This window comes from Engelhardtia mirabilis, from assembly GCF_007748095.1.
Taxonomy (GTDB): domain Bacteria; phylum Planctomycetota; class UBA1135; order UBA1135.
Window position 1 is genome coordinate 57,672 of sequence record NZ_CP036287.1, and the last position, 230,686, is coordinate 288,357.

Here is a 230,686-nt window from a genome sequence, read left to right on the forward strand (position 1 = left end):
CCGATGGCCAGGTCGAGGGTGCGCTGCAGGCTGGCCTCGGTCTCCTCGGGCAGGCCGATGATGAAGGTGCCCACCGTGCGCAGGCCGGCGCGCTTCGCGCGGCGGAAGGCGTCGGCGATGATCGAGCTCTTGTAGCCCTTCTTGTAGGCCGCCAGCAGCGCGTCGTCGGCGGACTCGACGCCCATCATCACCGTGTGACAGCCCGCGGCGCGCATGGCGCCCAGCATCTCGTCGTCGGCCACGTCGGGCCGTGTGTAGCCGGTCCACGAGACGTCGCCGCGCTCGGCCAGGGCCGCGCACAGCTCCAGGCCGCGGTCGCGCACCACGCCGAAGGTCTGGTCCATGAAGAACAGCTCCTTCACGCCGCGCGCGCGCAGCTCGTCGATCTCTTCCAGCACGTCGTCCACCGGGCGGGTCTGAAAGCCCAGCGTGCCGATCACGCAGAAGGTGCAGGGGTAGGGGCAGCCGTAGTCGGTCAGCACCGTCGCGAAGCGCTTGGAGCGCGCGAAGCTGAAGTGGTAGCCCTCGGTTGGGAACAGCTCGTGACGCGGGCGCGGCACGCGGAAGCCGCCCTTGCGCTGCTTGCGCTCGAGGCGCAGCAGGCGCTCGGGCGCACCCGTCGCGTCGCGCACGGTCATGTCCTCGATGCGCTCGCGGTCGCCGTCCAGGTAGGCCAGCACGTCCTCGTTGGAGAACACGTGCAGGGCAGCCTCGAGCCAGGGCTCTTCGGTCAGGCGTTGTTCACTGGCCTCGTGCAGCACGTCGCCGATGGCGATCACCCGCCGCCCGCGCGCGGCCTGGTTCGCGAGGAAGGGCCGATCCTCGTCCCACGAGACCGAGCCCACGAGTGCCACGATCACCTCGGGGTCCAACTCGTCGATGCGCGCCGCGGCCGCGGCGGGATCCAGCCGCTCGGCCATGCAGTCGAGCACCGACGTCTCGTGCCGACTGGCCAAGGTCCCCGACAGCGTCACCAGATCGACCGGATGGAACAGGTAGTTCGACTTGGTCGTCTTCGAGCAGAAGTAGTCGCGGATGTAGATCCGGCGACCGGGGGGATTGAGCAGCAGCACGCGCATGGAGCCGAGTGAGTCTATCCGGTGACCCTGGGGACGGCCGTGCATGGAGCCAAAGGCCTGCGGGCACGTTTCGCACCGGGCGGCTCCGCTGGTGAGCGAACACGGGCGCGGATCCGGGCTCGGCAACTTCCTAGACGGATCGCGGGATCCCGTTCAGCCTCGGGGCGCGGCGTCGAGCCACTCCCGGTGGGCGCCGCACGCAACTCGCTCCCGTCGCCCCAGAAGAAGGAGACTTCGATGCGACTCACCCGTCTGGCATCCGGCCTCGTGGCCATCCCCGTCCTGCTCGTTTCCCTGGTCCTTTCGATCAATGCCCCCGCCGCCCCGGCGCCGCCCTGCCAAGAGGGTTGGACCAAGGGCGCCTGGGACCTGCCCGCCGGCGCGGGCTCGGGCTTCGCCGAGGGCAAGCTGGTCTCGAACCTGACCGGCAACACCGTCTACAAGATGGAGTGCAAGCTGATCGCGACGCCCTCGCCCTGCCTGTCCTGCATCCAGGGCACCATGTACGGCTACCTGGACGACGGCTTCGGCCCCTCGCCCGACTACCTGGTCAAGGGCAGCTACTCGGGCACCTGGCTCAACGGACAGGGCACCTTCGGCGCCTACGTCTACGAGCTGAACGGCGCCGGCCCCGTGGGCAAGATCGGCGGTGTGTTCGCCGACCCGCCCTTCCCGGTCGCCATCGGCGAGTACAAGGGCGAGTGGGTCGTTTGCCCGTGATGCGCGGTTGAGCGCGCCAGGCCGATCCGCGCCATTCCGAGCGGATCGCGAACCCCGGGGGGCGTCGCGCGAGCGGCGCCCCCCGGGGTCGTTACAAAGAACCCGCTGGCGCGAGCGTGGGTGGAGCCGACAATCGGATCACTGACGCGACCCGTCCGCACCCACTCGATGGAGATTGGAATGAGCAAGCCCGCCCTCGCCGTCCTCGCAGTCCTTGCCCTCGTCGGATGCGGTTCCGTGCCGACCGAATCGGATCCCGTCGACAGGGTCCAGGTCATCGAAGGGAGCGCCGACCTCGAAGCGGCCTTCGCCGCCCGCTACCAAGCTTGGACCATCGGCCAGCTCGACGATCGTTGGAACGAGCTCTACGCCCTCTGCCGAGAACAATCTGCGGCCCTGCTCGAGGCGCGCTTCGACCGCGGCGAGACCGAGTTGTTGTGCGGCACATGGAGCGACCCCCTGGGCGGCTTCGCCATGCAATCGAGCGCAGCGGAGGGCCCCGCCAACGCCTCGCGCGGCTTCATCGACGGCGACCAGGTGACCTACGAGGTCGCCGTGCTGCCCTTCGACGAGTACCCCGCCTACTACGCCCTCGAACGCGAGCGCGACTGGGTCGAGCGCCGCTGGGCCCTGTTGCGCGCGAGACGCGACATCGCCCAGCTCGCGCGCTGAGTCCTGCATCGTTGATTGACGTGGACCCACTCCAGCGGGCCGCACTGAACCCAAGAAGAGCCGGGCTGGCCATTCCAGGGAAGATTGTCCGACGAGCGATCGGAACCACCGCTTCACTCGTTCTCCCGGCAGCCAGCGCGGGGGCACCGGATCCTCGCTTCCGGGCCGCCGCTCTCCTACTTGACACGATGCTGGGGGGGTAACGTCAAACGGCGAAGAGGGACTGGTCCATGAAGAACAGCTCCTTCACCCCGCGCGCGCGCAGCTCGTCGATCTCCTCCAGCACGTCTTCGACCGGCCGCGTCTGGAAACCCAGGGTGCCGATCACGCAGGCCGATCATGCAGAAGGTGCAGTGGTAGGGGCAGTCGTAGTCGGTCAAGAGCGTCGCGAAGCGCTTGGAGCGCGCGAAGCTGAAGTGATAGCCATCGGTGGGGAACAACTCGTGGCGCGGGCGCGGCACGCGGAACCCGCCCTTGCGCTTCTTGCGCTCGAGGCGCATCAGGCGTTCGGGTGCGCCCGCGGCGTCGCGCACGGTCATGTCCTCGATGCGCTCGCGGTCGCCGCTCAAGTAGGTCAGCACGTCCTCGTTGGAGAACAGGTGCAGGGCGGCCTCGAGCCAGGGTTCTTCCGCCAGGCGCTGTTCGCTGGCCTCGTGCAGCACGTCGCCGGTGGCGATCACCCTTCGGCCGTGGGCGGCCTGGTCCGCCAGGAAGGGCCGGTCCTCGTCCCAGGAGACCGATCCCACCAGGGCCACGATCACCTCCGGTCCGAAGGAGTCGATCCGCGCGCGCGCCGCCGCCGGGTCGAGCCGCTCCGCCATGCAGTCGAGCGCCGCCAGCTCGTGCTCGCTCGCCAGGGTCCCCGAGAGGGTGACCAGATCGACCGGATGGAACAGGTAGTTCGACTTGGTCGTCTTCGAGCAGAAGCAGTCGCGGATGTAGACCCGATCCCCGAGGCCACGGAGTTGCCGTCACCTGCCTCGCGAGAGGAATCCGACGTCGAGCAAGGGCATTGCCGAAGGACTCCGGGTCGGAACGACTCCGAATCGAGGGTCTCCGTATCGACGGACTCCGTCTCGCTACAGCACGGTGATGGACTGTCCTTCCAGCCAGACCTGAGCTCGGGCCTTCGACGGTTCCAGATCGCCCTCGAAGTCGAGCGCGACGACCCGGACGTCGACCGTCCACGCTCCCTCGAGCACGCGGTGGAGGTCCAGGGCGAAGCCGCCGCCGGTTCCGCGCGCTGGCGAGTAGGTGACGTCGGGCGAGTCGACGACCTCTCCGTCGACGATCTCCAGCGTGATGCGCTGGTGAAGGACCCCGCTCGTATCGAAGAGTTGTACGGCCAGGCCGCCGTCGGCCGGCAGCGTGCGGCCGCCGGGCACGACGACCTGCGCCGACCCGAACCGGAAGCCGAGGGACTCCTGGATGTCGGTACCGGCCGAGGGGCCAAGCCTTGCTTCGGGGTGCCGGATGAGGTCACCGAAGGTCTCCATCAGGCAAACGGCCACGTCGCCTGCGGCGGGCAAGTAGGTGTCGACACGGCCGCTGGCGTCGCAATGCGCCATGGCCACCACGGTCTGCGGACTGTCGGCGTCCACGAACACGACCCGGCACCCGTCGGCGGGCGCGCCGTCCAGGTCGAGCACCAGGCGGACACGGATGCCAGCCCCGCCCGAGGCGTCGATCCGCACGTTCGTGACCGCGCCTGCGGTGACGACGACTTCTGCCTCTGCGCCGTCTTCGAAGTCGCCGTCCCGCACCTCGATGTCGATGCTGTGGTTCCCGGCGGGCACGTGCAGGAGCTCGAAATTTCCGCCGTCGTCGAGGGGCGAGCGGACCCGGCCCAGCCCATGGCCGATCGAGGCCACGAGACCCTTGGGCGACACGCCGGGCGGCGGGATCAATCCCCCTCGCACGGTGCCGCCCGGTCTGCAGTGCACATCGCCTAGATCGACGGTCTCCCCCTCGGCCAGCTCGACGAGGGGAAGCTCCGTGGCGGCGCCGCCGAGGGCATGGACGCGGATGCGATACAGCGGCCTCTCGAGCCCCTCGGCCGTGAAGGACCCGTCGGCGGAGGTGCGAACGAGGGGGAGGGAGGAGCCTGTGGACATGAACACGTCGCCCGACTGGTCGGTCAGCCGCTTCATCCGTTCGGTCATCCACTTGCCCCCCTCCAACTCCACGAAGGCGTTTGCGAGAGGAGCTCCGTCGCGCAGCACGCGACCCGTGATCGACCCGACGGGGGGCTGTGCCTGGAACGGCCGCAGGCGCACGGTCTGGCTTCGCAGACTCTCACCGCTGATGCCGACCGTCAGGACGTCGTCTTGGAAGCGCTCGTAGCCCTCGGCGCAGACGACCACCTCGTCGTACTCCTCTCGCGCTCCGGCTACGGCTCGGCCACCCGGGTAGTCCTGGAGAGGCGGCTCGGTGTCTCCGACCGGCTGCATCCCCTCGCTGCCGGCGCCCTTGTGGACCGCGAGCCCGAAGCGCTCGATCGGCTGCCCGGTCGCGTCGTCGACCACGGAGAACTCGACGCTCGCCGCGGGATTCAGCTCGACACGGATCGCGCCGGCGCCGGGCTCGAATTCCTGGTCCCACTCCTCGGAGTCCCACAGGTCGAAGCCCTCGGCGTCCACCCGCAGGTGCGCGCCCTCGAGCCACAGGAACGGGAGCTCGAACTGACCGTCGGGTCCGCTCACCGCGCGACTGATGTCGTCCTCGTCCACGGGGTCGAGCTCGACCCGAGCGCCGGCCACCGGCTGCCCGAGGCGATCGACGGCCTGACCGCGGAGGGACGCCTCGGGCTCGAGGCGTACCTCGACGCCGGCGGTGACCGACGAGGCGCGCAGGGTGATGTCCGCCTCCGCGATCGGGAACCCCTCCGCGCGCACCTCCAGGGCGTCTGGGCCGAGGGACACCCGGTCCAGGCGAAAGGACCCGTCCTCGGCCGAGGTCGTGGTGTCGCCGCCCCAAGTGGTGACCGACGCGCCGGCGACCGGAGCTCCGCTCGCGTCGAACACCCTCCCCGCGACGGCCCCGGCAGCGGTCAGGACGACCGTCCCGACGTCCCGCGGACCCGAGGTCAGCGGGAGTCGCGCACGCCATCCCGTCCCACCGAACTCGAGGCGCTCCGACCGGTGGAACCACTCGCCCTCGATCCGAAGCTCGAGCAGCGGATCCGATTGCTCCGGCACGCTCAGGGAGAAGCGCCCCTCCGGTCCCGTCTGCGCCGTGGCAACCAGCTCATCTGCGGGGCGGAAGAGGGCGACGTCGACCCCATCGAGGCTGCGACCGCGATCGTCCATGACGTATCCGCTCAGCGCACACATCGGCTGCGCGGCGTCACCCAACGAAGTGGCTTCGTCGCCGGGAGCCTGGAGCGCCGAGCGCCCGAGCCTGCCCGGCTCCGTCGCGGACGGCAGGTCGTGCGCGCGATCGACGGTCGTCTGGCCTGTCCGGGGCTCCACGACGCCCGTCGAGAGGTCCCCGTTCTTCGGGGCGCGGGTCAACGAGTACAGCCCGAAGAGGGCCAGCAGCACGACGGGTACGGGGAAGGACTTGGCGAACATCAGGAGGGGCCCAGTGGTGGTCAGGGAAGCGGCGGCGAGTCCCTGCGCGCCGCCGGTGGCGGACGCGAGGGCACGACGTTTCGATTCCACGACCGCGAGCGGGAGCAGCGCGGAGAACCACCCCGTGCCAGCCTCGTCGCGCGATCCAGCACCGGCGTCCGCGAACACGTTCGCGAGGTCGTCCTCGAGCGCCCGCAGGCCGCGCTTCAGGCGCGACTTGACGGTCTCGACGGACGTCCCGGTTCGCTCCGCGATCTCGCCGGGCGTCCACTCCTCGAAGTACCTCTGCAGCACCGTCGTGCGGTAGGGCTCGCGCAGGCGCAGCACCGCGTCGGTGACCGCGCGCTGCGTCTCGGCCCGCTCGACGACGTCGACGTCGACCGACACGGATTCGAGGTCAGCCACGCCCGCTTCGCGAGCCTCCCGGCGACCGTCGGTACGCCGCTTCATCCGAAGCTTGTTGCGGACGATGCCGGCCAGCCAGGGCCTGCGCCGATCCTGCTCGGGGGCGCCCTGACGGAGCACCGCGAGGGCGGCTTCCTGACGAAGGTCCTCGGCGATCGCTCGATCCGAGCAGAGGCGGAAGGCGAGCCGCTGGACCCAGTCCAGGTCTCGCAGGAGATCCACACCGGACGAGAATCCCGAGGGGGCGTTCGCGGCAGGGTTCGGGTGTGAGTGGGTCATGGAATCACGCGTTCCCTTGCCGGACGGGGGCGTCAGGGTGCAGCAATCGGCAAGAAACCTGCGGAAATTCAGGGCCGTGCGCGAGCGGACTGAAGTCCGAGACCACCAGCAAGACGACCAGAGCGAAGAGGCGCCGGCGATTCGCCTCCCAGATCGCGGCCGCCGTTTGCAGCGGTCCGCCGACAGCATCCGGTGCGCCCCATGCAGCAGGTAGACCCGAACCGACCACGCAAGTCGTCCCGGTGTCCGAGGTCGAGTGGGAGGCGCTCAACCCCGCTCGCGGCGACCAGAGCCCCCAGGCGGGCACGCTCTGGGGCGACCGCGGCGGCTCGGCGCGACCGGCTTCCTGCTCGCGCCGACGGACGGGTTTCGGTCGCCGTCCCACTTCCACAACGTCTCCTACCGCGGCGTCGTCATCCGCGGACTGCTCCACGGCGACCACCCGACGGCCGGGGACATGTGGATGCCGGCCGGGTCCCTCTGGACGCAGCCGCGAGGTGCGGGCGAGCCGTGCGTCTTCTACGTCCGCATGGACGGACGCTTCGACATCGTCTCGACGAAGCCAGTGCAGTAGCCGCGCGCGCCGAGCGACGTCTACTCCGCCCGCCGCTCGTCGATCGTGCGCAGTGAATTGCGCTTGAGCTGACTGCGGGCCTCGCCGGTCACGGCCTCGACCGAGATGTTCATCAGGCACTCCGGGCGGCCGTGGATGCAGCTCGAGACCTTGTTGTCGTGCACGTTGATGCAGGGGCTGCACGGGGGTGGCTCGTAGAGGGCGCGCACGCGCGGGCCCAGGGGCGCGTACATGTGCGGGGTCTCGGGGCCGAACAGGCCGATGGTGGGGGCGCCGGTGGCGGCGGCCAGGTGCATGGGGCCGGAGTCGTTGCCCACGAACAGGGCGGCGCGGGCGAGGAGCGCGTGCAGGGCGCCGATCGAGAGCTCACCGCAGAGGTTGGCGAAGCGGCCGCTGGGGAGGTCGGTCAAGAGGGCCGTGACCCCGCCGGTCCACTCGCGCTCGCCGGGGGCGCCGACCAGCACGACTCGCGCGCCGTCGACGCGAATCAGCTCGGTGACGAGCTCCGCGAAGCGCTCCCGGGGCCAGCGGCGCTCGAGGGACAGGCTGCCGGCGTTGGGGTTGACCACCACCAGGGCGCCCTCGCGCTGGAGGCCGGCACCGATCAGGACCGCGTCGAGCTCGGCCCGGTCGGCGTCGGTCGGTTCGAAGGCGCGCACGTCGGCGGGCTGCACGGCGACGCCGTTCTCGCCCCCGGCCAGGCAGCGGAAATTGCGGGCCACGTGCCAGTAGCGGTTGAAGGGCACCGTCTCGGTGTGGATCCCGCCGCGCCAGACCGAGGGCGATGAGAACCCGCGTGTTCTCGGTGCTCCGGTCAACAGGCTCACCACGGCCGAGAAGCGGGTGAAGAACTCGAAGTCGTAGACCAGGTCGTAGCGCTCGCGGCGCAAGCGCGCGATCAGGCCCACGATGCGAGACAACAGGCGCGGCCAGCTCGCGCCGCTCACGTCCAGGGTGCGGACCCCGTCGAACAGGCCCAGGCCGGCGGCGAAGCGGGCGTTCTGGTCGAGTGTCAGCAGCTCGAGGCGCGCGTCCGGATGGCGGCGGCGCAGGCATTCGACGGCGGGCGTCAGGAGCTGGATGCTGCCGATGCCCCAGAACTTGATCACCAGCACTCGCGCCGGGTCGTGCCCCGACTCCGCCCGATCGCGCAGCCAGCGCAGGGGCTGGACCGCGACGAAGGCCAGAGCGCCCAGGAGCTTGTCCGCCCGCTGGAGGCGTTGCATGGGGATCGAGCGGCTCACGCGCTCGACTCTACTCGGGACCGCCCGGACCGCGTGACCGGTCCCTTACCGCGGCCGGGCCCCGGACCCGCCGGCGGTCCACCCGCGGGCGGGAGCCCGACCCGGCGCGCCCTGTCGCCGGGAGCGGGGCGCGGTTATCCTCTCGCGCTTCGCCGGACCTCGCCCAACTCCAGGCGGCCCCGGCCGGATCAGCGGCGATCAGCTCCCCATGTGCGGTTTCATCGGCATCTTCGGCCCCGAGGGCGCGGACGTCGCGTCCGAGATCTACGAAGGTCTCCTCGCGATCCAGCACCGCGGCCAGGACGCGGCCGGGATCACGACCTTCACGGACACCTTCCACAGCCGCAAGGGCTTCGGGCTGGTGCGGGACGTCTTCGACGAGCAGGCCATGCTCGAGCTGCGGGGCCACCTGGGCGTGGGCCACGTGCGCTACCCCACCGTCGGGGTCGGTCGCGCCGAGGACGCCCAGCCGTTCCACGTGAACTTCCCGGTGGGCGTGGCCATGGCCCACAACGGCAACGTCACCAACTTCGAGGAGCTGAAGGACCTGCACTTCCGCTCGAGCGGGACGCGGCTCAACTCCTCCTGCGACGTCGAGGTGGTCCTGTTCGTCTTCGTGCGGGCCCTGTCGGAGCGCATCCGCCCCGGCGTGAAGGTCGGCCCGGACGACATCTTCGCCGCGGTCGCCGCCGTCTACGAAGAGGTCAAGGGCGCCTACTCGGTGGTCGCGACCCTGCCGGACGTGGGCATGGTCGCCTTCCGCGATCCCTACGGCATCAAGCCCATCTGCGTCGGCTCGAAGGTCGACGAGGACGGGCACGTTTGGCACGCGGCCGTTTCCGAGAGCGTGGTGCTGGACGTGATCGGCTACGAGCGTCAGTTCGACCTGGCCGCCGGCGAGGCCTATTTCGTCCCGGCCAGCGGGCCGCCGGTCCGCAAGCAGATCGGCAACAAGCCCCACCGTCCGTGCATCTTCGAGCTGGTCTACTTCGCCCGGCCCGACTCGATGCTGGACGACATCTCGGTCTACCGCACGCGCGTGCGCTTCGGCGAGGCGATGGCGGCCCAATGGAAGGCCGAGGGCGCGCCGATCCCCGATTCGGTGATCCCGATCCCCGACTCGTCGCGGGACGCGGCCATGTCGATGGCGGTCAGCATGGGGGTCCCGTACCGCGAAGGGCTGGTCAAGAACCGCTACATCGGGCGGACGTTCATCATGCCCAACCAGGACGCCCGCGAGGGCTCGGTGCGGCGCAAGCTCAACGCGATCCCGCTCGAGTTCGACGGCAAGGAAGTGCTGCTGGTCGACGACTCGATCGTGCGCGGCACCACCTCGCGGCGCATCGTCCGCATGGTGCGCGAGGCCGGGGCCAAGAAGGTCTACCTGGCCACCTGCAGCCCGCCGCTGGTGTCGCCCTGCCCCTACGGCATCGACATGGCGACCAAGACCGACTTCATCGCCGCGGGCCGCAGCCGCGAGGAGATCGCTGCGTCGATCGAGGTCGACTACCTGATGTACCTGGATCGCGAGGCCATGAACCAGTCCGCGCGGGCCGGGAACCCGTCGGTGGAGAAGTTCTGCAACGCCTGCTTCACCGGCGATTACCCCACCGGCGACATCACGCCGGAGGTGCTCGAGAGCATCGCGGGCGAGCGCCGGGACAGCCAGCAGCACCTCTTGCCCTTCAAGTCCAAGGTCGGCGCGGGCGGCTGAGCCCGCGGTGGGGCGCGGGGCGCGGAGCCGCCCGCGGGGTCCGATCGGGGTAAGCTTCGGCGCCGTCCCACCTCCCGTCGCGTGCCCGCGACCCTCTCCCGCTCCTCCCCCCCCCTCGCACCTCGACCACCGCCCGATGCGCGTGCTGATCACGTCGCCGGTCTTCCCCCCCGACTTGGGTGGGCCGGCGGTCTACGTCCCCAGCCTCGGCCGCTTCCTCGTGGAGCGCGGCCACGAGGTCAAGGTCGTCGCCTTCTGCGCGGACGACCACCCGACCGGCTTCCCCTTCGAGGTCACCGCGATCCCGCGCGGTCCCCTGCCGATCCGCTACCTGAAGGCCTTCTTCGCGGTCCTGCGCGAGGCCAAGGGCCAGGACGTGGTCTACGTGCAGGAGCACCTGGCCCTCCTGCACGTGCTCGCGGCCAAGCTGCGCGGCGTGCCCTGCGTGATCCGGATCATGGTCGACGGGGCCTGGGAGATCAGCCACCGCAAGGGCTGGATCGACGGCGACGACATCAACGTCTTCGAGACCAAGGAGTACGACTGGCGGGTCAAGCTGACGCGCCGGCTCCAGCGATTGTGGTGGAGCTGGACGCGGAACCTGATCTGCTGCTCCGACTTCCTGCGGGGCATCTGCGTCGAGCGTTACGGCGTGCCCGGCGAGAAGGCGATCCTGATCTACAACGCCCTGCACGGTCTGGACCCGGCGGCGGTGACCGAGACCAGCGTCGAGGCCCGGACCCAGCTCGGGCTGGATCCCGAGCGACGCTACCTCTTGACCATCTGCCGTCTGATGGTTTGGAAGGGCGTCGACGGAATCATCCGGGCCCTGGAAGGGCTTCCGGAGGACGTCGACCTCCTGGTGGCGGGGGACGGCGACATGCAGGCCGCGTGGACGGCCCTGGCCGCCGAACGCGGCCTCGGGCAGCGGGTGCACTTTCTCGGCAACGTGCCCCACGCCAAGATCCCGCTCTACATCCGCGCCTCGGACGTCTTCGTGCTCAACAGCGAGTACGAGGGCCTCAGCCACACCCTGATCGAGGTCACCACCCTGGGCACTCCGGCCGTCTGCACCGGGGTCTGTGGCAACCCCGAGGTCGTCGAGCACGGGGTCAACGGGCTCCTGGTGCCCCCCAAGGACGATCGCGCCCTGCGGGACGCCCTGGCCCGGATGCTGGGGGACGCGGCCCTGCGGGAGCGCTTCGCCCGCGCGGGGATCGAACGCTCCAGCCGCTTCACCAGGGAGTCGACCTTCCCCCAGGTCGAAGCGGTCCTGGCCCGAGCGGCCGGTTCCTAGCCCGCTGCGGGCGGCGTCCTGGACCCGGGCGGCACTGCGGTTCAGGTCCGACTTTAAGCGGACTCAGCGGTCTGCAATTGGAGCCCTGGCCGCCGCTGGAAGGTGTGACGGTGTCGAGCTTTCCACCAAACCAGTGTGGATCGTGGCCCCGCAGCCGGCCGATCCCTCTCCTGGGCTCTATACTTCGACCGCCGTTGGTCGTGCCGGACCCGGACTCATTCATCCGGCTCCAGACACCGACGGGCCCGCTCCCACCTCCAACTCTCCAGCTGTCGTAAGAGGCGTCTACACCCTTGAAGGTCCTGTTCATCAACGAGTACCTCCCGCAAGAGATGCTCGGGATCATGTGGCTCTCCCGTGCCATCAAGGACGCGGGGCACGAGTGCAAGGCGCTCTTCATCCCGGACAAGGAGTGGCTGGACAAGATCGTCGAGTACGACCCCGACGTCGTCTGCTACTCGGTGACCACGGGCATGCACCTGTACTTCGCCGACATCCATCGGCGCGTCAAGCAGGTGGTGCCCAACGCCTTCACCGTCGCCGGTGGGCCGCACCCGACTTTCAGCCCGGAGTACGTCGAGCAGGGTGAGTTCGACGCCATCTGCCGTGGCGAGGGCGAATTCGCCATGGCCGAGCTGCTGAACAAGCTCGAGAAGGGTGAGGACGTCAAGGAGACGCTCAACTTCTGGTTCCGCGACCGCGAGACTGGCGAGGTCACGCGCAACTGCCAGCGCCCCCTGGTCCAAGACCTCGACGAGCTCGGGCACCCCGACCGCGACGTCATCTACGAGGCCGGCGCGATCTACGCCGACTCGGACCGCAAGGTCTTCGTGACCCAGCGCGGTTGCCCGATGAACTGCTCCTTCTGCTTCCACCACGCGTGGAAGAAGAAGGTCTACGACGCGAAGAACAAGGAGTACACGCGCAAGCGCTCCGTCGACCACGTGATTGCCGAGATCAAGGCGGTCCAGGCCAAGTACCCGCTGAAGTTCGTCCACTTCCTGGATGACATCTTCAACCTGCGGAACGACTGGCTCGAGGAGTTCTGCGAGAAGTACCCCAAAGAGGTCGGTCTGCCGTTCGACGTCATCCTGATGGCGAACATGACCAGCGAGCGCCACATCGATCTGCTCAAGCAGGCCGGTTGCGTCTACGCGCGGATCGCCATCGAGGCCGCCAGTGACTACGTGCGCAACGCGGTGTTCCGCAAGAACACTACGCGCCAACAGCTGACCGACGCCGCCGGCTGGATCAAGTCGAAGGGCATTCGTCTGGGCACGCTCAACATGCTCGGCGGCCCCGGCGGCACGATGGAGGACGAGCTCGACACCCTGCGGCTGAACATCGAGTGCAAGGCAGACCACCCGCTGGTCTCGATCATGCAGCCGTACCCCGAGTTCGACATCGCGGACATGACCAAGGACATGGGGTACGCCGTCGCCGGGTACGACGACTTCCCCGAGAAGTTCAACCGCACGTCCTCGATCGAGTTCGAGAACAAGCACCAGATCGAGAACCTCCACAAGCTGTTCCCGATCGTCACGCGCTTCCCCTGGATGATGCCGGTGGTGCCGACGCTCATCAAACAGCGCTGGCTCGCGAAGCCAATGTTGATCAGCTACATGCTGTTCAGCGAGTACATGGTCGCCGAGCAGGCCAAGCTGTACGCCAACGCCCAGGGCCTGGGCGGCCCGCGCTACTGGGCGCCGGTCGACTTCGTTCGACGTCTTGCGACCAAGGGCGTGCTGCGCGTCTACGAGAACTTCTTCGCGCGCTTCGTCGACCGCTTCTCCAAGCGCGGCGACAGCCAAGCGGCCTTGAAGCTGCAGATGGGCGACGAACGCGTCATCGCCCACATGGACTGAGCCGAGAGCCGACTTCGATCCCGGGGATGCGACCCGGGTCCGAGTCCCGGGGGCGCGGCGCCGCAAGGTGCCGCGCCCCCGCGGCGTTTCCGGGAAGGACTCCGAGACCCGGCGGGACGTGGGGACGCAGGCGGGGCCTGGATGGGGCGCCACCGGACCCGCCCGAGCGCGTTGGCGCGGGGGCCCGGCAAAGGGGGGGCAGCCGGTAGGGGATGGTGCGCCCGGCAGGATTCGAACCTGCGACCTCTTGCTCCGGAGGCAAGCGCTCTATCCAGCTGAGCTACGGGCGCCGCGTCCCTCGGGGCCGCAGGGCCCGCGAGAGGGCCGGACAGTCTGCTGTTGGGCTCACGTCGCGGCAAGGCCTCGGGGCGCGGGGACGCGGGCGGACCGACCGTCGGACGGGCCTGTGGACAGATCCACGTAAAGGTGGGGGCTCGGCCCACGCTTGGACGGTTACACCACCAAGTCTGCGGATACGGTAGTTTGAAGCCTCGACCTCGCCCGGACGCGATCGGAAGCGGGCCTCTTCCCCGAAGAGTTCCCTCCCGGCAGCCCTCACCGGGCCCCGACCCATGCGAATCCTCTCGTCCTCGACTCCAACGCCCGACGGCCCGGGCCGCCGTAGCTCCGACGGTGGACCTAGCGGTGGCAACGTCGCGGCTGGTGCTCCGCCGACCGGCGGAGGTGGTGCCCTGCCGACCGGCGGCATCGTGGCCTGCGGACTGATTCTGAGCGCGGTAACAGCCATCCTGGGCCTCGAGCTCGGCGCCAATGGCCGCGGGCTGGCCGCCGCGCCCTCCCCGGGGACCGCCGGGGACAGCGATATGGACGGAGTCGGGAATCTGGCCGAGCTCGTCCTGGGCACCGACCCCCTCGATCCGGATACCGACAAGGACGGCTACACCGACCTCGAGGAGATCGCCCTCGGTACGGACCCGCTCCTGCCCGACGCGAGCGTGAACACTTCCAAGCCGAGCGTCGGCATCGCCTCCGCTGCCAAGAACGGCTTCCTGGTCTCGCGGATCGCTGTCTACCTGCCGGGCGGCAACCTGGGGACGCTCGACCTGTCGATCGGCGTGGTCGTGAAGGTCTTCAACGGAGTCGGGGACAGCTACGTGTCGCTCACCATCCCCTCCGACTTTTACATCTCCAACGGCACCCTGACCGTCGTCGACGCGCCGTCGACCCCGGGGGACCGCATCGTGGTCGTCGACGTCCCGATTCCCCAGACCTTCGTGGCGGCCCTGGGCTGGATGCCGGTCTACGCCGTTGCGACGGTTCTGGGCGTCCCGAGTGCCGCTGCTGCGGCGGACACGGTGATGATCTCCGGCGGCATCCCCTACGTCATCGAGGAGCCCGCGGAGTCGATGGGTCAGATCTCGATCGGGGGGGGCAGCGGGGTTATCTACCGACCCCTGCTCCCGCCCGACGACATGCCGCCGACCTCGAGCATGGGCGAGATCTGCTACCAGGACGTGGACCCGGTGGGAGTCGTGGGTGGGGTGGTCCAGTACCAGGTCCAGACCTCGGAGTGCCTCCCGGCCGACTCGTTCTGCTCGTCGGAGTGCAATGGCATGTCCGGCGGGTCGATCGACGTCTACGACCCGCTCCTGCTGATCGGCGGCTGACCGACGGGCGGCTTCTCGGACCGCCGATCGGCTGGTCCGAGGGGATGCTGCACCGGGCTGTACTGCACCGGGCGGTGCCAGTCACCACTGTGGCCGCCAGCATGGGTCTGGGTGATGCTGACCGAGTCGGGCCGGGGCCCTCGGACTCGTCGAGCCCGGGACGATCTGGCGGCTCGGCCACGGGGCTCGTGATCGAGTCCATGACTACCCCGGACCCGTCAACCGCGCGAGGGACCGGTCCACCGGGCGGCGACCGGCGGCCAGAATCCAGGTCGAACCGACCCTCGACTCTCCGACGGGGGACATCCGGGCCGGGAGGCTCGATTTTCGGGTGGGTCGAGCGAGGCTTCGTTCGGCAGCGGGGGCCAAGGACCGCGATCCAGGTCGGGCCGATCCCTGGAGCCAAGAACCCGCCTTCTCGGCCCCTGCAGGCTCGCTCTCAGCCCCCGAATACCCCTCGGGGTAGGCTTCCGAGGACCCGGAACTGGGAGGCATCTGCCCCCGGGGCTTCCAGATCGAGCGCGATGGGTCCCCAATGAGCGGCCTACCCGCGGGAACTCGGGCCGACCGCCAGCCGTCTCAAATCCCGTGACCGCGCGACCCCGCATGCGACCCGACCCCGACGAAGAGCTCATTCGAGCTTGCCAGCAGACCGTAGAACTCGGTTTCGACGGTTCGTTCAACACCCTCTACGAGCGGTACAAGGACCGGGTCTACAACGTCTGCTACCGGATCACCGGCAGCCCGACGGATGCCCTGGACGCCTCTCAGGAGACCTTCGGGACCATCCACCGCAAGCTCCGGGACTTCCGTTTCCAGTCGCGCTTCTCGTCTTGGGTCTACCGCATCGCCGTCAACGCGAGTATCGACCTCAAGCGACGCAACAGATCGCGGCGCCTGGCGTCCCTTGATTCGGTTCGTGACGGCGAGGACTCGGACGGCCTGCGCTTCGACGTCCAGGACGAGCGGATCGAGATGCCGATGTCGAGCGCGTCCAGGCGCGAGCTCGAGAGCGAGATCCAGCGGGCCATCGACCGACTGAGCCCCAAACTGCGTTCGATCACGATCCTGCGGTACATCGAGAGCCTCTCGTACGACGAGATCGCGGAGACCCTCGAGATCTCGCTCGGGACCGTCAAGTCGCGTTTGGCCCGCGCCCACGAGGCGCTGGACCGCGAGTTGTCCCCCGTCCTCCACAAGCACTACCTCGGCTGACGGCTCCACTTCGGACGTCACCCGACCTTCCAGCCCCCCCCCACTGGTTCCATGACCTCCCCCGACTGCGAAGCATTCCGACACTCGGCGCTCGATGCGCTGGAATCGTCGGGTGGTCACCCTGCGGGCTGCGACGCCTGCGCGGCGTGGTTGGCGCGGCAGCGTCAGGTAGCTGGGCTGCTGGGGATGCTGGACCGCTTCTCCGCGCCGGAGGGACTCGACCGGGCCGTGGCCCAGGCCGTGGCTGCCAACCAGCGCCGGGCCCAAGCCTTCGCCACGCTGGAGCCGCGGCGCGCGCCGAACGTCCTGCGCCGCTTGGTTCAAGAAGACGTCGAAGCGGGTGCCTCGGCCGTGGTCGCGAGGTCCCTCGCCGGGCTCGAGCGCCAGACCGCGCCGCCGGAGCTGGCCCTGCTGGTCGCCGAACGCATCGAGTCCGACCGGCGTCAGCGCTCCCAGGGCGTCGCGCCCGGAGCACGGCCCTTCCGCGATGGGCGGCCATCGCCGTTGGTACTCGTGGGCCGCGGGACGACTCCGCTGCGGATCGGCCTGGTCGCTGCTGCGGCCCTGCTGATCTTCTCCCTCCCGCCGTTGATGCGCTCGTTCAAGGGTCAGGCCGAGGGGCTCCGCTCGCTGCCCGAACCGCGGGTCCAGCTCGCGATGGTGACAGACATCGACCGCATGGATCCCCTGGCCCGGGCCTTGGCCGCGGGCGTATCGGGTGGGGTCGTCGACATCTCTCGTGGATCGCAGGCAGCCCCCCGGGCTCTCGAGGGCCAACGGTGAAGTTCTCCGTTCCCACGACCCTGATGTTGACGGCGGTTGGCTGCTGCGCCGCGCTAGTCGGTTGTGTCGACTCGCAGAGCGGTGGCTCGACCCAAACGATCTTCGAGCCGACCAGTGGTGAGGCCTCGCTGCTCGAACTGCTGGCCGCCGGCCCCGAGTCGGTGCCGCACCGCGGCGAGCGCCTGGTGGAGATCTTCGACGTCGACGCGGGTGGCCAGGTGACGCCGCTGCAGTATCGCGAGCAGATCTCGGTCAACGCCTCCGGCGCCTACTCCTTGGAGCCGATCGGTGTGGACACCCCCGTGCTTCCTGACGCGGCCAGCTTCCTGATCCAGCAGGAGGGGCGCGCGGGGTACATGTTCCGCTACCGCGACTTCCGCATCCGCGACTTCGATCAGCTCGTTCTCAACTATCACCTCGTCGCGGTCGCCTCGGAACCGCAGACGATCGCCGGGCGCGCCGCCGAATTGCTCTCGTTCTCGTCGGTGCACGAGTTCGGCTACGACTTCGAGGTCTGGGTCGACTCGCTCACCGGTCTGGCCCTCTCGACGGAAGTCTTCGACCCGTCGGGGGCACTGGTCCAGCGGGTCACCTACACCAGCTATGTCGACGGGCCGCCGGCGGGGATGGTGCCCCATCGTCCGTCCAACCAGGAGCAACTGGTCGACCTCGGACAGCCCCTCGCCGAGCAGTTGGGCTTCCCCCCGGCCCTGGCGCAGATCGTCCCCGATGGCTACGTGCTGCAGGAGCTCGCCAGCGTCGTCGACGGTGACGGAGTGATCTGGAGCAAGGCCACCTACACCGACGGGATCCGGCCGCTGTTCCTGCTCGGCGGTCTGCAACCGAAGGTCCAGACCGCCGCGGGTCCGGCCTTCGTGGAGGCCTCGGGGATCGGTCCGGTTGGCGAGGATCGGCTGCTGGGCTACAAGGCCGGGCGGATCCTGGTCCTGCAGGGCTCCTACGGGGACCTGGGGCGCATCGCCGTGGGCGACGAGCCCGCAGATGAGATGCAGGCCTTCCTCGAATCCTCCCTGCCCTAGTGTCCTGGCTGGCCGATCGTGAGTCCGAGGACGCCCCGAACGGGGCGTCTTCGCGTTCGGGAGGGGCTTCGCGTCCCGACAACCCGCCTGCGTCGCCGCCGCGGGCCTTGCGGCGGGCGCGACCCGGGGACGAACCACCCGGGGCGGGGTTGGATGGCTTCGCGGGCAATTCGGCTAAGGCTCGAGGCACGGGGGACTCGAAGAACCCGGTCGCATGGCGCCCGTCAACCGCGCCGCGGCGTCGGTCCGCTTCCCATTGAGACGACGTGCACCCTCGACAGCCGTTCCTGGTCCCGATGCAGACGCCCCCCCTCGTCGACGACTCCGCCCCGGTGTGGACCCTCGCTCCCCGCGACCGGGGACCGTGCAGTGGAGACGCGACTTGACCCAGGCCTGCGCGCCGAACCGCCGGGACCGACGTGTGCTCCCGCTGCTTGCCAATGGTGAGCTCGTGGCGACGCTCCAGGTGGCCCTGCGGGAGTTATTGGGTGACCTCGTTGGTAGGGCGCCGAGCGGCGAAAGGGGGCCCACCGATCCGCCCGAGGTACCCGGCCTGAGCGTCGAGCACGGCGAGGGTCAGCTGCGCCACGCGAGCCTCGAGATCGGCGCGCAGGTCCGCTTTCGCGGCACCCTGGAGGGTCTCGTCCTGCTGCGCTGCTCGGCCCACGGTGCGCCCGACCTCGCGCGCGGTCTGCTGCTGCTGACTGCCAACTGTGGCCTGGACCTGAGGGCCCCCCAGGAGGTCCTCGTTGCCCACGCGCCCAGGGTCGCCGGCGAGGTCGTGGGGCACCTGCTCGACTCGCGCGGGCAGATCGAGCTCTGCCACCCGGAGCTGCTGGCCTCGTCAGCGCCCTTGGAGCGGTCCAGCGCGATGATCCTGGCCTACAAGTTGAGGCGGGGGATCGCCTCGGTCGAGGTCTGGTTGCACGGAGAGCGTTGATCGATGGCGAAACTCGAAGAGTCCACCGTGTCCGAAGCGAGCGAGCTGGAGACCAAGTTGATCGGCGCGATCGCCCACCGTGTGGTCGACGACCTGGCTCTGGTGGTCGATCGCAGCATGACCTCGGAGGTGCTCGAGGTCTGCCGCATCGACCGTCGCCAAGCTGGCCAGGGGCAGGTCCACATCTCGTTCAAGCTCGGCTTCACGGCGCCCAGCGGTTCCGGCCACGGCTGCCTGCTGATGCCCCTGCCCGACGCCGTAGCCCTGGCCTCGCACCTGATGATGGAGCCCGACGCGACCGTCAAGGAGCGACGCGGTGACACCGAGCTGGACCGCTCGACCCGCGACGCGATGATCGAGGTCGCGAACTTCGTCGGAGGCGCCACGGACGCCGCCATGCGCACGCTCTCCGTCTCGGGCCTCAGCGCGCGCAGTGAGGGGTGTCAGGGTGTGCGTGCCGACGTGCGCCCGGCCTTCCCCTACCAAGAGGGCTCGCTCCTGGTCCTCGGTCAAGCACGGTTCCAGCTTCACACCTTCGATCCGTTCGAAGTGCTGATCATGCTGCCGGTGCTTGCGGAGCTCGACTAGAGCGGCGTCCGGAGTCGCCAGTGAGCCCGAGCCGCAATCGGCGGTGGGGCGAACTCCCGAATTTGTCGTCGGGTCGGAAGGTTCTTCCCTCACCGCTCAGGGAGGCCTCCGCGGGCCCACGCGGGCCCTTCGCGACTCCGCCTCGCGAAACGTTTTCCGGGCTCCATGGACCCCGAAGATAGGCCTTGCGATCGTCTCCGGCGCCGACTGGGAAAAGGTCCGCGCGCGGCTCGGTGTCGGGTAGGTTTGCGTGAACCCGGGGCGCGAGCCTCGACCGATCGACTGGAAGACACGCGATGAGCCAAGGCAACGACGAACAGCCCTTCGAGCGGGGCAACCTGGAATCTCCCGCCTACCGGCAGCGACTGATGCGCAAGCTGAACTGCTTGATCGCGGTCCTCGAGGTGGCCTGCGCCAAGGTGCGGCGTTCGATGGACGGACCGGAGCCCGATCTCGATCGGCTCACCCGGATCCAGAAGAACCTGACCCAGACCCTCGACGTCTGCAAGCGCGCCAAGGGCGCGCTCGAGCGGCGCGAACAACTCCCCGGCGACCTGCCCGGACAGTTGGCCGAGATCTCGAGCCTGGAGACCCTCGGCGGCGACGATTCGGACTACGTCGTGCGGCCGCACCGCGGGCGCATGGTCGAGATGCAGTCGGCCAGCGAGGCCGACCGTTTCGAGCAGATGGGTCCGATCAGCGGGGACGAGTTCCAGGGACTCGACCTCGAAGACCTGACGCGCAGGCTGCAGGACGGCTGAGGGTCGCGGTCTGGTCGGTACGGTGCCGTGGTCCGTACGGGCGGTACGGTGCCGGGATCATTTGGCCCACCGTACCGACCAGACCGATACCTCAAGCGTGCCAGTCGCGCAGGTAGCGGAAGTCCTGGTTGATCGTCCGCTCGCTGAGCTTGGCGATCACGGGCGGCAGGCGCTTGTACTGGTTTCTGACCACCCGCCGCGCGATCGCGTCGACCACCTGGGGAGCGTGGCCCGCAGCCAAGAGCTCCTCGCGATTCCAACGCTGGTCGACCATCGAGTAGAGCACCGCGTCCGCATGGGCGTAGCTGAAGCCCAGGTCGTCCTCGTCGGTCTGGCCCTCGAAGAGATCGGCCGAAGGCGGCTTCTCGACGATCGAAGCGCGCACGCCCAAGTGGCGCGCCAGTTGGAACACCTGGTGTTTGTACAGGTCGCCGAGCGGATTGACCGCGTGGGCGCCGTCGCCGAACTGGGTCGAGTAGCCGAGCAGCATCTCGGTCTTGTTGCTGGTGCCGATCACCAGGCCGCGCCACTCGACCGAGAGGTCGTACAGGATCGTCATGCGACAGCGCGCCATGACATTGCCCCGGCGGGTGGGGTCCTCGACCTGCGCGACACCGAAGTAGGCGTCGGCCATCTCGCTGATCTCGATCTCGCGCGTCTCGATGCCGAGGTCCGCGGCGAGTAGCCGCGCGTCACCGACGCTGTCGGGGTTCGAGCTGCGATAGGGCATCAGCACGCCGAGCACGGCGTCGGGTCCCAAGGCCCGCGCCGCCAGGGCCGCCGAGACCGCCGAGTCGACGCCCCCCGAAAGTCCGATCACCGCTCGCGAGAGCCCCGCGGCCCCCAGCTCCTCGCGCAGGAAGCGCAGCAGCAGGGCCTCGACCAGGTCGACCTGCACGTCCAGGGCGCTCAACGGATCCGTCTCCCGTCGGTGTCCCGCGCGGCCAACTCGGAGGCGAGCACCCAGGGTCGCTCGTCGCGCCGCAGGGGTGTGGCCACCCGCGCCCGCCGCAAGGTTGCGCCGTCCAGCGTCGCATCGAGCCGTCCGGGATCCAGCAGCGCCGCCTCGTCGAGCTGCGCGATCGTGTCGCCGCCGGGGCCGTAGACCGCGCTGCCGCCGCCGAAAGCGACGCCGTCCTCGAAACCGACGCGGTTGGCGAAGACCAGCCAGCTCTGGGTCAGGGTCGCGAAGGCGCCCGCCAGTCGGTCCCAGGTGCGCGCGGACCGCAGGCCCCGTGCTCCGCCCTCGGCGGCCACGCCGCGCGCCGGACTGGCGCTGGTAACGATCAACCCGTCGACCTCGTCCAGCAGGTAGGTGTAGGCGCCGGTCATGTGCCACAGGTCCTCGCAGATCAGGATCCCGAAGCGCCCGTGGATGCTGTCGAAGCTGCGGTAGCCGGTCCCCGCGGCGAAGTCGCGGCCCTCGTCGAACATGCCGTAGCTGACCAGGTGGACCTTGCGGTGCACGTGCTTCACCTCGCCCCGCTCGAGCCACGCCGCGGCGTTGTAGATCGCGCCCGAAGAGGAGCGCTCCACGAAGCCCACGCAGATCGAGAGGTCGCCGGACTCGCCGATCAGCCGCTGCAGCTCGGCAGCTTCGAGGTTCATGGCCAGCTCGGCCGTCTGGTCCTTCAGGAAGTAGCCGGTCAGGGACAGCTCGGGGAAGACCAGCACCTGAATGCCGTCGGCCCGCGCCGCCTCGATCTCGGCCAGGTGCAGGTCGAGGTTGTGGGCCAGGTCGCCCAGCCGCGGATTGACCTGGGCGATGCGGATGCGAGCTCGGTTCACGATTTGGTGGCGGCCAGGGCGGCCTCGATCAGGTCGTCGGCGCGGACGCCGCGCGCCTCGCCTTCGAAGCTGAGGATCAAGCGATGTCGAAGTGCGGGGGCGGCGACGAGCTCGATGTCCTCGTCGATCACGTGCAGTCGGCCCTCGAGCAGGGCGCGCGCCTTGGCCAAGAGCACGATCGCCTGGCCACCCCGCGGACTGGCGCCGAAGCGCACCGAAGAACGCACCACCTCGGGGGAGCGGGGCTCCTTGGGGTCGGTGCGGCGGATCGTTGCTGCGACGCGACCGAGCAGCGCGGTCGAGATCGGCAGCTCGCGGACCAGGGCCTGGGCCCGCAGCAGCTCCTCGCGATTCAGGCCCGACTCGATCGGCTCCGGCGCCTCGCCCGTGGTGGCCGCGAGGATGTCGACCAGGGCACGTTCGCTCGGGCTCTCGATGTCGATGCGCGTCAGGAACCGATCGAGCTGCGCCTCGGGCAGGGGATAGGTGCCCTCCATCTCGACCGGGTTCTGGGTCGCGATCACCAGGAACGGCCGCTCGAGTTGCTCGGTCTCGTCGAACAGCGTGACCTGGCGCTCCTGCATTGCCTCCAGCAGGGCGGCCTGGGTGCGCGGCGTGGCGCGGTTGATCTCGTCGGCCAGCAGCACGTTGGTGAACAGCGGTCCGCGGTGCTGCACGAAGCTGCGTCGCCCGCGCTCGTCCTCCTCCAGGACCCGCATGCCGATCACGTCCGCCGGCATCAGGTCCGGCGTGAACTGGATGCGCCGGAAGTCGAGGTCGAGGGCCGCCGCCAGGGTGCTGACCAGGGTCGTCTTGCCCAGCCCCGGCGGGCTCTCGAGCAGGGCGTGCCCGTCGGCCAGGACCGTGTACAGCAACAGGTCGACCACCCTGCGATGGCCGAGGAAGCGCCGGGCGATGGTCCCGCGCAGCGCGTCGATCGACGCGCACAGTTGCTCGACCTCGTCTTCGATCCCGCTCACCCGCAGCGCTCCTCGATCCAGGCCCAGAGCTGTTCGAAGTCCTCGACCCGTAGCAGGTCGGTCTTGGGGTGGGCGTTGAAGTGGTCGACGATCACCGCCTCCATCCCGACCTGCACCGCCAGACCGTCGCGCAGGGGATGATCGCCGCAGTGGACCGCGTGCTCGCCGTCGGTCCCGGCCTCGTGCAATGCGAGGCGGAAGATGTCGGGATCGGGCTTCTCGACCCCCGCCGTGGCTGAGCAGACGGTGAAGTCCAGAAGCCCCGCGAGGCCGGTCACGGCCAGCACGCGGGGCAGGCGCTCGCTCCAGTTGGAGACCACCCCGACCCGCAGACCCCGGCCGCGCACCCGCTCCAGGAACTCCTGGGCCCCGTCAAAGACCCGAAAGGTCGCGGCGTCCTCGAAGCGATCGAAGAGCTCGTCCGACAGGGAGCCAAGCTCGGCGCGGGGCAGGCGCAGGTGCTCGACGAAGATGACCTCCATGAACCGACGCAGCCACGGATCGGTGTAGCGGAAGGATCCGTCGATGCGCGCCGGAAGCTCCCGGTCGGCGCGGCGCATCAGCTCGAGCATGCGAGCGTCTTCGATCTCCAGCCCGCGATCGCGCCCTGCCGAGGCGTAGATCACTTGGCGAGCCGGCTGCTCGTAGAGCAGGGTGTGGCCCACATCGAGCAGGACGGCCTGGAGTGACACGGGTGGAGCTTGCGGGGCTGGTTGGGTGGGTCGGGCCGGCGTCAGCGGGGCGCACAGGAGTCTGACGAAGCCCGAACAGCGTTCGGTTTCACACCCGCTCGCGGATCGTACGATAAGACGCACTGGCGGTTGACCGTGCCGGGAGCCTGGGCGAAGGGGCCTGGAGCATCCGGTGGCGGGAACCGGAGGGCGGATCCGTCCGGCGCCCCGTGACCCGTGTCCTACAAGCTCCCGTGAGCAACCTCGAAGAGATCCACCCCGGCCGAACCCTGCGCACAGCGTCCGGCATCCGGCGCAGCCTGCGGGCTCTGGCCGGAGCCAGCCTGCTGACGGGCCTCGGCGCCCTCTGCGGCGGCTGCATGGGACCCGCCAGTCGGATCGCGGCCCAGGAGGACTGGCATCGGGCCGAAATGGCAAGCGCCCGGGGGGACTGGGTCCTGGCCGCGGATCTGTGGAATCGCCTGCGCCACGCCACCTACGCCGATCGCTCCCGGCCGCACCTGGAGACGGCCTCGGCCCTGGCCGAGTTGGGCCGCGAGGACGACGCCCTGGCTCTCCTGGACCACGCCATCGAGCTGTTCCCTGGTGACAAGCGGCTCTTGGCCCGCCGCGGACGCCTCTTGGCCGCCATGGGCTTCCGCCGGGCCGCCGAGCTGGACCTCGAGGAAGCGGTCGAGAGCGCGCCCGACGACCCCACCGTCTGGGCTGCCCTGGGCGCCGTGCAGCTCGAGCTCGACCAACCTCGGCGAGCGGCCGCCTCTTTTGACCGGGTCATCGCCCTCGATCGGGCCATCCCGGACGGAATCTCCGAGGAGGGCGACCCGTCGGACAGTAACCACCCGACCTGGCTGGGTGGGATCGACCGACCCGCGGCCTACCAGCTCGCAGCTCGGGCCCAACGGGAGCTGGGCGACTTCCTGCGCGCCCACGAACTCTACGCCCTGGCCATCGAATACTCGGCCGAGCCCTCGAACGAGCTCCTGGTCGAGGCCGCCTCGCTCCACACCGATCGGGACGACGACGCCGGCGAGTGCCCCAACCTGGACCAGGCCGTGTGCTGGATCGAGCTCGCCACCGAGCGGGATCCCCAGTGCGAGCGGGCCGCCTTCGTGCTCGGCTGCCTGCTCGAGCGCCAGGGCCGCAACGAGGAGGCCGTGGTCGCCTACCGCCGCGCGGTGGAGATCGACAACCTGCACCTCGGCGCCCTGACCAACCTGGCCCTGCTCCACGAGCGCCTGGGCGAGAACACGCGCTGCTCAGCGATGGCCGAGCGAGCGCTGATGCTCGAGACGGATCCCCATCGCCGCGAGGCCCTGGAGCGGCTCCTGACGACGCTCCCGGCCGGCAACTGAGTCGCGACGCCCGGCTCGGGGCGCGAGGGGCGCTACCGCGAGCCGGCTCCGCCGCCCCCCCGGCTCACTCCGCGCAGAGCTTCTCGACCAGTGCCTCGAGCTCGTCGATCAGCGGCTCGGTGAACTCCTCGCCGAAGTCGTTCTCGAGCACGTCGATCTCCTCGAACGTGTAGCGACCGGTAGAGGGGTTGTAGGGAATCCCGTACTCCCACTTGCTGCCGTCGGTGGCGTGGATCGTCAACGCGATCTGGTTGTCGCCCTCGACGGGCTCGAGGGTGTGGCTGACGACTTCGTAATCTCCCATACGGGCGGGCTCCGGACGCTGAGGGGGTGGCGATTGCCCGCGCGTCGCAGGCGGCGAGCATCCTAACGCCCGGCCCCGCGGGGCGGCTACGCTTCGGGCATGGGCCGAGCCGACCAGATTCTCTTCGCCACCTGCGCGCCCGGCCTCGAGCCGGTCCTGCACGAGGAACTGCGTGTCCTGAAGGCTCCCAAGGCTGAACGCCAGGTGGGGGGGGTGCGCTTCAACGGCGACCAGCGCTTGATCTGGGAGGCCAACCTGCGACTGCGTACCGCGATCCGCGTGCTGCTGCGCCTGGGCCGCTTCGGTTGCCGCGACGCCAACGAGCTCTACCGCGGCGTCCAGGCCGTCGACTGGCGGCGCTTCCTGCCCCCCGGTGGCACCCTGGCCGTGGACGCCCGCTCGCGCGACTCGGAGCTGAACCACTCCCAGTTCGTGGCCCAGCGGGTCAAGGACGCGGTGGTCGACCAGCTGCGCGAGAGCCGCGGCGAGCGCCCCAGCGTGGACCGCGACCAGCCGACCCTGCGGATCGACCTGCACCTGTACCGCGACCGCGCGACCCTCTCGGTCGACACCTCCGGCGGCTCGCTCCACAAGCGCGGCTGGCGCCGGGCCCAGGGTCGCGCGCCCTTGAACGAGTGCCTGGCGGCCGGCGTCGTGCAACTCTCCGGCTGGGACGCCCGCTCGCCCCTGGTCGACCCCTTCTGCGGCTCGGGCACGATCCTGATCGAGGCGGCCCAGATCGCCTGCTCCATCGCCCCGGGCCTGTTCCGCGACCACTTCGGCTTCGAGCTCTGGCCCGGCCACGACGGCCGCGCCTACACGGCCCTGCGCGAGGCCATCGGCGCCGAGACCCGCCCGCTCGGCAAGCGCCGCATCGTCGGCATGGACCACGACCCCGAGCGCGTGGAGCAGACCCTCGAGAACCTCGACTCCGCCGGCATCGAGGGCGTGACCGTCGAGAAGGCCGCCGCCCTCAAGTTCGAGCCCCGCCCCGGCTGGAACGCCTGGATCGTCACCAACCCGCCCTACGGCGAGCGCGTCGGCGACGAGGCGCGCCTGCTCGCCCTCTACCGCGACTTCGGCGCTCTGCTGCGCGAGCACTGCTCCGGCTACCAACTCGCGCTGCTGTCGGGCAATCCGCGCCTGGCCAAGGCCCTCGGCCTGCAGCCCGACGAACGCATCCCCCTCGCCAACGGCGGGCTGGAGTGCGAGTTGTTGCGCTGTTCGGTCCGCTGAAGGCCCCGCTCGAGGCCCGCGACCGCAAGCCCTGACGTGGGCACACCGAGGGGAATCGACCGCGCAGACGTACCGCAGTTGCCCCCCTCGAACCGTCGCCCGTCCGCCGACCGGTCGGCAGACGGGCGACGGTTCAAGGCAGGATCGTGAGCGGCCAGGGGTTGCTCACCAGGGTCACGCCGACGAGGGGCGAGAGCGCGAAGTAGGCGTGGTCGAGGAACGTCAGCCCCGCGAGCGACAGCCCGGCTGGCACGGCGATCGTGGCGGCGCCGTGGCCGTTCGCGTCGAGGACGCCGAGAGTGTTCAGGAACGGCGTGTTCCCGGCCTGGGAGAGCGAGAGCGAGAAGTAGGCGTCCGCGTTGAGGGGGAGCGTCAAGCCGGCGACGGGCACGCCGGGCGTCGTCCCCGATGCGCTGCCGAGGACGAGATAGGCTTGCCCGGCGTGCTTGACGCCGGCGTCGAGCGCGAGCGCGTGGTTGCCGCCCGCCTGGGCTTCGATGGCGCCCACGGAGCCGGACAGCAGCGAGCAGGCGAACAGCGGGCACGTCGCCGTCACGGACCAACCCGGGTAGCCCGGGGAGCCCGTATGCCCCGGCTGCAGGCCGGTTGCCAGGGCGGCTTGGATGACGGAGGGGTCCGGCCCCAGCGGCCCGCAGATGATCGCGTCACTCGAAGCGTTGTCGTACGTCCACGAGAAGCCGCCGAGGACGCAGAACTCCGCTGCGCCGAGCCCGCCCACGGTGAGGTCCCGGGCCACCAAGTACGTCTCGAAGCCGATCACGCTGTCGAGGCCGGTCGGGTCCGCGCGCTCGTCGGAGAAGAACGAGTCGACGCCTTCCGTGTGGTACGGGGAGCTCCCCTGCGGCGGCGTCGCCCATTCGATTCCGGTGTAGTAGAAGGGCTCTGGGTCAATGGCGGGCGGCGGGTCGATCGCCGGCAGCAGGCCGAGCGCGGAATCGATGGTCTGCGCCACCCCGCCGATGGCATAGGTGCGCTCGACGTTGATCCACCGGAAGTCGTAGCAGTTGTCGAGCAGCGCAAAGTTCGGGTCGAAGGCGAACGTCGCCGTGATCTGGCTGCCCGGCTGCTCGACCACCGCGATGCTCCCGATCAGCGTCGGGAGCGCGCTGCCGCCACCCACCGGCAGCACGTCGACGGTGATCGGGACCGTCAGGTTCGTCGAAGGCACCGGCACGAGTGACACGTTGTCGATATGGCTCCAGGACTTCGTCGTGAGGGGCTGCCGCAGCGTGAGGTACTGCGCGTTCGTCGGGGCGACGAAGGTGGTGCCGAGCTCCGTCCAGCCCGTGGTGTCGGCGATCGCGGAGTAGACGAGGGTCCCGAAGTCGTTGGGGTCGTTCGAGACTCCGACCTGCACCGGCCCGACCCCGGGTGAGAAGGTCTCCACGACGGCCTGTGCGAGGATCTCGAGCTCGTACGACTTGCACTGCACCAGCGGCGACGACAGGTGGAGAGCCAGGGCGTCGTTCTCCTGCGTGAAGGTGTTCGAGGCGAGACCGATCTTGTAGGCGCCGTCCTGCGGCGGCGAGCCGTAGAGGCACTGACCCTGCATGATGTCGATCTCGGACGCCGTGCCGAACGCCGTCACATCCGCCATCAGGGAGTTGAACTCCGCGTTGGGCGGGTTCCACTTGCAGGAGGTCGAGGTGTTGTTCTCGAAGCTGCCGTTCAGGACGAGGTTCTGCGCGCTGGTGGTCGCGCTACTCGAAAGGACGGCGAGGACGGCGAGGGCGATACGCGAGTGCATGGAGGACTCCTGGATTCGCTCGGGTCGAAGCTCCGTCAGCGGGAGACTCGGCGGGAAGGGCCGCGCCTCGATGGAGCCACGTGCCGAATACTAGGCACGAGCGAACGGCCAATGCCGGTCTCCGGGATCGAAAACCCCCAGCGTCGCCTCCGAGTGCCGCGACGTGGCCTCGCACCGGCCCCGCCTACTCGCAGAGAAAGCGGTAGCTCGCCCCCCCTCAAGGTCGCTCGATCGCGAGTTCCGCTCGCAGTGTCCCCTCGCCCAGCACCCGCGCCATGAAGCCGCTGCGGCCGAGCATCAGGTCGGGGAAGCGGCGGTCGATGCGGCGCAGGGTCGCGCAGGGCTCGCGCACGTCGAACAACTCGAGCTCGATCGGGGTGTCGTCGGCCCGCACCAACAGTCGATCGCCCGCGCGCAACGCGCTGAAGTCGAGGCCATCGATCAGCAGGTTCTCGCCGAAGGCCCCCGGGCCCGCGACGCGCACGCCGTCGGCCTCCAGCGAGCGCACCTCGTCCACGGACAGCAGGCACAGGGCTCGATCGCGACCGCCGTGCAGGTGGTAGCGGTGGCGGTCGCCCTCCAGGCCGTCGGGGCCGACCTTCGCCTCGGCGACCGGATGCTTGGGGACCCCTCCGTTCCCCACGCACACCGCGACGATCGTGCCCACGCTCAACGGGAGTACAGCGGCACGAGGTCCTCGCGCAGCATCAGGTAGTAGAGCTGCCCCTCCGACGCGGTGCGCCCGGCCACCGAGCCGGCTTCGTCGCCGACGCCCACGTAGATGTCCGCGCGGCCGGCGGTGCGGATCCCGCCGCCGGTGTCCTGGTCGAGCAGGATCGCGTTGAGGGGTCGCGTGCTCGCGCCCACGCCGGTCGACAGGTCCGCGTCCACGAAGACCGGCGCGCCGCGCGGGAAGACCGTCTTGTCCGTGGCCAGGGAGGCCAGGGGCTCCACCGGGAAGTCGAGGCTGCCGTGGGGGCGGCCGTCGATGGGGGTGAAGAAGGTGTAGCGCTCGTTGCGGTGCAGGTACTCCTCGACCCGTTCCGGGTTGGCGCTGGCCCAGGCGCGGATGGCCGGGATGCCGCGCGCGCCGGCGTCGAGTTGCTTGTCCTCGACCAGGGCCGCGGCGAGGCTCGTGTACTCGCGGCCGTTGGTGCCGCCGAAGCCCAGGCGCAGCTCCTCGCCGTCGGGCAGGGAGATCACGGCCGAGCCCTGGACGTGGCACAGGTAGGCGTCCAGCGGGTCGCGCAGCCAGACCAGCTCGAGGTCGCGGTTCTCGAGCAGGTGGTACTTCTCGATCGCCCGCCGCGAGGGGTAGGGCTTGCCCTCCAGGGAGGCGATGCCGAGCACGCGGCCGTCGGCGTCGGTGACCAGGTCGTCGGGCTTGGCGTAGAGCGGCCAGTGGTAGGCGTCCGACTCGGTCAGCGAGCCTTCGAAGACGGGCGTGTAGTAGGCGGTGAAGAGCACTCCACCCCCGCGCCCGTTCCAACCGGCGCTGACGAAGACCTCGAACTCCTGGTCGAAGGCGCGTTGGAACTCCTCGCCGTCGGAAGAGTCCTCGAGCAGCTCGGCCAGGCGCACGCAGCTCGCCAGGACGCGCTCGTGGGTCATCCCCGCCTGGGGGAAGAAGCGCTGGGTGTGGGGACGCCGCAGCCAGGTGATCGAGCGCTCCAGGGCCGGGGCCAGCTCTGCCCGCCGCTGCCAGGACTCGGCCACGTCGGGCGAGTCCCAACCGGCGGGCAGGGGGATCAGCGCCGCCGCGCCCTCCGGGAGCGGGCGGTCGTAGTCCGCGGAGCGGCAGCCGACGGCGGTCAGGGCGCAGGCGAGCAGGAGCGGGACGAGACGGCGCATGGCCCAAGGTTAGCGTCGCCGGCCCGCACTCAAGAGGGGCGAGGGTTGCGACTGCCCCACGTCGATGGAACTCTCGGCCCCATGCGAACCTCCAGCGCGCTGCTCCTGACCCTGGCCGTGGCCCCGGCGCTGCACGGTTGTCGCCTGCCGAGTTCGGGCGAGGCGAACGAGCGCCGCGGCGGGGATCCCGCGCTCACCGTCGCCTTCGACGGCACGGCCAGTGCGAGAGGTCCGCTGCCGTCGGGCGAGGCCACGGCCGGCGCCCTCGACCGAACCTGGTCGACCCTGTTCCAGAACGCAGGCGTCGAGATGCAGGTCTACCCCGCGGGCGTGATCGCGGGCTTGCACACCCAGTACCTGCTCGACGAGCGACGAGCCCTGACCTTTCGCATCGCCGCCAACGTCGCCGACCGCAACGACTACGGCAAACAGGACGACGAGCAGGGCGGAGGCTGGGGCGTCGGCGCGGGCTACCGCAGCTACTTCGGGCCGCGGCGCGAAGGCTGGCTGTGGGGCGCCCGGGCGGACCTCTGGACCCTCGAGATCGACTGGACCGACGACCCGGGCCTGCCCGGGGAGCAGTCCGGCTCCACGGACGTGCTCGTGTTCCAGCCCACCATCGAGGCCGGCTACGGCTGGGACCTGGGCGACTGGCGCCTCGAGCTCCTGGCCGGCTTCGGCTTCGAGATCAACGTCGTCGAGCACGGCCGCGACGTGGGCGAGGGGCCGATCGGGTTGCTCGGCGTCACCCTGGTCTCGGACTTCGGCGAGTGAGCGCTTCGAGGCAACCGCGTCACAGGGAACGACGCGCGCTCCGCACCGCCGGACTCTCGGGCCCCCGAGTCAACTGGCGCCGTCGACCAAGGGCAGGCGCAGTGTGAACGTGCTGCCTTCCCCCGGGCTGCTCGCGACATCGACCGTCCCGCCGTGGGCTTCGGCGATCCAACGCACGATCGACAGCCCCAGCCCCGAGCCCCCCTGGGCCCGCGAGCGCGCCTCGTCGACGCGATAGAAGCGGTCGAAGAGCCGATCGAGCGAGTCGGCCGGGATCCCGGGGCCGTCGTCGCGGACGCTGACCAAAGCCTGCCCGCCTTCACTTCGGACGGCGACGTCGACGCGGCCGCCGGGCTCGTTGTAGCGCACCGCGTTGGAGAGCAGGTTCTCGATCGCCTCGCGCAGCAATGCGCGGTCGCCGCGCACCTGGACCGCGTTGCCTTCCGAGTGAATCTCGATGGACTGCGCACGCGCCCTCGCACCCAATGCTTCGACGGCCTCCGTCGCCGCGGCGCCGAGCTCCACCCGGGTGCGTTCGATGTCCGCCGATCCGGCGTCGGCCTTGGCCAGAACCATCAGTCCGTCGACCAGCTCGGTCATACGCGCCACCGCGCGCAATCCGGTACGCAGGGCCTCGCGGTACTCGTCGGGCTCGCGATTGCGTCGCAGGGCCAGCTCCACCTCGGTGCGTAGCACCGCCAGGGGTGTTCGCAGTTCGTGCGAGGCGTCCGCCGTAAAGCGCGTCAGGCGGCCAAAGGCCTCCTCGAGCCGGTCCAGGGTGCCGTTGAAGGTGGTCCCGAGCTCGCGCAGCTCGAGCGGCATGGCAGCGACGTCGAGGCGCTTCGACAGGTCGCTGGCGTCGATCGCCGCGGCGGCTCGGGTGGCGCCGGCGATCGGGCGCAGGACACGACGGGCGAGCCACAATCCGCCCAACAGAGCGCCCGCCAGGATCGCGACGCCCACCAACAGGAGCTGCAAGCGCAGCTCGGCCAGGGCCTGCTGTTGCGGCTCGATCGAGGACCGCAGCACGACGCGTAGTTTGCCCGGTCCGACCAGGGTGAAGTGGTAGGAGTCGCCGTGGACCCCACTTGCCGGCTCGCCAGTCGTCGCTGACGGAGTGTCCATCGCGCCTGACCACTGCGCTCCGCCCCCCTGTGCGATGACCTCGCCCGCGGGGGTCACGATGCGAAACGAGCAGCGCTGGGTCAGGCCGCGCAGGTAGTCCTCCGAGAGCTCGAGCTCCCATCCGTCGCGCGCGTCGTATTCCAGGGCAGCGGCCAGGGCCTGGGCGCGTTCGGCGAGCGACACCTCGACGCTACGCAGGCCCGACTCGCTGACCTGCAAGTAGAGCACCGAGCCGAATGCGGCCACGGCCAGGGCCAGGATCGCCCCGAACCAACCGATCAACGTCCAGCGCAGGGAGTTACGCATCCACGAGGTAACCGTGTCCGCGACGCGTGCTAATGAAGTCGCGCCCCAGCTTTCGGCGCACGTTGGAGACGAAGACCTCGACCACATTGGACGAGGTCTCCTCGCGCTCGTCGTAGAGGTGCTCGTAGAGCCGCGCGCGGGAGATCACCTCACCGCGGTGCAGGGCCAGGAACTCGACCAGGGCGTACTCCATCGCGGTCAACTCGATCGGCTCGCCCCCGAGGTGGACCTGACGGCCGACGGTGTCCAGCTCCACCGGCCCGATCGACAGGACCGGCGCCGGTTGGCGCGCGGCGCGCCGCAGCAGGGAGCGCGCCCGGGAGAGCAGCTCTTCTAGTGCGAAGGGCTTGGTGACGTAGTCGTCCGCGCCGGCGTCGAGCAACTCGACCTTGCTGCTCAGGGAGCCGCGCGCCGTCAAGACGATCACCGGCGTCGGCCGCTCGGCGCGCAGGCGCCGCAGCAGGCTCAGCCCGTCGATGCCGGGCAGCATCAGGTCGAGCAGGATCAAGTCGTAGTCCAGCTCGCGGGCGAGCCAGAGGCCCTCCTCGCCCTCGTGGGCCACGTCGCAGACGAATCCCTCTTCACGCACGGCGCGCGCCAGGGCGTGGGCCAGGTCGACCTCGTCTTCGACGATGAGCAAGCGCATGGTGATCGGGCTCTCGCAGCTCGATCCGGGCCGGGTGCGACGGCACCCGGCCCGGAGCAGATCAGTCGTCGTCCTCGTCGTCGCGCTCGGTCTCGATCACTTCGCCGGCTGCGGTCACCTCGACCTCCCAGGCCACGCCGTCGACCTTGCCCTCGATGTCGTAGATCAGGGGCTCATCGCCGACCTCGACCTCCACGTGGTCGATCACCAACCCCGGAAGCGCCGCGACAGCCGCCGCGAGTACGTCGTCGGGCACCTGGTCGAGGGGCACCTCGATCTCCTCTTCTTCGTCGTCCTCTTCCTCCTCCTCCATGACGACCGATCCGTCGCCGGGGTTGTCGATCCAGACGTCGGCTTCGGCGGCCACCCGCGATCGGGCGCACGCGGCCAAGGCCAGGGCGGAGAGCAGGACCACAGTCGTTTGTGTGCGTCGCATGGGTGGCTCGGTCTTGTGTGTGTCGGTCAGGGAAGGAGCGGCCGGCGTCCCATGGCCCCGGGCCATGCTAGCCGGCCGCTCGAATGGCAGGCCCCGCAGGGTGGCTCTCGATCGAGCCGCCCTGCGGGACCCGCTCAGGGCGCGACCACCGAGATCAACTCGAGGCGCTCGCCGGTCCCGGGCTTGATCTCGAGCACTGCACCGAGGCCGGGGGCGTAGTACTTGTGCTCGAGGCCGGTCGGCTCGATGGGCGTGAAGTCCGCGGTCCGCACGCAGCCCGTGAAGTCACCGGCCGGCACGCTCGCGCGGTCGGCGGTGCCCAGGACCTTGGCGGCGTCCTCGGCCTCGCCCAGCAGGAACTCTTGCCGGTAGACCTCGCCCACCGACGGCGTGGCCAGCATGACGATTCCGGGCTCGGCGCCATCGACGCCGGCGAACCAGGAGCCATCGATGTTGGCGAGGTAGCCATCTTCATAGTTGAGGGCGAGCTCGCCGAAGTACCAGACGTTGCCGTCCTTGTCTTGGGCGTAGTAGTCGAGGGTGTCCTCGATGACTTGCTGTTCACCGCTCTCGGGATCGGCGAGGGTGACGAGGTCGTGCACCTCGCGGCACTCGACCCCCATGATCTCGCGCGTCGCGCCGGTGACCGTGATCACGATCGTCTCGACGCCCTCGTCGGTGTCGGCCATGAAGGTCTTCACCGTGCCCGCCACGAGCGGGTAGTAGAGGTGATCGACGGTGCTGGAGAAGTCGTCCGGGTCGATCGCCGGCGCGAAGGCGCCCCCGCCCAACTCGCCGCACAGCTCGACCCGCGCGTCGAACTGACTGTCGGCCAGCTCGAGCCCCCCCTGCAGCTCCGCCAGAGCCTGTGCGAGGCATTCGTTCTGGGAGGCGAGGTCGGTTTGGTTCAGGCACTTGCCGTAGGCGAGGTAGAAGTCGCTCTGCAACTCGGCGAGAGCGCCGAGGTGCGCCTGGAAGGCGACCCCCTCACAGGCGCCGCCTGTGCCGGCGGAAGCGCTCGCCGCAATGCCGGCGACGGTTGCAAGGGAGAGAGTGGCGGCAAGGGTTCTGCTGCCGGTGATTCGAGTCTGCATCGATGGCTCCTTGAGTCGGTTGCGGTCGCCGCGTTCGCGGTGGGGGGCCGACGACGACGGAGGGAGCTTGCGGGCAGGTGGCTTAATGGGGGCTGAACGGCATGGCACGAAGATGCGCCCCCCCGGCGGCGATGGGCCGGGTAGCTTCGCTCGAGACGGGCCAGGGCCTGGCCCGCATCGTTCACCAGGGGTCGGGGCCAGTGCGTCCAAGTTGGCAGCGCCCGAGCGGCGGCCAAGGGCCGCCGCTCGGGCGTGCTGGCCTCGGGTCCTGGTGAGCGCGGCGAGCTAGAGCCGCAGCTTGTCCAGGTCGAATCCGGCATAGAAGGGGTCCTTCACGAGCTCGAGCTGAGCCTGCCGGACCCCTTGGATGTCGACCGTGTACTCGTTGGTCGCACGCCGGTTGGCGAAGTCGACCACGAGCTCGAAGACGGTGCCGTTCTCGTCGGTGAGCAGCAGCTTGCCGAGCGCCGTCGGCGCGCCGTCGAAGTCGACGTCGACCCGGTCGCCGGCCGCGAGGTCGGCACCGATCACGGTGGCGCCCGTGCCGACCGACGAGACCGACTTGAGCGCCGGCTCCGCGCCGACCCAGAAGCGCTCGACCCGCGACCGGCCGCCGTCCTTCTTCTCCGAGATCAGCATCTCGAACCCGGTCGTCCCGAGCTGGTTGATTGCGGTGAAGTCCGGACGGGCGCTGTGACCCAGGACAGTCTTGGTGATCAGTCCCAGGGCGAGGCTCGACCAATACTGGTCGCCCAGCTTGCGGTAGGCCAATGAGATCGTGCCGTCGAGGTCGTCGGCGCCGATCTCGAGTTCCGTCGCACCGCTCTGGCTGCGCGACCAGCGCAGGACGAACTCGCCGTCGACGACGGCGCCGAGCTTCTCCGCGCGGGCAATAACGAACTGCTTGGCACGTTCGAGCGCCTGGCGCTCGGTGTCGCTGAGCTCCTCGTCCTCGAGACGCTGGTCGAGTTCGCTCAGGGCCGCATCTCGCGCACGGGCGATCTCGGCTGGCGTCTGCTCTCCGCCGGTCGCCTCCAGGAACCCCTTCCGAGCCTCGCGCTCCGAGGAGTAGGCCACCAGAGAATCGGTGACCGAGCCTGCCGCCGAGCGCACCGCATCAGCCGAGAGCTGCCCGGTGTTCAACGCCAGGCCCTCGATCAGGTCTTGCTCCGCGGCACGCTGGCGAAGCATCGCCACGTCGACTCCCTGGTCGGCTTCCACGATCGAAAAGACCAGGAAGGCTTGGTCTCGGAAAGGACTCGTGAGGTGCGGACCATCGGAGTTCTTCGACGGGTTCCATGCGTACTCGATCCGCGAGCCGACCAACTCAAACCAGGTGTCCTGCCAATTCGCGTTGGTGAGGTAGCGCTCCTGCGGATCGAATGTGTGCTCGGCGGTGGAGTCGTTGTCGATGTCGAAGGGGTAGCCCATCAGCCAGCGATACAGATCCGGACGATCGCGCCGCTTGGTCCCCTTGCGGTCGGAGACGGCGCACCAGCCATCCCGCAGCATCCAGTTGAAGATGTCCAAGGTGCCCAGGCGGAGGACCTCGGCGATGCCGTAGCGAATGCCGTGGATCGCTGTCCCAACGTAGGTCGAGGGAATGTCGAAGCGGTCGCGGTGTTCGGACTTCAAGACCACGTAGGTCCCCACGCGTGGCTGCAGGACGAGGTCGATGTCTCGCGGCATGTCGGCCTCGTCGACGATGGTCGTCGACGTGAACGGCTTCGAGGAAGTCGAGACCGCGAAGTCGTAGGCGAACTCGATGTCGTCGCTGTTCATGCTGGTCAGCGCCTTCAAGACGGTCCCGACCACGGTGACGGCCCCGGCGCTGACCGGTTGGAACGTCGCTGCGGCGGTCGATGCCGCCGAGATCAACTCGTTGACCCGCGCATTGTCTTCCGAGTCGATCTCGATCAAGCGGATCTGCACGATGACGTCCTCGCCCGAGTAGACGATCGGCGGCAGGATCGGGATGTCTTCGCGCGGGAGGTACGACCGCTTGTTTAGGACCATGTTCTGTCCATCCGCCTCCGAGTCCAGGTGCACGGACTCCCACAGGACGGACGGCTCGGCGTCGTCATTCGGCCTGATCAGGCAGCGCACGAACAACACGACCTCGGGGCGATTGACCGACTCCAGATAGGGGATGAACCCTCCGTTCAGGGTGATGCCCCAATTTCCGGTCGGGTCGACCTTGTCGAGGTTGTCGGTTTGGTCCTCGGTCTCGAGGACCAAGCGCGGCTCGTAGAGCCGCATGTCCCTGCCGACCTTGGAGAGTGTGTACTTGCTCCCCGCTGGCAAGGTGCTGCAGGAAGCCGCTGCAAGGCAGAGGAAGAGCGAACAGACGCGGGCGGACGTCATCATCGTGGCAAGGTTCTTCGGTTTCGCTGGGCGCAGCAGGAGTCATCCGAGCCAGAGATCCCTGCGCTGGTTGGCCGAAGCATAGCGGCGGCAGGCTCCGAGGTACCAGCGGCGGAGCGAGCCGAGGGCGACCCCCAGGCGCTGGCTCACGGGGGCTGAATAGGACTTCGTACGTGTCGCTGGCTGCAGCGCGGGTTCCGGGCCGCGAGCGCATCCGGCGCCAGCGCTCCCATCGCGAGCGGAGATCGCCCTCCGCGCCCGCGATGGGTGCACCGGATCCCGCTCAACTCCAGCGCAGGTCCGTCTTCGAGATCGGCAGCCGCCGCACGCGCACGCCGGTCGCCGCGGCGATCGCATTGCACAGAGCCGGCGCGAAGGGCGGCACGCCCGTCTCGCCCACGCCCCCCGGCAAGGCCTCGCTGGACACGATCTCGCACTCGATGGCGCGGGGCGAGTCGTACATGCGCGCGACCTTGTAGTCGTGGAAGTTCGACTGTTGGATCGCGCCGTCCACGGCGGTGATCTCGCCGTGCAGAGCGAGGCTCGCGCCGAAGGCCGTGGCGCCCTCCATCTGGGCGCGCACGCGGTCGGGGTTCAGGATCAGGCCGGCGTCGAGCACGCTCCAGACCTTGGGGATCGTCAGGGCGCCGCGGCGGTCCACGTCGACCTCGACCACGGTCGCGTAGTAGGACAGGAACGAGCGGTGGCAGGCGATGCCAAGGCCCTTGCCCTTGGGCAGCTCGCGGCCCCAGCCGGCCATCTGCGCCACGCGCTTGGTGACCGCCTTGAGGCGACCCACATCGAAGGGATAGCGCTCCAGTGACTCGCCCTGGTTGGGGTACTGCACGCCCTCGAGGTCCAGCAGCCGATCCTCGCCGAGCAGCTCCATCAGGTACTCGTAGGGGTCGCGGCCGGCGCGCCGGGCGAGCTCGTCGGGGAACGAGCACACCGCCAGGGCGTGGTAGATGTGCGCCACCGAACGCAGCCAACCGATGCGCACGTGGGCCGGGGCGTCGCCGCTCTCGACCGTCAGGTTCGGCAGCACGTAGGGCACGTCGGTGAAGCCCAGGGCCAGCTCGAAGTCGCTGGGCGAGGTCATGCCCGGAGCGAACGTCGAGAAGATCGGCGGGAACACCGAGCGCTGCAGCCAGGCCGTCGGCATCCCGCGCTCGTCGACCGCGGCGCGCATGTGGACCGCGGCGACCGTGTGGTAGTAGTCGTGGCGGATGTCGTCCTCGCGGGTCCAGGTGACGTGCACCGGCCGGCGCGTGGCGCGGCTGAGCCAGGCGGCCTCGGCCACGTAGTCGGGCTTGGACTTGCGACCGAAGCCGCCGCCGAGCAGCGTCACGTTGACGATGACATCGGCGAGTTCGAGACCCAGGGTCGCGGCCACCTGCTCCTGGGCTGCCTGGGGGTTCTGGGTCGCGGCCCAGGCCTCGCAGCGGATCGCCTTGCCGTCTTCGTCGACGGTGACCTCGGCCACCGCCGCCGGCGGCTCCATCGACGCGTGGGCCAGGAGCGGCACGTAGTAGTCGGCCTCGTGCACCGACCCCTCGTCGGCCGCCTCGAACGCCGCGGCGGTGTCCCCGGCCGTGCGCCAGGAGGTCCCAGCGCGCCTGGAGGTCGCGACCATCTCGCGCTCGAAGGCTTCCGAGTCGTAGCTGTCGTTGTCGCTCTCGCCCCACTCCAACTTCAGGGCCTTGCGCCCCGCGATGGCGGCCCAGGTCGAGTTGGCCAGCACCGCCACGCCGCCCAGGGGCTGGAAGCCGTGCACGCCCTCGTAGCCGGGGATCGTGAGCACGTCGACGACGCCGGCCACTTCGCGCGCCGCGGTGTCGTCGACCGACTTCAAGGGCGCGCCGAGCACCGGCGAGCGGGCGACCACCGCGAACAACTGCCCCTCGCGGCGCGCGTCGATGCCGAAGGTCGCGCGGCCGGTGACCATGTCCGCCAGGTCGACGATCGGAACCGGCTGGCCCACGTATCGTCGCTCGGCCGGCGTCTTGAAGGTCAGCTCGCCTTCCGCCGGGGCCTCCAGGGTCCGCGCACGCGCGACCAACTCGCCGAAGCCGATGCTGCGCCCGGTGGCGGCGTGGTGCACCTCGTGCAGTCGCGCTTTGCACTCAGCGGCGTCGACGCCCCAGATCTCGGCCGCGGCCCGCTCGAGCAGCGTGCGCGCCGCGGCGCCCGCCACGCGCATGACCTCGTAGAACTGGCGCACGCTGCGCGAACCGTCGGTGTTCTGGTCGCCGTAGCGCGCGTCGCCGATGGCCTGGCGCAGGGTCACACGCGCCCAGTCCGCTTCCAGCTCGTCGGCCACGACCATCGGCAGGCTGGTGCGGATGCCCGTGCCCATCTCCGAGCGGTGGGTCACGATCGTGACCGCGCCCGATGGATCGATCGAGAGCCACAGGTTGGGCTCGAAGGCCGTGTCGGAGCCGTCCTGTCCGACCACGGCGAGGAGCGTGCTCGCCGGCGAGACCCGCGCCGCGAGGACGAGGGACCCGGCCGCCAAGCTCGCCAGGAAGCCGCGCCGGGTGACCGGCGCGCCGATGTTCAAGCTGGAGCCCATCACTGACGCGCCTCCTGCGCGGCCGACAGGATCGCCGCGCGGATCCGCGGGTAGGTCCCGCAGCGGCAGATGTTGCCGCCCATGAAGGAGTCGATCGCGTCGTCGTCCGGCTCCGGGTTCGAGGCGATCAGCGCCGCTGCGCTCATGATCTGGCCCGTCTGGCAGTAGCCGCACTGGGGCACGTTCATCTGCGCCCAGGCCTTCTGCACCGGATGGCTGCCGTCGGGCGACAGGCCCTCGATGGTCGTGACCTCGCGGCCCTCGAGGCTGCCGATCGCGACCGAGCAGGAGCGCATGGCCGTGCCGTTCACGTGCACCGTGCAAGCGCCGCACTGGGCGATGCCGCAGCCGAACTTGGTACCGGTCAGGTTGAGGGAGTCACGCAGCACCCACAGGAGCGGCGTGCGCGGGTCCAGGTCGGTGAGCTCGACGGGCTCACCGTTGATCGTCAGCTTGGGCATGGCAGTCGGGGTTGGGTCCGGAGTTGGACGGGAGCATTCAAACACGCCGCCCGTCCACCGGCGCCGGGGAGGTCGAGGGGAAGCCGGTGGGTACCGGCCGCGACGGCCAACCGGGGCACCGATACGAACTCGCTACCCAGTACCTGGATTCGAGATCCCCCTTCCGTCCGCGAACCGGGCGACGACGGAGGGCGGGATCGGCCGCAGTCCGCAGAATCGCGCTCGTGCCCGTCCGACCTTCCGGCGGGGTGCGTTCCACCGCATCTGGACTCCCGATCATGAGCTTGCCCCTGCTCCTGGCCGCGCTGGCCAGCGCCCTTCCCGCTTGCCCGCCCCAGGCCACGTTGATCGACGTCAACGCGACGGTCCCTGCCCTTCCCGCGGCATCCGCGCCCTCGGACTTCGCGACCCTCGGGGGCTCGCTGCTCTTCGCGGCGGACGAGCCCGGGCTCGGCCGCGAGCTATTCATCTTCGACGGCACCACCGCCCAGCTCCTCGTCGACCTCTATCCAGGCGACGTCGGCTCGGCGCCCGAGGGTCTCGTGACCATCGGCTCCCACGTCTGGTTCTCCGCCGAGGGCGAAGGCGTGGGCCGCGAGTTGTGGCGCACCGACGGCACCGCGGCGGGCACCGAACTCGTCGCGGACCTCGCCCCCGGCGGCTGGTGGAGCGAGCCTTCCAACTTCAAGGCCTTCGGATTCGGAGTGCTGTTCGAGGCCTCGATTCCCGCCTCGTTTCCCGCGTCGGGTGCCGGTGTCTGGCGCAGCGACGGGACGGCGGCCGGTACCTTCCCCCTGTATACCTTCGGCGACTGGATAGTCGGGAGCCCCGACCGACCGGCCGAGTTGACGATCGTCGGCGACCTGGGCTTCTTCAGGTCGTATTACGGCGCCGGCCTCTGGCGAACGGACGGCACGCCCGAAGGGACTTACAAGGTCACGGGCTCGAGCCTGAACTGGGTCCTCTTTGTGGTCGCGCTCGGTTCCCACGTTTACTTCACCGCTGCCTCCCAGTCCCCACCCTATGCCATCTGGCGCAGCGACGGCTCGAGCGTCGAGCTGGCCTACGCTCCGGCCAGCGGAGAGGCGTTCGGGGCGGCCCACCTCGCGGTCTTCGCGGGCGAGTTGTACTACAGCGGTGTCGCGCCGGACGGGAGCTTTGCGCTCTTCAAGCTCGACGGGTCCACGGGTGCGCCCGTATTCCTCGCGGACCCGGATCCGGGGGGAAACGGCAAGCCCTTCGATTTGACCGCGGCGGCCAGCTACCTGGCCTTCACGGTCCTGAGTGACAACAACCTCGGGCGGGAGCTGTGGCGTTCCGACGGAACCCCGGCCGGGACGCACTTGATCCAGGATGCAGTTCCCGGGCCGGGTGACCTCGCTCCCGAGGAGCTGACGGTCCTCGGCGACCGCATCGTGTTCCGGGGCACCGGGCCCGAGGGCTCGGAGCCCTGGGTCACGGACGGGGTCCAGGTGCAACTCCTCGCCGACCTGCTCGCAGCGGGATCCTCGGAGCCGGGCCAGTTCTACGCCGATGGCTCGACGGTCTGGTTCGCGGCGGACGACGCCTCCGTGGGCCGCGAGGTGTTCAGGACCGACGGAACTCCGGCGGGTACCCAACTCGCGGCGGACGCGCAACCGGACCCACTGAGCGGTGATTCGAACCCAGCGGAACTGGTGCGCATGGGGACTGCCGCGTTCTTCGTCGCCGACGACGGCCTACACGGCCGCGAGCTGTGGGTCACGGACGGCAGTGAGGAGGGCACGCAGTTGGTCTTCGACCTCTTCCCCGGGCCGAGCGGGTCGAACCCGACCGACCTGACTGTGCACGGCGAGCGGCTGTACTTCACTGCCACCGAGTCGGACTCCGACCCGCTCGACCGCATCGAAGTCTGGTCGACCGATGGCACCATGGGAGGGACCAGTCGGCTGAGCGATCTCTTCTCCCAGGGCTTCTTCGATCCTGAGGGCCTGCGTTCGGTCGGTGGGCACCTGTTCTTCACCGCGCTCGATCTGGGATCCATCGGGCGGGAGCCCTGGGCCAGCGACGGCAGCCCCGAGGGCACATTCCTGCTCGGCAACTTGAACCCCGACATCCTGTCGAAGGACTCGAAAGCAGGCGGCTTCACGGCGGTGGGCGACCAGGTGGTCTTCAGCGCGCTGGGACCGAGTCTCGTACCGGAGTTGTGGCGCACCGACGGGACAGCGGCGGGAACCAGCATGGTCGGCTCCGTGCCGGGCGGCGAGGCGTTCACGACCCCGAATTGGATGCGGAGCCTGGACGACCACCGCGCGGTGCTGACGGCCGACGGCGCCGAGAGCGGTATCGAACCCTGGGTGACCGATGGCACGCCGGCGGGCACTTTCAGGCTGGCGGACATCAAGCCCGGGCTCGGTTCTTCGCTTTCCTCTTCGACCAGCTCATTCACGGGCTTCGCGATGGTCGACGGTCGTGCATTGTTCCGCGCCAAGAGCGAGCTGCTGGGGGCGGAGCTTTGGATCACCGACGGAACGCCGGACGGGACATCGGTGGCGGTGGACCTGACCCCCGGTCCGACTGGTACGGAGTTCAACTTCATCGGCGTCGTCGGCGGGCGCGCGCTGCTGCGCGTCGCAGACGCCAATAAGCACGATCTGTGGGCATCCGACGGCACGGCCGCGGGAACGGTCCAACTGTTGGACACTGCGGCCTTAGCCGTTGGCTTCGGCGTGCAGTACGCAACGCCTCTCGCGGGGGACGTCCGCTACGTCACCGTCGACATCGGCAGCGGCAAGAGCGGGATCTGGCGCACCGACGGCACGTTGGAGGGCACCGCAGGTGTCTACGCGATCGAGTGGCCTCTGGTGCTGAAGGACCTGACGCCGGTGGGAAGCGGGCGTGAGCTGGCCCTCGTGGGCAAAGGGCCGGAAGGTTTCGAGGTCTGGGGCAGTCGAGGGACTCCCTCGACCACGAAGCTCGTGGTCGACGTCAACCCGGGGCCGGCTAGTTCGGGCCCAGCCAAGTTCACGCGCGTGGGCGACCGAGTGTTGTTCGCGGGGACGCAGCCCGACACCGGGCGCGAGCTCTACTCGATGCCCCTCGCGCAGTTCGGCGGTTGGGTCCTCGAACCCTACGGAGTCGCCTGCGAGGGCACCGGCGGCCTCGCGCCTCGGATCGGCACCAGCGGCAAGGCGCAGTTGGGACAGAGCGTCGACCTGCGCGTGACCGACGCCTTCGGCCCCTCGACCGCGTTCCTGTTCCTGTCCTTCGACAGCGCGCAGAAGCCCCTGGGCGACTGCATCCAGTACCCGGTCGATCCGCTGTTCCTGTTCGCGATCACCGGTACCGACGTCAGCGGCGTCGGGTCGGTCACCGTGCCCCTGCCGGCCGGTCTGACGGCCCTCACCAACGTCCCGATCCACTTCCAGTACGCGGTCGTCGATCCGAGCGGCGGCTTCGGCGGCGCGGTGGCCCTCACCGACGCCCTGGAGGTGATCGTCGGCCCCGCGGACTGACGCCCGGTAGGCGTTCGTACGGTGCCAGGCACGAAACCGCCGCCTACGGCGGACGCCGTAGGCGGCGGTTTCGTGCCTGGCACCGTACGAACGCCTACCGGGCCCTCACCGGGCGCTAGGCTTCCCCGCCCATGCGTGCCCCCCAGTCCGACACCTCGCCCGAGGATCCGCCGCTGGTCGAGTTCCGCCGCCTGTTCGGCCTGGCGCGCCCGCACCTGCGGCCACTGATCGGGGCGACGGCCCTGATGTTGGTCGCCAGCGGCATCGGGCTGATCGTGCCGATGTTCGCCGGCGGCGTGGTCGACACCGCCCTGTCGGACTCGACCAGCGCCGAGCTGCGCTCCGTGGTCGCGGGCCTGCTCGGCCTGTTCGCGCTCCTCGGCGTGGTTGGCTTCTTCGAGAGCTACCTGCTCGGCGCCACCGGCGCGCGATTGTTGCGGGACCTGCGCTGGCAGCTCTTCGACCGCCTGGTGGACCTGACCCCCGGCTTCTACGACAAGCGCCGCGTGGGCGAGCTGCTCTCGCGCCTGGGCTCCGATCTGGCCCTGGTCCAGGGCGCCCTGACCCAGCAGATCCCCTCGGGCCTGCAGGCGTCGATGCGGTTCATCGGGACCCTGGTGATCCTGTTCGTGCTGCAGACGCGGCTGACCCTGGTCGCGCTCGTGGTGGTGCCGCCGGTGGTCCTGGTGGCGATCTACTTCGGCAACAAGTTGCAGAAGATCGCCACGAAGGAGCGCGACGCTGCCGCCGACAGCTCGGCCCTGGCCGAGGAGGCCCTGGCCGGCATCCGCACGGTCCAGTCCCACGCCGCCGAGCCGCGGGTGCGCGGGCGCTATTCGGACCAGCTCGCGGCGCTGCTCGGCATCCAACTGCGCAACGCCTGGCTCAACGCCGGCTTCGCGGGAACGGTCACCTTCGCGTCCTTCTCGGCCTTCGGCCTGGTGCTCGGCTACGGCGGCCAGTTGATGCTCGAGGGCCGCCTGACCGCCGGCGAGCTGACCTCGTTCCTGCTGTACACCTTCTCGGTGGCGATCTCCGTGGGCCAGCTCGGCGGGCTCTACGCCGGCTACCGCGGCCTCAAGGGCGCCAGCGCGCGCTTGTTCGAGCTGCTCGACACCGAGCCCGCCGTCGCGGATCCGGCCCTGGCGACCCCACCCGCGCCGCCGTTCGAGGTCGGGGCCGGCGCGATCGCCCTGAACGAGGTGCGCTTCCAGTACGAGAGCGCCACCACCCCCGCCCTCGACGGTGTGACCCTCGACGTCCCCGGCGGCGCCGTGATCGCCCTGGTCGGTCCCAGCGGCTCGGGCAAGAGCACCCTCTTCTCGCTGCTGCTGCGCTTCTACGACCCGACTTCCGGCACCATCGCCATCGACGGCCGCGCGATCGACACGATCCCCTTGGCCGACCTGCGCCGCTCGATCGCCGTCGTGCCCCAGGAGGTCTTCCTGTTCTCCGGCACCATCGCCGACAACCTGCGCCTGGGCTCGAACGAGGCCAGCGACGAGGACCTGCGCACCGCCGCCGAGGCCGCCGGAGCCCTGGGCTTCATCGACGAGCTCGACAAGTCCTTCGAGACCGAAGTCGGCGAGCGCGGCGTGCGCCTCTCCGCCGGGCAACGCCAACGCCTGGCCATCGCCCGCGCCTTCCTCCAGGACCCCAAGATCCTGCTGCTCGACGAAGCCACCAGCTCCCTCGACCCCGACAGCGAGGCCGTCGTCCAAGCCGCTCTCCAGCGCCTCTTCGTCGGCCGCACGACCCTCGTCATCGCCCACCGCCTGGCCACCGCCCGCCGCGCCGACGTGATCCACGTCCTCGACGGCGGCCACATCGCGGCGAGCGGGACGCACGAGGAGCTGTACGAGTCGAGCGAGCTGTACCGGCGCTACTGGACCTTGCAGTCGCTCGAGTTGGAGCAGGCGCCGGCCCAGCGGGATCAGCTCCCGAGCGAAGGTTCGGCGCCCGCCGGAGGTGCTGACCCGACCGCGGCGGCACGAGCCCACTCTCCCTACTCCGGCTTCAAGTTCCGTATCGTCTGGGACGGCAAGTACGTCGCCGGCGTCGACAAGATCAGCGGACTCACCAGGACCTATCGAGGAAGCGTCGACCACGAGGACGACGTGGTTCGCCAGTCGCCGGGGGAAGTGGAGTTCGGCCCAATAACCCTCGAGCGCGGAGTGACCCACGACGCGGACTTCGAAGCGTGGGCCAACAAGGTCTGGAGCGTCGGCAACGGCGCGATCCAGGAGGGCTCGCTGAAGGACTTCCGCAAGGACGTCCTGATCGAGCTCTACAACGAGGCCGGGCAGAAGGTCTTGGCCTACAAGGTCTATCGCTGCTGGGCCTCTGGGTTCACAGCTTCACCTGAACTCGGCGCGAGCGCGAAGACGGTCGCAATCCAGTCGCTCAAACTCGAGAACGAAGGCTGGGAGCGCGACACCGAGATCACCGAGCCCGACGAGCCGAGCTTCTAGGCGCCGTGCCGTTCCATCTACTCGGCGGCGGCGCCGAATCCTCCCAGGGGCTAATCGCCCGGTTCGAGAGCCCGCTCGAGGCCGCCGCGGCACCAGGTCACGATCGACTCGAGTGAGTCGGTGTCGGCGGCTCGACCAGGTCGTGCGGCTTGGATCACCTTCTCGATCTCGGAAGCGACCCGGACCGATTCGACGTGTGCGACCCGCTCCGACGCGTTCTGCAGGTCTTGTGCCGCTCGAAGCAGTGCGCAAGTGACTCGTAGGAGCAGCCGCTGGCTCTCACGAACTCGAGGTAGCGGCCCGAGCAGGTCATCGAGCGACGCCCGCCCGCGGAGTTCGAAGCGCGCGGCGTTGCCGACCCGACTCGATCGAACAACTCCGGCGAGTTCGAGGCCGCCGAGTGCGTCCGACGCAGACTTGCGGGTGAACCCGGTCTCCTCCAACAGTTCCCGCATGCCCACGCGTGCCCCGGGCTCGTTCAGCAGCAATGCGCGGACGATCTCGCTCCTCGACGTCGCGCCCATCAATCCACGGGTACGCAGCGCGAGGGCTTGGGGGTCGTCGGCGCGAACGCCCACCGGCCTCACCTCGATCCGCTCGGCCGGCCCCGCGGCCTGGGGCCAGGGCCTCTTGGTCAGCGCCGACAGCGTGCTCGCGAATCCCTGCCAGCGACCGTCCTGCGACGCTCCTTCGTTCCGAAGCAGACCGCCGATCCGAGAGCGTGAGATCAGATCGATGTTCGAGACACACCAACTGAGGGCCTCCTGACGTAGGCGCGGATCCAGGCCGTCGATGGTCGCCGTGAACAGGATCAACGCCTCGACGTCCACGCAGGCCGCGAACGTCCCACGGTCCCAACCGGGGACTCCCAAGCTGGCCCACGCCGACCAGGCGTAGTCGCTCAGCAGCCGAGGGTCGAGGCTAGCTGCGTTCATCGACGCCCCCTGCACCGAGTGCATCGAGCGCTGCTGACAATGATCCCGCGAAGCCCTCGGACGGATCGTGTTGCTGACACCATGCAGCGGCAGCAATCAGCTCGTCGGCGGTCGGTTCGAGCCGCTGAAGGTCGTCGAAGTGCTTGCTGCGCGGTCCCTGGTCGACGGCGGCGTACAGCTTGAAATGGACCTGGTCGTAGCGGCTCGCGAGGTGGACGACCAGGCCGTCGAAACGTCGAATCTCGCACCGACCGAGGAATCCCGTCGGCAGTCCGAAGTCGAGCAGTGCCGTGGGGCCGGGGTTCAGCCAATCGGCCGCCAGCTCGAGCGCCCGCGCGACGTCACGAGCAGCGTCGGCAAGTGGCTCTGGCAAGGGAGACGAGGTCCGAACAGAGCCCTCATCGACGAGCCCGACCACGTCGACGTCCTCCGTGGCCCGCCCGATCGATCCCAGGAGCAGAAGCCCCGACCCGCCGATGACGGCGATCTCGAACCGATGGCCCCGTCGAGCCAGGAGCTCGCCCAAGGTCTCGAGAGCCTCACCCAGTCGCTCAGCGCCGAGGATTGACATGCGGGACAATCTAGCGCTATCGGGTGGTTTATCCCGCAGGCTGAGCAGCGAATCGGCCGCAACGGGCCACAGGGCCCCATTTCTGCGTCAGGCCGGTACTCCCAAGGGGTCCATCCGAGGCGATGACGTGGAGCGGCCGCCCCCGGCAGGTGCCCCGGAGCGGCCGGAACGAGTCAGGCTCCGCCGCGCCTCAGCCCTGCTTCGTCCGCTCCCGCGCGAAGCGGCTGATGCCTTCCCACAGGCTCTCGGGGTCGATCTTGGCCTCGACCTTCAACTCCGCCACGTTGCCACCCGTCCGCCAGCGGTTGTCGTGGTCGAGGCTCTGCGCGAACTTCTCGGCGTCCTTGTGGGGCAGCCAGTCGTGCATCAGGCGGCGGGCGCCGTTGGAGATGACGGTGGAGTCCCACCAGTCGGCGCGGGGCAGGACGCTGTCGCGGTAGGACTGCTCCTGGCGCATGAACAGCTCGTAGCTGACGGCGGCGACGACCTTCACGTTGGGGGCGTCGGAGTCGGCCAGGCGCGGGAGGATCGCGAAGACGGACTCGGTGGTGCTGGTGCCTTGGAGCAGGATCGTGGCGCCCGTGGGTCGGTTGGGATCGTGGGAGTGCTGTACTCGGACGCCACGGTGACCCCTGACGGCCATGCTGGCGACCGGCCCAACGCCATCTCGTCCGGCACGAGGTACGATCGAGCCCGTGGACTACTCATCGATCATCACCATCGACCCCGCCCGGCGCGGGGGCAAGCCGACCATCCGTGGGATGCGGATCACGGTGCAGGACGTGCTCGAGTACCTCGCCTCCGGGATGAGCCAGGAGCAGATCCTGGCGGACTTCCCTGACCTCGAGGCCGACGACATCCGGGCCTGCTTGTCCTTCGCGGCCGATCGCGAGCGGCGCTTGACCCAGCGTCCGGCGTGAGGCTGCTCCTCGACCAGAACCTGTCGCACCGGATGCTCTCCGGTCTCGAGCAGGCCTTCCCTGGGTCGAAGCACGTCCGCGACTTCGGGATGGAGTCGACGGACGACGAGGGAATCTGGGAGCTGGCGAAGAGCGAGGGCTTCGCGATCGTGTCGAAGGACACGGACTTCTACCAACGCAGCGTCCTGCGTGGCTTCCCGCCCAAGGTGGTCTGGGTCGCCGTCGGCAACTGCCCGACCGGCGAGATCGAACAGCTCCTTCTGAAATCGATCGACGCGCTGACCGAGTTCGACTCCGACGGCGAGCGGTCCTTCCTCGTGTTGGAGTAGGACCGCCCGCCGCCGCCGGCACGCCTCAGCCCTGCTTCGTCCGCTCCCGCGCGAAGCGCGAGATGCCTTCCCACAGGCTCTCGGGGTCGATCTTGGCCTCGACCTTCAACTCCGCCACGTTGCCACCCGTCCGCCAGCGGTTGTCGTGGTCGGAGCTCATGGCGAACTTCTCGGCGTCCTTGTGGGGCAGCCAGTCGTGCATCAGGCGGCGGGCGCCGTTGGTGATGACGGTGGAGTCCCACCAGTCCGCGCGGGGCAGGACGCTGTCGCGGTAGGACTGCTCCTGGCGCATGAACAGCTCGTAGCTGACGGCGGCGACGACCTTCACGTTGGGGGCGTCGGAGTCGGCCAGGCGCGGGAGGATCTGGAACACCGACTCGGTGGTGCTGGTGCCTTGGACCAGGATCGTGCCGTCCTTGGGGCGGCTCGAGTCGTGGGAGCGCAGCACGTACGCACCGCGCGCCGCCTCGGTGTGCGACGGAATCCCCAGGGCGGCGCGGTCGGGCACTTGGACGTTGGGCCGCGTCAGGTGCAGGGCGACGATCGGCACGTCCGTGGCCAGGGCCGCGGCCAGCATCGGCGCGACCTCGTTGTGCTCCCACGGATGCAGGTTGATCACGTGGCCGTCGGGGAACAGCTGCGTGACGCCGGGCGAGAAGATGCCGAAATGGGTGCGGCTGTCCTCGGCGGTCTCGGGGCCCGAGTGGCCGACGACCCAGATCACCTTGCCCACCTTCAGCGGGCAGTCCTGGGCCAGTTGGCTGAACAGGCGCATCAGGCCGTACTTCAGGTAGCTGAAGGAGCCGTAGGTCGAGCAGGCGCCCCAGAAGCCGCGGAACTCCTCCTCGGGGGTCGCGCTCATGTTCACCGTGGCCATGCCGACGGCGACGCCGGAGTTGGTGAACTCGGTGATCTGCTGGGGCAGCAGCGCGCCGGTGGTGTTCTTGTTGCGGTCGTACCAGCCGAAGCCGGGCTGGTCGCCCCAGGCCTTGGCGAAGCCCGAGATGCTGGTCGAATCAGCCAGGTCCGCGGAGGCCGCGAGCACCAGGGGGCGGCCCATGCGCTCGGCCGCCAGGCCGTTGACCCAGGCGCCGAACTTGGCGAAGCCCTCCTTGTTGGCGATCTTCGTCCCCGGGGCGACGAACAGCTCGGCGGGCAGCTTGTCGACGGCGCACCAGTCGCGCGTCTCGTGCATGTTGGCCTCCGACGCCAGGCGGAAGCCATCGGGCTGGGTCGGGATCGACTCGCCCAGGTCCACCAGGGTGTCGGCCAGGTACTCGACCAGCTCGGGCTGGCGGTCGAACAGGCTGAAGACCGTCTCGAACCAGGCCTTGGACTGCTCGCGGCAGGCGTCCTCGCCGGGATCGGTCGTGTCGCCGTGGCCCTCGAACTCGACGTCGTACTTCGACGCGAAGTCCTCGCGGCACTTCCAGAACATCTCCGAGTTGCGGCCGTGGGCCTTGCCGTGGCTGGGCGCGTCGAACTTGTGGTAGCCGCGGCCCTTGCGGGTCTTGACCCAGACCATGCCGGGCTTGCCGCCGGTCGACTCCGGGTGCACGACCTCGAGCAGGGCGCGGGTGATCTCGGCGTAGTCCTCGCCGTGCTCGGTGCCCGCCACGCGCCAACCGTGGGGCTCGAACCACGTGCTCGGCTCGCCGTGCATGACCTCGCTGTTGGCGAACTCGTCGATGCCGTGGTCGTTCCAATCGAGCAGGTAGACCAGGTTGTCGGTGCCCAGGCCGTAGGCGCTGTTCAGCACCTCGTGGTGGGCGCCGGCGCTGAAGCCGCCTTCGCCCTCCATGGCGAAGACCTTGACCTCGCCGGCGCCGGCCAGCTTGAGCGCGACCGCCTCGCCCAGGGCCGCCGGGGCGCCGTGCCCCGAGGGACCCGTGTTGAACTTGAAGAAGAGCGTGTTGCCCTCCATCTCCGCGTGGCCCGGCAGCCCGCCGTTGTGGCGCAGGAACAAGAGGTGCTTCCACAGCAGCTGGCGATCGTGGGCCTTGTAGACCTCGTAGCGCGCGTCGCCGGTCTGCTCGTGGCGCCGCCGCAGGGCTTCGTTGTAGACCGCCAGCATCGCGTAGATGGCCGGGTTGCAATGGCCCGCCACCAGCACGAAGCGGTCGCCGAAGGGGCTCTCCGGGTGCCGGATGTCCCAGCGCATGCCCGCGCCCAGGGTCGACGCCACCAAGAGCGGCACCTTCGAGCGCGACCCGCCCGGGTGCCCCGACTGGCGCAGGTTCAGCATCAGATCGATGCACTGATCGATCATGTCCCCGATCGTCTCCCAGTGCGGGAAGTGCGGCTGGAGGGCGTCGAAGGTGGGCTTCGCGAGGGTCTGCATGAAGCGCTGGGTGCGGTCTGAGGGGGGCGGGGAGGGCCTCGGCGGGGTGTCGTTCCGCGATGGCGGCCGGAGATCATAGCGACGCCCCGCCCCGGCGCGGGTCTGCGGCCGGGGCGGGGCGTCCTGGGAGCCTCGGGGGGCCCGTGGCCGCGCTCAGGGGATCGAGAGACCCTCCAGCCACTCCACGAACCAGCCACCCGTGGGCACCAGCGTCTCGGCACCGGTGGCGGCGTCGCGCACACGGAAGGCGATCCCGGGGCACGACATGAGCGGGCAGTTGGGTCCCAGGACCAGCGTCTGGCCGCCGAAATCGGAGGTGCCGCCGGCGGCCGAATACTGCTGGTCCAGGTAGCCCTGCGGCCCGGGCGAGACGTCGGCCAGGGCGCCCGTGAGCGGGTCGAGTTGGAACAGCCGCAGGTTGTCCCCGCCGAAGATCTGGTCGCAGCAGCGGTCGACGAGCCAGACGCTCGCGCCGAGGTCGACCACGATCGTGTAGTTGTCCGGCGCGGCGAAGGGCTGGGGCACGGCGGTCAGTGAGCTCGGCGTCGACGCATCGAACAGGCCCAGGGTCAGGTCCGGCGCGACCGGCCCCGCGAAGGGCCAGTCCCGCGCGATCAGGAGCAGCTCGCCCGTGGCCGCCAAGGGGCCCGCGACCGCGGTCTGGTCGTTGCTGCCGAGGTTCTGGAGCGCCGGGGCGCCCGGGCTCGCGAGGTCGACGCGCCCCAGGCTCGCGTTGGCGGTCAGGAACTCGTCGTCGGTGTGGCTGCCGGCCACCAGCGAGCCGTTCAGGGTGCGCACCCAATCCAACTCGGCGTGGTTCGGCGGGGCGACCACGTGCTCCGCGATCGTGGCGCTGGTGGCGAGGTCGACCTCGCGCACGCGGGCCTCGAACGCGGCCGTGGGCAGGGCCGGCAGGTAGGCGCGGTTCGCGGCCGGGTCGAAGGTCGCCGGACCCACGTTGCCGAAGATCCCCAGCGGAACCGCCGGCGCGCCGACCTCGAGCGGCACGCGCTGCACTTCGCCGGGCGAGAAGAAGTCGGGCCCGACGTAGACCAGCAGCGCGTCGCCGGAGGCGTCGACCGCGGCGCCGCGGACGTCGCCCAGCAGCAGCTCGTCCGACGCGCTCCCGAAGAAGTTGTCGAAGCGCCTGACAGCGTTGTTCGTGACCACCGCTGCCACCGAGCCGTCAGCGGACAAGTAGGTCCGCGCGCCGAACTCGGTCGCGGTCGGCGGCAGCTCGAAGACCAGGTCCATCGAGGGCGAGGAGCGCACGGCGAGGCGACTCACGAAGCCTTGCAGTCCGGCGTCGAAGCGCGACTCCGAGGAGTAGAAGCGGCTGCCGAGCAGGCGCAGATGCGCCGCGTGGCTCAGGCTCACCGTGCCGGCCGTGCCATCCACGACCAGGGCCTGCAGGTGTGCCGGGGCCTCGGCCAGGGCCGCGACCTGGGGCAGGGCGAACTGGAACGCGACCTCGCCCTGGGCGTCGGCGAGGCCGCTTCCGATCTGCAACAGGCCGGCGGGATCGAGTTCGAGCAGGCCGAACGGCGTCGGGAACGAAGCCGCCGACGGGCTGTAGTAGAGGCCGACAGCGACTCCGGGGAGCAACCCGTTCAGCTCCACGTCGAGGGGCTGGCCGAGCCACGGAGCCGAGTGGGTCAAGGGCGATTGGGCGAGGAGCAAGAGGCTGGGTAAGAGCAGCATGGTTCGGACTTCGGGTGGAGATCGATCGGATCGGTGCAGGCGCGGGAGCCTTGCCCACGCGCCCACACCGATCCTCACACCGATCGCTCTCCTGCGAAAGCCCTCAGGGACCCAGCTCGCCGAAGCTCAGTTCGTCAGTCGCAGGTCGAGCCCCGCCGACGTCACGAAGCCCAGCGGCGAAGCCGAGTCCAGCGCGAGGATCTGGCAGAACAGATTCACACCGTCGAGGGCCGGCTGGCGCAGGGTCGTCTCCGGCGAGGCGTACTTGCCCGCGCCGTCGAAGTAGATCGGCACCAGGGCCAGGCCTGGGCCGGCCAGGTCGATCAGCAGCGTGGCGCTCAGGAACGGACCGAAGAAGTCCGCCTGGGAGACCATGAACAGCCCGTAGGCGAAGGGCTCCGCCCCGGCGACCTCGAGCGTGCCGCGCGCCGGGTCCGCGCCAGCGGCCGGGACCCAGGCCAGATCGAGCGTCTGCGTCGCCTCACCCGCGACCTCGCCGTATTCGCGGCTGCCCGCGACCGTCATCACGTAGACCTGGCGGGCCTGGCGCGCGCCGACCACGAAGTCGGGCAACAGGTCACCGTTGACGTCGCCCAGGGCCGCGAAGGCGGAGCCGAAGCCGTCGCTCGTTCCGCCCGAGTGCAGCTCGTCGAGCAGCGTGTGATCGGCACCGGACCAGATCTTCACGTAGCCGGCGAAGCCGATCGTCCCGCCGTAGGCGTAGATGCCGGCGTAGTCATCGGTGCCGTCGCCGTTCACGTCGCCAACGTACTCCACGTGACGACCGAGCGAGCCGTTGCCGTCGTCGGCACCCAGGTGCTTCACGATCAACGCGCGGGTGGCGCCGTCGTAGACGTAGACCGCGCCGACGTAGGGCCCGCCCTCGCTGTCGCCCGGAGCGCCGACCAAGATCTCGCCGACCCCGTCGCCGTTGAGGTCGACCTGGGCGTCGACGGAGCGGCCGAAGGCCTGGTTGATGCCCTCGCCGACGATGTCGTCGAGCTGGAACAGGATCGAGCCGTCGACGCCTGAGCGCCCCTCGACGGCGCCGCGGCGCCCGATGCCGCTGAAGAGGCGGTGCTGGGCCGAGATCAACAGGTCGGGAACACCGTCGCCGTCCAGGTCCCCGCCCCCGGTGACGTGGTCGCCGAAGCCCTCGGCGATGTCGCTGGTCGTCGTGCCGTTGTCGAAGCGCAGCAGCTCGCTGCCGTCGGCGCCGCTGTACAGGCGCGCGATCCCGCCCCAGGCCGGCGACTGGCTCTCGCCGCCGGCGGTGATCAAGAGGTCCGGCACACCGTCCCCGTTGACGTCACCGGGCGCGCCGACGGCGCTGCCCATGCCATGGAAGTTGTCCGTGCCGAAGAAGGAGCGAATCACCGAGCCGTCGGCGCCGGAGAACAGGTCGGCGCGGCCGTAGGAGGTGCCGGCCCCATCGTGGTCCGGCGATCCGACCAGGAGGTCGCCGATCAGATCGCCATCGATGTCGCCGACGCCGACGAGGCTCTCACCGAACTTCTCGCCGGCTGCGAACTCGGTGTAGGTGGTGAGCAGGGCGCCGGTGGCCCCCGAGAAGAGGTGCACCTGGTCGGGCGGCGTGAAGGGCGTGGCAGTGCTCTCGCCGACGGCGAAGTCGTTCACCCCGTCTCCGTCGATGTCACCCATGGCGCTGGCGGCGATGGCGAAGGCCGGGCTGTTGTCCGGCGAGGGCACGGTGTAGTGGGTGGGGAGCTGGGCGAGGGCCAGGGGTGCGCTGGCGGCCGCGGCGGTGGAGAAGAGGGCTGTTCGGATCTGGAGTTGCATGGCTTCGAGCTGGAGAGGAGTCGATTCGGCTGGCGTTCGCAGCGGGGCGTCGCCGCGGTCCTCTCGGTCGCGGCGCGGTGAGGTCGGACAAGAGTTCCCCCGCAAATTCCAACTTCCATCGATCGCCCCACTCCCCGCACCGGCGGGCCACAATCCACGCCGCATGACGGAAGCTCAGGACACGCCCACCCGCGACCGGGTCGCCCTGCGGGTGCTCGAGGCCCTCGCCGCGGACCGCGCCGCCGGCGGCCTGAAGTCCCTCGACCACTACCGGTCGAAGTTCCCCGGCCACGCCGACCTGGTCGCGCGCGAATTCGCCGACTTCGGCCAACCGCGACCGGCCGAGCCCGGGCGATCCACGGTGCGTCGATTCGGTCCCTACCGCCTGGTCGAGCTGCTCGGTCGCGGCGGCCAGGGTGCCGTCTACCGCGCCGTCGACACGCGTCTGGGGCGCTCGGTGGCGCTCAAGCTGCTGCCCGGCACTCCCCTGGGTGACGACGATCGCCCGCCGTCGCTCCTGGCGCGGGAGCTCGAGGCCCTGACGCGGCTCGACCACCCGGGCGTCGCCGGCGTGCTCGAGGCCGGCACCATCGACGGCTCGGCCTTCATCGCCACGCGCTTCGTGCCCGGCGAGACCCTGGCCGCTCGACTGGTCCGTTGGCGCGAGGAGGGGCCGCCCCCGGTGGAGCAGCGCGTCGAGTTGGTCGCGCGCATCGCCGAGGCCCTGGCCGCGGCCCACGGCGCGCGGGTGGTGCACCGCGACGTGAAGCCCTCCAACGTGGTGCTCGATACAGCCGATCGGCCGGTGCTGATCGACTTTGGACTGGCGCGCACCGTCGACAGCAACCTGCCGACCATGACCGTCACCGGCGACGTGATCGGCACGCCGCGCTACCTGGCGCCCGAACGCCTCGCGGGCCGCGGCGGCGACGATCCGCGCGGTGACGTCTGGGCCCTGGGCGTGCTGCTGTTCGAGGTGATCGCGTTGGAGCCGCCCTTCGACGGCCCGACCGTCGAGGCCCTGGCGCGCGGCATCGAGCGCGACGAGCCGACGCCCCTGCGGCGCCTGGCGGCGTCGACGGTTCACGGCGGACTCGGCCTCCTGGGCCGCGACCTCGACGGCGTCGTCGCCGTGGCCCTCGAGAAACGCATCGACCGCCGCTACCGCGACGCCGGCGCCCTCGCGCGCGACCTGCGGCGCCTCCTGCGCGGCGAGCCGATCGAGGCGCGACCGCCCGGCCGCTTGGGCCGCGCCGCCCGCTGGATGGCGCGCAACCCGGCCCTGACCGCGATCTTCGTCCTGCTCGGCGTCCTGGCAGCGGGCGCCGGCCTGGCGGCTTGGAAGCTCGACGCCGTGGCCCGATCCGAACGCAGCGCGCGCTTCGAGGCCCAGGCGGGGGTCGCGCGCGCCGACGCCGACCGCGCGCGCCTGCTCTTGGCCGGCGACGCCATCGGTCGCTTCACCGCGGCGGGGGAGCGCCTGGCTGGGGTGGGCCCCGCCCTGGTCGAGCTGGCAGCCGCGGGCGCTTCGCTGGAGCACCTCGACCTGCCCGAACTCCACGCGCTACGCAGCGATGCCGTGGCGGCCCTCGCGAGCATGGACCTGGTCGAGCGCCCCACAGCCGAACTGGGTGGGCTGGGTGTCGTCCAAGTCGACCCAGGCGGTCAGGTGGCCGTGGCCATGACGATCGCGCCGACCAGCGGTCGTCTGGTCCTCGAGGCGAGCTCGGTCGACGGTGACCAGGATCGTTCCGACTGCTTGGAAGGGATACGAACCACTTCGGACTTGCTCGCCGTGGGTCCGGGCGCAGAGCTGTTGGCGTTCAGGGTCGACGGGCAGTTGGTGGTGGAGGGCAGCGGACGAGCCGCGCAGGCGCTCGACCTTCGCGGCGCCGCCCGTCGGGCGGGCCTCGGCGACGCCGCCACCTTCCCCACCGTGGAGTGGGCCAGCTTCAGTTCCCGCGCAGGCGTCGCGGCCGTATTGGCCGCCGGCGCCTGGGCCCTGGTGGATCCTGCGAGTGGCGAGTGTTTCGCCGCTTCGCGCTGGGACGATGGGACCTACCGCTTCGGCGTCTTCTCTCCGGACGGCGACTGGTTTGCCGCCCCGGGCGGTGGCTCGACGGTGCTGCTGGTGGACGTCCCCGCTGCCCAGGAGAGCAGCGAGTACGAGCCGCCCGAGTTCGACTTCGGTCGCGGTCCTGTGCTGGCCGCACTCCCCTTCGCCGGGCCCGACCGGGCGCCCCAGTTGGCCGTGATCATCGAGTCGGAGCGCGGCTTCGAGCTGCTGCTGGCGGATGCCACGGGAGCTGGCCGAACGTTGGTGCAGCTGACCGGCACGGGCAACGGACCTCCGGTCATCGCGGTCGATCCGAGCGGGACTGTCCTCGCCGCCGTGGCGGGGGAGTCGCTCGTGGTGATTCGCGTCGCGGACGGACGGGTCCTGCACCGCAGCTACTTCGAGCCCGTGGGGGGCTTCGAGGTGTTCAAGCTGCGCGAGGCGAGCGAGGGCCTCGAGCTGCTCGTCTACCGTCGCAGCGCCGCGCTCTCGCGCTACCTGTTGACCACGCCGCTCGTGTTCGAAGAGCCCGCGGCGCAGCCCCTCGAGCCCTCCACCGACCCCGGCCCCTTGGCCACGCACCTGCTCGACCCGCTCGGGGGCGAGCTCTTCGATTCGCGCGCCGGCGTGCGGCCCAAGCAAGTCGTGTTCAGCGACGATCCGGAGCTGCCCCTGGACCTGGGTCGCCCGGGTGTGGCCCTGCGCTCCCCGGGGGGGCGCCCCGGCGACAGCGTCCTCGCGCCCGCAGCCCTGCCGCCCCGGGCGGCCTCGCGCCAATTGATGATTGGCGGCCCCAAGCTGGTCGGGGTCGTGTGCGTCTGGGAGCGGGGGCGCTCCGAACCCCTGTTCTCGGTCGAGGTCGAGCCGCTGATCACCGGGGGCGCCCTGGCTCTGGCTGCCGACGGCAGTCTCCTGGCGGTGTCGGAGATCACCGGGCGCACGCGGCTGTTCGACGTGGAGGCGCAGCGCGAACTGCTCGCCTTCGATCTCGCGCCTCCGGCCGCGGCCAGGATGGAGTTCGCGCAGGACGGCGACCTCGTGGTGCTCGACGCCGCGGGCCGCACTCGGCGCGTGCGAATCGATCGACTGCGCCAGGCCCTGGGCGAGATCGATCTCGACTGGTGAGCGACCGGCGGGCTCAGCGCTCGCCGAGCAGGTCGCGGGCCTGGGGCAACTCGCGCAATCGATCGCGCAGCCGTTGCCAACGCTTGCTCGCGCCCTCCGTCGTCAGGCCGACCAGCTCGCCGACCTGGGCGTGCTCGAGCCCCTCGAGGCCGCGGTGGAGCAACAGGCCCCGGTCGATGTCGTCGAGCTCCACGACCTTGCGGATGAAAGCGGTCAGGGCCTCGTCTCGCCGCACCCGGCGACTGATCGTGGTGACCTCCGCGGGCGGCTCGTGCTCCAAGCTCTCGAGTTGCCCGGTGCCGGCGACGGCGTTGCGCCGAGCGGAGCGGCGCAGGGCGCTGGCCGCGACCCTCGAAGCCACGCCGAACAGCCAGGGGCGGAACTCGCCGTGCGCGGGGTCGAAGCGCTCGAAGGCGCGGTAGCCCTCCAGGGCGACCTCCTGGAACAGGTCGTCGGCGTCGATCGCCAGGCCCAGGGGACCGCGGCAGCGCAACACCGCCCAGGCGCGCAGGGCGGGGGCCAGGGTCTCGAAGTTCCCGGCGTAGCTGTCGGACCGCGGCGGCATGGGCGCTCCCGAGAATACGCGACCCCGCTCAGATTCTCGGCCGGCGGCACTGGAGTCGTCACCCATCCGGTCGAGAGGATGGAGCACCGCCAACCGGCCACCGACCCATGAAGAAACTCGCCCTGATCGCCCGCGTCCTCGTGGGCCTCGTGTTCGTCGTCTTTGGTGCGAACTACTTCCTCGGCTTCCTGCCGCTGCCCGAGGGCACGGAGGCGAGCCGCGCCTTCGGGGCCGCCCTGGCCCGGACGGACTACATGTGGCCGTTGATCAAGGTCACCGAGATCGCGGCTGGCCTGATGGTCCTGACCGGCATCTGGGTGCCCCTGGGCCTCGTGCTGCTGGCCCCGATCGTGGTCAACATCGCCTTCTACAACGTCCTGCTCGACCCGGCCGGAATGCCGATGGGCATCGCCTTGGTCGTGCTGATGCTGCTGCTCGCCATGGCTTACCGGGAGTCATTCCGGGGGCTGTTCCGCATCGGTTGATGGGCGGCGACCGAGCGCGGCGGGAGCCACCAGAGTGCGCCCAGGGTCCAGGCCAGGGCGAGGCCCGCGCGGGTCGGTTGGGCCGGGCCGGCGGCGAGGTCGAAGTCGGCCTGTTCCAGGGCGCGCAGCCGTTCTTCGATGCCCCGCAACCAGGCCGAGGCGAAGGGGGCTCGGCGCCAGCCGAGGTCCTGGACCAGGGCCCAGGACTTGGCGAGCTGCTCTCGGGCCCACACGGTCTGCTCGGAGTAGGCGCGGCGCAGGGGCTCGGGCGTGGGCCGCTGGCGCAGGGCCGTGGCCGAGACGCCCAGTCGCGCGAAGTCCTCGGAGGTGAGCAGCAGACGGCCCAGCTCGAGGGCTGGACCCTGGACCGCGAGGCCGCGGGCCAGTTCGCTGGCCAGCACGGCGCTGTCGACGAGCAACAGCCGGCGCTCGCTCGCGCCCGCCAAGCGCCGCAGGAACAGCCGCGGGAGGGCGCGCCCGCGGCGGCGCAGGTGCTCGGCCAGCTCGCGCCGCGTGGCGAAGCTGGCGACCTCGAGCTCGGTGCGCCGGGTCGAGATGGCGGCGCGCAGGTCGTCGGGATCCAGGTAGCCGCGTCCATGGGCCAGGCGCAGGGCCACCGCCAGCCAAGAGGGTCCGCCGCCGGTGCTCGCCGCCGCCAGGCTCTCGACCTCGGCCGCCAGCCGCGCGAGCACCGCGCGGCCCCGGTCGCGCCCGAGCCGGGCCGCCCCCTCGGCCAGGGCCACGGCGGTCCAGGCCGGCGCCAGGTCCTCGCGCAGGCTCGGACCGACCAGGGCCAGGACGGAGCAACCCTCGACCCCGGCGCGGCGCAGGGCCTCGGCGCAGCGCTGGGCACAGCCGCTGGGCGAAGCGGCGGCGGGGTCGAGCAGTTCGAGCAGGGGGTCGGGCGTCACCTGGCGGATCCTATTGGAGCTCGCGCGGCGACGCGCCAGGTCCTTGAACCACCGCGGGCCCCCGCCCGCCCACTCGGGGGGACGGATGGGACAGCCTCAGGTTGCACTTCGCTTGCCGCTTCTTGCGCGGGGGCGGTACCTTCCCCGGCTCGGGCGCAGGCGTCGAAACCTGCGCGAGACCAACGCTGGGGCCTGGCTCCCCGTATTCCCCCTGGCCCACCGGGCCGACGTCCCCCCCGCCTCCGCCATGGCCGAATTCCGACTCGAGCTCGACGAGCCCAACAACATCGTGCTGGTGATGGTCACCGAGGACGACGGCAGCGAGCACGACTACCAGTTCGACTTCGACCCGCGCTCCGGGCGCTGGGAGTTCGGCGAGCGGGACCTGCTCGAGCGCGACTTCGGCGAAGAGTGGGTCGACGAGATGGAGGGCGCCGTGGAGGCCGCCATCAAGAGCGTCGTCGACAAGAACGAGAACTGATGCCGATGCCCCCGCAGTTCCTCTTCGCGCGCGCCGTGCTCCTGTCCGCGGGAGCGGCCTCGGCGCTCGCGAGCTGTGGGGGCGGCGCCGCCGATCCCTTCGAGCCCCTGCCCTCGCGGGACCTCACGATGCTCGAGCTGATGATCGAGCTGAACCCGCCCTACCTGGGCATGCAGTCGGAACTGCGCAACGTGGAGCGGCTGGGCGACCTGGCCGCCGCGGCCGACATGGTCGCGACCCTGGCCGAGGATCCGCGCATGACCGGCTACACCGCGCGCGAGGATTTCGCGCGGGATCCGGCGCCCTTCGAGCGCATGCGTCAGGATCTGCTGACGGCCTCCCGGGCCGCCGCGGACTCGGCCCGCGCCGGTGACTTGGACGGGCTGCACGACGCCTACGCGCAGATGAGCGCCAGCTGCGTGGCCTGCCACAAGCGCTACTCGCCGCACCAATAGCCGCGCCGCTCCCGGTCTTCGGGAGCGCGCGCGCACGGACTCGACCCATGGCTGATCGACGTGTCTTCTGCCTCGTCCTCGACTCGCTCGGGGTCGGAGAGCTGCCCGACGCCGCACGCTTCGGCGACGTAGGCGCGCACACGCTCGACCACCTGGTCGCCGCGGCCGGACAGCCGCACATCCCGCGCTTGATCGAGCTCGGCCTGGGGCGGGTGCCCGGGGTCCACAGCCTGCCGGCGCCGGCCGCGCCCGCGGGGGCCTTCGGGAGGCTGTGTGAGGTCTCGCCGGGCAAGGACACCTCCACCGGCCATTGGGAGCTGATGGGCTGTCCCCTCGAGCAGGAGTTCCCGACCTTCCCGAACGGCTTCCCACCCGAGATCATCGAGCCCTTCGTGCAGCGCGCGGAGCTCCCCGGCGTGCTCTGCAATGCAACCGCCTCGGGCACCGCCGTGATCGAGCGCTACGCCGCCGAGCACATCGCCACGGGCCAGCCGATCGTCTACACCAGCGCCGACAGCGTGTTCCAGATCGCCGCCCACGAGCAGCACTTCGGCCTCGAGCGCCTGTACGCGGTGTGCGAGGTCGCGCGCGAGATCCTGACCCCCTACGGCGTGGGGCGCGTGATCGCGCGGCCCTTCGTGGGCGAGCCCGGGGGCTACACGCGCACCTACAACCGCCGCGACTACAGTCTGGTGCCGCCCGCCGAGACCTCCATGGACCGCCTGGTGGCCGCCGGCGTCGAGGTCGTCGGCGTGGGCAAGATCGACGACATCTTCGCAGGCCGCGGCGTGACGCGTTCGATCCACACCGAGGGCAACGACGACGGCATGGGCCACACGATCGAGCTGGCCCGGACCCTCGAGTCGGGCTTCGTGTTCGTCAACCTGGTCGACTTCGACATGCTCTTCGGCCACCGCCGCGACTCGGCCGGCTACCGCGACGCCCTGGAGCGCTTCGACGCCCAACTGATCGAGCTCGAACGCGAGCTGCGCCCTGGCGACGTCGTGCTGATGACCGCCGACCACGGCAACGACCCGACCAAGTTCGAGACCACCGACCACACCCGCGAGTACGTGCCGCTCCTGGCCTGCGGCCCCGGCGTGCGCGCCGGCGCCGAGCTGGGTACCCGCGCGAGCTTCGCCGACCTGGGAGCGACCGTCGAAGAGCTGCTCGGTCTCGAGCCGGCAGCGCCCGGCTCCTCGTTCGCAGCTGCGCTGTCGAGCTGAGCAGCCGCTACCTGTCGAGTGGGGCTACTCCTGCGGTCGACCAGGACGTCTCCTACCGCGTCGGGCTAGTGGGGTGAGTCGAATCTTTGACTCACCCCACTAGAGCTTCGTCAACTTGAGTCCGTTGGAAGCCGAGAAGCCCTGCGTGGCCGTCGGATCCAGGATCCACGTCTGAGTGAAGACCTCGGAACCGACGGGGAAGTTCGTCGGCCAGGCCAGGTCGAGCAGCACCGACCCATTGGCACCAGTGACGCTGTTGATGATGAAGTCCGCGCCGGGCACCAGAGTTCCGCCAAGGAGCGGCACCTGGACGGTGGAGAAACCGAAGACGTTTGCGGCCAATGCGTTCGAGGCCGCGTTCGTCACCTGGAGTGAGAAGTTCGGATGCACTCCGAAAGTCGTCTCGACCTCGAGCGAGGGGGCGCCGGCTGCTCCCGCGAGCCCGAAGCCGAGGTCGGCGACGCCGGTGCCGGAGAGCCGCAACCGGTACAGGTTCCCCGGCTCCAACGCACCGGACGGGACCGGGATCGGGAAGTAGGTGACGTCGGGGACGCCGCCCGCGAGAACGTAGAGATCCCCACCAAGTCCTCCGGCCAGTTCGATCTTCGTGACGGGATTCGGCAGGCCAGCCGCGATGAATGGCGAGAACGACGTGCCTTGATCGTCGCTGAAGTAGACGCCGCCGTCCGTTGCGGCGTAGATTCGGCCATCGTCAGCGACATCGAGGTCGAAGACCTGCAGGCCCTCGAGCCCCCCGCCGGCGTACTCCCAGTTGTCTCCGTTGTCGGTGCTGCGTAGGAAGTTCGACGGATCGAAGACCGAGGCCTGGCCGTGGTAATAGATCGCCCGTTGCCCTTGGGGACCAACCGGCGCGACCGCAATACCGAAGACGCGATCGAGGTAGGGGCACACCCCAGGATCGCTCAAAGGATGAGAGCACTCGTCCCAACTCACTCCGAAGTCGCTGCTTCGAAAGAACCTCGGGCTGCCCGCCAACTTGTAGCCGTAGGCGAAGCCCGAGGTTGCGAAGTCCTCTGCAAACTTGAGCTCCATGAGCTGCCAGGAAAAGGGCTGGAGGAACGACCAGCTTTGTCCTCCATCGGAGGACCGATGGCCACGGCCCGCGATTCCTCCGTCCGTGGCCAGGATGATCTGATCCGTGGCGAAGTTGGGTGAGAGAGCCACCGTGTTGAAGAATTTCGTCCAGGTCACGGGATCGGGCTGGGGCATCTCCGTCCAAGAAAGCCCTGCATCCGTGCTCTTCCAGAGCTTGCTGTTTGGAACCAGGTTCTCTTGACTCGTGGCCATCAACGTCGAGTCCACCGCGAACGTCGGGGAGATGGCGAGGGCCTGGACCTCGAGCGGCCCACCCGGCAGCGAGCTCCAGAACTGCACCGCTTCGCCGTGGTCGGTCACCAGGTAGATGTCGCCGTCGCCCTGGTAGCTGACCGACCCCGATGCGATCCAGGCCAGTCCGTCGTTCGCGTAGTTGGGTGAGGTCGCGAACGTGTAGACCCCATCGCCACCGACCTGCGTCCAGGTCTGGGCCGGGTCGGTTGCGGGCAGCGCGAGAAGGAGGGCTGAAGCGGCAGCGGACGTCAGAAGAAGTGCCATGGCAGTCGAGTCTCCGAGGGAGCGGGTAAGGGCAGGATGGCAGTACAAGCGCCCAAGGCAATTTACGTGCCGGACCAGCGCGGAGGGCCAGCCGGCCGTTGGGCGACACCCTCCACGATCTGTTCGGGGCATCTGGCGCAATGCGGTCCAGAATCCGGATCGCGGGTCGAATCTACGGATCGACAGGTCCACCGCCATGAACAGCCCCATCGCTGGCGGGGCCTCCCCGGGGGGATCGCGGGACTTGCCAGATCGAGCAGGAGCCGCGCACCCCTGGGGTGTCGATGACGAAACGCGCGACCTGGACCGCGCCGGCAGTTCTCGCGAGAGCGCCGGGACTCGAAGCGGAGCGCGCCCTTCGACTTCGAGGCGCGCCGCTGTGCTCAGGCAGCGCCCGGTTGCAGGTCTCGGGGGGTTTGGTGCCGTCCATCGCGACGCGAGGATCATCCACCCGCGCGATCCGGCGGGGTAACCTGCCGCTCCATGTCGCTCGTTCTCGACGCCATCACCACCAAGCGCGACGGGGGGACCCTCTCGCCCGAGCAGGTCGACGCCTTCCTGTCGGGCTACGTGGCCGGCGACGTGCCGGACTACCAGGCGGCGGCGCTGTTGATGGCGATCCTGCTGCGCGGGATGGAGCGCGACGAGTTGGCCCTGTGGACGCGGGCCATGCTCGCCTCGGGCACCACCCTGCAGCTCGACGGCCTCTCGCGGCCGCGGGTCGACAAGCACTCCACCGGCGGCATCGGCGACAAGGCCTCGATCCCCCTGGCGCCGGCGGTGGCGGCCTGCGGCGCGGCGGTGCCGATGATCTCCGGGCGCGGCCTGGGCCACACCGGCGGGACGCTCGACAAGCTCGAGTCGATTCCGGGCTTGTCCACCGACGTGGCGCCCGAGCGCTTTCGCGACCAGCTCGAGCGCTGCGGCGTGGTCTTCGCCGGCCAGACCGCCGACATCGTCCCCGCCGACAAGCAGCTCTACGCCCTGCGCGACGTGACCGGCACGGTCGAGTCGATCCCGCTGATCTCCTCGTCGATCCTCTCGAAGAAGCTGGCCGAGGGCATCGAAGGCCTGGTGCTCGACGTGAAATTCGGCAGCGGCGCCTTCATCAGCGACGCGGAGCGCGGCTCCGAGCTGGCGCGCACGATGGTCGACCTGGCCGGCGCCTGCGGCCTGCGGGCGGTGGCGCTGCAGACCTACATGGGTCGCCCCCTGGGGCGCGCGGTGGGGCACAGCCTCGAGATCGCGGAGAGCCTCGACTGCCTGCGCGGTGGCGGGCCCGACGACCTGCGCCAACTGGTCGCGGCCCTGGGCGGCGAGATGTTGACCCTGGGCGGGCTGTCCGCGGACGCCGACGCTGGAGCGGCGTCGGTGCTGGCCGCCCTCGACGACGGCCGCGCCCTCGAGTCTTTTCGCGCCGTGGTGGCCGAGCAGGGTGGCGACCCCGCCAGCCTCGATTCGGGCGGGAGCCTGCCGCGCGCGCCCGAGCTGGCCGTGCTCGAGGCCGAGTCCGCGGGCTGGCTGGGCTTCGGCGACCTGCGCGACATCGGCCGCGCCCTGGCCGCCCTCGGCGGCGGACGCGAGCGCCTCGGCGACCGTATCGATCCGGCCGTGGGCTTCGTGCTGCAAGCTGTCGACGGCGACCGCGTCGAAGCGGGCCAGCCCCTGGTCGAGATTCACCACCGGGGCGGCGCTGCCCTCGACGCCGCGAGCGCCCTGTTGCGACGGGCCCTGCAAGTGCGGTCCGCGCCCCATGCGCGCGTGCCCCTGCTCCGCGACCGCCTGGCCTGAGGAAGCCGCCCACCATGATCCAACGCATCGACGACCCGACCACCAAGCGCGCGCGCAACGTCCTCGGAAGCCCGCTGGAGAGCTGCTCCTTCAACCCGCAGACAGGCTTCTTCCGCGATGGCTGCTGCAACACGTCGGCGGACGACCACGGCAGCCACACGGTCTGCGTGCGCCTCACGGCGCAGTTCCTCGCCTTCAGCGCCGCCCGCGGCAACGACCTGTCCACGCCCATGCCGGAGTACGGCTTTCCGGGGCTGAAGCCCGGGGACCAGTGGTGCCTGTGCGCGGGGCGCTGGCTGGAGGCCTACGAGGCGGGCGTCGCGCCCCAGGTGGTCCTGGCCGCGACCCACGAGGCGGCCCTGGCGATCTGCCCCTTGGAGGCTCTCGAGGCGCACGCCCTGGAGCGATAGATCCGGGCCCTATCGGGAAGTCCGACCTGCGGGCTATCTTCGGGGCACAACTCGAACAACGCGATCGGAGGCCCCTTGTCGCAAATGCCCCCCCTCCTCCTCGTGCTCGCACTCCTCGCGCCGCTGCCCATGGCGCGTGCGGGCGACGAGCTGCCCCCCAACCTGTTGGTGGTCGTCATGGACGACGTCGGCGTGGACCAGTTGGCGGCCTACGGGCTCGGCTCCGCGCCCGCCAACACGCCCACGCTCGACGCGCTCTGGTCGAAGGGGGTGCTCTTCGACGGCGTGTGGTCGGCGCCGATCTGTTCGCCCACGCGCGCGCACCTGATGACCGGCCGCTTCGGCTTCCGCACGGGCGTCGGTGGCCTGGTGCAGAACGGCAGCGCGCCCCTGCCCCTGGAGGAGGCGACCCTGCCGGAGCTGCTCGACGCGGGCACCGGCGGCCTCTACCAGCACGCCTGCTTCGGCAAGTGGCACCTGGGCATGACGCCCGAGGTCGACGGGTTGCTGGCGCCCAACAGCGCCGGCTTCGGTCACTTCGCCGGCACCAAGGGCAACCTCTTCGCCGAGCACCCGCCGGGTTCCCTGCCGGTCGACTACTACACGTTGATCGAGATCACCAACGGCGTCGAGCAGTACCTCGAGGGGCAGTACGCGACCACGCGCACGGCGGACCTGGCCCTGGAGTGGATGCAGACCACGCCGGAGCCCTGGTACGCGCACGTCAACTTCCACGCGCCCCACGACCCCTGGCACGCGCCGCCGCCGGAGCTGCACACGGTCGACCTGTCCACGGCGGGGCCGCCGGAGCTGGACCCGAACCCCTACTACCGCGCCGCGCTCGAGGCCCTGGACACGGAGCTCGGCCGAGTGCTCGCGTCGATGGGGGAGCTGCTCGATCGCACCGTGGTCGTCATCGTGGCCGACAACGGCAGCCCGGGTCCGGTGGTGCTGCCGCCCTTCAAGCAGACCAAGGCCAAGACGACCCTGTACCAGGGCGGCATTCGAGTGCCGCTGATCATCTCCGGCCCCGGTGTCGCGACGAACTTCTCCGTCTGCCACGCGCCGGTCCAGACCACCGACCTGGTCGCGACCCTGCTCGAGCTGGCGGGCGTCGACCTGGCGGGCACGCCGGAGGTGCCGGCGGACTTCGACTCGATCTCGCTCGTGCCCTACCTGCAAGATCCCAGCCAGCCGCCCCTGCGCGAGGTGCTGTACGCCGAGCGCTTCACGCCCAACGGCCTCGGTCCCTACGTGAACGTGAAGCAGACGGCGCGCAGCGAGCGCTACAAGGTCATCCGCGACACGAGCGCGCCGAAGCAGTTCTACGACCTGTGGGTCGACCCGCTGGAGGAGGTCAATTTGCTCGGGGGCACGCTGACCGTCCTCGAGCAGCGCGCCCTGCGCCAACTCGACCTCGCCATCGACGCCCTGAAGCCCCTGCCCTGACTCCGGGCCGGGCCTTTCACGAATCGAACCGGACTTGCGGAGCGCCGCGCTGGACGCGGTGTCAAGATCGCCCGTCGACGATGTCCAGGTCCATGCGACTTCTGCCCCTGACCGAGGCGCGGCGCCATGGCTGACCCCCTGGGCGGGTCGGAGAATCATGCACTTGCACAGCCTGACCGCCTGCGTCCTGCTCGCCTCGCCCGCACTGTCGCAACAGTCACTCGCTCCGCCCAACCTCGAGACGGGAGTTCTGGGAGGCTTCCAAGGCGCCATGTTCGGCGCCACCGTCGTGGTCGACGGCGATCGCGCCCTGATCGCGGCACCTGTCACCAACCTGGGGACGTCCTTCTCGGGCGCCGCTTGGATCTACCACTGGAACGGCCAGGGCTGGGAGTTGGAGCAACGGCTCGACGCCCCGGGGGTCGAGTCCTACCAGGAGTTCGGAACCCACGCCGATCTGCGCGGCGATGTGGCCGTCGTCGGTTGTCGCTACATGGACACGGCTTCCGGCTTCAACTCCGGCGGAGCGGTGGTCTTCGAGCGTCAAGCCGGGGCTTGGAACGTTGTGGCCGAGCTGACGCCGCCGGCCGGTTCGGCCGGCAAGCAGTTCGGTCGCGGCATCGCCGTCGACGGTGACCTGGTGGTGGTGAACACCGACCAGCCCCAGGACCCCTTCCTGGTGTACGAGCGTCAGGCGAACGGCACTTGGCCGCTGGTCGGCGAGGTCAACTTGGACCAACCCCAAGGCCTCTCGCTGCTTCAGTCGTCGGCCGAAGTGCGTGGCGACACGCTCTACTTGCCGATGCCCTACCAGGCGACGTCCGAGGGTGAGATCCAAGTCTTCGAACGCGACGCGCTGGGATGGCACCTCGCCCAGAAGATCCGGACCAACGCGACGACGCCGTTCAACTACTTGGGACGCAGCTTCGACGTCGACGGCGACACGCTGGTGAGCGGCTCGCCCTTCGTCGAGCAGCCCGGTGGTGTTCAGGGCCAAGTCACCGTGTTCGAGCGCATCGGCGGGCAGTGGTTCGAGCTCGATGAGCTCTCCGATGGTCCCGCCAACATGCAGTCCCTCTACGGCGATTCGGTCGCCCTCTCAGGGGATCGAATGCTCGTCGGCCAACCCCAGTCCGGGCTGGGCGTCGCGGGCACCCCGCGCTTGCACGTCTACGAGCGCCTGAACGGCGCCTGGACTCTGGTGCGGACCGAACTCGACCCGCGCGGCACACCCGTGCCCTATGTTCCCGGGCAGGGCGTCTACGGCACCTACTTCGGTGACGCCCTCGACCTCGATGGCGAGCGGGCGATCGTCGGAGCACCCTTCGACGACGCCCTGTTCCAGGACGCCGGCGAGGCTTGGGTCTACGACGTCGGTCGACTCGGCGTCGACGTGGGGGCGGTCTCCCTGGGCGCCGGTGGCACTCAGGCGCTCGACCTGCAAGCCGGGTTCCCCGAGGCTGGCAACGTGCACCTGGTCCTGGGCAGCTTCGCGGGCAGCAGCCCCGGCCTGGCGGTGGCTGGCACGACCCTGCCCCTCAACGCGGATCCCTACCTGCTCTTCCTGCTGGCCAATCCCAACGCCCCGCCGGTGGTGGGGGGGCTCGGACTCCTCGACGCCAACGGTCAGGGCTCGGCCCAGGTAGTGGTTGGCGCCGCAAGCGCCCCGGCGCTTGCCGGCCTGACGGTTGCGCACGCCTACGTGGTCCTGGACGCGGTCAGCTTCGTCCCGCGCGCCGCCAGTGAGGCGGAGGCGCTCGAGCTCTTGCCCTAGTGTCCTGGATCGGAAATTCGGCGTCACTTCCCGGGCTCCGATCGCCGCTGGCGTCACCAGCGCCTCCTCCGAGTATCGCAGCGGATACGCGTCGTCGGCGCGCCTAGCCAGCATCGATCGGACCTCCGGGCAGTGACGCCGAGTTTCTGATCCAGGACACCAGACTCCGCCGTTGACCCGGCGCCGCGCCCAGCAGTGTTCGATCGGCGGCCTGCGGCCGCGTTTCACCTGCTGACGGCGCGTCGCTGCCCCGGGCTCCGCTGGCTCGGCGTCCCGCGCCGCCCGCGGGCTGGTGGGTCAACCAGGAACCGCCGTTGGCCGAGATGCAGGAACCGGTTCCGAAGCCTGGCGCCCGGCGTCGGCTGGCCGGGCAGGCCACGCCTCTGGGCGCTACCTGGTGGCGCGCAGGGGCGAGCGCGGGCAACCTGGCGCGAGCCTCGCACACCCCGCAGCCGCGCCATGCTCGACCACTTCAGCGTCAACGTCTCCGACCTCGCCCACTCGCGCGCCTTCTACGAGAAGGCCTTGGCCCCCCTGGGCATGACGGTCCAGATGGAGGTGGCGGACTTCGCCGTGGGCTTCGGCCAGGGCGGCAAGCCCTACTTCTGGATCGGCCGCCGCGACCCGGTGACGAGCGGCGCCCACGTGGCCTTCACCGCCGGCGATCGCGCCACGGTCGACGCCTTCCACGCGGCGGCCCTGGCCGCCGGCGGCGCGGACAACGGCGCGCCCGGCCTGCGGCCGCACTACCACCCGAATTACTGGGGCGCCTTCGTGTTCGACCCCGACGGCAACAACGTCGAAGCCGTCTGCCACTCGCCGGGCTGATCCTCGCCGATGCTGATTCTGCGCGGCCTGATCGGCCTGGTGTTCTTCTGCCTCGTGGCCTGGGCCCTGTCGTCGGCGCGCCGACGCTTCCCCTGGCGGGCGGTGCTGGGTGGGTTGGCCTTCCAGGTCGTGCTGGCGGCTCTGCTGTTGGGGACCTCCGGCGGCCACCGGTTCTTCGAGGGCCTGGCGGACAAGTTCTCCTGGCTGATCTCCAAGGCCGAGCCGGGCGCGAAGCTCGTCTTCGGGGTGTTGGCCGACCCCCAGGCCATGGGTGAGGTCTTCGGGCCCAAGGCGGGTTTCGTCTTCGCCTTCGCCGGGACGGGCCTGGCCGCGATCCTGTTCTTCTCGGCCCTGATGGCGGTGCTCTACCACCTGGGCGTGATGCAGGTGCTGATCTGGCTCCTGGCCAAGGTCATGTCCCTGGTCATGGGAGTCTCCGGCGCCGAGTCCATGGCGGTGGCCGCCAACGTCTTCGTGGGCCAGACCGAGGCCCCGTTGGTGGTGCGGCCCTACATCGCCACCATGACCCAATCGGAGCTGAACGCCCTGATGACCGGGGGCTTCGCGACCATCGCCGGCAGCGTGCTGGCGGTCTACATGGGCATCCTCGGCCCCGAGCTCGGACCACACCTGCTGACGGCCTCGGTGCTGTCGGCGCCGGCGGCCTTCATGATCGCCAAGATCATCGTGCCGGAGACCGAGACGCCGGTGACCAGCGGCAGCGTGGAGCTGCGCATCGAACGCAGCGCCTCCAACGTGATCGAGGCCGCCGCCAACGGGACCGCCGACGGGCTCAAGCTGTGGCTGAACGTGATCGCGATGCTGATCGGGTTCATGGGGCTGGTGGCCCTGGCCGACGGGCTCCTGGCCGAGATCAGCGGCAACAGCGTCATCACCACCGAGCTGTCCCTGTCCGGCATCTTCGGCTGGGTCTTCGCCCCGGTGGCCTGGATGATGGGCATCGAGGGTTGGGCGGACTGCCAGCTCGTCGGCTCGCTGCTCGGCACCAAGATCGCCGTGAACGAGTTCGTCGCCTTCTCGGTGCTCGAGGGCATGGAGCCCGGGTCCGGCGCCGCGGCCGTGCTGAGCCCGCGCAGCGCGACCATGGCCGCCTACGCCCTGTGCGGCTTCGCCAACTTCGCGTCGATCGGAATCCAGATCGGCGGCATCGGGGCCCTGGTGCCCGAGCGTCGCCGAGACCTGGCCCAGTTGGCATTCAAGGCCATGCTCGGCGGGGCCATCGCCTCGTGGACCACCGCCACGGTGGCGGGGATGTTCCTGAGCTGACCGGCGGCCAGTCGCAGCGGCTCGGCCGAGCGAGCGCTGCAGCGGGCCGGATGCGGCAGGGCCCGGGTCGGCAGGGCCCGGGTCGGCAGGGCCCGGGTCGGCAGGGCCCGGGTCGGCAGGGCCCGGGGAACTCACGGGGCCGACGGGACCAGCCCCTCGCCCCGTCCCGGAGCGAGCGCCCCCGACGGCGCGGGGCGCGCGTCGCCGGGGTGCTCAGAGTCTCCTCCGGTCCTCTCCTCTTCCTCCCGGGTTCCTCCCTCAGGTCTCTCCCTGACCTCCGTTCCGGAGCCCGGCTAGGCGCTCGACCCTAGCCTCGAGCTTCGAGGGCACAAGAAAGTTGCATCTGCGATGGCACTCCGGTGCCCAGTGGCCGCTGCGGGGGGCCGCTCCGCGCGGATAGGCTGTGCCCGTGACGATCACCAAGACCCTCGAGCGCGCCCGGGCGGTGGCTGACGGCCTGCGGGCCCGCGGCGTGGCGATGCCTGACGTGGCCCTGGTCCTGGGCTCCGGCCTGGGCGCCTTTGCCGAGCAACTCGAGGCCGCCCAGCGGATCGACTACGGCGAACTAGAGGGCCTGCCGACGAGCGCCGTCCCGGGCCACGCCGGGTGCTTCACCGTGGGCCGACTGGGCGGGGTGACCGTTCTGTGCCAGTCGGGGCGGGTGCACCTGTACGAGGGCTGGAGCCCCCACGACGTGACGGTGGCCGTGCGCGCCATCGCCCAGTTGGGCTGCCGAGCACTGGTGCTGACCAACGCCGCCGGGGGCCTGCGTCCCGAGTGGGAGCCGGGCACCCTGATGCGGATCGAGGACCACCTGAACCTGCAGGGAACCACGCCCCTGGAAAGGACCGAGGCCGGCGTCGGCTCGCCCTGGAGCCAGGAGCTCGGCACCGAGTTGGACGTGGTCGCCGCCGAGTTGGGCGTGCCCCTGCGGCGGGGGGTCTACGCCGCCCTGCCAGGGCCGAGCTACGAGACCCCGGCCGAGGTGCGCGCCCTGGCCGGCTTCGGCGCCGACGCGGTCGGGATGAGCACGGCCCTCGAAGCCTTGGCGGCCAGCGCCGCTGGAATGCAGGTGTGCGGCATCTCCTGCATCACCAACCACGCCGCCGGCATCACCGACGCGGCCCTGAACCACGCCGAAGTCGTCGAGGTCGGCCGGCGCACCGCCGGACTCTTCGCCCGCCTGCTCTCGAACGCCCTGCCCCGCCTGGCGCGGGTCGCGGGCTGAGCGGTGGCAACTCCCCATGCAGATCGGGCCGTGACACGGCTGTGCGGTTGCCTGGCGTCACCGGACACGGGTAGCCTGCCGACCCGCCACCGGCGACCCTCGATGGTCCGACCCCGCACGACTCCGCTCCGGCTCAGCGCCCTCGTCCCGTGTCTCGTGCTCATGGCGCCAGGTGCGGCCTTCGCGCAGTCCTCGGCCAGCTCGCCGACCCTGCCCTCCGATCCGCGCACGCCGGGGACCCTGGACAAGGCCTACGAATCCCTGGTCGGCGACGGGACCGACCTGCAGGTGGTCGAGCCCCGCGTCGAAGAGCCCCGCCCCGAGGACCCGCCGCCCCCGCCGCCCGACACCCTGGGTGAGTGGCGGCTCTCGGCGCGCCCGTTCATCGAGCAGCTCGGCCGCGTGGACCTGGCCGAGGTAGGCACGGTCGACGTGCGCCGCGCGGGCCTCGACTTCATCGCGCGCCGGCCCGGCGAGCGCCAGCGGGAGCTGTCCCTCGAGTTCGACTTCGAGTCGGCGACCTACGAGTTCGGCGACGCAGGCGGCCTGGTGCCGGCCTCGTTCGTGCCGGTCGAGGACGTGCTCTGGTCGCGCGTGGGTGCCGGCTGGCGCGGTCCCCAGGACCGGCGCTGGTCGTGGACTGCGGGGCTGGGTGTGTCCGCGGCGGCGGAACAGGACGCGGCCCTCGAGGAGTCGCTGATGTTCGGCGGCTTCGCCCAGACCCGCTACCGGGTCGACGACGACTTCGCCACGGTGGTCGGCCTGATGGCGCGCACGGGGCTCGAGGACGACGACCTGTTGATCCCGGTGCTCGGCGTGGACTGGCGCATCGACGACCGCACCAAGCTCGAGACCCTCGGTCCGAGCCTGCGCCTCGAGCGCGAGCTCGACCAGGGCAGCTCGATCTTCAGCAACCTGGCCTACCGCAACCGCGAGTACCGGCTCGACGGCAAGGGCCCGCTGCCCGGCGGCTCCTTCACCGACGAGGAGCTGCGCCTGGTCGCCGGCCTCGACTGGCACCCGGGGCTCGAGGAGTGGGGGCCGTTGCAGTCCAGCAGCGCCCAGCTCTACTTCGGCACGACCCTGTGGCGCGAGGTGTCGTTCCACTCCGATTCGGAGCAGGTCTCGAAGACCAGCGTCGATCCTGCTTGGATCCTCGGCGTGTCCGTGCGCCTGCGCTTCTGAGTCGCCGACGCGCGGCTGATCCGTCGGTGCGGCGCAGCCATCGACGCGCTGCGGTGATCGGCGGTGCTCAGTAGCCGCCGCCGCTCGACTCACCGCCGCGCACAATCGCGACCGAGGCCGAGGCCCCCAGGCGCGTCGCGCCCGCGGCGATCATCTTCTCGGCGCTCTCGGTGTCGCGCACGCCGCCGGAGGCCTTGACGCCCATCACCGGTCCGACGGTTGCGCGCATCAGCGCGACGTCCTCGACCGTCGCTCCGCCGGTGGAGAAGCCCGTCGAGGTCTTGACGAAGTCCGCCCGCGCAGCCTTCGCGGCCTGGCAGGCGCGCCGCTTCTCGTCGTCGGTCAACAGGCACGTCTCGAGGATCACCTTGAGCTTGGCGCCCAACTCGTGACAGACCTCGGCCACGGCCGCGATGTCCGCTTGCACGTAGGCGTCGTCGCCGGACTTCAGTGCGCCGACGCACAGCACCATGTCGACCTCGCAGGCGCCGTCCTCGATCGCGCGCCGCGCCTCGAAGGCCTTCACCTCGGGCACGGTCGAGCCCAGGGGGAAACCGACCACGGTGCAGACCGCCACGCCGCTGCCGGCCAAGAGCTCCGCGCAACGTCGCACGTGGATGCCGTTGACGCAGACCGACGCGAAGTGGTGCGCGCGGGCCTCCGCGCACAACGCGTCGATCTCGGCCAGGGTCGCGTCGGCCTTGAGCAGGGTGTGATCGATGTACCGGCCCAGGCTCCCGACGTCACCCAGGCCCGCGGGCGTCGCTCCCACGCGGCACGCGCCGGCGTCGATGACGTGCTGCAGGTTGTCCGGGCAGAGCTGCACCGAGAGGGTCGTGCAACCCCACGGCGCCGCCGCGCCGACGCCGCGATCGAGAATCTGACGACCGACTTCGAGCAGCAATCGCTCGAGTTCTTCGGGGGTGGGCTGGGTTCGCGCGGGGGGCGTCATGGTCGAAGGCTGGGCTGTCAGTGGGAGCTGATCGGCGCGCGCCGGGGCGCCGAGCCGTCGAGGGCGTCGATCTTGGCCACGCGCAGCCCGTGGCGCTGGGCCCCGAAGGGCGTGCCGAGGAAGGCGCGCACGATCTCGAGCGCTGCCGCTGTCTCGACCATGCGACCGCCCAGGGTCAGCACGTTGGCGTAGTTGTGCTCCCGCGCGTTGCGGGCCAGGGCGACCGAGTTGCAGTTGGCCGCGCGCACGCCGGGCACCTTGTTCGCGGCCATGGCCGAGCCGATCCCGGCGCCGTCGACGCACAGGCCGACGTCCGCGCGCCCCTCGGCGACCTCGCGCGCCACCGCGACGGCGAAGTCGGGGTAGTCCACCGGCTGTTCGTCGTGGGTGCCCAGGTCGTGCACGCGGTGGCCCTGTTCGGTCAGCTGCGCGGCGAGTAGGCCCTTCAGCTCGAAGCCGCCGTGGTCGGAGCCGAGCGCGACCCGCAGTGCGCCGCCACCGCCGGTCGAGGTCAGCTCGATCGAGCGACGTCGGGCTTCGTCGCGGGCGAGGGCGGTCACCAGCGCATCGATCGGTACGGCGAAGCGCCCACCGTCGGCCACGCCCGCCAGGCACTCGACCGTGACCACGGCGCGGGACCGGCCAGCCGCGGGGCCCGGATCGGAGCCGGGGCCCGCACCGGCTGGGCCCGGAGTGGCTGCGCCGCGACTGCCGGGGCGCGGGACGGCGCCCCCGGTGACGTGGATCCCGCCCAGTCGCTGGCCGTCACCGCCGCCGGCCAGAAGTCGGCGCGCGACGCGGGCGGCGATCTCGGGCAGGGCTCGCTCGAGCGGGTCGGGGCGCGGGGCGGACATCGGACGGGCAGTCTAGCCCCCGGTGGTCACCGCCATCCGCGGCCAGTGGGGCCAACTCGCTCACCGGCGGTGCCCTTCGGTCCGCCCCCGAAGGCGCGACCTCAGATCCGACCGTCGGACAGCAGGCGGTCGACGATCATCACCTCGTCCCGCGCGGCGTCACGCTCGCCGGTCCGCAGGGTCAGGCGGCCGTCGTCGAGCTGGGCCTGCTCCCGGGCTGCCTGGATCGTGCGCAGGAGGTCCAGCACCCGATCCTCGAGCCGCCGGCCGGGGACGTTCTCCACGACCAACTGCACCTGTCCGTCGGCGATGCTGTCCCAGTCGAGCCGCGGGGCCTGGAGGCTGCTCGAGGTCAGGCTGAGGCGCACCACGGGACGCGGGAACAGGACGACCGAACGCGCAAACAGGGCCCGCAGTCGGACCCTGTCATGGGCGCGGAGCCACAGCTCCGAGGCTTCTCCGCCGGGTAGGGCCAGTTCCTGGCGCGGCAGAACGAGGAGTTGCCGCGGTACCTGCGACATGTCCTCCAGCCGGTCACGCCAGTAGCGCGGCTCGAAGAGCATCGGGTGTAGGAAGCAGGTCTTGGGACACACGACCCGTGGCAGAGCCCACCGCGGCGGCGAACCGAACGAACCCGGATGTAATAGCCATGTAAGTGGCAGTTACCGGCCCGACTGGGCCGAAAGCCTCTGCCCGACCCCGCCCGCGGTATCAGTGGATGCGGCGGTCCTGTTATGCATCCCCGGGACCTGTCCCAATGGCTGACGCCCGCGACGAGCGGCCCTTGGGTAGACAGAGCCCCGGATTGCGGTCTCGGGCCAAAAAACCTTCCATACGTTTGCCTCGAACCGTCCCTAGGTCCGGAATGGCCCGCGGTGAGGTCCGTAAGGCCCACGCACCGTCCCCCTATCCGCCGTGCCGCACCCTGCGCCGCTGCGTCCCTTCTGCCATGCGTGAACTCCGCACCTGCCTGCCGCTGGTGATCGGCCTCCTCGCCGCCCCCACGGCCCTGGCCGCACCGGTCACTCCTCCCGTCCACCCGCTCGCCGTGCCGACGGCAGTCGCCGGGACCTCCGTCGACGGCACTTTCGAGGGCGACGACACCTCCGAGGGCGAAAGGGCCGATGGTGACGCGGTCGAATCGGCTCCCGCCGTTCTGATCCACGCCGGACGCGTCATCGTCCGGCCTGGCAAGGAGCTCGAAGGGGTCGACGTGCTGATCGAGGGTGGCCGCATCGCCGCCGTCGGCGTCGGTCTCGAAGTGCCCGAGGGCGCTCGCGTGATCGAAGGCGCGGTCGTTTGCGCGGGCTTCATCGATCCTTGGTCGACCCTGGGCATCGACGGCGCCAGCCTCAGCGATCGCGGCGCCGGGCCGGCCACGCGCACGGTGGACGGCTTCGACCCCTACGCCGAGAAGGCCTGGCGCGAAGCGGCCCTGGCCGCGGGCGTGACGGTTGCGCGCATCCAAGCGGGGGCCGGCTCGCGCATCGGCGGCTTGGGCGCGATGGTTCGCAACGATCGCAACGCGTCCTTGGATTCGATCCTGCTGTCTGACGCCTGCGTCGCGGCCCAGGTCGAGGGCGGCGACGTCTTCGAGCGCCTCGACTCGGTGGAGAAGATCGTCCAGTCGATCGAGAAGGGTGACCGCTATCGCCGCTCGCAGATCGACTACGAGAGCGACCTGGCCGAGTGGGAGGAAGCCATCGCCAAGGCCGAGAAGGAGCTCGAGGACGACTTCAAGAAGGCCAAGAAGGACCGCAAGAAGGAGATGGACGAGGCCCGCGAGAAGGGCAAGGAGTTCAAGGAGAAGCGCTACAAGGAGGACTCCCGCCCGCGGGCTCCGCGCTTCGACGCCGACTCCCAGGTCCTGGCGCGCGTGGCCAGCGGTGAGCTGCCGATCGTGATCGAGGCCCACCGCGTGGCGGAGATGCGCCTCTTGCTCGAGCTCATGGCCAAGCAGCCCCGCACCCGCTGGATCCTGGCCGGGGCGTCCGACGGCCACCTCATCGCCGAGGAGCTGGACGATGCCGGCGTCACCGTCCTGGTGGTGCCCGAGCGCCGTGGACTCGGCGGGCGCTTCGGTGCCAAGGAACTCCAACTCGCCGGACAACTGCAGTCCGCGGGTGTCGACGTGATGATCGGGACCGCTGGCGACAGCGAGGTCCGCGACCTGCCGCTCCTGGCGGCGATGGCGGTGGGGCACGGCCTCGACCGCGAGGCCGCCCTGGCGGCGATCACCACTCGCCCGGCGCGAGCCTTCGACCTGGCCGATCGGGCGGGCACCGTCGAGGTCGGCAAGAACGCCGACCTGGTCGTGCTCACCGGCGATCCCCTCGCCTCTTCGTCGCGCGTGCAGTTCGTCGTGCTCGGTGGCGAAGTCGTCGTCGAGCGAGAGTAGCCCGGCCGTCTCTTTCGCGTCCCGTCCACGTCCCCGTCGCGCTCCCTCCAATGGGGCGCCGTGGGGGCGAATCCACCGACCGAGCGGGGCAATCGCACCGCCTCCCGTACCACCCCCGAAAGCCATGCATGCAACCCTGATCGGCCTCGCCCTCGCGCTGGCCCCCGGGCTGCCCGACGCCCCCGAATCCGTCGCGACAACGAACGGCGTTGTCGTGAACGGTGCTGCTGCGCCGGTCTTCGCGATCAAGGCGACCACGGTCGTCGTCGGCGACGGCAACGTCCTCGAGAACGGCATCGTCGTCATCGAGGGCGGCCGCATCCGCGACGTGGGCGTCGGCCTGACGCTGCCCGAGGGCACCAACCTGGTCGAGCACGACGGTGTGCTCACGGCAGGCATGGTCGCCCCCCAGAGCAACCTGCTGCCCGCCAGCGAGCGCACGGACTCCACGCGACCCTTCCTCGAAGGGGCCGAGTTGCGGTTCGGCTTCGACCCGCAGACGCAGGCGTGCGAGCAAGCGGCGGCAGCCGGGATCACCACTGCGGTGCTCACGCCCGCGGCGTCCAACGTCGTCGGCGGCTTGACGGCTGTGGTCAAGACCCACGGCGGCAAGGTCGTGAAGGGCAAGGCACACCTGGCCCTCTCGGTCAACGCGGCGGCGGCCAACACGGACCGTTACCCAACCAGCTACTCGGGCGTGATCGCCGAACTCGATGCGCGCCTGGGCGAGGGCGCCGAGGGCGTGTACGCCGAGGCTCGCTCGGGCGCCCTGCCGGTGCTGATCGCGGCCACCACCGAGGCCGACGCCCAGCGCGCCATGGCCCTGGCCAAGCGCCACGGTCTGCGCGGCGCCCTGCTCGGCGCACGCCGCGTCGGCGAGCAGCAGGTCGAGAGCCTGAGGAGCAGCGGCCTCGCCGTGGTCTTCGACAGCTTCGGCCCGGGACTGGGCGAGCGCTCGATCAACGCCATGTTGGCGGTCGTCGAGGCCGGCCTGCCCTTCGCCTTCGAGCTGACCGACGCCACCCGCTTCCGCTTCGACGGCGCCGCCCTGGTGCGCGCCGGGGCCGATGCCGACACCGTCTGGAAGGCCATGACCTCGGGCGCCGCCGCCATCGCCGGCGTCGGTGACCGCGTCGGCACCCTGCGCCGCGGGTTGGACGCCGACCTGCTTCTTTGGAGCGGCCACCCGCTCGACCTGACCAGCGTGCTCGAGGCCGTCTATGTCGGCGGCGAGCGCGTGCACGGAGGTGACGACCAATGATCGTTTCGACCCTCGCCGCCGCCTGCGCCGCGGTGCTCTTCTCTGGACCCGTCGCCGGGCCCGTCATCGGTGGCGTCGCGACCGACGACTATATCAATGGCGTCGCGTCGGACGACCAAGAGACCAAGCGCTCGTGGACGATCAGCGCCGATGCGATCTACACCGCCGACGGCAGCGTGATCGAGAACGGCTTCATCCGCGTCCAGGACGGCAAGATCGTCGCCATGGGGCCCGGTGGCCCGAGTGGCGGCGACGTGATTCGAGTCGGCGCGATCACGCCCGGCTTGATCGACCTGAGCCTGCGCGTCGCCGCCAGTTGGAACACCGTCGAACAGGGCAGCGAGGTCACCGCCAATATGCGGATGGCCGACGCTGTCGACCTGTTCGACGAGGACTGGCAGCGCGCTCTGCGCGGCGGCGTGACCACCGCTCTGGCGACGCCCCTCGATCGCAACGTGATCGGCGGCCTCGGCGTCGCGCTCAAGACCGGCGGTGAGCCGACCATCGAAGCGCGCCAGGTGGCGGCAGACGTGGTCCTGCGCGGCTGCGTCGGCAGCCTGCCGAGCTCCGGCAACCGGCCCGCCTTCCAGCGCCCGAACTCGATCTTCAACCGCCGGCCCACGACTCGCATGGGCGTCGAATGGGAGGCTCGCAAGGCCTTCTACGACGCCATGGTGGCAGCGGCAGACGAGTCGAAGAGCTTCCCGGGCGCCGAGCAGCTGCAGGCTGCCATGGCCGGCGAGCTGCCCTTCATGGTCCAGGCCGCGACGACCCAGGACATCCGCACGACGCTGTTCCTGAAGGACGAGTTCGGCATTCCGAACCTGATCCTCGACTCGGCCGCCGAGGCGTGGAAGGAGCCCCAGATGGTCCAGCGCTCAGGCGCCTCGGTGGTCCTGCCGCCCTTCACCTGGGACGGACGGACCGACGTCGACGGCGCCGCGATGCCCTGGAACACCGCCGCTGGTCTGGCCGAGCTCGGCGTGACCTTCGCCCTCTCCGGGCACGGCAGCAGCGAGCCCGACCAACGCCTGTCGATGCAGCCCCTCTACGCCATGCGTGGTGGACTCGACTTCGACACGGCCCTGGCCTCGGTGACCCGCGTGCCGGCCGAGATGATCGGCATCTCCGATCGCGTCGGCACCCTCGCCATCGGCAAGGACGCCGACCTGTGCCTGTGGAGCGGCGTGCCCTTCGAGGCCACGTCCGCCGTCGTGGGCGTGATGCTCGAAGGCGACTTGGTCGTCGATCCGCGTGACTGAAACCCTCCCGCTCTATTCCGACTCTGACGAGCGACCCCGTACAGCAAGCAATCCAACGGAGCCCTCACCGATGAACCATCGAACGAGCCGCCAAGCGGGAATCGGCAGCCGCCTCTTCACCGGCATCGCCTTCGCCGCCGTAGCCACCGCGCCCTTCGCCCAAGCCGACAAGCTGGTGATCGAAGCTGGCCGCATCATCCAGAACTCGGGAACCGAGATCGAAAACGGCGTGATCGTGGTCGAGGACGGCCGCATCGTCGCCATCGGTCCGGCCGCCGAGGTCGAGAAGCCCTGGGACGCGCCCGTGGTGGGCGGGCCCGAGCTGGTCGCCTTCCCGGGCTTCATCGAAGCCCACTCGAACCGCGGCATGGACCGCCCCAACGAGAACATCGACGTCGCGCCGTTCCTGGACGTGCGCGACTCGATCGACCCGATCAACCTCTACTTCGAGGACTGCCTGCGCTGGGGGGTCACGACGATCAACGTCCAGCAGGGCAACGACACGGTCGTCGCCGCCAAGGGACGCATCGTGCATCCGACCGGGATGACCGTGGAAGAGATGACCGTGCGCCCGAACTACGGGCTCAAGCTCTCCGCGGCGCCCAAGCGCGGCAACTCGCGCGCCACCCAGGCCCAGGCCCTGCGCGGCGCATTCGGCGACCTGCAGCGCTACCTCGAGGACGTCGTCGCCGACGCCCGTCAGGGCGGCGACCTGGCCCGCCGCGAGGCCCTCTACCAGGGTCGCGACATGGAAGGCGAGAAGGCCAAGGGCCGCGCCATGGGCGGCAGCACCTGGAAGGTCGACGGCCTCGAGCTGATCCCGCGCGGCGCAATCGACGAGCAGCAGGAGCCCCTCCTGGAGCTGGTCGAGGGCCGCTACGACGCCTTCGTCTGGTGCGGCAGCCCCCGCGACGTGCACCTCGCGATCGACATCGCGACCCAGAACGGTTTCCTCGATCGGACCACGCTGGTGCTCGACAGCTCGTGCTGGAAGGCCGCTGACGTGATCGCCGCCGCGGGCCTCGACGTGATCCTGCAGGGGTCGCAGATGGACACCGAGACCGACCCGGTCACCGGTGAGGAGACCGAGACCTTCGTTCCCGGTGTGTTCGCGGAGAAGGGCATCACCTTCGCCCTCTCGAGCGAGAACGCCAGCAGCAACTCCCTGTGGTTCCAGGCGGCCCGCGCCGTGGCCCACGGGCTCGACCGGGCCGCGGCGTTGGACGCCGTGACCACCACCCCGGCGGCCATCCTGGGCCTTGGCGACCAGGTTGGCAGTCTCGAGGTCGGCAAGCTGGCCGACATCCTGCTGCTCTCCGGCGACCCGCTCAGCTCGCAGTCGTGGGTCGAGCACGCCTTCATCGAAGGCAACCACGTCTACGACCGCAGCAAGGACGTCCGCAACAAGTACATCTTCGAGGGTCAACAGCCCCTCGGTGCCGGCTCCGCGTCGCCCCAGGGCGTCGAGAGCGTCGGTGTGGTGGAAGAGTCCAACGACGACGAAGACGCCGAAGAGAAGTGACGATGCATCCCCTGCTCCTGACCCTCGCTGCCGGCGCGCTCGCCGCCCCCGCGCCCGCGGGCGCTCCCGCCCTAGCCGTAGCCGGTGACACCCTCGTGATTCGCGCGGGGACGATCCTGACCGTCGACGCCGCGGGGACCACCCTCGAGAACGGCGCGATGCTCGTCTCCGATGGACGCATCGTCGCCATCGGTGCCGATCTCGTCGTACCGGTCGGGGCGCAGGTGATCGACTACGGACCCGATGCCGTGCTGGTGCCCGGCTTCGTGGCCGCCAGTAGCGATCTGGCCCAGGGCTCACCGGCCCCGCGGACCGCGGCGCCGGACCTCTCGGCGGTGGACGGTTTCGACTTCTACGCGACCAACGTCGACGGCTTGGCCGCGGGCGTGACCTCGGCCTACATCAATCCGGCGCGAGGCCGCTTGATCGCAGGTCACGGCGCGGTGGTGAGCTTGGGGGCGGGCGAGCCCCAGGCGCGCGTGCTCAACGCCGACGCCGCGATCCACGGCGCGATCAGCGAAGAGGCCCGCAGCACCCCCGGCTACTGGATGCCGCCGATCCCCGCCACGGTGGACGTGGGTCTGGGCGTTCCCGAGGAGCAGTTGCCGCGCACCACCATGGGAGCGGTGCTGGCGTTGCGAGAGCTTCTGGACGGCGTCGCAGCCGGTGAGGAACTCGCTGCCTACGGGCCGAAGACGATCGCCGACCTCAAGGGCCTGATGGACGCCGGCGCCCCCTGGCGCATGACCGCCATCACGGAGTCCGAGATTCGCGCCCTGCTCGCGGTCGCTCGCGAGCGCGGCCTGCGTCTGGTGATCCACGGCGCGCAGTACAGCGGCGACTTGGCCGAGGAGATTGCTGAGGCCGGCGCTTCCGTCGTGTACGAGGTGCCCTTCCGCGGCAACCGCGGCGCGAGCGATCGCGGCAAGGGCGACGACGACCGCTGGCCCGAGCTCGACGTGCCCGCCCGCCTCGCGGCGGCCGGCGTCCCGGTGGCGATCAGCCCGGCCTCGGGCTCGCCCCTGCGCGACCTGCACTTCGCAGCCGCCCTGGCCCTCAGCGGCGGACTCGGCAAGGACCTGGCCCTCGCCGGTGTGACCCGCATTCCGGCCGAGATCTACGGCGTCGGCGATCAGATCGGCAGCCTCGAGGTCGGCAAGCGCGCCGACTTCGTCGTGCTGAACGGCCAGCCCCTCGGGGGCAGCCCGGGCGTGCGTGCCACCTGGATCGGCGGCGAGCTGGCCTGGAAGCCCAAGTCGGGTTCGAGCAGCGGGTCCGCTGCCCGCTCGAGCACGACGGTCGTGTCCGTCGATGAGCTGTACTTGGGCGACGGCGAAGTCATCAGCCCCGGTGAACTGCTGATCCGCGGCGGCAAGATCGTCGAGGTCGGACGGCGCGTGGCCCGCCCCGGTGGCGCCACGGTCGTGCGCGGCGCCGCGGCGATGCCCGGGATCGTTGACGCCCTCGGGCACCTGGGTCTGGACGGCTCCCGCCGCATGCCGGCCACGGATTTCGACCTGACCCAGATCGTCGAGCCCGGCGATTCGGTCGATCGACGGGTCGCCCGTGCCGGCGTCACCACGGTCGTCCTGGACTTCCAGGGCAGCAACGGTTCTGGCGCGCCCATGCTCGCCTACCGTCCGGCCGCCGAGGACTTCGACAGCCTGATCGTCGAGACCCCCGCGGCCCTGCGCCTGAGCTGGACCGAATCCAACCGCGCGGACTCCGGTTCGAACGTGCGCAAGCTCCTCGAGAAGGCGGTCGAGTACCGCAACGACTGGCTCAAGTACGCCGCCGAGCTGGCGGAGTACGAGCCCGAAGTCGTCCCGCCGACCTTCACCCTGCCCGAGCCGGAAGTCGACGCCGACGACGACGGTGGGGACGAGGACAAGAAGGACGACGAGGACAAGAAAGAGAAGAAGAAGAAGCGCAAGGACAAGGCGCTCGATCCTGACGCCACCACCGGCATCTGGCTCGGCGGACTCACGCCGGCCGGGTCCGAAGAGGGTGCGGAGCCGGTTCGACTGCGGATGCAGCTGCGCCTCGACGGCGAGAGCGTCAGCGGCTTCCTGCGCTGCGCGGCCCTCTCGTCGCAGCTGGTCGAGGTCTCTGGCAACTTTGCGACCTCGAGCGAAGAGGATGAGCCCGAGCCCCACGAGCTGGAAGGCACGTTGACCTTGCACGGCAAGGGAGCCGACGGGCCCTTCACCCTGACGGCCAAGTACTCGGACATCCTCGAGGAGCCCGAAGAGGACGTCACGCTCGAGGGCACCGTGGCCTACGGCGGCGCCGACCACGCGATCGCGGTCACCCGCCAGTCGCGCGAGTACCCGGTGGCCAAGCGCCCCGAGCCCAGCGAAGATCCGAAGTCGCCGGAGACTCCGAAGGGCGCTCCGAAGGAGCCCCGCGTCGATACCAAGCTCGAGCCCCTGCGGAGGGCCATCGAGGGCCGGGTCGCGGTGCTGATCGAGGTCGATCGCGCCGACGAGATCATCGCCTGCGTGGACGCCTGCGCGGCCGCGGGGATTCGTCCGGTGCTGATTGGTGCGAGCGACGCGTTGCTGGTGGCCGACAAGGTCGCGAGCCGCGTGGCGGGCCTGTTGGTCTCCACGACGGTGACCTCCGGTGCGACTACCGAGGACGACGGTTACCGCGTCTCGAACCGCATGGCCGACCTGCAGGCGGCGGGCTACCGGGTGGCCTTCTACTCGAACGCCGAAGAGGGGGCCGCGGATCTGCCGCTGATGGCCGCCTACGCGGTGGCCGGTGGGATGAGCCCGACGGGAGCCCTGCGCGCCTTGACCTCCGATTCTGCCGCGATGATGGCCATCGACGACCAAGTCGGGTTGCTCGCGGCCGGCCGCAGCGCCGACGTGTTGCTGCTCGACGGTCCGCCGCTCGAGGCGGGCACGCGCGTGTTGCGGGTCTGGGTGGCCGGTGAGGAGGTTCGCTGATTTGCGAACCGCGTCCCTGATCCACGCGGGGCTCGCGGCGCTGGTCGCGGGCGGCGCTCTCTCGTCGCCGGCGGCGGCGTCGAGCGTGCCGCTCGCGGACCCGTCGTCGGACAACGTCGCGCTGCGCGCGGCGAAGATCCTGACCTGCGCCGAGGGCGACCTTCCGGCGGTGATCAACGACGGTCTGGTGCTGGTCGAGAACGGCGTCATCGTCGCCATCGGCCCCGCCGACTCGATCGAGGTACCCGAGGGCGTCGAGCTGATCGACGTCGGCGATCACTGGCTGATGCCGGGCATGATCGACCTGCACTGCCACGTTGCCGGTCGATCCCTGTTCGAGATCAACGATCTCAACGACGGCGTCTACCTGACCAATCCCGGCCTGCGGGCCTCGGCCGCGGTCGTACCGTTGGTCGACACCCTGGAGTTGGGCCTGGCGGGCGGCGTCACCTCGGTGCTCTACATCCCGGGCTCGGCCACCAACATCGGTGGCCAGGGTGTGCTGCTCAAAACCGGCTTCGACACCTTCGGGGAGATGCTGATCCGCAACCCGGGCTCGATGAAGCTGGCCCAGGCGGGCAACCCCGAGCGCTACACCTGGGGGGTCGGCCGCAGCTTCATGAACTGGAACACCCGCGACACCATCGAGCGCGGGATGGGTCGCGCCCGGGCGCGCGCCGCCGGCGCGACGGTCGAGACGATCGAGAAGGCCGACCCGCAGTTCGAGGTCTTCGACCACCTGCTGCGCAAGGAGATCCGCGTCTCCGCTCACACCCAGGTCTATCAGGTGGTCCTGATGACCGTGACCATGGTGCAGATGGAGCTGGGCGTCGACGTCTTCATCGACCACGGCACGATCGGCGCCTGGCAAGTGGCGCCCATCGCCGCAGCGGCGGGCGTTCCGGCGATCGTCGGACCGCGCGCGATCGATACCCCGCGTTTCCAGAGCGTGTTGCCGGCCGACGCGATCGGCATCCGCAGCGTGGCCGCGGGCTACCAGGCCCTCGGCCACCCGGAGGTCGGGTTCAACACCGACTCGCCCGTGGTGCCGCAGGAGGAACTCTCGATCCAGGCCACCATGGGCGCGCGCTACGGCTTCAAGGACGATGCGCTGCAGACCATCCGCGGCCTGACGATCGTGCCTGCGCGCGCCGCGCGCATCGCCGACCGGGTCGGGAGCCTCGAGGTCGGCAAAGACGCTGACATCCTCGTCATCACCGGACATCCGATCGACCCCCGCACCGCGGTGGACTCGGTCTGGATCGAGGGTCGACTGGTCTACGACGCCGAGCGCGACGGCCGCCGGTGGTAGCCGCGAATCTGGCGAACTGAGCAGTCAAGACGCTGCCCCAAGCGATCGAATCCATGAACTTCAATCGAGTCCTCGGCTCCACACTGCGCACCCTTGGGCTTCCCGCGGGACCGATGCTCGCGTGCGGCGCCATCGCTCCGCTCGCCCTGTCTTGCGTCGCTTCGGCGGGGGTCGTCCCGGTCGGGGTCGAGGTGAACCGGTCGGGCGCCTCGGATTCCGGCTCCGCTACTGCTGCGAGCGCGGATGGCGCGGCCGCCATGGGTGCTGCTCCCGCCGTCGCGCAGGCGCACCCGGGGCACGTGCCGCGGATGCAGTCCGTCGAGGGTGCCGTCGCGGGGGCGCCGGGCGGGCCCGGTCTGGCGATTCACGCGGCCAAGATCCTGACCTGCACCATGGAAGGCCCGGCGGTCTTCGACAACGCGGTGCTGACCGTCAAGGACGGCAAGATCGAGGCCGTCGGCGCGGCCCGTGACGTCACGATCCCCGGGGGCTACGAGGACCTCGACCTGGGTGATCGCTGGCTGATGCCGGGGATGATCGATCTGCACTGCCACATCGGCGGCACCTTCGACATCAACGACGGCATCTTCCTGGCCAACCCCGGTCTGCGGGCGTCGACCGCGGTGCGGCCGTACAACTCGATGCTGCAGATGGCCGTGCGCTCGGGCGTGACGACCGTGCTGTTCATCCCCGGCTCGGGTACCAACGTCGGCGGTCAGGGCGTGCTGCTCAAGACCGGGCACGAGCACTACGACGACGCCGAGGTGCGCAACCCCGGCAGTCTGAAGGTCGCCCAATGGGGCAACCCGGAGCGCTGGCTCTTCGGTCCCGGCAAGACGTTCGAGAACTACACGATCCGCAACATTTTCACCCGCGGTCGGGCCTACGCGAAGCTGTGGAGCGACCACGACGGGAACGGAGGCCCGGCGCCCCAGGTCGACCCGCAACTCGAGATCTTCCGGCACCTCTTCGCAGGCGACGCCCAGGTCTCGGTCCACACGCAGATCTACCAGGTCGTGGTCGCGACGATCATGATCATCAAGGGCGAGATGGACGTCGATGTGTACATCGACCACGGCACCTTCGACGGCTATCTGGCGGCGCCCCTGGCGGCGAAGATGGGCGTCAACGCCATCCTCGGCCCGCGCAACGTGGACGCCCCGAACCGCGGGATCATGAACTGGGTCGGCGCCAACCCCGAGCGCATCCAGGGCGTGGCGGCTGGCTACCAGGAGCGCGGCCACCCGATGATCGGTTTCAACACCGACTCGCCGGTGATTCCGCAGGAAGAGCTCTTCCTCCAGGCTTCGATGGCGGTGCGCCACGGCTTCAAGGACGACCTGATGCAGACCGTGCGCGGTTTGACGATCGTTCCAGCCGTTACCGCCGGGATCGACGATCGGGTCGGTTGTCTCGCGGTAGGGCGCGATGCCGACATCGTGGTGCTCGGCGGCCACCCGGCCGACCCGCGCACGCAGATCGAGCGCGTGTTCATCGACGGGGTCAACATCTACGAGCGCGATCAGGAGCATCAGGTCGTCTGGTGATGTCCGCCCGGCCGCAGCCCAACTCCCGCGCTGGTCGCGGGTTCCACGCGCTGATCGCGCGCGGCACCGTCAGGCTGGCGGCGGCCTGCGTCGTGTTCGGGGCGTCGGCAAGTGGGGCCGCGATCGATGGTGCCCGTCCGGTTGATCCGCCGCCTGCCATGGCGTTGCGCGCCGCGAAGATCCTGACCTGCGCGGCCGATGGCGAGGGGCAGGTCCTCGATCACAACTGGGTGCTGGTGCGCGACGGCAAGATCGAGGGCTTCCTCGACGCCCGCACGGACGAACCGGGACCCGAGTACGCGCGAGTGGACCTGGGCGACCGCTGGCTGATGCCGGGGATGGTCGACCTCCACAGCCACGTGGGCGGCAGCTTCGACATCAACGGGGCCGTCTACCAGGCGAACCCGGGTCTGCGCGTGTGGACCTCGGTGGTCCCCGGCAACCGCACGATGCGGGTGGGCCTGGCCTCCGGAGTGACCACGGTGCTGTTCATCCCCGGATCGGCGACCACGGTCGGGGGGCAGGGCGTGCTGATCAAGACCGGCTTCGACGGATGGGAGCGCACCCTCGTGCGCCAGCCCGGTTCGCTCAAGGTGGCTCAAGCCGACAACCCCAAGCGCTGGGGCTACGGCATGGAGCGGAGCATGCTGAACTGGCAGATCCGCGACGTGATGCGGCGCGGAGCAGCCTACGGCGAGCGCTGGGAGGCCTACGAGCGCGGCGAAGGCGAGCAGCCGCCGATCGACATCCAGTTCGAGATCTTCCGGCCCCTGGTCGCTGGCGAGGCGCAGATCTCGACCCACACCCAGGTGGCCCAGGTGGTCGCCGCCAGCGTGCGGATCATGGTCGAGGAGTTCGGCCTGCCGATGTTCATTGACCACGGGACGATGGACGGCTTTCGCGTGGCCGACTACGTCATCGAGCAGGGCGTGCCGGCGATTCTCGGCCCGCGCAACTTCAGCTCACAGGTCAAGGGCCGTGGGATCGACCACGACGGCAAGATCGAGGGCGTGGCCGCCAACTACCAGGCCTCCGGTCACCCCCAGATCGGGTTCAACACCGATGCGCCGGTGATTCCCCAGGAGGAACTGTCCCTCCAGGCAGGGATCGCGGTGCGCTTCGGGTTCGAGGACGACGCTCTGCAGACCGTCCGCGGGCTCACGATCGTGCCGGCCATCACGGCCGGGATCGACGACCGAGTCGGCAGTCTGGAGATCGGCAAGGACGCGGACATCGTGGCGCTCAGCGGTCACCCGGGTGACCCGCGCACAGCGGTGGATCGGGTCTGGCTGGAAGGCGAGTTGGTCTACGAGGCGAGCGCGGGGAGGCGGCTGTTCTGATGTCGTTCCTCGGTTGCACACACCTCGCGGTCGCGGCGTTCACGGGCTTGGTCGCGTTGGCGCCCGCGGCCCGTGCGGGGCAGCAGGGGGCTGACGGCGAGGTCCTCGCCCTGCGCTTCGATCGGGTCGTCACCTGCGATGCCAAGGACACGGTCTACGACCCCGGCATGATCCTGGTGCAGGGCGGCAAGCTGACCTACGTCGGCCCGCCGATCGACGCACCCGAGGGCACCGAGCTGGTCGAGCTCGAGGGCTGGGCCATCCCGGGCATGGTCGATCTGCACAGCCACGTGGTGACCGACGGCTGGGGCGGCATCAACGACATGGTCCTGCCGGCCAACCCGGACCTGTCGTCCGCGCCCACGATCAAGCCTTCGAACCAGCAGCTGCGCCTGGCCTGCGCGTCGGGCGTCACGACCCAGTTCCTGATCCCCGGCAGCGGCACGTCCATCGGCGGCTTCGGCGTCCTGTTCAAGTCGAAGACCCAGGCCACCTACGCGGAGTGCGTGCTCGCCGATCCGGGGGGCATGAAGGTCGCCCAGGCCTACAACCCCGAGCGCGGCGGCGGCGACGTCGGCCGCACTCGGGCTGGCCTGTACTGGATCCTGTCCCGCGTCAATCGCGAGGCGATCGCCTCCCGCGAGCACGGCTTGGACGTCTTCCACCTGCGCAACCTGGCCAAGGTGCACGCGAAGGAGCTGCCGGTGCTGATCCACACGGCCGGCTCCGACGGCGTGACTGCCACCGTGCGGATGTGGCGCGACGAGTTTCCCACCATGTCGGTGCTCAGCCACGGCAGCTTCGACGGTTGGACCACCGCGCCCTACGTGGCGCGCATGGGCATGCCCGTGAACCACGGCCCCCGCACCTTCGACACCTACGCCCGGGACGGCCGCATCGTCGGCTCCTCGCGGGAGTACGTCGAGGCGGGCGTGCCGCTCTTCTCCCTCAACACCGACGCGCCGGTGATTCCGGCGCACGAGCTCTTCCTGCAGGGCTCCATGTCCGCGCGCCAGGGCCTCGACTCGCGTCTGATGCTGCGCGCTCTCACCATCCACCCCGCGGAGTCCTTCGGGATCGGCGATCGGGTCGGGAGCCTCGAGGTCGGCAAGGACGCCGACATCGTGGTCTTCGACGGCGATCCGATCGATCCCCGTTCTCACGTGGAACACGTCTGGATCGACGGCGAGCTGCAGTACCGGCCCTCCGTCCACGGTCAGTGGTTCTAGCGCCCCCGCGCGCGCGCACCACGAAGGACCGCTGACCCTCTCCTACCCGCAACCATGATCCTCAGCACCGTCACCATCGGCTCACTGGCGTGGCTCGCCCCGCCCGCCGCGGAACCTGTCCCGGACCTCTTGGCTCTGCGCGTCGGTCGCGCCGAGACCATCAGTCAGGGCACGATCGAGAATGCCGTCATCCTGATCGATGGCGGTCAGATCGTGATCGTCGGCGAGGACCTGCCGATCGAGCGCGGGATTCCGATCATCGACCTACCCGACGCCGTGGTCATGCCGGGCTTCGTCAACTGTCGCTCGCGCCTGGGTCTCGACAGCCGCGCCGGGACGGTCAGCGACCCGGAAGTACGCGTGTCGGACGAGATCTACCCGCGCACCTCGGACTGGACCGACGTACTCGAGTACGGAGTCACGACCATCGGTCTGTACCCGCCCGGTCGCGGTATTGCGGGGCTCGCCGCCGCGATTCGACCCAAGGGTGACAGTGTCGATGAGCTGCTGCTCGCCGACGACTGCTATCTCACCATGTACATCGGAGCCGACCGCTCGGCCAAGAAGCTCGTGCGCGACGCGTTCGAGGAGGTCGACAAGTACATGGAGAAGGTCGAGAAGGCCCGCGAGAAGTGGCAGAAGGACCAGGACAAGAAGAAGAAGGACGACGAGAAGGAGGCTTTCGAGCCGCCCGTCCCGGAGCCCGAGGTCCTGCCCATGCTGAAGCTGCGGACCCAGGAGCTGCGCGCACAGTTTTCGATCTCGAAGGCCGCCGACTACCTGCACCTCTTGGACGTGCTCGAGTCGGAGGCTGACGTCCTCTACGACATCCAGATCGATCTGCGCGACGACCTCGATCTCTTCTACATCTCGGACCAGCTCGGCGAAGCCCACACGCGCGTCATCTGCGACCCCGAGATCATCGACCATCCCGGGACTCGACGGGCGCGCAACCTGCCCGCCGAGCTGCACGCCGCGGGGGCCAAGGTCGCCTTCATCCCGCGCAGCGACAGCGTCACCGGCAACCGGGACTGGCTCGAGGACGTGGCGCACATGGTCGCCTACGGCCTGGACCGTCAAGTGGCCCTGCGCGCCATGACGCTCGAGCCGGCCGAGGCGCTCAACGTGGGCGCGCTCGTCGGCAGCATCGAGGCCGGCAAGGCCGCCAATCTCCTGATCTTCGACGGGGACCCCTTCGAGGCCCAGACCGAACTGACCGCCGTGATGCTCGAGGGCGAGATCGTCCACGGGGAGCTCGACCAGTGAAAGCGATGAAGATTCTGCCCACGTTCCTGCTCGCCCCTGCCGCACTGGCGCTGGGTGGCATCTGCTCCGCCCTGACCCCCGGCTTCGCGCCCACTGGCTTCCTCGACGACGACGAGGAGGACGAGGCCGCCGTCGCTGAAGAGGTCGAGGAGGAGGAGGGGCCCCATTGGTTGCTGCTCGAGGGCGGCGACATCTTCACGGGGACCGGCGCGGTCTTGCGCGGCGCGGACCTGCTGTCGAAGGACGGCATCATCGAGGAGATCGGCTACGACTTCTGGGTGCCCGAGGATGCCGAGAGAATCGACTGCAGTGGCCTGCGGCTGTACCCGGGCATGGTGGCCCTTTCGGCCACTTCGCGGGTGACGCAGGGCTCCTTCGCGCCGGCCGGAGAGGTGGAGCAGCCGGGCTACGACCCGTCGCTCGACGTTCCCGCCGAGGACGGCGTCGACATCTGGGACTTCGACGCGATCGATGCCGCTGCCGCCATGACCGAGGCGGAGTCGCGCATCGCCGAGGCCTACGACCCCTTCAGCACCTACTTGATCCTGACTCTCGCCGCTGGCATCACGACGGTCGAGCAGTCGAACGCGGCCGTCAAGCTGCGCCGCTACGAGATCAAGGACGTGGTCATGCGCGAGGGCTTCCTGATCTCGCTCAGCTATTCGACCGCGGACTCGAGGCGCCGCACCCGCGCCGACTTCGCCCTGGCGTCGACCTACCTGCGCGACTTCCGCGCCTGGGAGGAGGGCGGCAAGGATGGGGACGAGCCGAGCAAGAAGGGCGTCAACTCCAGCGTCCTGAAGATCCTGATGGGTGACGGCCGTGCGAAGTTCAACGCGGACGACCGCGACGAACTGCTGGCCATCGCGCGCTTGGCCCAGGAGTTCGGCTTCCGGCCGGTGATCGAAGGTTGTCGCGAGGGTTGGGTCGTGGCGGACGAGCTCGGTCGGGCCGGCGCGACGGCGATCGTCTCGCCGCGCGATCGTCGCTGGAAGGACGAGCTTCAGGTTGCGGACGGCGGCTCGAGTATCGAGAACGCCGCCATCCTCCATGCCGCCGGTGTGCAGGTCGCGGTCGAGCCGCTCTCCGGCTCGATCGACCTCGGTGGGATCGCGGGTCGAGATCTGCTGCACCTGAACATCGACGCCGGCTTTGCGATCCGCGGTGGGCTGTCGGAGCAGGCCGGGCTCGAGGCCGTTACGATCGTCCCCGCCCGCGTCATGGGCGTCGACCATCGGGTCGGCTCGCTCGAGGTCGGCAAGGATGCCGACGTGCTCGTCACCGACGGCGATCTGCTGCACTACGAGACGTTCGTCCAGTACGCGGTCGTCGGAGGCAAGCTCGCCTACGAGAAGTCCGAAGAGCTCTTCTACGCCCACATCCGACCGCTCCCCGAGCGCGAGGTGGTCGAGGCCTCCCAGGAGGGGGACGTCGAGGTGGAGGACGCCGACGACGAGGGCGACGATGAGGACGGGGATGACGACGGAGACGAGGACGAGGACGAGGACGAGGACTGAGCCAGTTGGCGGCAGCCCCGCCGGCGCGGCGTCTGGGACCACAATCCCGGGCGCCGCGCGCCATTCGGGCGCCTCTGCGGGCCGCCGTGGCCGGGGACGCACCTCGAGCTGATATGCTCGGCGGCCTCCCCCGCCCATGATCCTGCGTGAACTCCTGCGAGTCCTCGGCACCAACCGTCGGGACGGACGCAACCTGTCCGAGGCGGAGGCCTACCGCGCCTTCGCCACAATCCTCGATGGCGTCGAGAGCGAGGTGCGCGTCGGGGCCTTCCTGATCGCCCTGCGGATGAAGGGCGTGACCGTGGAAGAACTCGTCGGCTTCGCCCGCGCCGCTCGAGATCGGGCGACCCTACCCTGCCACGGAATGGAGAATCTCGTGGCGGTCTGTCCGCCCCACGAGGGCTACGAGCGCTCGATTCCGCTCGAGGTCGCCGCCGGGTTGATCGCCGCCGCGGCTGGCGCGCGGGTGCTGCTCGTCACCGACCGCTGCGTCCCGCCCCGCCGTGGGCTGACGGCCGCGAGCGTGCTCGAGCACCTGGGCTGTGGGCTGACCTGGGATCCGCGCGAGGTGGAGTCCTGGGTGGCCAAGACCCGCTTCGGTGCCATCGCTGCCACGGGGATGCTGCCCGCGATGCTGGCCCTGCGCTCGATCCGCGACGACATCGGCGTGCGCACACCGCTCTCCACGATCGAGAAGTTGCTGGCGCCCTCGACGGCGGCGATCGTGCTCGGCGCCCAGGCCGGCCCGGTCCTCGGCACTGCGGTCGAAGTCATGCAGAGCCTCGGCCACCCGGCCGGCATGACCATCCAGGGCGTCGAGGGCGGTGTGGTGCCCACGGTCAAGCGGCGTTCGCGCGGCATCCACCTGGACGGCAACCACCAGGTGCCGATGACGATCGACCCGGGCGACTTCGGCTTCAGCGATTCCGACGACCCCGAGCTGCCAATGTTCGGGCCGCCCGAGGTGGGGCAGGGCGTGGCCGACAACCCGCAGCTCGTGCGCGCCGCCGGCGAAGCGACCCTCGCCGTGCTCGCCGGCCAACTCGGCACCCCGCGCAACGCCGCGCTGATGTGCGCGGCGATCCTGCTCCGCACGGCCGGAGTGTCGATGACGTTCGCCGACGGCGTGGACCGGGCCTCGGCAGCGCTCGACTCGGGTGGCGCTAGCGCGGTGCTCGAGCGCCTGCGTTCGCTAGTCTGAAACTGAAAGGGGTGGGGACGTGGGAAAGTGGCTCGTAGGCCTGGCAGGGCTCGCGCTGTTGGTCGTCGTCGGTTGGCTCCTGTTCTCGGACTCGGACCACGCCCTCGATGCAGCCCTGGACCAACGCGTCGAGACCGCGGACGCGCAAGCCGCGCAGACCGTTCGAGCCGCGCAATCGCCTGCCGGCGAGGATCGTCGCATCGAGGCGATCGAGGCCCAGCCGCTGCCCGGTGACGTGGCGGGGCCCGCCTCCGGCGAACCGGCGGGAGAGGGCGTCTCGGTGCTCGTCGTCGACGTCCGCGGACATCCCGTTCCCGAGGTCCCGGTCGACATGCACGGGCTCGGCGAGTTCGCTGCGTCCGACGTGGACGGTCTCGTGATCTTCGCGGGAGCGCCCTTGGACGCGCGACCGGAAGTCGGCCCCGGTTGGGCCCTGCTCGGTTGGGGAGTACCAGTCGCCGTCCCCGATGCCGACACCATGCTGGTGGTCTCGTCGCGCGTCGACTTGTCCGGTCGGGTTCTCGACACCCAAGGCGCGCCGATCGCCGACGCGAAGGTCGAGTTGAACAGCTATCGGGCCCTGCGGGCCCTGCCCTTCGTGATCGATCAGCTGCACCTGGAGCAGGTCTTCGAGAGCGCGGTGACGGCCAGCGACGGCAGCTTCCGCCTCGACCAGGTCCCTGGCTCGTCGAGCCTCCAGCTGGTCGCCAAGGCGGCTGGTTTCGTCACGCGGCAGCTCCCTTGCCCCGAGCGTGACTCCTTCGACCTGCGGATCGAACTCGCGTCGACAGCGCCACCCGTCCAGCGCGACGATCGGCCTGCGGTCAAGGTCACTGGCACCGTCGTGAACAGCGCAGGCGAGCCGGTCTCCGATGCGGCCGTTTGCTGGTGGGGCATGGGCTTCGGCGCCGCCCCACGAACGGGTGAGCTAGGCGACTTCGCGCTCGAACTCACCGGGCCTCCCGAGCCCGACGCGCTGTTGGCGGCCAGGGCCGAGGGACTCGGTCTGGTCGTCGAGCCCCAAGCAGCCGCGCTGATCCTCGAGTCCTGGCCGGAGGCACCAGCGCCGTTCCTGCTGCGGTTCCCGGCGGAGCCCCTGGCGATCCGTGGTCGGTTGACCAGCTCGGAGGGCGAGCCGACCTCAGGATGGACCGTGAAGCTGCTCGGCGGAACCGTCGTGACCCCCGGCTTCCTCTCGTCGGATTCGGCGCTCGAAGGTGAGGTCAGCGCCACCACTGACGATCAGGGGCGCTTCGCCCTGGTCGGCCTCGACCAACGACCCTACGACCTCGTGGCCTTCGAGAACTCCAGTGGCGCCGTCGATCGGCTCGAGAACGTAGAGCCCAGCTCGCGCGAGCTCGAGTGGATCCTGCCCGAGGGCGCCAACCTCGCCGACCTGCATGGAGTCGTCGTCACGACCGACGGCGCGCCCCTCGAGGGAGCGACGATCACAGTGAACTCGGTGACGACTTGGATCCAGACCGGCGGAAGTTCCATGGCGAGCTTCTTCGAGGCGGGCTCCTCCACGACCGACGCACAGGGCCGCTTCACCCTGGAGCAGGTTCCCCAGCAATTCGCAAAGCTCGGCGTCGTCGCTCCCGTGGGCACTCGCGTCGAGCCGCCGCAGCTCGACCTGGACGAGGTCGACTTCTCCGAAGAGCTGCGAATCGAAGTGCCGTTCCTGCGGCCCGTGGCGATCGAGGTCACCGATGGAAGCGGAGCGGATGTCGGCGGTCGAGTGCTCATGATCGAGGTGCACGACTCCTGGGGCGAGGCGCTGCAACTGCGAACATTCACGGCCAACGGCTCCTCCGGCATGACCAGGATGAGCTGGGCCGGGCGCAGCTACAGCCACGTGTGGACCTCCGAGCTGGCCGTCGAAGTCGTGCTCCTGGAGTTGATCGACGGCGCGTTCGAGGAGGTCGACCGTTCGCCGGTCGTCTTTGGTTCCGACGGCATGGCCAAGGTGCTGCTGACGGCTCCGTGACCGATCGGGGTCGCTAGTGTCCTGGATCAGGAATTCGGCGTCACTTCCCGGGCTCCCATTGCCGCTGGCGTCGCCAGCGCCTCCTCCGAGTATCGCAGCGGATACGCGTCGTCGGCGCGCCTAGCCAGCATCGATCGGACCTCCGGGAAGTGACGCCGATTTCCTGATCCAGGACACTAGCCCGGTTCCATGGCTCGCAGCACGCCGACGGCAGGTCCCGGGGATGCTCCCGAGGAACGGAGGTCGTCGGCCGCCGCGGTGGACGGGGGAGGATCCGGGTCGATGTGGGTCGATGTGGGTCGACCGCGACAGCTGGGGCGACAGCGGCGGCGACAGTCGCGAAGGTTCGCTGCCTCGCGCGAGTCAGCAGCGTCAGGTGCTTCCTTAACCGCCGCGGGCCCCCGCCCGCCCACCAGGGGAGACGGACGAAAGCCCCCTCGGTTACGTCCGATCGGCCGAATTCCTCAACGCTGGCGGCCCGCGAGCTCGGCACCGTGGGGTACCAACATGACCTTGCCGCGCGACATCGCTCCCCGATAGCGGACCAGGGCGGCCGGGTACCCGTCGAGGTCGACTCGCTCGGCGATCTCGGTCGCCAGACTCCCGGTTGCGAAGCGCCGACGGACGTCGCGGATCGCGGCCAAGCGGCGCAACAGGGGCGCGCGGCGCATCCAGCGACCGAGGTAGAAGCCCTCGACGCGGCACTCGCCGGACAGCATCGTGCCCAGGTCTAGGTGCATCTCCGTGGTCTCGCCCAGCGCGCCATAGACCACGCAGGTGGAGCCGGCGCCCATGGCCCGCAGCAGGCGCTCGGGCCAAGTGGCGCCAATGGCGTCGAAAGCGAGGCTTGCGCCCAGCTCGCGACAGGCGCGAGTGAGCTGCTCGTCGGCGTCGTCGTCGAGCAGGTCGATGGCGATGGCGGCACCCAGGGCCCGGGCGCGGTCGGCCTGGTCCGCGCGTCGCACCACGGCGATGACAGGCAGGCGACGCTCGCCGGCCAGGACGAGCAGCTGCTGGCCGAGTTGGGAGACTGCGGCGGTGTGGACGATCGCGGGGGCCCGCTCCCGGCGTGCGCGGTCGACCATGGACCAGGCGGTGAGCGGGTTCACGATCGTGGTCGCGCCCTGCTCGGAGGGCACGGACCCGGGCAGGGGAATGCACTGGCCGGCGGGCACCACCGCGTAGTCGCACCAGGAACCGTCGCCGTCCTCGGCCGTGGCGAAGGCCACGCGACGCCCAGCGAAGAGGCGCGTCCAGCCCCCGCCCGTCGCGACCACCGTGCCGGCGCCCTCGAAGCCCGGGATCGCGGGCAGGGGGCGGGCGGCCGGGTACTCGCCGGCCAGGTAGATCAGGTCCGACGGGTTACAGGGCGACGCCTCGACGCGCACCAGGACCTCGCCTGGGCCGGGCGTGGGGACGGGCTCGCGTACGACGGTCAACAGGCGCTGCAGGTCCTGCGCGTCGCGCGAGTGCTCGGCCAGGCGCAGTGCCCGGCGCATCGTCGGAGTTTCGGCCACGCTTCCATCCTGGCGCCACCGAGCAGACCATGCACGCGTGTTCGCTCGACTGTGGCAAGGCCATGCGCGGTCCCTGACCGGGCTGCCGCGTGAGATCTGGATCCTCTCCGCGGTGCTCCTGGTCAACCGTGCCGGCGTGATGGTGATGCCCTTCCTGGGGATCTACCTGGTCATGAAGCGCGACTTCAGCCCGCTCGAGATGGGTGCCTTCATGGCCCTGGCGGGCGTCGGGTCGATGGTCGGCGTGCAACTCGGCGGGTGGCTGACCGACCGCATCGGCCACCTGAAGGTGCAACTCGGGTCCATGATCCTCGCCGCACCCCTGTTCCTGCTGCTCGGCGCCCAGGAGCACCCCGCGGCCATCGCGGTAGCGCTCTTCGCCCTGACCGTGGCCTTCGACGGCATCCGGCCGGCCAACGGAGCGGCCATCGCCCTGTACTCGCCGCTCGAGGTCCGCACCCGCGCCTTCGGCCTGATGCGCTTGGCCGTGAACCTTGGGGTCACGGTCGGGCCGGCCCTGGGTGGCGTGCTCGCGGGGATCGACTACGCCTGGCTCTTCCGCGCGAACGCCCTGGCGAGCCTCGTCTCCGCTGGTGTGCTCTACGCCCTGGGTCGCGGCTGGACGCCGGTCGCCGAGCTCGAGGAGCCCGCCCGCGCCGACTCCCGCGCCTACACGCCCTGGCGCGACCGGCGGCTGTTGATCTTCATGGGCCTCTTGGTGATCGGCTCGATCCCCTTCTTCCAGATCCAGAGCACTCTGCCCCTGTTCCTCAAGGAAGTGCGCGGGATGAGCGAGGCGTGGATCGGCGCGACCTTCGCCATCAACACGGTCGTGATCGTGCTCTGCGAGCTGCCGCTCCTCTACGCGATCCGCCGGCACTCGTCGATCCGGGTGACCGCTTGGGGCTGTCTCTTCGCCGGCCTTGGCTTCGGGCTGACGCCGCTCTGGCCGGGCTTCGCCTGGGTCGCGGTGACCGTCCTCGTCTGGACCGTGGGGGAGATGCTGCAAGCGCCCTCCGCGGTGGCCTGGGTCAGCCTTCGCGGTCCGAACGCGACCCGCGGCCGAACCATGGGGGTCTTCGGCCTCGGGTTCGCCCTCGCCGCAATGCTCGGACCCCTCTTCGGGACGTTCCTCTACGAGTACATCGGGCCCCGCGCACCCTGGGCCGGATGCGCCCTACTCGGGGTCCTGACCTACCTGGGCATGACCGCCCTCGCGCGGGCGGAGGCGAGGGACGACGAGCCGCAGCCGCAGACGCCGCCCGCGGACACAACGGCGGCCTGATCGTCGTATCCTCTCTCGACGGCCCCGCCGCACCCCACCATGGAAGCCGAACGCCCGATCGTGATCGCCGAAGGCTCCCTGAGCCGCCTCGAGGAGCTCAAGCGCCTGCTCGCCGCGGCGCAGATCCCGGCCGAGGTCCTGCGGCCGGCCGAGAAGCTCGGCAACAAGTGAAGCTCGAAGCTCCTGCTCGCGGTCGCGGGCAGCCAAGCAGAGGCCGCCCTGGCGCGCATCGACTCCAGCTTCACCGAGGGCATGTCGGAGCGTGAACGCGCATCGGTCGAGACCACGATCGACCTCGACTCCGACGAGAACGTCTGCCCGGCCTGCCTGGTGCCCTTCTCCGGCCTGCCCGAGCGCTGCCCGTCCTGCGGACTGCGCTTGCAGTAGGAACGCAAGGTCCTTCCGAGTAGAGGTTTAGGGACGGAAGTCTGCGGGTTGGACACTCAAGGTAAAAACTTCTACCTTGCCGGTCATGGCGGCTGAAAGCTGGGGCTTCTACGGGCGCAAGCAGGAACTCGAGCGACTTCGTGAGTCGCTCGCTCGAGACCGATGGTTCTTCGTTCAAGTCACCGGCCGTCGACGAATCGGCAAGACGAGTCTCGTCAATGAGGTCCTGCGCTTGGAACAGCGCCGAAAGGTCCTCTACATCCAGATCCCCGACTCCGATCCGGCAGGCGTGGTCAGTGCCGCGCGAGACTTCATGGAGTCCTTCCGGGTGCCGATCGACCTGCCGTCAGACCTAAGGGGCTTGGCTTCGGGCATCGGTTCGCTCTGCGCGGACGGCTGGGTGGTGGCGCTCGACGAGTTTCAGTACTTCCACCGGAAGGCACTGTTCTCATTCACGTCGCAGCTGCGGGCGGAAGTCGACCGGTTGTCGGCGCGTGCGTCTGAAGTTCGGGGCGGGTTGATCGTGCTCGGCTCGATCCACACAGAGATGGCCGCTCTGCTCGAGGACCGCGAGGCTCCACTTTTCAACCGCGTAACTGACGTGCTCGACTTGGGGCACCTCGACGTCGAGTCGCTACTTGAACTCATCTCGACCCACGCCGACGCTGAGGTTGGGCGACTCCTCTTCCTCTGGAACCTGTTCGAGGGAGTCCCGAAGTTCTACCGAGATTGCTTCGAACAGGGCGTGCTGGCGTCTGATCGTCGCGAGTTGCTCGAGACGATGTTCTTCAACAGTAGCTCGCCGCTCAGGAGCGAAGCAGACAACTGGTTCCTTCGGGAGCTACGCGGCCGATACGACCTGCTCCTCAAGTTCATCGCATCCCATCCGGGGTGCTCGAACGCGGACATTCTCGACCACGTGAAGTCTGTCGAGCCTGACAGCGCCAAGCAGGTTGGTGGCTATCTGAAGATCCTCGACGAGCGCTACCGGATGATCGAGCGGCTCCAGCCGGTCTTTGCGAAGGCGACCACGCGAAGCGGGCGCTTCTACATCCGGGACAATTTCCTGCGCTCATGGCTTGCCGCGCTCAAGGTCCCGGTCGCGTCCATCAACTTTCGCCCGACGAGGGATCTGGTCGAGGATGCGATCGCGAAGCTCGAAGTCGCGGAGGGACATGGCCTCGAGAGACTCGCGTCGACGCTGTACGAAGAGCGATCCAGGAAAGGGCTCGGGGACTTCCGTCTGACGCAAGCGGTGAGGGGATGGTGGGACCGCGGTGACACCGAGATCGACATGGTCGCAGTCGACGACGAAGACGAGATCTTGAGGCTCGGGACCTGCAAGAGGTCTGGGGCAAAGCTCCTCACTGATACCGGCCGATTCGACGAACACGTCGACCGCTTCTTGAGGCATGCACCAAGATTCGGTCTCTACCGCGTCGAGCGAGTAGCGATCGCCCCTCGCCTCTCGCCTGAGCAACGGTCAGTGCTAGAGCGTCGGGGATTCCTCGCTCAGGACCTGCAGGACCTGATCGAGCCGCTCCTTCGTTGAAAAGCTGCGGGCCGGTCTCCGTGGCTGCTCAGCTCGGCCCTAGTAGTTCTTCGCGAACAGCACGCGCTGGGCCGAGTCCGCGCCGGTCTTGATGCACTTGCCGGGCTCGGCTTCGGGGCCGTCGCCGTCGGTGGGCAGGCAGCGAATGGTGGCCTTGGTCTCGTTCTTGATCGCGAGTTCCGTCTCGGTCGTCCCGTCCCAATGGGCGTAGACGAAGCGGCTGCCGCCGTCCTTGAACACGTCGACGAAGTCGTCCCAGGTGTCCACGTGCACCGTGCCAGCGGTCAAGCGCGCCTGGGCCGTGTCGAACAGTTGCGTCTGGAACTCGTCGAGGGTCTTGCCGATCGAGACGCCGAGGTCGGCCATCGGGCGCACTTCCTTCACGGCGCGACCGGACTCGTCAACCGCAGCCACGCGCAGCTTGGTCATGACCGACTCCGAGTCGAGGTCGCGCGGGCCGATCTCGATCCGCAGCGGCACGCCCTTGCGCTCCCACTCGTAGTACTTCGCGCCGGGCTTGAGGCTCACGCGGTCGTCGACCTTGACGTTCAAACCGTCGTCGCGCAGTTCCGCGGCGATGCGGTTCGCGGCCTCGAGCACGCGCACCTTCTCATCGTCCTTGCGGAAGATCGGCACGATCACCACGTGGATCGGCGCGAGTTTGGGCGGCAACACCAGCCCGTCGTCGTCGGAGTGGGTCATGATCAGCGCGCCCACCAGGCGCGTCGAAACGCCCCAGGACGTCTGCCAGACGTACTCTCGCTCGCCCGCGTCGTTCTGGAACTGCACGTCGAAGGCGCGACCGAAGTTCTGGCCCAGGTCGTGGCTGGTGCCGGCTTGCAGCGCCTTGCCGTCCTGCATCAGCGCTTCGATGGTCAGCGTCTCGAGCGCGCCGGCGAAGCGTTCGTTGGCCGTCTTGATGCCGCGAATGACCGGCATGGCCATGATCTCGTGGCAGAAGTCGCGGTAGACGTGGTGCATCCGCACCGCCTCCTCGCGCGCCTCGGCGTGGGTGGCGTGGGCCGTGTGGCCCTCCTGCCAGAGGAACTCGCTGGTACGCAGGAAGAGCCGCGTGCGCAGCTCCCAACGCATCACGTTGGCCCACTGGTTGATGAGCAGCGGCAGGTCGCGGTGGCTGTCGATCCACTTCGAGAAGAAGTGTCCGATGATCGTCTCCGACGTCGGCCGGATGGCGTAGGGCTCCTCGAGCTCCTTGCCACCCGCTTGGGTCACGACCGCGAGCTCGGGCGCGAAGCCCTCCACGTGTTCCGCCTCCTTGGTCATGAAGCTCATCGGGATGAGCAGCGGGAAGCTCGCGTTCTGGTGGCCGGTGGCCTTGAAGCGCCTGTCCAGGTCGGCCTGCATCGCCTCCCAGATCGCGTAGCCGTGGGGCCGGATCACCATGCAGCCCTTGACCACCCCCGCCGCCTCGGCGAGTTGGGCCTGGGCGATGACGTCCTGGTACCACTGGGCGTAGTCCTCTGCGCGAGGAGTGATGCGATTCTCTGCCATGGTCGGCTTGGAGGCGGCTGGTGGGCACCCGTGGGGGTGCAGGGTCGTGATGAGGTGGTTCGCGCGACCCTGGAGGCCGGCGCGCAGCCGCACAGAGTAGGGCGGCGGGCCCCGGCGGACCACCGACGCGGCCCCGGGCCCCGGGTGGCCCCTGGGGCCAAAAGCTCACGTGGACGATAGGATTAGCGGCCCGCCCGAGGGCGCTCCGCGACCACCACCTCCGACCCGATCCGAGCCGCAGCCGTGACCGAGACCACCATCAGCCCCGAGATGACCATGGCCGAGATCCTCGAGAGGATCCCGTCCGCCCAGCGAGCCCTGTTCCAGCGCTACCACGTGGGGGGCTGCTCCTCCTGCGGGTTCCAGCCCACGGACACCCTCGCCAAGGTCTGCGCCGACCACAACATCCTGGACGTCCCCGAGGTCCTCGCCTACCTCAACCGAGCAGGGGAGATCGACTCCAAGATGACCGTCGACCCGACGGAAGTTAAGGCCTGGATGGACGCGGGAGACACCCTGCGTCTGATCGACGTGCGACCCGCTGAGGAGATCGCCAAGGCAGCCCTGCCCGGCGCCGAGCCGCTCGACTACAGCAACTCCCAGCAGTACATGGACCTGCCAAAGGACAGCCGAATCGTCTTTGCGTGCAAGTCCGGTGCCCGCTCGCTGGACGTGGCCGCCTACTTCGCGGGACACGGCTTCACGGCCGTTCACTCGTTGAAGGGTGGGCTCGATGCCTGGCGTTCCCAGATCGACTCATCGATCCCCGATTACGCCCTCTAGCGTGTTGCGCCGACGGGGGAGCGAGTTACTCTCTCGTTGCACGAGTCGCCACCCCCATGGCGGCTCTCGCTGGCTCTCCCCCAGGAGCCATGCTCTCTGCTCCGCAAGGAGTGCCGCTCCCCAGGAGTCACGGTTCCGCAAGGAACCAACCCCGTCGGAGCATGAGCTTCGCCCTCGCTCTCACGAGCGTTGGCGCCCGGTAGGCAACCCCTGCCCGCCGGGCCGCCGTCACTGACCACCCCCACGGTTCGTGACCGGCCCGTCGGCCCTGGTCCCACCCCGGACCAGACTCAACCGGCGACAGACCCGCGCGGAGTCGTTCCCACGCCCCTGGGAGCGACTCCTTTTTCTTGTCTGGACGGTTTCTTCGTCTGGATGTTCTTCGTCTGGATGTTCTTCGTCTGGATGTTCTTCGTCTGGTCGGGCTTGCCCCGTCAGCTCTCGTCTCGCTCACGACCGATCGGGCCACGCGGTATCGGGCCACGCGGTATCGGGCCACGCGGTATCGGGCCAGAGCTGCTCGGGCCACGCGGTGCGGAGGCGACCCGGGCTCTTTCACTTCGCATCGAGGTCCCTCGCACTTCGGAACGTGGGCGGTCCACCTGGCGAACGGCTGCGCGCCCCAATCGTGACCCGGCTGGGGAGTACTACGGCCCTAATGCCGCCCCCGTTGGCGCTGGTCTTGGCTCAGCCCCCGGCTCCCACCAGTCGGATGGTGCCCTGGGGGGCTTCGACCCGCACCGTCCGCATCTCGCCCTCGAAGGCGACCCGGATCAGCGCGCCGCCGGACACGAACCCGCGCTCGTCGAACCGTAGGGGCATGCCGCCGCCGACGTTGGTCTCGACCAGCTTGACCCCCTGGAAGACCGCATCGCGATCGTAGTCGCGGACGAACTCACGCCCGGTGCGAGGGTGGATGCAGGGTTGGCCATCGGGGCCCACCACGCGATAGCCGTTGGCTTCGAAGTAGAAGTCGACCGGACCGGCGGCGCCAAGGGCCAGGCCCTGGGCCAACTCCAGGTCCTCCGAGAGGAGTGACGCGGCGTTGTTGAGGGTCACCTCGCCGCGCTCGAACCAGGCCGGGATCGCGATGGTCGCCACGATCGCCACGACGGCCAGGGCGAGGATCAGCTCCAGGAGCGTGAAGCCATGGCGGTTGGACATGTCTCGGATCCGATCGGGGCGTCGTCGTCGAGGTTGGCGGCCCCACGGGCCCCAGCGCGGCGGTGGCCGGGCCACCTCGATCGATGTCGGCCCGCGATGGGGCGGAGGTTGACCTCGATCGGCGGAATGGACCTGGATCGGCGGGTTCCGGGCCGGATCGTCGGAACGGGGCCGGATCGGCGCCGTCGCGGTCTGGAGCGGCGTAGTCGAGGGGTAGCGGTCGTCCTGGGCTGGTCGTGCGCTCGAGATCGCCGATTCGGCGCGCTAGTGTCCTGGATCGGAGATTCGGCGTCACTGCCCGGAGGTCCGATCGATGCTGGCTAGGCGCGCCGACGACGCGTATCCGCTGCGATACTCGGAGGAGGCGCTGGCGACGCCAGCGGCGATCGGAGCCCGGGAAGTGACGCCGAATTTCTGATCCAGGACACTAGCGGCTGCTTGAACCACCGCGGGCCCCCGCCCGCCCTACCTGGGGAGACGGATGGGCCCGGCCGAGGTTGCAGGGGAACCGGGAAGAACCTGCCGGATCAGCCGCGAGTCTGGGCCGTGGCGGTCAGTTCGGTCTCGGTCGTGACGTCGGCCCGCACGCGGACTTCGATGGTCTGACCTCCGCCGATGGGCTCGCCCCAGGTGAGGTTGACCTGGCCCTTGCCATCGAGGTCGACTTGCAGGCTGGCGAAGTGACCAGCCGTGGCGTCCCAGACGAGCTCGCCCTGACCCTCGAGGGTCCAGGCCATCTCGATCAGCAGGTCCTCACGGTCGGTCTCGAGGCCATTCGACTCGCACATGGCCCGGACCAGCTCCGTGCGGTCGGCGGCCAGTTCGAGGTCGAACTCGAGCTTGATAGTGATCAGCTCGTGGCCGTCTTCCTCGGTCGTCCCGGTCCACTCGGCCTCGGCCGTGCCCTCGGTGACCCTCCAGGGGAAGGCCAGGGCCAGCTGGGCCGAGGCGACCAGGTCGGTGGACTCCATGCCGCCACCGCCCGGGAGCTCGGGGATCGAGTCGGGAAGCAGGGCCAAGTCCCCGCCGGGCATGAACAGCGAGCCCAGTCGATCGTTGTCGACCACCCAGGAATCGCCCAGCTCGGCCCCCGCGTCGGGCAGCAGGGCGCGCAGGTCCGCGTCGATGTCGACCCCTTCGAGCGAGCTCGGTACTTCGCCGCTCGCCAACTCGACCACCATCTCGTCCGCCTCATCGTCGTTGCGGAAGACGATCGTCTCGCCCACCAGGTCACTCGTGGCCGCGAACTCGAGCGGCAGGGTGCCGAGCGGGGAGACCATCTCCATATCCGCGGAGACGAAGGCCGCGCGCACCTCGCGCCGCAGACCGCGCAGCTCCCCGTCGACCATCGCGCCGAAGCTGTCGACGAACTCGAAGTTGCGCTCGAAGTCGCAGTCGAAGCCGTCGAGTCCTTGGACCGGTGTCTCCTCCCCGCCCACGAACTGGGTCACTTCGTCCAGGGTCCACGTGGTGGCCTCGTTGAACGTCTTGACCAACTCCAGACCCTCGGCCGGTGCGAAGTGGAGGTCGGAGGCGAGGGCGACGCTGGCGACGGCGGGGAACAGGACGGTGAACAGGAAGCGCATGGCGGGGTGCCCACGGGCGGGGCGAGGGGTGCGAGGAGTGGTCCGGCGAGGATACGCCGCGCCCTTGGCAGTAGTTCCCAGACCTGTCGGCTTCCGAGGGCTCATCCGGACCCGGGGCGGGCGCCGGCCGTCGATACACTCGACCCTCGCCCATGGACGCCTTCGGACCGGCAACGCGCGCGTGGTTCAGAGCCAACTTCGCTGGACCGACCCCGGTCCAGTCCGAGGGCTGGGCGGCCATCGGTCGTGGCGAGCACGCCCTGCTCCTGGCGCCGACCGGCAGCGGTAAGACCCTGGCGGCCTTCCTCTGGGCCCTGGATCGCCTGGCCCACGATCCGCGGCCGAAGGACGCCGGGGTGCGCGTGCTCTACGTCTCGCCGCTCAAGGCCCTCGCCCACGACGTGGAGCGCAACCTGCGCGCGCCCCTGGCCGGGCTCGCGCGGTCGGCGGGCGAAGTCGGAGCCGCGCTGCAGACGCCGACGGTGGGCCTGCGGACGGGCGACACGCCGCCCAAGGAGCGCGAGCGCCTGCGCCGCGATCCGCCGCAGATCCTGGTGACCACGCCGGAGTCCCTCTACCTGATGCTCGGCTCGCGCATGCGCGAGGTCCTGCGCACGGTCGAGACGGTGATCGTCGACGAGGTCCACGCCCTGGTGCCCTCCAAGCGCGGGACCCACCTGGCCCTGAGCCTCGAGCGCCTGGTGGCCATCACCCACGCGGACCCCCAACGCATCGGCCTGTCTGCCACCGCGCGGCCGACGACTCTCGTGGCCGCGTTCCTCGGCGGCGACCGACCGGTGACCGTGATCGACACGAGCCAGGCGCCGGCCATCGACGTCAGGGTCGTCGTGCCCGTCGCCGACATGGAGCGGCCCGCAGCGCCGGCGAGTGCGGAGCCGGTGGACGAAGCCTCCGGCTCGGCGCCCTTCGACGAGCCGGGCGGTTCGGTGCTCGTCGCCCTCGCGCGGCGCCGCTCCGGCCAGCGCATCGAGGGCCTCTGGCCGGCCCTGCACGCGCGCATCCTCACCACAATCGACGCCCACCGCACGACGATCGTGTTCGTCAACAGCCGCGGTCTGTGCGAGCGCCTGGCCAACAGCCTCAACGACCTGCACGCGGAGCGCGTGCGCACCGAGCGCGGCGAGGACCCCTTCGACGAGGAGCGCCGCTCGGCGGTGGAGGACCTGGTCCTGCCGCACCACGGATCGCTCAGCCGCGAGCGCCGCAGCCAGACCGAGGAGCTGCTCAAGACCGGCGCGATCCGCGGCATCGTCGCGACCAGCTCCCTGGAGCTCGGCATCGACATGGCCGCGGTGGACCACGTGACCATGGTCGAGGCGCCGGCTTCGGTCACCAGCGCCCTGCAGCGCATCGGTCGCGCTGGCCACGGGGTCGGCGAGGTCAGCGTCGGCACCCTCTTGCCGAAGCACCGCGGCGACCTGTTGCAGTGCGCGCTCCTGCGCGGCCGCATGGTCGCCGGGGCGGTCGAGCCCCTGGACCTGCCGCGCAACCCGCTCGACGTCCTGGCCCAACAGATCGTGGCCACGGTCGCCACCGAGCCGCTCACGGTCGACGAGCTCGAAGCCGTGGTGCGTCGCGCGGCGCCCTACCGCGAGCTTGGGCGCGAGCTCCTGGCCGGCGTGCTCGACATGCTCTCGGGCCGCTACCCGTCCCAGGACTTCGCCGAGCTGCGGCCGCGCCTCAACTGGAACCGCGACACGGGCGAGCTGACCCCGCGCGGCGGCGCCAAGGCCATCGCGCTCACCAGCGGCGGCACGATCCCCGACCGCGGCCTGTACCCGGTGCGCCTGGGCCCGGACGGCCCGCGCGTGGGCGAGCTCGACGAGGAGATGGTCCACGAGACGCGGCCCGGGCACGTGATCGCCCTGGGCGCCTCGTCCTGGCGCGTGTCGGAGATCTCGCGCGACCGCGTGGTGGTCGAGCCGGCGCCGGGCGAGGTCGGCCGGCTGCCCTTCTGGCGCGGCGACGGGCCCGGTCGTCCGATCGAGCTCGGGATCGAGCTCGGCGCCTTCCTGCGCCGCATGGAGCGCCGCGCGGAGTCCGACCTGTGCGCCGAGCTCGAGCGCGACCACAGCTTGGACGCCTTCGCCGCCGCGAACCTAGCGCGCTACCTGGCCGAACAGTCCGAGGCCACCGGCGCCCTGCCCACCGACCGGCGCATCGTCGTCGAGCGCTTCCGCGACGAGGTCGGGGACTGGCGCCTGTGCGTTCTCTCGCCCTTCGGTAAGCGCGTCCACGCGCCCTGGGGCCTGGCGATCGAGCACGCCCTGCGCAGCGCCGGCGCCGCGGAGGCCCAGGCGGTTTGGAGTGACGACGGCATCGTGCTGCGCCTGGGCGATGCCGACGAGCTGCCCGACGTCGACCTGCTCCTGCCCGACCCCGACACCCTCGAACAGGTGGTGATCGAAGCCCTGGGCGCCTCGGCGCTGTTCGCGGGGGCCTTCCGCGAGAACGCGGCGCGCGCGCTGCTGCTGCCGCGGCGGCGGCCGGGCGAGCGCGCACCCCTGTGGCTGCAGCGGCTCAAGGCCCAGAACCTGCTCGAGGTGGCGCGCGAGTACCCGGCCTTCCCGATCGTGCTCGAGACCTACCGCACCTGCCTGCAGGACGTCTTCGACCTGGGCGCGACCGAGTCCCTGCTGCGCCGCATCCGCGCGCGCGAGGTGGCGGTGCACGAAGTCGAGACGCAGAGCGCCTCGCCCTTCGCGCGCAGCCTGGTGTTCGCCTTCACCGAGGCCTTCCTGTACCAGAGCGACGCGCCGTTGGCCGAGCGCCGGGCCCAGGCGCTGACCTTGGATCGCGAGCTATTGCGCCAGCTGCTCGGCGCCGACGATCTGCGCGAGCTGCTCGACGCGGAGGCGATCGACGGGCTCGAGAGCGAGCTGCAAGGGCTCGCGGATGGCTGGCGCGCGCGCTCGGCCGACGACCTGCACGATCTATTGCGGCGCGTGGGCGACTTGACGGCGGATGAGGTCGCCGCGCGCTGCGAAGCGGACCCGCGGCCGTGGCTCGAGGAGCTGCGCGCCGCCTGGCGCGCGATCGAAGTCACCATCGCCGGCTCGGCCCGCTGGATCGCCGCGGAGGACGCCGCCGCCCTGCGCGACGGGCTCGGAGTCGTCCTGCCGGTTGGCTTGCCGACGGCGTGGCTCGAGCCCGTCGCGGCGCCCCTCGGCGCGCTGGTCGCCCGCTTTGCCCGCTCGCGCGGCCCCTTCCGCACCCGCGACCTGTGCGAGCACTGGGGCCTCTCGCCGTCGCGAGCCGGCGCGGCCCTGACCGATCTCGAGAACGCGGAGCGCTTGGCCAGCGGCGGCTTCCGTCCCGGCGGCGAGGGGCCCGAGTGGATCGACGCCGAGGTCCTGCGCCGCATCAAGCAGCGCAGCCTGGCGCGGCTGCGGCGCGAGGTCGCGCCGGTCGAGCGCTCCACCTTCGCGCGCTTCCTCGACGCCTGGCACGGCCTCGGCGGCGCGCGCCGCGCCAGCGCCGGACTGGCCCAGTGCCTCGATCAACTCGAGGGCCTGCCCCTGTCCCTGGCCGACCTCGAGGGCCGCATTCTTCCCGCACGCATGGCGGGCTTCTCCCTGCGCGACGTCGACGACCTGCTCGGCCGCGGCGAGTTCGTCTGGATCGGTCACGGCGCCCTGGGCGCGAAGGATGGCCAGATCACGCTCCATCGCCGCGAACGGGTCGAGTTGTTGCTCGATCCACCGCCGGCCGAGCCTGCCGACCTCTCGAGCGCCGCCCAAGGGGTCCACGACACCCTCACAAGGCGCGGCGCCTGCTTCTACACCGAGCTCGTGAACGCCAACCGCGATCTGGCACCGGCCGAGTTGGACGAGGCCCTGTGGGAGCTGGTCTGGCGCGGCCTGGCCACCAACGACACCCTCGAGCCCGTGCGCCGGCGGGGCCGCGCCGGCGCGAGCGCGTCCCGCCGCTGCGCGCGGTCCACCGTCGGGGGTCGCTGGTCCCTGGTGCGCGGCTTCTTCTTCGAGGCCCCCGGCGCGACGGAGCGGGCCCACGCCCGCGCCCTGACCCTGCTCGAGCGCCAGGGCGTCGTGACCCGCGAGGGCGTCATGGCCGAAGCAACGCCCGGCGGATTCGCCGCCGCCTATCCCGTGCTGCGCGAGATGGAGGACGCGGGCAAGGTGCGCCGCGGCTACTTCGTCGACGGCCTCGGCGGCGCGCAGTTCGCCTTCCCGGGCGCGGTGGACCGATTGCGCGCCGCGCGCCGACCGGCGGCCGAGCCCAACGTGCGTGTGCTCGCCGCCTGCGACCCGGCCCAGCCCTTTGGCGCCAGCCTGCCCTGGCCCGAGTTGCGCGGCCCCGAACGCGGACTGGTGCGACGCGCGGCCGGGACCCTGGTGGTCTTGGTCGACGGGGAGCTGGCCCTGTTCGTCGGCAAGGGCGGGCGCCAGCTGGCGACCTCGATCTTGGTCGAGGAGGTAGAGCCCGACCGCAAGGGACGCGGCGACCTCGCCTTCGCTGCCCTCTACCGCGCCTCGACGGGCCGCGGCCGGCGCTTCCGCATCGACCGCATCGACGGCGACGAGGCGCGCGTATTCGCGCAGTTGGAGGCCCTGCGCGCGGCGGGCTTCACGCTCGACGGGCGCTCGCTGTACGCCTACCTGTAGGTCGCGGCGGTGGCGCGGGACGTGCGGCTGTGGGACGTACGGTGGCGGGATCATCCGTCCCAACGGGTCTCGGTCAGCGGCAGCGAAGCTGCCGCTGACCGAGACCCGTTGGGACGGATGATCCCGCCACCGTACGTCCCACAGCCGACGCAACAGGGCCCGCCGCGATCGCTCGCGACGGGCCCTGCTCACTGCGTCAGGAATCGAATCGTGCCAGCTGGCTACTCGGAGCCGCCCTGGTCCCGAGCCTGCGCCGCGCGTTCCTTCTCGATGAAGTTCCGCAGGCGGTCGAGGTCCTCGACGGTCGAGGTTGCCGCGCGACCCGGCGCCTTCTCGGCGAAGTCCTCGGCCGTCGCCTCCAACTCGTCGATCCAGCCGTTCAGCTTCTCGAGGTCGAGGGCCAGGGCCTTCTCGCGGGTGTCGGGCATCCCCGCGCGGATCTCGTCGATACGCGCGAAGACCTTCTTGGCGGCCGCGAGCTTCTCGTCGTTCCCGAGGCGCGCCCTCAAACTGGCGACCTTGTCGGCCTCCGGAAGACCTTCGACGGCGAGGGCGACGCTGCCGGCCGAGGCCTCGGCGACATTGACGTCCAGGTCCTCGATCATGGCCGTGAAGCCCGCGACCTTGCCGTCGACAAGCTTGCGGAGCATCGACGGGGCCTTGGTGCGCAGCTCTTCGGACTGCTGCTCGCCGGCCATCTTGATGGCCATCCCGAACTTGCCCGCGACGATGGTCTCACGCAGGCGCGAAGCCTCGGCGGGCCACTCCCACATGGGCGTCTCGAGCGCGTCGGCGAGCAACGGTGCCACCGCGTCGGCGTCGAGGGTCATGGGGTGCCCGCGCCAGACGATCTGGCCGTAGGGGTCCACCAGGACCGCGTGGGGAATGCCACGGATCCCGAGGGACTTCATCAGGACTCCGTCGGGATCGTAGGCGTAGGCGTATTCGACGCCCTTGTCCTCGATCCAAGGTTCGGTGTCTTCCTTCGACTCGCTGGTCACGCCAACGATGTGCAGGCCCCGCCCGGCGAACTCCTCGTGGAGTTCATTGGTGTGCGGGACGGCACTGCCGCAGGGGCCTCACCAGTAGGCGAAGAACTCGAGGAGCACGGCTTGGCCGAAGTACTCCTCGAGGCTGGATGCTTTCGACTGGGCGAAGTCGACGAGGTGCGCCGGGGGCAGGGGAGTCGCCTCGTCGATGACCGGCGCGGGGCCGGCCAGGGACAGACTCACCGCCACCGAGGCTGCACCGACGCCGCCCAGGAGGGCTCGCGAGAGCTGCATGGCTCGATCTGGGTAGGGGTTTCGGGTCAGGGCCCGGCACGCGCCGGGGACGACCAAGGTAGGACGATCGGTCCCCGCGCAGGTGACGGAGAAGTTGTCCGCAGACCGAATCGTGACTCCCGGTGATCCGGCCTCCGCCCGCGAGCGGCGTCCCGCGACGGTGGGCGCACCCCCGCCGGGCGCGATCAGCGCAGGTAGCCCAGTCGCCGCAGGGCGTCGAGGTCGTCGCTGCCCAGTACGGCCTGGGCACCGTCGGCGCTCCACAGCCTCCCGGCGGAGGCGTCGACCAGACGTCCGACGAGCCGCTGCTCGAGACCCAGAGGAATCTCGGCGATTCCGACTCGGCGGGACCCCTCGATCCGGAACCCGCGGCGCTCGAGCTCGAACCCCTGGGTCGCCGCTGCCTCGCCCCCGCTCGCCAGAAGCTGCGCGAACGCTGCGCGCTCGAGCTTGCGCGGCGCGGGCCCGCCCACGTCGGAGTCGGGACCGAGGTCGATCCACTCCCCGGCGATCCGGATGCGCCCCGTGCTGGCGCCGCCCTCGACCTCATCGACCGCCCCGCGCAGCTCGAACTCGACCTCGGTGCCCTCCGGGTAGAGCTTGATTCGCGTCACGACCGGAGGGGTGCCCTCCATTCGCAGCTTCACCATCGAGCCGACCGCGGGCTCGAGGCCCTCGGCCCCGTCGGCGAAGACCAACCGCGCCTCGGCCGCGCGCTCGTAGTGCCGCCCTCCCAGACCGATCCAACTGTCGTCGATCCCGTCCAGCGGGCCCTTCAGCTCCGCGGGATCGTCCACGTCGTCGTCGCCCTCATCGACCTCACTGGCGATCCAGGTCCCCGGCCCCGGTTCGAACTTGGCCTCGACGCGATCGCCGGGTCCGAACGGGATCCGTCCGGGGTCGGGCGCCGGAGCGAGCCAATCCAACTCCACGGCCAGGTCTCCGCGACGAAGAGTCGCCAAATAGCGATCGGGCGCCTTGTGCTCCGCAACGCGCTCGCGATCCGAGTCGGGGTCGGCGAGCCGATCGATCCCGTCGTGCGTTGCGGGCGCGTCGATGCCCGCGGCCGCGATCAGCGTGGGGAACAGGTCCAGCAGCGACACCGGTGCCGAGCTGCGGCGCGCCTCGATCCCCGGGCCGCTGATGATGAAGGGCACGTGCAGCAGCTCCTGACCGAGGCCGTAGCCGTGGCCGAAGCGCCCGTTCTCACCCAAGGCCTCACCGTGGTCGGAGACGAAGGCGAAGACCAGGTTGTCCGTCAGTCCACGCTGCTCGAGTCCCTCGAACAACAGGCGCAGCTGATCGTCCTGGTAGCGCAGGGCTCCGTCGTAGAGCGAGTCGAGCTGGTCTTGATCGGTCGTCGTCCAGGCCAGCTCGCCGTCCTCGACGGCATCGAACAGGTCGGCCGAGGAGCGCGCCTGGAAGCGGCGCACATCCGCGAGCGCCGTGAATCGACCGGCGTACTCGTCGGGGATCTCCCAGGGCCAGTGGGCGTCGATCGTGTGCAGGTAGAGGTAGAAGGGCTCGTTCCCGTCGAGACTGTCGAGCCAGTCCAGTGCCTCCCAGCGAATCGCACGGCTGTCGCCGACTCGGTCGCGGTAGGAATCGAACCCTTGCTCCAGTCCCAGACCGGGCCGCAGGTGCCCGTTCTTGACGAAGCCTGCCGTCCGGTAGCCGGCACCCTCGAACACCTCAGCCAGGGTCGTCGAATCGTCCGGGAGCAGGTCGGAGACCACTCCGGCTGCCTCCTTGCTGGAGCCGTCGTAGACCCCGTGGTGTGCCGGCAGGGTTCCCGTCATGAACGACGACACCGAAGGCTTGGTCCAGCCAGCGGTGCTCCAGGCGTCGTCGAAGATCAGCCCCTTCTGCGCGAGCTCGGACAGGAACGGAGTCGTGGGGTGCTTCTCGTAGCCGTAGGGTGTGAGCCGATCGGCTCGAACCGTGTCCCAGCAGATCAGGATCACGTTGGGTTGCGATGTGCCCTCCGGGCCCAACGCCTGTGGATTGGAGCCGCAGGCAGCGAGTAAGAGCAGCGCGACAGGGGTTGTGAACTTCACCGCAGAGCCTCGGGGTCAGAATCGATAGCGGAGTTGGAAGCGCGCGAAGCGCGCTGCTTCGGAGCCGTTTGGAAACGCCACGCCGGGAAAGAAGATCCCGGCTACGAGCTCGATGTCGAGATCGCGCCAGCGGCGAGAGCCGACGACGAAGTCGAACTCGTAGCCCAGCTCGTTGTGGTACCCGTCGGGCTTCGCGTCCAGGTTCGTGCCCCGCAGGACCGTCGCCGGATCGAGTTGGTGAAACGAGTGGGCGATGAGTGAGACGCTGGTGCGCTCCTCTGGCCACCAGGATGAACCGACCGTACCAATGGCGATGTTCGACAGCTCCGGCTCGAGGACTTCGCCGTAGTAGCGAATCGACGTCACGGTCCCGAGCCTCGCGTTGTTGTCCTCCAGGCCTGTCTGACGGTAGCCACTGTCGTTGTCCCCGCTGCCCAGGGCGTAGCCGAGGGAGAGACTGAACGGCAGCTCGTCGAACTCGAAGGTGGTGCCCACGTCGAAGGCGTAGCCGAGCACGTCGTGACCCGCCTCTTCGCCGGCGACCCCGCTCAGCTCGAGCCAGGACTCGGAGTCCGGTAGCCACTCGCCCAGCGCGCGGAAGCCGAAGTGGGTCAACTGGTCGCCACTGCCGTCCTGGAACGAGCGGTGGGTGACCCACCCCGCGAGGTGTTGATCGCGGTCCAGGTTCGAGAAGTAGGTGAACAGGTTCAGGGCATCGCGGTTGCGAGGGCTGGCCTCGCCGCCCCAGCTGGTGGCCGCTGCCAGCTCTAGCCGTGTCGACGCACCGGTGTGGATCAGGCGCAGACCGTCCAAGTTCTGGTCGTAGATCCACTCGCGAGGATCGTCGAAGTCCTGGCGACCCGCCTGGGCGTCCCAACCGCCCCCGAGGGCGTTGCGCCAGTACAGCCAGGTCTCGCCTAGCCGCGTCTGCGAGACGTTCGAGGGGCCGTCCTTCTCGTCCTCCAGCCAGCGCCTGGTGAAGCGGCCTTCTGCGCGGGCGAAGAGGTCGTCGGCAACTCGCCAGGCTAGGCGCAGGCGCGCCACGGCCTCGAGCGTCGAGCGGCCCTGGTCGACCTGATCATCCAGGTCGTACTCATCCTCGTCCGACCCCTCGATGCCGAGTTGTCCGCCGATGCGCAGCCCGGGTGCTAGTTCGATGCGCTCACGAAGCAGGTCGTCCTCGTCGACCAGGCCGACCAGCTGGGCCGGCTTCCAGCGGCGCGGGATCAACTGGATCTCATCCAGAGGCCGTTCCAGCTCGACCACCACGGTCTTCGGAACGAACACGGTGAAGCGCATGACCTCGAGCTCGAAGCCGCCGGCGACGGCGTTGATCTCGTCGATGCGTCCAGCCAGACGGTCGCGGCCCTCGCCCCAGGGGCGGATATCGCGGGCCGAGAACTTGCCGGGACCCCGGTAGCGGCCATCGATACGAACACGGCGGCCGACCAGTGGGGTACCCGGCTCGACCCGCGTCCACTCGGTTCGTTCCGAGAGGTTGATCGGTTGTCCGAGCAGCAGCCAGCTCCCGGAGCGGTCAGGGGCGGCGCTCACCGTCCCGAGCAGCGATTCGAACTCCTCGGGCGCGGTCAGCTCGAGATCTTCGGCCAGGAAGCGCGTGCGCTCGTCGGGCCCAGTCGCCGTGACGACCTCGCCCTTGACCGTGATCCACTGTCCGGCGCGCAGGTCGTCGAGCGACGCAGCGTCCTGCCGTGGCGTCGCGGAGGGGAGCAGGGCGGCCAGGATGAGTAGCAGCGATTGCATCAGGCACTAGCGGGAACGACCTCGTCGGTGCAACGCTCCGCGAGGCGAATGAGGTCAGCCGTGAGCGCCTGCCAGCGGGGCCGTAGCGCGTAGAGTGCGGACAGCCGCAGGAGGGCGGTGGCCTGATAGAACCGCAGTCGCGGCAGGTAGTCGGGCAGGACGTCGCGATCGAGGCCGGTCAGCAGTGCATCGCCGCAGGCGCGAACTCCGTCGGGTGTTGCCTCGGCCAGGCCTTGCAGGCGGCGCAGGGCCAGGTGAGCCAAGAGGTTCGCGACGTCGAGCAGCGGATCCGCGAGGCACAGCAGATCGAGGTCCATCAGGGTCGGCGCGCCGGTCCCCAGCAGCACTTGCCCATCGTGGAGGTCGCGGTGACAGGGAACGGGCACTGTTGGCCGAGGCGCGACGTTGCGCAGGCGTTCGAGGGTCTTGGAGTAGCCCTGGGGCTGCTGACCGAGGGCGATCACACAGCGTCGACCGCGCTCGGCCAGAACTGCCAGTTCGTCCTCGGCCGTGTGTGTCGGGAGCAGGTCGGCCAGCGGCTTCGACAGGCGCTCCTGTCCATCCTGCAGTCGCCGCAGAGCGCGGCCGATCTGTTCGAAGTCGGATTCGTCTGAAACGCGAACACGCGGCTCGAAGCCGACGACCCCCGTCAGCTTCAGAGCTGAGCGGTCGCAGTCGACGCCCAGCAGGGCAGGGATGGCGAAGCCTCCCTCGGCACCGTCGCACAGGGCCTGGGCGAGGTCATGGCGCCGAGCCGCCTCGGCCAGGCGCTTCGGCCGCAGGCCCTTCCAGAACTCGCTCCCACCTTCGCGGGGCAGCTCGACGACCATTCGCCGGCCCGGCCGCCAGGAGACCAGGCGAGTGTCCTCGGTGGCGGACGTGTACCAAGCCGCCAGCGGCAGCTCTCTCTCGTCGGCCGGCGCCAGCTCGCGCAGGACCGCCGCCGTGACCCTGAACCAGGCGCCGCCCTCGGGTCCGTCGAGCTCGATCATCAATCGATCCTTGCGATCGAGGTCGGCTCGCCGCACGCGCTGGGACACGTCGGAGATGCTGAGATACCTGCCGATCCAGTCGAGGGCGGTCGTGAGTTGCGAGGTCACCGGGGCGCTTTCCGATCCAAGAGGGTCTTGGCGCGATCGACCAGCAACCGCGCGCGCTCCTGCGCATCGACCTCGAGTCGTCGCACGGCGGCCGCCGCCCGTCGGACCAGCGCTACGCCAACGCGCTCGCGCAAACCGTCTGCGGCGGGCGCTTCGCCACCGGCCAGGACGTAGGCATCGAGCAGCGGACCAGCGCACTGATTGAGGTCAGGCTCCACGCTCTCGTCCTCGGCCACGGCGTCGGCGATCCACTCGGCCAGGTCGTCGAGCGGTTCGCCGGCGCCCAGCCGGTCGAGGTCCAACAGGCGTGTGCTGTTGTTCCCCCGCTCCACGCCGATCTGATCGGGGTGGAAGTCCCCGTGGACCCAGGCGCGCGGACTGCTCTGGATGCGTGGCAACTCCGGCAGCAACCGCTCCAGCGCCGGGAAGCGGCGGAGCAAGGGCAAGGCGTCGGAGGCGCTGTGAGGCGTCGTCGTCGCGGCGGCCTCCCAGTTGGGCAGACGATGGAGCCGGGCCAGAGCCTCGCCCGCCCGCGGTGCGCCGACGAAGTCGCCGGGCCGCGCCACGTCGACGGGCAACCACTCTTCGAAGAGCAGGCCCGAGCGGGCCTCGGTGGCCAGCAGGGCCGGCGCCAGTGCTCGGGCTTGCGCCGATTGCTCGAAGCGACGACGTTGATCGATCGTGCGCAGCGCTACCGCGCGGCGCAGGCAGCGAGCGCCGATCCCGATACGGCGCTTCTCCCCTCGAGGACCCTCGAGCCTGACGTCCATGTGGAAGACCGCTCGGGACTCCGGCCGGTAGCGCACGAGCTCGGTGGAGACGTGTTTGCGGCGCACGCGCCAGCCGGGCATGGAGCCCTCGCGCTCGAAGAAGCGCGCGAAGCGACCGATGTCGAGGACCCGTGCCGCGCCCGGCAACTCACGATCGGCGGGGAAGCTCCAAGCCAGGCGACCCCGCTCGACGACGATCCGCAGCTCGACCTCGTGCTGGTGACCGAAGCGCCGCTTGTCGAGCTCACCTTGATCCAAGGCCCCGGCCTTGCCGTCGAGGTGCAGCTTGACCACCAGCAGTCGCTGCTGTTCGGCCCCGCCCACGCTGTAGCAGGCGGTGGTAGCGACACCCGGCTTCCACCGGGCGTAGGTCAGCTCGACCGGCGCGGACGAACCCAGTTCCGGGGCCAGCTGGGGGACCAGCTTCTCCGCCACCTCTTCGGGCGAGGGCGGCGTCAGCTCGGGCTCGCCGAGGCTGGCCGGGAGCGACAGGTCGCGGGTGTAGGTGCGCAGGCCTGTCACAGCTCACCTCCGGCCGCGGCTCGCAGCACTTCGCGGTAGCGAGGAGCTCGCGACACGAGTTCTTGGTGTCTGCCCTGGTCTTCGACCCGCCCATTCTCGAGCCAGATGATCCGGTCGAAGCTGGAGAGGTCCGCGAGGTCGTGGGCGATGACCACCACGATGCGATCGTTGGCGAGGTTCCGCAGGCACTCGAGGACGCGTTCGACCCCCGGTCGGTCCAGCCCAGCGAAGGGCTCGTCGACGATGATCACTCCGGGGTCACCCAGCAGCGTTCGCGCGAGACACAACCTCCGCATCTGCCCGCCGGAGAGACCCTTGCCAGACGAGCCAAGGACCGTATCGAGACCCTCGGGCAGGTCTTGGACCAGCTCCAAGCCGTCGGCGGTGGCCAGCGCTTCGAGCAGCTGCTCGTCCGTCGCCTCGGGTGCTGCCAGCAGCAGGTTCTCGCGCAGGCTCTCACCGAACAGCACGGACTGTTGCAGGACCAGACCCACTCGTCGGCGCAGGGGTTCCAGCTGATAACGATCGAGATTCAGGCCGTCGATCGTGATCTTGCCGCTGCTGGGGTCCTCCAGCCGAGCCATCAGCATGGCCAAGGTCGACTTGCCTGCGCCGTTGCGACCCACCAGAGCCACGAGCTCTCCGCGCTGGAGGCTCAGGTTGACGCCCGCGAGGGCCTCGTACCCGGTGGCGTAGCGATAGTGCAGGTCGCTGATCACGATGCGCTCGGGCCGGGCCGGGGGAAGCGCGGCGTCGCGGGCTTCGCGCAGGCCTGAGCGCTGGTCGAGCACGTGCAGCACTCGCTCCGCACCAGCCGTGCCGCGAGCGATGCGCTCGGCGTGGCGGGCAGCACCGCGGACAGGCTTCAACAGCCCGCGGGTGTACGAGAGGAACGCCAGCAACTCGCCTGGCGAGAGTGCGCCCTCGAGCACCCGCCAGCTACCCAGCCCCACCGCAATGGCGAGGGCCAGGCCGAGCTGGCCCTCGACGATCGCCGACAGGGCCGATGCCAGTCGGGCCGCCTTGAGGCCCGCGCGGACGCTCGTGCGGTTGTTGCGCTTGAAGCGTCGTACCACATGGGACGCTCCCCCCAAGCTCTGGACCACTTCGCTGCCGGAGATGGCCTCGTGCAGGAAATCGGCCAGTTGCCCTTCCTTGCTGCGTTGCTTGCGAATGGCGACCGTCAGGCGCTTGGTCATCAAGCGCGTCGAGTAGAGCAGCAGCGGGCCGGCCAGCAGCACCGCGGCGGCCAGCAGGGGGTCGAGGACGAACAGCATCGCCATCACCCCCAACGCCAGAAGGAGTCGCGTGCTCAACTCGATCGTCGAGTCGATCACCATCGTGCGGACCAGCGGAACGTCGCCCATCAGGCGCACGAGGAGGTCGCCGGTCTTGTGACTCGAGTGGAACGACGGTGGCAACTGGGCCAGGTGACCGAAGATGCGCGTGCGCAACTGACGGGTGAAGTCGTGGCCGATCTCGGCCATCCGCACCGAGCGCCAGTACTCCACCAGCGCCAGGCCCCCGGCGATTCCGAGGGCAGCGAGGGTCCCGAGAACCACCGTGCGCAGGGGTGAGTCCGCCTCGCCGGCGGCCACGGGAACCAGCGCCAGGTCGAAGATCCAGGCGATCGGCCACGGTCGGGCCAGTGCCAGCCCCGTGGCCAGCAACGACGCGCCCGCTACGACGAATAGTCCCCGTCGGTGGTGAGTGACCTCGGGACCGAAGCGGCGCGCGAGTCGGAGGGCTCGCGAGAGGCGTTCCAGGCGCTTCATCGGGTTCGACTCCGATCCCGGGCGACGTCGAGCGCGCGCTCTGCCTGGGCGTCCCAGGTCAGGCCAGCCACCGCGTGACGGCATCCCGCAGCGAGTCGCGCGCGCTCGCGGGCGTCGCAGCACAACTCGAGGGCCGCGGCGAACCAGGCATCCGCGTCGCCGGCCGGGAGCACGCGACCCGACTCACCGTCCTTCACGACCTGCGGAAGGTCGCCGCGATCGGCCACCAGCGGCACTGCTCCCACGGCCATGGCCTCGGCGAGCTTGAGGGGCGAGAACCACTCGGGGGCGTCGGGGCCGTAGGTGAGGGCGACCAGGTCGAATCGGGCCACGTAGGCGGGCACCTCGTGCGGAGCACACCAGGGCGCACGAACGACGCGGTCTGCGGGCAGCGTCCGTGCGGCGTCGAAGTCGCCCTCGCCGACGATCGCGAGCTCGAGGTCGATACCCGCCTCGATCAGTCGCGAGGCCAGCTCGACCTGGCGGTCGAATCCGTGCCAGGGTCGCAGGCGCCCGTGGAAGCCCAGCACCAAGCGGCCCGGCGTTCCGAAGCCCGGCTCGGGCGTGGGGTTCGCCAGGAAGGCGGGGTCGACGGCGTTGGCCTCGACCACGACCGTGGCGTCCCCACCGGAGCGCTGCCGCACGTACTCGGCCAGGGCGCTCGAGACGCACAGGACACGGTCGCTGGCGAGGAAGATCTCGGCTTCGAGCAGCTCGTCGCTGCGCTCGGCGGTGCGACCGCGGTAGCGGGCTGCCTCGAGGATCAGGGGCGCATTGACCTCCAGCAGGTGGGGCACGCCATAGGTCCGGGCCAGCCGCACGGAGCGGTCGGCGCCGAGCGCGTAACGCTCGTAGATCAGGTCGATCGCTCCGCGCGCGAGCTCAGGGGCCAGCTGCGACTCGAGTCGATCGGGATCGGCCTCGTCGATGGCCAGCACCTCCGCGCCGGCGCGGGCCAAGGCGCTTCGCATCGCCAGCACATGGACCGCGGCTCCCTTGGGCTTGCCGGGCCGCACGCCCGGGTCCTGGTTCACGTAGGCGACGCGCACGAGACCTCCCGAGCGTCGGTCGATGCGAGCGCGGAGGCGGCCAGCGCCGCACGGAACCAGTCCCGGAGGATCCTTCCCTGGACCTCTCGGTCGAAGAGCCTCGCTCCGAGCTCACGCCCGCGGCTGGCCAGGAGCTCCCCGCGGTCGGGGTTCTCCAGCAGCTCGGTCAAGGCGTCAGCCAGGGCCGCGGCATCGCCCTCGGGCACGAGCACTCCGCAGCGGCCTTGGTCGAGGATCTCTGTGACCCCAGCGACCGGGGTCGAGATCATCGGCACGCCCGCGGCCTGGGCCTCGAGCAGCACCGTGGGCAGTGCGTCCTTGTTCCCGTCGTTCCCGGTCTTGCAGGCCAGCGCGAACACTCGTGCCTGCTCTAGCTCGAGGCGCACGGCGTCGGCGGGCAGCGGACCCAGGAATCGGATCCGCTCGGCCGCCGGACCGCTGGCGGCGCGTGCCTCGAGCACCGCCCGCTCTTCGCCCTCTCCGACCAGCCGGGCATCGAACTCGAGGCCGCGCGCGGCCAGCAGATGGAGGGCGTCGATCAGCACGTCGAAGCCCTTCTTCTCGACCAATCGGCCGATCGAGAGCAGGCGTGCACCAGCCGGTCGGCGAACCACGGACTCGAAGGCCGCGCGCTCGATGCCGTTGTAGTGCCGCCGAACCCGTTCCAGGGCCGTCGACGACAGGATCGACTCGAGGTGCGCGACGTTGGCGTCGCAGACGGTGATGGTGAAGGCCGAGTGCGCGAACAGCTGGTTCAGGAAGGCGGGATCGGTGCCTTCGCGATAGATGTCCTTGGCGTGTGCGGTGATCGAGTAGCTGGGACCACCGAGCCGCTGCACCAGGTGCGCGAGCAGAGCCGAGTCCGTGGCGAAGTGGGCGTGCAGGTGGCCGATGCCGCGCTCGCGGCACTCGGACAGCAGCACCAGGGCCTCGGTCACGATGGATCCCAGCCGAGGATGATCGAGGGGCCGCAGCTCCTCGAGCGCCTCGCCCAGACGGGCCAGCAGTTCCCCGGAGGCGCCGTCGGCGATCAGGATCGCGAAGGGGTCGGCTTCGCGCGGGTGGGGCAGGACCACCACCTCCGCGCGCAGTTGGTCGAGCTCGGGGTGCCGCGGCTCGTCGTCGGGCGCCCGGCGGGAGAACACGACGATGTCGGTGCCGAGTGCTTCCTGGGCGAGGATCTCGCCCAGGACGAAGGTCTCGGACAGCCGCGGGAATTTCTTCAGCAGGTAGCCCACACGCAGATCGTTCATCGGATCGCTCCCGCGAGCTGGGGCTCGCGCTCGAGGAGTTCGGAGGCGACCTCGACCATGCCGTCGAGGCCGTCGAGACGCGGGCGGCTGATCGGATCCGGCCGGACCCCGCGCGAGAGGGCGCGCTCGATGGCCGCGCGCACCTCGGCGGGCCGGCGCTCGTCGGCCTGGGTCACCAGGCCCAGGCGCTCGAGGGCGTCGGCGCGCACCTGTTGCTCCAACCGCGGTTGGCGACGCGGCATGAGGACCGTCGGCCGCCCGCTGGAGAGCAGCTCGGCGACGGTGTTGTAGCCGGCCATGGCGACCACGGCGTCGGCCCGGGACATGCGCCGCGGCAGGTCCTCGCAGAAGCGGTGGACCTCGATCCCGCGCAGGCCGTGGGCGGCGATGCGCACGCGACGTTCGGCCTCCGGCGCCAGCATCGGCCCCAGCACGATGGTGCTGCGCCAATCGGCGGGGGACAGGCGCAGGGCCTCGAGGTAGGCCAGGATGCGGCACTCGCCGTCCTCGCCGCCGCCGGTGGTGAGCAGCACCTCGGGCTCGAGGTCGGGGATCGGCTCGGGGCAGGGGCGCGCCTCCTGGCGCACCACGTAGCCGACGTACTCCAGGCGGCGGCCGAGCTCCGGCGGGAAGGGGTAGGCCTCGCGCACGTCGAAGACCTCCGGCGAACCGTAGACGCAGACGCGGTCGTAGGCCTCCGAGAGGGCCCAGCGGATCGACTCGCGACCCCACTCCTGCGCCACCCGGTCGGGGGCGTCGATCACATCGCGCACGCCGAGGATCGTCCGCACCCCGTCGGCCGCGGCGCGCTGGAGCAGGCCCAGGATCTCGTCGCACAGGCCGGTGACCTGGTGGTCGACGATCAGGCAGTGGGGCTGCCAGCTCTCCCAGAGGGAGGTCAACAGCGCGCGCCGCACGCTCGACACCCGCTCCATGCTGCCCGGCAGGAAGCGCGGCGCGTAGGCGCCGCCCTCGGCCTTGCCGACCGACGGGAGCTTGACCACCTCGACTCGCGGCGGGAGCACGAAGTGGGTCGCGCAGGGCGAGCCCGTGGCCACCACGGCGCTGGCGCCGGGGAAGGAGGCCGTCAGGCGGCGGGCGAGGTTCAGGCTGCGGCGCAGGTGCCCGAGCCCGAAGGAATCGTGGCTGTAGAGCAGGAAGCGCAGGGCGTGGGGGGGATGGTCGGCGAGCTTCACGGCCGGCGGTGAGCAACAGCCGTGCCGAGGGGCAACAGGGGCTCGTCAAGGCCCCTTGGCGGTATCCAGGAGCGTGGCAGTACAGAACTTGGATCGACGTCCAGGCCGTAGATCGCCGTCCGGCGCGGTCCGGCCCGCTGGGCCTTCGCGCGCCTTCGAAGCGCTCCCCGAAGGTCGGCATCGCTTTTGCCCTTCGACCTCCGCGCGGCGTCGTGGAGTCCCCCGGCCCGCTCCCCGACCGGACCCCAACAGACCCCGGAGACTCCTCCAGTGACTGCCAACGACAAACCCCTCCAGCTCATCTCCGCGGTGGCCCTGGCCTTCGGCCTCGCCACTCCCGCCGCCTCCGCCGACGTCGTCACGGGACGCGTCGTCGACCAGAACGGGGTGCCGATCCCCGACGTCAACATCGACATCGACAACATCGGCAGCGGCGGCGACCCGACGATCACGGACGACATCACCGACGCCGCCGGCAACTTCGCGATCGTGGTGCCGCCGGGCCTCTACGACGTGCTGTTCTTCCCGCCCAAGCCGCCGGTGACGACCTTCCTCAATGGCACGGTTCCCTCGGTGCCGGTGGTCGGCACCGTGAACCTGGGCGACGTGGTGCTGACCCAGGGCATCGGCATCCAGGGGCGCGTGCTGAGCCCCGCGGGCCTGCCCCTGCCGGCCCTCGACCTCGACATCATGGACGCCATCACCGGCCAGGACCTGCTCCTGATCGGCGACAACACCGATGCCTTCGGCCAGTTCGTGCTGGCCGCGCCCGCGGGGCCCTTCGAGCTCGAGGTCGACGCCACCGGCGTGGTCGGCCAGGTGCTCGTGAGCTACGGCGCCCTGTACGACCTGGGCGTGAACACGAACCTGGGTGACATCACCCTCGAGCCCGGAGCCCTGATCACGGGCAAGGTCGTCGGCCCCGGCGGCGCCGCCGTGTCGGGCGCCGACATCGACCTGTTCCGCTCCGACGGAACCAAGGTCGTCACCCCCAAGGACAACACCAACGGCCTGGGGAACTTCAGCGTCACCGCGCCCTTCGACGTGGTCGACCTGACCGTCTGCCCCGCGCTCGGCCAGGCACTGGCCGGCAAGCTGGTCCCGGCGATCGGCGTGGTTGGTCCCACGGCGATCGGCACGGTGCCCCTGGCCGCCGGCGTGACCCTCTCCGGCAACGTGACGACCTTCGACGGCAGCCCCGCCGCCGGGGCTGATGTCGATCTGATCGACACGGTCACCGGCCTGTCGATCTTCCTGTGCGGCGACTCGGTCCAGGCCAACGGCAGCTACTCGTTCAAGGCCCCCCAAGGGGTCTACGACGTGGTCTTCGAGCCCTCGAACTTCGAGGTTCCCCTGGGCGCGGACGTGGTCGCGGGCGTCGGCCTGTTCGGGGCCCAGGTGGTCAACGGCGTCCTGCCGGACTGTCCCTTCCCCCTGGAATTCGGCGCGGGCACGCCCGGCTCCGGTGGCCTGGTTCCCGACCTGGTCGCCTTCGGCGGCGCTCCCCGCGCGGACAACTCCGACTTCGGTTTCGCCTTGAACGACCTCGCCGGTGGCTCCCTGGGCGCCTTGGCGATCGGATTCCAGCAGGTTGCCCTGCCTCTCTTCGGCGGCACCCTCTACGTCAACCCGGGCGGGCCGCTGGTCAGCGTGCCCTACTTCGCCGGCGGCGCGCCCGGTGTCCCCGGTGCCGGCGCGGCCAGCTTCCCCGTTCCCGTGCAGGCGAGTTACGCGGGCATCTTCGTGGTCGCACAAGCCTATGTGGTCGACCTGGGAGTCCCCGGATTCCTGGCCCTGTCCGACGCGGTCTCGACGACCTTCTGTCCCTGATCGAAGCCGCACCTCGACCCCAGATGCAGATGATCCGCTCCTCGAGGCTCCTGCCGGCCCTGATCGCGATCGCAGCCCTCGGCTGCACCCGCGGTACGTTGCCTGTCGCTCCCAGCGATCCGGTGATTCCTCCGTCGGCAGGCACTGCCCTGCCGCCGGCGCCAGGCCTGCTCTCGGCGGTGGGCGGCGCCGTCGAGGTCCAGCTGCGCTTCATCGCGGCTGCACCAGGGATCGAGACGGGGCTGTTCCTGGCTTCGACGCGGACGGCCGTCTTCGACGCTCCGCCTGTGGCAGTCGACCCGGCCGGGGACGTGCTGGTCCTCGGCGGACTGACACCGGGCTCGCAGTTCCTCGGCCTGGCCGTCCGCGCCGACGCGGGTGATCCGTGGCGTCCGAGCGGGCCGGTCCTGGAGGCCTTCGTCGGAGCGCCGCTGTACGTCGACCCCGAAGCTGCGCCGGGAGGTGACGGGAGCTCACCGGCCTCGGCCTTCCAGAACCCGGTCGCGGCGCTGGTCACCGCGAGCATCTTCGGAGGCAACGTCTGGCTGCGCGGCGGCGACTACGGCCCTGTGAGCCTGCCGGTCTTCGACGGCACGTTCCTCTCGGGTGGTTTCGGCGCGGCCTTCGACCTGGAGACTCGGGATCCCGAGTCGCAGCCGTCGGTCCTCGGCGGGGGCAGCGGCCAAGCGGTCATCGGTGCCAACGGAGGGCGAGTGGTGCTCGACGGACTGCGAATCGACGGTGGCGGCACTGCCAGCCTCGGCGTCGACGCGGTCGAGGTCGAGCTGGACCTGCGCTCGGTCGAGGTCCGCGACTGCGCGACCCGCGGTGTGCGTGTACGAGCAGCCTTGATCGGAGATCCCCTCGGAGTGCGCCTGGCTGGATGCACCCTGGCGAACAACGGCGGTGACGGCTTCTCCGGCCAGGGCGTCCTGGCACTCGAGGTCTTCGCCTCGCGCTTCGAGCAGAACGTCCAGGAGGGGCTCGATATCGACGACCTCGTGGCCTCGTCGGGCGCCACTGCACGGCTGACGGTGCTGGGCTCGGTGTTCGAGTCCAACGGCGCCGAGGGACTGGACGTGGATCTGGCCGCAGGCGACGCCGGCGCGGGCGGAGCCTTCGAGATCGACATCCGCGACAGTCGCTTCGTGACCAACAACCTCGCGGGGGTCTTGGTCGACATCGACTACGAGGCCAGTCCAGCCTGGAGCTTGGATCTGGAAGTCAGCGGCGTCGTCGCCTGGGGCAATCGCGGTGACGGCGCGCGCTTCGACCTGGACAGCACCTCGACCAGCTTCGTGCACCGCTCGGTCTTCGCCGGCAACGCGGGCGATGGGCTCGAGGTCAGCTCGGAATCCGCCGCGGGCGTTGCGGTCGTTTCGACCTCGTCCTTCGTGGGCAATCTGGGGGCCGGCCTGCGAGCCAGCCTGGGCAACGTGCCGGTCCTGGCGAGCCACTGTGTGCTGTCCGGCAACTTCGATGGGGGCATGCGCTCGGACACGGTGACGTCCACCGCGGCCTCCTGCCTGACTTGGCTGCAGCCCCAGGACTTCACCGGTATCTCCGGCGTCGGATCGGGAGCCGCTGCCGCCGGCGATTTGCTCAACGTCGCTCAGGCCTTCCTGACGGTCGAGGCCGCAGGCGTGGAGGTGCTCGACGTGGATCAGCCGAACCTGTTGACCCTCGGCGTCGACGCAGAGTTGGCCGGGGACGACGTGGCGAGGGAGGTCGTCGCGATCAGCGGCTCGCTGGTCGAACTCGACGTGCTGCCGGCGTTCGTGGGGGTGCCTACCGTCTTGGCCGCCTTCGGATTCGATACCGGCGTGGTCGAGGACCATCGACTTGTACCCGGCGCTTCGGTCAGCGGAGACGGGATGGTCGCGCCCGGCGCAGCGGCGGTCGACCCAGGCCCCCACGGTGCCCCGGACGGGGCCGAGCCCGGCCCGATCGGTCCCCTGGGGATCGACGCCTATCGGTTGGCGCGCGTATTTCCAGCGCCCATCGGCAGCCTGGCCTCCGACGCTCTCGTGCGCCTGGAGTTCGACCGACCGGTGCTGGGCGCCACCGCGGATGACACGTCGGTTCGAGTGGTCGACGGCGCTGGTGTCGCTCTCGATCCGATCGTCGCCGTCGTGGGCGGCGCGATCGAGCTCACCGCGCCGATCGGTGGCTGGCCCGCCGTGGTGTACGTGGACCTCGACAGGCAACTGAGCTCTGACGACGGCGTGATGCTCACGGCTCCTGTGAGAGTCGCCTTCGGCGGCTGAACGGGAGCCCGAGGCCCATGCCCGGGGCAGCGTGCTGCCGCCGGTTCGGTCGGCCTCGATGGGGCGCCAGGCCGCGGCACTCGGCCCCGCGTTCTCGGACTGCCTTGCGGATGCTCGTGGTGCCCATCGGGCGCTGACGCGTGACGACCGGCCTTCAGGCGGGAGTGAGCCTGGCGTCTTGCGCACAGCGCTCCGCCAGGCGAACCAGGTCGGCGGTCAGCGGCTGCCAGCGGGGCTGCAGGGCGTGGACCGCGCAGAGGCGCAACAGCGCCGTGGCCTCGTAGAAGCGCAGGCGCGGCAGGTATTCGGGCAGGCCGCCGCGATCGAGCCCGGCCAGGAGGGCGTCCCCGCAGGCGCGCACGGCGTCGAAGTTGGCGCCGGTCTGACCCTGGAGTCGGCGCAGGGTGAGGTGCGCGAGCAGGTCGGCCGCGTCCAGAAGCGGGTCGGCCAGGCACAACAGGTCGTGGTCCAGAAGGGTCGGCGGGCCGCCGCCGAGCAGGACCTGGCCGTCGTGGAGGTCGCGCACACAGGGCACCAGGGCCGCGCCGCGCGGCAGGGCTTCGCGCAACTGCTCGAGCACGGCACTGAACCCCGCCGGCTCCTGGCCCAGGGTCACGACGCAGCGCATCCCATGGTCGGCCAACAGAGTCAGCTCGTCCTGAGCCGTGTGCGTCGAGAGCAGACTGGTGAGGGGCTTGGACAGCCGGTCCTGGCCTTCTTGCAATCGACGCAACGCGCGCCCGATGCGTGCGAAGTCGGCGTGACAGGAGACCTGGATACGCGGCGGCGCGCCCTCCACCGCGGCCAGGCGCAGGGCCGAGCGCTCGACGTCGACGCCCAGCAGCGTCGGAAGCGCAAAGTTGCCGCGGTGGCCGTCGCACAGGCTGCGGGCCAGGTCGTAACGGCGCGTGGCCTCGGCCAGGCACTCCGGTCGCAGGCCCCGCCAGAACTCGGTCCCGCCTGAGCGCTCGACGGCGACCACCATGCGCGTGCCCGGGGTCCAGGAGACCAGGCGGCAGGCCTCGTCGGAGGCCGCGAACCAGGTCGCGAGGGGCAGCTCGCGCTCGTCCACGGGCAGGAGCTCGCGCAGCACCGCCGGCGCGATCCGGAACCAGGTGGCGCCGTCGTTCCCGTCCAGCTCGATCAGCAGCCGATCCTCGGTGTCCACGTCCGTGCGCCGCACCCGCTGGGCGACCCCGTCGTCACCCAGGTACTTCCCGATCCACTGGACCGCGGCGGTGAGGTCGGGGGTTACCACGGGACCTCCGCGAGTCGAGTCCAGTCGCGCCGGCTCGCGATCGGGGCCGCGGCGCGGGGCAGGCTCGGGATGTGTGGGCACCGCGCGCGTTCGATTGAAGCGCGGCCTCGGTCCGGCGACGGAAGGGGGTCGAGAGAGTCTTCCAAGGGGCTGGCGGCGGCCGGCGGCCAGCAGCGGCGCACTCGGCGTTCGTGGGAGCGCCCGGTCGATCGCGCCGTACAGGATTCGGTCGGAGATTCGCTTCGCGCGACGCTGGGGCACCGCCCTACGCGAGCACCCCCGGCGGGGCCCCATGATCCAGTGGTGCCGCTCGGGAGTTGCGCGCGCGTACACCGGCTGCGGGCCTATCCTCACGCCATGCCCGAAGGGGACACGATCCATGCCCTGGCCGGCGCGCTGGGCCGCGAGCTGACCGGACACCGGGTGACGGGCTTCGAGCTGCGCGGTCGGCCGCCCGTGCATGCGCTGGTCGGCTGCGAAGTCCGCGCGGTGCGGGCGTGGGGCAAGAACACGTTCATCGAGCTGGACGACGCGGCCGTGCTCTGGGTGCACCTGGGGATGTACGGGCGCTGGAGCTGGTACCCGGCCGGGGATCGGCGCGGCGAGGGCCTGCGTGGGGCGCTGTTGCGCCTGGCGACGGAGCGCCTGACGGTGGCCTGCTTCGAGGCCAAGACGGTCGAGCTGCTGCGGCCGCGGGACCTTGCGACCCACCCGAAGATCGCGACGCTGGGGCCGGACCTGGTGCTGCCGGACGTGGACCTGGGTGTGGTCCTGGCGCGCGTGCGCCAGCGGTTGCACGACGCGCGGCCGTCCCTGCGCGAGCTGCTGCTCGACCAACGGATCGCGGCGGGGATCGGGAACATCTTCCAGGCGGAGACGCTGTTCCTCGAGCGCCTGCATCCGGACACGGATCCGCGGGACCTGGACGACAGCCGGATCGAGGCGGTCTACGCCCGCGCTTCCGCCCTGCTGGCCGCCAACGTCGGCGCGGTGCCACGCGTCTTCACGGCGGGCCTGCCGTCGCGCCACCTGCCCGGCGAGCACGGCGACCACGGCAACCGAACCTGGGTCTACGAACGAGGGGGTCGCCCCTGCCGCGTGTGCGCCACGCCGATCGTGCGGCGCGGCGAGAGCGCGTCCGACCGCGTCACCTGGTGGTGCCCCGCCTGCCAGCCCGCGCCGACCGCTGCCGCGTGGGTGGGGGGTGGGCCTTGACCACGCGCGGCTGGATGGTTCGGCTGGCTTCGGCGATCGCGGTCGTGCTCGTCTCGCCGCTCGTGGCCGCGGCCTACGGCGCGCTCCATGACCAGGTCACCTACACCCTCTCGCCCGAGTACTACACCCACCTCAAGTTCGACCAGTTCCGCATCCCGGCCGGGATGCACGACCGCGTGGGCGTGGCGCTGGTGGGCGTGCTCGCCACCTGGTGGGTGGGTCCGCCGATCGGGCTGTGTCTGGCGCCCTTCCTGGCCCTGCGGCGGCCGGCGCAGCGGGCGCCGTGGCGCACGGGGCTGGCTCGCGTCGGCGCGGCGTTGGCGACGGTGATCGGGGTCGCGGCCCTGTGCGGCGCGCTCGGCTACGCCCTCGGCCGGCCCCTGGCGCCGACCCAAGAGGCGGCCGCCGCCCTGACGCCGACCGGGGTGACCGACCCCATCGCCTACCTGCGAGTGGGATCCATGCATAACGCCTCGTATCTGGGCGGAGCGCTGGGCCTGGTGGTCGCGATGGGCCGTCAGGTCGTCGCGTTGTGGCGGGAGCGCCGCCAATCCGCGTGAGCCGTTGATCGATCCCGGTGCCCAGTCATGATTGCCGCCCGACCATGCAGCGCTCGATCCTCCTGATCCTCAGCCACCCCGCCTTCGAGCGATCGCGGGCGAATCGCGCCCTCCTGGAGGCAGTTCGGGACCTCGAGGGGGTGCGGGTCCACGACCTCTACGAGGAGTACCCGGACTTCGCCATCGACGTGGAGCGCGAGCAGGGCCTCTTGCGCGAGCACGACGTGATCGTGTTCCAGCACCCGTTCTATTGGTACAGCGTCCCGTCGCTCTTGAAGGAGTGGATGGACCTGGTGCTCGAGTACGGCTTCGCCTACGGCCACGCGGGCCACGAGCTGGACGGCAAGTGGTGGCTGAGCGTGATCACGACCGGCGGCGGCGTCGAGAGCTACTGCCGCGCCGGCGGCAACCGCTTCACCATGCGCGAGCTGACCGCGCCCCTGGAGCAGACCGCGCGCCTGTGCGGCATGCACTTCCTGCCGCCCTTCCTGGTGCACGGCACGCACCTGTTGAACGGGCCGCAGGACTTCCGGCCGGTGGGCGCCGAGTACCGCGAGCTGGTGGGTGCCCTGCGCGGTGGGCGGCTGACGCCCCAGGAAGTCGCCGGTCGCGAGAGCCTGAATCTGGGCGGGCGGGTGCTGGGCGATGGGTGAGTCGCTGCTCGTCCAGGCCTTCGTGTACCTCACGGCGGCCGTGATCTCGGTGCCCCTGGCCAAGCGCTTCGGCTTGGGTTCGGTGCTGGGCTACCTGCTGGCCGGCGTGATCGTGGGGCCCTTCGCCCTCGACCTGGTGGGCGCCAGCGGGGACGTCATGCACTTCGCCGAGTTCGGCGTGGTGATGATGCTGTTCCTGATCGGGCTCGAGCTGCGGCCCGCGCTCCTGTGGAACCTGCGCGGACCGATCCTCGGCCTGGGCGGTCTGCAGGTGGTGGTGACCACCGCGGCCCTGGCCGCCTTGGGGCGGCTCCTGGGTCTGGAGTGGACCGAGGCCCTGGCCGCCGGGTCCGCCCTGGCCCTGTCGTCCACGGCGATCGTGCTGCAGACCCTGGAGGAGCGCGGGATCTCGAAGACGCCCGTCGGCGAGAGCAGCTTCGCGATCCTGCTGTTCCAGGACATCGCGGTGATCCCGATGCTGGCCCTGGTCCCGCTGCTGGCGGCCGGCGACGTGGAGCACCCGGTGGCGGACGCCGACCACGCCGCGAACGCCCACCGACTCCTCGACGCCCTGCCCGGCTGGGCCCAGCCCCTGACCGTGCTCGCGGTGGTCGCCGCCATCGTGATCGGCGGGCGGTTCCTGTTGCGTCCGGCCCTGCGCTTCATCGCCGAGGCGCGCATGCGCGAAGTCTTCACCGCCGCGGCCCTGCTGCTGGTGGTCGGCGTGGCCCTGGCCATGCAGGCGGTGGGACTGTCGCCCGCCCTCGGAACGTTCCTGGCGGGCGTCGTCCTGGCCGAGAGCGAGTTCTCGCGCGAACTCGAAGCCGACATCGAGCCCTTCAAGGGCCTGCTGCTCGGCTTGTTCTTCATCTCCGTCGGCGCCAGCGTCGACTTCGCCCTCCTGTCCCAGAGCCCCTTCGCGATCGCCGGCCTGGTCGCGCTCCTGATGGTCGCGAAGTTCGCGATCCTCGTGCCCCTGGGGCTGCTCTTCAAGCTGCCCACGAGCCAAGCCCTGCGCCTGGGCTTCCTGCTCTCCCAGGGCGGCGAGTTCGCCTTCGTGCTGTTGTCCTTCGCGGTGCAGTCGCACGTCCTCGGCGAGACCCACGCGGGCCCCCTGGTGCTGGTCGTGGCCCTATCGATGCTGCTCACGCCCCTGCTCGTGATCGTCGACGCGCGCTTCGTCCAGCCGCGCTTCCGGGTCGCTGCCCAGGTGCGCGACGACGAGGCCGACCGCCGCGCCGTGGAGGACTCCGAGCAGACCTCGGTGATCATCGCCGGCTTCGGCCGCTTCGGCGTGACCGTGCTGCGCCTGCTCAAGGCCAACGGCATCAACGCCACGGTCCTCGACATGGACCCCGCCCAACTCGCCAGCCTCGAGGGCTTCGGCCACAAGGGCTTCTACGGCGACGCCCGCCGCCTGGACCTGCTCGAAGCCGCCGGCGCCGCCGAGGCCAAGGTCCTGGTGGTCGCCGTGGACCAGACCGACCACGCCCGGCGCATCATCCAGACCGCCAAGAAGCACTTCCCCCAGCTCAAGCTCCTGGTCCGCTCGCGCTCGATGCAGACCGCCTACGAGCTGATGCGCGAAGGCGTCGACCACGTCGAGCGCGAGACCTTCGGCTCCGCCATCGACCTCGGCGTCGAGGTCCTGCGCCGCCTGGGCTTCCGCGGCCACCAAGCCGTCCGCGCCGCCCGCGAGTTCAAGCGCCACGAGAGGCGCGTGATGGCGGAACTATTCCCCCTCCAGGACGACCGCGCCGCCTACCTGGAACGCGCCCGCCGCCGCTCCGACGAGCTCCAGAACCTCATGGCCGCCGACGCCCAGGACCACGACGCCCAGTTCGCCAAGGCCTGGGACATCGACACCCTGGCCAGCGACGTGCAGACTGGGAGCGCGCCGAGCGAGGAGGGGAGTGACTGAGCGAGGATGGCCGCCGAGCCGGGACTCGACGGCTACCGCGGCCTGCGCGGGACCGGGCGGTTCGGGGGCTCCAGCCGTGTGTCACCGACCGGCGATGCGAGGGCGCGCTCGAGGCCGGTGAACAACTCCAAGATCTCCCTGGCCTCGAACACGCGATAGCGCTCCCGGCCGATGTTGCGTTGCTCGAGGATCCCGGCGTCGACCAGCCGGTTGATGGCCTCGGCGGTGCGCGGGCGCGTGCGTCCGACCAGCCGCGAGGCGGACTCAACGGTCAGGATCGGAACGCCGGGCAGGACGCGCAGCAGGCGGTCGGTCGCCGAGTTGGCACGGACGCGACCGAGGGTCTCGCGCCACCGCGCCGTGAGCTCGGTGAGTTGGTCGCCGTAGCGCTCGGCGTCCGTACAGGCGCGGCGCGTCGCCGTCGCGAAGGTCCGCAGCCAGTCGACCGCTCCCGCCGAGCGCCCCGGGCCGCCTCGCGGCCCGACGTGCCGAAACGCGCTCAGGCCAGCGACGTAGTCGTCGGGCCAGGTCGCCAACACCAGGCTGATCGGCGGCACGAAGCCCGGCGCCAAGCCGCGCCGCCGGAGCACGACGTGGATCAGCGCCCGGCCCGCGCGTCCGTTGCCGTCGGCGAAGGGGTGCAGGGTCTCGAACTGGGCGTGGGCGATGGCAGCCTGGACGAGGGGCGAGTGATCGTCGCCGTCCACGTAGGCGAAGAGGTCGTCGAGCAGGGGGGCGAGTCGCTCGGGCGGCGGTGGGACGAACGCGGCGCTGCAGGGGTTGTAGGAGCTGCCGCCGATCCAGTTCTGGACGGCGCGGACCTGGCCGCCGAGCTCGGGTGTCGGTGAGCGCTCCATAAGGACGCGGTGCACCTCGAGTTGCTCTTCGAGCCCGAAGCTCGGCGCCTCGCTGGCCAGGGTGATCGCGGAGTCCATGGCGTCGATGTTGCCGAGGATCTCGACGGCGACCCGGTCCCGGGGATCGCCGCCGAGGGCCAAGGCAGTCTCGGCCCGAGCGAGCCGCCCGCTGGCGGCCGCGAGCCCCTCGATGCGCGACGAACCGACCGACTCGGCCCGCAGCAGGAAGCGGGCGAGGCCCTCGAGGCTGACGTGGGTGGTGCCGCGCTGGTTCAAGGCGCGGACGGCCGCCTCCGCGTCCGCGATGTCCGCAGCGACATCGGCGGGGATGGTCAGGTCCCAGCCAGCGAGGGGGTCGGGGAGGTAGGCGTCGTAGAAGCCGCCCGCGCGGTCTCGGCGACTGAGACCGTCGTGGTGAGGCTCCCAGCGAAGTTGGAGGTGTTCGGCCATCGGCTGGCCCTTAGCGGCCGGTTGCACGGTAAGTGAACATTAGGGGTGCCGCAACGATCGGTTCTGCGGAGCGCTTTCGGGCTGTGGGCGTCGACCACAGAGAGCCGTAGATCGCTGCCCCGGAGGCTCGTGCGCCACGGTGGCGGTGTCGCCCTCGCCCGAACTCGACTTCGCGCGGGCCCTCGACACGCCGCTGCCCCCTGCCCGGCGCCAGCAAGCAGAGAGGCCAGGCTCGCCAGGGCGTCGGTGGTGGGTCGGAGCAAGGGCTGGCGCCACCCCAGCCGCGGCAGGCGCAGTCGTGGACTTCGGCCAAGAGTACTCCGCACCTCGACCCGGCCCAGGCGCGAACCCAGTAGCCGACGCTGTCGGTCGAGCGGACCAGGCGCGCCGAACTCTTCCCCCTCCAAGACGACCGCGCCACCGACCCGAAACGCGCCCGCCGCCGACTCGACGAACTCCAGAACACGATGGCCGCCGATTCCGAAAGCTACGACGCCCAGTTCGCCAAGGCCTGTGACCTCGAAAGCCTCCCCCGCGACGCGCAAGCGCAGCGCACACCGGAGGGAGAGGGCGGCGACCGGGTCCGGGTGCTCGCCGGACTGCACCTCATCGCGCCGAGCCTTCCATTCGGCCGAGTCCAAACCTCTCGATTGGCCGAGCTACGATCTTTCAATCGGACGATGCCCAGCCCTGCAGATGGCTGAGTCCTGGAACTGCAGACAGCCGCGATGGACGACGCTCCCGCTCCCCCGGTTTCGCCGGACTCACGCTCGAGGCGGCTCGCGAAGCAGCGGGCAGTTGGCCCGAGATCATGAACACGGATCAGGGCTGCCAGTTCGCCAGCTACGCCTGGACCTCTGTGCTTCGCGAGGCCGGTGTCCGAATCAGCATGGACGGCAAGGGACGCTGGATCGACAACGTGATGGTCGAGCGCCTTTGGCGCAGCCTGAAGTACGAGGACATCTACCTGAGGGCCTACCAGGACCTGGCCGAGCTCGCGCTCGGACTCGGACGATGGCTGACCCACTACAACCACGACCGTCCTCACCAATCCCTCGGCTGGCAGACGCCGATGGACGTCTACACGCCGCAAGCCAAGGCACCCGCGGCCTGACGAGCACTTGCGGTGCCGAGGGCCCGCTCCGGCCTACGGCATCCGCGGGGCCTCCCCCCTCGGGCTCACCTACGACACCAAGACCCAAGCCAAGTCCCCGGACCTCCGGGTCCTGACGGCATAACCAAAACCCGCTCTCAGCTGGCGCCATCAACCCGACCACCTCTCACCAATCCCTCGTCTGGCAAACGCCGATGGATGTCTACGCGCCGCATGCCAAGGCACCCGCGGCCTGACGAGCACCTGCGGTGCCGAGGGCCCGCGGAGGCCGTAGGCCGGAGCGGGCCCTCGGCACCGCGACCACCCACGACCACACCAACCTAAGCCAAGACCCCAAGCCACTGGGCATCCGCGGCATAGCTAATCCCGGCCGCTCTAACTGGCCGCATTTGAACCGATCACAATTGGCCGGTTCTGACCCGATCCCCGAGGCTCAGCGCCGCGAAACCGAGGCAGGATGCGGGAACGCCGTGCGCACATTCATTCGCTTTGCTTTCTCCTGAGGAGGCTGCTGTAGCGAGCATCGTTGTCTAGGCGCCTTAGTAGCCGGTCAACATCCGCTTCAGACATTTCGCTCTCGTCCGACTCTACGAGCAGTTCGCGAAGTACACGGGCGACTTCTCTCGTGACTCTGGTCTTCAGCGGCTTGGGCGTGTGCTTCGCTACCTCCGACACGATCTCTTGTTCGCTCAGCTTGCTTAGGTCGAGGCCAGCTTTCTGCGCGGCATCGACTGCTTCTCCGGAAACCCACCGCGGGAGGTTCGGGACGGCCGCTCTCTTGAGGTGATCCTTGATGATCTTCTCTGCCGCCTTCTGCCCGTCCTTCCTATCTGACCAGTCCGGAGTTCCGATGCGGGAGTAGAGGTTCCCTACAAGCCAGCCGAGCTTGTTGCGAAACTCGCTATCAAGTGCTCCGGCCCGCGCGCTTCGGATCGTGTCGTAGTGATCGCGGCGGACCGCAATGCTGACTTGCAGCATTGCTATGGAAGGCACAGCGATGCCTACATCTGCATCCGGATGCAGATAGAAGAGTCCGAGCGCTTGCTCGTTCTGATTTATTATCCTCTGAAGTAGTCGCTTTGCCTCGCCCCGAGATTCCTCGCGGTATGTTCCGCCGCCTATTCCAGCGCAAACCTGATCTAGCAATCCAATTAGGACGTCTTCAAGCGAGCGAATGCACGCAAGTGTGATGTATCGCGACTTACACTCTCCCTTGCGGCGCACCAAATCGCACGACTGAGTCAGGACCATGAATGCCAGGTACTTTGGGTCAAGAAAGTGTGGATGCACCTCCTGGAGCAAACTCTTCAGCCCCTCCGACAGAATTACGATGTCGCCTTGGTCAAGGTCCTGTTCGGCATCGACGGGCTTGTAAGTCCAGTGGCTCACCATCGGAAAGGAACGGCGCCGGGGCTACACGTCTGTGCTAGCGGCCGCGTCTTCACTCTCGTGAGGAGCGTATCGGATTCTCAGACTACCTTCAGTCTTTGAAGTCTGAAGGCAACGCACAATTGCGACGGCACTACTGGTATCAGGGGTGCCTGTGGCCTCGAACGCCTCGGCCTCTTGGTAGTAGAACTGCTTTGCTTGCTCACCGAGTTCTTGAGGCTCGAGGAAACCCGATTCTTCAGTCATCCTGACTACCGATGTATGTCTGGCCCAGGGTGGCGACGAGTGAAGCGATCTGGGCGCTTAGCTCGGCCGGCGAGATCTGAAGCCAGGCCTTCAGCGAATCCGGATCCTGGGATTGGAGGTGGAAGTTGAGTCCGACGAGGACGTTGCCGTCTTGATGGCTGGTGATCTCTAGGTTGACCACGCCTGGCTCGATCTCGAGTGTGCGTTTAGTTGCGCGCCCCTTGATTGAGAATCCAGCATCCGACACTGACTTATCTAATGCGATGCTCGTGAGTTCAAGGAGGTCAGTGGAATCGCCCTCAGACCCGAATCGAACGTTGTAGCCGGCGGCCGTTAGCGGCGTCTCCGGGAGTGATTCAATGGCATTCACAGCGAATCTCATAGCGAGAACAAGGCTGTCGGGGGTCGCAGCGCTTGGCTCGATGATCAGTCTGTCGGACGAAACTGTTGCAACGCAGGCGTTATGAACCACCCTGTGAGGGGCAACACCATCCATTGGTACGTGAACCTCGACCGGGGTGCCCACTGGCAGCCGGAACACACGCGTGGCGATGCCCGCAGGCGTCAAGATCGCTGTGTTCCAACGACCCGCGACGACGACATTCCAAGTGAGTGCGTTCATGCGGAGAGGGGCTTTCGATCCATTAGTGATGCTACGGGAAGCGGTGGAGGGGGTTGGCTCGATTTCTGAGGGAGGGGGCGCCGGAGCGGCCGGAGCCGTTGGGCAGAGGGCGGTTCGATACGACCATGTTGCAGGAATGGGCGTCGGTGGAACACCCCCTTGTCGGTGAGGTCTCCCGGAGCCGTGCGGGCGACGGCTCCTGAGAGTCGGCGGCTCAGCTCGAAGGCTTCCGCTCCCCCGCAGCGTTCTGTAGCCTCCAGCCAACTGGTAGTCGACCATCGATGAGATCATGGTCGGGATTGGCTGCCGTGCTCCTCGGTCAGAAGGCCCTCAGCTGGCTTCGAAGACCCGACCACCTTTCACGAAACCCTGAAGCCCCCAGAAGGTATTGGCCTTCTCCCCCGGACCCATTGGTCCTTCGAGACTCTACCCAGGAAGCGCAGAACCGCGGCCTGTGCAACCCGGAACATGGGTAACAGGTCTGCCCGGGCACATGGGTGACACCTGGGAGTTCCGAGAGACTGCGCGAGCCCCCCAGCAGGGCGGGAGCCCCGGAGAGGACGAGGAGCGTAGCGACGAGGACGCTCCGGGGCTCCCGCCCCGCTGGGGGGTGGCTGGCTGAGCGCCACGGTCCCGGGCGTGACATATCGGAATTTCGAGGGTGACCAGGCACATGGGTGACACCTCATTCGGACCGGTCGTGCTCGACCGGGATGATTGTCCGAAGCCGATGTTGCAGCTCGGGGTATCAAGTCCACCTGTAGCCCGGCCAAGCTGGTCCACCCCGGCGGCGGGGTGATGGGCGGGTGAGATCGGCCAGGCTGGTCCACCCTGGTTCGGCCAAGCTGGTCCACCTCAGCTCGGCCAAGCTGGTCCACCGCCGCCAGTCCCGAAGGTCCTCCCGCCGGTCTACTGACCGCCCTCATCCTCTTCGGCTCCCACGAGCCAAGGAGGATGGATGGGCGCCAGGAGGACCGACATGCACAGACTTCAGGAGATGCTCCGCCTGCACAGGCTGGGGCAGGGATCGCGAGGGATCGCGCGACAGCTGCACATTGGGCGGGACACGATCCGTGCCTACATGCGCGCGCTCGCTACGGCGGGGCTGCTCGAGGGCGCGCCTAACGAGCTGCCCGACCTCGATCAGCTGCGAGCGGCAGTCGAGGAGCACGTCCAGTCGAGGCAGGCGCCGCAGCAGCGCTCCTCGGTCGAGCGGTGGGTCGCGACGATCGAGCGGCTGCGGAAGAAGGGGGCCGGGCCGAGTGCGATCCACGACTGGCTACGCCTGAACGAGCCGGACTTCGACGGCAGCCTCTCGGCCATCAAGCGTCTGGTGCTGCGACTCGCCGACGCGGAGGGTCCCAAGCCGACGGACGTAGCCATCTCCGTCGAGACGACCGCGGGCGAGGTGGCCCAGGTCGACTTCGGCTACGTCGGGAAGCGCTACGACCCCGAGCGCGGCGTCTTGCGCAAGAGCTGGCTCTTCGTGATGACGCTCGGCTGCAGCCGCCACATGCACACCCAGATCGTCTTCGACCAGAAGATCGAGACCTGGGTGAGGCTGCATGTCGAGGCGTTCGAGTACTTCGGCGGCGTGCCGCGCGTCATCGTGCCCGACAACTTGAAGGCGGCAGTGATTCGGGCCTCGTTCGGCGTGGACGGCGAACCCGTCTTGAACCGCACGTACGTCGAACTCGCACGCTATTACGGATTCCAGATCGACCCGACGCCGCCACGCGCGCCGGAGAAGAAGGGCAAGGTCGAGCGCGGAGTGCGCTACACGAAGGGAAACTTCTTCGCTACGCACGAGTCCGTCGACATCCACGAGGACCGGCGGGCGCTGCGGCGCTGGACGCTGGAGATCGCAGGGCGGCGCCGGCACGGGACGACTGGCCGCGCACCGCTCGAGTACTTCGAGGAGGAAGAGCGCGCTGCCCTGCTGAGCTTGCCGCAGTCGCGGTGGGAGCTCGTGATCTGGAAGAAGGCACGCCTGCATCGTGACAGCCACGTCCAGGTCGACGGCGCCTTCTACTCCGCGCCGTGGACCTTGCTGGGCCAAGACCTCTGGCTGCGCTGCACGACGCACTCGATTGTGATCTACGCCGAGGACTGCCGTCTTCACGCTCATTCGCGTGTGCCGCGCGGCAAGCGCAGCACGATCGAGTCGCATCTCCCCGAGCACCGCCGTGACCTCCGGCACCGCAGCCGCGAGCACTGGATCGTGCGTGCTCGGGTGATCGGTGAGGAGGTCGAAGTGCTCGCTGCCGCGATCTTCGACTCCGACGATGTGCTCTACCAGCTGCGCAAGGTGCAGGCGGTCGTCACGCATCTCGAGGGCTTTCCGCGCGAGCGCGCACGCGCGACGGCCAGACGCGCGCTGCACTTCGGCTGCCTCGAGTACCGCAGCATCAAGAGCATCCTCAAGCAGGGGCTCGACCTCGAGCCCCTGCCGGAGGAGTCCGGGCGAGCGTGGTCTCAGGGATCGATGTTCGCCCGCAACCCGCGCGAAACGCTCACAGCACTCCAGGAGAAGACCCATGGCGATCGCCGCTGACCTCGTCCCCGTACTCAAGAAGCTCCGGCTCTCGGGCGTGCTTCAGACGCTCGACCTGCGCACGAAGGAAGCCGTCGATGCGGATCTCAGCCACTCCGAATTCCTCTTCCGCCTCTGCAGCGACGAGGTCGAGCGGCGCGACTCGAAGCAGCTCGAGATGCGCTTGCGACGCGCGACCTTCGAAACCACCAAGCGGCTCGACGACTTCGAGTGGTCCTTCAACCCGCAGATCCCCAAGACCAAGATCATCGACCTCGCGACCTGTGGCTTCGTCGCGAAGCAGGAGAACGTGCTGCTGATCGGGCCTGCCGGCGTCGGCAAGAGCCACATCGCCCAGGCGCTGGGAGAACGCGCTTGCCGCGCTGGCCACTCAGCGCTGTACACGACCGCCCACCGGATGCTCACCCAGCTGCGGTCGTCACGGGCCGACCAAGGCTGGGACAAGCGGCTCCTGCGTTACACAACGCCGGACGTGCTGATCCTCGATGACCTCGGCCTGCGGCCGCTCGAAGGTGACGAGCCGATCGACCTGTACGAGGTGATCCGAGCTCGCTACGAGCGGGGCTCGATCGTGGTCACGTCGAACCGCGCCATCGAGGAGTGGTACCCGCTCTTCCGCGACGACCTGATGGCCTCCGCCGCGATGGACCGCTTGCTCCACCACTCGCACGTCCTGGTGATGGAAGGGAGCTCCTACCGCAACCCGCCGACCAAAGGGCGCGAGGCTGTCTGATGCCCCGATCGAGGTGGACCAGCTTGGCCGAACTGGAGGATCTGTTTTTCCAGCCCCTCCTGGGCGCCCCTTTCTGGCGCTCCGAACCTCCCTTGCCGAGCACTCAATGACTGATTTCCGAGGGCACTGAGCTGGACCAGCTTGGCCGAACTGAGGGTGGACCTGACCAGCCGAACCTTGACAGCCGATCGCTGAGAACGCCCAGGCGAGCGGGGCCGAGGTGAACAGCCCAGTGGTCGTCCTCGACCGCTTCAAGGCCGACCATCTCGCCGGCCATGGCCTCGCCCACGAAGACGAAACCTCGTGCCCACTTGATCGATCCGTCCCTTCGAACTCGTCGGGGTACTCGTGATCGACCAAGTCGTCAGGCATCTCGCGCTTCGACTCTCGATAGACCTCGGCCCGAGTCCGCATCTTCAGCAACTCGTGCGGGCGCTCGTTGTTGTAGACCTGCTGGAAGCTATCGAAAGCTCGCTGCTGAGCTCTGATGGAAGATCGCGGGGGCGAGGCCGTCTCCGCCTTCAGCGTCTCGCGGAAGCGCTCGTGCCGCCCGTTCTGATCCGGTCGCCCCGGCTGAATGAAGACCGGCTGCACGCCAAGCCCCAACATCCAGACGCCCAATCGCGAGAGACCGCCAAGCCCTCGGGAGCCGAACGGCGAGCCGTTGTCGCTGAGCATGTAGCTGGGCAGCCCGAAGGTGTAGAACAGCTCTTCCAGGCGGCGTCGGACGTCCTCCAGCTTCGGACCCACCATGGCGCGGCACTCGAGCGAGAAGCGGCTGTCGACGTCATTGACCGTGAGCGGGTCGCACCGCGTCCCGTCTCCGACGCGAAACCAGCCCTTGTAGTCGATCGACCAGACATCGTTCGGCGCCTGGGCGTCGACGACAGGCGCACCGTGGTATCCACACCTCCGCGACCTTGCTCTTCTCGCCACGACGACTCCCGCGCGCTGCAGAATCGCATCCACCGTACTCCGAGCCGGAAGAGTCAGTTCCGGTCGGTCACGCTCGAGGATCGACAGGATCTTCTTCGACCCCCAACTCGGATGGGCCTTCCGAACACGGAGGATCGCAGCCTCTACGTCGTCCGGCGTTTGATTCGGATGCTTCTTCCGTGCTCGCGATCGGTCGCGAAGGCCCTCGGGTCCATCCTGCTGATACCGCCCGAGGAGCTTGTACCCCGTCTTGCGGCTGATCCCGAACTCCTCGCAGAGTTCGACCATGGATCGACGGCCACGCTGAGCCTCCGCAATGAACTTCAGGCGCTCATTCACTTGGTTGGTCTGATGCCACGGCATCCAGGCCAGGAGACACCTTGGTCGACCCGCTGTCTGCCGTCGATGTCACCCATGTCCCCGGACACATGTGTTACCTATGTACCCGGACCGGACCGCTTGCGATTCGCCGGACTCCGCTATCCCCCCCACTCCAAGGTTCACAGGCCCACGAAACCACCCAAGTCCCATGTCCACCGAATCGAGGGACGGTCGAGAGCGCCGCTGACGCCCGGTCTCTCCTCCCTTGCCCGGACGACGCACCTCAGGTACAAAGCGAAGGCACTAGTTGTAGGTTGCTACAGCCATCGCCCAATCGCTCCCGCCGCCCTTCATGCCATGCCTAGTCGATTCTCAATCGACCGCGACATCGCCCGTCGACTTGTCACGTCCTTCAAGGATCAGCGGATCCTAATCATCGGCGATATAATGATTGACAAGTACATTTACACTGAGCTGCGTTCGGAAACCGATGAGTCGGGACGGCGCACTCCCAAATTTCGAGCGGCCCGAGAGGAGATCCTCCTCGGCGGTGCAGGCTGCGTAGCCACGAACGTACGCCACCTCGGGGCCGACGCGACAATTATCGGCGTCACTGGCGCCGATTCGCGCCGCGACGAGCTTATAGCCCTCCTTCAGCATGAAGGCATAGACCACGGCGCAGCTGGCGGCACAACAACCCTCATCAGCGAACCGACGACGATTCAAGGAGAGCCCAGGCCAACAACGCTGAAGGCGAGGCTAATTGAAGATGCCGCCCATCTCTTTCGCTGCGACATCGAAGTCGACGACACGCTCTCCGACGAGACGTGCGCACTTGTCTGCGAAACTATTGCGCAACAGGCGCCGAGTGCGAACGCCATCATCATCGCCGACTACGACAAAGGTGTAATGAATGCCCAGACAATCGATGCTGCCATGCGCGCGGCCAAGGACGCAAAGATCCCAGCCTTTGTCGATCCCAAGCATCGCAACTTCTGGCGATACCGCGGCGCTACGCTGGTCAAGCCAAACCGCGTCGAGTTCGAACGCAATCAGGGAGTCCCGCTTCGATCGAAACAAGCGACCACACACGACATCGAGTTGGGCCAGATCATTGACCGCTGTCGTAGATCACTCCCCGAAACCGCACGCAGAATGCAGGTCGACAACGTTCTCCTGACCCTTGGTAGCGACGGCATGGCTCTCTACCGGAGGGATAAGACAACCTCAGGCTCGCCCCGAGACGCGCTACTACATCTTCCGGCCCTGAATCGCTCGCCAGTCGATGTTGTCGGCGCTGGCGATTCAGTAATAGCCACATTGGCCATCGCAGCCGCCGCCGGCTCAGATCTCGCAACCGCAGCTGCGCTAGCTACGATCGCCGCCTCGTTCGCGGTACGCCGCCCAGGGGCGCGCCCTGCACGCCTTCAAGACCTCATCGACTGGCTCGAAAGCGATGAGCCTCTCTCGGACACGGGGCTCTAGGGTCGGAAGGCGCTCGACGATGACACACAACAAGATTCTTTCTACGGAAGAGTTGCTCGAGTCTTTCCGCGCGGTCGATGAACTAGATGAACTCAGACGAGATCTCGAGCGCCGACGCGAACGAGGCGTCGCCACTCTCGTGGACGGTGTATCAACCTCATTCTCAGATGGCTGGGACAAGCCAGACTCCCCACTCACCGACCTCCTTCTGCGTCGAGTCAAGCATCTCGCATTCGGACTAGGGTTGCCCGTAGCAGCAGAAGACTTCCCCGCCATCGCGCACCTTGAGCTGTACAAGAAGCGGGACGAGGCCAGGATTCGCACTCTGTTTCCCTCAATGCCCGCTGACGAGGGAAGTGCCGCATCTTCCGATGACGGCGAAATTAGTGTACTCCTTGCCGCCCAACACCTGCGAACCGTCATTGACGAGCTGCCGCTAGCGGACGACTCGACTTCATCAGCGAATGACGGCGCACCACTGGGGTACATCCCGACTTCAGCATTCAACTGCATCTACAGGATCCTTCGAGAGGTTCTCACCGTTGACCTACCGAGCGGGCACTTTGGCGCCGCAAAGGCAGGCGAGAACGGCGGCACCCTTTCGACCTTTGTCACCACCGAATGCGCTCGCGCGATTGGACGACTCGCGGCGCTCTTCGACGGGACGGCATCGATGCTTCAAGAGGTCGAACAGATTACCGAGTACATCGAACTCGTCGATGATGCCACATCTCTCCCTGAAACGCCGCTAGACCAGAAGTGGACGGAGGGCGAGATCGGGCGATCAGGCATTGCCCTTGCAACGATTCTTCGCGATTCTTCGAGCTCGTCACTTCTTCGCGTCGACACTCTGCCTAACGCTCTAGACTCAGTTTCCGCTGCGCAGAGCGTCTGGGAGGGGCTCCGCCGATTCTGCGCAAGATCACTAGCGCAAGCTGAGCAGGCACTAGAAGACATCGAGCGTTTTCGGACTGACGAGTCGCTGACAAACCAGCTTTCGACTAGCGCCCCCCCGGGCGCGGGGCCAAACAGCCAGGGATCGAAGCAGGCCAGCTCTTCGCTATCCCGATTTGCCCTCACAAGCACGCCGCACGATTTCGCTCAGGCGACAATCTTGTCCGTTACGAGAGTTTTGGAAGAGTTGTCGGCGCAGGCGACGTCAGCCCGTGAACGACCGAGGGTTAGACGAGCTGGAAAGGAGGGATTGCGACACGTCGCAGTCATTCTACGTAGGTGCCTTGGCCCAATGAGGTCTTTCTCACGAGCCCTCCTCTTCGAACGATTGTGGCAAGTCAGCCAACAGAACGCGCAAGACAGGATCCATGATCTTGTATTCGCCGCCGATACTGCTGGTAGCCTTGGGGGCGATTGGGCCACTGGCCCATTTCGCGATGTCGTAAAGACAGCTCTTGACGCCCTTGGCAAGGCCGGACAGTTCCCCCTCGGCCCCCCCTTTCAGGTCTCAAAGGGAGGCAAAGAGAAGCGAGCGATCAACGCACATGTGATTCGGGCGCTCGCACACGTCGCCGAGAAGTCGGAGTATGATCTGTCAACAGACGACGTGCGTCGCCTTGCCTTGTCGCTCGAGTCCGATGCCCAACACGAGAACGGCAAGCTGTCGTGGACCAGAGTGGGGGCATCAGATCACGGGCAATCGTCTCCCTGGGTGTCAGCAGTCAACCTACTCGCGCTCGATCGCCTGGTGAGATGTGTTGATGCGCAGATTAACAGACAAGTGAGAGGTTGTTTCCTCTCATTCTCACCTGAGAGCCTCAGCTCGAAACCGCGGATCCGGGACCTAATCTGCACCGACCTTGGGGTGGCGTCGATGGATTGGTCTGAGAGAGAGAGAGCCCCGGTGACGCACGACCTGGAGTGGATGAGGGCGCATGTCCTCAGCGCCCAAGGCCGCAGAGTCAAGTCTACAGTCTCGTCAGCGATTCTCTATGGACCGCCGGGAACAGGCAAGACGACGCTTGCGGAGTCCCTAGCCGCGAGCTGTGGTGTGCCGCTGATCGTGATTGCACCAAGCGATCTTCTTCGAGATGGCCCCGACAAGATTGAGTTGCGAACTGAACTCATCCTCTCGATGCTCTGCAGCGTGACAAGGTCAGTCATCCTCTTCGACGAGTTCGACCCCGTCATTCGGACCCGCAAGAAGGTTGATCCGTCGCATGCGCTGACGCCGCTTTCTTTTCTGACGGGAAACATGCTTCCGCGCTTGTCCCGTCTGCACGAGGCGGCGCGACGGCGCTCATTTGCGTACCTCCTTGCGACCAATTACCTTGAGCTTCTAGATGATGCGGCGATTAGGCCGGGCCGGTTTGACCGCCGAGTAGGTATCTACAATCCAGATCTCGCGTCCAGAATGTGTCGGGTCGTCTCGCAGCTCAAGACTGCCATTAATGATCCAGATATCGAACTCTCTGATGGATGGAGTGAGCGAGCAGCTCGCGCGGTAGTTGCGACTCGAGGACTGTCACTTGCAACCCTCGCTTCGCAAGATTGGTTCATCTTGCCGAGATCGGCGGGCAAGATTCGAGCGTCGTCGCTTTGGTCGTTCGTTGTCCTGGGCGAGGAAGAGCCGAGATGGCCGCTTCCCTCAGGCACATCTGATTGGTCGAGTTTTGGAGCCGGTGGCGAAGACAAACCCGCCCATCCGATGGCCTTGGCAGAGACTGCTGAGCTTGCTCTCTGCGCTTGGTGGGAAGACGCAGCAGAGGGATGTTCGACTTCTTGGATACGAATCTTGGAGGTGGCGCGATCGGACCGAGCGGGGGTTCTTGAGAAGTACCGTTCTGACGTTGCAGCTCTGAGGGCATCGCGGCTGCGAGGCATACGAGGTAGCGAGGGGGATAGCACTCTTGGATAGCCGCCCGGCCTACTTGATGGGGGCTTCAGGGTCTCGTGTGGGTGAGGATGGCCGACGTGACCGGCCAGGGGAGAGGTGGTCGGGTCGTCGGAGCCAGCTAATCCCGGCCCTCAGCTTGCTCCGAAGACCCGACCACCTCTACCCGAGCACCCAGGTACGGGCGGCGCACCTGCTCTACTTCGTCATCAAGGACCACCCGTTCTCGGACGGCAACAGGCGCATCGGCCCGTTGCTCTTCCTGGAGTACCTGCGGCGCAACGGGCTGCTCTTGCGCGCAGACGGCCCGGCCGCGGCTGGCGGACAACGCCATGGGGGCGCTGGCGCTGCTGGTCGCCGAGAGCGCGCCGGAGCAGAAGGAGCTGATGATCCGGCTCGTGCTCCGCCTGCTCGAGGAGGACGCGCCGTAACCAGCCGTGGCGGCATCACCGAGTCGGTCGTCGAAGAGGCCGAGCTCGCCTGGCTGGAGGCCGCAGGTGATCGATGCCGCTTGCCCTGCTCAGGTCGTTGAGTAAAACTACTCACCATGCTGAGTAATTCGTCAAGCCCCTACCAGCGCCCCCAGATCGCCGAACTTCGCCGCCGGCTGGCGGAGCCGCGCCGCTTCATCCAGGTCGTGGCCGGGCCGAGACAGGTCGGCAAGACCACGCTGGTCCAGCAGCTGGCCGACGAGCTCGGTCCGGGCGTTCGCTATGCCAGTGCCGACGAGCCGACCCTGCGCGGCGCCGAGTGGATCGCGCAGCAGTGGGAAGCCGCGCGCCTCGAAGCGAAGGGGGCGGGAAAGGCCGGCGTGGTGCTGGCCCTCGACGAGATCCAGAAGATCCCCGACTGGTCCGAGACCGTCAAACGACTCTGGGACCAGGACACGAAGAGCAAGCTCCCGCTGCGCGTGGTGCTCCTCGGGTCGGCGCCGCTCTTGATCGCACGCGGTATGACCGAAAGCCTGGCCGGCCGCTTCGAGTTGCTGCACTTGCCGCACTGGACCTTCGCGGAGATGCGCGACGCCTTCGGCTTCGATCTCGACCAGTACCTGTACTTCGGCGGCTATCCCGGCGCTGCACCGCTCGCCGAGGAACCGCGCCGCTGGCGCAGCTACGTCATCGACAGCCTGATCGAGACCTCGATCTCCCGCGACGTATTGCTGCTGACCCGAGTCGACAAGCCCGCGCTGCTGCGCCGGCTCTTCGAGATGGCCTGCAGCTATTCCGGCCAGATCCTTTCCTACACCAAGATGCTCGGGCAGCTCCAGGACGCCGGCAACACGACCACGTTGGCCCACTACCTGGACCTGTTGTCCGGAGCCGGGATGGTCCGCGGCTTGCAGAAGTTCGCGGGCGGTGCGGCGCGTAGTCGCGGCTCGAGTCCGAAGTTGCAGGTGCTGAACACGGCGCTGATGAACGCAATGGTCGGACTGTCGCCCGCCGAGGCTCGAAGCGACCACGAGTTTCGAGGCCGACTGGTGGAATCCGCGGTTGGCGCGCATCTGGCCAACGCGGCCGCGTGCGGTGAATGTGAGTTGTTCTACTGGCGCGATCGCGGCGCCGAGGTCGATTTCGTGGTGCGCGCGGGCCGCCGCGTCATCGCTATCGAGGTCAAGAGCACGACCACAGGAAGAGTAGGCCCGGGGGCGGCCGCGTTCACCGAGGCGTTCAAGCCGCAGCGCATGCTGTTGGTCGGAGGCGACGGCATCGCGCTCGACGACTTCCTCGAGCGGCCGGTATCGCATTGGATTCAGCCTTGAGCGGGCGTTGCACCGAGTCCGTCGTCGAGGAAGCCGCCCTGGCATGGTTGGAGGCTGGCGGCTGGTAGATTGCGCACGGTCCGGACATCGCCCCGGACTCGCCCGCCGCCGAGCGGTCGGACTACGGCGAGGTGATTCTTGCCCAGCGTCTGCGCGAAGCTCTCGCCCGCCTCAACCCCGAGCTCCCCGGCGCAGCGCTGGAAGGCGCCTTTCGCAAGCTCACCGGCCCCGAAGGCGCAGACGTGATCCAGCGCAACCGCGCGCTCCATCGCCTGCTGGTGGACGGTGTGACGGTGGAGTACCGCGACGCCGAGGGCGCAATCCGCGGCGCCCAGGCGCGGGTGATCGATCTCGACGACCCCGCCGGCAACGACTGGCTGGCCGTCAACCAGTTCACGGTGGTCGAGAACAAGCACACCCGCCGGCTGGACGTGGTGCTGTTCGTCAACGGCTTATCGCTCGCCGTGCTCGAGCTGAAGAACGCCGCCAGCGAAGACGCCACGATCTGGACCGCCTTGCAGCAGCTCCAGACCCTTGGGGATCACCCAAAACCGGCCAGTAGTGATCGGGTCAAAAGCGGCCAGTTGAAGGGGTGATCCCGGGACGTTGACGCGGCAGGAGGGCGTGTGCTCTTCGTGCCGGATGGGCAACGTCTTGAAGCACGAGAAGCAAGAGCAGATCCGAGCACTGGGCCGGCTGGGCTGGTCGATGAGGCGCATCGAGGATGCGACGGGGGTGCGTCGTGAGACGGTGAGCCGTCATCTGAAGGCGGCCGGGATCGAAGTCCGGGGGCGGCGTCAGCGGCGCCTGGAGGCCGATTCAAATGCGGCCGGTTGCCCGACCACCGACTCCGAGGCCGATTCAAATGCGGCCAGTTACCCGATCACCGACCCCGGGCCGGATCCAAGAGCGGCCAGTCAGGTGACCACCGACCTCGAGCGGGCGCCGGCTCCAGGCTGGAGTCCGATGGCGAGCCGGTGCGAGGCCTTCCGCGAGCAGATCGAAGCGGCTGTGGCGAGGGGCCGTAATGCGAAATCGATCTGGCAGGAGCTGGTGGACGAGCACGGCTTCGAGGCCGGCTACCAGAGCGTACGGCGCTTCGTGCACAAGCTACGGGGCAGCGTCGCTCGCGAAGCCCACCCCACGATCGTGACCGCGGCGGGCGAGGAAGCACAGGTGGACTACGGCACGGGCCCGATGGTGCGTCACCCCGAGACGGGCAAGTACCGCCGGACACGGCTCTTCGCGCTGACGCTCGGGTGCAGCCGCAAGGCGGTTTGGCTCTTGTGCTTCAAGTCGAGCTCGCAGACGTGGTGCGAGCTGCACGAAGACGCCTTCCGCCGTCTCGGCGGCACGACGAGGACGGTCGTGCTCGACAACCTGAAGGAAGGCGTGCTGAAGCCCGACGTGTACGACCCCGATCTGAACCCGCTATACCGCGACATGCTCGCGCACTACGGCGTCGTCGCGCTGCCTGCGCGCGTGCGGCATCCCGATCGCAAGGGCAAGGTCGAGCGCTCAGTCGGCTACGCCCAGGACACGGCGCTCAAGGGGATGCGCTTCGAGAGCTTGAAGGACGCTCAGGCTCATCTCGATCGCTGGACGGAACGCTGGGCCGACACGCGCATCCACGGTACGACCAAGCGTCAGGTCGCCGCGATGTTTGCCGAGGAGCAGCCGACGCTGCAAGCACTGCCAGTCGAGCCCTTTGGCTACTTCCAGTACGGCGCACGCACGGTCCACCTGGACGGCTGCGTCGAAGTCGATGCCGCTTACTACGGAGCGCCGCCCGGCTGGATCGGTCGCGAGGTCGCGGTGCAGTGGAGCGGTAACTGGGTGCGTCTGCTCGACCTCGGGACCGGCGAGCTCCTGCGCGAGCATCGCAAGAAGCCTCGAGGATGGCGCTCGGTCCATCCGTCGGATCGTCCGGCGAAGACGCCTGTCACGACGCTGCAACTGCTTGCCAGGTCTCGCGGCGCGGGTGCGTCCGTGGGCGCGCTGTGCGAGGAGATCCACAAGAGGCGCGAGCAGGGCGGCGTGCGCCAGATCCAGGGCGTGCTGTCCCTCGTAAAGAAGTACGGCGACGCACCGATCGAGAAGGCGTGCGCCGTCGCCCTCGAGGTCGGCGCTCCCAACTACCGCTTCGTCAAGAAGTGGATCGACCGCAAGCCACCGGCGCCGCTCTCGCTGCGGCAGGTGGATCCGCTGATCCGCGAACTCTCGCTGTACCGCGACCTGATCGACTCCAGAACCGAAACTGGAACCCAATGAACAGGATCGAGATCGACAAGGCCCTGAGGAAGCTGCGGCTCTCGGGCATGGCTAACACCCTGGAGACACGACTGCTCGAAGCCCAGACCGAGCGCATGCCTCCGATCGACCTCCTCTCCCAGCTCGTCTCGGACGAGCTCGAGCGGCGAGGGGATCGACTGATCGAGCGCCGCATCAAGTACGCCCGCTTCCGAGATGCGGATCGAAGGCTCGACGACTTCGACTTCGACTTCAACAAGAAGATGAATCGCCGGCTGGTCTTCGACCTCGCGACCGCTCGCTTCGTCTCGAAGGCTGAGGACGCTCTCTTCCTGGGCCCCCCCGGCACCGGCAAGAGCCATCTCGCCCAGGCGATCGGGCAGGCTGCGATCTTGCAAGGCTGGGCCGTCGCCTACCGCGAGGCCCACGTCCTGATCGAGGAGATGGCCGACGCGACGCTCGACGGCGCCCGCAGCGAGTACCTGGCCAAGATGGAGAAGGTCCCACTGCTCATCGTCGACGACCTGGGCATGCGCAAGCTGCCGCATACCGCGGCCGAGGATCTGCTCGAGCTCATCATCCGGCGCTACGAGCGGACCAGCACCATCCTGACCTCGAACCGGCCTGTCGACGACTGGGGCAAGCTCCTCGGAGACACCGCGGCTGTCACAGCACTGCTCGATCGGCTGCTGCACCACGCGCACGTCCTGAAGTGTGGACCCAAGAGCTGGCGCACTCAGAAGCGGGCCAGCGCAAGAACGGATCAACCCGTGCTTGCCTTGAACGACTGAAATCCGCTAAACCGACACCCGTCCCGGTCGCTCCAACTGGCCGCATTTGACCCGATCACAACTGGCCGGTTTTGACCCGATCCCCGAGGCCAGACCTACAAAGCCGAGGTGCCGGCGCTGTTCGCGACGAGCGCCGTGCTGATCGTCTCCGACGGCGTCGATGCGCGCGCCGGGACGCTCACCGCCGGGCGTGAGTGGTTCAAGCCCTGGCGCACGATCTCGGGCGAGGCCGTGGCCGACGCGCATAGCCATGAGCTCCAGGTGGTGATCGAGGGGCTGCCGGCGCCGCGGGGCTTTCTCGACCTGGTGCGCGACTTCGTCGTGTTCGAAGACGACGGCGGTGGGCGCATCGTCAAGAAGATCGACGGTACCACCAGTTCCACGCCGTGCAGGTGGCGGTGGGCGAGACGCTGCGTGCGGCCGAGTTCGCACGAGCGGACCACGTGGCCGAGGGGGGCGGGCGATACGAGTCGGGCCGGCGGCCCGGCGGTAAGCCTGGCGACCGGCGCGTGGGGGTCGTGTGGCACACCCAGGGCTCGGGCAAGAGCCTGACCATGGTCGTCAAGCGCATCCTTCGCAAGCATGGCTACCCGCCCGACAAGCAGGAGAGAGCGACGCAGACCGTCCTGGAACAGGCTGCGCTCCACTTCTCAGAATGGGCGAGGGCGTGAGTTGGGCGTCTGACAGCAGCATGCAGCGGACGGTGCTACGCGCCACCGCTGATGCTCAGTGTTGGCAGTCGGGACCCGTCTTGGGTGGGTGTGAACGAATGAATGTCTCGAATGATCGCTCTGAGGGGCAGGACGTTGGTCCGGCGATGGTTGCATCAGGAGCCTCGCTCCGCTGGCCGCTCGGTCTTGGAGATGGACGTGGGCGGGTTCCATGCCGAGGCGATGTGGCGCGGTGATTCGTCGGGGGAGCTTGCGAGCGCTCAGGGTTGAGGTCCGCGAGGCGCTTGGCGCTGGGTGGCGAGCGGGTCGTTCGCTGCGAGGCAAAGCTCGAGGTCACGCCGGAGGTGTTGGGCCAGGCGTTCGTTCACTGGACCCCTGCGACGTGGCGTGCGTCGATCTCGGGGAGTGGGACCGCAGCGCAGAAGTTGCCGCGCGCCCGCGTCTCAGCGACCGGCTTCGATCGTCGCCAGCAACTCGGCGATGCGCGCTCGGTGCTTCTCGGCCTCGTCACCGCGTTCGGCCAGGGCGTCGCGCAGCTCCACCAGGCCGGCTAGGGCCTGGTCCGTGAGGCCGGCGGCGGCGTTGCACTCGTGGAGGTTGATGGCGACGTCGAGGCGGCGGGGATCCAGGGGATCTTCCAACTCGGCGTCGAGGCGCTCCAGGGCCTCGGTCAGGACTTCGGCGGCGGCGTCGAAGCGGCCGGCGTCGAAGCGCAGGCTAGCTAGCGTGTTGACGGTCGAGAGGGTGTAGGTGCCAGCGGCGCCCCAAACCTCGTGAGCCCGCTCATGGACCTCCAGTAGGAGTTCCTCCGCGCGCTCGAGTTGACCCAGGCGCTTGGCGATGTAGCCGACGCTGTAGAGCGACCCCACCAGGCGCGGGTTGCCCGGCTCGTAGCGTTCGCGTTCGTACTCGAGGCTGATCTCGTAGAGCTCGAGGGCCTCCTCCAGGCGGCCCTGGCCGTAGAGCTGGTTGCTGAGGTCCTTGTAGAGCGAGATCAGGCTCATGTGCTCGGCGCGGCCGGCGGCCTCGCCGGCTTCGATCAGGTCGCGGAAGAGCTGTTCGGCCTCGTCGCCGCGGCCTTGGGCGGCGTAGATCTTGCCCAGGGTGCGGCCGATGCGGAGCACGGCGGTGCTGTCGGCGCCCTGGCGTTCGCGCGCGTCCTCGAGGGCGCCGCTGGCCAGGGTCTCGGCCTCGGCCAGGTGCGCAGGCTGCTTCATGCGGATGATCGCCAGGAGGTGGCGGCCGCGCACGTGGTCGGGGTGGGTGCGGCCCAGGATCCGCTCGGCGCGCTCCAGGCCGTCTTCGATCAGGGTGGCGGCTTCCGCCGCTCCCTCCGGCGTGCCGTTGTCGAGGATCGTGGCCAGGTTGAACTGCGCGAGGATCGTCTCCGGCTCGTCGGCGCCGACCGCGCGCCGCTTGGCGGCCAGGATCTCGCGCTGGGCGGCCACGGCCTCGTCGTTGCGGCCCATCACGTCGAGCACGATCGCCGCCTGGGCAGTGATGTCGAGCAGGAGCGGATCGTCGGCGGGCAGGATCGCGACGGCTCGCTCGCGCGCGGTGGCGTTGAGGTCGAGTGCGTCGGTCAGGCGGCCCTGCAGGTAGACCAGGGAGGCCTGCTGGAGCAGCACGCGCAGGGCCAACTCCGAATCGGCCCCCGCCACCCGTTCGACCTCTTCGCGCAGCTCCAGGGCCAGGGCCAGGGCCGGTTCGATGTCGCCGCGGCGGGTGGTCGCCCGGACCAACTGCAGGCGCGCCAACAGGAAGTCCTCGCCGTCCGTCTCCCCGAGCTCCTCGCTGATCGCGATCGAGCGCTCGAGCTGCCGGATCGCCACGTCCCACACGCCGAGGGAGTTGTAGGTCTCGCCCAGGGTCAGGCGCAGGGCCGCCTCGACCTCCGGCTCCCCGTGCAGCGATCCGCCCTCGGCCACGGCCTGGTCCATGCGCCGGCTGGCGGCATCCAGGGCCGTGACCAGCTTGACCTCGGGCCCGGCCTCGCTCGATCCCGACGGCGCCGCGGCGCCCAGCAGGTCGTCACGCAGGAAGGTGCTGATCGCCTCCGCGTGCTTGGCCTCCACGCGGGCCTGCTCGCGCTGGATCTCGAGCTGGGTGTTGGTGACCGAAAGCGCGTCGTTGGCGCGGCTCGCTTCCAACAGGCCCCAGGTCGCGCCGAACAGGCCCGCCAGCACGCCGCCCACCACCACGCCCCCGGCCGCCGCCGCCAGGCGGTGGCGCCGCAGCAACTTGCGGATGCGATACACCGCGCTGGGCGGCGCCGCGTCCACCGGCAGGCCCTCGAGGAAGCGCCGAATGTCCGCCGCCAGGGCGAAGGCCGTGGGATAGCGGCGGTCGCGATCCTTCTCCAGGCAGCGCATCACGATCCAGTCCAGGTCCGCAGCCACCGGCACGGCGGTCGTCGTCGAGCCGGAGCCGGTGGACAGGCTCGTCTTGGAACGCGCGCTGGGCCGCGGCGGGTCGACCTCGCGGATCATGCGCCGCAGCTCCTCGAAGGCCGCGCCGCGCAGGTCGCGGGGATCGAACGGCGGCGCGCCGGTGAGCAGCTCGTAGAGCAGCACGCCCAGGGAGTACACGTCGCTGCGCGTGTCCACGTCGGTCTCGGCTCCGGCCTGCTCGGGGCTCATGTAGGTCGGCGTGCCGATCAGCTGCCCCTCGCGGGTGAACAGCGACGCGGCCTCGCCCTCGACCTGCAGGATCTTGGCGATGCCGAAGTCGATCACCTTGGGCGAGGGCTTGCCGTCGATGGTGCTGACCAGGACGTTGCTGGGCTTGATGTCCCGGTGGATCAGGCCCTTCTGGTGGGCGTGTTGCAGCGCGCCGCAGACCTCGCGGAACAGCTCCAACCGCGCGCGCCGGCCCAGCTCGTGCCGGGCGCAGTAGTCGGTGATCGGCGGCCCGTCGACCACCTCCATGGCGAAGAAGGGGCGCCCGTCGTCGGTCGCGCCGGCGTCCAGCACGCGCGCGATGTTGGGGTGCTCCATGCGCGCCAGGGCCTCGCGCTCGGCCTCGAAGCGCGCCACCACCGCGCGCGTGTCCATGCCCAGCTTGAGCACCTTGAGCGCCACGCGGCGGCGCACCGGCTGCTCCTGCTTGGCCAGGTAGACGGTCCCGAAGCCGCCCTCGCCGAGCACCCGTTCCAGCACGTAGCCGGCGACCTCGTCCCCGGGTGCCAGCTCCGCCCCGCCGCGCCGACCGGCCTCGAGGGCCGCGTTGAAGACGTCCTGGGGCGCGGGCAGCCCACCCTGGTCGCCGCCGCCGGTCGAGTCGCCGTGGGCGGCGAGCAGGCTCGCCACGCGGCGCGCCAGCTCGTCGTCGTCGCCGCAGGCCTCGCGCACGAACGCGCGCCGCTCGGCGGCGGGCAGGTCGAGGGCGTCGAGGAAGACGTCCTTGGCTCGCTGGGCGCGTTGGTCCATGGCGGGCTCAGGCTTCGTCGCCGATCAGCTCGGCCAGGCGCGCGCGGGCGTAGGCCCACTCGCGCGCCACAGTGCGCTCGGAGATGTCCAGGGCCAGGGCGACCTCGCGCACCTCGAGCCCGGCGAAGTAGCGCATGCGCGCGACCTCGGCCGCCCGGGGGTCCTCGGCCTCGAGCGTCGTCAGCGCCTCGTCCAGGGCCAGGACCGAGTCGTTCTCGAGCTCCTGCTCGACGCGATCGACGCTGATCGAGACCCGCGCCCGATCGCCGCCGCGCTTGGCCGAGCCGACCTTGCGAGCGTGGTCGACCAGCACCCGCCGCATGGCCTGTGACGCCGCGCCGAAGAAGTGGCCGCGCCCCTTCCAGTCCATCTCCACGTCGCCCACCAGGCGCATGTAGGCCTCGTGCACCAGGGCCGTGGCCTGCAGGGTGTGGTCGGAGCGCTCGCGGCCCATCTGCCGCCGCGCCATGCCGTGCAGCTCGTCGTAGACGAGTGGTAACAGCCGGCTCCACTCGCTGCCCTCGGCCCCCTCGTGGAGGATGCGGGTCAACAGCGCGCGCTCGGGCACTTCGGGTCCGGGGTCGGTCATGCCAGGACCGGGGATCGCCGCCGGTCGCCTCCTCGACCGGATCCTAGCCCCGGGGGAGCGTGCGGGGGCACTGCGCTCCGCCGGTCCGGTGGCCCGGTCGGGTGTGATCGTGAGAACCATCGACTCCCCGTGCGCGAGCGGGCCGCGGGACCTGCCACGGAGATCGCGGATCGCAGGCGAGGATGGCGCAATTGCGCCTTGGAGTGAAACCGAGCCGGCCCGCGCGGGTCTATACAGGTGCCGCGCGCGCCGATCTTGTGGCCCGCGCTTGTCCTCCTCTCCCAGGAGCGAATCCATGCCCGCTCTCCCCTGCTTCCGTTTCGCCCTGCCCCTGGCCGCCGCGCTCTTGGCCGGCCCCTGGTCACCGAGCTCCGCCGCCCAGTCCCCGGTCCAACTGGCCGTTGACTTCAACCAGCAGGTCAGCTCCGGCGGTGGCTCGGAGCCCTGCTTCCTGGCCTCGGACGGACAGCGCTCGTACTTCTGGGCCAAGGGCCCCGGCGACGGCGACGACCTGTGGGTCACCGATGGCACCCCGGCCGGGACCCATCTCGTCGCGCCGGACCTGACCGCCGTCAGCTACACGCCGAACCCGCTGCTCGACGGCGGCGTGGTGCTGCCCTCGGGGCGGGCGATCGTGATGTCGCCCAACTCGGTGGTCCCGGCCCTGTTCTACCCGACCCTGTTCGGGACCGACGGCACCGCCGGCGGCACCGAGCCCCTGTTCGAGAGCCAGCCCGGCGACCTGCACGCGAGGTCCGACCTGGTCGAGTTCCTCGGCGAGGGCTGGTTCGTGGGCGAGGGCGTGCCCCAGCCCTTCGGCCCGGTGGCCGGCCGCCTGTGGCGCAGCGACGGGACCTCGGCCGGCACCCGCCCCGCCTTCACCGGGCCGAGCGAGCCCACCAACGTGCGGGGCCGCCTGGTCGTCGGTGGGGGCCGCTTGTACTTCGTGGACGCCTCGGACGACTCCGTGGTCGGAGACCCGCCCCGGCTGCTCAGCACCGACGGCAGCGGCGCGCCGCCCACCGTGCTCTTCACGGGGATCCCGGACGGGGACATCTTCGTGTCGAACTACCTGCCGACCACGGGGGAGGTGCTGTTCACCTCCCGCTTCTTGCCGGCCACCAGCAGCGGCACCTACGTCAACGAGTGGCGGACTGTCGACGCCGGCGGCGCGGGCGGCGGGGAGGTCCTGGCCGACGCGGTCTACGAGCCGAGCCATTCCGCCGTGGTCCAGTCGCTCGTCTACTTCCCCGGTGTCAACTCCCTGGGCGAGATCAAGCTGTTCGTCAGCGACGGCACCGCGGCGGGGACCTTCACCGTGCCCGACAACACCCAGGGGCTCATCAGAGCCTGCGAGGCGGCTCCCCTGGTGCCCTACAACGGCGGGGTGGTGTTCATCGGCGGCGATCCCTTCGTCGGCTTCGAGCCGCGCTTCGCCGACTCCTCGGGGATCGTGCTCCTGGTCGACGCGACCCCCGGGCTCCTCCCCGTCGCGATCCCGGAGTTCGTGGAGTGGAACGGCGAGCTGTACTTCCACATGGGCGTCGCCCAGTCGATCCCCGGCCGGCTGTACCGCACCGACGGGACCGCTGCCGGAACGGTGCCGGTGCTCGACGCCGCCACGGTCGGCTCGGCGCCCCTCTACGCCACGGGGCGCACCCAGGCCGGGATCGTCTACGAGTTCGACATCAAGACCGGCCTGGGCTCGGAGCCCTGGGTCGTCGGGGGCGACACGGTCAAGTTCGTGGCCGACATCGACCCGAACTCCAGCTCCCCGTCCTTTCCGGGCAGTCTCGTGCGCCTGGGCCCGGAGCTGATCCTGGTCGCCAGCACGGCGTTCCTCGAGAGGAGCCTCTACTCCGCCGACGGCACCGCCGCCGGGACCCAGACCCTGGCCACCCTCGACCTCGGCAGCGGGTCCTCCGGCGTCGGTGGCGCGATCGTGCTGGGGGACCGAGTCGTGATGCCCGGCGGTCTGGGCGGCATCGGTCGCGACCTGTTGATCACCGACGGCAGCACGGCGGGGACCATCGCTGTGGACCTCCTGCCGGGCCCGGACAGCTCTATTCCGACCGACTTCCTGCGCGTGGGTTCGCGCGCGTACTTCGTGGCCCGCACGGGTCCCTCCGGGGTGGGGCGACTGTGGGTCACCGACGGCACGGCCGCGGGGACCGTGCAAGTGGCCGACGTGCAGATCTCGACCACGACCGGAGTCCGACCCCTGTTCGACGCCGAGGGCGTGGGCGGCGCGGAGGTCTTCTTCATCGGGTACGACGCCTCCGGTTGGGAGCTGTGGCGCAGCGACGGCACCGCCTCCGGGACCCTGCGGGTGACCGACATCGCGGCGGGCGTGGCTAGCTCTGACCCGCGCGACGGCGCGGTCGTGGGCGGTGAGCTGTGCTTCAGCGCGACCGACGCGGCCCACGGGCGCGAGGTCTGGGCCACCGACGGCACCGCCGCGGGGACGCGCCTGGTGGTCGACATCGCGCCGGGGCCGGCGAACGGCGTGGCCGATCTCGACGGCGTCGCCTTCGACGGCCGGCTGGTGGTCGCGTCGGCGGGCGGCAGCCTCGGCCTGGGGCCGATCGCCGTGGACCCCGCCAGCGGCCAGGTCCAGCGCCTGGTCGAGCCGGCCCTGGCCGCTGCCAACCCGGGCCTGGCCGGCAAGCTCGTCGGCGACTTCGCGCGCCTGGGCGACGCCCTGCTCTTCGCCACCGATGGGCCCACGCCCACCGGCGGCGAGGCGCGGCTCTGGCGTGCGACGTCGGCCACCGCCTTCGCCACGCCCACGGCGGTCGACGTGCTCGACAACTTCGCCATCAACGTGACCGACCTCGGTGGGGGCTTCGGCCTGGTCGGCGGGACCAGTGGCGAGGGCACCGAGCCCTGGGTCCTGCGCCCCGACGGACCGGCGACGCAGCTCATCGACCTCTACCCCGGCGTGCAGTCCTCGAACCCGGGCTACGGCGTGCGCGTCGGCTCCCAGGTGCTCTTCCCCGCCGACAGCCCGATCTGGGGCTACGAGCTGTTCAAGGTCTCGGTGGCGACCCTGGGCGCCAACGTGGCCGTTCCGATCGAGGGCGGCTGCGCCGCGGCCGGCGCGGCGCCGGTCTTGGCCCCCGTCGGGCGACCGACCCTCGGGGCCGACTTCGACGTGCGCATCGAGGGCGCGCCCGTGGCGGCGCCGCTGGTCTGGGCCGTGGACACGAGCTTCGCGCCGGTGTCCCTGTCCGGCCCCTGCGCGCCGCTCCTGCTGAGCCCGACCTTCCTGGCCCTGGGCCAGACGAACGGGGCCGGTCAGGGCCTCCTGGATCTGGCGGTGCCCGCCGACCCGGTGCTGCTCGACGCCGTGCTCGTCTTCCAGACCCTGGTGGTCGAGGTGCCGGGTCCGTTCCTCGGGATCGCCTCCCTGAGCGACGGCCTCGAGGTCGTGGTCGGGCCCTGAGTCCGAGCCTGGCGGCCAGTGCCGAGCGACGCGACTCGCCTGGGAGCGGGTCGCGTCGATCCCGCCTCGGCCGGTTGCTCCCATCGGTACATCGCCAAGGCCCGGCGCGGAGCGCGAGCAGCGTCGAAAGGTCCTGGCACCGCCTTCGGTGTCTTCGTGGCGAGTTCGAGTGCGAGCCGCACCGTCGTTCGGACCATGGCCGGGCTCCTACGTGGCTGGCCGGCCGCGCTGAACCGGCCGGCGGGCGTTGGCTTCGAATCTTCGCCCCAGGAGGCCGGGACGGCTCCACGCGTTGAGAGCCTGACATGGAAGTCCCATTCGGTCCCGGGGGACGATCGAGGCCGGCGTTCGGAATTGCGGGTGAAACCCGCCCCTTCTCGGCGGGTGTATACCAGTGGAACGCGCGCCGACCTTGCGGCGCGGGCTTGCAACACCTTCCTCCCTTCTGGAACCGACATGACCGACAGACCTCGTTCGATCGCGCCCGCCGTCCTCGGCGGCTGGATCCTGATCTTCACCTTGGGAGCGCCGGCTTCCTTCGCCGCGCCCCAGAACCCCATCGAGCCCGTCGCCGACCTCAACCCGCAACTCGCCGGTGGGAGCGGGTCGATGCCCGGCTTCCTCGCTTCGGACGGCACGCGAACCTACTTCTGGGCTGCCGGTGGCGACGGCAGCGACGACCTCTGGGTCAGCGACGGGACCCCGGCCGGGACCCACCTCATCGCCCCCGATCTGACCTCCGTCAGCTTCGCGCCGACGGACCTGCTCGACGGGGGCATCGTGCTGCCGTCGGGCCGCGTCATCGTGAAGGCGCCGACATCGGTCGTGCCGACCCACATCTGGCCCGTGCTGTTCGGAACGGACGGAACGGTGGGGGGGACGGAAGCCCTCTATGCCAACACGCCCGACGATCTGCACGTTCTCTCCGACCTGGTCGAGTTCCAGGGCGAGGCGTGGTTCGTCGGGGAGCTCGGCCCGCCGGTCTTGCAGCCAATCCCCGGCGCCCCTGAGGGGACCCTGTGGCGTAGCGACGGAACCCGTGCTGGCACTCGACCGGCCTTCCCCGCCGGCGTCGAACCGACGCCGGTCACGGGACCGATGCTCACGGTCGGAGGCGAGCTCTACTTCGTCCAGGCGTCGGACATCAGCGTCGCTGGCGACGCGCCGCGGATCCTGCGCACCGACGGCAGCGGCGCTGCGCCGGCGGTCGTCTACGTCGGTCCCCCGGACAGCGATCTGGCACTCTCCAACTTCATGCCCTCGGTCGGGCGAATCCTGTTCACGATCTTCAATCAGATGTCGCTCGGCACCAGCTCGACGTTCGAGTGGTGGTCGATCGACGTCGCCGGCAACAACGCCGAGACCTTGGCCAATGCCTTCGTCCTGTCCAAGAGCGAGTCGGCGGTAAGCGGCGATCGGGCCTACTTCAGCGGCAAGGATGCCATGGGCAGCGTCAAGGTCTTCATCAGCGATGGGACCCAGGCGGGAACGGCTGCGCTGCCCGACAACTCGCAGGAGCTGGTCTGGCCGATCTTTCCGACCGTCATCAAGCCCTACAAGAATGGCGCGGTGTTCGTGGGTCTCGATCCCTACACCGGTGCAGAGCCGCGTTTCGCCGATGCCAATGGCGTTCACCTCCTGGTTGACGCCGAGCCGGGGATCCTTGGCTCGGGCGTCTCGGAGTTCGTGGAGTGGAATGGCGAACTCTACTTCCACACCCAATCGACCGAGTCGATACCGGGCAAGCTCTACCGTAGTGACGGAACTGCCTCGGGCACGAAGCTGGTCATCGACGCCACGGCCATCGGTTCAGCGCCGCTCTACGCCGCCGGTATCACGCAAGCGGGGATCGTCTACCGCTTCGACCTCAAGAACGGCCTCGGGTCCGAGCCCTGGGTCGTGAGCGGTGACACGGTCAAGTTGGTGGCCGACATCGATCCCAGCGGGTCGCTCTCCTCCAATCCGAGGGAGCTGGTGCGGCTGGGCGACAAGTTGGTGTTCGTGTTGGCCGCGAACATCCTCGCTCCGGTCCTCGCCATCAGCGACGGCACGACAGCGGGGACCCAGCCCATCGCCGACGCCGACCTCCTGACGGGTCTCGGCAGCATCCCCACCGCGGTCCGGCTCGGTGACCGCGCCCTGATGCGCGGGGGAGTGGGCGGCGTGGGTCGCGAGCTGCTGGTGACCGACGGCACGGCTGCTGGGACCCTTGCCGTGGATCTGTACCCGGGCGCCGCTGGCTCCACACCGAGCCAACTGCTGAGGGCCGGTGGACGGGTCTGGTTCAGCGCCGAAACGGGGCCGGACTTCACACGGCGCCTGTGGGTCACCGACGGCACGGCTGCGGGGACCACGCAGGTGGCCGACGTCACGTTCGTGGAGGTGTTCGGCCGCGCGACCCTGTTCGACGCGCAGGGAGTCGGCGGGGCCGACGTTTTCTTCGTCGGCCTGGGCGCTGAGGGCGCCGAGCTGTGGCGCAGCGACGGAACGTCCGCCGGGACCGTCCTGGTGGCCGACATCGCGCCGGGCGCTGCCAGCTCGAGTCCGCGGGACGGTGCCGTCGTCGGCGCCGAGTTCTGCTTCAGCGCGATCGACGCGGCCCACGGTCGCGAGGTGTGGGCCACGGACGGAAGCGCCGCGGGCACGCGCCTGGTGGCGGACGTCACGCCCGGGCCGGCGAGCGGCGTCGCGGTTCTTGACGGCGTGGCCTTCGACGGTCAACTGGTGGTCGCCTCGGCGGGCGGCAGCTTGGGCCTGGGGCCGATCGCGATCGAACCGGTGACCGGTCAAGTCCGGCGCCTGGTCGACCCGATCGTGGCCGCCGCCAATCCCGGCCTGGCCGGCGCCGCCGTGGGCGGCTTCGAACCCCTGGCGGACGCGCTCCTGTTCGCCACCGACGGACCCACTCCCACCGGAGGACCGGCGAGGTTGTGGCGGGCGACCAGCGCGACGGCGTTCGGTGAATTCCTGCAGATCGATGTGCTGGACGACTTCGGCGCCTACCTGACCGACGTCGGCGGAGGCTTCGCGTTGGTCGGGGGGGTGGACGCCAGCGGGGTCGAGCCTTGGGTCGTCCGGCCCATCGGCAATCCGACCAGGTTGGTCGACTTCTTCCCAGGGCCGGCATCGTCGTCGCCCTCCGCCGGTGTGCGCGTCGGCTCTCGCGTCCTGTTCACGGCCACGGATCAGTTCCTCGGAACCGAGCTGTTCAAGACCTCGGTAGCGACCCTCGGCGCCAATGTGGCCGAACCCTTCGAAGGCGGCTGCGCCGCAGCCGGTGAGCCGCCGATCCTCGAGCCCGTCGGTCGCCCGACCCTGGGCGCGAACTTCGACGTGAGGATCGTGGGCGCTCCGGCCTCCGCGCCCTTGGTCTGGGTGATCGACACCGGCTTCGTGCCGGCCAGTCTCTTCGGGCCCTGCGCGCCATTGCTGCCGAGCCCGACCTTCCTGGCTCTGGGTCAGGCCGGCGCCGGTGGCGTCGGCCTCCTGGACCTGGCGGTTCCCGCAGACCCGCTCCTGCTCGACGTGGCGCTCTACTTCCAAACCCTGGTGGTCGAGGTGCCGGGCCCGTTCCTGGGGATCGCTTCGTTGAGCGACGGACTCGAGGTCGTGGTCGGGCCCTGAGCCCGAGGCAGCGGAGCGCTTCGAGCGGCGCGACTCGCCCCACGGCGGGTCGCGCCGCTCTTGCATTGGCGGTCAGTCCGCGCGCGGCGCATGCATCCGCAGCGAGCCGCCGTCCGTACCCGTCGTGGAACGCAAGCAGCGAGAACCCCTCTCGAATCCACACGGACGGACATCAGATGAACCAGCGACTGCTCCTCGGCGGAGCTGTCGGCGCGGGCGCCCTCGCCTTCGCCCTCAGCCACGCCTCCAACCACCGCGAAGCGCCGATCACGGCGCTCGATCACAAGGCCGACATCACCGACCTGTTCGCCTTCGTCAGCTACGACCAGGACCAGGCGCCGGGTGAGGCGCCCGAGTTCGTCACGCTGATCCTCGGCGTCGATCCGCTGCTCGAGCCGGCCAACGGGCCGACGTTGTTCCCCTTCGATCCGGACATCCTCTACGCGATCCACGTCGACAACGACCACGACGCCCTGCCCGACAAGCGTTTCGAGTTCCGCTTCGACACGACCTACCAACTGCCCGACGTCTACACCGCCGTCGCCGGCATCGGTCCGAACGGCGCCAGCGACCCGCAGACGGGCAACCTGGTGGTTCCGCCGCGGATCGACGACTTCCAGGACCTGGGCCTCAACCAGCGCCAGACCTACACCCTCGACCTGGTCGACGTGGCCAGCGGCGTGAGCACGCCGCTGATGCGCGCCGACGGCGCCCCGCTCTACGCCCTGCCCGGGAACCCCGGGCCGCGCACCATGGACTACGAGGCCCTGTTCGACCAGGCGATCAACCCGCTGCAGCGCGGCATCCAGGCCTTCGCCGGCACCGTCGACGACCCCTTCTTCATCGACCTGGGCGCGGCCTTCGACACGGCCAACTTCCGCACCCTGGGCAGCGGCGTGCCCGGTGTGCTCACCGCCCAGGAGGACGGGGCCAAACGCAACTTCGCCTCCGACACGGTCAGCGGCTACGCGGTCAACGTGCTCGCCCTCGAGGTGCCGATCGCGCTCCTGACCGCCACAGGGCAGATCGAGCCGGCGGACTCGCCCTTCGCGACGCTGGGCGTCTACGGCAGTACCTCGCGTCCGCAGATGACCGTGTTGCAGTCCCCCGATCCGGCCGTCTCCAGCGGGCCCTTCCGCCAGGTGCAGCGCATCGGGAACCCGCTCATCAACGAGCTCGTGATCGGCATCGGCTCCAAGGACAAGTTCTCCATGAGCGAGCCGGCGGGCGACGCCCAGTTCGAGAAGTTCCTGCTCGACCCGCCGATCGTCGGCATCGTCGAGGCCCTCTACGGCGGGGCCCTGGCCGTGCCCGACGCGCCGCGCTTCGACCTGTTGCCCCTGGTGACCTACGCGGCGCCGATCGCGGCGCCGGGTACGCCCACCGGACCCACGGCGGACCTGCTGCGGATCAACACCGGCGTGCCGGCCACGCCCCTGGGCTCGGCCAGTCGGCTGGGCCTGATCGGCGGGGACGCGGCGGGCTTCCCCAACGGGCGGCGCCTCTACGACGACGTGGTCGACATCACCCTGCGCGTGGCCGTGGGCGGCGTGCTCGACCCGAGCTTCGCGGGCTTCGACCCGGACGTGAACGGACGCCTCGGAGACGGGGTCAACGTCAACGACGCGCGCCTGCGTGCCGACTTCCCCTACCTGGCCAGTGCGCCCAGCGGTCGCGACCGGCGTCACGTGGACCCGGGCGAGCCGGGTGGCGGGCCGATCGACTGACGACCCCCTGCGAAGCCTTCCGCCGGGCGCCGCGTCCCAGCCGGCGCGGCGCCCGAACCCCGAACAACTGACCGCTGACGGACCTGCGATGCTCCTCTCCGCCCTGACCCTCTGCGCGCTGATCGGCGACGGCGCGCCCCTCTTCGCCACCGCGCCCACGCCGGCCGAGCGCTCCATCGAGGCCGCCACGGCGGTCGTCGAGCGGCACCCCGCCGACGCGCGCGCCCACGCCGACCTGGCCCTGGCCTGGGCCCGCCGCGCGCGCGAGACCGGCGACCCGCGCTTCTACGAGACCGCCATGGAGTCGGTCGCCGCGGCGCGCGCCGCGGACGCGGACTCCTTCGCCGCCGGACGCGCCGAGGCCTGGATCGCCCTGGGCCAGCACGACTTCCCGCGCGCCCTCGAGCTGGCCACCGAGCTCAACGCCCGCGTGCCGGACGACCTGCTGGTCTACGGCCTCCTGGTCGACGCGCGGGTCGAGCTGGGCCAGTACGAGAGCGCGATCCACGCCGCCCAGTGGATGCTCGACCTGCGCCCCGGGAACATCCCCGGGCTGACGCGGGCGGCCTACCTGCGCGAGCTGACCGGGGACATCGACGGGGCGGTGGACCTGATGCTCGACTCCTACCGCCGCGCCAACCCGCGCGACGTGGAGGACCGCGCCTGGATCCTGTGCCACCTGGCGCACCTGGAGGCCCAGCGCGGAGAGCACGAGCGCGCCGAGGGCCTCGCGACCCAAGCCCTCGAGCTCTTCCCCGGCTACCACTACGCCCTGGCCCAGCGCGGCGCCGCGCGGCGGGCCCTGGGTGACCTGGACGGGGCGCTGGACGATTTTGCCCTGCACTTCGCGGTCGCCGACCATCCCGAGAACCTGGTGCCCCTGGCCGAGTGCCTCGAGCTGGACGGCCGCGCCGACGAGGCCGGGCTGCTCCTGGCCCGCTTCGAGCGCGCCGCCGTGGCCGAGTGCGACCAACTCGACAACGCCAACGGCGCCCTGATCGCCTTCTGGGTCGACCGGGTGGGCACGCCGGAGGCGATCGCGCGAGCCCTGGAGCTCTCCGGTCGCGAGCTGGAGCGGCGCGGCGGCCTCGCCTCCCGCTCGGACCGCGCCTGGGCCTTGGCAGCCGCGGGCGAGCAGGTGGAGGCGGTGCGGGAGATCGACCGGGCGCTCGAGATCGGCAGCCGCGACCCGCTGCACCTGTTCCGAGCCGGGTCGATCCGCGCCCGGGCGGGCCAGGCCGAGCGGGCTCGACAAGCCCTGGAGGCCAGCTTGGCGGCCGACCCCCGCTCGAGCGTGGCAGCTGCCGCGCGGGCCCTGCTCGAGTCCCTGCCGCAAGCGGCAACCGCGGGGCTGCCGGGGTCCCTCGATGGCTGATGGCCGGCTGTGGCTCGCCTCCACGCGGGGCTCGGCGGCAGCCCCGTCGATTCCCGCGGGGATCGTGCATCCGCCGGCGCGGCCCACTCGTACGGTCCCGGTGATGGCCGCCGAGCCCCAACTGCGCCTGGACCGCGAGTCCCCTCCCCCCGAGCTGCCCGCAGCTTCGGCGGAAGTGGGCCTCGACGGGCTCCTGCCCCGCATCGCCCGCGGCGACAGTGCCGCCATGGCCGAGCTCTACGACGCGGTCGCAGGACGCCTGTTCGGCATCTGCTCGCGCCTCTTGCGTGACCGGCACCTGGCCGAGGACGTGGTGGCCGAGCTGTTCGGCGACGTCTGGCGTCGCGCCGACCGCTTCGATCCGGCGCGCGGCTCGGCGCTCACCTGGCTCGCGACCATGGCGCGCCGGCGCTGCATCGACAAGCTGCGCTCGCGCGGTCTGCGTCGCGCCCGCGAGGCCCAGGACCACGAGCGCGACGACCTGCTCGTCGTCGAGGACCAGCACGACCTCTCTGCTCCCTTCGAGCTGGTCGCCCGCCGGGACCAGGCCTCCATCGTCGGCGCCGCCCTCGGACGCCTCCCCGAACACCAACGCCGCGCCCTCGAACTCGCCTTCGGTGAGGGCCTCTCCCACAGTGAAGTCGCCAGTGCCCTCGACCTGCCCCTCGGCACGATCAAGAGTCAAATCCGTCGCGGGCTGCTGCTCCTCGAGCAGCTCCTGCCGACGCCGGAGGTGGAACGATGACTGAGCGGCCCATGCGATCGCCCGCCTGCGCGCACACGGCGGACTGCGCCGGCTACGTGCTGGGCGAGTTGTCCGCGTCCGAGTTCGCGGACCTCGAGCAGCACTTGCTCGAGGGCTGCTCCCGCTGCGCGTCCGAGCTCGAGCGCCTGCGCCGCAGCGCCGCCCAGCTCGACCTGGCCGCAGGCGCGCAAGACCCGCCTGCGCCCGCGCGCCTGCGCGACCGCGTCCTCGCCGGCCTCTCCGCCGTGCGCGCCGGGGGCGTCCAATTCGCCGACCGCGACGAGCGGCAGGCCATCGAACGCGAGGCCATCGCCGTGGTCGCCGCGAACGAGACCCCCTGGCAGCCCACGGACGTGCCCGGCATCGACGTGCGAGTGCTGTCCATCGACCGCGAGGCGCGCACCGTCGCGACCCTCATGCGCCTGGCCCCCGGAGCCACCTACCCCTCCCACCGCCACCGCGGCCGCGAGCACTCCTACGTGGTCGAAGGCGACCTGCGTTTCGGCGGCCGCGTACTGACCGCCGGCGACCACATGGTCGCCGTCGAGGGCTCGGTCCACACCGAGCTGTCCAGCCGCGACGGCTGCATCGCGCTCGTCACGAGCTGCTTGGACGACGAGCAGTTGGCGTGAGGCCGCGCCGACGTGGTGGTGGCGTCAGTCACCCAGCGTCGAGTCCGCAACTTCGGCCGATCGAATCCGGCTCGGTCGCCGAGAACGAACCAGCGGGGTTTCTCCCAAGCTTCGATGCTCATCCGGTACACCTAACGCGGTGGCGATCAACGGCGGCGAGCGAAGCGAGCCGTCCGTTGGATCGGTCAGTTAGGCGCGCTCTCATCAGCATGCTCCTAGCCGCTGTGAGGAACGATGGGTGTGTGTCCCTTGATTGCGAGCACCTGCAGGATGACCAGGATGCCCACAGCAAAGATGATCCCTGCGTAGTGCCCCCGCCTGAGACCTGGAGCACTTCGTCGCGCCCGTAGTGCCGCGAGCCCAAGCAGGGTGAAGAGCACGAGGTTAACCACGGTCGCAACCGCGAGTTGTCCAGTGGTCACCAGCCTCACGGGTCCGTCCTCTTCAATTGTTGGGAATCGGAACGTGCAGAGGGTCCATGTGACCCACACGCGGACAAGCACGATGTGGGTCATAGCTAGGGTGACCTCCGGCAGGATGACGAACGCCGTCAGCGTGGGGGGTATCGCCTTCACCTAGTGCGCCTAACGGAACGGCGATCAGCCGCGGAGCGGCGGCGGCTGCATCGCCTAGCTGGGCAGCCGCCTGGCAAACCACTACCTGTTGTGGTCCAGGTCATCGAGAACCGCTCTTGTCCTCGGTGCGAAGCGATCGACGACCTTTGCCGCGGCGTGCACCAGCGCGGATCCGTCCGGCTGACCGCTGATGATCCACGTCTCTCGGTCGTCATGATGAGCCTCCTTGACGCCAGATACGTCAGCGAGTGCAGAGGAGATGGCCGCCGCAAGTTCAGACTCGAGAGGCTCGACTCGGACGAACTCCATAACCGAAACGAAGACAGTCCACGGCCAGTCCTCGTTCGAGGAACGAGAAGCCCCTGCACCGAGCAGGTCACGCTCCTTGGTCACGCGGCTCCACTCCTCAAGAATCTCGTCGTCCGCGGGCTGGATCTGCTCGATCTCGATTTCACTCACGACTTGCCTGCCAGGGTGTGAAGGGGGAATCCGGTAGCGTTCTCGGCCCGCACCCACCAACGAGAACAGCGGGCGAGAGCACGAGGAGGAGCGCACGAAGTCTGGTCACGAGAATGGCCTGCCCAACGCGAATTCGGCAGCCTCCGGGGGCGGCAACAGTTTGGCCATTGCATGCTCGTCGATTGCCCGGCCATCGACCACGAGCGCCTCGCGCTTGGTTCCCTCGAAGGCGAAGCCGGCGCCACGATAGAGCCGTACTGCGCGCTCGTTGTGAACCATCACCGTCAGTTCCAGGCGACGGAGGTTCCGCTTGCGAGCCCACTGCTCGACTTCGCGGAGGAGCGACCGGCCCAGCCCATGCCCGCAGTACGCCTGCAGCACGCCCATGGCAAGGTGCGCGCAGTGGTGGTTCCTATGATAGGCGCCTCCACGGGCACCGATGAAGCCCACCAACTCGCCATCGACGTCGGCCACGAGGATCGTGTGATTCACGACCTCCACGGCTGAGCGAATCCACTGCCGCTGCTCCTCGGTCGACGTGGTGCGCTCACCGGGATCCATGAGCATGAATGACGTCTCGCTGTCGAGTTGCTTCAAGAGTCCCAGGAACTCCTCAGCGTCGTCCTCAGTGATCTCTCGGACACACGATCTCATGTCGCCTCCGGGAGGGTGGGGGCTTGCCTGTTTCTGCAGAACGCTGTTGCGGTTCAGCGACGGGCCGCGCAGCGGACCGTCCGCTGCAAGCGCTTGTTAGCTGGCCACTCAGCAGGCTACTCACTGTCGATCCCGATGGCTAGGAACGCGAAACTGGCATGAGTGTCCTTGGTGTCAACATCTCCATCGGCGCCAACAAACAGGTCACGCGTATACACACGACATCCATCGCGCTCCGCGTTGATCCGTAGCGTGTTGTCGCCAGCGGTCGAGTCGCTTGGTTGGTGCCGATCGAACGTCGCGACAACCGTCGGCTCGCCCATAAAGGGCTTGTCAAAGTTGATCTCATAGAAGTCACCGCCTCTTCTAGAGGAGAAGCCAATGCCCGCTGAATTCCCGTTTGAGTCAACGCGACCATAGAGAATGCGAAATCCCTCCAAGGCCTTGAGGGGCTGGAGCCTGGACTCGATCGAATCAAGCTGTACCGCGAGCTCTTCGATCTGACCACCTCGGCTCTCAATTGACTTGAGCACGGCGGGACCAGCTGCCTTGCCGGCTGCATCACCTGCGGCGCTCTTGCCAAGAATGATGGACGCAATCACACCAATGACTGCGACGATTACCGAGGAAGCGCCGCCGATCAGAGCGGCGGTAACACGCGGGTCCTTCATGTGGGTCATATCTCCAGCAAAGCGGTTCAGAAGATCCAGCTAACGCCTTGCCGATCAGCGGCGGCCCGAAGGGCCGTCCGTCTGCATCGGCTGGTTAGCATTCATTTTCTTCCGCTCCCTCGCTAGGGTCCGGACGTTCTGAGAATTTCGGGTAGCGCGCGCCTGGCAGCGGAAATGGCGAGTTGGAAATCCCCTCGTAGATTCTTTCAACATCTTCTGCAATTGATGAATAGGTCTCGTAGGCCACCCTCATCGTGTTGACTGCGTTGGTGACCGACTCGTTCGCGTTCGGACCCAGCGGGATCTTCCCAAGAATCGAATTCGCGGAGGAAGCAGCACGTCGCAAGTGGTTCAGAACTAACACGTCAGCCAGGTGTGAGACGTCGCATGCAACCTCAAAGAGCCGCTTGGTAGCTGATGTCTCAAGGGAGTACAGCGGGAGAACCAATTCAGCGCCAGCATGGGTCTCCAGACTGCAGCCCTTCCAGGTATCGATGTTGTCGCTTACTTCAAGCCACATTGCCCTTGCCGCCATACTGACGTTATTTTCTGTTTGGACGCGGCCCGCGTACCCAGCCACTTCGAGCTGTGTCTTATCTACTATGCGAAGCCAGCCGCCCGTCTTCGAATAGAGGATGTTCTTCGCCGCGTCAGTAATGCCCCCGTTCACAATCAAGTACACGGTTCGAATCTTATGCTCGGTGCCCGCGCTAGGGTCTCGATAGGGCGTCTCGTAGGCGGTGCTGAGTTGAAACAGAATCGACCGGAGTTCGGCTGTTTCGCTTCGGGCGGACAGGTTTCCGTCTTTGGCTTGAATGCAATCATGGTGAGCCAAACCAAATCGGTCGTGGTCTGCAACTACGATATCGCGCCCCGCCTCAAGTGGTCCGTGAATTGAATCAATCCGACGAAATCCAAGATGATGCAGAAGAGGGACAAGCTCGTCCTTGACCCACTCTACTTCGTTCCTCTTGGTCGCTTTGTGATCCTGCATGGCTAACGCTTTGCCGCTCAGCTGCCGGCGAAGCCGGTCAGCTCCAGCGGCTTGTTAAGCCGCCGCCCATCATACGGGAGGCTGCTCCCATGTTGACTCCACTCCTTCGAACTCGAAGGCCGCTTGGCGCTTGGCCCCGAGCACGGTTTCATGCCACGAGTCGAAGACAGGCATCCAGTCGTCCGCGCAGGTGAAGAGAAAGATTCCGCTTCCTTCCAGGTCGCAAATGGCGAGCCCGTAGGGAACGGCTGCCGCCTCTTTGCGCGGGACGTGGCGCTCATCGATCCGCGTGTACCACAGGACGCGGCCGCCGCCGATGATCGTGGGGATGTTGGGTCGTCGATCCACTCGATTTGCCGGCCTAACGCTTTGCCGATCAGCGGCGGCCCGAAGGGCCGTCCGCCTGCATCGGCTTGTTAGGTGGCGCTTCATAATGAAGTTTGAGGGCTTCCTCGAAGCGTCCAATCTCCTTCCAGTCGACTGATGACTCTTCGGTTACGTGCCATAGCCAATACGGCTCTTCGTAGAGCAACATCGCGAATCGATGATACCGCGCGTAGAAGCCCGGCAGGGAGACCCCTCGGCTTGGCTCAGCGCGATCGCGAAGAGTGTGGGAGAGCTGATTCCGAATCAGCCGGAAGTCGCGGGCAAACTCAGGCGGTACTTCCTCACGGTAGTACGCCGCGTCATTATCCCACGCCGGACTATCGCCTCGGGCAATGCGGTCTGCTCGATGCCCCATCAGCTTGACGACTTCTTCTTGAACGTGCCGATCTAGTCCCTTGCCTTGTATCGCCGAGTGCCGAGGGCCGTTCGTATCAAAGCACCCCTTGTAGAACTCGAAGAGGTGGTGAACGAAACGACCGTATGCGTCGTATGCGGCCAGTCGCACCCGGAGCGACGAGTCCCCGGCTAGGAGCAGGCTCGCGAAATGATGAAACTCTTGAAGAGCAAGCGACGCGCGCCGGTACTCATGCGCGAGCACGGTCGAGAGTTCTTGTCGAAGAGTGTTCCGCCTACTCATTGCATTGTGCGACACGGCCACCTAACGCCTTGCCGATCAGCGGCGGCCGAAGGCCGTCCGCTGCATCGGCTGGTTGGGCGGCTCCCTCACGCCGATCTGTCCAGTCGCCGGACTGCAACGAGGTCGCCGTCGGCGACAGCGCGCACGTCCGATGACTTGAGCGTAACGAGCGCTTCCGTCTTGCCGGAGGCACTAACGAACTCGACTTCGAGTCCGTCCGGCTCGTAAACGTGCACAACCGCCCCGAGGTCTCCTTGCCGGAGACGATGCTCGGGCAGGTCGCGGTTGAGCACCACGGTCTCGAGTTCTTTGAAGTTCATGATCTGGCTCCTGGGAACGCGGTCACGAATCGTGGGAAGTCCTCGCCGCGAAGAACGATCCACACAGCGACGACGACCGCGATCTTGCCCGCCGGCCCTGCCATCCTACCCCGGACCTCGTACTTCTGTCCGTACTCATTGGTCTCGGTGGCGGAGGCATCGTTCTCAACTGCGTGCCCCCTGAGGTCGGCCGCAAGCACCTCCCACTCGCCCGCCGAGTAGCCCAGCCCACCGAAGAAGGCCGCCTTGAACCTGCCAACTGGGTGTGCATCCGAGAGCAGGTACTCGCGGATCTTGTCCGCGTTCACGACCGCTCGATCTGCACAGGGGAGCTTCACTTGGTTGCCTTCATCGTGTGACTCGGCTCAACAAATCTTCGCGGCGTTTCGTGAGTCCGCCCAACGCGAATTCGACAGACCTGCGTAGCAAAGCCAGGTGCCGTTGGACAGGTCCGTGTAGCGCGCCGCAGACCCGCGACGTGGCGCGTCTTCGAGCCTCACGACCGGGCGTCGACCGTGCTCCGGGGTGGTCGCTCTCTCCATTGACTGGTCGGTATAGCACTGCGCCCCATTGGGGGCAAGGCGCCGGCCGGGCGGCCGCTCAGGGGCCGTCGAGGCGGTCCAGGGGGCTGCGCACGCCGAGGGGGCCGCGGTTCAGGACGTGCGTGTAGATCATCGTCGTCGATACGTCCTTGTGGCCGAGGAGCTCTTGGATCGTGCGGATGTCCTGGCCGTCCTCGAGCAAGTGCGTTGCGAAAGAGCGCCGTAGGGTGTGACAGGTCGCTCTCTTGCGGATGCCGGCGCGGAGGACGGCTTCCCGCACCGCACGTTGGATGACGGTCTCGTGCAGGTGGTGGCGGCGGATCTCGACGGTCTCGCGATGGCGGTAGGTCCGGGTCGCAGGGAAGACCCACTGCCAGGGCAGGGAGCGCGCGGCAGCGGCGTACTTCTTCGCCAGCGCTTGAGGGAGTTCGACCCAGCCCGCGCCGTGCTCGAGATCCCGGGCATGCTGGGCCGCGGCAGCCTCGATCGCAAGGGCGAGGTCCGGACGGGTCGACTCGGGGCACAGCGCGCGCCGGTCGCGGTCGCCCTTGCCCGAGCGAATCGTCAGCATGCGCGCGTCCAGATCGACGTCCTTGATGCGGAGCTGGAGCGCCTCGAGGAGCCGCAGGCCGGCGCCGTAGAGCAGGGTGGCGACGAGGCGTGGCGGTCCCTCCAAATGGCCGAGCAGGGCGCGGACCTCCGCGCGGGTGAGGACGACCGGCACGCGCCGCGGTCGCTTGGCGCGGACGAGTTCGTCGAGCCAGGGGAGCTCTTGCTCGAGGACGGCGCCGCAGAGGAACAGGATCGCGGCGAGGGCCTGGTTCTGCGTCGAAGCGCTGACGCGCTCGCGCGTCGCGAGATCGGAGAGGAAGGCTGTCACTTCCGTGCGGCCGAGGTCGAGCGGGTGGCGCCAGTCGTGGGCTGCCAAGTAGCGACGGACCCAGCCTCGATAGGCCTTCTCCGTTCGCGGGCTCTGGTGCCGCAGCCGCGAGACTCGGTGAAACGCCTGGCCAAGCGCAGCCCCCCAGACCGACGCTGGCTGACCGGGCGTCTTCCAATCCTGGGTCTCCATCTGCGATTCGTGCCTGGGAACGTTCCGCACCGGCCCGGCCCAGGGCGTGCAGCTCCCACGAGGAGAGACGCTCCTGACCTGCTGAGGTTACGCCCCGGGTCCGGTTTCTTTCGCCCGCAGCGGATGGGCCATAGGGCCATCTCCAACGCGCTGAACGACGAGGGAGTCCCCTCCTCGCGGAACGCCGAGTGGCCTCAGATCAACTCGGGCGCGTGGACGGCCTCGTCCATCTGGTCCACCCTCACGAACCCGATGAAGGTCGGCGACCTGGTCTGGAACCGGCGGACCGACGAGCGCTTCGTCGAGGTGTCGCATTGGCGCGCGACCGAGCGGAGATCCGTCGCCGCGCCCGAGAAAATTGAGACCCGCGCTGCCGGTGGCCTGGCAGACCGCGGGGAGGGCAGCTCGGGTGGGGCGGCTGTTCGGCGCAGACCTCGTCGTGCGAGGGGGCAATTGACGGAGGCTGGGGCAGGTTTCGCGGTGCCATTTTGTTTTCGAATCCTGCCCGCTCCACCACCGACCAAAGCGGCGCACCGCGCGCCAGTCGCGCGGCGCGCCGCAGGGTCTCCCTCGGGTCGGCCTCCTCCCCTCCGGCGAGCCTCAACCCCCCACGGTGAACGGCGCCGGGTCGTTCGAGTCCACCTCGATGCGGCGCTCGAACCACAACAGGGGCGTCTCCGTCGTATTCCCACCGTGGCCCACGTAGACGCCGCCGCCGGGGGCGCCCACCTGCAGGACGGACTCCAGCAGCTTGTCGAAGGGCGTGTTGAACAGGCCCATCTGGATGGGGCCCGCGCTGAAGTTGCAGAAGGAGCCGCCCAGGTCGGTCGGTAGGGTCGAAAAGCCCATCTGCGAGTAGAGGAAGAGATTCCCGTTCAGGGCCGAGGCCGCGTCGGCGCCGGTCTGGAAGAGGGCGCTGGGCTGGCCGGTGGCCTGGCCGTCGAACTTGACCAGGGGGTTCGAGTAGAAGGGGATGCGGGTGGCGTTGCCGGTGCCCATAACCGTGCGCAGGTTGCCCTGGGTGTTGCCGGTGAACAGCCAGCCGTAGGCGTCCTCGGTGATCGGCACGGTGCCGGGGTTCGAGGCCAGGTCGTGGTTGATGCCCATGTTGTGACCCAGCTCGTGGGGCAGGGTCAGGTTGCCGACCATGGCGCTCTGGTCGATGGTGCAGAAGGGGCCGTTCCAGGGCGTCGGCGCGGGCGGCTGCACCCAGGCCAGGCCGAGGGTCGAGGTGGTGCCGCCGCCGGGCGCGGGCACGGTGTCCGTGTCGTTCACGATCAGCGCCACGAAGTCCGCGTGCAGCACGCCGCGCCACTCGTGCACATCGTCCATGAAGCCGTCGTTGGAGTTGGTCAGCCGGCTGAGGTGCGTGCTGTGCGTGTTCGAGCCCTCGTTGTAGGGGACCTGACAGGCGGCCTCGAGCTGCCATTGGGCGCTCACGGCGCTGTTCGCGAACACGTCGTTGCCCTCCTCGACGGCCAGCTCCACCGCGGTGCGCGCGGCCAGGCCGCCGCCGAGCTGGGCCACGGCGCTCGGGGTCATGACCACCAGGAGCTGCAGGATCGTGTTGGCCTTCGGCACCAGGGGACCCCCGTCGTCGCCGCCGGCCGCGCCCGCGGGCGGACCCCATTGCCTGACGAGGTGCGGAGCGCTCGGCAGGCCCAGCTCGTTGCCGCAGCGATGCCCGGGCAGGGGCCGCGTCTGGGTCGCCAGGGGCAGGCCGTCGGGACCGGTCCGCAGGCTGAGCAGGGTGCCGTCCCCGGGGCGCAGGTTGACCAGCACCACGCCGCCGCGGCTGGCCATGGACCAGCGGGCGAGGCGCCGGCCCTCCACCGAGCCCGAGGCCGTGAAGGCGCGGTCGCCGGTGCGGACCCAGCGCTCCGGTACCAGCCGCCAGGCCTCGCCCGGGAAGAACTCGACGGTCAGGGCTCCGGCCTCGAACCCGCCCTCGGCACTGGCCGACAAGCGTCGCACCGTCTCCGGTTGCAGCCTGACGCGGCGCAGGCGCAGGGCGTCCTCTAGGAAGGGCGGGGCCAGCTCGGCGGCCAGTGGGTCGGCGCGCAGGAGCTCCGCCGGCTCGATCGCGGTCAGAGCAGGCGGCGCGCCGTCGACGCCCTGCTCGTCGGAGGCCTGGGGCCGGGAGACCTGGGCGTGGGCCGCCGCGGCCGCGAGGGCGACGACGGTCAGGGACAAGATGGAGTGCTTCACGGTGGGCGTCCCTTCGGCTCAGTGCAGGTTGACCAGGACCAGCACCAGGCCGGTGCCCTCGTCGAGCCCCGACATGGCCTTGCCGATCACCGTGCCGTGGCTGCGGGCGGCGTCGCCGGCGCGCATCGCGTGACCCGGGGTGTCGGAAGTCGTGAGTTGATCCCCCGGCTCGATCGGCCCGCCCTCGGCGGTGGCCTTCACGTACACCCGCCCGGCCAGGGCCACCTTGCTGTCGCCCTCGAGCACCTCGCGCTGGGACAGGGACAGGCCCGGCCGCACGCCGCCGGCGCCCGAGACCACGCCGGCCACGCGCCGGTCGTAGGCGCGCGTCGCGGGCACCAGGTGCCCGGGCCGCTCGGCGTCGATGACCATCACCGTGCCAGGCTCGATCGCCCCGTCGGTCTCGAAGGGCTCGACGAGGTCGGCGCCCCCGCGCACCTCCAGGACGTCCAGCTCGACCACGCCGTTGGGCAACAGCCGCACGAACGACTCCACCGCGCCGAGGTCGTCGATGCGCCGGATCTCGAAGTCGTTGTTGTTCGAGCCCGTCCCGAAGTAACCGAGCTGGGTGCGGATCAGGTCGCCGTCCTGGCTGAAGGTGATCACCGGGTGGTCGCCCTCGCCCGAGTTGTTGGTGTCCGCCTCGAGCTTGATGCCCACCGAGCCGAGCCCGGCGACGTGGATGTCCTCGGTGGGCTCGGTGGTGCCGATGCCGAGCTCGCCCGAGGTCTCGAAGGTGAACAGGTTGGTGAGGTTGGCGGGGTTCACGCCGCTGCCGTAGCGCAGGCGCAGGTCCGAGCCCTGGCCGCTGGTGCGGCGCGTGAGGGCCCAGTTGTCGACCAGCACCCCGGCCTCGACCTCTTTCAGCGCGAGGAAGGAGCCGTTGTCGCCGCCCGAGGACGAGATCGCGACGATGCCCGCATCGGCGTCCTCGACCACCAGGTCCTCGTCGCCGAGCACGCTGCTGCCGACCTGGGTGAACCCGTCGTCGCCCGTGACGTGCAGGGTGCGCTGGGGAACGGACTCGCCGATGCCGACCCGCGAGGTCGAGCGCAGCGCCGTCAGGTGCGGTCCGTACAGGGTCGTGCCCGAGTAGCCGTAGAGCCCGAGCACGTTGTCGAGCCCGTCGTAGACGAACTTCATCCCCAGGTTCCCCGAGACGTTCTCGGCCAGCAGCAGCTCCGAGTTGCTGTTGGTGCCGTTCGGGCTGAGCACCAGGGCGCCGAGGCTCCCGTCGCCCACGTACTTGGCGGTGTTGCCGGACTGCTCGCTGAAGAAGCTGTCGCCCTGGGGACCGGTCGGCCCGGCGGGGCCCTGGGATCCGGCGGGGCCCTGGGGGCCGATCGGGCCGGTCGCGCCCGCGGGGCCGGTGGCGCCGGTCGCACCGGTGGAGCCCTTGGGCCCGACGGGCCCGGTGGCCCCCGTCGCTCCGGTCGCGCCCTTGTCACCCTTCGGTCCGGTCGGACCCGTCGGCCCGATAGGACCCTGGGGCCCGACCAACCCGCTCGGGCTGCCGACCCAGTTGCCCGCGCCGTCGATCACCGGCGAGCCTCCCACGCTGACCTGGGTCGCGTCCACCGGACCGCTGACGCTCTCCGCCGTCCGCGCCGACTCGGCGCGCAGGGCGTAGGGCGCCGAGGTCAGCACCAGGCGCGGCGCCATCTCCGCGTCGCCGCCCACCGCCACGCCCAGGTACAGGGTCGGGTGCGCGCCGAGGGTCGCCGGCGAGAGGTCGCCGAGGGTCGGGCTGGCGCCCAGGTTCACCGACAGGTAGCCGTCGACCACGTCGGCCGCGAGGCTCTCGGTGTAGAGCGGCGCGCCGCCCACCGGCAGGGTGTAGAGGTTGAACTCGAGGCCCAGGCCGGACTGCTGGACGGGGCTCCCGCCGCTGTCGAACAGGCGCGTCTGGAAGTGCAGGTTCTGGGGCGCGGGTTGCGAGGTCTGCGCGGCCGCGGGCGCGATCGAGAGGGCTGCGCCGAGGAGCGCGGCGGCCAGGGGTGCACGGTGGGTACGCATGGGATGCGGGAGTTGGTCGAGGGGGTTCACGAAGGCGACGCTCGGGCGTCGCCGCACGGGATGGGGACTTGCGACTTGTCAGCCGCCCAGGGCCTCGAGGCGCCGCGTGAGGTCGGCGATCGCCTCAGCCTGCGCGTCGAGCAACTCCTGTTGATCCTGGATCGCGCGGACCAGCACGGGGATCAGCGACGTGTACTGCACGGCGTAGGGCTCCTCGAGGGACGCGCCGCCGGACACGATCTCGGGCACGATGCCCGCGAGCTGCTGCGCCGAGAAGCCGAGTTGCACGCCCACGTCGCTGCGCGGATCGGCCATCCGGTAGCGAATCGGCTCGATCGCGAGCACTTCCTTCAACCCGTGCCCCACAGGCTCGATGTCGCGCTTGAGGCGCTCGTCCGAGGTCAGGAACGGCGGTAGGACCAGGTAGATCGAGTGCCAGCGCTCGAACAGGTTCCCGATCACATGGTCGAGGTCGGTGCTGTTGGTCGGCATCAACCCACCCGTGAAGAAGGTGTCGTAGGGGGCCACGAGCTTGAAGCTCTTGTGGATCCGCTGGGCCACCACGCCTGTCGACGAGACCGAGTGGTCGCGGATCTCGAACTCGTTGTCGCCGGAGGCGTCGTTGCGAACACTCCACGTGGCGTGGGTGTCCTCGGAGAGGTAGAGCACCGCGTCCTCGTCCGGGTTGGCGTCGATGGAGATCGCGGTTGGATCGATCAGGTCGTCGTTGCGAACTCGCAACACGACGTCTCCGAAGGTGGTGCCACCGGTGTTGCCGCCGACGCCGGCCACGTCGAGGGGCACGCTCGCGTCGGCGACGCCGACGCCGACGCGGGTCAGGTCGCGGTCGATGGACAGGTGCGGACCGAGCAGGTTGGAGTTGGACTTGCCGAACAGTTGGAGCTGGTTGGCGGCGCCGTCGTAGCGCAGGAGCGCGCCGAAGCTGCCGTCGTCGTCCTCCGCCAGCAGCAGCTCACCGCGCCCACCGGACGTGGCCACGGCCGGAGCCGCGAGGATCTGCGCGACCGTCTGGTCGCCGACGTAGCGCGCCCGGTTGCCCGCGTCCTCGGCCCAGAAGCTGTCCCCGGGGGGGCCCTGGGCGCCGGTGGCGCCGGTCGCTCCAGTGGCTCCGGTGTCGCCCTTGGGTCCGGCCGGCCCCGGCCCGCCGGAGGTGCCCGGAGGACCGATGGGACCAACCGGACCGGTGTCGCCCTTGAGGCCCTTCGGTCCGCTGGCGCCGGTTGCCCCCTTCGGACCCGCGGGGCCCGTCGGCCCCACCAAACCCGTCGGATCGCCGACCCATTGGCCGAATCCATCCACTACCGGTTGGCCCCCGACGAGGATCTCCGAGGCGTCGACCAAGCCCTTCACGAACTCAGCCTTGGCGGCGATCTCGGCGCGCAGGGCGCTGGGCACCGAAGTCAGCGCCATGCGCGGCGCGAGTTCGACGTCGCCCGCCACCGTGAGGCCCAGGTACAGCACCGGCGAAGAGCCGATCAACTGCGGAGTCATCGCACCGATCGAGGGATTGGCCCCCAACTCGGCGGTCAGGTAGCCGTCCTGCACGTCGACCGAGAGCGACTCGCGATAGACCGCGGCGCCACCGACGGGCAGGGGGTAGAGGTTGAACTCGAGCCCGAGATCCACCTGGTTGACCGGCTGGCCAAGACTGTCGAACAGGCGCGTCTCGAAGTTCAGCGTGTGCGGAACGGGACTCAACTGCGCGGACGCGGAGACGGCGCCGAGCGCCGTGACGATCAGGGTTGCAAGGGCGCGTTTCACGGGAGGATCTCCACGTCCACGGTGTTCGTGAAGCTCGCCACGAGCGGCACGATCGAATCGATGATGATGGTCTGGAACTGCAGGACTGCGCCGACCAGGGCCGGGTCGTCCGGGATCGGATAGGTGCTCGAGGAGACGCCGCTGGCGTCGAGGATCTCGGCGCCGTAGGTGAAGAAGATGATCGGCAGCTCGATCGCGCCGCCGATGCCGCCGATCGGGATCACCACGCCGGGCAGGGCGGTCGCCCAGGACGGGATGCCCGTCGCCCCCGGTTGCCCCATGTGGGTCACGGTGAAGTTGCCGCCGATGCGGCCGGGGCTCGTCTGCACGTAGGCGGGCGACGCGATCGCCGCTTGGTCGACTTCAGCCACGCCGGCCGCGGTCGTCACACGCACGTCGATCGGACCCAGTGGGTTGCCGAACGGATTCGTGAGCAGCGGCGTGTCGACGCTCAACTCGGTGTCGGAGACCACGGTGACGTTCGACGCCGCCAGGCCCGCGAAGGTCACCGCGGGCGTGCCCCCGGTCGCGAAGCCCGCGCCGTAGAGGGCCACCGTGTCGCCGCTGGCGACGAGGATGCGCGGCTCGACCGCGGCCAGGAGCGGTCCGGCGGAGGCCAGCACCGGCGCGGCGAAGGAGGCGCCGCCACCGCGCAGCTCGAACAGGGGCGAGGTGGCGCGGTAGCCGGCGCCGAGCGGCCCGGCGAGGGCGGCCTCGGCCCGATGGCCGGGACTGTCGGCGTCGACTCCACCCGACGTCAGAGAGGGTGCGATCGCCGTGGCCGAGGCCGAGGCCATGGCGAGCGGGGGCGCCGAGAGGGGCAGCTCCTGGGAGTGGCCGATTGCTGCGAGCAACGCGGCGCTGGCCAGGGCGGTGGACGGTCGGAGATTCATGGCTGGATCGATGGGCGATGGCCCGGGGGAGATGGCCGCGGGCGTGGACGATGACCCAGCGCAGGACCGAGGTCCGGCCCGCCAATCCAGTTGCGAATTCGTGCCGACCGGCCGCGTGGGACCTTCCCGTTAGACTCGTCGTCGATGTCCGAGACGCCCCCGCCCGACCCGACCGAGCTCCTGCGTCGCTTCGGCGCCGGGGACGCCGAGGCCGGGGACGCGCTGATGGGGGTCGTCTACGAGGACCTGCGCCACATCGCCGCCCGCCACCTGGCGCGCGAGCGGCCCGACCACACGCTGCAACCCACGGCCCTGATCCACGAGGCCTGGATGCGGCTGGACCGGCGCGAGGGCGGCGAGATCCCCAGCCGCGGCCACTTCCTGGCCCTGGCCTCGCGGGTCATGCGCTCGCTCTTGGTCGACCACGCCCGGCGCAAGAAGGCCACGAAACGTGGCGGTCTGCAGGAGCGGGTCGCGCTGGAGGACGTGGCCGCCCCGGACGGGGTCGCCCCCGGCATGCCGGCCAACCTCTCCTCCCATTCCAACCCCGCCCTCGAGGTGCTCGACGTGCTGGCTCTCGACGAGGCCCTGGCGCGGCTCGAGTCCGTCGACGCCGGACTCGCGCGCCTGGTCGAGCTGCGCTACTTCGGCGGCTCGACCGTGGCCGAGGCCAGCGAGGCCGTCAGTCTGCCCCAACGCACGGTCGAGCGCCGCCTGCGCACGGCGACAGCCTGGCTGCGACGCGAGCTGGGCGACGGCGCGTGACCCCCATGGACCTGGAACGGGAACGTCTGCTGCTGCGGCTGGTCGAGGAGGGTCTCGACCGACCGGCGGTGGATCGCGATGCATTCCTGACCGCTGCCACCGACGACGCGGCACTGCGCCGCGAGGCCGTGGCCCTGATCGAGCTGGAAGAGCACGGCGGGGAACTACCCGAGCTGGCGGTGCCCGCGGACGTGCTCGACGACGGCCGCGGCGCCGTCGCACCCGGCACGGTGATCGACGGGTTCGAGATCGTGGGGTCCCTGGGCACCGGCGGCATGGGGCGAGTCTTCGAGGCGCGCCAACTCGAGCCCGCGCGCCACGTGGCGCTCAAGACCCTGCGCGTCGGCCTCGACTCCAAGGAAGCCAGGCGGCGCTTCGCCTTCGAGGCCGAGGTGCTGGCCAGGCTGCGCCATCCCCGCATCGCCCAGGTCTTCGCGGTCGGGACCTTCCGCGAGGAGGGCCTGGGCGGGCCGCGCGACGTGCCTTACTTCGCGATGGAGTTCGTCGAGGGAGCGCGGGACCTGTTGAACTTCGCGTCCGACGAACAGCTCCCCCGCGAGGACCGCATCCGACTCTTCCTCGGGGTCTGCGACGCCGTCCAACATGGTCACGACCGTGGCGTGCTGCACCGCGACCTGAAGGCCACCAACCTGCTGGTGGACCGCGACGGCCGCGCCAAGGTGATCGACTTCGGCATCGCCCGGCCGGTGGACCCGACCAGTGACGAGAGCGGCTCGAGCCTGCCGCGGACCCTGACCGGCGCCATGTACGGCACGCCGGCTTCCCTGAGTCCCGAGCAGCTCCTGGGCGAGGGCGACGTGGATGTGCGCGCCGACGTCTACGGGCTCGGTGTCGTGCTCTATCGACTGATCTGCGACGCCGCGCCCCACGACCTGGAGGGCCTCAGCCTGCCCCTGGCCGCGCGCCTGGTCACCGAGCACGAACCGCGGCGGCCGTCATCGCTGGTGGCGGGGATCCCGCGCGACCTGGAGGCGATCCTCTTGCAGTCGGTCGCCCTGGACCGCGAGGCGCGCTACGCCAGCGTGGCCGCCCTGGCCGACGACCTGCGTCGATTCCTGGCCAGCGAGCCGGTCAGCGCCCGCAATCCCGGCGCGCTGCACGGGCTCGCCCTGCTCGCGCGCCGGCACCGCTTGGCCTTCGCGGCCTCCCTGGTCGCGGTTCTGGCCGTGTTGGTGGGGGCCGGTGCCTCGGCGATCTTCGGTCTGCGCGCGGCGCGCGACGCGACGCGCGCGCGGCAAGCGGGGATCGAGCTGCGCGTTGCCGCGGAAGACGCCCGCCGCGCCGAGGGCGTGGCCGTAGCCGCCGCGTCCGAGGCCGAGCGCGCGCGCGCGGACCTGGCCGCCATGGGCATGGACTTCGTGTTCGAGTTCGCCGATCCGATCGCGCGGCTCAAGGGTGCCACCGAAGTGCGGGCCGAGCTCCTGCGCCGCGGCGTCGAGCACCTGCGGGCCATGGAGGATGTGCTGCTCGAGGACGTGGACCAGGCCTACCGCCTGTGCCGCGCCTACATGAAGTTCGGCGACGTGCTGGGCCTCGCAACCGAGGCCAACGTCGGCGACCACGCCGGCCGGGTCGAGGCCCACGACCGCGCCTGGGCCGTGCTCGAGGTGGTGGGTGAGAAGTGGCCCGACGAGCCGCGCTTGCCGACCTACCGCTCGTCGATCCTCTCGCGGCGGGGGAGTTTCCTGCTCGACGCGGGCGACCGCGACGGCGCCATGGCCTTGTTCGCGCGGGCGCTCGAGGAAGTGCGCCACCGCGAAGCGGAAGGGCCGCTCGACTCGGAGGTGGCCGACGATCTGGCCCTGGCCCTGGCCAACTACGGCGCGACGCTCGGCATGGCCGGCGACGACGCCGCGGCCCTCGACGCCTTCGAGGAGTGCCTGGCGCTGCGCCGCGCCCTGCTCTTGGGCGGGCCTGAATCGGCCGACGGTCGCCTGCAATACGGCCACGCCCTGGCGCGCGTCGGTGCCGCGAAGCTACGCAACGGGTTGCAGCAGGACTCGATCGACCGCTACACCGACGCACTCGCGGTGTTCGACGCCTTGGTCGTCGACTACCCCGACCTCGACGTGGGCCTGCGCGGCGGGATCGAAACGCGCATCGCCTTCGGCTACGTGTTCCTGGAGACCGGCGAAGCCGAGCGGGTGGAAGAGCTCGTGGACGATGCCCTGGTCCTGGTGAACCAGTTGGCTCAACGCGACTCGGCCGACGTCAGCGTCGATCGATCGACGGGCGCCCTGCTCTACAACACTGGTCAGGCGCGGCTGGGGCGCGCCGGACGGATGGAGGACGAAGAGGACGAGGCGCGCGAGCTGCGCTCGGCCCGCGAAGCCTTCACGGCCTCGCGCGAGGCCTTCGAGCGGTTGCGGTCGCGGGGGGCGATGCTGACGCGGGAGGCGGGCTACTTCGACACGATCGACGGCAAGCTGGCGCAGATCGAAGCAGCACTCGCAGGACGCTAGCCCGGATGGAGTGAGCCGGCCGGGCGCAGCGGGGAAGGTGTCACCACCTCGCTCTCGCCGGTCCTTGCCCGTCACCGGGGTCCCATCGGTAGGAATCGGAATCTGACGAGCCCGAGATCCGCCCCAGTGGCTTTGATGGGCCGGCCGTCGCGTCTTGCAGCGCCCGATCGACGTCCCCGTCACGCTCGCCATGGATCGACTCTCCCTCGTCGGGCTCGGCCTGACGATGCTCTTCTGCGTGGACCAGGCCGGGGCCCAGGCGCCCGTGGAGCTGGTGCTCGACCTCAACCCCGCGCCGGCCTACGACCTGGGCTCGGCGCCGATCTTCACTGCCAGCGATGGCCAGCGCGCGTGGTTCTGGGCCCACGGCCAGGACCAACTCGTGGACCTGTGGATCAGCGACGGCACCGCGGCGGGCACCCAGCCGGTGCTGGCCGACATGACCGAGGGCCTGTTCATGGTCGCCGAGCACTACGACGGCGGCGTGGTGCTGCCATCGGGGCGCGCGGTCTTCATCGCGCCGTCGGCGGAGTGGCCCGCATCGAAGATCTTCGGCCAACCGGTCGGATCCGACGGCACCGCGGCCGGAACCGCGATCCTCGACTCCGGCCTGTCGGTGAGCCTGCGCGCCGCGAGCGAGTTCGTGGAGTTCGCGGGCGAGGCCTGGTTCTGCGCCCAGGTCAAGCAGGCGTCGACCACGGTCGGGCTTCAACTTTGGCGCAGCGACGGCACCGGCCCCGGCACGGCCCACGGCTTCGACGCGGGCGTGATCCCACCGCCGCAGGTGCGCGGTCCGATCGTCGCCGGTGGCGGAGACCTCTACTTCTCCAGCCAGTTGGCAGAGGTGCAGCCGGGGACCGCGAGTTCGGTCTGGCGCACGGACGGCAGCGGCAGCGCGCCCAGCCTGGTCTTCACCGGACCCGTCGACTCGCGCGTCGAGGTGTGTTCGTGGCTGCCCACGGCGGGGCGCTTGATCGTGCTCGTCGAGCACGTCTTCGGACAATCGGCGATCCCGCCCCAGTGGTGGTCGATCGGCCCCGGCGGCGCCGAGTTCCTGGTGGAGTCGACGATCGAGGGCTCGCGCTGGTGCGCGCGCAACGGCGACGCCATCTACCTGGTCGGACGCGAGGGGCCGAACCCGACCCAGCTCTTCATCAGCGACGGAACCGCCGCCGGAACGTCGGTCGTGCCCGACAACGCCCAGCTCCTGGCCAACGCCGTCGGCAACAACCCCGGGCGCGCCTACAAACACGGGTTGGTCTGCCTGGCCTGGGATCCGTTCATCGGTCTGGAGCCGGCCTTCGTGGACCCGACCGGGGTCACCGCGCTGGTGGACGCGCAGCCCGGGGGCGGCGGCTCGCAGGTCACGGACTTCGTCGAGTTCGGGGGCGAGGTCTACTTCCACGCGCGTCAGGGACCGTCCCAACCCGGACACCTGTATCGCACCGACGGGACGCCGGCCGGCACCCTGCCGATTCCGGGCGCCGACGTGATCGGCTCCGCGCCGTTGTTCTCGACCGGGCGCACCCAGGCCGGGATCCTCTACGCCTACGACCTGGGCAACGGGATCGGCTCCGAGCCCTGGCGCGCCGACGCGTCGACCGTGACCCTGATCGCCGACATCGCGGTCAACGGAACGGCCGGTTCCCTGGCGACACCGATCGGCAGCCTGGGCTCGCGCCTCGTGGTGTCGGCCAATGACGGCAGCGTCGGATTGGAGCCTTGGGTGACGGATGGCACCGACGCCGGCACCCAACTGCTCGCCGACCTCGTCCCCGGCGCTTCGGGCTCGATGCCAGCGGGTGGGGCGCGCGTGGGCGGGCGCCTGGCCTTCTCGGCGACGGTGGCGGAGCTCGGGGCGGAGTTGATCCTGACCGACGGCGATCCGGATCAGGTCGAGGTCGTCGACCTCAATCCGGGGCCGGCCTCCTCGCTGATCTCGAACCTCGTGGCCGCGGGCGACCACGTCTACTTCTCCGCCAACGCACTCGGTCCCGCCGGAGTCGCGCCCGGACTGTGGCGCAGCGACGGCACCGCGGTCGGCACCCAGCACGTGGCCTACGTGGGCTTCAAGTTTCTCTTCGGGCAGGCGGTCCTGTTCGACGGGGGCGGTGTGGGCGGCGCGGACGTGTTCTTCATCGGCGTCGACAGCGCGGGCTCCGAGCTGTGGCGCAGCGACGGCACCGCGGCCGGCACCTTCCGCGTGGCCGACATCCGGCCGGGCCCGCTCTCTTCCGAGCCACGCGGTGGCGTGGCCATCGGCGACCGCTTCTTCTTCACCGCGGACGACGGGATCAACGGGCGGGAAGTGTGGAGCAGCGACGGGACGGCCGGTGGCGTCAGCCTCGCGGCGGAGATCCTGCCCGGGCCCGGCAGCGGAGCCGGCATCTCCGGCGGCGTCGCGTTCGAGGGCAACTACGTGCTGACCCAACCCGCCGGCGCCCTCCCCTCGGGTCCGATCGCGGTGAACGCGACGACGGGCGCGGTCAAGTACCTGATCGATCCGCAGCTCGCCGCCTCCGACCCGCTGCTCGGCGGGGCGGCGACTGGTGGCTTCCTGGTCACCGACGGCGGGCTGCTCTTCGCGACCGTCGACCCGCAGGCTGGGCTGCTCCAGGCGCGACTGTGGCGAGTGCCGGGCGCCACGAGCTTCGCGAAGCCGATCGACGTTCCAATCGCCACAGGCATTCCGATGCCGGTGACCCAAGTCGGTGCCGGTTACGCGCTGTTCGCCGGCGTCGACGCCGCGGGGATCGAGCCGCGAGTGCTGGGACCGAACGGCAAGGTGAGCCTGCTGGCGGACCTGAATCCCGGGCCGGGCTCGTCCAACCCGAGCCGCCCCTGGCGCATCGGCTCGCGCGTGGTGTTCTCGGCCCAGGAGCCAGCGGTCGGGCTCGAGCTGTTCCGTACCACCGTGGCGGCGGTCGGCGCCAACGTTGCGGCGCCCCTGGCCGGGGGCTGCGCCCAGGTCGGCGAACCCGGGGTGCTGTCGCCGGTCGGGCGGCCGACCCTGGGCGCGGACTTCGACCTGCGGCTGGAGTTCGCGACGCCCGCCGCGCCGGTGGTCTGGGCCATCGGCAGCTCCTTCGCGTACCCGGACGTCGGCGCACCGTGCCAGCCGCTCCTGCCCCAACCGGTGGCCTTGGCCCTGGGACTGACGGACGCCAGCGGCGCGGCCCTGCTCGACCTGGCGATCCCGGCGGATCCGTCGCTGCTCGACCTCGAGCTGGCCTTTCAGGCCCTGGTGGTCGAAGTCCCCGGCCCGTTCCTCGGGATCAGCTCATTGAGCGACGGGCTCGAGGTGGTGATCGGTCCGTAGCGGGACGTACCGGACGTACGGTGCCGGGATCATTTGTCCCAGCGGCGCGCAGCATCGACGGCATAGCCGTCGATGCTGCGCGCCGCTGGGACAAATGATCCCGGCACCGTACGTCCGGTACGTCCCGCTACGGACCGCGTCTCAGCGCTCGCTCGGCAGGTCCAGATCCAGACCGACGCGGCTGCGCTCGAGCTGGAACCAAAGGTCGGCCAGGTCCTCGAACGCTTGGTCCAGCGGCATCTTGTCGCCGTCCGCCAGGCCGGCCAGGACACCCGCACGGCGTCCGAACTCACGCAGGTTGGCGCGGAAGACGAGTCGTCCGGCTTCGATCGGCAGTTGGGGTTCGTGGCGCATCGGTCGTTCTCCAGCCCCGGGCCCGCGGAGTGCGGGCGCGCGGAGGAAAGACTTTCGGCCGGGGAGGAAAGGCGCTTGAGCACCGAGCGAGGCCGATCCCGTCCGTGACCCCGGTGCTCCCTGTGCGCCCAGCTTGCCCGAGAGTGTTCAGGCCAACGCCCGATTGAGCCCGTCCACCAAGCGTGCCACCTCGTCCACCGAGTTGTAGTGCACCAAGCTGGCGCGCACGACACCCTGGTCCAGGGCCAGGCCCAAACGATCGATCAAACGATGGGCGTAGAAGTGTCCGTAGCGCACGGCGACGCGGTCCCGATCGAGCAGGGTCGGGACCGCGCTCGAGGCCAGGTCGCGCACGGTGAAGGAGATGGTCGGCGCCCGCTCGGCGGGATCGGCGTCGGGGCTGCCGATCAGGCGCGTGCGCGGGTGAGCGCTCAGGAGAGCAAGCAACGGCTCGGCGAGGCCGGCCTCGTGCTCGGCGATGCGTTCGAACGCGCCGTCGAGGGTTCCCGCGCCGCCGTGGTGGCGGTCGAGCTCGCGCAAGTAGGCCGGCACTGCCGGTAGGCTCGCCGCCAGCTCGTGGGTCACGTTGCCGGGCTCGAGCTTGTAGGGGACCGCGTCCTCGGGCACGAAGAAGTGGTTCTGCGAACGCGCCCGTTGCAGGAGTTCCGCGCGTCCGTAGAGCGCGCTGAGGTGCGGCCCGTAGACCTTGTAGAGGCTGGCCAGGTAGAGGTCGACGCCCAGGGCCTTCACGTCCACCCGGCGGTGGGGCGCGAAAGCCACGCCGTCGACGCAGGTCAGCGCTCCGGCGGCGCGTACCCGCGCGGCGATCGACCGCACGTCGTGGATCGTGCCGACGATGTTCGAGCAGTGGCTGAAGGCCACCAGCCGCGTGCGGTCGTCCAACAGCGGCTCGAGGCCCACCAACTCGAGCCGGTGCGTGCCGGGGTCGACGTGCCACTCGCGCACCTCGATGCCGGACGCCTCCAGCTCGCGCCAGGGGCCGATGTTGGCCTCGTGGTCGAGGTCGGTGACGACGACCGCGTCTCCCTGCTTCCACAGGGGCCGCAGGGCGCGGGCGATGAGCTTGGCCAGGGCCGTGGACGAGGGACCGAGCACGACTTCGCCTTCGTTGGCGCCGAGCAGCTCCTCGGCCGCGCGGTGACCGGCGGCCACGCGCTGGGCGGCCTCGCGCGAGAGGTCGTAGCTGGCCCCGACCTGGACCATGCACCGGCGCATGTAGTCGCCGACCGCATCCGCCACGGCCCCCAGGGGCACGCTTCCGCCCGCGTTGTCCAAGAGCGCCCAATCCGTGGTCAGGGCGGGGAATCGCGGGCGCACGAATTCGAGGTCCAGCATCGGGGCACAATAGCGTCCCGCGCCGACGAACCCCCGACACTGCACCCACGATGACGACTTCACTGTTTGCATTCGCAACGATCGGACTGACCTTGACCGCGATGGTGGCGCTGACGGGCTCCAAGCCGTCGCAGGCGAACGAACCGCCGGACGACTCCGACGTGGGCTCGCTCGATGGCATCATCACTGCCGTCTACGAGTGCATCTGCGGGCCAGCCGGACAGGCGCGGGACTGGGAACGCTTCCGGACGCTGATGCACCCCGAGGCCGCGCGACTGATGGCGGTCAGCCAGGGGAAGGACGGCCGCGAGCTCCTGAAAGTCCTCGACGTGGAGGAGTACATCGAGCTGGTCGACGAGCAGTTCGTCTCACGCGGCTTCTGGGAGCGGGAGTTGCACCGCGACGTAGAGAGCTTCGGCCACGTCACCCACGCGTGGAGCACCTACGCCCTGCGCTTCACCGCGGACGGCGAGGATCAGGTGCGCGGGGTGAACAGCTTCCAGCTCTTCTTCGACGACGAGCGCTGGTGGGTGACCTCGATCCTGTGGGACACCGAGCGACCCGACCAACCGATCCCGGCGCGCTTCCTACCCCACTGAGGATTTGGCGTTCGTACGAACGCCCAATCCTCACGGCAGCAGCTCGGCGCGGTAGGCATTGGTTACGTCCACGATCGCGGCCAGGCTGGGATCGATCGCCAGGGCCGCGTGGTGCACGGTCAGGCCGGCCAGGACCGGATCGCTGCCGGCGGGGAGTTGGAACGTCGCCGTGGCGTCGCCGTCCGCGTCCAGGAACCCCAGTGAGCTCTGCAACAGCGCGCTGCCGGGGTTGGTGGCGGTGAAGCTCAGGTAGGCGTCTGGCGCCAGGGGCAGGAGCACGCCGCCGACCGCGATCCCCGGGGCCGTACCCGACGCGCTGCCCAGGACCAGGTAGACCAGCCCGGCGCGGTCGGCGCCGAAGTCGATTCCGAGGGTCTGCTGCCCGCCGCTGGACAGCTCGATCCAGCCGGGCGCGCCGTAGAGCGAGCAGCCGTCGAGGCCGAAGAGGTAGGCGGCGCCGCCCTCGAACATGAAGAGGTCGCTCGTGCGCGAGCCGACGACGACGTGGTTCGCGTCCATGTCGACCCAGTAGCCCAGTTGGTCGCCGGGGCCGAGGTCCGGCGCGGCGAAGTGACTCGTCTCGACCCAGCCGGATGGGGACAGCTCGAACACGTAGGCGCTGCCCGAATTGGAGCCCGCGAAGTCGGAATACTCCGCGCCGATGACCGCCCGCCCCTGCTCCACGTCGAGGCCGAGGCCGAAGTTGTCGCCGGGATGACCGTCGGCGGCGAAGAGTTGCCCGACCTCGTGCCACAGACCGCCCTCGTCGCGCCGGAAGGCGTAGGCCGCGCCGCGCGAGGCGAACTTACCGTGGGCGCCGACCAGCAGCGTGTCGTCGTCGAGGGCCAGGTCGCCGCCGAAGCGATCGCCTGCGACGGTCGAGGCGGGTGCGAGCTTCTGGCGGAACTCCCAACCGGTGGGGCCCTCTTCGAACAGGTAGACGGCCCCCGAGTCGGAGCCGTTGGCGTCGCTGGTTACGGCCGACACGGCGATGGTCGAGCCCTGGATGTCGAGCCCCCAACCGAACAGGTCCCCGGGCCCGCCGTCGGGCGCCACGAGCTTGGCCACTTCGACCCAGCTCCCGTCCACAGCACGCTGGTAGACGTAGGCCGCGCCCGAGTCGGCGCCCATGGCGTCCGAGTGCCAGGCGCCGATCACGGCGGTGGTGCCGTCCAGCTCGACCTTGGTGCCAAACTCGTCGCCGGCCTGCAGGTCCGCCGGCACCAGCTTCGCCGTCTGCGTCCAAGCCCCGCCGGCGCGGTCGAAGACGTAAGCGCCGCCCGACTTCGAACCGGCGTCGTCGTCGCGCAGGGAGGTCACGATCGCCGTGTCGCCGTCGAGGGCCAGGCTGGTGCCGAAGCGATCCTCGAAGTCCAGGTCGTCCGGCAGCAGCTTGGCCTCCTGGATCCACCCGTCCGGCGTCCAGGCGAAGGCGTAGGCGGCTCCGGAGCTCTCGCCGGCGTCGTCGTCACCGCGGGCGGCGATCAGGGCCCGCCCCCCTTGCAGCGCCACGGAGGAGCCGAAGGCGTCCTCGGGAGTCATGTCCGCCGAAGCGAAGGCGTGCATGGCGCAGGGAGCCTGCTGGGCGCCGGCGGAGGTCAACGGCGAGCCGACGGAGAGTGCGAAGGCGGCGGGCGCGATGATCGACAGGTGAAGGCTCATGGGCGGTCGGGGCGGGCTCGAGTACGACGGCTCTGCGTGCCTGGCCCGTCACATGGCCCACCGAGACCCCAGCGTTACAGGTTTCCCGCTCGAGGCAGGCATGACCGGGGATCAGAGCTTGCGGGGCGGGCTCGGAGCTTGACTCGGTTTGGCGGAAGTAAGCCACACGCCACGCAGCCCCTGCGCGACTACAGTTCGCTGCACTCCTTTGCACTTCCTATGACCTCCAACCCTTACCAACCATGCTCTGCACTGCGCCGCTGCTCGCCCTCGGCCTGGCCCAACTCCCCCTGGGTGGCACCCTCTTCGTCGACATCGACCCCTCCTCGTATCCGGGGCTGAACGGGAGCAATCCGAGCGTGCTCGCCTCCGACGGCACGCGGGTCTTCTTCGAGGCCTTCCCGGGCGACCTCTCCGAACCGGGCTTCGACGTCTACGTCACCGACGGAACGACCGCGGGAACTGTCCGACTCACTGCCCAGGGGCTCTACACGCACGACGGAGTCATCCTGCCCGGTGGTGACTTCATCTTCGGAGTCGTGGCCGGTGGTGGCCCGTCGGGTCTGTGGCGCAGCGACGGCACCCCGGCGGGAACCTCGCCGCTGTCTGTCAGCTTGAACGTCGACTCCGGTCAGATGGTTGTCTTCAACGGTCTGGCCTGGTTCATGGCCGAGGTGCCGAGCGACGGCTACGAGCTGTGGCGCAGCGATGGAACCGTGGCCGGGACCCAGTTGTTCCAGTCTTTCATTCCCGGCAGCACAGACGGTGTCGAGGAGATCTTCGCCAGTGATACACACGTCTACGTGTTCGGCGGGGACAAGTCCCTCGGCACCTACGGCCTGTGGGCCACGGACGGCGTTCAACCGGCGACTCTGATCCGTGCCTTCGACAACGCGCTAGCGTGGAAGTCCTTCAAGCACACCGCTGCGGTGGGCGGGCGCGTGGTGTTCGACGTGGTCGGCCCCGCGCCCGAACACGGTTGGTGGGCCAGCGACGGCACGCCGGCAGGCACGGTGCAGCTCGAGTCCACGAATCTGGCGGCCTGGGCCGCGGAAGCGGGAGGCAAGCTCTACTTCGCCGGTGGTCCGACCGGTGCGCGTCTGCGGGTGACCGACGGAACGGTGGCGGGAACCTCCGAGGTGAACACCCAGACCTCCGTGGGCGGTCAGCAGGTGACGTTCACGCCAGGAGTCGATGCGGGCGGCAAGTTGACCTACAGCGGCGTGTTCCCCGGGGCGGGGGTCGAGTTGTGCGCGACGGACGGGACGACTGTCGAGCTGCTGAGTGATCTGGACCCCGGCACCGCGTCGTCCACTCCGGACGGCCTCGCCGTCTCGGGCGGCAAGTTGTACTTCGTGACCGACGCGGGTCTGTCGAGTCGGCAGCTGTGGTCGAGCGCCACGGACGGATCCGGCGCGGCGCCGGTATCGAACCTCGAGACCGGCACCGACGGGATGGGCTTCGGCGACACGCCGGAGTTGTCGCCCGCGGCCGCGGGCGTCGTGTTTCCCTATGCGGACTACCTGACGGGTGAGGAGCTGTTCACCTCAGACGGGCTGTCGACCGACCTCCTGATCAACGTCAATGACGACGAGTTCTTCGCCGCCAGCTCGGACCCGCGCTTCCTGACGCGCCTTTGGGGCCACGTCTACTTCGCTGCCCGTGGTGCCGAGCAGGGCGACGAGCTGTGGCGCACCGATGGCACGGTCGAGGGCACCCTTCTGGTCGCTGATATCAACCCCGGACCCGGCGACGCCACTCCCAGCAAGATGACGGCGATCGGCGATCGGATCGTGTTCAGAGCCCGCCGACCGGATGTCGGCTACGAGCTCTGGGGTACTTCGGGCGATCAAGCGTCGACCGAGTTGTTGGCGGACATCGCCCCGGGGCCGGACAGCTCCTTCTTGACCGAGCTCGTGCGCTTCAACGACCGGATCTACTTCGTGGCGCGGCCAGACCTCGAGCAGCAGCTCTGGTCCACCGACGGCACGGTGGCGGGTACCAGCAAGTGCTTCGACCTCTACCAGTCGTCGATCGAGCCTCGCCTGGCGCGCCTGGGGGATCGGCTCTTGACTCTGGCCCGACTGGACACGCATCCACTCGGGATCGAGCTTTGCAGCTCGGACGGCACCTTGGCCGGCACGCAAGTCCTCGCGGACCTCTCGCCGGGCCTGGGCAACAGCAGGGTCCCCGAGCTGGTGGTGGCCGAGTCACAGGCGTTCTTCAACTTCAGCAAGGACTCCAGCTCCGTGATCGAGGGGCTCTACCGCACCGACGGCACGCCGGCGGGCACCGTGGCCTTGACCGATGAGGTTGTCGGGCCCTTCGGTCCCAGCCTGTTGACCGTGTTGGGGGATGAGTTGGTCTTCCGGGCTTCGACGGACGGCATCGTCACGCAGGCCTGGCTGACGGACGGAACCTTCGCGAACACGCGACCCTTGGTCGATCCGGCCGGTAGTCAGCAACCGGGAGAGCCCCTGCAGTTCCGAGTGTCCGGGGGCGTGCTCTTCTTCACGGCCTCGTCGCTGTCGAGCGGATCCGCCGAGTTGTGGACCTACGAGCCGATCGGCGGCCAGGTCACGAAGGTCTACGCTTCGAACGTCTTCGGCTCGGCTGCGTCCTTGGGAGAGTTTTGGGCGCCGGCCGACGACGGACGGGTCTTGTTCCAGTTCGACGCCGGCGACGGCAAGGGCGTCGAGCTGTGGACCAGCGACGGCACGCCGTCTGGCACCCAGGCCGTCGCCGACATCTCGCCGGGCGCCGGCGACGGTGATCCCAAGGTGGGCGCGCAGGTCGGATCGCACGTGGTCTTCACCGCAGGCGACCCCGAGCACGGCAGCGAGTTGCACGCGATCTCGACCGCCGACATCGGCGGCTGGGCGGTGACCGAGGTGGGTGAGGGCTGCGCCGGGATCTCAGGCACCCCGCGACTCAGCGGCGCCGGTGCGCCGGTCTTGGGCTCGAGCTTCGATCTCGTCGTCAGCGGTGGCGAACCGGCGTCCGTGGCGCTCGTGTTCTTCGGGAGCGCTTTCACGAGTCCCGCACCCTTGGGTTCCTGCGGTGTGTTCGTGAACGCGCCGACCTACTTCGAGACGCTCGCGACGGACGCCAGCGGCTCAGGCGTGCTGCCCGGGGCGATCCCGGCCGACCCGGCGTTGATCGAGGCCACGGTCTGGTTCCAAGCCCTGGCCGTGGGGTTCGGAGGTCCGTTCCTGGGGCTCGGCGCCACGAGCAACGCGCTCGAGGTCGTCGTCGGACCCTGAGGGACTCCTCGGACTGATGCCGTCGCGGGCCTGCGCGGCCGCGGCTGGCCCGCTCGGGCACCGACGCGGCGAGACTTCCCTCGGGGGTCTCGCCGCGGAGCCTCGAGGCACGACTGCCATGGGACCCTCGACGGGTGAAGCGGAATCGCGGACGAACCTCGCAGGCAGATGGCCATCGTCGGGCGGACGCGATCGGTTCGCCGGACGTAAGCGACACCCCACACGGGCCCAGGCCCGACTACAGTCCGGACGGCGTATCTCGACTCCCCACGACCAATAGCCCTCACCAACCATGCTTTGCCCTGCGTCGGTCCTGCTCCTCGGCCTAGCACCGCTGCCCCTGGACGACACCCTCTTCGTCGACCTCGACGCGACCCTGATCCCGGGTCAGAACGGGAGCTCGCCGCGGGTGCTCGCCGCCGACGGCGCGCGGGTCTTCTTCGAGGCGGGGCAGAGCCCCTACTCCAACCTCTACGTCACCGACGGAACCGCGGCGGGAACCGTCCAGCTCACCTCCCAGACGATCGCGATCACGGACGGCGTGCTCCTGCCCGGTGGTGACTTCGTCTTCGGAGTCGGCTTCCCCGCAGCGGAGCTGTGGCGCAGCGACGGTACACCGGCCGGTACCGGGGCGCTCTCGACCGGCCTGCTCAGCGCCCCCGAGGACCTGGTCGCTTTCGGGGGTCAGGTTTGGTTTAGGGCCAACACTCCGGGCGAGGGCTACGAGCTTTGGCGCAGCGATGGAACCGCTGTCGGGACCCAGGTCTTCCAGACCTTCAACCCTGGGCTCGCCTCCGGCGTCCAAGCCGTCTTCGCCGGCGACGCGCACCTCTATCTGCACGGGGGCGACAGCAGTCAGGGCACCTTCGGCCTGTGGGCCACCGACGGCGTTCAACCGGCGACATTCCTGCACGCTTGGAACAGCGTGTCAGCCTTTGACTCCTTCAAGAAGACCGCTGCCGTGGCTGGGCGCGTGGTGTTCGACGTGGTCGGCTCCGCGGCTGATCGCGGTTGGTGGGCCAGCGACGGAACGTCGGGCGGCACGATTCAGCTCGAGTCGACGGCCATCACGGCCTGGACCGCGTCGGCGGGCGGCAAGCTCTACTTCGCCGGCGGCCCGACCGGTGCGCGCCTGCGGGTGACCGACGGGACCCTGGCGGGGACCGCCCAGGTCAACACCCAGACCTCCGCGGGCGGCCAGCAGGTGACCTTCACGCCGGGCGTCGAGGTCGGCGGCAAGCTGGCCTACGGCGGCGTGTTCCCGGGCGCGGGGACCGAGCTGTGCACGACGGACGGCGCGACCGTCGACCTCTTGGCCGATGTGGTGCCGGGCAGTGCGCCCTCCAGCCCGGACGGTCTCACCCTCTCGGGCGGCAAGTTGTTCTTCGTGACCGGCGCGGATCCGTCGGGACAGCAGTTGTGGTCGAGCGCCCCCGATGGCTCCGGCGCCGCGCAGGTCTCGTCCCTCGCAACCGGCGAGTTCGGCGAGGGCTTCGGCGATCTGCCGCGGTTGTGGCCCACGGCCACGGGCGTGGTCTTCGTCTACGCGGACTTCTTGAAGGGTGAAGAGGTGTTCACCTCCGATGGGCTCTCGACCGACGTCCTGCTCAACATCGGCGCGGACGAGATCGAGGCCGTCAGCTCGGATCCGCGCTTCTTGACGCGCCTCGGAGGCCACGTCTACTTCGCCGCCAGGGACGCGGTGGCGGGCGACGAGTTGTGGCGCACGGACGGCACCACCGAGGGCACGGAGCTCGTGGTCGAGGTCAACCCCGGCGCCGGCGGCTCGACGCCCAACAGCATGGTCGCCATCGGCGATCGCATCGTGTTCTCGGCCTACCGGCCCGACACGGGCTTCGAGCTGTGGTCGACCGCGGGCGACCAGGCCTCGACCGAGCTGCTCGTCGATATCGCGCCCGGACCGACCAGCTCCTACCCCGCCTACTTCGTGCGCTCGGGCGACCGGCTCTACTTCATCGCGCGATCGAACGACGTCCAGCAGCTGTGGTACACCGACGGCACGACTGCGGGCACCGCCAAGGCCTTCGACCTCTATTCGACGGCGTCGCCGACGTTCATCGCGCCGCGCCTGGCACGCCTGGGAGACCGGCTCCTCGTCCTGGCGGACCTGGGCCAGGGTCTCGGGATCGAACCGTGCAGCACCGACGGCACCCTGGCCGGGACCCAGGTCCTCGCGGACATCTCGAGCGGCGCGCTGAGCACTCCGGTCCCCGAGTTGGTGGTGGCCGGATCGCAGGCGTTCTTCAGCGTCTCCAGCATCACCGTCGGTCAGGCGCTCTACCGCACCGACGGGACGCCCGCCGGCACGCTCGCGCTGACCGACTCGGTCGTCGGGCCCTTCCAGCCGGACCTGTTGACGGCGGTGGGGGACGAACTCGCCTTCCGCGCACAGGGGACTGGCATCTTCGACGAGGCCTGGCTGACCGACGGCACCGCCGCGGGCACGGGCCTGTTGGTCGACCCGGCCAGTGGGCAAGAGGCCGGAGTGCCCCAGCAGTTCCAAGTCTCCGGGGGCGTGCTGTTCTTCACCGCGTCCACGCCGTCCATCGCGACCGCGGAGTTGTGGACCTACGAGCCGACCAGCGGCCAGGTCACCCAGGCCTTCGCCTCGACGGTGTGGGGCTCGGGTCCGTCCCTGCGGCAGATGTGGGCGCCCTCCGACGACGGACGGGTGCTGTTCAGCTTCAACGCCGGGGACGGCACGGGCATCGAGCCGTGGACCAGCGACGGCACCCCGGCGGGCACGCAGCTCGTCGCCGACATCGCGGACGGCTTCGGCGACAGCGAGCCGACGGTGGGCGCGCGGATCGGCTCGACGGTGCTGTTCAGCGCGGGCGAGCCCGAGCACGGCATCGAGCTCCATGCGGTCTCGACCGCGGACGTCGGCGGTTGGGCCGTGACCGAGGTGGGCGAGGGCTGCGCCGGGATCTCCGCCAGCCCGCGCCTGGGTGGCGCGGGTGCACCGGTCCTGGGCTCGAGCTTCGACCTGGTGGTCGACGGCGGTGAGCCCGCCTCCCTGGCGCTGCTGTTCTTCGGGACCGCCTTCGCGGGGCCGGCACCCCTGGGGACCTGCGGCGTGCTGGTGAGCGGGCCGACCTACCTGGCCACGGTGGCTACCGATGCCACCGGTTCGGGTGCCCTGCCGCTGGCGATCCCCGCCGACCCGGCGCTGATCGAGGCCACGGTCTGGTTCCAGTCCCTGGCCGTCGGCATCGGAGGTCCGTTCCTGGGTCTCGGCGCCACGAGCAACGCGCTCGAGGTCGTCGTCGGACCCTGAGAGCTGCTGCGGCAGCACGGCCACGAACCAGCGCAGTAGGCAGTGAGCGCGGCGAGGCTTCCCCCTCCAGGGAGCCCTCGCCGCGCCTCAATCAGTCCCGAGCAGCGCCGGTCCCTCGCAGGGCCAGGCGCACCGCCGAGGGAATCGGTGGGAAGGGTACGGAGAAGTGCCAGGCGACGAAGTCGTCGGGGTTCCAGCCCTCCGCGCGGATCGAATGGCGGAGCAGGCCCGCGAGCATGGGCGCCCGTTTGACGCGCAGGGCGGCCAGTCCGCCTTCGACTCGATCGACGGAGATGGGGAGCATCAGGTCGAGTCCCACGGGTGCGCCCGTGAGCAGGCCGACCACATCCAGGACCGGCTCCGTCTGGTGCACGAGATCACGGTGCAAGAGCGCCACGAACTCGAAGTCCTCCTCCGGCGTCGAGACGGGCACGCGCAGTTGCAGACCCCGGGCGGCGGCCCGGGGGCCGTAGGTGGCCCGCTGGCCGTAGACGCAGTCCACCTGACCGGCGAGACCCACGTCGCGCCCCCGCAGGAGATAGCGCTGGTTGGTGCCGGTGCCCTCGGACTCGACCTCGGGCAGGGGCTGGCTGCAGAACTCCGCCAGCAGCGGCGCGCCGCCCATCTCGGCGGGCGGCGGAACCAGGGGCTCGCGGCGCGGCTCGTCGAGATTCGACTCGGCGGAGCGATCGAGCAGGCACCAGCGCACGTCGCTGCGGATGCAGCGGAAGCCCAACAGGCCGCCGAGCTCGAGGGCGACCAGCGACTCGTCAGCGGTCTGCCCGGGCGCCGCGATCAACGCCGCGATCTGGGTCGACGTCTGGGCTCCCCAGGTGGCGCGGTTGCCGAGGAAGGCCTGCTTGCGGTGTTGCTGCAGGACCTCGTCGTCCACGTGGGCCGGATCGAGGCACTGGGCGAGCACGTCGAGGGTCGCGCGGTCTCCCGCGTGGCGGTCGACCATCAGGTCGAAGGCCGACAGCGCCTGTTCGACCCGCGCCCGGGCCTCCTCGGTCCCGCGGGCTCCGATCGCTTCGCACAGCATTCGCCTTCCCGCTGGTCCGGGGAGGAACCTCAGCGCCTCGACGTCATTGTCGGACTCGACCAGGCGCGAGACCTTCCAGGCCAAGTTCTTGTCGAGCCCGAAGCCGCGCGCGACGGTCTGCGGACGCGAAGGGTCACCCCCCGCGCCGACCAACATGGCCCTCAGGGCGCTTCTTAAACCGCCCACGGCGCTGTGGTAGTCATCGGCAAATCCACCTCTTGCAGCACCGGGCAAGGCTGCGGGGATCGGTTTACTTCGAGAAGAGTTATTCAATGTGTTCCTCACTCCGTGAAGAGCGAATCTAGCCCCACAATCGACGGGGACAAGCACTTTCGTTTCACCGTGCCTAGTCAGCGAGACAAGAGAGCGGGTAATCCTTAAAGCGTCCTTGCGGGAGCCCATTAGTTGTCGCATTCGACCGACGGAATATCCCGTCGAACGTCGAGATACAGGGGGGGGGTAGTTCGACTCTGGATACCGCACTCGAGAGGCAAGAGTCGTCGTTCTCGAGCCGGTTGTCGCGGTGCTGGTACACCGCATCTCCAGGGACGGGCTACCTGCGTCTCCAGAGATGAAGCGGTGGTGCCAGTCGGGTCACCGGCCTGGAGCGTGGCTTCGGCACCTCGCCCCTTGAACCTGACTGTTCACCTCCCAGAGCCCTCGATCGCGCCGCGATCGCCGACGTCTCCAGGGAAGTCGCTCTTCCGCCGACGTGGCGCACCCGAGGATCGAGGAGTCTATCGCTGCGCCAAGTTTGGGATCACAGGCGCTTCGGCCGCAGCCATTTTCCATCGACTCCAAGCTGCGGCTCCCGCCTTGACATCGAGCCAATGATCCTTGCGGCCGGCCGATTTAGCCGCCCCGGGGCGCTGGAACGGCCTTGGAGACTACTCGAGCAGTACCGGGAAGGCTGGCCCGTCCGAATCCACCACCACGGCGGCGGAGCTGGATGAACCGCGGTCGACATTCGGCCTGGCGACCACCAAGTAATTGCCAGGTTCGAACCGCAGTTCAAAGCTCGTGCGGTTCGAGGAAGTGGACGAGGGACCCGTGGGAATGGTCAGACGCATGAGGTCGATCGTCACCCCGTCCAACTGGGTCTCGACGCGGACCACCGCGCCGTCGACCACCGTGCCGAGTGCGGTCGGGAACTCGAAGTGCACCGTGCGACCGAAGCCGAGTTCCACGCGATGGATCGGCAGCGGGTCCTTCACGGGGTCCAGGTCGAGGGTCCACAGCCCCGGCGCTCGATCGGCACAGGTCGCAGTCACCACGTAGCGACCTGGACCCAGCGGCTCGGTCACGAACTGCTCACCCTCGCGCCGCGCGGGACGCGGAGCCACTCGCCCGGCCCCCGGGAAGGCTCCCCCCAAGGCCGCCAGCTGGGCGAGCTCGGCCTCGTTGGCAGTTGGCAGCGCGGCCACGGCGACGGCGACGCGGTCCGCATCGAGATCGCTCGCGAGGCTGATCCGCAGCCGTGACTGGGGCACGGAGAACAGCTCGCCCAGGTCGAGGCCCTCGGCAGGCACGTCGAAGGGACCGAACTCGCTCTGCGGGCCGTCGCCGACCCGCGCGGTCAGTCGATAGCTGGCCGCGGCGAGCTGCACCTGCTCGAAGGCTCCCTGCTCGTTCGTGATCGCGTAGCGGGTGTCGCCGACGGACTCACCGGTGGTGTCCACGCGCTTCAGCTCGAGCAGCGAGCGTCCCAGCGTGGCGCCATTCGCTGCCAGGACCCGGCCGGTCAGGGTCGCGCGCGGCGGGGCCGCCACGGTCAGGGTCACGGCGTCGTCGTCGAGTTCCAGGTCGCGCACGAGGACCGGAATCGGATCGAAGCCCCGTGGCTCGAGGGGTCGATGCACGAGCACTCGGCGTCGTCCGGTGGGCACCGGGCGCGTCCGCAAGAGGCCGTCCGCGTCGGCGGTCTGGGCCGCGAGCAACTCGAAGGCTTGGCGCTCCACCAGCACGCCCCAACCGGGCAGGCCTTGTCCCTCGCCGTCGACGATGCGGAACTCGATTCGCCGGTGGCGTTCCAGCTCCAGGCGCAGCTCGAGGGTCTGGTCGGCCTCCAGCTCGATCCGCTCGCGGTGCAAGGCGTTGCGCGTCTCGAGGTCGAGGTCCGCGTCGAGCTGCGCCTCGATCAGAAGGTCGTGCTCCCCGGGCAGAAGTCCGCGCAACTCGAAGCGCCCCTCGCTGTCGGTCGTGGTCGTGCGCGACGCCACGCGCTGGCCGAGGGTGTGCTCCAGCTCGCCCAGCCCCGGAGCGCCGTTCCACTCGGTGGCGAGCTCGAGCCCGGGCTGCCCGCGACCCTCGCGGTCGACGACCTGACCGCGCACCGTCGCACCGCTGCCCAGGATCACCTCGACTTCGCGTACCTCGCCCGGCTCGACGAAGGCCCATGCGGTCCCGATCGTGCCCCCGTCGGCGGCCGGTCCGCGGGCCAGGATCAGGGCGCGGCCGCGCGGTACCTCGCGCGAGTCGAAGCGCCCGTTCCCGTCCGCCCGCACCAGGATCGACTCCATGTCGAGCTCCAGGTCGCCTTCGTACTCGCCCTCGCTGGCCCGCCGCTGCAGCTCGACGAAGTGCTCGAGCTCCGCGCCGGGTTCCAGGTCGCGCGCATCCTCGTCGACCGCCACGGCCAGGAAGGCGTGGGGCACGGGCGCGCCGCCCGCGTCGACCACGCGACCCACGAGCCGTCCGGCCGGCGCGCCCAGCTTCAGACGCAACTCGCGCTCTTGCTCGACTTCCTCGTCGGGCTCGCCGGTCCCGTCCTCCACCTCCGAGGGTTGGTGCCCCTCGGCGCGGGCGACCAGATTCGCCCGCGGGCCGACGTCGCGGATGGCGAAGCGGCCGGCCGCGTCGGTCACGGCTACGAGCTGCATGAAGTCGTGGTGGGCGGGGCGTGTGGCGAAGACCCGCGCGCCGGCCACGGGCTCGTCGCGCCAATCGACGACGATACCCGTCAGCCGAGTACCGATCGGCAACTCGAGCTCGACCCGCGATTCGCCCCTAGCAGGAAACTTCACGGCCAACTCCTGGCCGCGATCGCAGACCAGGAGCGCCGCTCCATCGACGCCGAGGCTCGGGAGCATCGAGCGGGTGAAGCGCGCCCTGCCGCGCTCATCGGTCCGCAGGTCCGCACCAAGGCCGAGGCCATCGGCCGCGCGCAGGTAGAGGCCCACGTCGGCGGCATCCGTGCCGCCGTCGGCGAAGGTGGCGTGCACTACGAGGGCCGCTTCGGCCCTCGAGTCGTCGGCGAGGGCGGCGACGCTCTCGGGCGCGGGGGCGCGGTTGCCCGTGCGATCGCGCGGACCCTGTTCCGCCAGCGCCCCGCCCTCGCCGCGGGGCGGAGCGACCAAGCTCGCCTCACCCGCAGGCTGGGCGGCCGTGCCACGGTCGGGGCCCGCGGCGTCGGGCCAGACCGTCCATCCGATCGCGACCAGGACCGCGATCGCGGCCACGCTCAACATCAGCTTGTTCATCGCGAGCACTCCGGCGAGTTGCAGCAGTCCACCACCCGACGGGGTGGTGAGCGTGGCGGCGGGCAGTCCCGCCGGGAAAGACAGCTCCGCGGCGCGCGCGAGGACCGCCGCCCGCACGCCTTCGATGGCGATCGCGCGATCGGTCACAAGCGCGGCGCCGACCACCGTCGCGGGCAGCAGGCGCCGCAGCAGCTCGAGGCCGCGCAGCACCTGGTTGCGGACCGTGCTCGGCGGGCAACCGCGCCGCCGCGCGATCTCGACCGCCGGCTCGCCCCGCTCGACGTGCTCGATCAGCACGTCCCGATATGTGTCGGGCAGGCGTCGCACCGCATCGCGCAGGACTTCGCCGAGCTCCAGCTCCGCGGCCCCCGTGGCCGGGTCCGCGCCGCTCGCGTCGATCGGTTCGCGCTCCAGGGTGTCGAGCACCCGCGCACCACGCCTGCGCCGCGCCAGGTTGAGCAGGATCCCCAAGAGCCAAGGCACCAGGGGCCGACTCGGATCCCAGGTGTGTCGACGCTCGATCGCCACCAGGAAGGTCTCCTGGACGAGGTCCTCGGCGCCGCCCGCGTCCGCGCTCAGGTGCCGTGCGACCCGCGCGAGTTCCGGCGCCGAGGCGTCGAAGACCTCCGCCAGCGCTCCGGGCTCGGCGGTTCGCACGAAGCGCGCGAAGGCCTGGTCAGCGGGTGAGCTTGCCATCGGGGTTACTTCCGACGGGCGGTCGGAACGTCGCAGGATTGTCGGGAAAACCCGAGTGGACAGGCAGGCGGCGCCGGCCGGCGATCGGGAAGGACGGGGCCATGCCAGCGCTCGAGCGCGCAGTCGGCCTTCCGTCGCAACGCGCGGCACGCCGCGACGAAGGCGCGATCGGCAAGGATGCAGCCAGGCCCCGGCCCGGCCCCGAGCAATCGCTCGCGAGTCCGGGTCGGGGCCTGGTCATCTACCGCCGTGGCGATGGCGTCACTGGTCGACGCCCTGCCCTCGGCTCGCATGTCTACTGCGGCCGGTAGTCGAGACCGATCAACTGCGGCGGGTTCTGGGTCGGGGCACCGACCACGTCGATCTCGGTGTAGGCCGTGATCGCGTTGTGGCCCGGGTCGGCGTTGAAGCGAAAGCGCACGCCGCTCACGCCGCTTTTCAAGGGGCCGTCCATGCCGCGCAGGCGCATCTCGCCCGATCCGCCAGTGGGAGGCGCGAAGGCGCCGGTGGTGTAGGCGAAGCGGAAGCCGCCCAAGGGCACCCACACGCCGGGGGCGTCGATCGTCTCGAACAGCACCGTGAACGCCTGGGCGCCGAAGCCGCCGAGGCCGGAAGGGCCGCCGGCGTAGTCCAGGCCGCGGATCTCCTGCACGTCGTAACCCAGGGGTGCTTCGATCAGGTCGAGGTAGTAGGTGCTGACCCAGGTCTCGTCGTGCGGGTCGGCGGCCAGCAGGGCTCCGGGTCCGGCGTCGCCGTCGTTCAGAGCCAGGGTCGGGTAGCTCGCGCCGCCCCCGTGACCGATGTGGGCCTCGGACGCGAGGAACTGGCTGCCGCGGGCGATCAGGTCGTCGGTCTGCGCCGCGAAGGCTCCGTCCTGCTCCGACTCGGCTACCAGTTGCTGGACCGGGAGGCTGGTCAGCGGCGGATTCTCGAGTACGCCCTGGGTGGCGTGGAGCAGGCCGACGATGGCCTGCCTCCAGACCCCGGCCATCACGTCGAAGCCCTCCTGGTTCGGATGGATGAAGTCCGAATACAGGCCGGCCCAATTCGGGTGGTTCACGAAGGCGCCGTACATGTCGGCCACGCGGATGCTGAAGCCGGCCGTCTTGAACTGGCTCGCGACGTAGTCGACGCCGACGTTGAACTGGGCCCACTTCCAATTCGTGACCGCGGGATCGAGGGGGATGATCTTGGCCACGATCACGTGGACCTCCGGCGAATGGAGGTAGATTCGCTTGAGCAGCAGCTTGAGCCGGCTGGCGGCCTCGAAGGGCGAGAGTTGGTCGAGGCCCAGGTCGTTGGTGCCGGCGTGCAGCAGGATCACGGACGGCGCAAAGAGGTCCAGCCAGCCCTCGATCGTCGAGGGCGGACCGCCGGGGCCGCCGGCGAACTCCGTCAGGTCTTCCAGGGTCCAACCCGAGTGACCTTCGTGGTGCCAGTCGTCCAGCAGGGCCGGGCTCGAGTTGGGTGCAGCCGAACCGACGAAGTCGACGTCGAACAGGTCGGCTTCCAACGCAGCGAAGAGCGGCGCGCGGTAGCCGCCCGTGTCCGGCAGCCCGAAGGTGATCGAATCGCCCAGGGGCATGATCCGCAGGGGCGCGGGCGGTGCCGGCGGCGCGGGCGTGACGGTCTGCTGGGCGGCGGCGGATCCGCCGAGGAGCAGCGCGAGGGCTGCGCCTGCGACGAGGCGGCTGGGACGAGCTTGCATGGGGAGAGAGGTGGGCGAGCCTCGAGTGAGGAGGCCTGCCGGCGGCGGGGGCCGCCTCAGGCCTTGAGCGGACGGTGGTTGGCCGGCTTCAGCGGCTTGCCCTGCGCGGGCCCGGCGGGCGTGCCGACCACATCGATCTCGGTGTAGGCGGGGGCCGCGTTGAAGCCGGGGTCGGGGCTGAAGGTGAAGCGGATCGCGCGCACGCCGCGGGCCAGGAAGCCCTGCTCGTGCTCGATCAACATCATCGCGCTGCCACCGGCCTGGGTCGCGAAGGGCAACGCACTATAGGCATAGCGGAAGCTGCCGATGCTGGTGAACACGCCGGGGCTTGTGACCAGCTCCACCTCGATCTCGAAGGCCTGGGCGCCGACGGTCAGGCTGGCGTAGTTCAGCCCGCGGATGGCCTCGATGTCGTAGCCGCGCGGCGCCTTGTTCAGGTTCAGGTTGAAGGTGCTGCGCCAGGACCCGTCAACCGGATCCAGGGCGTAGGTGGCGTGACCGTCCGCCTTGCCGTCGTTGAGCGACGAGATCGGGTTGCCCGCGTGTCCGCTGTAGCCCACGTGCTGGACGCTTGCGAGGGTCGGCGATCCGGCCGCGATCAGGTCGTCGGTCAGGGGCGGGAAGGCGCCGACGGACTCGCTCTCGTAGTTGGATTGCAGCAGCGGCAGGTCGACAACGGGCGGATTCGTCGGCGGCGCGACGGTCAAGAGCGAGTCGAACCACACGTCCGCCATCAGGTCGTAGCCATCCTGGTTCGGATGCAGTCCGTCGACGTACAGGCCTGCCCAGTCGGGGCTGAAGCGGAAGGCCGAGTACATGTCCACGACCTTGATCGCGTAGCCCGCCTGGGCGTAGCTGTTCGCCACGGCCGGGATGCCGGCGTTGAAGGTCAACGTCGGGGTTTGATCCAACAGCGGGTTGACCGGCACCAGCTGCGCCAGCATGACCTGCACGTCGGGCGTTGTGGCGTAGATGCGACCCAGCAGCTCCCACAGGTCGGTCAGGGCCTGGATCGGATCCGCCTTCAGCGAGTTCAGGTCGTTGGTGCCGATATGGAGCAGGATCACCGCCGGATCGAAGGCCTCCAGCAGACCCTCGATGGACGTGGCCGGGGTGGACTGGTCGCCCGCGAAGGCGATCACGTCGCGGATCTTCCAGCCCGGGTGCCCCTCGTGGTGCCAGTCGTCCATGGCCCCCGGGAAGGAGTAGGGCGGGGCGGAGCCGACCCAGTCCACGCCCGTCACCAGACTCTCGAGCTTGTTGTAGAGGGGCGCGCGGTAGCCGCCGGTGTCCACCAGGCCCCAGGTGATGGAGTCGCCCAGGGGCATGATCCGCAGCTCGCCCTGGTCGCCCTGGCCCGCCGGTGTGGCGCCCAGGGCCACGACCCCCGTCGGCACCGCCGTCGCCGGCAACTGGGCCTTCTGGCCGGCTGCGGCGAAGGCCGGACACGCTACGACCGCGGCCGCCGCGAGGGCGGTGATAGGGGAGAAGGGACGCATGCTGGGGTGCTTCCGGAGGACTCCAGGGGGGCTGGAGCCTCGATCGGGGCGGCTGGAGGTGGGGGGCAGCCACAGCCGCCCCCGGAGTTTACGCCACCCACCGGGGTCCGGGGGGCGCCGGTAGACTCCCCCTCCTGCCCACCCGCCCCTGCCTCCCCCCGATCCGGAATCCGCCCCCCATGTCGACCCTCGCCTTCGCCGACCTCGCCCCGGCCACCCCGGACCTCGACGACCTCGCGGCCCGCACGCGGGGGATGCTCGACTCCCTCGTAGCCGCGCAGACCACCCCCGCCTGCCTCGAGATCCTGCGCGACTGGGACGCGATGCGGCGCGAGGTCCAGACCTACGCCTCCTGGGTCCGCCTGCGCTTCCAGCAGGACACGGCCGACGCCGAGCGCAAGGCGGCCCGCGAGCGGTGGGACGGCCAGGCGCCGCGCTGGACCGAGCTGCAGATCGACGTGGAGCGGGCGGTCCTGAACCACCCCTGCCGCGCCGGGGTCGAGGCCGAGGTCGGCCCCCAGGCCCTGGCCCTGTGGGAGTCCAAGGCCCTGGCCTTCGACCCGGCGATCCTCGAGGACCTGGTCGAGGAATCGCGGCTCGAGTCGGAGTACGTGGCCCTGCTCGCCGGCGCCGAGTTCGACTTCAAGGGCCAGGCCGAGAGCCTCTCGACGATCCTGCGCTTTCGCCAGAGTGCCGACCGCGAGGAGCGCCACGGCGCCGAGCGGGCCCAGTGGGGCTGGTTCGCGGACAACGCCGGCGAGCTCGATCGGATCTTCGACGACCTCGTGGCCCTGCGCCACCGCATGGCCGGCAAGCTCGGCTTCGACGACTTCGTGTCGGTGGGCTACAAGCGCATGTGCCGGGTCGACTACGACCAGGGCGACGTGGAGCGCTTCCGCGCGGCGATCGTGCGCGACGTGGTGCCGCTGGCCACCGCCCTACACGAGCGCCAGGCCCGCGACCTGGGTCTCGAGAAGTTGATGGCCTGGGACGAGACCGTCCACGACCTCGCCGGCAACCCCGCGCCCCGCGGCGACCGCGCCTGGATGATGGAGCGCGCGCGCGAGATGTTCGACGCCATGGGGCCCGAGCTGGGCGGTTTCTTCCGCACCATGGACGACGGCGGCTTCCTCGACCTGGACAGCCGCAAGGGCAAGGCCGGCGGCGGCTTCTGCACCTCGTTCCCCTCCGCCGGGATGCCCTTCATCTTCGCCAACTTCAACGGCAGCAAGGGCGACGTGGAGGTCTTCACCCACGAGGTCGGCCACGCCTTCCAGAACTTCTCGAGTCGCGGCCTGTGGCCCATGGACGTGCAGTGGCCGACCTCGGAGTCGGCCGAGATCCACTCCATGTCGCTGGAGCTCCTGACCTGGCCGCACATGGAGGGCTTCTTCGGCGACGACGCCGAACGCTTCCGCCGCGTGCACCTGACCGAGTCGCTGCTGTTCCTGCCCTACGGCACGGCCGTCGACCACTTCCAGCACGAGGTCTACCGCCGGCCCGAGATGACGCCCGCCGAGCGCAACGAGGTCTGGCTCGAGATGGAGCGCACCTACCTGCCCTGGCGCCAATGGGGCGATCTGGCCCACCCCGCCGGCGGCGGCCGCTGGCAACAGCAGCGCCACATCTACCTCTACCCCTTCTATTACATCGATTACGTCCTCGCGCAGACCTGCGCCCTGCAGTTGTGGGCCCAGGCCGAAGAGGACCGCGACGCCGCGATGGGGGCTTACCTGGCCCTGTGCCGCCGGGGCGGATCGGCGCCGTTCCAGGAGTTGGTGCGCGGCGCGGGTTTGGTGAGTCCGTTCGACGAGGGCTGTCTGGCGAGCGTGGTCGACAGGGCGAAGAGCACCCTGGGCCTCTGAGCCGTTCTGCGTCGCTCAGGTCGATTTCCGAGTACCGACCTTGCGGGTTTTCCGGGGGGGGTAGCGTCATTCCTCCGTCGCCATGAGGCGAGTCACAGAATTTCCAAAGCCGAGTTGGAGGAGTTGGTGAATCACGCAATCAAGCTCGCCGCCGCGACACTCTCGGCCGCGTTGATCGTTCCGGCAGCCGTTGCTCTCGCGCCCGGATGGATGCCTGGCACCGCGATTGCGATGGGGCAATCCGACCTGAAGGGAGGCACCGTCAAGCTGGGTGAAGTCGACCCGGCCGCGATCCCGACCGCTGGGCCCCATGCGGCTGGTTCCATCTGCAACGCTATTCCCATCGGGCCGACGGTGACCGGCCTGACCTATTCGATCGAGCGGGGCTCGGCAGGGACCGTCACGGTAGCTGGTCGCAGTGCGGTGCCATTCAGCGCGACGGGAACGGCCCATGTCACCCTCCCGGCGGGGGGAGGCCTACGAGGTGGCCAGTGCGCGGACTACGCGATCGAGGACCTCGTGGGAGATGGCACCGGGGAGAACCTGGTTCTCGCCGCAACGCCCTCATTCAACCTGGCCGTCGGCTCGACCTCGATCGAGGTCAATGGGCTGCCGGTCTATCGCTTCGATGCGCTGTCCGATCTCGCCCGCAACGGCATCGCCGAGCTGTACCACGCCGGCGCCCTGGCGCTGCTCTTCAACGACGACCCGACCGAGAGGATCACGCGCATCGACGGTAGCGTTTCGTTCCCCGGTGCGTCGTCCGCGACCCTGACGGGTCTGCACCTGCTCGAGGCCGACGGCGACCCGGTCCCGAACACGTCGGTCTCCATCTCGGACGGCGAGTTCGCGATCACCGGTTTCGCGGCCTTGGACCCGGAGGACTGGTATCAAGTGGTCCTGGTCCTAAGCGCCCCCCTCGCAGGCGAACCGATGCGACTCCAACTCCAGGGGACCTTCGCCCCGTGAACATCGCTTCCGATGTCCATCGACACACACGGCGCGATCGGTCAGTCCGCGGCGCGGGCGAAGCTCGGGTCGACCAGCGATGTAGGGTCGACGTTCATCTCGAGGTCGGCGGAAGTTCGTACTGTCGAGACCAAGGAGGAGGGTCTTGAGCGATCTCAGACGAGCACCGAGCCAATGGCTCACCAGCATGGGAGTGCTGGTGGTCGGGGCTGCAGTCGCCCTGTGGCTGGCATCGAGGGGCTCGGATGTCGAAGGCGGACAGGAGGCGTCACTGCCGACCGCAGGCGTCGCGCAGATCGAGGACCCGCTGTACAGCGCCGAGGTAGTGGCGGAGCAGGAGCCCGCGACAACCATTGCTCCCGTCGGCGGCGCGCAGACGATGACCCTCGGCGAAGTCTTCGGCCCCGATTTCGACCGGTACGCGCAGAAGCTGGCCGAGAGCGTAGAGGAGGTTACGCGCGAGACCCGGGTCGAGGTCTGGTACGAAGCGCCCGAGAGAACTCTGTCCCAGGGGGTCGCGGAGTTCGAGGAACGGCAGCGCGCCACGCTCTTCGCCGAGAAGGCCAACCTCAAACCTGACGAACCGATCGACGGGGAGTGGGCCTTGAGGATCGCTGGGCTGAGAGGGGTGGATCCTGAGGATGTGGATCCGGGAGCGCTCTCGGAGGCCCTGGCCCTGGCGCCGATTCTCAACGACGCCATCCGGGGCGCGGTCGACAGCTATTGCGACACGGTCAGATACCACCTCGAGAACGAGTCTCGGGGCGACAATGCCGGCCCCTCTCGGGGTGAGTCGAACGCGGAGCTGATGGGAATCGAGGGCGACGAGTCGGTCTCGGGTTGGGAGTCGGCGCTCAGCCGTGCCGGGACGATGGGCGGGCGGTGGTTCTACGGCCGCTACGTCAACGTGGCGGACGATCCGCTGCTCGAGGGCGCGGACCTAGCGGTTCGCAATGCCCTAGACTCTCGGCGCGATACCCTGCGCGCGATCCTCGATCTCGACGGGCATTGACCCACGCTGGCACCGTACGAACGCCCAAGCGGCGCGATCGATCAGTCCGCGCCGCGCGCGAAGCTCGGGTCGACGAAGCGTTCTGGCAAGGGCGCGCCGGCGCGTGCGTACTGCGAGGTGAACGAGGCCAACAGCCACCGCTCGCCGTCCAGGACCAACTGGATCGCGTCGACGCCCTGCGAGTACGGCGTGCCGTCCGGCAGCACGCCGTCGAACGTCACGAAGGCGTGGGCGATGGTCCCGCAGCGCACGATCTGCCAGTGGGTGATCTCCTCGCGCAGGCCCGACTCGCCGATCGGCGTGCCGGTGACCCAGTCGCGGAAGCCCTGGACGAACTCCTCGACGTCCTCACCGACGGGCGTGCGCCCCGCGCGGATCGGCGAGTAGAAGTTCGCGCCGGGGGCGAACAGGGTTCGCATCCCGTCCCAGTCGGCCTCTTCGCCGGGTCCGAAGCTGAAGCTCTCGTACAGCTCGACCAGCATGGACCGGATCGGCTCCAGGTCGCCGCCGCCACCCGTGTCCTGCATCGCGACCGTGCGGCAACCGGCGAAGAGCGGCAGCACGGCCAGGGCCGTCGTCGTTCGCACTCGCCAACACGCTCCGAGGGTCCTCATGGTCATTCGGCTCCCGCGCCAGCACAGATCACTGCACGCGGCGGGTGAAGCGCATGACCATGCCCTGGTCGGGCTCACCCTCAGTCAGGGTGGTCCAGTGCTGCTCGATGGTGTTCTCGTCCACCCAGACCAGCTTCATGCCGCCCATGTAGTGCTCGTCCTCCTCGTTCAGGTCGACGACATCCATGAACTGGAAGTCCAAGCTGCCGTCCTGCATCCCGTCCGCGCGCATGCGCGGCGTGTTGCCGGCGGCGCAGAAGTGCCACATGCAGACGCCGTTGCCGTCGAGGGTGTAGAGGTTGGTCATCTCGTTGGGCGTGCCGCGCATCATGATCTCGCGCACGGCGTAGCCGCCGGAGCTGACCTTGAACTCGGAGACCAGGGGCTCGCCGCCGGGCACCTCGAGCAGCCACTCACCCTCCAGGGAGGACAGGCTCTCGAACAGGGGCTCGCGGACGGCAGCGTCGCCGTGGACCACGCGCGGTCCGGTGGTGCTGCAGGCGGCGAGCGGTAAGAGGGCGAGGAAGGGGATGGCGCGGCGCATGTCGGCTCCTTGGGGCGGTGGGAAGTGAGGTCGAAGTCTCGGGCTCTGCGTCCGGACTGTCCAGCCCCCTTGGGTGCCCGGATGCCGCGGGTCCCCGACCCCGACCCGCTCTAGCGGCCTTCCAGCTCGTCGAGGGTGAACCGCGGCGTGATGTGCTGGGGGCAGTTCCAGTCGAAGGCCGCCACGCGGAAGAGGATCGCACGCTCCACCCGCGCCGGGTAGTCGGCCAGGGTCAGCCGCTCGACCAACTCGGGCCGGTCGGCCGTCTCGACCACCTCGGCCCGGGCCATCAGCTTCAGCCGGCGGCGGTTCGGGTAGTCCATGAAGAACAGGGCCGTGCGGTCGTTGGCGGCCAGGTTGCCGGTGCTGATGTACTGGCGATTGCCGCGGAAGTCGGCGTAGCCCAAGGTGCGCTCGTCGAGCGCACGCAGGAAGCCCTTGGGCCCCCCACGAAACTGCAGATAGGGCCAGCCATCCTCGTTGACGGTCGCCATGTAGAAGCCGTCACGCTCGGCGATGAAGCTCAGCTCCGTGATCGACAGGCGCGCGTCGTCGAGCGCCATCGACTCCAGGTGCTGGCCGAGGCCGCGGGACCCGTTGCGCTCCTGGGCGGCGCGCACGGAGTCGGTGAAGGTGATGGCCGGATAGTTGCGTGACATGGCGGCGCCTCAGAAGGTCAGGACCGAGAAGCCTTGGGTGGCCAGGTTGTGGAGGCTCGGCAGGCCGCTGGTGCCGGGCACCGGGTTGTCCCTGATCAGCTCGAAGCCCGAGCGCTGCACGCCCTCGCCGGCCCCGAACACGTCGGCGCAACCGCAGGAGGCGCCGGCGACCTTGTCCTGCACCGCCTTGAACAGGTCGTGGGCGGGGTGCTCCGGGCGCACGATCTCCCCTGCCCAGCGCGTCCCGGCGCCCTGGAACAGGATCGTCACCTCGTCGCCGCGGTGCTTGAAGTCCCAGGCGGTGGCGAGGGCGTTGAACAGGCGTCCGAGGGCTTCGTCGGAGCCGTTGGAGGGGTCGGAGAGGACGACGATGGCTGCTTTCATGGCGGTCGTTCGGTCGCGGGTGGCGGGGCGGGGCGCTCGGAGGTGAGCGCGATCAGCCGGCCGTGCGGACCCCGCGCGGGCTTGTGACCGAACGTTCGTTCTATTTCAGCCGACGAGTTGAACGGACTCGGCTGTCCGCCCCCTCAGAGCTCGACCCGGCCCTCGACCAGCAGCGCCGGCAGGCCCTTGATGACCCGCTTGAAGGCGCGCGTCTCGCCGCTTGCGCGGGCCAACACCAGGGCGCCCTCCACCCGCACGAAGGCCTCCTCCGCCCGCCGGCGAGCCGCGGCGGGCGTCGCTCCGGCCTCGCGCGCCGCGCCCGCCAGGCCGGCCACCAGGGTCTCGACCGTGTCAGCGATCGCCGCCGCCACTTCCTGCGTCGGCTGCCCAAGCGACAGGGTGTCGATGGCGCAGGGCCGCTGGCCCCCGGCGTAGAAGGCATCGATACGTCCGGCCACGGCGCGCACGCGCGAAGTCAGATCGCCGTCACCCGACAAGGGCGCCAGGATCTGGGCCACCAGTCCCTGGTGGAGCGCCGTCAGAACCGCCGTGGCCATCTGCGCCTTGCCGCCGGGGAAGCGGTGGTAGAGGCTCGCGCGCTGCAGGCCCGTGGCCTCGACCAAGCGACCGACGCTGGCGCCTTCGAACCCGTGGGTGCGGAAGATGCCCTCGAGGGCGGTCAAGAGATCCGAGTCGTCGAGCCTGGGTCTGGGCATGGATAGGGCGCGCGGCGCGGCGCTCACGCGCTGGGCCAAGACCCTAGTGCGAAAGTCGAGGCAGCCCCATCCCGCAGGGGGCATCTCGTGGAGAATGCGCCGCGCACCGTCCCCGACCCCACTCCCCGATGATCCTCCGCCAGTTCCCCCCCATGGGGGTCTACGAGACCCTCTTCCGCTTCGCCGACGCCACCGCCAAGTACATGGGCGACCCCGGGACCCACCCCTGGGCCCAGGGCTTCCCGATGACCAGCCAGGTCCCCGGCGGCCCGACCCTGCCCGATTCGATCGCGATCACGGCCACGGACCGCATGTACCCCAAGGCGGACGGCCAGCCGCCCCTGCGCGAGGCGATCGCGGCCTACTACAACCGCTTCTACGACGCCGGCATCACGGCCGACAACGTGGCGGTCTTCGCCGGCGGGCGCCCGGCGATCTACGCGATCCTGATGTTCCTGCTCGAGGACCGCCGGGTCTGCATCGAGGAGACCGAGTACACGCCCTACTGGGACGTGCTCGAGGTGCTGGGCCGCGAGTTCGACATCATCCAGTCGGACGTCGCCAACCGCTTCCGGCCGACCCTGGCGGACCACCCGAGCGGCGACCGCGCGTTCCTGATCCGCTCCAACCCCTGCAACCCGACCGGGGTGCACACGCGCGGCGCGGAGCTGAAGGCCCTGGTCGACCACTACTCCAAGCCCGGCCGCGGCGCCCTGATCGACGAGGCCTACGAGTTCTTCAGCGACGGCGAGGCCGAGAGCGCCCTGGCGCACATCGACGACATCGACGCCACCGACATCTTCGTGGTCGGCGCGGCGACGAAGGGCCTGCAGGTGCCCGGGATGCGCGTGGGTTGGGCCGTGGCCTCGAAGGAGCACATCGAGCTGTTCCGCAACTACTCGTCCTTCGCCATGGGCGGCGTCAGCCGCGCATCGCAGCTCTACGTGGCCGAGCTGCTCGAGCTGGAGCGCGTGACCCACGCCCGCCGCGCCATCGCCGAGTACTACACGATGCAACGCGACCGCTACGGCGCCGCCCTGGCCGACCTGGGCCTCGAGTTGTTCACCGGCGACGGCGGCTTCTACCACTGGGGCCGCCTGCCCGAGGGCCTGACCGGCGACGCCTTCAACGAGCGCCTGTTCGAGCACGAGGCCGGCATCCTCCCCGGCCGCCTGTGCGACATGGCCCGCCGCGGCGACGACGGCCCCATGGGCCCCTTGATCCGCTTCAGCTTCGGACCCCTCGGCCCGGACTCGTTCGAGTCGGACGTGGCGATCCTCTCGAAGTGCTTCTGAGCCAGGTCGCCGGCGCCCGGGTCACTCGATCCGGGCGCGGCGAGCTGGGGGCGGGCGGGCTCCGGCGCGCGACCTCGTAGCCGCCGTCAGCTTCCCGTCGCGGGCGGCGGGAACTGCTCCAGGATCCCGTCCACCAACTCGGTGAAGAGCTCCTCACGCTCCGCCGGCTCCAGCGCGTCCACCCGCTCCAGGTTCCGCACGGCCCAGCCGCGCCAGACCAGGCGGCCGTCCGGCTCCACCAGGTCGATGGTCAGGGTCCCGACCGTGCGCTCGGTGACCGTGTACTGCAGGTTGCCACCCGGGAAGTAGCCCGGCCCGTACCAACCGATACCCGACGACCAAGCGTCCACGTCGACCTTCTCGCGCCGCGTCAGCCCATAGCGCACCCGCACGTCGGCGTCGTCCGCCGGCCCGCTGACGCCCTTGGCCCCGAGCGCCGCGACGATCGCCCGCTCGACCCGCTCCGCGTCGAGGGACGACAGGCCACTCGCCCGGGCCTCCCCGTCCTCGCCCTCCCCCGCCCAGCCCCAGCTGGCCACCCCCGCGAGGTCCGCCGCGGGGTCGTAGTCACGGTAGTAGCGCACGCCCGAGCAGGAAGTGAGCAGGGCAGCCGCGAGGGCGGGGATCAGGGTGGTGAGCTTGAATGGCATGGAGCGGTACGCGCGGGGCTGCCGATCGTAGCGTCCACGGCCAATCGCCGAGCCAGCCTGCTCATGTTTGCTAGGCCTACTCGCGCGAACGCTCCGCCCGCGATCTCGACGTCGGATTTGGGTTTCCTGATGCGCTGCTCCTGAACGACCGGGCGGTCGCGCCAGTACGGGCGAGAGCGGTTCACCCCGGTCAGAAGTATTTTTCCCCGGATTCGCACCACCGCGCTGAGCTGTTTGACGTTCGTCCGTCCGTCCCCGCAGGACCCATTGCGGCGGCGTCCTGCAGTCGAGGTGAATGAATGAACCTGGCCGTCTTCAATCGTGTCATTTCCCACTTCGTGGTCGGTGCGTTCGCGCTGTTCTTCTTGGCGATCGCGCCACCCCCGATTCTCCTCGACGCGGTCGGAAGCCCCGCTCGAGCGAACAGAGAGCAGGCTCGGGGCGATCGCGATTCGGCTTCAGGCCGAGAGTCAAAGCCAGTTGAAATGACGGTCTTCGACATCGCACGCTCGCGGGCGAGCTGGCTGACCGGCGTTGTGCCCTGGAACGACTTCGTGCGAGGCCTACCGACCGCGTCCGGGTCATCGTCGCCTGCAGGTGGTAGGAACGCAGCGGCAACAGTTCTGTCGGCCGCGTTGTTCCTCCCTGTGGTCGTGGTGGTTGGTCTGATCATCAGTGCTGTCACCTCCGCGATCGTGATGGGCGTCCGACTCTGCGGCTATGCGATTCAACCGGTGTTTGGACGCGCCTATCGGAAGTTGAAGGGTGAGTCGGTAGGCACAGGCGTCTCCCTTCTATTCACTGGCACGAGCCTGCTCGCAGGCTCCCTCGTCCTGGCTCTTGCACTGACGACCGTCAGCGTCGCCTTTGGATGCATCGGGGCCCAGGAACTCGCGAGCGCGGCATACTGGTCGGGAGCGTGGACCGACAGCGCCTTGGTGGCTCTGGCAGTCTTGGGGCTAGTTTGGATCGGAATGCGGCGTTGGCTCGGATCTGCCAGCGGGAAGTCCGTGTCGCCTTCAGGAGAGCCGATCTGGGTTATGTTGGTCGAGCGGCACTTGGGGGGGCGGGATGTGAAGCTCCGTGAGCCCACGTCGCTCATCGGGTCCTGGGTGACCGCTGCGATGTTCTTCAATCTGCTCGGATGGCTGCGCGCGCGCGGGCTCTTCCTATCCTTTGGGCAAGTTCTTGCTCGACGGGCCGATTCCGGAGACGGGCCCAGGGAGAGATTCCAGTCGGACTATGACTGGGCGAGGACGCCGTGCGTCGAGTACCACCGGAGGATCGAAACTGCCGTTGAGTCGAGCGATGGGGCCGTTGCCAGACCCTGGAGGTTCCTCGAGTACCTGACGACCGATGATCTCGACGGCATGGCGCTGTCGATCTTCATGCGGTCGGGACAAGATCGGACGGTGAGCCGGTGGATCCGGCTGCGTGGAGTGTTTCGCACCGGTCGGGATGTCGGACTCGTGCTCTTGATCTGGGGGCTCGCGGTTCAGATCGATGCGAACGAGCGCCTAGTCGGGGCGGGAGAGCCGATTCTCGTCCAGTGGATCGGCTCCCTGGCCATGTTGGCCGGGTACCTGACGCTGGTGCTCTCCAAGCGCACCCAGTTGATTGCGGCACGCATGGTCGGGCGGGGCGCACTGCTGTCCATGCTCCGTCGCGCCCATCACTCACCTGCGGCTCCCTGAGTGAACTGTCGAGGCTCGCCGGGACGCTGCCGGGGACGAACTCCAGAAGGCCGTAGGTGAAGCATGGCCAGCGCGAGCGGCGGCACGTTGGTTGCCGGTGCCGCGATGCGATCAGGACTTCGGCGCCGCAGGTCCGGTGCCGCTGTCCGCGTCGAGGTCTAGCAGCGTGGCCCGCGCGTCCTCGCCGCGCTCCACCTGCACCCGCAGCACGCCGTCCGACAGGCGCAGGTGCACGTCCCGCTGGGGGAAGGCGATCTCGATCTCGTGCTCGCGGCAGGCGCGGTCGATGGCCATGTGGAGGTCGTGCATGATTCGCGTCCGGCCGACGTTGGTGGGCTCGTTGACGAAGACGCGGACTTGGAAGTTGAGCGTGCTGTCGCCGAAGCCGACGAAGAACACGTTCGCTTCGGGCTGGTCGAGCACCAGGGGGTGCGCCCGGGCGACCTCGGTCATGGTCCGGTGGGCCAGCTCGGTGTCCGAGCCGTAGGCGATGCCGACCACGAAGTCGAGGCGCAGGATCGGGTCGGACAGGCTCCAGTTGATCAGCTCGCCGGTGATGAAGTTGCGGTTGGGCACCACCAGCTCGCGACGCTGCCAATCGGTGATCGTGGTCGCGCGCATGCGGATGCGGCTGACGATGCCGGTCACGTTCGAGACCGTCACCGTGTCGCCCACGCGCACCGGTCGCTCGAGCAGGATGATCAGACCGGAGACGAAGTTGGCGAAGATCTCCTGCAGGCCGAAGCCCAGACCAAGAGACAGGGCCGCCACCAGCCACTGCACCGAGGACCAGCCCACGCCGATCGCGTTGAAGGCCAGCACCGTGCCGGTCGCCACGATCGCGTAGAGCGAAAGCGTCCGACTTGCGTAGCGCGCGCCGGCGTCGAGGGGCAGCTGTTGCAGCACCGCGATCTCGAGGAAGCTGGGCGCGTTGCGCGCGGCCGTGATCGTGATGGCGACGATGAGGATCGCCAGACCCAGGCTGGCCAGGGTGATCGGAACGGCGGTTTGAACCCCGTCGATGGTCACCATCTGGTCCCAGAGCTTCTTCTCCTCGAGCACGTTCAGGGCCGGCAGGATGTCGACCCACGTGAACCACAGCCCGATCACCACCAGGGCGCCGGCGGCGAAGCGCAAGAGGCCCTGGGTCTGGTCCTTGATCTGCGCCACGTTGATCGCGTCGACCGGATCGAGGAACTCGGCCTTGGCGTCGGCGTCGCTGGTGTCGCGCTTCTCGAGCAGCGCCGCGCGCTTCTCCATCGCCACCTTGAGCGCCAGCCGGCGCTGGGAGATGGTCAGCCAGCGCAACAGCACCGCGTGCATGGCGAGCACCGCGACGATCAGCACCAGCGTGCCCTCGAGCCGGTCGGCCAGGGCCAGGGCCGCGTACTGGTAGCCGGCGATGGTCATGCCGGCCAGGCCGAGGGGGATCACCAGCGCGATCGGCAGCCATGCCGCGCGGGTGCCGCGCACGATCGACGAGCGCGTGCCCGTACCCAACCCGAGGCTCGGCCGCAGGAGCGCCCCGCCGAGGGCGGCCACGGCGATGGACAGCACCACCAGGCCCAGGGCGGAGAGCGCCGTGTGCTCCTCGGCCTCGGACTGCTCGGCGGCCAGGTTGATCGCGAAGGTCGCCGCCAGGGCGATCGGCGTGAACCAGACCAAGTGGCGGCGCAGCAGCCGGCCCGTGTGCTCGCTCCACTCGAAGTGGCTGCGGATCAGGCCGTGGGCGCGGCTCGCGTCGCGGGTGTAGATCAACGCCAGGGCGACGGCGGCCGTGTTCACCAGGGCGTCGCCGACGGAACTCGTGGCCGCGCTGACCCCCGGCGCGCTGGCCAGGCGCCAGCCGACGAAGTAGATGGCCAGGGGTTGGGGCAGGGCCACGGCCAGATGCAAGAGCGCCGTCCGCAGCGTGAGGAGGATCCCGTCCTTGCGTACGTGCCCAACCGAGTCGGCGATGGCTTCGATGCGGTCCGTGGCGCGCCGGCGCACGGACATCAGGGCCACGATCGCGACCGCCGCGGCCACGTACCCGCCGAGGTTGCCGCGCAGGTCGCCCATGAGGTCGTCGAAGACCTTCTTCCAGAGGGTGCCTCCCGTGGCCCACGAGAGGTCGGCCACCAGGCTCTCCATGGCGCCCGCCGTGAGCGGCGACATGTTCGGGATCCACAGCAGCCGCTCGGCGAGCAGCAGGGACAGCTCCTGGGCCTCGGCGAACAACGCGCGTTCGCGCGACTCCAAGAGCACGAGCCCGGCGAGGTACTCGCGTCGCGTGCCCTCCAGCAGCTCGAGCTGAGCCGTCTTGGTCTCGAGCAGCCGCTTGAGCTCCGCGCGCAGCTCCAGCTGGGCCGGGCCGTCCAGCTCCTGGGCCGAGGGCCGCGCCATGCGCTGGTCGAGCACGCGGTCCAAGTTGCCCAGGCGGGTCAGCTCGCGCTCGAGGGTGAACAGGGCCAGGCGCTGCTCCATCCCGTCGGCCTGCAACTGGTCGGCGGAGCGCTCGTAGCTGCGCGGATCGGTCAACTCCCGCCGCAACTCCACCAGCACCGTGCCCAGGGAGCGCGTGATGCCCAGCTCGAGGCTGAGTTTGATCTCGCGGTTGTCGCGCTCGGTCTGGGCCAGGCGCGCCTCGACGTCCACCTGCCGCTCGCGCAGCTCGTTCAGCTTCGGGACGAGCTGCTCGTTGGTCTGGGTGACCTCGGCGATGGCCACCGCAACCTCCTCGATCTGGCGGTGCTTGCCGATGGACTGTTGTCGCTCGATCTGGGCCTCGTTGCTGGCGGCGGCCGCGGCCGACTGGCGCATCTCGCTGACGCGGCTCTGGACGCGGGCCAAGCGCGCCTCGAGCTCGGTCACGTCGAGTTCGGCCTGGCTCAACAGGACCTCGATGTGCTCCTGCCGCGTGGCCTGGCTGAGCATCTCCTGGTCGAGCATGGCCACCTCCGCCGCCCGCGCGCGGCGGCGGGCGAGCTTGACCTGCAGCTCGAGCGCCTCGATCCCACCGGGGTCGGCGGGGCTGCTGGCGTCCGCGACCTCCCCGTCGAGCAGCTCGAGGGCCCGACGAGCGTCCGAGAGCTCGGTCGCCGCGGCCTCCGGTCGCAGTCGCACCGCCGACAGCTCGCGCTGCAGCTCGGCCACGCGCGCTCGATCGCCGGTCAACTCCGCCCCGAGTTGCGAGGCGATTCGCTGGAGGGCCTCCAGATCCTTCGGCAGATCCGCGGAGGCCGCCGCCGGGTCCGCGTTGGCGCGCGCCTGCAGCGCGGCCCGCCCGCGCTCGATCTCGTTGGGCAGTTCGACGATCGCCCGCGCGAACTCGTCGCCCCGCGCCTTGAACTCGCCTGCCGCGTCGAGCTCCGCCAGGGCGCTCTTGACCAGGTCCACCCGGCGCGTGCGCTCGACCTCGCCCAGGGTCTCGTTGTTCTGCAGCGCCAGGAGGCGTGCTTCGAGGGCCGCGCGATCGGTCTCGGAGGCGCTCGACAGGGGCGCGACCGCCGGGGAGTCCTGGGCGGTGCCGATCGATCCCGCGCGGGCGGTCGGCGCGCCCCCCAGCGCGAGGGTCAGCAGCAGGGCCAGACTGGTCGCATGGCCGAGAAGGCGTGGGCGTCGGGCGAGCGCGGCGTCGGGAGAGCAGGTGAGCACACCTGATGATGCGTCGAATCGGTCGATGCGATCCAGTTCCGAAGCGGCGGATCCCGAGTGGGCGTCGCGGAACGCGGTTCGCTCCCTGCCCGGCGCTCGTTAGCTTGCGGGGGAGCGCCGCCGAGGGCGAACCTCCGCCGGCGCGCGGTGATGGGTCGCGGCGCTCGAGCGCGACGCTAGAAACGACCATGGCGGATCCACCGACCACGATGCCCTGCTTCAGCCTGCAAGTACCCGAGGGGCTCCTGGGCCGTTTCGCGCCCCGCGGCGGCTTCATCGCCGTCCTGTCGCTGTCGATTCTCGTTCTTGGCCCACGGTCGGCGGCGGCGCAGGGTGAGATCGGGTCTTCGGAGCAGGAGCACGCTGGGACGGCTGTGCCGGTCGTTGCGACGAGCGCGGTACCGACTTCCGCGCAGGTCGCCGTGCCCACTTCCGCGCAGATCGCGGTGCCCACTCACCAGCCGAGCTCGGCGACGGCACCTCAGCAGGCGACGGGGCTCTCGCGGCAGGGGGAGTCCCTCTCCGCCGACGGGCTCACGCGGCGTCAGGACCTCGTGGACGCGCTGCACAGCGCCACGCTCGGCAAGGACGGCGCGACGCCGGTGCTCGACATCTCGCGCCTGCCGCAGTTGCGCGACCCGTCCCGGCCGCTCCCCGAGGCGTTGGATCTCGGAACGCTCCAGTCGCGGTTGAAGCAAGGCGAGCTGGCGATCAGCCGTCAGCCTGACCGCAGCGATTGGTTGATGGTCGACCCGGAACACCGCAGCTCCGTGCGCAGCGTGGACGGGACCGCCCTGCCCGCCGGGCGATGGACCGAGGTCCCGGGCTGGACCGACGCCGCCGACAGTGAGACGCGGCCGGTTGGCATCACCCTCGCCCCGCGGGAGGTGCTGCTGTTCGACGAGGCTGGTGCGGACCGTCGCCGGGTGCTCGAGAGCGAGGCCTGGCTCGGCTCACGCATCATGGTCGGCTCTGCGGAGTCGGTTCCCGGGCCCGATGGCGCCCCGCGCGCGCGGGAGATCGTCGAGTACGGCGTGCGGATCGTCTCGTCGTTCACGCCCCTGCGCTGGAGCGGCGAGGCCTACCAGACCGACCTGACCCTGGCCCTGCAGCGGCGCGATCGCCAAGGAGAGAGCGATTGGACCCCGCCCCGTCCCCTGCAAATGGCCTTCAGCGACATGGGGCTGGGCGTGGAGTTGGTGCCCTCAACCGTCGAGTTCGAACGCGCGGGCGTGGCCGGCAGCCGCACGGCGACCCTGCGCTATCGGCGCGGGCCCGCGGGCTCGGCCGACTTCTCCATCGCCGGCGACTTCGATTCGCAGCCCTTCAGCTACCCCGCCGGCGTCACCCTCGGATCCCTGCGCCTCGAGTCGGCCAATCCGGCGCCGCTCGGGCTCGGCTTGGAGCAGGTGACCCTGACCGTGACCCGGCTGGCCCAGGACGGCCAGCCGTGGGCCGGGCCCGAGGCGCTGGAGTTGAGCGTGACCACGGGTCGCGCCAGCGGCCCGACCCAGGTCGAGATCCCGGCCGGCGCGTCGGTGGCCCAGTTCGTCATCCGCACGGCGGGGACCGGCCCGCTGACGATCGCCGTGCGCGCCGCCGGCGGTGAAGCGGCGAGCTGCGAGTTGGACCTGGGTCTGCCCTGGGTGCTGCTGATCTCCTGCCTGCTCGGTGGGCTGGTCGGCAGCCTCCTGCGCGGCTCGCGCGGCCCGCGGAATCTCGGCCTCGGCGTGTTGGTCGGTCTGTTGGCCTTCGCCCTCGCGACCCTCGGCATCCGCGTCACCGAGGTCGACCCGAACCAGGCCTTGACCGAGGTCGGGGCCTTCGCGATCACCGCCCTCGCGTCCCTGGTCGGGGTCAGCGTCTTGCCCGGCGCCAAGGGTCCGAAGGCCGACGACGCGCCAACCGCCGCCTGAGCATCTCGCACCGCCCAGAAGCGCGACCCCGACTTCCGACTTCGGCCACTGGATCCCAATTCCCGCTCAACGGGCGTCGAGGGCCGCAGCCCAGCCCGAGCTCTCGACCAACCCCGCGATCGATTCGATCTGCGCGTCGACCGCCGTCGCCCAGTCCTCGGCGCGGCCCTTCCAGCCCAGCGACTCCAAGAGGTCCTGACGCCAGGCCGTGTTCTCGGCCAGGCCGTGCAGGTACACGCCGGTCACTGGGCCCTGGCTCCATCCGAGGCCGTCGGCCAGGTAGGGCCGCACGCCCGGGCCGGGGACCGTCTGGCCGTGGTGGATCTCGTAGCCGGCGACCGTCGTACCCGCCAGGGGACCCTCGCCAACTAGCCGCGCCACGACCTGCTCGGTGCGCTTGGCGGGTACCAGGGTCGTCTCGAGGTCGAGCAGACCGAGGCCGTCGCAATCGCCCGACTCGAGGCCCTCGGGGTCGTGGATCCGCCGTCCGAGGATCTGCATCCCCCCGCACACGCCCAGCACCCGCACACCGGAGCGCGCCGCCGCCTCGATCTCGCGGTCGAGCCCGCTGACGCGCAGGTGTGCCAGGCTCGCGCTGGAGTCCTTCGAGCCGGGCAGCACCACCAGGTCGTAGTGGTCCAGGCGCGAATGGCGCGTGATCGGCACCACCTGCACGCCCTCGGCGAAGACCAGGGGGTCGAACTCGTCGAGGTTGCTGGCCCAGGGGTAGACGATCAGCGCCACGTTGACGGCGCCGGCCTGGGGGCGGCCCGTGCGGTTGAGCGCGTCCTCCTCGGGCAGGGTGTGGCGCCGGTAGGGGACCAGGGCCACCACGGGCACGCCCGTGCGCTCCTCGAGCCAGGCCGGGGCCTCGCCCAACAGGGTCGGGTCGCCGCGGAAGCGGTTCAGCACGAAGCCCTTGATCCGGGCGCGCTCCTCTTCGGTCAGGCACTCGTAGGTCCCGAGCAGGTGCGCGAAGGAGCCGCCGCGGTCGATGTCCGAGGCCAGGTAGACGTCCGCCTCGGCCTCGATCGCCACGGCCATGTTGACGATGTCGGCGCGGCGCAGGTTGATCTCCGCCGGCGAGCCGGCGCCCTCGATCACGACCAGGTCGAACTGCGCCGTCAACTCGGCCAGGCATTCGGCCACCGCCGGCCAGAGCCTGGCCCGCCGCTCCATCCACGGCGTGCCGGTGACCAGGGGGGCGTAGCGGCCGCGGACCACGACCTGGGCGTGGGTGTCCGCGCTCGGCTTGAGCAGCACCGGGTTCATGCGGGCGTCCGGCGTCACCCGAGCCGCGAGGGCCTGCAGGTACTGGGCCCGGCCGATCTCCTCGCCGGTGGGCGTGACCGCGGCGTTGTTGCTCATGTTCTGAGCCTTGAAGGGCGCCACGCGCAGGCCACGGTTGGCGTAGTGCCGGCACAGGGCCGTGACCAGGAACGACTTGCCGGCGTCGCTGGTGCAGCCCATGACCATCAGGGGCGTCGAGGCTCGGGTGGGTCCGTTCATCGAGGGGCCCGACTGCAGGATGGGCGTCCGCGAATCCTACCGGCCCGATCGCCCTCGGCGGCTATGCTGCGCGCCGTCGCCGATAGCCGCTGTGTCCAAGTCAATCAAACGAGAGCCCCGGGTCGTCGTCGGCTGGCGGGAGTGGGTCGCCCTGCCGGACCTGGGAGTCGAGACGATCAAGGCCAAGGTCGACACCGGGGCGCGGACCTCGTCTCTGCACGCCTTCAACGTGGTCGAGTTCCAGCGCGATGGCCAGGACATGGTGCGCTTCGCGATCCACCCGGAGCAGGGCCGCAAGCGGCCGGAGATCCAGACCGAGGCGCCGCTGCTCGAGCGGCGCAAGGTGACGCCCTCCAGCGGGCACGCGGAGCTGCGTCCGGTGGTGTCGACCCACATCGAGCTGCTCGGACGGGTGTTCGAGGTGGAGCTGACCCTGACGCGCCGCGATGCGATGGGCTTCCGCATGCTGCTCGGACGCCAGGCCCTGCGCGGGCGCTTCGTGGTCGATCCCGGTCGATCCTTCCTCAACGGTCGCCGCATCAAGGGCACCAAGCGACTCAAGAGCAGTCGCCCCCCGGCCGGAGACTCGACCCCGTCGTCATGAAGATCGCCATCCTCTCGCGCAGGCCCAGCCTCTACTCGACAGCGCGCCTCAAGCAGGCCGCCGAGTTGGCGGGGCACGAGGCGGTCGTCGTCGACTACCTGCGCTGCTACATGAACATCGCCTCCCACCGGCCCCAGGTGATTCACCAGGGCGAGCCCTTGGAGGTCGACGCGGTGATCCCGCGCATTGGCGCGTCGAAGACCTTCTACGGCGCCGCGGTGGTGCGGCAGTTCGAGATGATGGGGGTCTTCCCGCTCAACGAGTCCCAGGCCATCTCGCGCTCGCGCGACAAGCTGCGCTGCCTGCAACTGCTGTCGCGCCGCGGCATCGGCCTGCCGGTGACCGGCTTCGCCCACTCGACCAAGGACGTCGAGGGCATCATCGAGGCCGTGGGCGGCGCGCCCCTGGTGGTCAAGCTGCTCGAGGGCACCCAGGGCATCGGCGTGGTGCTGTGCGAGACCAACAAGGCGGCGGAGTCGGTGATCGAGGCCTTCCGCGGCCTGGATGCCAACATCCTGGTGCAGGAGTTCATCAAGGAGGCCGGCGGGGCGGACCTGCGCTGCTTCGTGGTCGGCGACAAGGTCGTGGCCGCGATGATGCGCCAGGGCGCGCCCGGCGAGTTCCGCTCCAACCTGCACCGCGGCGGCACGGCCAAGGCCGTCAAGATCACGCCGGAAGAGCGCAGCACCGCGGTGCGCTCGGCCAAGGCCATGGGCCTGAAGGTCTGCGGCGTGGACCTCTTGCGCTCGAACCACGGCCCGGTGGTGATGGAGGTCAATTCCTCCCCCGGCCTCGAGGGCATCGAGGAGGCCACCGGCGTCGACGTGGCCGGGGCGATCATCGCCTACATCGAAGCCAACGCGGGGCCCAACAAGACCCGCGACCGCATCAAGGGCTGAGGGGGGGGGGCGGCTCGGAGTGGACGGTTGCCGCGCTCAGTCCCAGAAAAAAAGGTCGTCGCAACAACTATTGGTCTGACGTAGGGTTCTCCACCGAGCCCGCCATGCCCAAGACCATCCGCAACAGCGCCGCCCGTGAGGCCTACCTCGAGCTGATCCGCGTCCAGACGCGGCTGCAGGGGGAGTTCGAGGACCTGTTCAAGGCGGCGGGGCTGACGCACACCCAGTTCAACGTGCTGCGGGTGCTGTTGACCGGTCCGGCACAGGGCCTGCCCTGTCAGCGGATCGGCGAGAGCCTGATCCACCGCGTGCCCGACGTGACGCGCCTGATCGACCGCATGGAGGCGGCCGGCCTGGTGCAGCGCTCGCGCGACAGCGAGGACCGGCGGGTGGTCCTGGTGCGGGTGACGGCCCAGGGGCGCAAGGCGGCCGAGGGGCTCTACGGAGCCGTCGACAGCCTGCACCGGGCCCAGATGCGGCCCCTGAATTCCGACCAGATCGCGACCCTGAACGAGCTCCTCGGGATGCTCGTGGATCGCGGCTGAAACGGCCCGCGGACGTTCCGTGGGCGCCTCTCGCTCAAAAACTTGTTCTAACGACTAACGGGCAAACAGACATGAACCGCGACACGCTTCGACCGACCCTCTCGACCGACCTGGCCCTGCTCGCCATGCGCCTGATGCTGGCCACCGTGTTCGTCTTCCACGGCTCCCAGAAGCTCTTCGGGCTCTTCGGTGGCTACGGCATCGAGGGCACCGCCGGCTGGATGGACAGCATCGGCATCCCCTTCCCGACCGTCTCGACCGTGCTCGTCGGCGCCACCGAGTTCATGGGTGGCCTGGCCCTGTTGACCGGCTTCGGCCAGCGCCTGATCGCGGCGCCCCTGGCCTTCGCCATGTTGGTCGGCGCGCTGACGGCCCACAGCGGCTTCGACGCGACCCAGGGTGGGATGGAGTATCCCCTGACCCTGGCGGTAGTCGTGGCCGGCCTCGGGCTCTTGGGTCCGGGGCGCTTCGCCCTGGGCACCGGGGGGAGCTCCGCGGCCTGATCCGGTGCGCCCACGAACCATGAGCAACCTCACCCCCGTCGTTTTCGTTTCCCACGGCGCGCCGAGCCTGGCCCTCGACTCCGTGATGGGCGCTGACTTCGCCCGCTGGGGCCGGGCCCTGGGCGAGCCCACCGCGATCGTGGTCGTCTCCGCCCATTGGGAGCGCTCGCCGGCCACGGTCGGAACGCTCGAGGGCCGAGGCCTGCTGTATGACTTCGGCGGCTTCGACCCCTCCCTGCGGCGGGTCGAGTACCCGGCTCCCGGTGCGCCCGAGCTCGCCGCGCGCGTGGCCGACCTGCTCGGCGGTGTCCGCAACGAGCCCACACGATCCTGGGACCACGGGGTCTGGGTGCCCCTGGTCCACATGTTCCCGGCCGCGACGGTGCCCCTATTGCAGGTCTCCCTGCCCGGCGCCGCCGGTCCGCGCGCCGTGTACGACCTCGGCCGCGCCCTCGCACCCCTGCGCCAGGAAGGCGTGCTGCTGATGGGCAGCGGCGGCATGGTCCACAACCTGGCGCGGCTGGACTGGACGCACGGCTCGCCGCCGCCGAGTTGGGCCGTGGAGTTCGACCAGTGGGCCCGCGCGGCAATCGAGGGCGGCGACCTGGAGGGCCTTCTGCACTACCGCGAGCGGGCTCCGGCCGCGGACCTGGCCCACCCCAGCGCCGAGCACTTCCTGCCCCTCCTGTTCGCCGTCGGCGCCGCCGGCCCGGGCGCTCTAGCGACCTATCCGGCCCGTGGCTTCGAGTACGGCTCCCTGGCGCGCACGTCGGTCGAGCTGGCCTGAGGGAAGTCGATCTGGCTCCAGGTGGCGATCGCCGGCGGTCGATGCCGCCCTTCGGCCCCGCCCACCCCGATCCTCCGGACCCCCCGATGTCCCACTCGACTCGCCCTGCGATCCTCGCCCTCTCGTTGCTCCTGACCGCCTGCTCGGGGAGTGACGAGCCGTCGCCGGCGGCCCCCGCGACGGCCACGACCGCCGTGAAGCTCGCTTCGAGTCCCGAAGTGGTGGTCGAGCGCTACATCGACGCGATCCAGCGCGGCGACGAGGCCGCGGCCTACGCGTGCATGACGCCTGCCGCCGCCGATGCGATCGCCTCGGACGACACCTTGGCCATGGAGAGCGCCGATCTGGAGCTCTTCGAGCTGGGTCTGGGTGAGATCGACGGAGAACGCGCCGTGGTGCCCGCGACCCTGATCGAGGGCGGCGACGAGCGCCAGATCACGGTCCTGTTGCGCGAAGTCGACGGCGCGTGGCTCGTCTACGGACTCGGCATGCCGGTGGGCGACGACTTCCTCGAGTTCGACCTCGAACGCCTGGACAACCTGTTCGAGGAGGTCGGGCAGACCTTCGTCGAGGAGATCGGCCAGGGCCTGGCGGAGGAGATGAACAAGGCCTTCGCCGAGGCGCAGTCGGCTTGGGAGCAGGGCGGGACCCTCGACGAGATCGCCCGGGCGCGCGCGGACTTCGAGGCCCTCGCCGCCGTCAGCGAAGCCGAGCACGACGCCGCCTGGCGCGTCGACGTCGCGGCCGCCGGTCGCCCGGCGCGCGAGGTCCTGATCGAGCTGCTCGCGGGCACCGGCTTGGAGCTCGACGCGGGCTCGGTGTCCGCGGCCCTCGCCGCCGAGGTCGACCTGACCCTCGCCGGCGTCTCGCGGCCCGAGGCCATCGAGCGTCTGGCCCAGGAGCTGGACCTGCACCCCCTGTGGCCCGAGACCACACAACTGGCCTGGTTCGGCGACGAGACGCCGACTCCGGCCTTGAGCTTCGCCCGCGGCCCCCGGCCCCTTCCGGCCGTGTTCGCCGGCCCCTTCCTGGTCGAGGTCTCCGAGCTGATCGAGAACTCGCCCCAGCCCACCGGGCGCCTGACCCTGACCGTGCGCGGCCTGGGCCTGGCGCCCGCCGTGCTGGCCTTCCAGACCGAGATGGCCGAGGTCCTCGCCGTCGATCAGGTCCGCAGCGCGGCGGGCGAAGCCCTGGTCGACGAGGACGTCCAGCACCTGTCGACGCCGTCGGTCCAAGGCGGCTACTTCGTCTACGCCTTCGAGCAGGACCTGACCGGCCTGCTGAGCTCGGTCGAGTCGATCGAGACGGTCACCGGCGCCGTGCGGCTGAGCCTGCCGAGCCGCATCGAGGCCGTGGCCTGGCAGCGCTCCGACGCGGAGCCGCGCGAGCTCGAGGCGGGCACCCTCAGTCTGTCCGACTGGGGCGAGACGGTCAGCTTCGAGCTGAACGGCCCGGGTGCCCAGGACCTGCGCGTGCTCAGCTCCCCCCGCCGCGCGGACGGCAGCCCGCTCGGCACGCGCTTCGCCAACGCCTGGGGCTGGGGCGAACAGATGGAGATCAGCCTCGACTGCCCCGAGGCCCCCGACACGGTCGACCTCAAGGTCTGCGGCACCACCGAGGTGCGCTACCCCTTCAGCCTGCCGCCGATCCCCCTGCGCGACTTCGCCGCCCGTCCCGCGCAGTTCGAGACCCTGAGCTTCGAGGGCCCCGCCCCGATCGCCGTCGAGTTGACCGGAGACCTCGTCTTCGAGAACGGCATGGCCGACGCGCCCCTGCGGATCACCAACCACTGCAACAAGGTCGTCGTCAGCGCCCAGGTCCTGTTCGTCTACCTGGACGCCGCCGGCCAGGAACTCGAAGACTTCACCCACAGCCTCACCGGCGAATGGGACTTCGAGTCGGTCGCCACCACCCCCCTCGCCAAGGCCGGCGCCACGGTCGACCTGACCACCAACGCCGCCTTCGCGCCCGAGCAGACGAACCGCATCCGCTTCGTCGTCCAGAGCGCCGAGTTCGACGACGGCACGGCCTGGGAAGCGGAGCGCTGAGCGCGGCGGCGAGGCCCGCGTTGCCCCCGCGGCTCACGCGGCTGCACTGACGACGCTGGCTGCGGGCCCTGGGCGACACGGCCACCCATGACGCCACCGACCCCAGCCAAGTGCCCAAACGTCCGGGCTCCATCGGCATGGCCAAACCAGGCTCTCGGCTGGCTCCGAAGACCCGACCACCTCTGTCCGACCGTTGCTCGACCGCGTTCGGACGTACTCGAGGATCCCGTGGAGATGACGCTCGACCGTCTTCGCAGCGCGCGCGAAGGCCGGGAGCCCGCTCGCCTTCGCGTCAACGATCCAGCTCTCGAGTCGTTTGCGTGCGACGTTGATCTAACGTCCACCGAGGATCGCGGCGAACGACTCCTTGAGCATGTGCCCGCGAAAGATGGTTTGGTTCGCCTGCTCGAGTTCGGCGAGGGTCTGGTGGACTGCGTCGGTCAAGTTCCATGGGCTCTTGAGGAGGGCGTATCGGGTGCCCTTGAGCGCCCGTTTCCCATCCTCCGTCTCGGCCGCACGGACCTCGGCACGGCGGGTCTCGTCGAGGGCGTCCTGGACGAGGCGCTGGACGTGGAAGCGATCGAAGATCAGACGTGCGTGCGGCACGGCTTCGGTCACGGCGGCGATGTACGCCCTGGATAGGTCGATCGTCACGCTCTCGAGCGCAGCGCAGCGTTCTTCGCCCAGATCCTCGAAAAAGCGACGAAGCGTGGCAGCGCTCTTCCCTCTGGACGACCACACCACGACACCGTGCTCATGATCGACGACGACGGTGACGTACTCGTGATGCCTGCGGTAGCTGAGCTCGTCGATCCCGATGTGCTTCAAGCCGTCGAGTCGATCGCCCAAGCCATCGAGTTTCCGCACGACGACGCGGCTGATGATGGCTCCCACCGTCCGCCAGGAGACGCGCAGGAACTTCGAGACCATCGTCTTGCTGCACTGCTGCGCGAGGAACGCCGTCCGCTACTCGAAACTGCGGGTGAAGTTGCTGCTGGGCTCGGCCCAGGACATCTGCTCGGTCTTCACACCTCGACAGGACTCGCAGTGAACTCGCCGGATCGCGTACTCGAGGTAGACCTTCATCCCGGCGATGTCCAGGTGGCGCCAGCGGCGGAGACGACGATCCTTGACCTTCCTGACGGGGCGGTCGCACTCGCCGCAGCGAGGGCGCCTACGTCCATCCGGGGCGACCTCGACGACGACCCCGAGATCCTCGAAGTGGAAGCCCGGACGATGAGGCGCTGGATGGCGAGCAGAACACGGAGTAGGGTCGTGGCGCGCATGACGGGGTCCCGGATGAGGACGTATGACACCCCGAGTCTGGCGTCCTCGTCGTGCGCATCAACCGATCACCCCTAAACTCCGCGCAACGACATCCAATCGCTGGGTTCCTCCTCGAGCGCGCCCCGGGGGCTTCCACTAAAGGTGCAGTAGAGCCCGACA

General features: G+C 69.8%; 172 protein-coding genes, 1 tRNA gene and 8 pseudogenes (2 of these 181 only partly in view). 97 read left to right on the plus strand and 84 right to left on the minus strand.

The window, feature by feature from the left end:
• On the minus strand, positions 1-1,079 hold the 5' portion of the coding sequence (locus Pla133_RS00245; RefSeq protein WP_419191978.1) for a B12-binding domain-containing radical SAM protein. 307 nt of this gene lie to the left of the window's left edge; 1,079 of the gene's 1,386 nt are visible here — the first part of the coding sequence; the start codon lies at positions 1,077-1,079; its stop codon lies off the left edge, out of view.
• 237 nt (positions 1,080-1,316) lie between these two features.
• Here Pla133_RS00245 and Pla133_RS00250 point away from each other — a divergent pair, with 237 nt between their 5' ends.
• Positions 1,317-1,799, plus strand: a complete 483-nt coding sequence (locus tag Pla133_RS00250) for a hypothetical protein (RefSeq protein ID WP_145061191.1) — start codon at positions 1,317-1,319, stop codon at positions 1,797-1,799.
• A gap of 180 nt (positions 1,800-1,979) precedes the next feature.
• Complete coding sequence (locus Pla133_RS00255) at positions 1,980-2,471, plus strand: hypothetical protein (RefSeq protein ID WP_145061192.1); 492 nt, start codon at positions 1,980-1,982, stop codon at positions 2,469-2,471.
• A 176-nt stretch (positions 2,472-2,647) separates the two neighbouring features.
• Here Pla133_RS00255 and Pla133_RS00260 read toward each other — a convergent pair whose 3' ends face one another.
• A complete protein-coding gene (locus Pla133_RS00260; RefSeq protein WP_145061194.1) occupies positions 2,648-3,292 on the minus strand; it encodes a hypothetical protein in 645 nt (214 codons plus the stop codon).
• Positions 3,293-3,550: 258 nt separating this feature from the next.
• On the minus strand, positions 3,551-6,670 hold the full coding sequence (locus tag Pla133_RS00265; protein WP_419195417.1) for a sigma-70 family RNA polymerase sigma factor: 3,120 nt from the start codon (positions 6,668-6,670) through the stop codon (positions 3,551-3,553).
• A 299-nt stretch (positions 6,671-6,969) separates the two neighbouring features.
• On the opposite strand from Pla133_RS00265, the pseudogene Pla133_RS00270 reads away from it, so the two are divergent.
• Positions 6,970-7,226 (plus strand): annotated as a pseudogene (locus Pla133_RS00270) (DUF4437 domain-containing protein); the annotation flags it as partial.
• 95 nt (positions 7,227-7,321) lie between these two features.
• On the opposite strand, the gene Pla133_RS00275 reads toward Pla133_RS00270, so the two are convergent.
• Positions 7,322-8,527, minus strand: a complete 1,206-nt coding sequence (locus Pla133_RS00275; RefSeq protein ID WP_145061198.1) for a glycosyltransferase family 9 protein — start codon at positions 8,525-8,527, stop codon at positions 7,322-7,324.
• 226 nt (positions 8,528-8,753) lie between these two features.
• On the opposite strand from Pla133_RS00275, the gene purF reads away from it, so the two are divergent.
• The 3 genes from purF (at position 8,754) to Pla133_RS00290 (ending at position 13,421) form a co-directional block, all read left to right on the plus strand.
• Positions 8,754-10,259, plus strand: coding sequence for an amidophosphoribosyltransferase (purF, locus tag Pla133_RS00280; RefSeq protein WP_145061200.1), 1,506 nt, complete (start codon positions 8,754-8,756; stop codon positions 10,257-10,259).
• A 136-nt stretch (positions 10,260-10,395) separates the two neighbouring features.
• On the plus strand, positions 10,396-11,556 hold the full coding sequence (locus tag Pla133_RS00285; RefSeq protein WP_145061202.1) for a glycosyltransferase family 4 protein: 1,161 nt from the start codon (positions 10,396-10,398) through the stop codon (positions 11,554-11,556).
• A gap of 293 nt (positions 11,557-11,849) precedes the next feature.
• A complete protein-coding gene (locus tag Pla133_RS00290) occupies positions 11,850-13,421 on the plus strand; it encodes a B12-binding domain-containing radical SAM protein (RefSeq protein ID WP_145061204.1) in 1,572 nt (523 codons plus the stop codon).
• Between the two features lie 213 nt (positions 13,422-13,634).
• Here the strand turns inward: Pla133_RS00290 and Pla133_RS00295 are convergent.
• Positions 13,635-13,711 (minus strand) — tRNA-Arg (locus Pla133_RS00295).
• Between the two features lie 282 nt (positions 13,712-13,993).
• Between Pla133_RS00295 and Pla133_RS25725 the strand changes: the two genes are divergently transcribed.
• The 7 genes from Pla133_RS25725 (at position 13,994) to Pla133_RS00330 (ending at position 20,376) form a co-directional block, all read left to right on the plus strand.
• Positions 13,994-15,049, plus strand: coding sequence for a thrombospondin type 3 repeat-containing protein (locus Pla133_RS25725; protein WP_419191981.1), 1,056 nt, complete (start codon positions 13,994-13,996; stop codon positions 15,047-15,049).
• Between the two features lie 588 nt (positions 15,050-15,637).
• The gene (locus Pla133_RS00305) at positions 15,638-16,264 is read left to right on the plus strand and encodes an RNA polymerase sigma factor (protein ID WP_145061206.1); all 627 of its coding nucleotides are present in this window, start codon (positions 15,638-15,640) and stop codon (positions 16,262-16,264) included.
• 51 nt (positions 16,265-16,315) lie between these two features.
• Positions 16,316-17,047, plus strand: a complete 732-nt coding sequence (locus tag Pla133_RS00310) for a hypothetical protein (protein WP_145061208.1) — start codon at positions 16,316-16,318, stop codon at positions 17,045-17,047.
• Positions 17,044-18,087, plus strand: a complete 1,044-nt coding sequence (locus Pla133_RS00315; RefSeq protein ID WP_145061210.1) for a sigma-E factor regulatory protein RseB domain-containing protein — start codon at positions 17,044-17,046, stop codon at positions 18,085-18,087. The genes Pla133_RS00310 and Pla133_RS00315 overlap by 4 nt, the downstream gene beginning before the upstream one ends.
• Before the next feature lie 421 nt (positions 18,088-18,508).
• Positions 18,509-19,027, plus strand: a complete 519-nt coding sequence (locus Pla133_RS00320) for a hypothetical protein (protein WP_145061212.1) — start codon at positions 18,509-18,511, stop codon at positions 19,025-19,027.
• Between the two features lie 3 nt (positions 19,028-19,030).
• A complete protein-coding gene (locus Pla133_RS00325) occupies positions 19,031-19,615 on the plus strand; it encodes a hypothetical protein (RefSeq protein ID WP_145061214.1) in 585 nt (194 codons plus the stop codon).
• Positions 19,616-19,911: 296 nt separating this feature from the next.
• Positions 19,912-20,376 carry a hypothetical protein gene (locus tag Pla133_RS00330; RefSeq protein ID WP_145061216.1) on the plus strand — a complete coding sequence of 155 codons (465 nt, stop codon included), beginning with the start codon at positions 19,912-19,914 and terminating at the stop codon, positions 20,374-20,376.
• A gap of 91 nt (positions 20,377-20,467) precedes the next feature.
• Here Pla133_RS00330 and Pla133_RS00335 read toward each other — a convergent pair whose 3' ends face one another.
• Genes Pla133_RS00335 through Pla133_RS00350 form a run of 4 tightly spaced genes read right to left on the minus strand, consistent with a single transcriptional unit; the run spans position 20,468 to position 23,836 of the window.
• Positions 20,468-21,289: an NAD+ synthase gene (locus Pla133_RS00335; RefSeq protein ID WP_145061218.1), complete on the minus strand. Its 822-nt coding sequence runs from the start codon at positions 21,287-21,289 to the stop codon at positions 20,468-20,470.
• Complete coding sequence (locus Pla133_RS00340) at positions 21,286-22,164, minus strand: nitrilase-related carbon-nitrogen hydrolase (protein ID WP_419191982.1); 879 nt, start codon at positions 22,162-22,164, stop codon at positions 21,286-21,288. The genes Pla133_RS00335 and Pla133_RS00340 overlap by 4 nt, the downstream gene beginning before the upstream one ends.
• Entirely contained in the window at positions 22,161-23,144 is a 984-nt protein-coding gene (locus tag Pla133_RS00345; RefSeq protein WP_145061220.1) for an AAA family ATPase, read from the minus strand. Before Pla133_RS00345 ends, Pla133_RS00340 begins: the two co-directional genes overlap by 4 nt.
• Positions 23,141-23,836 carry an HAD-IA family hydrolase gene (locus Pla133_RS00350; RefSeq protein WP_145061223.1) on the minus strand — a complete coding sequence of 232 codons (696 nt, stop codon included), beginning with the start codon at positions 23,834-23,836 and terminating at the stop codon, positions 23,141-23,143. Before Pla133_RS00350 ends, Pla133_RS00345 begins: the two co-directional genes overlap by 4 nt.
• Before the next feature lie 233 nt (positions 23,837-24,069).
• On the opposite strand from Pla133_RS00350, the gene Pla133_RS00355 reads away from it, so the two are divergent.
• Complete coding sequence (locus tag Pla133_RS00355; protein WP_145061225.1) at positions 24,070-25,188, plus strand: tetratricopeptide repeat protein; 1,119 nt, start codon at positions 24,070-24,072, stop codon at positions 25,186-25,188.
• A 64-nt stretch (positions 25,189-25,252) separates the two neighbouring features.
• Here Pla133_RS00355 and Pla133_RS00360 read toward each other — a convergent pair whose 3' ends face one another.
• Entirely contained in the window at positions 25,253-25,492 is a 240-nt protein-coding gene (locus tag Pla133_RS00360; RefSeq protein ID WP_145061227.1) for a hypothetical protein, read from the minus strand.
• Positions 25,493-25,591: 99 nt separating this feature from the next.
• Between Pla133_RS00360 and Pla133_RS00365 the strand changes: the two genes are divergently transcribed.
• On the plus strand, positions 25,592-26,728 hold the full coding sequence (locus Pla133_RS00365; RefSeq protein WP_145061229.1) for a THUMP domain-containing class I SAM-dependent RNA methyltransferase: 1,137 nt from the start codon (positions 25,592-25,594) through the stop codon (positions 26,726-26,728).
• 133 nt (positions 26,729-26,861) lie between these two features.
• Here the strand turns inward: Pla133_RS00365 and Pla133_RS00370 are convergent, their stop codons facing one another.
• The 3 genes from Pla133_RS00370 to mltA form a co-directional block, all read right to left on the minus strand.
• On the minus strand, positions 26,862-28,496 hold the full coding sequence (locus Pla133_RS00370) for a carbohydrate binding domain-containing protein (RefSeq protein WP_145061231.1): 1,635 nt from the start codon (positions 28,494-28,496) through the stop codon (positions 26,862-26,864).
• A gap of 217 nt (positions 28,497-28,713) precedes the next feature.
• Entirely contained in the window at positions 28,714-29,163 is a 450-nt protein-coding gene (locus Pla133_RS00375) for an MOSC domain-containing protein (RefSeq protein ID WP_419192467.1), read from the minus strand.
• 2 nt (positions 29,164-29,165) lie between these two features.
• On the minus strand, positions 29,166-30,347 hold the full coding sequence (gene mltA, locus Pla133_RS00380) for a murein transglycosylase A (protein ID WP_145061235.1): 1,182 nt from the start codon (positions 30,345-30,347) through the stop codon (positions 29,166-29,168).
• 81 nt (positions 30,348-30,428) lie between these two features.
• Between mltA and Pla133_RS00385 the strand changes: the two genes are divergently transcribed.
• A complete protein-coding gene (locus Pla133_RS00385; protein ID WP_145061237.1) occupies positions 30,429-31,121 on the plus strand; it encodes a hypothetical protein in 693 nt (230 codons plus the stop codon).
• Between the two features lie 69 nt (positions 31,122-31,190).
• Here Pla133_RS00385 and Pla133_RS00390 read toward each other — a convergent pair whose 3' ends face one another.
• The 7 genes from Pla133_RS00390 to Pla133_RS00420 form a co-directional block, all read right to left on the minus strand.
• Positions 31,191-32,552 (minus strand): HAMP domain-containing sensor histidine kinase, encoded by a 1,362-nt coding sequence (locus Pla133_RS00390; protein ID WP_419191983.1) that lies wholly within the window; start codon positions 32,550-32,552, stop codon positions 31,191-31,193.
• Positions 32,545-33,198 (minus strand): response regulator, encoded by a 654-nt coding sequence (locus Pla133_RS00395; RefSeq protein WP_145061241.1) that lies wholly within the window; start codon positions 33,196-33,198, stop codon positions 32,545-32,547. The genes Pla133_RS00390 and Pla133_RS00395 overlap by 8 nt, the downstream gene beginning before the upstream one ends.
• Before the next feature lie 61 nt (positions 33,199-33,259).
• Positions 33,260-33,634 carry a hypothetical protein gene (locus tag Pla133_RS00400; protein WP_145061243.1) on the minus strand — a complete coding sequence of 125 codons (375 nt, stop codon included), beginning with the start codon at positions 33,632-33,634 and terminating at the stop codon, positions 33,260-33,262.
• Positions 33,635-33,768: 134 nt separating this feature from the next.
• Positions 33,769-34,728 (minus strand): hypothetical protein, encoded by a 960-nt coding sequence (locus tag Pla133_RS00405; protein ID WP_145061245.1) that lies wholly within the window; start codon positions 34,726-34,728, stop codon positions 33,769-33,771.
• Positions 34,729-35,013: 285 nt separating this feature from the next.
• Positions 35,014-37,095, minus strand: coding sequence for a hypothetical protein (locus Pla133_RS00410; protein ID WP_145061247.1), 2,082 nt, complete (start codon positions 37,093-37,095; stop codon positions 35,014-35,016).
• 280 nt (positions 37,096-37,375) lie between these two features.
• Positions 37,376-39,664 (minus strand): xanthine dehydrogenase family protein molybdopterin-binding subunit, encoded by a 2,289-nt coding sequence (locus Pla133_RS00415; protein ID WP_145061249.1) that lies wholly within the window; start codon positions 39,662-39,664, stop codon positions 37,376-37,378.
• The gene (locus Pla133_RS00420; RefSeq protein WP_145061251.1) at positions 39,664-40,125 is read right to left on the minus strand and encodes a (2Fe-2S)-binding protein; all 462 of its coding nucleotides are present in this window, start codon (positions 40,123-40,125) and stop codon (positions 39,664-39,666) included. Before Pla133_RS00420 ends, Pla133_RS00415 begins: the two co-directional genes overlap by 1 nt.
• A gap of 278 nt (positions 40,126-40,403) precedes the next feature.
• On the opposite strand from Pla133_RS00420, the gene Pla133_RS00425 reads away from it, so the two are divergent.
• Complete coding sequence (locus Pla133_RS00425) at positions 40,404-43,619, plus strand: ELWxxDGT repeat protein (RefSeq protein WP_145061253.1); 3,216 nt, start codon at positions 40,404-40,406, stop codon at positions 43,617-43,619.
• 131 nt (positions 43,620-43,750) lie between these two features.
• A complete protein-coding gene (locus Pla133_RS00430) occupies positions 43,751-46,090 on the plus strand; it encodes an ABC transporter transmembrane domain-containing protein (protein ID WP_145061255.1) in 2,340 nt (779 codons plus the stop codon).
• A 50-nt stretch (positions 46,091-46,140) separates the two neighbouring features.
• Here the strand turns inward: Pla133_RS00430 and Pla133_RS00435 are convergent, their stop codons facing one another.
• The 3 genes from Pla133_RS00435 to Pla133_RS00445 form a co-directional block, all read right to left on the minus strand.
• On the minus strand, positions 46,141-47,025 hold the full coding sequence (locus Pla133_RS00435; RefSeq protein WP_145061257.1) for a hypothetical protein: 885 nt from the start codon (positions 47,023-47,025) through the stop codon (positions 46,141-46,143).
• Positions 47,012-47,443: a hypothetical protein gene (locus tag Pla133_RS00440; RefSeq protein WP_419191984.1), complete on the minus strand. Its 432-nt coding sequence runs from the start codon at positions 47,441-47,443 to the stop codon at positions 47,012-47,014. The genes Pla133_RS00435 and Pla133_RS00440 overlap by 14 nt, the downstream gene beginning before the upstream one ends.
• Positions 47,444-47,786: 343 nt before the next feature.
• A complete protein-coding gene (locus tag Pla133_RS00445) occupies positions 47,787-48,239 on the minus strand; it encodes a hypothetical protein (RefSeq protein ID WP_145061261.1) in 453 nt (150 codons plus the stop codon).
• A gap of 52 nt (positions 48,240-48,291) precedes the next feature.
• Here Pla133_RS00445 and Pla133_RS00450 point away from each other — a divergent pair, with 52 nt between their 5' ends.
• On the plus strand, positions 48,292-48,516 hold the full coding sequence (locus Pla133_RS00450) for a DUF433 domain-containing protein (protein ID WP_145061263.1): 225 nt from the start codon (positions 48,292-48,294) through the stop codon (positions 48,514-48,516).
• Positions 48,513-48,845, plus strand: a complete 333-nt coding sequence (locus Pla133_RS00455) for a DUF5615 family PIN-like protein (RefSeq protein ID WP_145061265.1) — start codon at positions 48,513-48,515, stop codon at positions 48,843-48,845. The genes Pla133_RS00450 and Pla133_RS00455 overlap by 4 nt, the downstream gene beginning before the upstream one ends.
• Positions 48,846-48,870: 25 nt before the next feature.
• On the opposite strand, the gene Pla133_RS00460 is transcribed toward Pla133_RS00455, so the two are convergent.
• The 3 genes from Pla133_RS00460 to Pla133_RS00470 all read right to left on the minus strand — a co-directional run bounded on the left by Pla133_RS00460 (position 48,871) and on the right by Pla133_RS00470 (position 54,687).
• A complete protein-coding gene (locus tag Pla133_RS00460) occupies positions 48,871-51,186 on the minus strand; it encodes a transketolase-like TK C-terminal-containing protein (RefSeq protein ID WP_145061267.1) in 2,316 nt (771 codons plus the stop codon).
• A 153-nt stretch (positions 51,187-51,339) separates the two neighbouring features.
• A complete protein-coding gene (locus tag Pla133_RS00465; protein ID WP_145061269.1) occupies positions 51,340-52,887 on the minus strand; it encodes a hypothetical protein in 1,548 nt (515 codons plus the stop codon).
• A 126-nt stretch (positions 52,888-53,013) separates the two neighbouring features.
• Entirely contained in the window at positions 53,014-54,687 is a 1,674-nt protein-coding gene (locus Pla133_RS00470) for an integrin alpha (RefSeq protein WP_419191985.1), read from the minus strand.
• 163 nt (positions 54,688-54,850) lie between these two features.
• On the opposite strand from Pla133_RS00470, the gene Pla133_RS00475 reads away from it, so the two are divergent.
• Entirely contained in the window at positions 54,851-57,868 is a 3,018-nt protein-coding gene (locus Pla133_RS00475) for a serine/threonine-protein kinase (protein ID WP_419191986.1), read from the plus strand.
• Positions 57,869-57,881: 13 nt separating this feature from the next.
• On the opposite strand, the gene Pla133_RS00480 is transcribed toward Pla133_RS00475, so the two are convergent.
• Positions 57,882-58,433 (minus strand): RNA polymerase sigma factor, encoded by a 552-nt coding sequence (locus Pla133_RS00480; RefSeq protein ID WP_419191987.1) that lies wholly within the window; start codon positions 58,431-58,433, stop codon positions 57,882-57,884.
• 107 nt (positions 58,434-58,540) lie between these two features.
• Here Pla133_RS00480 and Pla133_RS00485 point away from each other — a divergent pair, with 107 nt between their 5' ends.
• Positions 58,541-58,918, plus strand: a complete 378-nt coding sequence (locus Pla133_RS00485) for a DoxX family membrane protein (RefSeq protein ID WP_145061277.1) — start codon at positions 58,541-58,543, stop codon at positions 58,916-58,918.
• Here the strand turns inward: Pla133_RS00485 and Pla133_RS25730 are convergent.
• Entirely contained in the window at positions 58,879-59,829 is a 951-nt protein-coding gene (locus Pla133_RS25730) for a squalene/phytoene synthase family protein (protein ID WP_419191988.1), read from the minus strand. The genes Pla133_RS00485 and Pla133_RS25730 overlap by 40 nt on opposite strands.
• A gap of 247 nt (positions 59,830-60,076) precedes the next feature.
• On the opposite strand from Pla133_RS25730, the gene Pla133_RS25735 reads away from it, so the two are divergent.
• From Pla133_RS25735 to Pla133_RS00495, 3 genes are read left to right on the plus strand one after another with little or no spacing between them, the layout of a single operon-like run.
• Positions 60,077-60,310 (plus strand): hypothetical protein, encoded by a 234-nt coding sequence (locus Pla133_RS25735; RefSeq protein WP_419191989.1) that lies wholly within the window; start codon positions 60,077-60,079, stop codon positions 60,308-60,310.
• Positions 60,310-60,765, plus strand: coding sequence for a cytochrome c (locus tag Pla133_RS25740; protein ID WP_419191990.1), 456 nt, complete (start codon positions 60,310-60,312; stop codon positions 60,763-60,765). The genes Pla133_RS25735 and Pla133_RS25740 overlap by 1 nt, the downstream gene beginning before the upstream one ends.
• 47 nt (positions 60,766-60,812) lie before the next feature.
• Complete coding sequence (locus Pla133_RS00495; protein WP_145061280.1) at positions 60,813-61,991, plus strand: phosphopentomutase; 1,179 nt, start codon at positions 60,813-60,815, stop codon at positions 61,989-61,991.
• A 99-nt stretch (positions 61,992-62,090) separates the two neighbouring features.
• Here the strand turns inward: Pla133_RS00495 and Pla133_RS00500 are convergent, their stop codons facing one another.
• Entirely contained in the window at positions 62,091-63,605 is a 1,515-nt protein-coding gene (locus Pla133_RS00500; RefSeq protein WP_145061282.1) for a hypothetical protein, read from the minus strand.
• 483 nt (positions 63,606-64,088) lie between these two features.
• Here Pla133_RS00500 and Pla133_RS00505 point away from each other — a divergent pair, with 483 nt between their 5' ends.
• The 8 genes from Pla133_RS00505 to Pla133_RS00545 all read left to right on the plus strand — a co-directional run bounded on the left by Pla133_RS00505 (position 64,089) and on the right by Pla133_RS00545 (position 73,557).
• Entirely contained in the window at positions 64,089-65,396 is a 1,308-nt protein-coding gene (locus Pla133_RS00505; protein ID WP_145061284.1) for a thymidine phosphorylase, read from the plus strand.
• A gap of 14 nt (positions 65,397-65,410) precedes the next feature.
• Positions 65,411-65,806, plus strand: coding sequence for a DUF2237 family protein (locus tag Pla133_RS00510; RefSeq protein WP_145061286.1), 396 nt, complete (start codon positions 65,411-65,413; stop codon positions 65,804-65,806).
• A gap of 84 nt (positions 65,807-65,890) precedes the next feature.
• Positions 65,891-67,255 carry a sulfatase-like hydrolase/transferase gene (locus Pla133_RS00515; protein ID WP_145061288.1) on the plus strand — a complete coding sequence of 455 codons (1,365 nt, stop codon included), beginning with the start codon at positions 65,891-65,893 and terminating at the stop codon, positions 67,253-67,255.
• A 157-nt stretch (positions 67,256-67,412) separates the two neighbouring features.
• Positions 67,413-69,029, plus strand: a complete 1,617-nt coding sequence (locus Pla133_RS00520) for an FG-GAP repeat protein (RefSeq protein ID WP_145061290.1) — start codon at positions 67,413-67,415, stop codon at positions 69,027-69,029.
• 459 nt (positions 69,030-69,488) lie between these two features.
• Positions 69,489-69,857 carry a VOC family protein gene (locus Pla133_RS00525; RefSeq protein ID WP_145061293.1) on the plus strand — a complete coding sequence of 123 codons (369 nt, stop codon included), beginning with the start codon at positions 69,489-69,491 and terminating at the stop codon, positions 69,855-69,857.
• A gap of 9 nt (positions 69,858-69,866) precedes the next feature.
• Positions 69,867-71,144 carry a NupC/NupG family nucleoside CNT transporter gene (locus Pla133_RS00530; RefSeq protein ID WP_145061295.1) on the plus strand — a complete coding sequence of 426 codons (1,278 nt, stop codon included), beginning with the start codon at positions 69,867-69,869 and terminating at the stop codon, positions 71,142-71,144.
• A gap of 409 nt (positions 71,145-71,553) precedes the next feature.
• Positions 71,554-72,372: a purine-nucleoside phosphorylase gene (locus Pla133_RS00540; RefSeq protein WP_419191991.1), complete on the plus strand. Its 819-nt coding sequence runs from the start codon at positions 71,554-71,556 to the stop codon at positions 72,370-72,372.
• Between the two features lie 102 nt (positions 72,373-72,474).
• Positions 72,475-73,557, plus strand: coding sequence for a hypothetical protein (locus Pla133_RS00545; RefSeq protein WP_145061297.1), 1,083 nt, complete (start codon positions 72,475-72,477; stop codon positions 73,555-73,557).
• 67 nt (positions 73,558-73,624) lie between these two features.
• On the opposite strand, the gene deoC is transcribed toward Pla133_RS00545, so the two are convergent.
• The 3 genes from deoC to Pla133_RS00560 form a co-directional block, all read right to left on the minus strand.
• The gene (gene deoC, locus Pla133_RS00550; protein ID WP_419192468.1) at positions 73,625-74,308 is read right to left on the minus strand and encodes a deoxyribose-phosphate aldolase; all 684 of its coding nucleotides are present in this window, start codon (positions 74,306-74,308) and stop codon (positions 73,625-73,627) included.
• A 218-nt stretch (positions 74,309-74,526) separates the two neighbouring features.
• Entirely contained in the window at positions 74,527-75,363 is an 837-nt protein-coding gene (locus tag Pla133_RS00555; protein ID WP_145061301.1) for an RpiB/LacA/LacB family sugar-phosphate isomerase, read from the minus strand.
• Between the two features lie 101 nt (positions 75,364-75,464).
• Positions 75,465-75,956, minus strand: a complete 492-nt coding sequence (locus tag Pla133_RS00560) for a hypothetical protein (protein ID WP_145061303.1) — start codon at positions 75,954-75,956, stop codon at positions 75,465-75,467.
• A gap of 356 nt (positions 75,957-76,312) precedes the next feature.
• On the opposite strand from Pla133_RS00560, the gene Pla133_RS00565 reads away from it, so the two are divergent.
• The 13 genes from Pla133_RS00565 to Pla133_RS00625 all read left to right on the plus strand — a co-directional run bounded on the left by Pla133_RS00565 (position 76,313) and on the right by Pla133_RS00625 (position 96,159).
• Positions 76,313-77,761: an amidohydrolase family protein gene (locus Pla133_RS00565; protein WP_145061305.1), complete on the plus strand. Its 1,449-nt coding sequence runs from the start codon at positions 76,313-76,315 to the stop codon at positions 77,759-77,761.
• A 124-nt stretch (positions 77,762-77,885) separates the two neighbouring features.
• Entirely contained in the window at positions 77,886-79,022 is a 1,137-nt protein-coding gene (locus Pla133_RS00570; protein ID WP_145061307.1) for an amidohydrolase family protein, read from the plus strand.
• Positions 79,019-80,284 carry an amidohydrolase family protein gene (locus Pla133_RS00575; protein ID WP_145061309.1) on the plus strand — a complete coding sequence of 422 codons (1,266 nt, stop codon included), beginning with the start codon at positions 79,019-79,021 and terminating at the stop codon, positions 80,282-80,284. Before Pla133_RS00570 ends, Pla133_RS00575 begins: the two co-directional genes overlap by 4 nt.
• Before the next feature lie 70 nt (positions 80,285-80,354).
• Positions 80,355-81,806, plus strand: a complete 1,452-nt coding sequence (locus Pla133_RS00580; RefSeq protein WP_145061311.1) for an amidohydrolase family protein — start codon at positions 80,355-80,357, stop codon at positions 81,804-81,806.
• A 2-nt stretch (positions 81,807-81,808) separates the two neighbouring features.
• Positions 81,809-84,760 (plus strand): amidohydrolase family protein, encoded by a 2,952-nt coding sequence (locus Pla133_RS00585; protein ID WP_145061313.1) that lies wholly within the window; start codon positions 81,809-81,811, stop codon positions 84,758-84,760.
• A 1-nt stretch (position 84,761) separates the two neighbouring features.
• Positions 84,762-86,072, plus strand: a complete 1,311-nt coding sequence (locus tag Pla133_RS00590) for an amidohydrolase family protein (RefSeq protein WP_145061315.1) — start codon at positions 84,762-84,764, stop codon at positions 86,070-86,072.
• A 257-nt stretch (positions 86,073-86,329) separates the two neighbouring features.
• The gene (locus tag Pla133_RS00595; RefSeq protein WP_419191992.1) at positions 86,330-87,619 is read left to right on the plus strand and encodes an amidohydrolase family protein; all 1,290 of its coding nucleotides are present in this window, start codon (positions 86,330-86,332) and stop codon (positions 87,617-87,619) included.
• A complete protein-coding gene (locus tag Pla133_RS00600; protein WP_145061320.1) occupies positions 87,619-88,959 on the plus strand; it encodes an amidohydrolase family protein in 1,341 nt (446 codons plus the stop codon). Before Pla133_RS00595 ends, Pla133_RS00600 begins: the two co-directional genes overlap by 1 nt.
• Complete coding sequence (locus Pla133_RS00605; RefSeq protein ID WP_145061322.1) at positions 88,959-90,188, plus strand: amidohydrolase family protein; 1,230 nt, start codon at positions 88,959-88,961, stop codon at positions 90,186-90,188. Before Pla133_RS00600 ends, Pla133_RS00605 begins: the two co-directional genes overlap by 1 nt.
• Before the next feature lie 54 nt (positions 90,189-90,242).
• Positions 90,243-91,454 carry an amidohydrolase family protein gene (locus Pla133_RS00610; RefSeq protein ID WP_145061324.1) on the plus strand — a complete coding sequence of 404 codons (1,212 nt, stop codon included), beginning with the start codon at positions 90,243-90,245 and terminating at the stop codon, positions 91,452-91,454.
• Between the two features lie 5 nt (positions 91,455-91,459).
• Complete coding sequence (locus Pla133_RS00615) at positions 91,460-92,971, plus strand: amidohydrolase family protein (protein WP_145061325.1); 1,512 nt, start codon at positions 91,460-91,462, stop codon at positions 92,969-92,971.
• A 136-nt stretch (positions 92,972-93,107) separates the two neighbouring features.
• Positions 93,108-94,172: an anthranilate phosphoribosyltransferase gene (locus Pla133_RS00620; protein WP_145061327.1), complete on the plus strand. Its 1,065-nt coding sequence runs from the start codon at positions 93,108-93,110 to the stop codon at positions 94,170-94,172.
• A 19-nt stretch (positions 94,173-94,191) separates the two neighbouring features.
• Positions 94,192-96,159 (plus strand): carboxypeptidase-like regulatory domain-containing protein, encoded by a 1,968-nt coding sequence (locus Pla133_RS00625; RefSeq protein ID WP_145061329.1) that lies wholly within the window; start codon positions 94,192-94,194, stop codon positions 96,157-96,159.
• Between the two features lie 464 nt (positions 96,160-96,623).
• Here the strand turns inward: Pla133_RS00625 and Pla133_RS00630 are convergent, their stop codons facing one another.
• On the minus strand, positions 96,624-97,676 hold the full coding sequence (locus tag Pla133_RS00630; protein ID WP_145061331.1) for an alcohol dehydrogenase catalytic domain-containing protein: 1,053 nt from the start codon (positions 97,674-97,676) through the stop codon (positions 96,624-96,626).
• Positions 97,677-97,713: 37 nt separating this feature from the next.
• On the opposite strand from Pla133_RS00630, the gene Pla133_RS00635 reads away from it, so the two are divergent.
• The 4 genes from Pla133_RS00635 (at position 97,714) to Pla133_RS00640 (ending at position 100,900) form a co-directional block, all read left to right on the plus strand.
• Positions 97,714-98,961, plus strand: a complete 1,248-nt coding sequence (locus Pla133_RS00635) for an MDR family MFS transporter (RefSeq protein WP_419191994.1) — start codon at positions 97,714-97,716, stop codon at positions 98,959-98,961.
• Positions 98,962-99,000: 39 nt separating this feature from the next.
• The gene (locus Pla133_RS25745) at positions 99,001-99,132 is read left to right on the plus strand and encodes a hypothetical protein (protein ID WP_419191995.1); all 132 of its coding nucleotides are present in this window, start codon (positions 99,001-99,003) and stop codon (positions 99,130-99,132) included.
• Between the two features lie 81 nt (positions 99,133-99,213).
• Positions 99,214-99,348, plus strand: coding sequence for a hypothetical protein (locus Pla133_RS25750; RefSeq protein ID WP_419191996.1), 135 nt, complete (start codon positions 99,214-99,216; stop codon positions 99,346-99,348).
• 85 nt (positions 99,349-99,433) lie between these two features.
• Positions 99,434-100,900: an ATP-binding protein gene (locus tag Pla133_RS00640; protein ID WP_145061336.1), complete on the plus strand. Its 1,467-nt coding sequence runs from the start codon at positions 99,434-99,436 to the stop codon at positions 100,898-100,900.
• Positions 100,901-100,939: 39 nt separating this feature from the next.
• On the opposite strand, the gene proS is transcribed toward Pla133_RS00640, so the two are convergent.
• The gene (gene proS / locus Pla133_RS00645) at positions 100,940-102,412 is read right to left on the minus strand and encodes a proline--tRNA ligase (protein ID WP_145061338.1); all 1,473 of its coding nucleotides are present in this window, start codon (positions 102,410-102,412) and stop codon (positions 100,940-100,942) included.
• 243 nt (positions 102,413-102,655) lie between these two features.
• Here proS and Pla133_RS00650 point away from each other — a divergent pair, with 243 nt between their 5' ends.
• Positions 102,656-103,195, plus strand: coding sequence for a rhodanese-like domain-containing protein (locus Pla133_RS00650; protein ID WP_145061340.1), 540 nt, complete (start codon positions 102,656-102,658; stop codon positions 103,193-103,195).
• 687 nt (positions 103,196-103,882) lie between these two features.
• Here Pla133_RS00650 and Pla133_RS00655 read toward each other — a convergent pair.
• Both Pla133_RS00655 and Pla133_RS00660 read right to left on the minus strand, forming a co-directional pair.
• Positions 103,883-104,359 carry a prepilin-type N-terminal cleavage/methylation domain-containing protein gene (locus Pla133_RS00655; protein ID WP_145061342.1) on the minus strand — a complete coding sequence of 159 codons (477 nt, stop codon included), beginning with the start codon at positions 104,357-104,359 and terminating at the stop codon, positions 103,883-103,885.
• A gap of 527 nt (positions 104,360-104,886) precedes the next feature.
• Positions 104,887-105,945: a hypothetical protein gene (locus tag Pla133_RS00660; RefSeq protein WP_145061344.1), complete on the minus strand. Its 1,059-nt coding sequence runs from the start codon at positions 105,943-105,945 to the stop codon at positions 104,887-104,889.
• Positions 105,946-106,097: 152 nt separating this feature from the next.
• Between Pla133_RS00660 and Pla133_RS00665 the strand changes: the two genes are divergently transcribed.
• Positions 106,098-110,591, plus strand: a complete 4,494-nt coding sequence (locus Pla133_RS00665; protein WP_145061347.1) for an Lhr family helicase — start codon at positions 106,098-106,100, stop codon at positions 110,589-110,591.
• 221 nt (positions 110,592-110,812) lie between these two features.
• Here Pla133_RS00665 and Pla133_RS00670 read toward each other — a convergent pair.
• The 10 genes and pseudogenes from Pla133_RS00670 to Pla133_RS00715 form a co-directional block, all read right to left on the minus strand.
• Positions 110,813-111,658 (minus strand): annotated as a pseudogene (locus Pla133_RS00670) (peroxiredoxin family protein); the annotation flags it as partial.
• Positions 111,659-111,670: 12 nt separating this feature from the next.
• A complete protein-coding gene (locus Pla133_RS00675) occupies positions 111,671-111,874 on the minus strand; it encodes a hypothetical protein (protein ID WP_145061351.1) in 204 nt (67 codons plus the stop codon).
• Positions 111,875-112,059: 185 nt separating this feature from the next.
• The gene (locus tag Pla133_RS00680) at positions 112,060-113,931 is read right to left on the minus strand and encodes a sulfatase (RefSeq protein WP_145061353.1); all 1,872 of its coding nucleotides are present in this window, start codon (positions 113,929-113,931) and stop codon (positions 112,060-112,062) included.
• A 15-nt stretch (positions 113,932-113,946) separates the two neighbouring features.
• Positions 113,947-115,695 carry an alginate export family protein gene (locus Pla133_RS00685; protein WP_145061355.1) on the minus strand — a complete coding sequence of 583 codons (1,749 nt, stop codon included), beginning with the start codon at positions 115,693-115,695 and terminating at the stop codon, positions 113,947-113,949.
• A complete protein-coding gene (locus tag Pla133_RS00690; RefSeq protein WP_145061357.1) occupies positions 115,695-116,795 on the minus strand; it encodes a phosphotransferase in 1,101 nt (366 codons plus the stop codon). The genes Pla133_RS00685 and Pla133_RS00690 overlap by 1 nt, the downstream gene beginning before the upstream one ends.
• Positions 116,792-118,087, minus strand: coding sequence for a phosphotransferase (locus Pla133_RS00695; RefSeq protein ID WP_145061359.1), 1,296 nt, complete (start codon positions 118,085-118,087; stop codon positions 116,792-116,794). The genes Pla133_RS00690 and Pla133_RS00695 overlap by 4 nt, the downstream gene beginning before the upstream one ends.
• A complete protein-coding gene (locus Pla133_RS00700; RefSeq protein ID WP_419191997.1) occupies positions 118,084-119,862 on the minus strand; it encodes an ABC transporter ATP-binding protein in 1,779 nt (592 codons plus the stop codon). Before Pla133_RS00700 ends, Pla133_RS00695 begins: the two co-directional genes overlap by 4 nt.
• Complete coding sequence (locus Pla133_RS00705) at positions 119,859-120,911, minus strand: glycosyltransferase family 4 protein (protein WP_145061363.1); 1,053 nt, start codon at positions 120,909-120,911, stop codon at positions 119,859-119,861. The genes Pla133_RS00700 and Pla133_RS00705 overlap by 4 nt, the downstream gene beginning before the upstream one ends.
• The gene (locus tag Pla133_RS00710; RefSeq protein WP_145061365.1) at positions 120,893-122,164 is read right to left on the minus strand and encodes a glycosyltransferase; all 1,272 of its coding nucleotides are present in this window, start codon (positions 122,162-122,164) and stop codon (positions 120,893-120,895) included. Before Pla133_RS00710 ends, Pla133_RS00705 begins: the two co-directional genes overlap by 19 nt.
• The gene (locus Pla133_RS00715; protein WP_145061367.1) at positions 122,161-123,360 is read right to left on the minus strand and encodes a glycosyltransferase family protein; all 1,200 of its coding nucleotides are present in this window, start codon (positions 123,358-123,360) and stop codon (positions 122,161-122,163) included. The genes Pla133_RS00710 and Pla133_RS00715 overlap by 4 nt, the downstream gene beginning before the upstream one ends.
• A gap of 270 nt (positions 123,361-123,630) precedes the next feature.
• On the opposite strand from Pla133_RS00715, the gene Pla133_RS00720 reads away from it, so the two are divergent.
• Together Pla133_RS00720 and Pla133_RS00725 are read left to right on the plus strand one after the other, a co-directional pair.
• Entirely contained in the window at positions 123,631-125,190 is a 1,560-nt protein-coding gene (locus Pla133_RS00720; RefSeq protein WP_145061369.1) for a carboxypeptidase regulatory-like domain-containing protein, read from the plus strand.
• Between the two features lie 23 nt (positions 125,191-125,213).
• The gene (locus Pla133_RS00725) at positions 125,214-127,457 is read left to right on the plus strand and encodes a right-handed parallel beta-helix repeat-containing protein (RefSeq protein WP_145061371.1); all 2,244 of its coding nucleotides are present in this window, start codon (positions 125,214-125,216) and stop codon (positions 127,455-127,457) included.
• Between the two features lie 154 nt (positions 127,458-127,611).
• Here Pla133_RS00725 and Pla133_RS00730 read toward each other — a convergent pair whose 3' ends face one another.
• Positions 127,612-128,715 (minus strand): aminoglycoside phosphotransferase family protein, encoded by a 1,104-nt coding sequence (locus Pla133_RS00730; RefSeq protein WP_145061373.1) that lies wholly within the window; start codon positions 128,713-128,715, stop codon positions 127,612-127,614.
• Positions 128,716-129,072: 357 nt separating this feature from the next.
• Here Pla133_RS00730 and Pla133_RS00735 point away from each other — a divergent pair, with 357 nt between their 5' ends.
• From Pla133_RS00735 to Pla133_RS00750, 4 genes are read left to right on the plus strand one after another with little or no spacing between them, the layout of a single operon-like run.
• Positions 129,073-129,930 carry an Fpg/Nei family DNA glycosylase gene (locus Pla133_RS00735; RefSeq protein ID WP_419191998.1) on the plus strand — a complete coding sequence of 286 codons (858 nt, stop codon included), beginning with the start codon at positions 129,073-129,075 and terminating at the stop codon, positions 129,928-129,930.
• A gap of 14 nt (positions 129,931-129,944) precedes the next feature.
• A complete protein-coding gene (locus tag Pla133_RS00740) occupies positions 129,945-130,490 on the plus strand; it encodes a signal peptide-containing protein (protein ID WP_145061377.1) in 546 nt (181 codons plus the stop codon).
• 44 nt (positions 130,491-130,534) lie between these two features.
• The gene (locus Pla133_RS00745) at positions 130,535-131,143 is read left to right on the plus strand and encodes an NAD(P)H-dependent oxidoreductase (RefSeq protein ID WP_145061379.1); all 609 of its coding nucleotides are present in this window, start codon (positions 130,535-130,537) and stop codon (positions 131,141-131,143) included.
• Positions 131,136-133,064: a monovalent cation:proton antiporter-2 (CPA2) family protein gene (locus Pla133_RS00750; protein WP_145061381.1), complete on the plus strand. Its 1,929-nt coding sequence runs from the start codon at positions 131,136-131,138 to the stop codon at positions 133,062-133,064. Before Pla133_RS00745 ends, Pla133_RS00750 begins: the two co-directional genes overlap by 8 nt.
• Positions 133,065-133,096: 32 nt before the next feature.
• Here Pla133_RS00750 and Pla133_RS00755 read toward each other — a convergent pair whose 3' ends face one another.
• Entirely contained in the window at positions 133,097-134,371 is a 1,275-nt protein-coding gene (locus Pla133_RS00755) for a Fic family protein (RefSeq protein ID WP_145061383.1), read from the minus strand.
• A gap of 467 nt (positions 134,372-134,838) precedes the next feature.
• Between Pla133_RS00755 and Pla133_RS25755 the strand changes: the two genes are divergently transcribed.
• Positions 134,839-135,075 carry a hypothetical protein gene (locus Pla133_RS25755; protein ID WP_145061385.1) on the plus strand — a complete coding sequence of 79 codons (237 nt, stop codon included), beginning with the start codon at positions 134,839-134,841 and terminating at the stop codon, positions 135,073-135,075.
• Positions 135,076-135,182: 107 nt separating this feature from the next.
• Positions 135,183-135,485 (plus strand): transposase, encoded by a 303-nt coding sequence (locus tag Pla133_RS25760; RefSeq protein ID WP_419191999.1) that lies wholly within the window; start codon positions 135,183-135,185, stop codon positions 135,483-135,485.
• A 480-nt stretch (positions 135,486-135,965) separates the two neighbouring features.
• Here Pla133_RS25760 and Pla133_RS00765 read toward each other — a convergent pair whose 3' ends face one another.
• Both Pla133_RS00765 and Pla133_RS00770 read right to left on the minus strand, forming a co-directional pair.
• A complete protein-coding gene (locus tag Pla133_RS00765) occupies positions 135,966-136,877 on the minus strand; it encodes a hypothetical protein (RefSeq protein WP_145061389.1) in 912 nt (303 codons plus the stop codon).
• Positions 136,878-137,112: 235 nt separating this feature from the next.
• On the minus strand, positions 137,113-137,742 hold the full coding sequence (locus tag Pla133_RS00770) for a hypothetical protein (RefSeq protein WP_145061391.1): 630 nt from the start codon (positions 137,740-137,742) through the stop codon (positions 137,113-137,115).
• A gap of 997 nt (positions 137,743-138,739) precedes the next feature.
• Between Pla133_RS00770 and istA (Pla133_RS00775) the strand changes: the two genes are divergently transcribed.
• Both istA (Pla133_RS00775) and istB (Pla133_RS00780) read left to right on the plus strand, forming a co-directional pair.
• Positions 138,740-140,296, plus strand: a complete 1,557-nt coding sequence (gene istA, locus Pla133_RS00775) for an IS21 family transposase (protein ID WP_419195447.1) — start codon at positions 138,740-138,742, stop codon at positions 140,294-140,296.
• Positions 140,280-141,029: an IS21-like element helper ATPase IstB gene (gene istB, locus Pla133_RS00780; protein ID WP_145168242.1), complete on the plus strand. Its 750-nt coding sequence runs from the start codon at positions 140,280-140,282 to the stop codon at positions 141,027-141,029. The genes istA (Pla133_RS00775) and istB (Pla133_RS00780) overlap by 17 nt, the downstream gene beginning before the upstream one ends.
• A gap of 417 nt (positions 141,030-141,446) precedes the next feature.
• On the opposite strand, the pseudogene Pla133_RS25765 reads toward istB (Pla133_RS00780), so the two are convergent.
• Positions 141,447-142,328 (minus strand): annotated as a pseudogene (locus Pla133_RS25765) (integrase core domain-containing protein); the annotation flags it as partial.
• A gap of 315 nt (positions 142,329-142,643) precedes the next feature.
• On the opposite strand from Pla133_RS25765, the gene Pla133_RS00790 reads away from it, so the two are divergent.
• The 9 genes and pseudogenes from Pla133_RS00790 to Pla133_RS25770 all read left to right on the plus strand — a co-directional run bounded on the left by Pla133_RS00790 (position 142,644) and on the right by Pla133_RS25770 (position 152,093).
• A complete protein-coding gene (locus Pla133_RS00790) occupies positions 142,644-143,771 on the plus strand; it encodes a bifunctional heptose 7-phosphate kinase/heptose 1-phosphate adenyltransferase (protein WP_419192000.1) in 1,128 nt (375 codons plus the stop codon).
• Positions 143,772-143,790: 19 nt separating this feature from the next.
• A complete protein-coding gene (locus Pla133_RS00795; protein WP_419192001.1) occupies positions 143,791-146,643 on the plus strand; it encodes an ATP-binding protein in 2,853 nt (950 codons plus the stop codon).
• 139 nt (positions 146,644-146,782) lie between these two features.
• Positions 146,783-147,050 (plus strand): annotated as a pseudogene (locus tag Pla133_RS00800) (Fic family protein); the annotation flags it as partial.
• Positions 147,051-147,166: 116 nt separating this feature from the next.
• Positions 147,167-148,381, plus strand: coding sequence for an ATP-binding protein (locus Pla133_RS00805; RefSeq protein WP_145061405.1), 1,215 nt, complete (start codon positions 147,167-147,169; stop codon positions 148,379-148,381).
• A 68-nt stretch (positions 148,382-148,449) separates the two neighbouring features.
• Positions 148,450-148,914: pseudogene (locus Pla133_RS00810) on the plus strand (type I restriction endonuclease); the annotation flags it as partial.
• Positions 148,915-149,023: 109 nt separating this feature from the next.
• Positions 149,024-150,652: an IS21 family transposase gene (istA, locus tag Pla133_RS00815; RefSeq protein WP_145061410.1), complete on the plus strand. Its 1,629-nt coding sequence runs from the start codon at positions 149,024-149,026 to the stop codon at positions 150,650-150,652.
• Positions 150,649-151,422: an IS21-like element helper ATPase IstB gene (gene istB, locus Pla133_RS00820; RefSeq protein WP_145061412.1), complete on the plus strand. Its 774-nt coding sequence runs from the start codon at positions 150,649-150,651 to the stop codon at positions 151,420-151,422. Before istA (Pla133_RS00815) ends, istB (Pla133_RS00820) begins: the two co-directional genes overlap by 4 nt.
• Positions 151,423-151,512: 90 nt before the next feature.
• Positions 151,513-152,003 (plus strand): annotated as a pseudogene (locus Pla133_RS00825) (type I restriction endonuclease subunit R); the annotation flags it as partial.
• On the plus strand, positions 151,977-152,093 hold the full coding sequence (locus Pla133_RS25770) for a type I restriction enzyme endonuclease domain-containing protein (RefSeq protein WP_419192469.1): 117 nt from the start codon (positions 151,977-151,979) through the stop codon (positions 152,091-152,093). The pseudogene Pla133_RS00825 and the gene Pla133_RS25770, both read left to right, overlap by 27 nt.
• Positions 152,094-152,536: 443 nt before the next feature.
• Here the strand turns inward: Pla133_RS25770 and Pla133_RS00830 are convergent, their stop codons facing one another.
• Together Pla133_RS00830 and Pla133_RS00835 are read right to left on the minus strand one after the other, a co-directional pair.
• Positions 152,537-155,521: a serine/threonine-protein kinase gene (locus Pla133_RS00830; protein WP_145061414.1), complete on the minus strand. Its 2,985-nt coding sequence runs from the start codon at positions 155,519-155,521 to the stop codon at positions 152,537-152,539.
• A 7-nt stretch (positions 155,522-155,528) separates the two neighbouring features.
• A complete protein-coding gene (locus Pla133_RS00835) occupies positions 155,529-156,110 on the minus strand; it encodes an ECF-type sigma factor (RefSeq protein ID WP_145061417.1) in 582 nt (193 codons plus the stop codon).
• 295 nt (positions 156,111-156,405) lie between these two features.
• Between Pla133_RS00835 and Pla133_RS00840 the strand changes: the two genes are divergently transcribed.
• The 6 genes from Pla133_RS00840 (at position 156,406) to Pla133_RS00865 (ending at position 167,658) form a co-directional block, all read left to right on the plus strand.
• Positions 156,406-159,555, plus strand: a complete 3,150-nt coding sequence (locus tag Pla133_RS00840; RefSeq protein ID WP_419192002.1) for a hypothetical protein — start codon at positions 156,406-156,408, stop codon at positions 159,553-159,555.
• A 456-nt stretch (positions 159,556-160,011) separates the two neighbouring features.
• Entirely contained in the window at positions 160,012-163,179 is a 3,168-nt protein-coding gene (locus Pla133_RS00845; protein WP_419192003.1) for a hypothetical protein, read from the plus strand.
• Positions 163,180-163,355: 176 nt separating this feature from the next.
• Positions 163,356-164,906 carry a DUF4331 domain-containing protein gene (locus Pla133_RS00850; protein ID WP_145061423.1) on the plus strand — a complete coding sequence of 517 codons (1,551 nt, stop codon included), beginning with the start codon at positions 163,356-163,358 and terminating at the stop codon, positions 164,904-164,906.
• 88 nt (positions 164,907-164,994) lie between these two features.
• A complete protein-coding gene (locus tag Pla133_RS00855; protein WP_145061425.1) occupies positions 164,995-166,281 on the plus strand; it encodes a tetratricopeptide repeat protein in 1,287 nt (428 codons plus the stop codon).
• Between the two features lie 103 nt (positions 166,282-166,384).
• Positions 166,385-167,026 carry a sigma-70 family RNA polymerase sigma factor gene (locus Pla133_RS00860; RefSeq protein WP_419192004.1) on the plus strand — a complete coding sequence of 214 codons (642 nt, stop codon included), beginning with the start codon at positions 166,385-166,387 and terminating at the stop codon, positions 167,024-167,026.
• On the plus strand, positions 167,023-167,658 hold the full coding sequence (locus Pla133_RS00865; RefSeq protein WP_145061429.1) for a cupin domain-containing protein: 636 nt from the start codon (positions 167,023-167,025) through the stop codon (positions 167,656-167,658). Before Pla133_RS00860 ends, Pla133_RS00865 begins: the two co-directional genes overlap by 4 nt.
• A gap of 215 nt (positions 167,659-167,873) precedes the next feature.
• Here the strand turns inward: Pla133_RS00865 and Pla133_RS00870 are convergent, their stop codons facing one another.
• The 10 genes from Pla133_RS00870 to Pla133_RS00915 all read right to left on the minus strand — a co-directional run bounded on the left by Pla133_RS00870 (position 167,874) and on the right by Pla133_RS00915 (position 173,969).
• Positions 167,874-168,233: a hypothetical protein gene (locus tag Pla133_RS00870; RefSeq protein WP_145061431.1), complete on the minus strand. Its 360-nt coding sequence runs from the start codon at positions 168,231-168,233 to the stop codon at positions 167,874-167,876.
• Positions 168,234-168,314: 81 nt separating this feature from the next.
• Positions 168,315-168,692 (minus strand): hypothetical protein, encoded by a 378-nt coding sequence (locus tag Pla133_RS00875; protein WP_145061433.1) that lies wholly within the window; start codon positions 168,690-168,692, stop codon positions 168,315-168,317.
• A gap of 105 nt (positions 168,693-168,797) precedes the next feature.
• Positions 168,798-169,346: a GNAT family N-acetyltransferase gene (locus Pla133_RS00880; protein ID WP_145061435.1), complete on the minus strand. Its 549-nt coding sequence runs from the start codon at positions 169,344-169,346 to the stop codon at positions 168,798-168,800.
• Between the two features lie 116 nt (positions 169,347-169,462).
• Positions 169,463-170,017 (minus strand): hypothetical protein, encoded by a 555-nt coding sequence (locus tag Pla133_RS00885; RefSeq protein ID WP_145061437.1) that lies wholly within the window; start codon positions 170,015-170,017, stop codon positions 169,463-169,465.
• 94 nt (positions 170,018-170,111) lie between these two features.
• Entirely contained in the window at positions 170,112-171,011 is a 900-nt protein-coding gene (locus tag Pla133_RS00890; protein ID WP_145061439.1) for a hypothetical protein, read from the minus strand.
• A 69-nt stretch (positions 171,012-171,080) separates the two neighbouring features.
• Positions 171,081-171,359 (minus strand): hypothetical protein, encoded by a 279-nt coding sequence (locus Pla133_RS00895; RefSeq protein ID WP_145061441.1) that lies wholly within the window; start codon positions 171,357-171,359, stop codon positions 171,081-171,083.
• A 28-nt stretch (positions 171,360-171,387) separates the two neighbouring features.
• A complete protein-coding gene (locus tag Pla133_RS00900) occupies positions 171,388-171,996 on the minus strand; it encodes a hypothetical protein (RefSeq protein WP_145061443.1) in 609 nt (202 codons plus the stop codon).
• Positions 171,997-172,121: 125 nt separating this feature from the next.
• A complete protein-coding gene (locus Pla133_RS00905; protein ID WP_145061445.1) occupies positions 172,122-172,355 on the minus strand; it encodes a DUF4926 domain-containing protein in 234 nt (77 codons plus the stop codon).
• Positions 172,352-172,693 carry a DUF6883 domain-containing protein gene (locus tag Pla133_RS00910; protein ID WP_419192005.1) on the minus strand — a complete coding sequence of 114 codons (342 nt, stop codon included), beginning with the start codon at positions 172,691-172,693 and terminating at the stop codon, positions 172,352-172,354. Before Pla133_RS00910 ends, Pla133_RS00905 begins: the two co-directional genes overlap by 4 nt.
• Before the next feature lie 262 nt (positions 172,694-172,955).
• Positions 172,956-173,969, minus strand: coding sequence for an integron integrase (locus tag Pla133_RS00915; RefSeq protein ID WP_145061449.1), 1,014 nt, complete (start codon positions 173,967-173,969; stop codon positions 172,956-172,958).
• A 123-nt stretch (positions 173,970-174,092) separates the two neighbouring features.
• On the opposite strand from Pla133_RS00915, the pseudogene Pla133_RS25775 reads away from it, so the two are divergent.
• A pseudogene (locus Pla133_RS25775) lies at positions 174,093-174,269 on the plus strand (recombinase family protein); the annotation flags it as partial.
• Positions 174,270-174,569: 300 nt separating this feature from the next.
• On the opposite strand, the gene Pla133_RS00925 reads toward Pla133_RS25775, so the two are convergent.
• The 4 genes from Pla133_RS00925 to Pla133_RS00940 all read right to left on the minus strand — a co-directional run bounded on the left by Pla133_RS00925 (position 174,570) and on the right by Pla133_RS00940 (position 180,868).
• Positions 174,570-176,177, minus strand: coding sequence for a M12 family metallo-peptidase (locus Pla133_RS00925; protein ID WP_145061453.1), 1,608 nt, complete (start codon positions 176,175-176,177; stop codon positions 174,570-174,572).
• Positions 176,178-176,195: 18 nt separating this feature from the next.
• Positions 176,196-178,193: a hypothetical protein gene (locus Pla133_RS25780; protein WP_419192006.1), complete on the minus strand. Its 1,998-nt coding sequence runs from the start codon at positions 178,191-178,193 to the stop codon at positions 176,196-176,198.
• 78 nt (positions 178,194-178,271) lie between these two features.
• On the minus strand, positions 178,272-179,975 hold the full coding sequence (locus tag Pla133_RS00935; RefSeq protein WP_145061455.1) for a tail fiber domain-containing protein: 1,704 nt from the start codon (positions 179,973-179,975) through the stop codon (positions 178,272-178,274).
• On the minus strand, positions 179,972-180,868 hold the full coding sequence (locus tag Pla133_RS00940; RefSeq protein WP_145061457.1) for an IPT/TIG domain-containing protein: 897 nt from the start codon (positions 180,866-180,868) through the stop codon (positions 179,972-179,974). The genes Pla133_RS00935 and Pla133_RS00940 overlap by 4 nt, the downstream gene beginning before the upstream one ends.
• A gap of 144 nt (positions 180,869-181,012) precedes the next feature.
• Between Pla133_RS00940 and Pla133_RS00945 the strand changes: the two genes are divergently transcribed.
• The 3 genes from Pla133_RS00945 (at position 181,013) to Pla133_RS00955 (ending at position 187,435) form a co-directional block, all read left to right on the plus strand.
• A complete protein-coding gene (locus Pla133_RS00945; protein WP_145061459.1) occupies positions 181,013-181,633 on the plus strand; it encodes an ECF-type sigma factor in 621 nt (206 codons plus the stop codon).
• A 5-nt stretch (positions 181,634-181,638) separates the two neighbouring features.
• Positions 181,639-184,116 carry a serine/threonine-protein kinase gene (locus tag Pla133_RS00950; RefSeq protein WP_145061461.1) on the plus strand — a complete coding sequence of 826 codons (2,478 nt, stop codon included), beginning with the start codon at positions 181,639-181,641 and terminating at the stop codon, positions 184,114-184,116.
• Between the two features lie 190 nt (positions 184,117-184,306).
• Entirely contained in the window at positions 184,307-187,435 is a 3,129-nt protein-coding gene (locus Pla133_RS00955; RefSeq protein ID WP_145061466.1) for a hypothetical protein, read from the plus strand.
• Between the two features lie 141 nt (positions 187,436-187,576).
• Here Pla133_RS00955 and Pla133_RS00960 read toward each other — a convergent pair whose 3' ends face one another.
• A complete protein-coding gene (locus tag Pla133_RS00960; RefSeq protein WP_145061468.1) occupies positions 187,577-187,789 on the minus strand; it encodes a DUF7219 family protein in 213 nt (70 codons plus the stop codon).
• Positions 187,790-187,936: 147 nt separating this feature from the next.
• Complete coding sequence (locus tag Pla133_RS00965) at positions 187,937-189,145, minus strand: cysteine desulfurase-like protein (protein WP_145061470.1); 1,209 nt, start codon at positions 189,143-189,145, stop codon at positions 187,937-187,939.
• 50 nt (positions 189,146-189,195) lie between these two features.
• On the opposite strand from Pla133_RS00965, the gene Pla133_RS00970 reads away from it, so the two are divergent.
• Positions 189,196-189,744 carry a hypothetical protein gene (locus Pla133_RS00970; protein WP_145061472.1) on the plus strand — a complete coding sequence of 183 codons (549 nt, stop codon included), beginning with the start codon at positions 189,196-189,198 and terminating at the stop codon, positions 189,742-189,744.
• A 30-nt stretch (positions 189,745-189,774) separates the two neighbouring features.
• On the opposite strand, the gene Pla133_RS00975 is transcribed toward Pla133_RS00970, so the two are convergent.
• Entirely contained in the window at positions 189,775-191,406 is a 1,632-nt protein-coding gene (locus tag Pla133_RS00975; protein WP_145061474.1) for an FG-GAP repeat protein, read from the minus strand.
• Between the two features lie 242 nt (positions 191,407-191,648).
• Here Pla133_RS00975 and Pla133_RS00980 point away from each other — a divergent pair, with 242 nt between their 5' ends.
• On the plus strand, positions 191,649-194,669 hold the full coding sequence (locus tag Pla133_RS00980; RefSeq protein ID WP_145061476.1) for a hypothetical protein: 3,021 nt from the start codon (positions 191,649-191,651) through the stop codon (positions 194,667-194,669).
• Between the two features lie 292 nt (positions 194,670-194,961).
• Positions 194,962-197,967 carry a hypothetical protein gene (locus Pla133_RS00985; RefSeq protein ID WP_145061478.1) on the plus strand — a complete coding sequence of 1,002 codons (3,006 nt, stop codon included), beginning with the start codon at positions 194,962-194,964 and terminating at the stop codon, positions 197,965-197,967.
• Between the two features lie 91 nt (positions 197,968-198,058).
• Here Pla133_RS00985 and Pla133_RS00990 read toward each other — a convergent pair whose 3' ends face one another.
• The 4 genes from Pla133_RS00990 to Pla133_RS01005 form a co-directional block, all read right to left on the minus strand.
• Positions 198,059-199,195 carry a hypothetical protein gene (locus tag Pla133_RS00990; protein WP_145061480.1) on the minus strand — a complete coding sequence of 379 codons (1,137 nt, stop codon included), beginning with the start codon at positions 199,193-199,195 and terminating at the stop codon, positions 198,059-198,061.
• Between the two features lie 701 nt (positions 199,196-199,896).
• Positions 199,897-203,184, minus strand: coding sequence for a sigma-70 family RNA polymerase sigma factor (locus Pla133_RS00995; RefSeq protein WP_145061482.1), 3,288 nt, complete (start codon positions 203,182-203,184; stop codon positions 199,897-199,899).
• Positions 203,185-203,479: 295 nt separating this feature from the next.
• Positions 203,480-204,892 carry a GDSL-type esterase/lipase family protein gene (locus Pla133_RS01000; RefSeq protein ID WP_145061484.1) on the minus strand — a complete coding sequence of 471 codons (1,413 nt, stop codon included), beginning with the start codon at positions 204,890-204,892 and terminating at the stop codon, positions 203,480-203,482.
• Positions 204,893-204,948: 56 nt separating this feature from the next.
• Positions 204,949-206,391 carry an SGNH/GDSL hydrolase family protein gene (locus Pla133_RS01005; RefSeq protein ID WP_145061486.1) on the minus strand — a complete coding sequence of 481 codons (1,443 nt, stop codon included), beginning with the start codon at positions 206,389-206,391 and terminating at the stop codon, positions 204,949-204,951.
• 179 nt (positions 206,392-206,570) lie between these two features.
• Between Pla133_RS01005 and Pla133_RS01010 the strand changes: the two genes are divergently transcribed.
• The 3 genes from Pla133_RS01010 (at position 206,571) to Pla133_RS01020 (ending at position 210,237) form a co-directional block, all read left to right on the plus strand.
• Positions 206,571-208,256: a M3 family oligoendopeptidase gene (locus tag Pla133_RS01010; RefSeq protein WP_145061488.1), complete on the plus strand. Its 1,686-nt coding sequence runs from the start codon at positions 206,571-206,573 to the stop codon at positions 208,254-208,256.
• Positions 208,257-208,487: 231 nt separating this feature from the next.
• On the plus strand, positions 208,488-209,225 hold the full coding sequence (locus Pla133_RS01015) for a hypothetical protein (protein WP_145061490.1): 738 nt from the start codon (positions 208,488-208,490) through the stop codon (positions 209,223-209,225).
• Between the two features lie 187 nt (positions 209,226-209,412).
• Positions 209,413-210,237 carry a hypothetical protein gene (locus Pla133_RS01020; RefSeq protein WP_145061492.1) on the plus strand — a complete coding sequence of 275 codons (825 nt, stop codon included), beginning with the start codon at positions 209,413-209,415 and terminating at the stop codon, positions 210,235-210,237.
• Between the two features lie 41 nt (positions 210,238-210,278).
• Here the strand turns inward: Pla133_RS01020 and Pla133_RS01025 are convergent, their stop codons facing one another.
• From Pla133_RS01025 to Pla133_RS01045, 5 genes are all read right to left on the minus strand, one after another.
• The gene (locus tag Pla133_RS01025; protein WP_145061494.1) at positions 210,279-210,851 is read right to left on the minus strand and encodes a nuclear transport factor 2 family protein; all 573 of its coding nucleotides are present in this window, start codon (positions 210,849-210,851) and stop codon (positions 210,279-210,281) included.
• Positions 210,852-210,879: 28 nt separating this feature from the next.
• Complete coding sequence (locus Pla133_RS01030) at positions 210,880-211,395, minus strand: hypothetical protein (RefSeq protein WP_145061496.1); 516 nt, start codon at positions 211,393-211,395, stop codon at positions 210,880-210,882.
• Between the two features lie 110 nt (positions 211,396-211,505).
• Positions 211,506-212,054 (minus strand): pyridoxamine 5'-phosphate oxidase family protein, encoded by a 549-nt coding sequence (locus Pla133_RS01035; protein ID WP_145061498.1) that lies wholly within the window; start codon positions 212,052-212,054, stop codon positions 211,506-211,508.
• A 9-nt stretch (positions 212,055-212,063) separates the two neighbouring features.
• Positions 212,064-212,438, minus strand: a complete 375-nt coding sequence (locus tag Pla133_RS01040; protein ID WP_145061500.1) for a DsrE family protein — start codon at positions 212,436-212,438, stop codon at positions 212,064-212,066.
• A gap of 143 nt (positions 212,439-212,581) precedes the next feature.
• Complete coding sequence (locus Pla133_RS01045; RefSeq protein ID WP_419192007.1) at positions 212,582-213,154, minus strand: TetR/AcrR family transcriptional regulator; 573 nt, start codon at positions 213,152-213,154, stop codon at positions 212,582-212,584.
• A gap of 128 nt (positions 213,155-213,282) precedes the next feature.
• Between Pla133_RS01045 and Pla133_RS01050 the strand changes: the two genes are divergently transcribed.
• Entirely contained in the window at positions 213,283-214,449 is a 1,167-nt protein-coding gene (locus tag Pla133_RS01050) for an aminotransferase class I/II-fold pyridoxal phosphate-dependent enzyme (RefSeq protein ID WP_145061504.1), read from the plus strand.
• 86 nt (positions 214,450-214,535) lie between these two features.
• Here the strand turns inward: Pla133_RS01050 and Pla133_RS01055 are convergent, their stop codons facing one another.
• Positions 214,536-215,099: a DUF4136 domain-containing protein gene (locus tag Pla133_RS01055; protein WP_145061506.1), complete on the minus strand. Its 564-nt coding sequence runs from the start codon at positions 215,097-215,099 to the stop codon at positions 214,536-214,538.
• A 299-nt stretch (positions 215,100-215,398) separates the two neighbouring features.
• Between Pla133_RS01055 and Pla133_RS01060 the strand changes: the two genes are divergently transcribed.
• The gene (locus tag Pla133_RS01060) at positions 215,399-216,793 is read left to right on the plus strand and encodes a hypothetical protein (RefSeq protein WP_145061508.1); all 1,395 of its coding nucleotides are present in this window, start codon (positions 215,399-215,401) and stop codon (positions 216,791-216,793) included.
• Between the two features lie 111 nt (positions 216,794-216,904).
• Here Pla133_RS01060 and Pla133_RS01065 read toward each other — a convergent pair whose 3' ends face one another.
• Positions 216,905-220,429: a mechanosensitive ion channel domain-containing protein gene (locus Pla133_RS01065; protein ID WP_145061510.1), complete on the minus strand. Its 3,525-nt coding sequence runs from the start codon at positions 220,427-220,429 to the stop codon at positions 216,905-216,907.
• Between the two features lie 209 nt (positions 220,430-220,638).
• Here Pla133_RS01065 and Pla133_RS01070 point away from each other — a divergent pair, with 209 nt between their 5' ends.
• On the plus strand, positions 220,639-222,345 hold the full coding sequence (locus tag Pla133_RS01070) for a hypothetical protein (protein ID WP_145061512.1): 1,707 nt from the start codon (positions 220,639-220,641) through the stop codon (positions 222,343-222,345).
• Between the two features lie 66 nt (positions 222,346-222,411).
• Here Pla133_RS01070 and Pla133_RS01075 read toward each other — a convergent pair whose 3' ends face one another.
• Positions 222,412-223,854, minus strand: a complete 1,443-nt coding sequence (locus tag Pla133_RS01075) for a cobyric acid synthase (RefSeq protein WP_419192008.1) — start codon at positions 223,852-223,854, stop codon at positions 222,412-222,414.
• A 91-nt stretch (positions 223,855-223,945) separates the two neighbouring features.
• Between Pla133_RS01075 and Pla133_RS01080 the strand changes: the two genes are divergently transcribed.
• From Pla133_RS01080 to Pla133_RS01105, 6 genes are all read left to right on the plus strand, one after another.
• On the plus strand, positions 223,946-224,458 hold the full coding sequence (locus tag Pla133_RS01080) for an ATP-dependent zinc protease family protein (RefSeq protein WP_419192009.1): 513 nt from the start codon (positions 223,946-223,948) through the stop codon (positions 224,456-224,458).
• Positions 224,455-225,357 carry a 30S ribosomal protein S6--L-glutamate ligase gene (rimK, locus tag Pla133_RS01085; protein ID WP_145061515.1) on the plus strand — a complete coding sequence of 301 codons (903 nt, stop codon included), beginning with the start codon at positions 224,455-224,457 and terminating at the stop codon, positions 225,355-225,357. The genes Pla133_RS01080 and rimK overlap by 4 nt, the downstream gene beginning before the upstream one ends.
• A 104-nt stretch (positions 225,358-225,461) precedes the next feature.
• Positions 225,462-225,902 (plus strand): MarR family winged helix-turn-helix transcriptional regulator, encoded by a 441-nt coding sequence (locus Pla133_RS01090; RefSeq protein WP_145061516.1) that lies wholly within the window; start codon positions 225,462-225,464, stop codon positions 225,900-225,902.
• A 71-nt stretch (positions 225,903-225,973) separates the two neighbouring features.
• Positions 225,974-226,405 carry a DoxX family protein gene (locus tag Pla133_RS01095; RefSeq protein WP_145061517.1) on the plus strand — a complete coding sequence of 144 codons (432 nt, stop codon included), beginning with the start codon at positions 225,974-225,976 and terminating at the stop codon, positions 226,403-226,405.
• 19 nt (positions 226,406-226,424) lie between these two features.
• The gene (locus Pla133_RS01100) at positions 226,425-227,192 is read left to right on the plus strand and encodes a DODA-type extradiol aromatic ring-opening family dioxygenase (RefSeq protein WP_145061518.1); all 768 of its coding nucleotides are present in this window, start codon (positions 226,425-226,427) and stop codon (positions 227,190-227,192) included.
• Between the two features lie 86 nt (positions 227,193-227,278).
• Entirely contained in the window at positions 227,279-229,240 is a 1,962-nt protein-coding gene (locus Pla133_RS01105; RefSeq protein WP_145061519.1) for a hypothetical protein, read from the plus strand.
• A gap of 33 nt (positions 229,241-229,273) precedes the next feature.
• On the opposite strand, the pseudogene Pla133_RS01115 reads toward Pla133_RS01105, so the two are convergent.
• Positions 229,274-230,170 (minus strand): annotated as a pseudogene (locus tag Pla133_RS01115) (ISL3 family transposase).
• A gap of 36 nt (positions 230,171-230,206) precedes the next feature.
• Complete coding sequence (locus tag Pla133_RS01120) at positions 230,207-230,551, minus strand: transposase family protein (protein WP_145061521.1); 345 nt, start codon at positions 230,549-230,551, stop codon at positions 230,207-230,209.
• A gap of 26 nt (positions 230,552-230,577) precedes the next feature.
• On the opposite strand from Pla133_RS01120, the gene Pla133_RS01125 reads away from it, so the two are divergent.
• Positions 230,578-230,686: the beginning of a transposase gene (locus tag Pla133_RS01125; RefSeq protein WP_145061522.1), read on the plus strand. Its footprint extends 527 nt past the window's final position; the window shows 109 of its 636 coding nt (coding positions 1-109); its start codon is at positions 230,578-230,580; its stop codon lies off the right edge, out of view.

Coding starts and splice junctions, on each gene's coding strand:
- Pla133_RS00410 (WP_145061247.1), bottom strand. CDS start 37,095: ATGATGACGTCCGCCCGCGTCTGTTCGCTCTTCCTCTGCCTTGCAGCG.
- Pla133_RS25735 (WP_419191989.1), top strand. CDS start 60,077: ATGGCCGAATTCCGACTCGAGCTCGACGAGCCCAACAACATCGTGCTG.
- Pla133_RS01075 (WP_419192008.1), bottom strand. CDS start 223,854: ATGAACGGACCCACCCGAGCCTCGACGCCCCTGATGGTCATGGGCTGC.
- Pla133_RS00960 (WP_145061468.1), bottom strand. CDS start 187,789: ATGCGCCACGAACCCCAACTGCCGATCGAAGCCGGACGACTCGTCTTC.
- Pla133_RS00735 (WP_419191998.1), top strand. CDS start 129,073: ATGCCCGAAGGGGACACGATCCATGCCCTGGCCGGCGCGCTGGGCCGC.
- Pla133_RS00945 (WP_145061459.1), top strand. CDS start 181,013: ATGTCCGAGACGCCCCCGCCCGACCCGACCGAGCTCCTGCGTCGCTTC.
- Pla133_RS00555 (WP_145061301.1), bottom strand. CDS start 75,363: ATGTCCGCCCCGCGCCCCGACCCGCTCGAGCGAGCCCTGCCCGAGATC.
- istB (WP_145061412.1), top strand. CDS start 150,649: ATGAACAGGATCGAGATCGACAAGGCCCTGAGGAAGCTGCGGCTCTCG.
- Pla133_RS25740 (WP_419191990.1), top strand. CDS start 60,310: ATGCCGATGCCCCCGCAGTTCCTCTTCGCGCGCGCCGTGCTCCTGTCC.
- Pla133_RS00995 (WP_145061482.1), bottom strand. CDS start 203,184: ATGGCAAGCTCACCCGCTGACCAGGCCTTCGCGCGCTTCGTGCGAACC.
- Pla133_RS00580 (WP_145061311.1), top strand. CDS start 80,355: ATGAACCATCGAACGAGCCGCCAAGCGGGAATCGGCAGCCGCCTCTTC.
- Pla133_RS00985 (WP_145061478.1), top strand. CDS start 194,962: ATGCTTTGCCCTGCGTCGGTCCTGCTCCTCGGCCTAGCACCGCTGCCC.
- Pla133_RS01000 (WP_145061484.1), bottom strand. CDS start 204,892: ATGCAAGCTCGTCCCAGCCGCCTCGTCGCAGGCGCAGCCCTCGCGCTG.
- Pla133_RS01045 (WP_419192007.1), bottom strand. CDS start 213,154: ATGCCCAGACCCAGGCTCGACGACTCGGATCTCTTGACCGCCCTCGAG.
- Pla133_RS00755 (WP_145061383.1), bottom strand. CDS start 134,371: ATGGCCGAACACCTCCAACTTCGCTGGGAGCCTCACCACGACGGTCTC.
- Pla133_RS00885 (WP_145061437.1), bottom strand. CDS start 170,017: ATGAAGGACCCGCGTGTTACCGCCGCTCTGATCGGCGGCGCTTCCTCG.
- Pla133_RS00740 (WP_145061377.1), top strand. CDS start 129,945: ATGGTTCGGCTGGCTTCGGCGATCGCGGTCGTGCTCGTCTCGCCGCTC.
- Pla133_RS01025 (WP_145061494.1), bottom strand. CDS start 210,851: ATGAGGACCCTCGGAGCGTGTTGGCGAGTGCGAACGACGACGGCCCTG.
- Pla133_RS00485 (WP_145061277.1), top strand. CDS start 58,541: ATGAAGAAACTCGCCCTGATCGCCCGCGTCCTCGTGGGCCTCGTGTTC.
- Pla133_RS00620 (WP_145061327.1), top strand. CDS start 93,108: ATGATCCTGCGTGAACTCCTGCGAGTCCTCGGCACCAACCGTCGGGAC.
- Pla133_RS00905 (WP_145061445.1), bottom strand. CDS start 172,355: ATGAACTTCAAAGAACTCGAGACCGTGGTGCTCAACCGCGACCTGCCC.
- Pla133_RS00525 (WP_145061293.1), top strand. CDS start 69,489: ATGCTCGACCACTTCAGCGTCAACGTCTCCGACCTCGCCCACTCGCGC.
- Pla133_RS01090 (WP_145061516.1), top strand. CDS start 225,462: ATGCCCAAGACCATCCGCAACAGCGCCGCCCGTGAGGCCTACCTCGAG.
- Pla133_RS00700 (WP_419191997.1), bottom strand. CDS start 119,862: ATGAAGCGCCTGGAACGCCTCTCGCGAGCCCTCCGACTCGCGCGCCGC.
- Pla133_RS01070 (WP_145061512.1), top strand. CDS start 220,639: ATGCCCTGCTTCAGCCTGCAAGTACCCGAGGGGCTCCTGGGCCGTTTC.
- Pla133_RS00970 (WP_145061472.1), top strand. CDS start 189,196: ATGACGACTTCACTGTTTGCATTCGCAACGATCGGACTGACCTTGACC.
- Pla133_RS00765 (WP_145061389.1), bottom strand. CDS start 136,877: ATGGTGAGCCACTGGACTTACAAGCCCGTCGATGCCGAACAGGACCTT.
- Pla133_RS25755 (WP_145061385.1), top strand. CDS start 134,839: ATGGCCGCCGATTCCGAAAGCTACGACGCCCAGTTCGCCAAGGCCTGT.
- Pla133_RS00770 (WP_145061391.1), bottom strand. CDS start 137,742: ATGAACGCACTCACTTGGAATGTCGTCGTCGCGGGTCGTTGGAACACA.
- Pla133_RS00275 (WP_145061198.1), bottom strand. CDS start 8,527: ATGCAACGCCTCCAGCGGGCGGACAAGCTCCTGGGCGCTCTGGCCTTC.
- Pla133_RS01005 (WP_145061486.1), bottom strand. CDS start 206,391: ATGCGTCCCTTCTCCCCTATCACCGCCCTCGCGGCGGCCGCGGTCGTA.
- Pla133_RS00545 (WP_145061297.1), top strand. CDS start 72,475: ATGGTCCGACCCCGCACGACTCCGCTCCGGCTCAGCGCCCTCGTCCCG.
- Pla133_RS00565 (WP_145061305.1), top strand. CDS start 76,313: ATGCGTGAACTCCGCACCTGCCTGCCGCTGGTGATCGGCCTCCTCGCC.
- mltA (WP_145061235.1), bottom strand. CDS start 30,347: ATGCGCCGTCTCGTCCCGCTCCTGCTCGCCTGCGCCCTGACCGCCGTC.
- Pla133_RS00480 (WP_419191987.1), bottom strand. CDS start 58,433: ATGCCGCCGCGGTCCGACAGCTACGCCGGGAACTTCGAGACCCTGGCC.
- proS (WP_145061338.1), bottom strand. CDS start 102,412: ATGGCAGAGAATCGCATCACTCCTCGCGCAGAGGACTACGCCCAGTGG.
- Pla133_RS00425 (WP_145061253.1), top strand. CDS start 40,404: ATGAGCTTGCCCCTGCTCCTGGCCGCGCTGGCCAGCGCCCTTCCCGCT.
- Pla133_RS00330 (WP_145061216.1), top strand. CDS start 19,912: ATGAGCCAAGGCAACGACGAACAGCCCTTCGAGCGGGGCAACCTGGAA.
- Pla133_RS00415 (WP_145061249.1), bottom strand. CDS start 39,664: ATGGGCTCCAGCTTGAACATCGGCGCGCCGGTCACCCGGCGCGGCTTC.
- Pla133_RS00400 (WP_145061243.1), bottom strand. CDS start 33,634: ATGCGACGCACACAAACGACTGTGGTCCTGCTCTCCGCCCTGGCCTTG.
- Pla133_RS00750 (WP_145061381.1), top strand. CDS start 131,136: ATGGGTGAGTCGCTGCTCGTCCAGGCCTTCGTGTACCTCACGGCGGCC.
- Pla133_RS00615 (WP_145061325.1), top strand. CDS start 91,460: ATGAAGATTCTGCCCACGTTCCTGCTCGCCCCTGCCGCACTGGCGCTG.
- Pla133_RS00495 (WP_145061280.1), top strand. CDS start 60,813: ATGGCTGATCGACGTGTCTTCTGCCTCGTCCTCGACTCGCTCGGGGTC.
- Pla133_RS00260 (WP_145061194.1), bottom strand. CDS start 3,292: ATGGCGGAGCGGCTCGACCCGGCGGCGGCGCGCGCGCGGATCGACTCC.
- Pla133_RS00500 (WP_145061282.1), bottom strand. CDS start 63,605: ATGGCACTTCTTCTGACGTCCGCTGCCGCTTCAGCCCTCCTTCTCGCG.
- Pla133_RS00660 (WP_145061344.1), bottom strand. CDS start 105,945: ATGCGCTTCCTGTTCACCGTCCTGTTCCCCGCCGTCGCCAGCGTCGCC.
- Pla133_RS00435 (WP_145061257.1), bottom strand. CDS start 47,025: ATGAACGCAGCTAGCCTCGACCCTCGGCTGCTGAGCGACTACGCCTGG.
- Pla133_RS00370 (WP_145061231.1), bottom strand. CDS start 28,496: ATGCACTCGCGTATCGCCCTCGCCGTCCTCGCCGTCCTTTCGAGTAGC.
- Pla133_RS00840 (WP_419192002.1), top strand. CDS start 156,406: ATGCCCGCTCTCCCCTGCTTCCGTTTCGCCCTGCCCCTGGCCGCCGCG.
- Pla133_RS00285 (WP_145061202.1), top strand. CDS start 10,396: ATGCGCGTGCTGATCACGTCGCCGGTCTTCCCCCCCGACTTGGGTGGG.
- Pla133_RS00250 (WP_145061191.1), top strand. CDS start 1,317: ATGCGACTCACCCGTCTGGCATCCGGCCTCGTGGCCATCCCCGTCCTG.
- Pla133_RS01030 (WP_145061496.1), bottom strand. CDS start 211,395: ATGCGCCGCGCCATCCCCTTCCTCGCCCTCTTACCGCTCGCCGCCTGC.
- Pla133_RS00395 (WP_145061241.1), bottom strand. CDS start 33,198: ATGCGCTTGCTCATCGTCGAAGACGAGGTCGACCTGGCCCACGCCCTG.
- Pla133_RS00585 (WP_145061313.1), top strand. CDS start 81,809: ATGCATCCCCTGCTCCTGACCCTCGCTGCCGGCGCGCTCGCCGCCCCC.
- Pla133_RS01055 (WP_145061506.1), bottom strand. CDS start 215,099: ATGCCATTCAAGCTCACCACCCTGATCCCCGCCCTCGCGGCTGCCCTG.
- Pla133_RS00940 (WP_145061457.1), bottom strand. CDS start 180,868: ATGAATCTCCGACCGTCCACCGCCCTGGCCAGCGCCGCGTTGCTCGCA.
- Pla133_RS00950 (WP_145061461.1), top strand. CDS start 181,639: ATGGACCTGGAACGGGAACGTCTGCTGCTGCGGCTGGTCGAGGAGGGT.
- Pla133_RS01105 (WP_145061519.1), top strand. CDS start 227,279: ATGTCCCACTCGACTCGCCCTGCGATCCTCGCCCTCTCGTTGCTCCTG.
- Pla133_RS00860 (WP_419192004.1), top strand. CDS start 166,385: ATGGCCGCCGAGCCCCAACTGCGCCTGGACCGCGAGTCCCCTCCCCCC.
- Pla133_RS00475 (WP_419191986.1), top strand. CDS start 54,851: ATGACGGAAGCTCAGGACACGCCCACCCGCGACCGGGTCGCCCTGCGG.
- Pla133_RS01050 (WP_145061504.1), top strand. CDS start 213,283: ATGATCCTCCGCCAGTTCCCCCCCATGGGGGTCTACGAGACCCTCTTC.
- Pla133_RS00255 (WP_145061192.1), top strand. CDS start 1,980: ATGAGCAAGCCCGCCCTCGCCGTCCTCGCAGTCCTTGCCCTCGTCGGA.
- Pla133_RS01040 (WP_145061500.1), bottom strand. CDS start 212,438: ATGAAAGCAGCCATCGTCGTCCTCTCCGACCCCTCCAACGGCTCCGAC.
- Pla133_RS25745 (WP_419191995.1), top strand. CDS start 99,001: ATGGAAGCCGAACGCCCGATCGTGATCGCCGAAGGCTCCCTGAGCCGC.
- Pla133_RS00980 (WP_145061476.1), top strand. CDS start 191,649: ATGCTCTGCACTGCGCCGCTGCTCGCCCTCGGCCTGGCCCAACTCCCC.
- Pla133_RS00605 (WP_145061322.1), top strand. CDS start 88,959: ATGTCGTTCCTCGGTTGCACACACCTCGCGGTCGCGGCGTTCACGGGC.
- Pla133_RS00890 (WP_145061439.1), bottom strand. CDS start 171,011: ATGCAGGATCACAAAGCGACCAAGAGGAACGAAGTAGAGTGGGTCAAG.
- Pla133_RS00790 (WP_419192000.1), top strand. CDS start 142,644: ATGCCTAGTCGATTCTCAATCGACCGCGACATCGCCCGTCGACTTGTC.
- Pla133_RS00310 (WP_145061208.1), top strand. CDS start 16,316: ATGACCTCCCCCGACTGCGAAGCATTCCGACACTCGGCGCTCGATGCG.
- Pla133_RS01010 (WP_145061488.1), top strand. CDS start 206,571: ATGTCGACCCTCGCCTTCGCCGACCTCGCCCCGGCCACCCCGGACCTC.
- Pla133_RS00845 (WP_419192003.1), top strand. CDS start 160,012: ATGACCGACAGACCTCGTTCGATCGCGCCCGCCGTCCTCGGCGGCTGG.
- Pla133_RS01060 (WP_145061508.1), top strand. CDS start 215,399: ATGAACCTGGCCGTCTTCAATCGTGTCATTTCCCACTTCGTGGTCGGT.
- Pla133_RS00745 (WP_145061379.1), top strand. CDS start 130,535: ATGCAGCGCTCGATCCTCCTGATCCTCAGCCACCCCGCCTTCGAGCGA.
- Pla133_RS00365 (WP_145061229.1), top strand. CDS start 25,592: ATGGGCCGAGCCGACCAGATTCTCTTCGCCACCTGCGCGCCCGGCCTC.
- Pla133_RS00640 (WP_145061336.1), top strand. CDS start 99,434: ATGGCGGCTGAAAGCTGGGGCTTCTACGGGCGCAAGCAGGAACTCGAG.
- Pla133_RS00610 (WP_145061324.1), top strand. CDS start 90,243: ATGATCCTCAGCACCGTCACCATCGGCTCACTGGCGTGGCTCGCCCCG.
- Pla133_RS00360 (WP_145061227.1), bottom strand. CDS start 25,492: ATGGGAGATTACGAAGTCGTCAGCCACACCCTCGAGCCCGTCGAGGGC.
- Pla133_RS00420 (WP_145061251.1), bottom strand. CDS start 40,125: ATGCCCAAGCTGACGATCAACGGTGAGCCCGTCGAGCTCACCGACCTG.
- Pla133_RS00460 (WP_145061267.1), bottom strand. CDS start 51,186: ATGCAGACCCTCGCGAAGCCCACCTTCGACGCCCTCCAGCCGCACTTC.
- Pla133_RS00955 (WP_145061466.1), top strand. CDS start 184,307: ATGGATCGACTCTCCCTCGTCGGGCTCGGCCTGACGATGCTCTTCTGC.
- Pla133_RS00575 (WP_145061309.1), top strand. CDS start 79,019: ATGATCGTTTCGACCCTCGCCGCCGCCTGCGCCGCGGTGCTCTTCTCT.
- Pla133_RS00570 (WP_145061307.1), top strand. CDS start 77,886: ATGCATGCAACCCTGATCGGCCTCGCCCTCGCGCTGGCCCCCGGGCTG.
- Pla133_RS25780 (WP_419192006.1), bottom strand. CDS start 178,193: ATGCGTACCCACCGTGCACCCCTGGCCGCCGCGCTCCTCGGCGCAGCC.
- Pla133_RS00880 (WP_145061435.1), bottom strand. CDS start 169,346: ATGAGATCGTGTGTCCGAGAGATCACTGAGGACGACGCTGAGGAGTTC.
- Pla133_RS01015 (WP_145061490.1), top strand. CDS start 208,488: ATGGGGCAATCCGACCTGAAGGGAGGCACCGTCAAGCTGGGTGAAGTC.
- Pla133_RS25760 (WP_419191999.1), top strand. CDS start 135,183: ATGAACACGGATCAGGGCTGCCAGTTCGCCAGCTACGCCTGGACCTCT.
- Pla133_RS00835 (WP_145061417.1), bottom strand. CDS start 156,110: ATGACCGACCCCGGACCCGAAGTGCCCGAGCGCGCGCTGTTGACCCGC.
- istA (WP_145061410.1), top strand. CDS start 149,024: ATGGGCAACGTCTTGAAGCACGAGAAGCAAGAGCAGATCCGAGCACTG.
- Pla133_RS00795 (WP_419192001.1), top strand. CDS start 143,791: ATGACACACAACAAGATTCTTTCTACGGAAGAGTTGCTCGAGTCTTTC.
- Pla133_RS00915 (WP_145061449.1), bottom strand. CDS start 173,969: ATGGAGACCCAGGATTGGAAGACGCCCGGTCAGCCAGCGTCGGTCTGG.
- Pla133_RS00710 (WP_145061365.1), bottom strand. CDS start 122,164: ATGAACGATCTGCGTGTGGGCTACCTGCTGAAGAAATTCCCGCGGCTG.
- Pla133_RS00405 (WP_145061245.1), bottom strand. CDS start 34,728: ATGCAGACTCGAATCACCGGCAGCAGAACCCTTGCCGCCACTCTCTCC.
- Pla133_RS25770 (WP_419192469.1), top strand. CDS start 151,977: ATGGTCGTCAAGCGCATCCTTCGCAAGCATGGCTACCCGCCCGACAAG.
- Pla133_RS00975 (WP_145061474.1), bottom strand. CDS start 191,406: ATGAGCCTTCACCTGTCGATCATCGCGCCCGCCGCCTTCGCACTCTCC.
- Pla133_RS01095 (WP_145061517.1), top strand. CDS start 225,974: ATGAACCGCGACACGCTTCGACCGACCCTCTCGACCGACCTGGCCCTG.
- Pla133_RS00850 (WP_145061423.1), top strand. CDS start 163,356: ATGAACCAGCGACTGCTCCTCGGCGGAGCTGTCGGCGCGGGCGCCCTC.
- Pla133_RS00390 (WP_419191983.1), bottom strand. CDS start 32,552: ATGCGTAACTCCCTGCGCTGGACGTTGATCGGTTGGTTCGGGGCGATC.
- Pla133_RS00725 (WP_145061371.1), top strand. CDS start 125,214: ATGCAGATGATCCGCTCCTCGAGGCTCCTGCCGGCCCTGATCGCGATC.
- Pla133_RS00595 (WP_419191992.1), top strand. CDS start 86,330: ATGGGTGCTGCTCCCGCCGTCGCGCAGGCGCACCCGGGGCACGTGCCG.
- Pla133_RS00465 (WP_145061269.1), bottom strand. CDS start 52,887: ATGCTGCTCTTACCCAGCCTCTTGCTCCTCGCCCAATCGCCCTTGACC.
- Pla133_RS00470 (WP_419191985.1), bottom strand. CDS start 54,687: ATGCAACTCCAGATCCGAACAGCCCTCTTCTCCACCGCCGCGGCCGCC.
- Pla133_RS00830 (WP_145061414.1), bottom strand. CDS start 155,521: ATGGACCAACGCGCCCAGCGAGCCAAGGACGTCTTCCTCGACGCCCTC.
- Pla133_RS00685 (WP_145061355.1), bottom strand. CDS start 115,695: ATGCAATCGCTGCTACTCATCCTGGCCGCCCTGCTCCCCTCCGCGACG.
- Pla133_RS00520 (WP_145061290.1), top strand. CDS start 67,413: ATGCACTTGCACAGCCTGACCGCCTGCGTCCTGCTCGCCTCGCCCGCA.
- Pla133_RS00325 (WP_145061214.1), top strand. CDS start 19,031: ATGGCGAAACTCGAAGAGTCCACCGTGTCCGAAGCGAGCGAGCTGGAG.
- Pla133_RS00430 (WP_145061255.1), top strand. CDS start 43,751: ATGCGTGCCCCCCAGTCCGACACCTCGCCCGAGGATCCGCCGCTGGTC.
- rimK (WP_145061515.1), top strand. CDS start 224,455: ATGAAGATCGCCATCCTCTCGCGCAGGCCCAGCCTCTACTCGACAGCG.
- Pla133_RS01100 (WP_145061518.1), top strand. CDS start 226,425: ATGAGCAACCTCACCCCCGTCGTTTTCGTTTCCCACGGCGCGCCGAGC.
- Pla133_RS00385 (WP_145061237.1), top strand. CDS start 30,429: ATGCGAACCTCCAGCGCGCTGCTCCTGACCCTGGCCGTGGCCCCGGCG.
- purF (WP_145061200.1), top strand. CDS start 8,754: ATGTGCGGTTTCATCGGCATCTTCGGCCCCGAGGGCGCGGACGTCGCG.
- Pla133_RS01035 (WP_145061498.1), bottom strand. CDS start 212,054: ATGTCACGCAACTATCCGGCCATCACCTTCACCGACTCCGTGCGCGCC.
- Pla133_RS25725 (WP_419191981.1), top strand. CDS start 13,994: ATGCGAATCCTCTCGTCCTCGACTCCAACGCCCGACGGCCCGGGCCGC.
- Pla133_RS00675 (WP_145061351.1), bottom strand. CDS start 111,874: ATGCAGCTCTCGCGAGCCCTCCTGGGCGGCGTCGGTGCAGCCTCGGTG.
- Pla133_RS00600 (WP_145061320.1), top strand. CDS start 87,619: ATGTCCGCCCGGCCGCAGCCCAACTCCCGCGCTGGTCGCGGGTTCCAC.
- Pla133_RS00665 (WP_145061347.1), top strand. CDS start 106,098: ATGGACGCCTTCGGACCGGCAACGCGCGCGTGGTTCAGAGCCAACTTC.
- Pla133_RS25750 (WP_419191996.1), top strand. CDS start 99,214: ATGTCGGAGCGTGAACGCGCATCGGTCGAGACCACGATCGACCTCGAC.
- Pla133_RS00655 (WP_145061342.1), bottom strand. CDS start 104,359: ATGTCCAACCGCCATGGCTTCACGCTCCTGGAGCTGATCCTCGCCCTG.
- Pla133_RS00965 (WP_145061470.1), bottom strand. CDS start 189,145: ATGCTGGACCTCGAATTCGTGCGCCCGCGATTCCCCGCCCTGACCACG.
- istB (WP_145168242.1), top strand. CDS start 140,280: ATGGCGATCGCCGCTGACCTCGTCCCCGTACTCAAGAAGCTCCGGCTC.
- Pla133_RS00530 (WP_145061295.1), top strand. CDS start 69,867: ATGCTGATTCTGCGCGGCCTGATCGGCCTGGTGTTCTTCTGCCTCGTG.
- Pla133_RS00805 (WP_145061405.1), top strand. CDS start 147,167: ATGCTGAGTAATTCGTCAAGCCCCTACCAGCGCCCCCAGATCGCCGAA.
- Pla133_RS00515 (WP_145061288.1), top strand. CDS start 65,891: ATGCCCCCCCTCCTCCTCGTGCTCGCACTCCTCGCGCCGCTGCCCATG.
- Pla133_RS00855 (WP_145061425.1), top strand. CDS start 164,995: ATGCTCCTCTCCGCCCTGACCCTCTGCGCGCTGATCGGCGACGGCGCG.
- Pla133_RS00510 (WP_145061286.1), top strand. CDS start 65,411: ATGATCCAACGCATCGACGACCCGACCACCAAGCGCGCGCGCAACGTC.
- istA (WP_419195447.1), top strand. CDS start 138,740: ATGCTCCGCCTGCACAGGCTGGGGCAGGGATCGCGAGGGATCGCGCGA.
- Pla133_RS01020 (WP_145061492.1), top strand. CDS start 209,413: ATGGGAGTGCTGGTGGTCGGGGCTGCAGTCGCCCTGTGGCTGGCATCG.
- Pla133_RS00505 (WP_145061284.1), top strand. CDS start 64,089: ATGTCGCTCGTTCTCGACGCCATCACCACCAAGCGCGACGGGGGGACC.
- Pla133_RS00865 (WP_145061429.1), top strand. CDS start 167,023: ATGACTGAGCGGCCCATGCGATCGCCCGCCTGCGCGCACACGGCGGAC.
- Pla133_RS00445 (WP_145061261.1), bottom strand. CDS start 48,239: ATGGCCGTCAGGGGTCACCGTGGCGTCCGAGTACAGCACTCCCACGAT.